The sequence below is a fragment of the Conyzicola lurida genome (genome assembly GCF_014204935.1).
GTDB lineage: Bacteria > Actinomycetota > Actinomycetes > Actinomycetales > Microbacteriaceae > Conyzicola > Conyzicola lurida.
Map to the genome: position 1 here is coordinate 2333800 of NZ_JACHMJ010000001.1, position 222893 is coordinate 2556692.

The 222893-nt window shown below is 69.2% G+C and carries 229 protein-coding genes and 2 tRNA genes (2 of these 231 only partly in view); 82 read left to right on the forward strand and 149 right to left on the reverse strand.

The window, feature by feature from the left end; translation table 11 throughout:
* From HD599_RS18210 to HD599_RS11370, 10 genes are all read right to left on the reverse strand, one after another.
* Positions 1 to 840: the 5' end (the start) of a transglutaminase domain-containing protein gene (locus HD599_RS18210; protein WP_184237546.1), read on the reverse strand. The gene continues 1485 nt to the left of window position 1, outside the view; the window shows 840 of its 2325 coding nt (coding positions 1–840); its start codon is at positions 838 to 840; the stop codon falls past the left edge of the window.
* The gene (locus HD599_RS18345; protein ID WP_184237549.1) at positions 837 to 2168 is read right to left on the reverse strand and encodes a DUF58 domain-containing protein; all 1332 of its coding nucleotides are present in this window, start codon (positions 2166 to 2168) and stop codon (positions 837 to 839) included. The genes HD599_RS18210 and HD599_RS18345 overlap by 4 nt, the downstream gene beginning before the upstream one ends.
* A 4-nt stretch (positions 2169 to 2172) precedes the next feature.
* Complete coding sequence (locus tag HD599_RS11335) at positions 2173 to 3141, reverse strand: AAA family ATPase (protein ID WP_184237552.1); 969 nt, start codon at positions 3139 to 3141, stop codon at positions 2173 to 2175.
* Positions 3142 to 3158: 17 nt separating this feature from the next.
* The gene (locus HD599_RS11340) at positions 3159 to 8753 is read right to left on the reverse strand and encodes an Ig-like domain-containing protein (protein ID WP_184237555.1); all 5595 of its coding nucleotides are present in this window, start codon (positions 8751 to 8753) and stop codon (positions 3159 to 3161) included.
* Positions 8754 to 8874: 121 nt separating this feature from the next.
* Positions 8875 to 9609, reverse strand: a complete 735-nt coding sequence (locus tag HD599_RS11345) for a hypothetical protein (RefSeq protein ID WP_184237558.1) — start codon at positions 9607 to 9609, stop codon at positions 8875 to 8877.
* Positions 9610 to 9658: 49 nt separating this feature from the next.
* Entirely contained in the window at positions 9659 to 11287 is a 1629-nt protein-coding gene (locus HD599_RS11350; RefSeq protein WP_184237561.1) for a serine/threonine-protein kinase, read from the reverse strand.
* A complete protein-coding gene (locus HD599_RS11355) occupies positions 11287 to 12462 on the reverse strand; it encodes an FHA domain-containing protein (RefSeq protein WP_184237564.1) in 1176 nt (391 codons plus the stop codon). The genes HD599_RS11350 and HD599_RS11355 overlap by 1 nt, the downstream gene beginning before the upstream one ends.
* Positions 12459 to 13346, reverse strand: coding sequence for a PP2C family protein-serine/threonine phosphatase (locus HD599_RS11360; protein WP_184237567.1), 888 nt, complete (start codon positions 13344 to 13346; stop codon positions 12459 to 12461). The genes HD599_RS11355 and HD599_RS11360 overlap by 4 nt, the downstream gene beginning before the upstream one ends.
* Before the next feature lie 122 nt (positions 13347 to 13468).
* Entirely contained in the window at positions 13469 to 14116 is a 648-nt protein-coding gene (locus HD599_RS11365) for a GPP34 family phosphoprotein (protein WP_184237570.1), read from the reverse strand.
* Entirely contained in the window at positions 14106 to 15137 is a 1032-nt protein-coding gene (locus HD599_RS11370) for a TerC family protein (RefSeq protein WP_184237573.1), read from the reverse strand. The genes HD599_RS11365 and HD599_RS11370 overlap by 11 nt, the downstream gene beginning before the upstream one ends.
* 351 nt (positions 15138 to 15488) lie before the next feature.
* On the opposite strand from HD599_RS11370, the gene HD599_RS11375 reads away from it, so the two are divergent.
* Positions 15489 to 15773 (forward strand): 2TM domain-containing protein, encoded by a 285-nt coding sequence (locus HD599_RS11375; RefSeq protein WP_184237576.1) that lies wholly within the window; start codon positions 15489 to 15491, stop codon positions 15771 to 15773.
* 17 nt (positions 15774 to 15790) lie between these two features.
* On the opposite strand, the gene HD599_RS11380 is transcribed toward HD599_RS11375, so the two are convergent.
* The gene (locus HD599_RS11380; RefSeq protein ID WP_184237579.1) at positions 15791 to 16924 is read right to left on the reverse strand and encodes an ROK family transcriptional regulator; all 1134 of its coding nucleotides are present in this window, start codon (positions 16922 to 16924) and stop codon (positions 15791 to 15793) included.
* Between the two features lie 128 nt (positions 16925 to 17052).
* Here HD599_RS11380 and HD599_RS11385 point away from each other — a divergent pair, with 128 nt between their 5' ends.
* From HD599_RS11385 to HD599_RS11410, 6 genes are all read left to right on the forward strand, one after another.
* Positions 17053 to 19182 (forward strand): alpha-galactosidase, encoded by a 2130-nt coding sequence (locus HD599_RS11385; RefSeq protein WP_184237581.1) that lies wholly within the window; start codon positions 17053 to 17055, stop codon positions 19180 to 19182.
* A gap of 99 nt (positions 19183 to 19281) precedes the next feature.
* Entirely contained in the window at positions 19282 to 20556 is a 1275-nt protein-coding gene (locus tag HD599_RS11390) for an ABC transporter substrate-binding protein (RefSeq protein WP_343062027.1), read from the forward strand.
* A complete protein-coding gene (locus tag HD599_RS11395) occupies positions 20556 to 21434 on the forward strand; it encodes a carbohydrate ABC transporter permease (protein ID WP_184240566.1) in 879 nt (292 codons plus the stop codon). Before HD599_RS11390 ends, HD599_RS11395 begins: the two co-directional genes overlap by 1 nt.
* Positions 21435 to 22343 carry a carbohydrate ABC transporter permease gene (locus HD599_RS11400; protein ID WP_184237589.1) on the forward strand — a complete coding sequence of 303 codons (909 nt, stop codon included), beginning with the start codon at positions 21435 to 21437 and terminating at the stop codon, positions 22341 to 22343. It abuts the gene before it with no gap.
* A 90-nt stretch (positions 22344 to 22433) separates the two neighbouring features.
* Entirely contained in the window at positions 22434 to 23273 is an 840-nt protein-coding gene (locus HD599_RS11405; RefSeq protein ID WP_343062028.1) for an SDR family NAD(P)-dependent oxidoreductase, read from the forward strand.
* Positions 23270 to 25003 carry a D-apionate lactonase family protein gene (locus tag HD599_RS11410; protein WP_184237592.1) on the forward strand — a complete coding sequence of 578 codons (1734 nt, stop codon included), beginning with the start codon at positions 23270 to 23272 and terminating at the stop codon, positions 25001 to 25003. The genes HD599_RS11405 and HD599_RS11410 overlap by 4 nt, the downstream gene beginning before the upstream one ends.
* Here HD599_RS11410 and HD599_RS11415 read toward each other — a convergent pair.
* Complete coding sequence (locus tag HD599_RS11415; protein WP_184237595.1) at positions 25000 to 26358, reverse strand: flavin monoamine oxidase family protein; 1359 nt, start codon at positions 26356 to 26358, stop codon at positions 25000 to 25002. The two genes, HD599_RS11410 and HD599_RS11415, sit on opposite strands and share 4 nt — an antisense overlap.
* Before the next feature lie 195 nt (positions 26359 to 26553).
* Here HD599_RS11415 and aroD point away from each other — a divergent pair, with 195 nt between their 5' ends.
* Positions 26554 to 27330 carry a type I 3-dehydroquinate dehydratase gene (gene aroD / locus HD599_RS11420; protein WP_221420490.1) on the forward strand — a complete coding sequence of 259 codons (777 nt, stop codon included), beginning with the start codon at positions 26554 to 26556 and terminating at the stop codon, positions 27328 to 27330.
* Between the two features lie 158 nt (positions 27331 to 27488).
* On the opposite strand, the gene HD599_RS11425 is transcribed toward aroD, so the two are convergent.
* A complete protein-coding gene (locus HD599_RS11425; protein WP_184237598.1) occupies positions 27489 to 28496 on the reverse strand; it encodes a diacylglycerol/lipid kinase family protein in 1008 nt (335 codons plus the stop codon).
* A gap of 276 nt (positions 28497 to 28772) precedes the next feature.
* Here HD599_RS11425 and HD599_RS11430 point away from each other — a divergent pair, with 276 nt between their 5' ends.
* Both HD599_RS11430 and HD599_RS11435 read left to right on the forward strand, forming a co-directional pair.
* Entirely contained in the window at positions 28773 to 28988 is a 216-nt protein-coding gene (locus HD599_RS11430; protein ID WP_184237601.1) for a hypothetical protein, read from the forward strand.
* Between the two features lie 54 nt (positions 28989 to 29042).
* Positions 29043 to 29861, forward strand: a complete 819-nt coding sequence (locus HD599_RS11435; RefSeq protein ID WP_184237604.1) for a DUF1206 domain-containing protein — start codon at positions 29043 to 29045, stop codon at positions 29859 to 29861.
* A gap of 11 nt (positions 29862 to 29872) precedes the next feature.
* Here the strand turns inward: HD599_RS11435 and HD599_RS11440 are convergent, their stop codons facing one another.
* Both HD599_RS11440 and HD599_RS11445 read right to left on the reverse strand, forming a co-directional pair.
* A complete protein-coding gene (locus HD599_RS11440) occupies positions 29873 to 30322 on the reverse strand; it encodes a MarR family winged helix-turn-helix transcriptional regulator (protein ID WP_343062030.1) in 450 nt (149 codons plus the stop codon).
* Positions 30323 to 30438: 116 nt separating this feature from the next.
* Positions 30439 to 30969: a MarR family winged helix-turn-helix transcriptional regulator gene (locus HD599_RS11445; RefSeq protein ID WP_184237607.1), complete on the reverse strand. Its 531-nt coding sequence runs from the start codon at positions 30967 to 30969 to the stop codon at positions 30439 to 30441.
* A 153-nt stretch (positions 30970 to 31122) separates the two neighbouring features.
* On the opposite strand from HD599_RS11445, the gene HD599_RS11450 reads away from it, so the two are divergent.
* Together HD599_RS11450 and HD599_RS11455 are read left to right on the forward strand one after the other, a co-directional pair.
* On the forward strand, positions 31123 to 31449 hold the full coding sequence (locus tag HD599_RS11450; RefSeq protein ID WP_184237609.1) for a hypothetical protein: 327 nt from the start codon (positions 31123 to 31125) through the stop codon (positions 31447 to 31449).
* A gap of 78 nt (positions 31450 to 31527) precedes the next feature.
* Complete coding sequence (locus HD599_RS11455; RefSeq protein WP_184237612.1) at positions 31528 to 31788, forward strand: GlsB/YeaQ/YmgE family stress response membrane protein; 261 nt, start codon at positions 31528 to 31530, stop codon at positions 31786 to 31788.
* Between the two features lie 93 nt (positions 31789 to 31881).
* Here HD599_RS11455 and HD599_RS11460 read toward each other — a convergent pair whose 3' ends face one another.
* Positions 31882 to 33135, reverse strand: a complete 1254-nt coding sequence (locus HD599_RS11460; protein WP_184237615.1) for an arginine deiminase — start codon at positions 33133 to 33135, stop codon at positions 31882 to 31884.
* A 25-nt stretch (positions 33136 to 33160) separates the two neighbouring features.
* Entirely contained in the window at positions 33161 to 34618 is a 1458-nt protein-coding gene (locus tag HD599_RS11465) for a basic amino acid/polyamine antiporter (protein WP_184237618.1), read from the reverse strand.
* Positions 34619 to 34792: 174 nt separating this feature from the next.
* On the opposite strand from HD599_RS11465, the gene HD599_RS11470 reads away from it, so the two are divergent.
* Positions 34793 to 35155, forward strand: a complete 363-nt coding sequence (locus HD599_RS11470; RefSeq protein WP_184237621.1) for a YciI family protein — start codon at positions 34793 to 34795, stop codon at positions 35153 to 35155.
* A gap of 74 nt (positions 35156 to 35229) precedes the next feature.
* On the forward strand, positions 35230 to 35418 hold the full coding sequence (locus tag HD599_RS11475) for a hypothetical protein (RefSeq protein ID WP_184237624.1): 189 nt from the start codon (positions 35230 to 35232) through the stop codon (positions 35416 to 35418).
* A gap of 331 nt (positions 35419 to 35749) precedes the next feature.
* On the opposite strand, the gene HD599_RS11480 is transcribed toward HD599_RS11475, so the two are convergent.
* Positions 35750 to 36292, reverse strand: a complete 543-nt coding sequence (locus HD599_RS11480) for a GNAT family N-acetyltransferase (protein WP_184237626.1) — start codon at positions 36290 to 36292, stop codon at positions 35750 to 35752.
* Positions 36289 to 36639, reverse strand: coding sequence for an ArsR/SmtB family transcription factor (locus HD599_RS11485; RefSeq protein WP_184237630.1), 351 nt, complete (start codon positions 36637 to 36639; stop codon positions 36289 to 36291). Before HD599_RS11485 ends, HD599_RS11480 begins: the two co-directional genes overlap by 4 nt.
* Positions 36640 to 36724: 85 nt before the next feature.
* Between HD599_RS11485 and HD599_RS11490 the strand changes: the two genes are divergently transcribed.
* Positions 36725 to 38041 (forward strand): NAD(P)-binding domain-containing protein, encoded by a 1317-nt coding sequence (locus HD599_RS11490; RefSeq protein WP_184237633.1) that lies wholly within the window; start codon positions 36725 to 36727, stop codon positions 38039 to 38041.
* Positions 38042 to 38177: 136 nt separating this feature from the next.
* Here HD599_RS11490 and HD599_RS11495 read toward each other — a convergent pair whose 3' ends face one another.
* From HD599_RS11495 to HD599_RS11535, 9 genes are all read right to left on the reverse strand, one after another.
* Positions 38178 to 38588, reverse strand: a complete 411-nt coding sequence (locus tag HD599_RS11495) for an arsenate reductase ArsC (protein WP_184237636.1) — start codon at positions 38586 to 38588, stop codon at positions 38178 to 38180.
* 72 nt (positions 38589 to 38660) lie between these two features.
* Positions 38661 to 39560: a metalloregulator ArsR/SmtB family transcription factor gene (locus HD599_RS11500; protein ID WP_184237638.1), complete on the reverse strand. Its 900-nt coding sequence runs from the start codon at positions 39558 to 39560 to the stop codon at positions 38661 to 38663.
* A gap of 205 nt (positions 39561 to 39765) precedes the next feature.
* A tRNA-Glu gene (locus tag HD599_RS11505) sits at positions 39766 to 39838 on the reverse strand.
* A 96-nt stretch (positions 39839 to 39934) separates the two neighbouring features.
* Positions 39935 to 40933, reverse strand: coding sequence for an NAD-dependent epimerase/dehydratase family protein (locus HD599_RS11510; protein ID WP_184237641.1), 999 nt, complete (start codon positions 40931 to 40933; stop codon positions 39935 to 39937).
* Between the two features lie 114 nt (positions 40934 to 41047).
* Positions 41048 to 41557, reverse strand: coding sequence for a GNAT family N-acetyltransferase (locus tag HD599_RS11515; RefSeq protein WP_184237644.1), 510 nt, complete (start codon positions 41555 to 41557; stop codon positions 41048 to 41050).
* Positions 41554 to 42435, reverse strand: coding sequence for an alpha/beta fold hydrolase (locus tag HD599_RS11520; RefSeq protein ID WP_184237647.1), 882 nt, complete (start codon positions 42433 to 42435; stop codon positions 41554 to 41556). Before HD599_RS11520 ends, HD599_RS11515 begins: the two co-directional genes overlap by 4 nt.
* Positions 42436 to 42522: 87 nt before the next feature.
* Positions 42523 to 43437, reverse strand: a complete 915-nt coding sequence (locus HD599_RS11525; RefSeq protein ID WP_343062031.1) for a YegS/Rv2252/BmrU family lipid kinase — start codon at positions 43435 to 43437, stop codon at positions 42523 to 42525.
* Between the two features lie 23 nt (positions 43438 to 43460).
* Positions 43461 to 45581, reverse strand: coding sequence for a copper-translocating P-type ATPase (locus tag HD599_RS11530; protein WP_246376179.1), 2121 nt, complete (start codon positions 45579 to 45581; stop codon positions 43461 to 43463).
* Positions 45581 to 45862 carry a metal-sensitive transcriptional regulator gene (locus HD599_RS11535; RefSeq protein WP_184237650.1) on the reverse strand — a complete coding sequence of 94 codons (282 nt, stop codon included), beginning with the start codon at positions 45860 to 45862 and terminating at the stop codon, positions 45581 to 45583. The genes HD599_RS11530 and HD599_RS11535 overlap by 1 nt, the downstream gene beginning before the upstream one ends.
* Positions 45863 to 45931: 69 nt before the next feature.
* On the opposite strand from HD599_RS11535, the gene HD599_RS11540 reads away from it, so the two are divergent.
* Positions 45932 to 46567, forward strand: coding sequence for an MBL fold metallo-hydrolase (locus HD599_RS11540; RefSeq protein WP_184237653.1), 636 nt, complete (start codon positions 45932 to 45934; stop codon positions 46565 to 46567).
* A gap of 110 nt (positions 46568 to 46677) precedes the next feature.
* The gene (locus HD599_RS11545) at positions 46678 to 48081 is read left to right on the forward strand and encodes an HNH endonuclease signature motif containing protein (RefSeq protein WP_184237656.1); all 1404 of its coding nucleotides are present in this window, start codon (positions 46678 to 46680) and stop codon (positions 48079 to 48081) included.
* 119 nt (positions 48082 to 48200) lie between these two features.
* Here HD599_RS11545 and HD599_RS11550 read toward each other — a convergent pair whose 3' ends face one another.
* Complete coding sequence (locus HD599_RS11550; protein ID WP_184237659.1) at positions 48201 to 48791, reverse strand: dihydrofolate reductase family protein; 591 nt, start codon at positions 48789 to 48791, stop codon at positions 48201 to 48203.
* A 125-nt stretch (positions 48792 to 48916) separates the two neighbouring features.
* Here HD599_RS11550 and HD599_RS11555 point away from each other — a divergent pair, with 125 nt between their 5' ends.
* The gene (locus tag HD599_RS11555; RefSeq protein ID WP_221420491.1) at positions 48917 to 49537 is read left to right on the forward strand and encodes a TetR/AcrR family transcriptional regulator; all 621 of its coding nucleotides are present in this window, start codon (positions 48917 to 48919) and stop codon (positions 49535 to 49537) included.
* Positions 49534 to 51228, forward strand: coding sequence for an MDR family MFS transporter (locus tag HD599_RS11560; protein WP_184237662.1), 1695 nt, complete (start codon positions 49534 to 49536; stop codon positions 51226 to 51228). Before HD599_RS11555 ends, HD599_RS11560 begins: the two co-directional genes overlap by 4 nt.
* Before the next feature lie 61 nt (positions 51229 to 51289).
* Here HD599_RS11560 and HD599_RS11565 read toward each other — a convergent pair whose 3' ends face one another.
* From HD599_RS11565 to HD599_RS11580, 4 genes are all read right to left on the reverse strand, one after another.
* On the reverse strand, positions 51290 to 51544 hold the full coding sequence (locus tag HD599_RS11565) for a hypothetical protein (RefSeq protein WP_184237666.1): 255 nt from the start codon (positions 51542 to 51544) through the stop codon (positions 51290 to 51292).
* 19 nt (positions 51545 to 51563) lie between these two features.
* Positions 51564 to 52652, reverse strand: a complete 1089-nt coding sequence (locus tag HD599_RS11570; protein WP_184237670.1) for a hypothetical protein — start codon at positions 52650 to 52652, stop codon at positions 51564 to 51566.
* Positions 52653 to 52793: 141 nt separating this feature from the next.
* A complete protein-coding gene (locus HD599_RS11575) occupies positions 52794 to 54536 on the reverse strand; it encodes a cation:proton antiporter (protein ID WP_184237673.1) in 1743 nt (580 codons plus the stop codon).
* Positions 54537 to 54650: 114 nt separating this feature from the next.
* The gene (locus HD599_RS11580) at positions 54651 to 55289 is read right to left on the reverse strand and encodes a hypothetical protein (RefSeq protein WP_184237676.1); all 639 of its coding nucleotides are present in this window, start codon (positions 55287 to 55289) and stop codon (positions 54651 to 54653) included.
* A gap of 96 nt (positions 55290 to 55385) precedes the next feature.
* On the opposite strand from HD599_RS11580, the gene pdxY reads away from it, so the two are divergent.
* Complete coding sequence (gene pdxY, locus HD599_RS11585) at positions 55386 to 56237, forward strand: pyridoxal kinase PdxY (RefSeq protein WP_184237679.1); 852 nt, start codon at positions 55386 to 55388, stop codon at positions 56235 to 56237.
* A 16-nt stretch (positions 56238 to 56253) separates the two neighbouring features.
* Here the strand turns inward: pdxY and HD599_RS11590 are convergent, their stop codons facing one another.
* Genes HD599_RS11590 through HD599_RS11615 form a run of 6 tightly spaced genes read right to left on the reverse strand, consistent with a single transcriptional unit; the run spans position 56254 to position 63452 of the window.
* Entirely contained in the window at positions 56254 to 57234 is a 981-nt protein-coding gene (locus HD599_RS11590) for an ornithine cyclodeaminase family protein (RefSeq protein WP_184237682.1), read from the reverse strand.
* A complete protein-coding gene (locus HD599_RS11595; protein ID WP_343062034.1) occupies positions 57231 to 58445 on the reverse strand; it encodes an amidohydrolase family protein in 1215 nt (404 codons plus the stop codon). The genes HD599_RS11590 and HD599_RS11595 overlap by 4 nt, the downstream gene beginning before the upstream one ends.
* The gene (locus HD599_RS11600; protein ID WP_184237685.1) at positions 58442 to 59983 is read right to left on the reverse strand and encodes an ABC transporter substrate-binding protein; all 1542 of its coding nucleotides are present in this window, start codon (positions 59981 to 59983) and stop codon (positions 58442 to 58444) included. Before HD599_RS11600 ends, HD599_RS11595 begins: the two co-directional genes overlap by 4 nt.
* Positions 59984 to 60034: 51 nt before the next feature.
* On the reverse strand, positions 60035 to 61666 hold the full coding sequence (locus HD599_RS11605; protein WP_184237688.1) for a dipeptide ABC transporter ATP-binding protein: 1632 nt from the start codon (positions 61664 to 61666) through the stop codon (positions 60035 to 60037).
* Positions 61663 to 62538, reverse strand: a complete 876-nt coding sequence (locus HD599_RS11610; RefSeq protein WP_184237690.1) for an ABC transporter permease — start codon at positions 62536 to 62538, stop codon at positions 61663 to 61665. The genes HD599_RS11605 and HD599_RS11610 overlap by 4 nt, the downstream gene beginning before the upstream one ends.
* Entirely contained in the window at positions 62535 to 63452 is a 918-nt protein-coding gene (locus HD599_RS11615; protein ID WP_184237693.1) for an ABC transporter permease subunit, read from the reverse strand. Before HD599_RS11615 ends, HD599_RS11610 begins: the two co-directional genes overlap by 4 nt.
* A 177-nt stretch (positions 63453 to 63629) precedes the next feature.
* Here HD599_RS11615 and HD599_RS11620 point away from each other — a divergent pair, with 177 nt between their 5' ends.
* Both HD599_RS11620 and HD599_RS11625 read left to right on the forward strand, forming a co-directional pair.
* Entirely contained in the window at positions 63630 to 64340 is a 711-nt protein-coding gene (locus tag HD599_RS11620; protein ID WP_184237696.1) for a GntR family transcriptional regulator, read from the forward strand.
* A 72-nt stretch (positions 64341 to 64412) separates the two neighbouring features.
* Positions 64413 to 64883, forward strand: coding sequence for a DUF4190 domain-containing protein (locus HD599_RS11625; RefSeq protein ID WP_184237699.1), 471 nt, complete (start codon positions 64413 to 64415; stop codon positions 64881 to 64883).
* A 7-nt stretch (positions 64884 to 64890) separates the two neighbouring features.
* Here the strand turns inward: HD599_RS11625 and HD599_RS11630 are convergent, their stop codons facing one another.
* Both HD599_RS11630 and HD599_RS11635 read right to left on the reverse strand, forming a co-directional pair.
* A complete protein-coding gene (locus HD599_RS11630) occupies positions 64891 to 65157 on the reverse strand; it encodes a hypothetical protein (RefSeq protein ID WP_184237702.1) in 267 nt (88 codons plus the stop codon).
* 93 nt (positions 65158 to 65250) lie between these two features.
* Positions 65251 to 66441: an MFS transporter gene (locus HD599_RS11635; protein WP_184237705.1), complete on the reverse strand. Its 1191-nt coding sequence runs from the start codon at positions 66439 to 66441 to the stop codon at positions 65251 to 65253.
* Positions 66442 to 66507: 66 nt separating this feature from the next.
* On the opposite strand from HD599_RS11635, the gene HD599_RS11640 reads away from it, so the two are divergent.
* Positions 66508 to 66849, forward strand: coding sequence for an ArsR/SmtB family transcription factor (locus HD599_RS11640; RefSeq protein ID WP_343062035.1), 342 nt, complete (start codon positions 66508 to 66510; stop codon positions 66847 to 66849).
* Positions 66850 to 66851: 2 nt separating this feature from the next.
* Here the strand turns inward: HD599_RS11640 and HD599_RS11645 are convergent, their stop codons facing one another.
* Positions 66852 to 67691, reverse strand: coding sequence for a hypothetical protein (locus tag HD599_RS11645; protein ID WP_184237707.1), 840 nt, complete (start codon positions 67689 to 67691; stop codon positions 66852 to 66854).
* Between the two features lie 135 nt (positions 67692 to 67826).
* Here HD599_RS11645 and HD599_RS11650 point away from each other — a divergent pair, with 135 nt between their 5' ends.
* Genes HD599_RS11650 through HD599_RS11660 form a run of 3 tightly spaced genes read left to right on the forward strand, consistent with a single transcriptional unit; the run spans position 67827 to position 70027 of the window.
* The gene (locus HD599_RS11650) at positions 67827 to 69050 is read left to right on the forward strand and encodes an inorganic phosphate transporter (RefSeq protein WP_184237708.1); all 1224 of its coding nucleotides are present in this window, start codon (positions 67827 to 67829) and stop codon (positions 69048 to 69050) included.
* Positions 69051 to 69062: 12 nt separating this feature from the next.
* Positions 69063 to 69377 (forward strand): hypothetical protein, encoded by a 315-nt coding sequence (locus HD599_RS11655; protein ID WP_184237709.1) that lies wholly within the window; start codon positions 69063 to 69065, stop codon positions 69375 to 69377.
* Between the two features lie 2 nt (positions 69378 to 69379).
* On the forward strand, positions 69380 to 70027 hold the full coding sequence (locus tag HD599_RS11660) for a DUF3349 domain-containing protein (protein ID WP_184237710.1): 648 nt from the start codon (positions 69380 to 69382) through the stop codon (positions 70025 to 70027).
* Positions 70028 to 70037: 10 nt separating this feature from the next.
* On the opposite strand, the gene HD599_RS11665 is transcribed toward HD599_RS11660, so the two are convergent.
* The 3 genes from HD599_RS11665 to HD599_RS11675 are packed head-to-tail and all read right to left on the reverse strand — an operon-like array spanning position 70038 to position 72062.
* Positions 70038 to 70655 carry a DinB family protein gene (locus HD599_RS11665; RefSeq protein WP_184237711.1) on the reverse strand — a complete coding sequence of 206 codons (618 nt, stop codon included), beginning with the start codon at positions 70653 to 70655 and terminating at the stop codon, positions 70038 to 70040.
* 21 nt (positions 70656 to 70676) lie between these two features.
* On the reverse strand, positions 70677 to 71636 hold the full coding sequence (locus tag HD599_RS11670) for an aldo/keto reductase (protein ID WP_184237712.1): 960 nt from the start codon (positions 71634 to 71636) through the stop codon (positions 70677 to 70679).
* 15 nt (positions 71637 to 71651) lie between these two features.
* Positions 71652 to 72062, reverse strand: a complete 411-nt coding sequence (locus tag HD599_RS11675; RefSeq protein ID WP_184237718.1) for a nitroreductase/quinone reductase family protein — start codon at positions 72060 to 72062, stop codon at positions 71652 to 71654.
* A 73-nt stretch (positions 72063 to 72135) separates the two neighbouring features.
* Here HD599_RS11675 and HD599_RS11680 point away from each other — a divergent pair, with 73 nt between their 5' ends.
* Positions 72136 to 72696: a TetR/AcrR family transcriptional regulator gene (locus HD599_RS11680; RefSeq protein WP_184237720.1), complete on the forward strand. Its 561-nt coding sequence runs from the start codon at positions 72136 to 72138 to the stop codon at positions 72694 to 72696.
* 34 nt (positions 72697 to 72730) lie between these two features.
* On the opposite strand, the gene HD599_RS11685 is transcribed toward HD599_RS11680, so the two are convergent.
* The 3 genes from HD599_RS11685 to HD599_RS11695 are packed head-to-tail and all read right to left on the reverse strand — an operon-like array spanning position 72731 to position 75662.
* Entirely contained in the window at positions 72731 to 73354 is a 624-nt protein-coding gene (locus tag HD599_RS11685) for a TetR/AcrR family transcriptional regulator (protein WP_246376699.1), read from the reverse strand.
* A gap of 38 nt (positions 73355 to 73392) precedes the next feature.
* Positions 73393 to 74025 carry a hypothetical protein gene (locus tag HD599_RS11690; protein ID WP_184237724.1) on the reverse strand — a complete coding sequence of 211 codons (633 nt, stop codon included), beginning with the start codon at positions 74023 to 74025 and terminating at the stop codon, positions 73393 to 73395.
* Entirely contained in the window at positions 74022 to 75662 is a 1641-nt protein-coding gene (locus tag HD599_RS11695) for an amidohydrolase family protein (protein ID WP_184237733.1), read from the reverse strand. Before HD599_RS11695 ends, HD599_RS11690 begins: the two co-directional genes overlap by 4 nt.
* 90 nt (positions 75663 to 75752) lie before the next feature.
* On the opposite strand from HD599_RS11695, the gene HD599_RS11700 reads away from it, so the two are divergent.
* A complete protein-coding gene (locus tag HD599_RS11700; RefSeq protein WP_184237741.1) occupies positions 75753 to 77168 on the forward strand; it encodes an amidohydrolase family protein in 1416 nt (471 codons plus the stop codon).
* Here the strand turns inward: HD599_RS11700 and HD599_RS11705 are convergent.
* The 8 genes from HD599_RS11705 to HD599_RS11740 form a co-directional block, all read right to left on the reverse strand.
* The gene (locus HD599_RS11705) at positions 77161 to 77568 is read right to left on the reverse strand and encodes an SRPBCC family protein (RefSeq protein WP_221420493.1); all 408 of its coding nucleotides are present in this window, start codon (positions 77566 to 77568) and stop codon (positions 77161 to 77163) included. The genes HD599_RS11700 and HD599_RS11705 overlap by 8 nt on opposite strands.
* Before the next feature lie 113 nt (positions 77569 to 77681).
* Positions 77682 to 78068, reverse strand: coding sequence for a VOC family protein (locus HD599_RS11710; protein WP_184237743.1), 387 nt, complete (start codon positions 78066 to 78068; stop codon positions 77682 to 77684).
* A 171-nt stretch (positions 78069 to 78239) separates the two neighbouring features.
* The gene (locus HD599_RS11715; protein ID WP_246376183.1) at positions 78240 to 78476 is read right to left on the reverse strand and encodes a toxin-antitoxin system YwqK family antitoxin; all 237 of its coding nucleotides are present in this window, start codon (positions 78474 to 78476) and stop codon (positions 78240 to 78242) included.
* 22 nt (positions 78477 to 78498) lie between these two features.
* Positions 78499 to 78888, reverse strand: coding sequence for a VOC family protein (locus tag HD599_RS11720; protein ID WP_184237747.1), 390 nt, complete (start codon positions 78886 to 78888; stop codon positions 78499 to 78501).
* Positions 78885 to 79166, reverse strand: coding sequence for a helix-turn-helix domain-containing protein (locus HD599_RS11725; protein ID WP_184237749.1), 282 nt, complete (start codon positions 79164 to 79166; stop codon positions 78885 to 78887). Before HD599_RS11725 ends, HD599_RS11720 begins: the two co-directional genes overlap by 4 nt.
* A 32-nt stretch (positions 79167 to 79198) precedes the next feature.
* Complete coding sequence (locus tag HD599_RS11730) at positions 79199 to 79795, reverse strand: helix-turn-helix domain-containing protein (protein ID WP_184237751.1); 597 nt, start codon at positions 79793 to 79795, stop codon at positions 79199 to 79201.
* Positions 79796 to 79929: 134 nt separating this feature from the next.
* Positions 79930 to 80343, reverse strand: a complete 414-nt coding sequence (locus HD599_RS11735) for a VOC family protein (protein ID WP_184237753.1) — start codon at positions 80341 to 80343, stop codon at positions 79930 to 79932.
* A 41-nt stretch (positions 80344 to 80384) separates the two neighbouring features.
* Positions 80385 to 81131 carry a glucose 1-dehydrogenase gene (locus HD599_RS11740; protein WP_184237755.1) on the reverse strand — a complete coding sequence of 249 codons (747 nt, stop codon included), beginning with the start codon at positions 81129 to 81131 and terminating at the stop codon, positions 80385 to 80387.
* A 161-nt stretch (positions 81132 to 81292) separates the two neighbouring features.
* Here HD599_RS11740 and HD599_RS11745 point away from each other — a divergent pair, with 161 nt between their 5' ends.
* Positions 81293 to 82165: a helix-turn-helix transcriptional regulator gene (locus HD599_RS11745; RefSeq protein WP_184237757.1), complete on the forward strand. Its 873-nt coding sequence runs from the start codon at positions 81293 to 81295 to the stop codon at positions 82163 to 82165.
* 368 nt (positions 82166 to 82533) lie between these two features.
* Here the strand turns inward: HD599_RS11745 and HD599_RS11750 are convergent.
* The 5 genes from HD599_RS11750 to HD599_RS11770 all read right to left on the reverse strand — a co-directional run bounded on the left by HD599_RS11750 (position 82534) and on the right by HD599_RS11770 (position 86907).
* Positions 82534 to 82605 (reverse strand) — tRNA-Gln (locus HD599_RS11750).
* Between the two features lie 104 nt (positions 82606 to 82709).
* Positions 82710 to 84185: a glutamate--tRNA ligase gene (gene gltX / locus HD599_RS11755; protein WP_184237759.1), complete on the reverse strand. Its 1476-nt coding sequence runs from the start codon at positions 84183 to 84185 to the stop codon at positions 82710 to 82712.
* Positions 84186 to 84215: 30 nt separating this feature from the next.
* The gene (locus HD599_RS11760) at positions 84216 to 84854 is read right to left on the reverse strand and encodes a hypothetical protein (RefSeq protein ID WP_184237761.1); all 639 of its coding nucleotides are present in this window, start codon (positions 84852 to 84854) and stop codon (positions 84216 to 84218) included.
* 83 nt (positions 84855 to 84937) lie between these two features.
* Complete coding sequence (locus tag HD599_RS11765; protein ID WP_184237763.1) at positions 84938 to 86152, reverse strand: MFS transporter; 1215 nt, start codon at positions 86150 to 86152, stop codon at positions 84938 to 84940.
* Entirely contained in the window at positions 86149 to 86907 is a 759-nt protein-coding gene (locus HD599_RS11770) for a fumarylacetoacetate hydrolase family protein (protein ID WP_184237765.1), read from the reverse strand. Before HD599_RS11770 ends, HD599_RS11765 begins: the two co-directional genes overlap by 4 nt.
* Positions 86908 to 87030: 123 nt before the next feature.
* On the opposite strand from HD599_RS11770, the gene HD599_RS11775 reads away from it, so the two are divergent.
* A complete protein-coding gene (locus HD599_RS11775) occupies positions 87031 to 88035 on the forward strand; it encodes an aldo/keto reductase family protein (protein WP_184237767.1) in 1005 nt (334 codons plus the stop codon).
* Here the strand turns inward: HD599_RS11775 and HD599_RS11780 are convergent.
* The 4 genes from HD599_RS11780 to HD599_RS11795 all read right to left on the reverse strand — a co-directional run bounded on the left by HD599_RS11780 (position 88032) and on the right by HD599_RS11795 (position 92275).
* A complete protein-coding gene (locus HD599_RS11780; RefSeq protein WP_184237769.1) occupies positions 88032 to 88724 on the reverse strand; it encodes a response regulator in 693 nt (230 codons plus the stop codon). The two genes, HD599_RS11775 and HD599_RS11780, sit on opposite strands and share 4 nt — an antisense overlap.
* A complete protein-coding gene (locus HD599_RS11785; protein ID WP_184237771.1) occupies positions 88721 to 89953 on the reverse strand; it encodes a sensor histidine kinase in 1233 nt (410 codons plus the stop codon). The genes HD599_RS11780 and HD599_RS11785 overlap by 4 nt, the downstream gene beginning before the upstream one ends.
* A gap of 125 nt (positions 89954 to 90078) precedes the next feature.
* Positions 90079 to 91143 carry a branched-chain amino acid aminotransferase gene (locus HD599_RS11790; RefSeq protein WP_246376704.1) on the reverse strand — a complete coding sequence of 355 codons (1065 nt, stop codon included), beginning with the start codon at positions 91141 to 91143 and terminating at the stop codon, positions 90079 to 90081.
* Between the two features lie 82 nt (positions 91144 to 91225).
* Positions 91226 to 92275 (reverse strand): 3-isopropylmalate dehydrogenase, encoded by a 1050-nt coding sequence (locus HD599_RS11795; RefSeq protein WP_184237775.1) that lies wholly within the window; start codon positions 92273 to 92275, stop codon positions 91226 to 91228.
* Between the two features lie 99 nt (positions 92276 to 92374).
* On the opposite strand from HD599_RS11795, the gene HD599_RS11800 reads away from it, so the two are divergent.
* Entirely contained in the window at positions 92375 to 92632 is a 258-nt protein-coding gene (locus HD599_RS11800) for a DUF6458 family protein (RefSeq protein ID WP_184237777.1), read from the forward strand.
* A gap of 82 nt (positions 92633 to 92714) precedes the next feature.
* On the opposite strand, the gene HD599_RS11805 is transcribed toward HD599_RS11800, so the two are convergent.
* Positions 92715 to 94229 carry an MFS transporter gene (locus tag HD599_RS11805; RefSeq protein ID WP_184237779.1) on the reverse strand — a complete coding sequence of 505 codons (1515 nt, stop codon included), beginning with the start codon at positions 94227 to 94229 and terminating at the stop codon, positions 92715 to 92717.
* Between the two features lie 59 nt (positions 94230 to 94288).
* Between HD599_RS11805 and HD599_RS11810 the strand changes: the two genes are divergently transcribed.
* Positions 94289 to 94843 (forward strand): TetR/AcrR family transcriptional regulator, encoded by a 555-nt coding sequence (locus HD599_RS11810; RefSeq protein WP_184237781.1) that lies wholly within the window; start codon positions 94289 to 94291, stop codon positions 94841 to 94843.
* A gap of 80 nt (positions 94844 to 94923) precedes the next feature.
* On the opposite strand, the gene HD599_RS11815 is transcribed toward HD599_RS11810, so the two are convergent.
* Together HD599_RS11815 and serA are read right to left on the reverse strand one after the other, a co-directional pair.
* A complete protein-coding gene (locus HD599_RS11815) occupies positions 94924 to 96087 on the reverse strand; it encodes a glycerol dehydrogenase (RefSeq protein WP_184237783.1) in 1164 nt (387 codons plus the stop codon).
* 209 nt (positions 96088 to 96296) lie between these two features.
* On the reverse strand, positions 96297 to 97886 hold the full coding sequence (gene serA / locus HD599_RS11820) for a phosphoglycerate dehydrogenase (RefSeq protein WP_184237785.1): 1590 nt from the start codon (positions 97884 to 97886) through the stop codon (positions 96297 to 96299).
* Positions 97887 to 97969: 83 nt separating this feature from the next.
* Here serA and HD599_RS11825 point away from each other — a divergent pair, with 83 nt between their 5' ends.
* From HD599_RS11825 to HD599_RS11840, 4 genes are all read left to right on the forward strand, one after another.
* Positions 97970 to 98374, forward strand: a complete 405-nt coding sequence (locus HD599_RS11825; RefSeq protein ID WP_184237787.1) for a DoxX family protein — start codon at positions 97970 to 97972, stop codon at positions 98372 to 98374.
* A gap of 328 nt (positions 98375 to 98702) precedes the next feature.
* On the forward strand, positions 98703 to 99920 hold the full coding sequence (locus HD599_RS11830; protein WP_246376706.1) for a quaternary amine ABC transporter ATP-binding protein: 1218 nt from the start codon (positions 98703 to 98705) through the stop codon (positions 99918 to 99920).
* Complete coding sequence (locus HD599_RS11835) at positions 99917 to 100858, forward strand: ABC transporter permease subunit (RefSeq protein WP_184237789.1); 942 nt, start codon at positions 99917 to 99919, stop codon at positions 100856 to 100858. Before HD599_RS11830 ends, HD599_RS11835 begins: the two co-directional genes overlap by 4 nt.
* Before the next feature lie 106 nt (positions 100859 to 100964).
* Positions 100965 to 101861 (forward strand): glycine betaine ABC transporter substrate-binding protein, encoded by an 897-nt coding sequence (locus HD599_RS11840; RefSeq protein WP_246376186.1) that lies wholly within the window; start codon positions 100965 to 100967, stop codon positions 101859 to 101861.
* 69 nt (positions 101862 to 101930) lie between these two features.
* On the opposite strand, the gene HD599_RS11845 is transcribed toward HD599_RS11840, so the two are convergent.
* Genes HD599_RS11845 through HD599_RS11855 form a run of 3 tightly spaced genes read right to left on the reverse strand, consistent with a single transcriptional unit; the run spans position 101931 to position 106051 of the window.
* A complete protein-coding gene (locus HD599_RS11845; RefSeq protein ID WP_184237791.1) occupies positions 101931 to 102287 on the reverse strand; it encodes a hypothetical protein in 357 nt (118 codons plus the stop codon).
* A 3-nt stretch (positions 102288 to 102290) separates the two neighbouring features.
* Positions 102291 to 102758 carry a hypothetical protein gene (locus tag HD599_RS11850; RefSeq protein ID WP_184237793.1) on the reverse strand — a complete coding sequence of 156 codons (468 nt, stop codon included), beginning with the start codon at positions 102756 to 102758 and terminating at the stop codon, positions 102291 to 102293.
* 38 nt (positions 102759 to 102796) lie between these two features.
* Positions 102797 to 106051, reverse strand: coding sequence for a lamin tail domain-containing protein (locus HD599_RS11855; protein ID WP_184237795.1), 3255 nt, complete (start codon positions 106049 to 106051; stop codon positions 102797 to 102799).
* 122 nt (positions 106052 to 106173) lie between these two features.
* Between HD599_RS11855 and HD599_RS11860 the strand changes: the two genes are divergently transcribed.
* Positions 106174 to 106977 (forward strand): FAD binding domain-containing protein, encoded by an 804-nt coding sequence (locus HD599_RS11860; RefSeq protein WP_184237797.1) that lies wholly within the window; start codon positions 106174 to 106176, stop codon positions 106975 to 106977.
* On the forward strand, positions 106974 to 109670 hold the full coding sequence (locus tag HD599_RS11865) for a molybdopterin-dependent oxidoreductase (RefSeq protein ID WP_184237799.1): 2697 nt from the start codon (positions 106974 to 106976) through the stop codon (positions 109668 to 109670). Before HD599_RS11860 ends, HD599_RS11865 begins: the two co-directional genes overlap by 4 nt.
* Before the next feature lie 209 nt (positions 109671 to 109879).
* Here the strand turns inward: HD599_RS11865 and HD599_RS11870 are convergent, their stop codons facing one another.
* Together HD599_RS11870 and HD599_RS11875 are read right to left on the reverse strand one after the other, a co-directional pair.
* Complete coding sequence (locus tag HD599_RS11870; protein ID WP_184237801.1) at positions 109880 to 110209, reverse strand: DUF3467 domain-containing protein; 330 nt, start codon at positions 110207 to 110209, stop codon at positions 109880 to 109882.
* 4 nt (positions 110210 to 110213) lie between these two features.
* A complete protein-coding gene (locus HD599_RS11875) occupies positions 110214 to 111245 on the reverse strand; it encodes an XdhC family protein (RefSeq protein ID WP_184237803.1) in 1032 nt (343 codons plus the stop codon).
* A gap of 106 nt (positions 111246 to 111351) precedes the next feature.
* On the opposite strand from HD599_RS11875, the gene HD599_RS11880 reads away from it, so the two are divergent.
* From HD599_RS11880 to HD599_RS11890, 3 genes are read left to right on the forward strand one after another with little or no spacing between them, the layout of a single operon-like run.
* The gene (locus HD599_RS11880) at positions 111352 to 111975 is read left to right on the forward strand and encodes a TetR/AcrR family transcriptional regulator (protein ID WP_184237805.1); all 624 of its coding nucleotides are present in this window, start codon (positions 111352 to 111354) and stop codon (positions 111973 to 111975) included.
* Complete coding sequence (locus HD599_RS11885; protein WP_184237807.1) at positions 111972 to 112616, forward strand: acetoacetate decarboxylase family protein; 645 nt, start codon at positions 111972 to 111974, stop codon at positions 112614 to 112616. The genes HD599_RS11880 and HD599_RS11885 overlap by 4 nt, the downstream gene beginning before the upstream one ends.
* Positions 112613 to 113443: an SDR family NAD(P)-dependent oxidoreductase gene (locus HD599_RS11890; RefSeq protein WP_184237809.1), complete on the forward strand. Its 831-nt coding sequence runs from the start codon at positions 112613 to 112615 to the stop codon at positions 113441 to 113443. Before HD599_RS11885 ends, HD599_RS11890 begins: the two co-directional genes overlap by 4 nt.
* A gap of 39 nt (positions 113444 to 113482) precedes the next feature.
* On the opposite strand, the gene HD599_RS11895 is transcribed toward HD599_RS11890, so the two are convergent.
* Both HD599_RS11895 and HD599_RS11900 read right to left on the reverse strand, forming a co-directional pair.
* Positions 113483 to 114307, reverse strand: a complete 825-nt coding sequence (locus HD599_RS11895; RefSeq protein WP_184237811.1) for an SDR family NAD(P)-dependent oxidoreductase — start codon at positions 114305 to 114307, stop codon at positions 113483 to 113485.
* 99 nt (positions 114308 to 114406) lie between these two features.
* Positions 114407 to 115249 carry an alpha/beta fold hydrolase gene (locus tag HD599_RS11900; RefSeq protein WP_184237813.1) on the reverse strand — a complete coding sequence of 281 codons (843 nt, stop codon included), beginning with the start codon at positions 115247 to 115249 and terminating at the stop codon, positions 114407 to 114409.
* A gap of 95 nt (positions 115250 to 115344) precedes the next feature.
* On the opposite strand from HD599_RS11900, the gene HD599_RS11905 reads away from it, so the two are divergent.
* The 5 genes from HD599_RS11905 to HD599_RS11925 all read left to right on the forward strand — a co-directional run bounded on the left by HD599_RS11905 (position 115345) and on the right by HD599_RS11925 (position 120156).
* A complete protein-coding gene (locus HD599_RS11905) occupies positions 115345 to 115905 on the forward strand; it encodes a TetR/AcrR family transcriptional regulator (RefSeq protein WP_221420498.1) in 561 nt (186 codons plus the stop codon).
* Positions 115906 to 115971: 66 nt separating this feature from the next.
* A complete protein-coding gene (locus tag HD599_RS11910) occupies positions 115972 to 117300 on the forward strand; it encodes an MFS transporter (protein ID WP_184237817.1) in 1329 nt (442 codons plus the stop codon).
* A gap of 10 nt (positions 117301 to 117310) precedes the next feature.
* Positions 117311 to 118639, forward strand: coding sequence for an allantoinase AllB (gene allB / locus HD599_RS11915; protein WP_184237819.1), 1329 nt, complete (start codon positions 117311 to 117313; stop codon positions 118637 to 118639).
* Between the two features lie 87 nt (positions 118640 to 118726).
* Positions 118727 to 119620 carry a factor-independent urate hydroxylase gene (pucL, locus tag HD599_RS11920; RefSeq protein WP_184237821.1) on the forward strand — a complete coding sequence of 298 codons (894 nt, stop codon included), beginning with the start codon at positions 118727 to 118729 and terminating at the stop codon, positions 119618 to 119620.
* A 14-nt stretch (positions 119621 to 119634) separates the two neighbouring features.
* The gene (locus tag HD599_RS11925; protein ID WP_184237823.1) at positions 119635 to 120156 is read left to right on the forward strand and encodes a nucleoside deaminase; all 522 of its coding nucleotides are present in this window, start codon (positions 119635 to 119637) and stop codon (positions 120154 to 120156) included.
* Positions 120157 to 120220: 64 nt separating this feature from the next.
* On the opposite strand, the gene HD599_RS11930 is transcribed toward HD599_RS11925, so the two are convergent.
* The 6 genes from HD599_RS11930 to uraD are packed head-to-tail and all read right to left on the reverse strand — an operon-like array spanning position 120221 to position 125357.
* Positions 120221 to 121273, reverse strand: a complete 1053-nt coding sequence (locus HD599_RS11930) for a hypothetical protein (RefSeq protein ID WP_184237825.1) — start codon at positions 121271 to 121273, stop codon at positions 120221 to 120223.
* Positions 121274 to 121333: 60 nt separating this feature from the next.
* Positions 121334 to 121870, reverse strand: coding sequence for an FIMAH domain-containing protein (locus tag HD599_RS11935; RefSeq protein WP_184237827.1), 537 nt, complete (start codon positions 121868 to 121870; stop codon positions 121334 to 121336).
* Positions 121867 to 123219, reverse strand: a complete 1353-nt coding sequence (locus HD599_RS11940; protein WP_184237829.1) for a serine/threonine-protein kinase — start codon at positions 123217 to 123219, stop codon at positions 121867 to 121869. The genes HD599_RS11935 and HD599_RS11940 overlap by 4 nt, the downstream gene beginning before the upstream one ends.
* Position 123220: 1 nt before the next feature.
* Positions 123221 to 124546 (reverse strand): MFS transporter, encoded by a 1326-nt coding sequence (locus HD599_RS11945; RefSeq protein ID WP_184237831.1) that lies wholly within the window; start codon positions 124544 to 124546, stop codon positions 123221 to 123223.
* 2 nt (positions 124547 to 124548) lie between these two features.
* A complete protein-coding gene (gene uraH / locus HD599_RS11950; protein WP_184237840.1) occupies positions 124549 to 124875 on the reverse strand; it encodes a hydroxyisourate hydrolase in 327 nt (108 codons plus the stop codon).
* A complete protein-coding gene (gene uraD / locus HD599_RS11955) occupies positions 124872 to 125357 on the reverse strand; it encodes a 2-oxo-4-hydroxy-4-carboxy-5-ureidoimidazoline decarboxylase (protein WP_246376192.1) in 486 nt (161 codons plus the stop codon). The genes uraH and uraD overlap by 4 nt, the downstream gene beginning before the upstream one ends.
* A gap of 22 nt (positions 125358 to 125379) precedes the next feature.
* Between uraD and HD599_RS11960 the strand changes: the two genes are divergently transcribed.
* On the forward strand, positions 125380 to 125922 hold the full coding sequence (locus HD599_RS11960) for a nucleotidyltransferase family protein (RefSeq protein ID WP_184237844.1): 543 nt from the start codon (positions 125380 to 125382) through the stop codon (positions 125920 to 125922).
* A 29-nt stretch (positions 125923 to 125951) separates the two neighbouring features.
* On the opposite strand, the gene HD599_RS11965 is transcribed toward HD599_RS11960, so the two are convergent.
* Positions 125952 to 126353 carry a MerR family transcriptional regulator gene (locus HD599_RS11965; RefSeq protein WP_184237846.1) on the reverse strand — a complete coding sequence of 134 codons (402 nt, stop codon included), beginning with the start codon at positions 126351 to 126353 and terminating at the stop codon, positions 125952 to 125954.
* Positions 126354 to 126473: 120 nt separating this feature from the next.
* Between HD599_RS11965 and HD599_RS11970 the strand changes: the two genes are divergently transcribed.
* Positions 126474 to 127193, forward strand: a complete 720-nt coding sequence (locus HD599_RS11970; protein WP_184237848.1) for an SDR family oxidoreductase — start codon at positions 126474 to 126476, stop codon at positions 127191 to 127193.
* A 73-nt stretch (positions 127194 to 127266) separates the two neighbouring features.
* Here HD599_RS11970 and hxlA read toward each other — a convergent pair whose 3' ends face one another.
* Together hxlA and hxlB are read right to left on the reverse strand one after the other, a co-directional pair.
* Entirely contained in the window at positions 127267 to 127890 is a 624-nt protein-coding gene (hxlA, locus tag HD599_RS11975) for a 3-hexulose-6-phosphate synthase (RefSeq protein ID WP_184237850.1), read from the reverse strand.
* Between the two features lie 31 nt (positions 127891 to 127921).
* Positions 127922 to 128509, reverse strand: a complete 588-nt coding sequence (gene hxlB, locus HD599_RS11980) for a 6-phospho-3-hexuloisomerase (RefSeq protein ID WP_184237853.1) — start codon at positions 128507 to 128509, stop codon at positions 127922 to 127924.
* Between the two features lie 82 nt (positions 128510 to 128591).
* Here hxlB and HD599_RS18055 point away from each other — a divergent pair, with 82 nt between their 5' ends.
* Positions 128592 to 129854, forward strand: coding sequence for a LuxR C-terminal-related transcriptional regulator (locus tag HD599_RS18055; protein WP_343062039.1), 1263 nt, complete (start codon positions 128592 to 128594; stop codon positions 129852 to 129854).
* A 59-nt stretch (positions 129855 to 129913) separates the two neighbouring features.
* Here HD599_RS18055 and HD599_RS11990 read toward each other — a convergent pair whose 3' ends face one another.
* From HD599_RS11990 to HD599_RS12015, 6 genes are all read right to left on the reverse strand, one after another.
* Positions 129914 to 130384 (reverse strand): hypothetical protein, encoded by a 471-nt coding sequence (locus tag HD599_RS11990; RefSeq protein WP_184237855.1) that lies wholly within the window; start codon positions 130382 to 130384, stop codon positions 129914 to 129916.
* A 92-nt stretch (positions 130385 to 130476) separates the two neighbouring features.
* Complete coding sequence (locus HD599_RS11995) at positions 130477 to 131064, reverse strand: DinB family protein (RefSeq protein ID WP_184237857.1); 588 nt, start codon at positions 131062 to 131064, stop codon at positions 130477 to 130479.
* Between the two features lie 132 nt (positions 131065 to 131196).
* On the reverse strand, positions 131197 to 131550 hold the full coding sequence (locus HD599_RS12000; RefSeq protein WP_184237859.1) for a cupin domain-containing protein: 354 nt from the start codon (positions 131548 to 131550) through the stop codon (positions 131197 to 131199).
* A 42-nt stretch (positions 131551 to 131592) separates the two neighbouring features.
* Positions 131593 to 132402, reverse strand: a complete 810-nt coding sequence (locus HD599_RS18215) for a MurR/RpiR family transcriptional regulator (RefSeq protein WP_343062040.1) — start codon at positions 132400 to 132402, stop codon at positions 131593 to 131595.
* The gene (locus HD599_RS12010) at positions 132399 to 133631 is read right to left on the reverse strand and encodes an allantoate amidohydrolase (RefSeq protein ID WP_184237861.1); all 1233 of its coding nucleotides are present in this window, start codon (positions 133629 to 133631) and stop codon (positions 132399 to 132401) included. The genes HD599_RS18215 and HD599_RS12010 overlap by 4 nt, the downstream gene beginning before the upstream one ends.
* Before the next feature lie 16 nt (positions 133632 to 133647).
* A complete protein-coding gene (locus tag HD599_RS12015) occupies positions 133648 to 134868 on the reverse strand; it encodes a pyridoxal-phosphate-dependent aminotransferase family protein (protein ID WP_184237863.1) in 1221 nt (406 codons plus the stop codon).
* A 125-nt stretch (positions 134869 to 134993) separates the two neighbouring features.
* Between HD599_RS12015 and HD599_RS12020 the strand changes: the two genes are divergently transcribed.
* Complete coding sequence (locus HD599_RS12020; protein ID WP_184237865.1) at positions 134994 to 135140, forward strand: hypothetical protein; 147 nt, start codon at positions 134994 to 134996, stop codon at positions 135138 to 135140.
* 44 nt (positions 135141 to 135184) lie between these two features.
* Here HD599_RS12020 and HD599_RS12025 read toward each other — a convergent pair whose 3' ends face one another.
* Both HD599_RS12025 and HD599_RS12030 read right to left on the reverse strand, forming a co-directional pair.
* Positions 135185 to 136753, reverse strand: a complete 1569-nt coding sequence (locus HD599_RS12025; RefSeq protein WP_184237868.1) for an AtzH-like domain-containing protein — start codon at positions 136751 to 136753, stop codon at positions 135185 to 135187.
* On the reverse strand, positions 136750 to 137814 hold the full coding sequence (locus HD599_RS12030) for an acetamidase/formamidase family protein (RefSeq protein ID WP_184237870.1): 1065 nt from the start codon (positions 137812 to 137814) through the stop codon (positions 136750 to 136752). The genes HD599_RS12025 and HD599_RS12030 overlap by 4 nt, the downstream gene beginning before the upstream one ends.
* An 87-nt stretch (positions 137815 to 137901) precedes the next feature.
* Here HD599_RS12030 and HD599_RS12035 point away from each other — a divergent pair, with 87 nt between their 5' ends.
* On the forward strand, positions 137902 to 138582 hold the full coding sequence (locus HD599_RS12035) for a YoaK family protein (RefSeq protein WP_184237872.1): 681 nt from the start codon (positions 137902 to 137904) through the stop codon (positions 138580 to 138582).
* Between the two features lie 35 nt (positions 138583 to 138617).
* On the opposite strand, the gene HD599_RS12040 is transcribed toward HD599_RS12035, so the two are convergent.
* The 4 genes from HD599_RS12040 to HD599_RS12055 are packed head-to-tail and all read right to left on the reverse strand — an operon-like array spanning position 138618 to position 141689.
* A complete protein-coding gene (locus HD599_RS12040; RefSeq protein ID WP_184237874.1) occupies positions 138618 to 139640 on the reverse strand; it encodes a sulfate/molybdate ABC transporter ATP-binding protein in 1023 nt (340 codons plus the stop codon).
* Positions 139637 to 140473 (reverse strand): ABC transporter permease, encoded by an 837-nt coding sequence (locus HD599_RS12045; protein ID WP_343062041.1) that lies wholly within the window; start codon positions 140471 to 140473, stop codon positions 139637 to 139639. Before HD599_RS12045 ends, HD599_RS12040 begins: the two co-directional genes overlap by 4 nt.
* Entirely contained in the window at positions 140473 to 141261 is a 789-nt protein-coding gene (gene modA / locus HD599_RS12050; RefSeq protein WP_184237876.1) for a molybdate ABC transporter substrate-binding protein, read from the reverse strand. The genes HD599_RS12045 and modA overlap by 1 nt, the downstream gene beginning before the upstream one ends.
* Before the next feature lie 14 nt (positions 141262 to 141275).
* Positions 141276 to 141689, reverse strand: a complete 414-nt coding sequence (locus HD599_RS12055) for a TOBE domain-containing protein (RefSeq protein WP_343062162.1) — start codon at positions 141687 to 141689, stop codon at positions 141276 to 141278.
* Between the two features lie 111 nt (positions 141690 to 141800).
* Here HD599_RS12055 and HD599_RS12060 point away from each other — a divergent pair, with 111 nt between their 5' ends.
* Genes HD599_RS12060 through HD599_RS12080 form a run of 5 tightly spaced genes read left to right on the forward strand, consistent with a single transcriptional unit; the run spans position 141801 to position 145762 of the window.
* A complete protein-coding gene (locus HD599_RS12060; RefSeq protein ID WP_184237880.1) occupies positions 141801 to 141941 on the forward strand; it encodes a hypothetical protein in 141 nt (46 codons plus the stop codon).
* A gap of 21 nt (positions 141942 to 141962) precedes the next feature.
* Positions 141963 to 143084 carry a ThiF family adenylyltransferase gene (locus tag HD599_RS12065; protein ID WP_184237882.1) on the forward strand — a complete coding sequence of 374 codons (1122 nt, stop codon included), beginning with the start codon at positions 141963 to 141965 and terminating at the stop codon, positions 143082 to 143084.
* On the forward strand, positions 143084 to 144271 hold the full coding sequence (locus tag HD599_RS12070; RefSeq protein WP_184237884.1) for a molybdopterin molybdotransferase MoeA: 1188 nt from the start codon (positions 143084 to 143086) through the stop codon (positions 144269 to 144271). The genes HD599_RS12065 and HD599_RS12070 overlap by 1 nt, the downstream gene beginning before the upstream one ends.
* On the forward strand, positions 144268 to 145317 hold the full coding sequence (moaCB, locus tag HD599_RS12075) for a bifunctional molybdenum cofactor biosynthesis protein MoaC/MoaB (protein ID WP_184237886.1): 1050 nt from the start codon (positions 144268 to 144270) through the stop codon (positions 145315 to 145317). Before HD599_RS12070 ends, moaCB begins: the two co-directional genes overlap by 4 nt.
* Positions 145310 to 145762 (forward strand): molybdenum cofactor biosynthesis protein MoaE, encoded by a 453-nt coding sequence (locus tag HD599_RS12080; RefSeq protein ID WP_184237888.1) that lies wholly within the window; start codon positions 145310 to 145312, stop codon positions 145760 to 145762. Before moaCB ends, HD599_RS12080 begins: the two co-directional genes overlap by 8 nt.
* A 249-nt stretch (positions 145763 to 146011) precedes the next feature.
* Here HD599_RS12080 and HD599_RS12085 read toward each other — a convergent pair whose 3' ends face one another.
* Positions 146012 to 146254 carry a MoaD/ThiS family protein gene (locus HD599_RS12085; RefSeq protein WP_184237890.1) on the reverse strand — a complete coding sequence of 81 codons (243 nt, stop codon included), beginning with the start codon at positions 146252 to 146254 and terminating at the stop codon, positions 146012 to 146014.
* A complete protein-coding gene (gene moaA / locus HD599_RS12090) occupies positions 146247 to 147314 on the reverse strand; it encodes a GTP 3',8-cyclase MoaA (protein WP_184237892.1) in 1068 nt (355 codons plus the stop codon). The genes HD599_RS12085 and moaA overlap by 8 nt, the downstream gene beginning before the upstream one ends.
* A 90-nt stretch (positions 147315 to 147404) precedes the next feature.
* Between moaA and HD599_RS12095 the strand changes: the two genes are divergently transcribed.
* Both HD599_RS12095 and HD599_RS12100 read left to right on the forward strand, forming a co-directional pair.
* On the forward strand, positions 147405 to 147998 hold the full coding sequence (locus HD599_RS12095; RefSeq protein ID WP_184237894.1) for a sulfite oxidase-like oxidoreductase: 594 nt from the start codon (positions 147405 to 147407) through the stop codon (positions 147996 to 147998).
* Complete coding sequence (locus tag HD599_RS12100) at positions 147995 to 148726, forward strand: ferredoxin reductase (RefSeq protein ID WP_343062042.1); 732 nt, start codon at positions 147995 to 147997, stop codon at positions 148724 to 148726. The genes HD599_RS12095 and HD599_RS12100 overlap by 4 nt, the downstream gene beginning before the upstream one ends.
* A gap of 104 nt (positions 148727 to 148830) precedes the next feature.
* Here the strand turns inward: HD599_RS12100 and HD599_RS12105 are convergent, their stop codons facing one another.
* Genes HD599_RS12105 through HD599_RS12120 form a run of 4 tightly spaced genes read right to left on the reverse strand, consistent with a single transcriptional unit; the run spans position 148831 to position 154332 of the window.
* The gene (locus HD599_RS12105; RefSeq protein WP_343062043.1) at positions 148831 to 150195 is read right to left on the reverse strand and encodes an ABC transporter substrate-binding protein; all 1365 of its coding nucleotides are present in this window, start codon (positions 150193 to 150195) and stop codon (positions 148831 to 148833) included.
* Positions 150196 to 150243: 48 nt separating this feature from the next.
* Positions 150244 to 151200, reverse strand: coding sequence for a carbohydrate ABC transporter permease (locus HD599_RS12110; protein WP_184237898.1), 957 nt, complete (start codon positions 151198 to 151200; stop codon positions 150244 to 150246).
* Between the two features lie 7 nt (positions 151201 to 151207).
* A complete protein-coding gene (locus HD599_RS12115; RefSeq protein WP_184237900.1) occupies positions 151208 to 152161 on the reverse strand; it encodes a carbohydrate ABC transporter permease in 954 nt (317 codons plus the stop codon).
* The gene (locus HD599_RS12120; RefSeq protein ID WP_184237902.1) at positions 152158 to 154332 is read right to left on the reverse strand and encodes an alpha-galactosidase; all 2175 of its coding nucleotides are present in this window, start codon (positions 154330 to 154332) and stop codon (positions 152158 to 152160) included. Before HD599_RS12120 ends, HD599_RS12115 begins: the two co-directional genes overlap by 4 nt.
* A 210-nt stretch (positions 154333 to 154542) precedes the next feature.
* Here HD599_RS12120 and HD599_RS12125 point away from each other — a divergent pair, with 210 nt between their 5' ends.
* Complete coding sequence (locus HD599_RS12125; RefSeq protein WP_184237904.1) at positions 154543 to 155721, forward strand: ROK family protein; 1179 nt, start codon at positions 154543 to 154545, stop codon at positions 155719 to 155721.
* Here HD599_RS12125 and HD599_RS12130 read toward each other — a convergent pair.
* Entirely contained in the window at positions 155676 to 157130 is a 1455-nt protein-coding gene (locus tag HD599_RS12130) for a four-carbon acid sugar kinase family protein (RefSeq protein ID WP_184237906.1), read from the reverse strand. The two genes, HD599_RS12125 and HD599_RS12130, sit on opposite strands and share 46 nt — an antisense overlap.
* Positions 157130 to 158137: a 4-hydroxythreonine-4-phosphate dehydrogenase PdxA gene (locus HD599_RS12135; RefSeq protein WP_221420499.1), complete on the reverse strand. Its 1008-nt coding sequence runs from the start codon at positions 158135 to 158137 to the stop codon at positions 157130 to 157132. Before HD599_RS12135 ends, HD599_RS12130 begins: the two co-directional genes overlap by 1 nt.
* 181 nt (positions 158138 to 158318) lie before the next feature.
* On the opposite strand from HD599_RS12135, the gene HD599_RS12140 reads away from it, so the two are divergent.
* Both HD599_RS12140 and HD599_RS12145 read left to right on the forward strand, forming a co-directional pair.
* The gene (locus HD599_RS12140; protein ID WP_184237908.1) at positions 158319 to 158573 is read left to right on the forward strand and encodes a DUF6510 family protein; all 255 of its coding nucleotides are present in this window, start codon (positions 158319 to 158321) and stop codon (positions 158571 to 158573) included.
* A gap of 101 nt (positions 158574 to 158674) precedes the next feature.
* Entirely contained in the window at positions 158675 to 158863 is a 189-nt protein-coding gene (locus tag HD599_RS12145) for a hypothetical protein (RefSeq protein ID WP_184237910.1), read from the forward strand.
* A 3-nt stretch (positions 158864 to 158866) separates the two neighbouring features.
* Here HD599_RS12145 and HD599_RS12150 read toward each other — a convergent pair whose 3' ends face one another.
* The 14 genes from HD599_RS12150 to HD599_RS12215 form a co-directional block, all read right to left on the reverse strand.
* Positions 158867 to 159499: an MSMEG_1061 family FMN-dependent PPOX-type flavoprotein gene (locus HD599_RS12150; protein WP_184237912.1), complete on the reverse strand. Its 633-nt coding sequence runs from the start codon at positions 159497 to 159499 to the stop codon at positions 158867 to 158869.
* A complete protein-coding gene (locus HD599_RS12155) occupies positions 159496 to 160179 on the reverse strand; it encodes a Pr6Pr family membrane protein (protein ID WP_184237914.1) in 684 nt (227 codons plus the stop codon). Before HD599_RS12155 ends, HD599_RS12150 begins: the two co-directional genes overlap by 4 nt.
* 101 nt (positions 160180 to 160280) lie before the next feature.
* On the reverse strand, positions 160281 to 161306 hold the full coding sequence (gene ilvC, locus HD599_RS12160) for a ketol-acid reductoisomerase (RefSeq protein WP_184237916.1): 1026 nt from the start codon (positions 161304 to 161306) through the stop codon (positions 160281 to 160283).
* A 73-nt stretch (positions 161307 to 161379) separates the two neighbouring features.
* On the reverse strand, positions 161380 to 161886 hold the full coding sequence (ilvN, locus tag HD599_RS12165; protein WP_184237924.1) for an acetolactate synthase small subunit: 507 nt from the start codon (positions 161884 to 161886) through the stop codon (positions 161380 to 161382).
* Positions 161887 to 161890: 4 nt separating this feature from the next.
* Entirely contained in the window at positions 161891 to 163696 is a 1806-nt protein-coding gene (locus HD599_RS12170) for an acetolactate synthase large subunit (protein WP_184237926.1), read from the reverse strand.
* A 49-nt stretch (positions 163697 to 163745) separates the two neighbouring features.
* A complete protein-coding gene (gene ilvD, locus HD599_RS12175) occupies positions 163746 to 165455 on the reverse strand; it encodes a dihydroxy-acid dehydratase (RefSeq protein ID WP_184237927.1) in 1710 nt (569 codons plus the stop codon).
* A 182-nt stretch (positions 165456 to 165637) separates the two neighbouring features.
* Positions 165638 to 166045 (reverse strand): monovalent cation/H(+) antiporter subunit G, encoded by a 408-nt coding sequence (mnhG, locus tag HD599_RS12180; protein ID WP_184237929.1) that lies wholly within the window; start codon positions 166043 to 166045, stop codon positions 165638 to 165640.
* On the reverse strand, positions 166042 to 166410 hold the full coding sequence (locus HD599_RS12185) for a monovalent cation/H+ antiporter complex subunit F (RefSeq protein ID WP_184237931.1): 369 nt from the start codon (positions 166408 to 166410) through the stop codon (positions 166042 to 166044). Before HD599_RS12185 ends, mnhG begins: the two co-directional genes overlap by 4 nt.
* Positions 166407 to 166946: a Na+/H+ antiporter subunit E gene (locus HD599_RS12190; protein ID WP_184237933.1), complete on the reverse strand. Its 540-nt coding sequence runs from the start codon at positions 166944 to 166946 to the stop codon at positions 166407 to 166409. The genes HD599_RS12185 and HD599_RS12190 overlap by 4 nt, the downstream gene beginning before the upstream one ends.
* A complete protein-coding gene (locus HD599_RS12195; protein WP_184240594.1) occupies positions 166939 to 168501 on the reverse strand; it encodes a Na+/H+ antiporter subunit D in 1563 nt (520 codons plus the stop codon). The genes HD599_RS12190 and HD599_RS12195 overlap by 8 nt, the downstream gene beginning before the upstream one ends.
* A 2-nt stretch (positions 168502 to 168503) precedes the next feature.
* Positions 168504 to 168926 carry a Na(+)/H(+) antiporter subunit C gene (locus HD599_RS12200; protein ID WP_184237935.1) on the reverse strand — a complete coding sequence of 141 codons (423 nt, stop codon included), beginning with the start codon at positions 168924 to 168926 and terminating at the stop codon, positions 168504 to 168506.
* Positions 168923 to 171817: a Na+/H+ antiporter subunit A gene (locus HD599_RS12205; protein WP_184237937.1), complete on the reverse strand. Its 2895-nt coding sequence runs from the start codon at positions 171815 to 171817 to the stop codon at positions 168923 to 168925. The genes HD599_RS12200 and HD599_RS12205 overlap by 4 nt, the downstream gene beginning before the upstream one ends.
* Before the next feature lie 175 nt (positions 171818 to 171992).
* A complete protein-coding gene (otsB, locus tag HD599_RS12210; protein WP_184237948.1) occupies positions 171993 to 172808 on the reverse strand; it encodes a trehalose-phosphatase in 816 nt (271 codons plus the stop codon).
* On the reverse strand, positions 172808 to 174379 hold the full coding sequence (locus HD599_RS12215; protein ID WP_246376196.1) for an alpha,alpha-trehalose-phosphate synthase (UDP-forming): 1572 nt from the start codon (positions 174377 to 174379) through the stop codon (positions 172808 to 172810). Before HD599_RS12215 ends, otsB begins: the two co-directional genes overlap by 1 nt.
* A 113-nt stretch (positions 174380 to 174492) precedes the next feature.
* Between HD599_RS12215 and HD599_RS12220 the strand changes: the two genes are divergently transcribed.
* The 9 genes from HD599_RS12220 to HD599_RS12260 all read left to right on the forward strand — a co-directional run bounded on the left by HD599_RS12220 (position 174493) and on the right by HD599_RS12260 (position 184803).
* Positions 174493 to 175461 carry a magnesium transporter CorA family protein gene (locus HD599_RS12220; RefSeq protein WP_184237950.1) on the forward strand — a complete coding sequence of 323 codons (969 nt, stop codon included), beginning with the start codon at positions 174493 to 174495 and terminating at the stop codon, positions 175459 to 175461.
* 37 nt (positions 175462 to 175498) lie between these two features.
* Positions 175499 to 176380 carry a sugar phosphate isomerase/epimerase family protein gene (locus tag HD599_RS12225; protein ID WP_184237952.1) on the forward strand — a complete coding sequence of 294 codons (882 nt, stop codon included), beginning with the start codon at positions 175499 to 175501 and terminating at the stop codon, positions 176378 to 176380.
* Positions 176381 to 176477: 97 nt separating this feature from the next.
* Positions 176478 to 176669, forward strand: a complete 192-nt coding sequence (locus HD599_RS12230) for a hypothetical protein (protein ID WP_184237954.1) — start codon at positions 176478 to 176480, stop codon at positions 176667 to 176669.
* 4 nt (positions 176670 to 176673) lie between these two features.
* Positions 176674 to 177129, forward strand: coding sequence for a hypothetical protein (locus HD599_RS12235; RefSeq protein WP_184237956.1), 456 nt, complete (start codon positions 176674 to 176676; stop codon positions 177127 to 177129).
* 31 nt (positions 177130 to 177160) lie between these two features.
* Positions 177161 to 178381 (forward strand): ROK family transcriptional regulator, encoded by a 1221-nt coding sequence (locus HD599_RS12240; RefSeq protein ID WP_343062045.1) that lies wholly within the window; start codon positions 177161 to 177163, stop codon positions 178379 to 178381.
* A gap of 175 nt (positions 178382 to 178556) precedes the next feature.
* Positions 178557 to 179912, forward strand: a complete 1356-nt coding sequence (locus tag HD599_RS12245; protein ID WP_184237964.1) for an extracellular solute-binding protein — start codon at positions 178557 to 178559, stop codon at positions 179910 to 179912.
* Positions 179912 to 180859, forward strand: a complete 948-nt coding sequence (locus HD599_RS12250) for a carbohydrate ABC transporter permease (RefSeq protein WP_184237966.1) — start codon at positions 179912 to 179914, stop codon at positions 180857 to 180859. The genes HD599_RS12245 and HD599_RS12250 overlap by 1 nt, the downstream gene beginning before the upstream one ends.
* A gap of 1 nt (position 180860) precedes the next feature.
* A complete protein-coding gene (locus HD599_RS12255; protein WP_246376197.1) occupies positions 180861 to 181709 on the forward strand; it encodes a carbohydrate ABC transporter permease in 849 nt (282 codons plus the stop codon).
* 64 nt (positions 181710 to 181773) lie between these two features.
* The gene (locus tag HD599_RS12260) at positions 181774 to 184803 is read left to right on the forward strand and encodes an alpha-mannosidase (RefSeq protein WP_184237968.1); all 3030 of its coding nucleotides are present in this window, start codon (positions 181774 to 181776) and stop codon (positions 184801 to 184803) included.
* 70 nt (positions 184804 to 184873) lie between these two features.
* On the opposite strand, the gene HD599_RS12265 is transcribed toward HD599_RS12260, so the two are convergent.
* From HD599_RS12265 to HD599_RS12285, 5 genes are all read right to left on the reverse strand, one after another.
* A complete protein-coding gene (locus tag HD599_RS12265; protein ID WP_184237970.1) occupies positions 184874 to 185647 on the reverse strand; it encodes a FadR/GntR family transcriptional regulator in 774 nt (257 codons plus the stop codon).
* Positions 185648 to 185657: 10 nt separating this feature from the next.
* On the reverse strand, positions 185658 to 186446 hold the full coding sequence (locus HD599_RS12270; RefSeq protein WP_184237972.1) for a 3-oxoacyl-ACP reductase: 789 nt from the start codon (positions 186444 to 186446) through the stop codon (positions 185658 to 185660).
* A gap of 86 nt (positions 186447 to 186532) precedes the next feature.
* Positions 186533 to 187927, reverse strand: coding sequence for an aldehyde dehydrogenase family protein (locus HD599_RS12275; protein ID WP_184237974.1), 1395 nt, complete (start codon positions 187925 to 187927; stop codon positions 186533 to 186535).
* Positions 187924 to 188664, reverse strand: coding sequence for a gamma-glutamyl-gamma-aminobutyrate hydrolase family protein (locus tag HD599_RS12280; RefSeq protein ID WP_184237976.1), 741 nt, complete (start codon positions 188662 to 188664; stop codon positions 187924 to 187926). Before HD599_RS12280 ends, HD599_RS12275 begins: the two co-directional genes overlap by 4 nt.
* The gene (locus tag HD599_RS12285; RefSeq protein ID WP_184237978.1) at positions 188651 to 190030 is read right to left on the reverse strand and encodes a glutamine synthetase family protein; all 1380 of its coding nucleotides are present in this window, start codon (positions 190028 to 190030) and stop codon (positions 188651 to 188653) included. Before HD599_RS12285 ends, HD599_RS12280 begins: the two co-directional genes overlap by 14 nt.
* Before the next feature lie 203 nt (positions 190031 to 190233).
* Here HD599_RS12285 and HD599_RS12290 point away from each other — a divergent pair, with 203 nt between their 5' ends.
* Positions 190234 to 191763: an amino acid permease gene (locus tag HD599_RS12290; protein ID WP_184237980.1), complete on the forward strand. Its 1530-nt coding sequence runs from the start codon at positions 190234 to 190236 to the stop codon at positions 191761 to 191763.
* 123 nt (positions 191764 to 191886) lie between these two features.
* Here the strand turns inward: HD599_RS12290 and HD599_RS12295 are convergent, their stop codons facing one another.
* Positions 191887 to 192522, reverse strand: a complete 636-nt coding sequence (locus tag HD599_RS12295) for a LysE family translocator (protein WP_184237981.1) — start codon at positions 192520 to 192522, stop codon at positions 191887 to 191889.
* Between the two features lie 92 nt (positions 192523 to 192614).
* Here HD599_RS12295 and HD599_RS12300 point away from each other — a divergent pair, with 92 nt between their 5' ends.
* Entirely contained in the window at positions 192615 to 193196 is a 582-nt protein-coding gene (locus tag HD599_RS12300; protein WP_184237983.1) for a TetR family transcriptional regulator, read from the forward strand.
* 61 nt (positions 193197 to 193257) lie between these two features.
* On the opposite strand, the gene HD599_RS12305 is transcribed toward HD599_RS12300, so the two are convergent.
* The 3 genes from HD599_RS12305 to HD599_RS12315 are packed head-to-tail and all read right to left on the reverse strand — an operon-like array spanning position 193258 to position 196438.
* The gene (locus HD599_RS12305) at positions 193258 to 194919 is read right to left on the reverse strand and encodes an FAD-binding oxidoreductase (protein ID WP_184237985.1); all 1662 of its coding nucleotides are present in this window, start codon (positions 194917 to 194919) and stop codon (positions 193258 to 193260) included.
* A complete protein-coding gene (locus HD599_RS12310) occupies positions 194916 to 195623 on the reverse strand; it encodes a lysophospholipid acyltransferase family protein (RefSeq protein WP_184237987.1) in 708 nt (235 codons plus the stop codon). The genes HD599_RS12305 and HD599_RS12310 overlap by 4 nt, the downstream gene beginning before the upstream one ends.
* Positions 195620 to 196438: an SDR family NAD(P)-dependent oxidoreductase gene (locus HD599_RS12315; RefSeq protein ID WP_184237989.1), complete on the reverse strand. Its 819-nt coding sequence runs from the start codon at positions 196436 to 196438 to the stop codon at positions 195620 to 195622. The genes HD599_RS12310 and HD599_RS12315 overlap by 4 nt, the downstream gene beginning before the upstream one ends.
* A gap of 83 nt (positions 196439 to 196521) precedes the next feature.
* Between HD599_RS12315 and HD599_RS12320 the strand changes: the two genes are divergently transcribed.
* Genes HD599_RS12320 through HD599_RS12330 form a run of 3 tightly spaced genes read left to right on the forward strand, consistent with a single transcriptional unit; the run spans position 196522 to position 200598 of the window.
* Positions 196522 to 197364: a hypothetical protein gene (locus HD599_RS12320; protein ID WP_221420500.1), complete on the forward strand. Its 843-nt coding sequence runs from the start codon at positions 196522 to 196524 to the stop codon at positions 197362 to 197364.
* Entirely contained in the window at positions 197361 to 199814 is a 2454-nt protein-coding gene (locus tag HD599_RS12325; protein WP_184237991.1) for an HAD-IB family hydrolase, read from the forward strand. Before HD599_RS12320 ends, HD599_RS12325 begins: the two co-directional genes overlap by 4 nt.
* Positions 199804 to 200598 (forward strand): ferritin-like domain-containing protein, encoded by a 795-nt coding sequence (locus HD599_RS12330; protein WP_184237993.1) that lies wholly within the window; start codon positions 199804 to 199806, stop codon positions 200596 to 200598. The genes HD599_RS12325 and HD599_RS12330 overlap by 11 nt, the downstream gene beginning before the upstream one ends.
* A gap of 9 nt (positions 200599 to 200607) precedes the next feature.
* Here the strand turns inward: HD599_RS12330 and HD599_RS12335 are convergent, their stop codons facing one another.
* The 3 genes from HD599_RS12335 to HD599_RS12345 all read right to left on the reverse strand — a co-directional run bounded on the left by HD599_RS12335 (position 200608) and on the right by HD599_RS12345 (position 202762).
* Positions 200608 to 201294 (reverse strand): DUF998 domain-containing protein, encoded by a 687-nt coding sequence (locus HD599_RS12335; RefSeq protein ID WP_184237995.1) that lies wholly within the window; start codon positions 201292 to 201294, stop codon positions 200608 to 200610.
* A gap of 125 nt (positions 201295 to 201419) precedes the next feature.
* Positions 201420 to 202040: a class F sortase gene (locus tag HD599_RS12340; RefSeq protein WP_221420501.1), complete on the reverse strand. Its 621-nt coding sequence runs from the start codon at positions 202038 to 202040 to the stop codon at positions 201420 to 201422.
* A 2-nt stretch (positions 202041 to 202042) separates the two neighbouring features.
* Positions 202043 to 202762: a CHRD domain-containing protein gene (locus HD599_RS12345; protein WP_184237997.1), complete on the reverse strand. Its 720-nt coding sequence runs from the start codon at positions 202760 to 202762 to the stop codon at positions 202043 to 202045.
* A gap of 188 nt (positions 202763 to 202950) precedes the next feature.
* On the opposite strand from HD599_RS12345, the gene HD599_RS12350 reads away from it, so the two are divergent.
* Both HD599_RS12350 and HD599_RS12355 read left to right on the forward strand, forming a co-directional pair.
* Complete coding sequence (locus HD599_RS12350; RefSeq protein WP_343062047.1) at positions 202951 to 203505, forward strand: sigma-70 family RNA polymerase sigma factor; 555 nt, start codon at positions 202951 to 202953, stop codon at positions 203503 to 203505.
* Positions 203498 to 204214: a hypothetical protein gene (locus HD599_RS12355; protein WP_184238001.1), complete on the forward strand. Its 717-nt coding sequence runs from the start codon at positions 203498 to 203500 to the stop codon at positions 204212 to 204214. The genes HD599_RS12350 and HD599_RS12355 overlap by 8 nt, the downstream gene beginning before the upstream one ends.
* A gap of 164 nt (positions 204215 to 204378) precedes the next feature.
* On the opposite strand, the gene HD599_RS12360 is transcribed toward HD599_RS12355, so the two are convergent.
* Positions 204379 to 204936 carry a dihydrofolate reductase family protein gene (locus HD599_RS12360; protein ID WP_184238003.1) on the reverse strand — a complete coding sequence of 186 codons (558 nt, stop codon included), beginning with the start codon at positions 204934 to 204936 and terminating at the stop codon, positions 204379 to 204381.
* A gap of 86 nt (positions 204937 to 205022) precedes the next feature.
* Here HD599_RS12360 and HD599_RS12365 point away from each other — a divergent pair, with 86 nt between their 5' ends.
* The 5 genes from HD599_RS12365 to HD599_RS12385 all read left to right on the forward strand — a co-directional run bounded on the left by HD599_RS12365 (position 205023) and on the right by HD599_RS12385 (position 207182).
* Complete coding sequence (locus HD599_RS12365) at positions 205023 to 205778, forward strand: MOSC domain-containing protein (protein ID WP_184238005.1); 756 nt, start codon at positions 205023 to 205025, stop codon at positions 205776 to 205778.
* A gap of 109 nt (positions 205779 to 205887) precedes the next feature.
* Complete coding sequence (locus HD599_RS12370) at positions 205888 to 206334, forward strand: hypothetical protein (RefSeq protein WP_184238008.1); 447 nt, start codon at positions 205888 to 205890, stop codon at positions 206332 to 206334.
* Between the two features lie 116 nt (positions 206335 to 206450).
* Positions 206451 to 206675: a hypothetical protein gene (locus tag HD599_RS12375; RefSeq protein ID WP_184238010.1), complete on the forward strand. Its 225-nt coding sequence runs from the start codon at positions 206451 to 206453 to the stop codon at positions 206673 to 206675.
* Positions 206676 to 206727: 52 nt separating this feature from the next.
* Positions 206728 to 206949, forward strand: a complete 222-nt coding sequence (locus tag HD599_RS12380) for a Rossmann-fold NAD(P)-binding domain-containing protein (protein ID WP_184238012.1) — start codon at positions 206728 to 206730, stop codon at positions 206947 to 206949.
* 53 nt (positions 206950 to 207002) lie between these two features.
* On the forward strand, positions 207003 to 207182 hold the full coding sequence (locus HD599_RS12385) for a DUF1918 domain-containing protein (protein ID WP_184238014.1): 180 nt from the start codon (positions 207003 to 207005) through the stop codon (positions 207180 to 207182).
* A 1-nt stretch (position 207183) separates the two neighbouring features.
* On the opposite strand, the gene HD599_RS12390 is transcribed toward HD599_RS12385, so the two are convergent.
* The 18 genes from HD599_RS12390 to HD599_RS12475 form a co-directional block, all read right to left on the reverse strand.
* Positions 207184 to 207864, reverse strand: coding sequence for a histidine phosphatase family protein (locus HD599_RS12390; RefSeq protein WP_184238016.1), 681 nt, complete (start codon positions 207862 to 207864; stop codon positions 207184 to 207186).
* Entirely contained in the window at positions 207864 to 208130 is a 267-nt protein-coding gene (locus tag HD599_RS12395) for an HPr family phosphocarrier protein (RefSeq protein WP_184238018.1), read from the reverse strand. Before HD599_RS12395 ends, HD599_RS12390 begins: the two co-directional genes overlap by 1 nt.
* 41 nt (positions 208131 to 208171) lie before the next feature.
* Positions 208172 to 209047 carry a PRD domain-containing protein gene (locus tag HD599_RS12400; RefSeq protein ID WP_246376199.1) on the reverse strand — a complete coding sequence of 292 codons (876 nt, stop codon included), beginning with the start codon at positions 209045 to 209047 and terminating at the stop codon, positions 208172 to 208174.
* A complete protein-coding gene (locus tag HD599_RS12405; RefSeq protein ID WP_281381839.1) occupies positions 209044 to 210492 on the reverse strand; it encodes a glycoside hydrolase family 1 protein in 1449 nt (482 codons plus the stop codon). Before HD599_RS12405 ends, HD599_RS12400 begins: the two co-directional genes overlap by 4 nt.
* The gene (locus HD599_RS12410; protein WP_184238020.1) at positions 210492 to 212381 is read right to left on the reverse strand and encodes a beta-glucoside-specific PTS transporter subunit IIABC; all 1890 of its coding nucleotides are present in this window, start codon (positions 212379 to 212381) and stop codon (positions 210492 to 210494) included. Before HD599_RS12410 ends, HD599_RS12405 begins: the two co-directional genes overlap by 1 nt.
* 167 nt (positions 212382 to 212548) lie before the next feature.
* Positions 212549 to 213235: a hypothetical protein gene (locus tag HD599_RS12415; protein ID WP_184238022.1), complete on the reverse strand. Its 687-nt coding sequence runs from the start codon at positions 213233 to 213235 to the stop codon at positions 212549 to 212551.
* A gap of 92 nt (positions 213236 to 213327) precedes the next feature.
* Positions 213328 to 213957: a M15 family metallopeptidase gene (locus HD599_RS12420; RefSeq protein ID WP_184238024.1), complete on the reverse strand. Its 630-nt coding sequence runs from the start codon at positions 213955 to 213957 to the stop codon at positions 213328 to 213330.
* A gap of 116 nt (positions 213958 to 214073) precedes the next feature.
* Positions 214074 to 215153: an ATP-binding protein gene (locus tag HD599_RS12425; RefSeq protein ID WP_184238026.1), complete on the reverse strand. Its 1080-nt coding sequence runs from the start codon at positions 215151 to 215153 to the stop codon at positions 214074 to 214076.
* Positions 215150 to 215848 (reverse strand): response regulator transcription factor, encoded by a 699-nt coding sequence (locus HD599_RS12430; RefSeq protein WP_184238028.1) that lies wholly within the window; start codon positions 215846 to 215848, stop codon positions 215150 to 215152. Before HD599_RS12430 ends, HD599_RS12425 begins: the two co-directional genes overlap by 4 nt.
* Positions 215849 to 215889: 41 nt before the next feature.
* Positions 215890 to 216417, reverse strand: coding sequence for an HAAS signaling domain-containing protein (locus tag HD599_RS12435; protein ID WP_184238029.1), 528 nt, complete (start codon positions 216415 to 216417; stop codon positions 215890 to 215892).
* On the reverse strand, positions 216414 to 216749 hold the full coding sequence (locus HD599_RS12440; protein ID WP_184238031.1) for a PadR family transcriptional regulator: 336 nt from the start codon (positions 216747 to 216749) through the stop codon (positions 216414 to 216416). The genes HD599_RS12435 and HD599_RS12440 overlap by 4 nt, the downstream gene beginning before the upstream one ends.
* A 161-nt stretch (positions 216750 to 216910) precedes the next feature.
* Positions 216911 to 217117 carry a helix-turn-helix domain-containing protein gene (locus HD599_RS12445; protein WP_184238033.1) on the reverse strand — a complete coding sequence of 69 codons (207 nt, stop codon included), beginning with the start codon at positions 217115 to 217117 and terminating at the stop codon, positions 216911 to 216913.
* Complete coding sequence (locus tag HD599_RS12450; RefSeq protein WP_184238035.1) at positions 217117 to 217608, reverse strand: DUF2975 domain-containing protein; 492 nt, start codon at positions 217606 to 217608, stop codon at positions 217117 to 217119. The genes HD599_RS12445 and HD599_RS12450 overlap by 1 nt, the downstream gene beginning before the upstream one ends.
* 31 nt (positions 217609 to 217639) lie before the next feature.
* Positions 217640 to 219295 carry a glycoside hydrolase family 13 protein gene (locus HD599_RS12455; RefSeq protein WP_184240602.1) on the reverse strand — a complete coding sequence of 552 codons (1656 nt, stop codon included), beginning with the start codon at positions 219293 to 219295 and terminating at the stop codon, positions 217640 to 217642.
* A 75-nt stretch (positions 219296 to 219370) separates the two neighbouring features.
* The gene (locus HD599_RS12460) at positions 219371 to 220171 is read right to left on the reverse strand and encodes an ABC transporter ATP-binding protein (RefSeq protein ID WP_184238037.1); all 801 of its coding nucleotides are present in this window, start codon (positions 220169 to 220171) and stop codon (positions 219371 to 219373) included.
* Positions 220168 to 221193, reverse strand: coding sequence for a FecCD family ABC transporter permease (locus tag HD599_RS12465; RefSeq protein ID WP_343062048.1), 1026 nt, complete (start codon positions 221191 to 221193; stop codon positions 220168 to 220170). Before HD599_RS12465 ends, HD599_RS12460 begins: the two co-directional genes overlap by 4 nt.
* Positions 221190 to 222152 (reverse strand): FecCD family ABC transporter permease, encoded by a 963-nt coding sequence (locus HD599_RS12470; RefSeq protein WP_343062049.1) that lies wholly within the window; start codon positions 222150 to 222152, stop codon positions 221190 to 221192. Before HD599_RS12470 ends, HD599_RS12465 begins: the two co-directional genes overlap by 4 nt.
* An 80-nt stretch (positions 222153 to 222232) precedes the next feature.
* On the reverse strand, positions 222233 to 222893 hold the 3' portion of the coding sequence (locus HD599_RS12475; RefSeq protein ID WP_184238041.1) for an iron-siderophore ABC transporter substrate-binding protein. Its footprint extends 359 nt past the window's final position; 661 of the gene's 1020 nt are visible here — the last part of the coding sequence; the start codon falls outside the window, past its right edge; it ends in the stop codon at positions 222233 to 222235.

The window sequence follows — 222893 nt, forward strand, 5'->3', positions numbered from 1 at the left end:
GCTCAGCGGACTCGGGTACTGCAGCGGGTCGAACGGTGGCTCGATCTCCTCGCGCAGCACGAAGCGCTCGTCGTTGGCCGGCGCGAACCAGAAGCCCGCTCCCCCGCCGACGACCACGGCGCCCGCGACGATGGCCGCGGTGCCGGCCAGCTTGCGGTTGCGCAGGCGCTGCGCACCGCCCTGCGCGACCGAGGCCACGGTGGGGCGGCGCCAGCCCAGCCAGACGAGCGCGAGGATCGCGAAGACGACCCCGCGCAGCCCGGCCTGATACGGCTGGTCGGTGCCGATCAGGATGCTCGCGAGGTAGAGCGCGACCGGCCCGACGAGCGCGATGCCGAAGCGCCACGCGGTGCGGGGGCGGCCGGCGATCCAGCGGGTGGCGAGCGTGGTCGAGACCAGTGCGACGAGCCAGGTGGCGAGGTACGGCACGACGGCGATGTACTGCGGGGCGCCGATGGGCGTGCGCAGCGTGACGATGTCGGTCCAGCCGAAGACGCTGCCGACGGCGATGCTGGCGAGCGACTGCAGGGTCGGCAGCACACCGAAGACCGCCTGGCCCTGCACGGCGAAGGCCGAGCCGAAGACGAAGTAGGCGACGACGGCGACGAGCACGGTGACGAGTGCGCCGAGCCGGAACATCGACGAGAGGATGCCGGTGGCGGCACCCAGCACGAGGCCGCCGACCCCCGCGAGCAGGAACGAGTAGCCGCCGAACGACGGTTCGAAACCGACGACGCCGAGCGCGACCAGCACGAGCAGCACCGCAATGTCGGCCCAGGTGCGCGGCGTCGGGCGGCGGATACCGGTGCCGGCGGGTGCGGCCGACGTGGTGGCGCTCACGAGCTCACCCCGCGCACGAGTCGGTTGAGGTCGTCGAGGTCGCCGATCGTGATGACGGTGAGCCCGGCGACGGAGGATATCCTCGGCTGCGCGCCGAGTTCGACATGGAAGGCGACCTGGCTGGTGTCCTGGCCGAAGAGCGTCTCGACGCTGCGGTACTCGAGGGTGGTCATTTTCGAGCCGCCGATCATCATCACGACGCTCGGGGCCGGCAGGCGCTTGGTCAGCTCGCGGGCGAACTCGCGCACGGTCGGGTAGACCTTGCCGACGGGTTCGACCCGCGACGACGAGTCGAGCATCGAGGTCACCGACTGGGTGCGCCAGACGCCGCGCTCGCTGACGATGTTCATCTGCACGCCGTCGCGGATCACCTGGGCGGCGATCGACGCGGTCACCGAGATGGCCAGCTCGAACTCCTCCTCGGAGGCGTAGAGGTCTTCACGCGAGGTGTGGATCATCGTGAGCTGCGAGCGGCGCGTCTCGTTGAACTGGCGCACCATGAGCTGGCCGATGCGCGCGGACGTGCGCCAGTGCACGTAGCGCCTGTCGTCGCCCGGCACGTACGGGCGCAGCGCGTGGAACGCGATGTCGTTGTTGGTGATGGTCTTCGAGACCTGGCCCTCGAGGTCTCGCACGAGGCCCGCGGCCGTGGGCAGCAGCCGCACGGTGCGCGGGTGCACGAACAGGTCGACCGCGTCGGCCCACTTCAGCGAGCGGCGCAGGATGCCCAGCTGGTCGCCACGCACCGATTCGGCGGGCCCGGCGACGATCACGGCGCGCTTGTTGGTGGGCACGGCGAAGAGTTCCTCGTGCTCGTCCTTCGGCTTCATCGCCGGCAGCTGGAACTCGGCGATGCCCTTGCCGACCGGCAGTTCCATGCGCGTGCCCGACAGCGGCCGCGCGCCGACGTTGGTGACGAGCATGCGGCCCATCGCCCGGTCGCCGACGACGACGCGGCGCGGGTTGAGCTCGACGAAGACCCCGTACGACGCGCGCCCGAACAGGAACGCGGCACTGAGCACGACCGCCGCAAGGAGCACGGTGCCGAGATAGGTGAACTCCTGCCAACCGAACACGGCGCTCAGCACGAGCGAGACGACGGCGAACAGCAGCACGAGCCAGCCGGTGGGGGTGACGACGCCGACCACGGGGGCGACACGGGTCCAGACCTTCGACCAGAGCTTGGCCGCTGGCGGCCGGATGACGCGGCCGGCAGCACCCGCGACCGAGCGGGCTCCGCGGCCCACGCCGGCGGCGCGCGCGGTCGCCGAAGCGCGCACGTTCGCCGCGGCGCGCGGGCGCTTCGTCTTCTCGGTCGTCGTCGTCACGGGGTTACGCGGCGCGGTACGCGGGCGGCTCGATGTCGACGAGGATGCGGCTCACGACGTCCTCGGCCTTGACCCCGGCGAACTCGCTCTCGGGGTCGAGGATGATGCGGTGAGCGAGCACGTTGACGGCGAGGTCGCGCACGTCGTCGGGGGTCGCGTAGGTGCGGCCCTGCGTGAGCGCCCAGGTCTTGATCGCCCGGGCGAGCGCCATGGCGCCGCGCATGCTGACCCCGAGGATCACGTCGCGGTGCGCGCGCGTGGCCTCGACGATGTCGTTGAGGTAGTTCATGACCGACTCGTCGACGAAGACCTCGGAGGCGAGCGCCGACATCGCGACGATCGACTCGGGCTTGATGATCGGCGAGACGAGCGACGCGCGGGCGCGGGTGCCGGAGTCCATCAGCAGCGACACGGCGATCTTGCTGTCGGGATAGCCGAGAGTGGTCTTGATCAGGAACCGGTCGAGCTGCGCCTCCGGCAGCTTGTAGGTTCCGGCCTGCTCCACCGGGTTCTGCGTGGCGATCACGAGGAACGGGGCGCCGACGGAGTGGCCCTCGCCGTCGATCGTCACGACGCCCTCCTCCATGACCTCGAGCAACGCGCTCTGGGTTTTCGGGCTGGCGCGGTTGATCTCGTCCGCAAGCACGATGGAGGCGAAAATCGGCCCCTTGTGGAACTCGAAGCGGCCCTTGCCCTGGTCGAAGATCTGCACGCCGGTGACGTCGGAGGGCAGCAGGTCGGGGGTGAACTGGATGCGCGACGTCGTGCCGTCGAGCGTGTTGGCGAGGGCCTTGGCGAGCACCGTCTTGCCCGTGCCGGGGTAGTCCTCGAGCAGCACGTGGCCGTCGGAGACGAGCGCGGTCAGCACGAGCCGGATCACGTGGTCCTTGCCCATGATCGCCTTGTCGACGTTGGCGACGAGCTTCTGGAACGCGTCGGCGAACCAGGTCGCCTGTTCCTGGGTTACTGGCACTTGGGTGTCTCCATTTCTTACCAACTCGTCGTGTTGGAGGTGGTTCCGTTGATGACGACCTTCTTGCCGCCGCCACGGATGTTGTAGCAGCCGAGGTCGCCCGAGAAGTCGCCGTTCGAGTCGAAGCGCAGCAAGGTCACCTTGTCGGAGCGGTACTTGCTCGGGTAGAACTCGCTGCCCTCGTGGTAGCAGTTGCCCACGAACTGGGCGTTCGGCTCGAAGTTACGCGCCTCGACGTGGTAGTGCTGCGAGCCGGGATAGCCGTAGTTGACCGCGGGGCCGCCCTCGGAGACGGTGATCTCGGGCTCGGCGGGCGGCGGCGGAGGGGGCGGCGGCTGGGTCACGGTCGTGGTGCCCGACGACACCCCCGGCCCGTCGCCGCTGGCGTTGCGCGCGTACACGGTGAGGGAGCGGTCGCCGCCGTTGTCGTCGACCTCGATGCTGGCCGAGAGACCGGTCGTCGTTCCGCTCTGCCCGCTGTTGGTGCTCCACACGTACTCGAGACCGTCCCCCGCGGCATCCGGGGTCGCATTCGCCGGCGCCGTCCAGTTCCAGGTGAGGGTCATCGGCCCCTCTCCCCCGGCGGGCGTCGAGACGCTCTGCGGCGCGGTCGGGATCGGCTGGGTGAACACCGTCAGCACGTTCGAGGTGCCGGACGGCCCGCGCTTGCCGCCGTCGTTGCGGGCGCTCACGGTGATGGTGAACTCGCCGGCATTCTCGGCGAACGTGGCCGAGGTTCCCGTGGTCGAGCCGCTCTTGCCCGAGTTCGTGGTCCAGTCGTAGGTCGTGGTGCCGCCGGTACCGCCGACGGCGGGCCAGGTCGCGGTGATGTTCGCCGTCGCCCACTTGTCACCGGTGGTGAGGCTCGGGGTGACCTGCGCGGGTGTGCCGTACGGGGTCACCTGGTCGCTGTTCTGCGACCATGCTCCGGGGCCGTGCTCGTTGACCGCCCGCGCGGAGAACGTGTAGGGCGTGCCGTTGACGAGACCGGAGATCGTGCAGGCGGCACCCGCGACGCAGGTCGTCGGGACGGCCGCTGCCGGGGTCGTACGTACCTCGTAGGAGGTGATCGGCTTGCCGTTGGCGGCGGGCGCGATGAAGCGGAACGTGGCCGACTGGTCGCCGCCGACCGCGCTGTTGCCGTCCCTCGTGGGTTTTGCCACGGGGTCGGGCACGTCGCTCACCACGAGCGTCATGGTGCCGTTGACGTACCTGTCTTTGTCTTCGGTGGCGTCGCGCACCGTGTAGACGACTTCGATGACGCCGCTCTTCAGTGCCGGGTTCGGTTGCACGGTCACGGTGGAGGCGGTGTGCGAGATCGTCGCCGGTTCTCCGGTGTTCTGTACGACGGCGTCGACGATCACGAGCGGTTCGTTCGTCGTCTGGTACGGGTTCGAGTCGTTCGAGAGAACGTTCGCCTTCACGGCACCGTCGCCGCGCTGGGTCTCGAGCACGTCGGTCACCGCGACCGCGAGCGGCTTCGACGAGCCGACGACGGTCACGTTGATCTGTCCGGGCACCTCGAAGCGGTCCCAGCGCAGGGTGACGTTGAGCGTGTAGGTGGAGCCCTTCTTCGCGTTGCGCGGCGTGCTCATGGTCAGCTGCGATCCGCTCAGGCTCGCCGAGAGGCCGGCTGTCGCGCCCACGAGGTCGGAGTAGGTGACCTCCTGCAGGATCTGCGGGTTCGGGTGGCCGGTCGACGCCCTCAGGTCGATGACCGTGGTCTCGCCCAGCTCGACCTGCGGGCTCGGCGTCGTGAACTCGGGCGGCGTATCGCGGAACTCGGGGTCGCCGACGATGATGTTGAGCCGCAGGTTGGCCGAGATGCCCTTGGGATCCTCGGCCGAGTCGCCGTCGAACACGCGGAAGTTGATCGCCGCGGGGCCGCGGTAGTCCGGCGGCGGGGTGAAGCGCAGGGTGTCTTGGTCGACATAGCTGGGGTCGCCGTTGCCCTGCACCGCGCTCACGGTCGACGAGTCGGGGATCCAGGCGTCACGGCCGGAGGGGACCACGACGATGTCGGAGAGGTTCCACTCCTTCGTCTCGTTCATGTTGACGTACTGGATCGGCAGGGCAGGGTCGATGATCGGCGGATCGTCGAAGCTCTCCTTGACCGCGGCGGGAACGAGGATGAACGCCATCGCGCTCAGGTCGTCGGCCTCGTTGGTGACGCGGTAGGCGATGGCCTGGCGTGTGGCGCCGGGCGTGACCTGCACTGTGCCGTTGGTTTCGAGCAGCGCGCCGGCGCCGGCGTTCGGTCCCTCGAGGGTGACGACGAGGTCTTCGGTCGCTCCGGCCGGGTTGAAGGCGAAGCCGTCGAACAGGTCCACCGTCAACGAGTCCTTGCCGGCGATCTCCTTCGGCGTGATCGGCAGGTCCTTCGCCGAGGGCGGCACGAGCGGGGCCTCGGCACTGACCTGGACGAGCACGTAGCTCATCGACTTGCCGCCGCGGTCGTTGGTGAGTTCGTAGCGCAGCGAGAACGACTGCTCCTCGTCGGGCGCGGTGACGACGAGGTACTGGCCGCTGACGACCTTCGCCTCGACGCCGTCCGGAACGTCGACGAGCGTCTTCGAGACCTTGAGCACCGCGCCCTGCGGGTCGGAGTCGTTCGCGGTGAGGTCGACCTGCGCGATGCGGCCGGGCCGGATCGACACGGCGTCGGGGACGGCGCTCGGGTCGCTGAGTTCGGGCGGTGGCGGGATGACGCCGATCTTGATTTCCGCCTCGCCCGTTCCGCCGAAGGAGTCGTACACCTGGTAGCTGAAGGTGTCCGTTCCCGTCGCCGCGTCCGACGCCTCGTAGACGAAGTAGTCGTTGCCCGACTCGATGATCGTGCCGAGTGCCGGGTTGGTCGGGAACGTGTTCAGCTGCACCGAGTCGCCGTCGGGGTCGATGCCGTTGAGCGGCAGGTCGACGCGGATGTTGCCGCCCGTGAGCACGCGCGCGACGAGCGGCTGCGGCACGGGGTCGCGGTTGCCCTCGGTGTCGAGGTCGGTGACGGTGAAGACCGCGGTGGCGGTCGCCGTCTCGTTGAAGGGGTCGAGCACGCGGTAGTCGACGCGGTACTCGCCCGGTTCCTCGGGCGCCTGGAAGCGCATGACGTTGTCGCTGATGAAGGCGAGCCCGGCGGCCGGCGGAGTGACGAGCGTGGTGTCCAGCGTCATCGTGGTGTCGTCGGGGTGGAAGTCGTTGGCCAGCACGTCGAGCGCGGTGATGTCGCCGACCCGCACCTTGGCGGTGTCGTTCGCGGCCACGGGCGGCTGGTGTTTGGTGAGCGCGGGAACGGGCACGACCGTGACGCCCGCGGCGGCCGAGCTGACGCCGTCGGAGATCGTGTAGCTGAAGTCGACCTGCTCGGTGAGGGCCGCGGGGCTCGTGATGCGGACGAGGGTGCTGCCCAAGAGCTCGACGACGAGTCCCTTGGCGGTGAGCTCGGGTGCGACATCCACCGACTGGACGGCCAGCACGCGGCCGAGCGGGCTCACGTCGTTGGCCAGCACCGAGACCGTCACGGGGGCGTCGCCGCGCAGGTAGGCGGTGTCTTTCACCGCGACCGGCGGGATCTGGTCGTCGGCGGGGCGGGCGCGCACGTCGACGCGCACGAGGCCCACGCTGTTGTTGCCGCCGGCGGCGAGCGTGTACTTCAGGTAGTAGATGCCGGCCTTGGTCGAGGTGAACGTGATGGTGCTCAGGTCGGTGTTGAACGAGGCGGTGGCGCCGTCGCCCGGCTCCTCGATCGCGACGAGGGAGAGCTGCGCGCCGGAGGGCGACAGGTCGTTGAGCAGCGGCTCGACGACGGCGGTCTCGCCGACGAACACGGTGGCGAAGTCGGGCGTTCCCACCGGGTTGAGGGTGCCGGTCGGTTCGACCTTGACGGTGAGGGTGCCGGCGGTCGACGAGCCGTGGCCGTCGCTGACCTGGAAGTTGATCTCCTTCTCGCCCAGTTCCGACGTCTGGTGGGTGAAGGTGACGAAGCCGTCGGGGGTGAACCGCACGAGGTCGGCGCTGGTCGCGGCCGCGCCGACGAGGAACAGGTCGTCGCCGTCGGGGTCGCGGAAGTTGGTGAGCACGTTGTAGTTGATCGTCTGGTTGGCCTCGACGCTCACCCCGCTGTCGCGGATCGAGACGGGTGCCTCGTTGCTCTCCTCGGGCACGACGCGGGCGGAGACCCGGGCCTGGTCGAGACCGCCACGGCCGTCGTCGATCGTGTAGCCGAAGGCGAGGGTGCCGACGAAGCCGGGTTCCGGCGTGAACTGGAGGGCGCGGCCTCCGTCGATCGGGTCGAGGCGTCCGCTGGCCTCGTTGATCGACTCGTAGGCCGAGATGACGAGCACGTCGCCGTCGGGGTCGGTGTCGTTGTCGAGAAGGGGTAGCACGGTCGTGCGGCCGGGGCGGATGCCGTAGTCGTCGTCGACCGCGGTCGGCGGGCGGTTGTTCTCGGTGCGCTCGGCGATGGTGTCTTCGAACGACTGGATGGCGGACTTGTCGTCGCCCTCCTCCTCGCTCTCCTGCTCCTCGGGCGGGGTGATGTCGTCCCAGTTGTCGACGAGGCGCATGTTCTCTTCGAGCAGCCAGGTGTTGCCGTTGTCGAGGTCGTTGAGGGCGATCACCGAGCGGTTGACGCGGAACTCGAGGGTGCTGCCGGCGGTGGGGTTCGGGATCTCGGAGACCTGCGACTGCTGGCCGTCGCAGACCTCGAGGTAGACCTGCGCGCCCGCCCAGGCGCCGTGGGAGCAGCCGTCGAGGTACACGGGCGACGAGACCTGCTCCGGTCCTGTCACCGCCTTCTCGATCTTCGTCGACGAGGTGGTCATCTCGCCGTCGTCCAGGTCGACCGCGACGAGGGAGTCGCCGGTGGCGAGGAGTGCCGAGTCGTTCTCGTCGCTCACCTGCTGCAGCTTGAGAACCGGGGTGTCGCCGAGGTCGTACACCGTGGCGTCCTCGGTCACCAGCTCGTTCGTCGACTGGTCGAAAACGACCGCGCGGTCGCCGACCGCGGAGAGCTGGAACTCGCCGACAGCGGGGAAGGCGGTCTCGACGGGGGCGTCGGCGAGGGTCTCCATGCGGTACAGGGTCTTCTCGTCGGGCGAGACGGCGATGACGGCGCCGTCGTGCGTCACGACCGCGTGGCCGCCCTCGCCGAGCTTCAGCAGCGGCGGGGTCGACACGAAGTTGAACTGCAGGTCGCCGACGGCGGTGATGACCCACAGGTCGCCCTCGGGCGACATGATGGCGATGTTCGTTCCGCCGTAGTGGATCTCGGCGCCCTTCGGCACGTCGATGGCGGAGGTGACCTCGGTGGTCGCGGGGCTCACCGACTCGAGCCGGCCCGCGTCGGGGTTGTGCAGGAACAGCGTGTCGCCGTCCTGCAGCACGTCGAAGTTGGGAGATCCGGCGACGACGGAGCCGTTGAGCTCGTCGATCTGCCGGTTGAGGCGGCCGCCGAGCAGCTCTTCGCCGTTGGTGACCCAGACGTCGCGCGAGGTCAGCTGCACGTCGGAGATCGGGAAGCCCGGGTGCAGCGCCGCCACCGCGAGCAGCGAACCCGAGAGCAGGGCGATGACGAGGGCCGAAGCCGTCGTCCTGTGGCGTTTCAGCCACCCGCCCACAGCCCTCAAGCGCTATCCCCCAGCAATGGTTGCCCCTCTGAATCCGACCGCGAGTACAGGCCGGACGTGAAACAACCTAACATGAGAGCCGTCTCATACCAGAGGCCGGAGATGGGCAGAACTACCCATCACCGTCGGTCGCGGCGGCTTTGCTCGCGAGGTGCTCGGTGTCGTTGCGGTCGAGCAGGTAGAGGTCGTCCTGGCTCACGAGCCGCGTCGCGACGGCGTATTCGACAAGACGCAGGCGGCGGTTGGTGGCGAGGTTCCCCTTGCCGCCGCGGAGGCCCTGCACGCCGATCTTGTCGAGTTTGTCGCACACGTTGTCGAGCTTGCGGTTGAAGGTCGTCATCGACCAGTGCAGGCGTTCGGCGGCGTCGGCGGAGGTCGGGATCTCGCCGCGGCCGGGGGACGACTGCCGCAGCACGTGTTCAGCGAGCGAGACGATGAGCAGCCGCTGCGTGCTGGTGAGCGGCACCGGTTCGATCGTCGTCGATCCCCCCGAGCTCGCGATCGCGGACGACGTGTTGTAGTAGTCGTCGCCCGAGTGGATGGTGAACTCGTAGGTCGTGGAGCCGGCGCTGAACAGCACCTGCATCTGCGAGAAGACGATCGGCAGCTTGGCACCGGGTGCCAGCCAGGCCTGCACCTGTCCCGTGGCGTCCGTCACGGTCGCCGACAGCAGGTTGCCGACGTTCGCCAGCCACCACATGCCGAAATCCTCGTAGATGCGGAGGAAGCGGCGGTGCAGGTAGGGGTTGTCGTCGATGACGAGGTCGCTCTCGCGGCCGATGTGGAAGTCGTCGGGGTGCGCGACGTCGTACCACTCGCCGCAGAACTCGATTCGCAGGGGGTTCATACGTTCACCACAGTGTTCGGGGAAGCAACGGTCTTCGGGCAGGCAACGGTCATTGGGGGAAGCACTCCTCGAGGGCGTTGGCCGATGCCTTGGTGCCGCGCTTGACACTCACCTCGAGGCACACGGAGTCGCCGGGTGTGTAGTCCTTGATGACGATCACGCCGTCGTCGATCGCGCGCGACGCCTCGTCGGGCCGGTCGTAGCGTCGCCAGACGAACTCGTCGCCGTCGAGCGGGTCGGGGTTGATCACCGTGACCGTGAGGGTGGTGTCCCCGGGCACGACGCTGCCGACCGTCGGCGTCGGGATCGTGTCGATCACGATGGCGTCGCCGCTGGCCCCGGGTGTCGGCCCGGCGGCGATGTCCTCGCCGTCTCCTCCGAGCAGGATGCCGGCCGTGACAGCCCCCGCGATGAGCACGGCCGCCGCGACGCCGCCCCAGACCAGCCACTTACCGCGACCGCGAGGAGGCGCTTCGGTGTCGGCGGCCGGTTCGACGGTCTCGGCCACGACGGGCGTGCGGCGCACGACCGTCGCCTCGTCCACCGGCTGCGCGGCGATGTTCTGCGGCGTGCGCACCACGGTCGAATCGCCGGCGGCCGCCGGTGCGTCGCTCCCTGGACGTGCGTCGAAAACGGGCGGCACGATCATCGGCGCGGCGGGCTGCGCGTCGATCGTCGCGACGGACCGGGCGCGCGTCGCGTCGGCGTCGTCCGCCTCGTCGCTGCGGTGCGGGGCCTCGATGAGCAGGTTCGGCACGTCGATCGCGGTGGGGCTGTAGCCGAGCTCGAGCTCCACGCGCTGCAGCGCCCGGGCGAAGTCGACGGCCGTGGCGAACCGGTCGTTGCGGTCGCTCGCCATGCCCTTCTGCAGCACGGCGACGAGCGACCGCGGAACGTCCTGGCGCGCCAACGGTGTGATCGCGCCGCGCTCGATGCGGCCGATGAGGTCGAGCGTGCCGTTCGATCGCCCGCGCACCTCGAAGGGCGTCTGCCCGGCGAGCACGGTGTAGATCGTGGCCGCGAGGGAGAACACGTCGCTGCGCACGTCGGGCTGCGGGTCGTCCTCGAACATCTCGGGCGGCGACCACGGCACCGACATCCCGACGGAGGCGCTCTCGGTGCCCCCGGTTCCGGTCGCCGCGTCGGAGAGCGCGCTGGCGAGGGTGCCGGTGTGCACGGGCAGTTCGTCGTCGAGGGCGCTCGAGATGCCGAAGTCGGTTAGGGCGGGCCAGCCGTAGTCGTTGCCGAGCACGTTCGCGGGCTTGATGTCGCGGTGCAGGATTCCGGCCGAGTGCGCGGTCGCGACCGCGCTCGACAGGCGCACGCCGGTGCGCAGCGCGTCGGCGACCTGGAAGGTCTCCTGCTTGTAGCGCTCGGCGAGGCTCGGGCCCGAGCAGTACTCCATCACGAAGTACGGACGGTCGTCCGACGCGACGTCGGCGTGATAGATCGTGACGATGTACGGGTGCGCCGACAGCTGGGCCATCAGGTTGGCCTCGGCGACGAACGCGGCGCGGTTGGCACCGACGAGTTCCTCGGTCAGCAGCACCTTGACGGCGACGCGGCGGCGCGGCAGTTCCTGCTCGTAGAGGAAGACGTCAGAGAAGCCGCCCGATCCGAGCAGCCGCACAAAGGTGTATCCGGGCAGCTCGGGAGGCTGCGACGCGCTCCGTCTCATCAGTCCCCATCCGCTGTCGCGGTCTCTTCGACCGCGAATGTCACTCCGCCGCCCAGATCGACGATGGTTCCGACAATAACCGAGGTCGGCTCACCGGCGCGCAATTTCTGCGGTTCTTTCCCGGGCATCGCGATGGTCGTACCGTTGCGCGAGTGTAGGTCGGTGACCACGACGGTGCCGCCCTCGAGCGCGAACCGTACGTGGGTCCGGGAGATGTCCTGGTCGGTGCCGCCGACGGTGAGCAGGCGCGGCATCTTGCCGCCGGGAACCTGGCTGACGCTCGGCGAGCGCCCGACCAGGATCGGCTGCGTGAGCGGTTCGCGCACGCCGGTCGAGAGCACGAGCGTCACGGCCGGTGCCTGAGGTGCCACGGGGGTGGCGGCGGGAGTGCCCGCGCCGCGCCGCCCGCGCAGCTTGGCGATGTCGGAGGTGAGAACGGTGTGCCCGTCGTGGTCGCCGGCGAGCCCGACGTCGTCGCTCTCGGGCTCGGGCGCTGCGGCGGGGACCGCGCGGAACAGCGTGTCGCCGGTCAGCGTGTCGTCGAGCTCGACGACCGGCGCATCGGTCACGGTCGCCTCGACGTCGACCGCGAGCTCCTGCATGGGGTCGGGGTCGGGTGTCGTGACGGTTGTTACGACGGGGGTGGTCGGGGGTTCGGGCGCTTCGACGGGCTCAGCGACCGGGGCCGACGCAAGCACGGGCGCTTCCACGGGCTCAGCGACCTCAGCGCCCAGCGCCACCCCGCTCACCCACGCCGCACCGGCACCGAGCGGCAGCCCGAAGCCGAGCGCCGACGTCGCTCCCCCGACCACCACGCGGGCGGAGGTGACGCCCTCGATGCCGCGCTCGATCCAGGTGGAGACTCCGGCGCCGCTGATCGTCTCCTCGCCGGAACGGTGGGCGACGACGACGGTCGCCTCCCCTCGCACGATCACGCGAACCGCGTCGCCGTCGCGGTCGAGCACGGCGAACGGCGGCGTCGCCGACAGGCCGCCGCTCGTGAGCAGATCGAGCACGCGCTGCAGTCCGTCGGTGCCGCCGATGACCTCGTCGGCCGCGACGAGGAAGCTCTGGTCCGGCGAACCGCCGACGAGGAGCACGCGCGCGTCGGCGACGACGGCGATCCACCCCCCGGCCGATGCCGGTTCGTAGGTCAGGCTCAACGCGGAAGTCATACTCGCGGTCTCGTTTCTTCCAGCTGGTTGGCCATGGACGACCGGTCGACGGTGTCCTCGCCGATGGGCGCCGGGTCTGGTCCGATCACGTCCGATTCCACCACAACCACCGTCACGTTGTCAGATCCGCCGGCCGCGACCGCGGCGTTCACCAGCCGTTCGGCGAGCGTGATCGGCAGTCCGTCCGACTCGCGCAGCTCCTGGGCGTTGTGGAAAACGACGATGCGCGCGATCTCGTCGTCGCCGAGCTCCTTCGTGAGTCCGTCGGAGCAGAGCAGGAAGGTCTGGTGCCCCTTCGCCGGCAGCAGCCAGACGTCGGCCTCGACCTCGTCGTCGGCTCCGAGGGCGCGCGTGACGATGTTGCGGTCGGGGTGGCGCTCGGCCTCGCGCTTGGTGATGTGACCGAGGTCGACGAGTTCCTGCACGGCGGAGTGGTCGACGCTCATCTGCGAGAGCGACCGGCCGTCCCAGCTGTAGGTGCGGGAGTCGCCGATGTTGAACGCCATCCAGTGGTAGTTGTCCTCGGCGCCGACGTCGACGAAGGCGAGTCCGGTGAGGGTCGTGCCACTGATCGCGCCGAAGTCGGCCTCCGCGGTGAGGTCGAGCACGGCGTCGTTGGCGGCCCGGATCGTGTCGAGCACGCGCTGCGGTGCCGCGGGCACGTCGGTCGGGAACGCAGCACCGAACGCGGCGACCGCCGCCTGGCTGGCCTTGTCGCCGAAGGAGTGTCCGCCCATGCCGTCGGCCACGACGAACATCGGTACCGAGGCGAGGTAGCTGTCCTCGTTGAGCTTGCGCACCGCCCCACGGTCGGAGTGCGCGGTGAACCGGAACTGCACGGTGACATCGGCCAGCTCCACGTCACGCCGTACGTCGATAGACATTCCCACCCAGCTTTCGCAGCCCATCCGCGCCGAGCGGCTTGCACCCCACGCTAGCAAGGGCGCACCCGGGGGCACGCCACCGGGCATGGGCAGAACTACCCATGGCCCGCTCCGCCGCGGCCCTAGGCCGAGACGGAAACCTCGCCGAGACGCGTGATCACGAGGGAGCTCCCCCGCGGGCCGGCCACCCGGTCTGCCACGAAAGCGAGCCGGTCGGCCACCGCCTCGCGTTCGTCGCGCTCTTTCACCGAGTACACATTGCGCCACACTTTGCCCGCCCAGAGGATCGCCGCGATGGTCCACGACGTGTCGGGTTCGCCGAGCTCGTCGGCAGAACCGAGAACCACAGAATCGAGAGACCCCCGGATGCCGCGGAGCGCCGTCACTCCGTCGGGCAGCAGCGCCGCCGACGGTTTGGTCTCGGCGACCACGAACCCGAGAGCGACCAGCCGCGCGACCACCGGCGCGGAGGTGCCGAGGTTGCCGAGCGCCCAGGTGATGCCGCGCGGCTTGCGCTGCGCGGCGAGCACCGCGACGGCCTCGGGCGCGACGGTGGAGCCGGCCTCGACCACGAGGGTCTCGGGCTTTCCGCGGCGTGCGGTCGCGACATCCACCGTCTCTGAATCGAGCAGTTCGACCAGGGTCGCGGCGGCGAGGGCCTGCGACTCGGAGCCGTTGACCTTGCCGTTGCGCAGCAGTTCGCCGCCGACGGGCTCGTAGTGCAGCACCAGGTAGAGCTGCTCGGCGAGCGAGAGGGGGCTAGTGGGCATCCGTGTCGTGCTTCTCGCTCGGGCCCGGTGCGACCGCCGGCGCCTTGGCGGCGTCGCGGCGGATTTTGATGAGGCTGGCACCGGTGGCGACGGCCATCGAGGCGAGGATCACGATGAGGGAGGTGAAGGTGTCGATCTCGGGCGCCCACTCGACGTGCTCGCCGCCGTTGATGAACGGCAGCTCGTTCTCGTGCAGGGCGTGGAAGAACAGCTTCACGCCGATGAAGGCGAGGATGAAGGCGATGCCGTACTTGAGGTAGACGAGGCGGTCGATGAGGTCGCCGAGCAGGAAGTACAGCTGGCGCAGACCCATCAGCGCGAAGATGTTGGCCGCGAAGACGATGAACGGGCTCTGCGTGATGCCGAAGATCGCGGGGATCGAGTCGAGGGCGAACACGATGTCGGTGGTTCCGATCGCGATGAAGACGATGAGGATCGGCGTGAAGATCTTCTTACCGTCGACGACCGTGCGGATCTTGGCGCCGTCGAAGTGGTCGGTGATCGCGATGCGCTTGCGCAGGAAGCCGATGAGCTTGTTCTCGGTCTCCTCTTCCTCGTCGTGGTTCGTGAAGGCCTGGTTGAAGGCCGTGTAGACGAGGAACAGGCCGAACAGGTAGAAGACGGCGCTGAACTGCTCGATGACGACGGCGCCGAGCATGATGAAGATTCCCCGGAAGATCAGCGCGAGGATGATCCCGACCATCAGCACTTCCTGCTGGTACTTCCTCGGTACCGAGAACCTCGCCATGATGATGACGAAGACGAAGAGGTTGTCGATCGAGAGGCTGTACTCGGTGAGCCAGCCGGCGACGAACTGCCCGGCGTGCTCGGCACCGCCCACGAAGTACATGACCACTGCGAACACCAGCGCGAGCCCGACGTAGAAGGTCACCCAGAGCGCCGATTCCTTCGTCGTCGGGATGTGCGGACGGCGGTACGCGAGCACGAGGTCGGCGATGATGATCGCGATGAGCACGGCGTACGAGGTGATCTCGAACGCGAGAGGAAGTTCAACGTCCATAAGGGCGGGATCCGTTTCGGAAAAAGTATGTGGGCAGGAGGAAACCCGAAAGTCTCTCCCGCGTCATAGGGCACCCGGGTCTCGCGGTGTCCGATAGCGCCACCGCGACCGGAGCCGCGGCGGTGGGGCTCGTGTTGACGATCACAGCGAGGTGGGATACTCCCCTTCGCAGAGCCTTACGATACAGGACTCCCAGCGTGCTCCACAGACAATCTGCGTCCGGTCGAAATCCCGACCAACCCGCATCCCCGCAGCCCGTCGACGCGTAGCCGGCATCCACCGGTCGGTGGAGCCGCGTCATCCGTCGACAGCATCTTGTCGCCGTCGCCCGGGGGCGAGCACACTGTGCGCATGACGAACGACGACCTGCGCCAGCTGGCCAAGCGCCGGCTCAGAGCGAAGCGCGATTTCTGGACCTTCATCGGCATCTGGGCTGCGGTCACGGTGCTGCTCGTCGCGATCTGGTTCTTCAGTTCGGGCGGCGACATCCGCGTGTACTTCTGGCCGATCTGGCCGTTCCTCGGCATGGGGATCGCCGCGGTCTTCATCGGGCTCGACGCCTACGGGCCGAGCAGCCGGCAGATCACCGAGCAGGACATCGACAACGAGGTGCGCAGGATGACCAAGGGCCCGTAACTCGCCAGGGGCCGCAACTAGACGAACGACGCCTGGATCGCGACCGCGGCGGCACCCCGCGCCCATGCCGAGAAGCCCGCGCGGTCGACGATGATGCGCACGGGGGTGGCCTCGGGGTCGCGGTCGGCCCGCAGCGTCGCCACGACGAGGTCGAGCTTGGCGTCGGCGAGCGCGATCCCCTCGCCCGACAGCACGACGGTCTCGACCATTGCCAGATTGGCGGATGCCGCGATCAGACGTCCCAGCGCACGGGCCGCGGCGTCCACGACCGCGGTGGCCACCGGATCCCCGGCGATGGCGAGGTCGAGCAGTTCGTCGTACCCCACGTCGCGGCCGAGGCCGCCGCGCGCGCTCGCGCACATGCTCGGGATCGACAGCATCGCGGTCGAGCACCCGCGGTGGCCCTCGAAGCAGAGCGGTCCCGTGGGGTCGAGCGGGAAGTGCCCGCCCAGGCCGAGTCCGGTGTCGCTCGTGACGACGGGGTGGCCGTGGATGACGAGGCCGTAGCCCACACCGGCGCCGATCGTGACGACCGCGAAGTTGTCGATCCCCTTGGCCTCGCCGAACCACTGCTCGGCGGCGGTGAGGGCGGTGACGTCGTTCTCCACGATCACGGGCACGCCGAGGGCGTCGCCCACCAGCGTTCCGAGGTCGACGCCTCGCCAGCCGAGGAACGGCGCACGGTCGGCCACGCTCGAACGGACGACCTTGCCGCCGAGGGTCACGCCGACGGAGGTGATCCCGTCGACTCCCCCGAGATCGGCGACGAGGTCGGCGATGGCGGCGATTACCCGCTCGGGAGTGTGGCGGTCCTCACCGTCGAGATCGACCACGGCCGAGGCCAGCGGGGTGGCGCGCAGGTCGGTGGCGACACCGAAGACCTGGTCGGCGGTGATCTTCACACCGATGAACCGCTGCGAGTCGACAAGCACGTCGAGGGGTCTGGCCGGGCGGCCGAGTGCCCCGTCGTTGCTTCCGGGGGCATCGACGAATAGTCCGCGGTCGATGAAGGGCTTGCTCAACCGGGTGAGGCTGGCCGGCGAGAGGCCGAGCCGTTGGCCGAGTTCGGCGCGCGAGATCGGTCCGTGGATCAGCACCTCACGCGCGAGCTGGCGTGCCGGACCGGCGACAGACGCCGTCTCGATCGTCATTTTCGCTCCCTCGCACCCGCAATATTTTCATTATGGACTAAATATCAGCGATCAGCGCGGTGCTGCGCCCCTTGTCCGACGAATATCCCCCTCTTGACAGTCTCTTTTTTTCGTCGTAAAAATAAGCCATGCAAAGAAGCGCGAGTGCCATTCACCTCCGGAACGGGGGCACCAGTGTCCTCCTCGACCTCGATACGGCGGGCACGCCCGCCGTCGTCTACTGGGGTGAGGACCTCGGCGAACTGGACTCCGACGAGATGACGGCGGTCGCGACAGCGTCGATCCCCCAGCGCGTCTCGGGTGGACTCGACATCCCCGCCCGGCTCACCGTGCTCCCTCAGGAGGCATTCGGCTGGCAGGGCACCCCGGGACTCACCGGCAGCCGCGAGGGGCGGTCTTTCTCCCCCGCCATCACCGCCGTGCAGCTCGACCACACGGCGACCGGTCTCCACCTCGAGGCCGCGGACGAGGAGGCGGGGCTCGCCCTGCGCCTCGACCTCGAGGTCGACGCCGCCGGACTGCTGCGCCAGACACTCACGCTGACCAACACGGGCGACGACGTGTACGAGCTCGGCGACCTCTGCGTCACGTTCCCTCTTCCGTCGACCGCGACCGAGATCCTGGACACTACGGGGCGCCACCTCCGCGAGCGCACGCCGCAGCGGCACGCATTCACCACCGGTCGGCACCAGCGCGAGAGCCGCAAGGGACGCCCCGGCGCCGACGCCACGCTGCTGCTGACCGCGGGCACCCCCGGATTCGGCTTCGAGCGCGGCCTCGTGCACGCGGTCCACCTCGCCTGGAGCGGCAACCACCGGCTCGCCGCGGAGCGCCTCGTCACCGGCGCGAGCGGGCTGCAGGCGGGCGAGCTGCTCGGCCACGGCGAGATCCGGCTCGCTCCGGGCGAGAGCTACACGACCCCTGCCGCGATCGGGTCCTGGGGCCACGGGCTCAACGAGCTCTCCGCCCGCTTCCACCGCTCGCTGAGGGCACGCGAATCACACCCGTCGAGCGACAGGCCCGTGACCCTCAATACCTGGGAGGCCGTGTACTTCGACCACGACCTCGGGCGTCTCACGGCATTGGCGGATGCCGCGGCCGGCGTCGGCGTCGAACGCTTCGTGCTCGACGACGGCTGGTTCCGCGGCCGACGCGACGACACCGCCGGTCTCGGCGACTGGTACGTCGACGCCGACGTCTGGCCACACGGTCTCACGCCCCTAGTCGACCACGTGGCGTCGCTCGGCATGCAGTTCGGGCTGTGGGTGGAACCGGAGATGGTGAACCCCGACTCCGACCTCGCGCGCGCCCACCCCGACTGGATCCTCCAGGCCGGCGGGCGGCTGCCCGTCGAGGGCCGGCAGCAGCAGGTGCTCGACCTCTCCAACCCGGGGGCGTACGCCTACCTGCTCGAACGGCTGAACGCGCTGCTCGACGAATACCCGATCGGCTACCTCAAGTGGGACCACAATCGCGAACTCACCGACGCCGGCAGCACGGTCACGGGCCGTCCCGCCGTGCACGAATCGACGACCGCTCTCTACCGCCTGCTCGACGAGCTGCGTGCCGGGCACCCGGGGCTCGAAATCGAGAGTTGCGCGTCCGGCGGAGCACGCGTCGACCTCGGCATCCTCGACCACACCGACCGTATCTGGACGAGCGACTGCATCGACCCGCTCGAGCGCCTCGAGAACCAGCGCTACACCGGACTTCTCGTGCCCTACGAACTGATGGGCGCCCACATCGGCGGGCCGCGGTCGCACGCCACCGGGCGTAGGCACGACCTCGCCTTCCGCGCCGGCGTCGCCCTGTTCGGCCACTTCGGCATCGAGTGGGACATCAGCGGGCTCGACGCCGCCGAGGCAGACGAGCTCGCCGCCTGGGTCGCCTTCCACAAGACCAACCGCCCGCTCTTCCACACCGGTACCGCTGTCTCGGTCGACCTGCCGGACGACTCGATGGACCTGCGCGGCGTCGTCGCCGCCGACCGGTCGCGGGCGCTGTTCGTCTTCGCACAGACCCGAGCGAGCGCGTCGTACCCCGCCGGCCCGATCACCTTCGCGGGCCTCGACGACGAGACGCGCTACTCCGTCCGTCTCTCCGCGAGCCCCGACACCGGAGCGACATCCGGCCAGTCGCCCTTGCTCTGGACTCAGCTTCCCCTCGTCCTCACCGGCCGGGCACTCCGCACCGTCGGAGTGCAGGCGCCGGTCCTCGTCCCAGAAAGACTCGCCGTCATCGACATCACCGCCGTCTGACCCACGGCACCCCCGAGCGCAAGGAGGCGCACAATGCACGACCGAACCAGTTCCAGTCCCAGTTCCCGAGAACCACGGCCGGTGCGGCGCCGATGGCGCGTGTCCGTCGGTCTCGTCGCCGTGGCCGCCACCGCTGTCGCACTGTCGGGTTGTGCTCCGCAGGACGACGGCGTCGTCACGCTCAACTTCTTCCAGTTCAAGCCGGAGGCGGTGGGCAACTTCACCGATATCGTGGCCGACTTCGAGGCGGCCAACCCCGACATCCGGGTCGTGCAGAACTCGGTGCCCGACCCGGACACCGCGATCCGCACGTTGCTCGTCAAGAACAAGGTGCCCGACGTGCTCACTCTCAACGTCAACGGCAACTACGGCGAACTCGCGCGCGCGTGCATTTTCGCCGATCTGGCCGACGAGCCGGTGGTCGACACCGTGAACCCCGCTGTTCAGCAGATCGTGCAGGACCTCGGTACCTGCACCGCCGACGGCGGCTCCGACGGCGACGAGATCAACGCCCTGCCGTTCGCCAGCAACGCCTCGGGGATCCTATACAACCCCGAGATCTTCGCGGCCAACGACGTCGAGGTGCCCACCACCTGGGACGAGCTCATCGCGGCCGCCGAGACGTTCCAAGCGAACGGGGTCGATCCCTTCTACTGCACCATGAAGGACGCCTGGACTGCCGGACCGGCGTTCGTGAACCTCGGCGGCACCCTCGCCCCCGAGGGCTTCTTCGACGACCTGCGGGCGGAGGGTTCCGACCTCGACAAAGTCTCGTTCTCGAAGGACTTCGACGAGTCGATGGCGAAGGAGGTCGAGCTCTTCTCCTACTGCCAGGACGACTTTGCGAGCCGCGATTACAACGCGGGTAATAAGGCGTTCGCCGAGGGCGCTTCTGCCATGTACCTGCAAGGCTCGTACGCGATCCCGGCGATCCGGGCCAACAACGCCGAGGCGCCGATCGGGTCGTTCCCCTACCCGGTGACCGACGACGCCGACGACCGCGTGGTGGTCTCGGGTGTCGACGTGGGCATCATGATCGGGCGCGACACCCCGCACGCGGCCGAGGCGCAGCGCTTCGTCGACTATCTGATGTCGCCCGACGTCGTGCAGGCCTACACCGAGGCGCAGAGCACCTTCTCGCCGTTGAAGAACGCCGAACCGAACGCCGACACCGCCCTCGCCGGGCTCGAGCCGTACTTCAGCGACGGCAAGATCATCGGCTTCATCGACCACCAGATCCCCGCGTCGATCCCGCTCGTCAACCTCCTGCAGTCGATGGTCATCTCCGGCGACTCCGAGGAGTTCCTCCGCGACCTCGACTCCGAGTGGAGCAAGGTCGCCGCCCGTACCGCTACGCAAAGACAGGGCAAGTGATGACTACCAGAAGCTTTACCCGCACCCCGCGCACCTTCTACTGGATGGTCATGCCGGCCGTCGTGATCTTCTTCGGCCTGCACACCATCCCCGTGCTCTCGGGTATGTTCTTCAGCCTCACCAACTACGCCGGCTACGGCACGTGGGACTTCGTGGGCATCTCGAACTACATCAACCTGTTCCAGGACAGCCGCGTGCTCAGTTCGTACACCTTCACCTTCGGGTTCGCGATCGTCTCCACGATCCTCGTGAACGTGGTGGCACTGGCCATCGCGCTCGGCCTCAACGCGAAGATCAAGTTCAAGACCGCGTTCCGCGGGGTGTTCTTCATCCCCTACGTGCTCTCGATCCTCATCATCGGCTACGTGTTCAACTACCTGTTCGCGAACTCGTTCCCGGCGATCTTCACCTCGCTCGGGCTCGACGGCCTCTCGGGCAACATCCTCTCCGACCCGAACTTCGCCTGGGTCGGCATCGTGATCGTGACCGTGTGGCAGGCGGCGGCGTTCAACATCATCCTGTACATCGCGGGCCTGCAGACCATCCCGGCCGAGGTCTACGAGGCGGCGGGAATCGACGGCGCGAGTTCGTGGCGTCAGTTCCGCTCCATCACGTTCCCACTCATAGGCGCGTACTTCACCATCAACATGGTGCTGTCGTTCAAGTCGTTCCTGCAGGTCTTCGACCAGATCGTCGCGTTGACGGCCGGTGGACCCGGAACATCGACCGAGTCGATCGCCATGGTCATCTACCGGGGCGGTTTCCAGGGCGGCGAGTACGGCTACCAGATGGCCAACGCCGTCATCTATCTGCTCGTCATCATCCTCGTGTCATTCGTCCAGCTGCGGTTCCTGCAGCGCAAGGAGGCGTCGATCTAAATGTCCGCAACACTCGAGAACAACGAAGCTCTCACCACGACTGCCCGGGTGGCAGGCGACCGACCGCGTCGGCGCCGCCGTCTCGACGGCGGCAACGGCGGCATCAACGGGTGGCTCACGGCGCTCATCGCCGTCTGCGCGCTCACCGTGCTGATCCCGCTCTACTTCACCGTGGTCACGGCACTGAAGACACCGGACCAGCTCGGCGGCACCGGGTTCGAACTGCCCACGAGCATCCGTTGGGAGAACTTCGCCGACGCGTACCAGCTGACCAACTTCCCGCGGGCGCTGCTGAACACGGCGATCATCACGGTCGGCGCGGTCGTGCTCACCCTGCTCACTAACTCGCTCGTGGCCTACGCGATCGCACGCAACATGCACAAGAGATTCTTCAAGGGGCTGTACTTCTACTTCCTCGCGGCGATCTTCGTGCCGTTCCCGATCATCATGCTGCCGGTCGTCAAGGAGACCGCGCTGCTCGGAATCGACACCCCGGTCGGCCTCATCCTGCTGTACACGGTCTACGGGCTGTCGTTCAACATTTTCATCTTCGTGGCCTACATCAATTCGATCCCGGTCGAATTGGAAGAGGCGGCAAGAATGGATGGCGCATCGACGTGGGGTGTCTTCCGCAAGGTGATCTTCCCCCTGCTCGCGCCGATGAACGCGACGGTCGGAATCCTCACCTGCGTCTGGGCGTGGAACGACTTTCTGCTGCCGCTCGTCGTGCTCTCCGATCCGTCGGCGCAGACGCTGCCGCTCGCGCAGTTCATCTTCCAAGGCCAGTTCAACACCAACTACACGGTCGCGTTCGCGTCATACCTGATGGCGCTCGCTCCCCTGCTCGTGGTCTACGTGGTTGCGCAGCGCTGGGTCGTCAGCGGGGTGATGCGCGGGTCGGTGAAGTAGCCTGCGGAACAGGGTTGCGGCCGACTATACAACCGGTCAACCGGTTGTATAGTCGGCTGTGAACCGCCCACCAATTCAAAGAGGAATTCCGTGACCGATCACCCCGTTTCCGTCCCGTCTACGCCGTCGTCCGCGTCCGTTCCCGGGTCAGTGACCACGCCCGCGCCCGTGCCTGACTCCGGCCGCCTCGCCGGCAAGACGGCCCTGGTCACCGGCGCCGCCGCCGGAATCGGCCGGGGAGTCGCCGCCCGCTTCGCCGCGGAGGGTGCGCGGGTCGTTTTCTCGGACCGTGACGGAGCCGGTGCCGAAGCGGCCGCGGCCGAGAGCGAGAACTCCCGCGGCATCGCGCTCGACATCTCCGACGAGGCGAGCGTCAGCGGCGCGTTCACGGATCTCGCCGCGAGCGGCTGGACGCCCGACGTCGTCGTCGCGAACGCCGGCGTGCAACTGTTCGGCCACGATGCGAAGGTCGCCGACCTCGACCTCGACGTCTGGCGCCGCACGATCGACATCAACCTCACCGGCACGTTCCTCACCGTCAAGCACGCGGTGCGCGCCATGCTCGCCGCGGGCGGCGGGTCGATCATCCTCACCGGAAGCCCCACCGGCCTGAACGGAGAGGGCGCCGACTTCACCGCCTACAGCTCGTCGAAGGCCGGCATCCACGGTCTCGCCCGCACGGTCGCCGCGGCATACGCGGGCGAGAACATCCGCGTCAACACGGTGGTGCCCGCCTACACCGAGACCCCTCTCGTCTCCGCGATCACCTCCGACCCCGAGGCACGGGCCGCGATCATCGGCCGCATCCCGCTCGGCCGCGCCGGCTCCCCCGCCGACATCGAGGGCATCATGGTCTACCTCGCCAGCGACGACGGCGCCTTCGCCACGGGCGCGCTCTTCGCCGTCGACGGCGGCATGACCACGCTGTGACCTCGCACGCGATCTCGGACGCCGCCTGGGGCGAGGTCACGCCCGAACCCCTGGTCTGGTCGAGCGGCCCGTGGTCGCTCGAGTTGCGCGCGGACGAGATCGCCGACGTGCGCTTCGACGGCACCGTCGTGCTGCGCTCGGTGCGTGCCGTGGTGCGGGACCGCGACTGGGGCACGGCCCCGGCGGCGGTGACGGGCGTGGACGCGTCGGCGTCGGAGCTCGTCGTGCGCCTGAAGCACGTCGGCCTCGGCGCAGACTTCGACGGGGAGCTCCGTGTCGCCGCGGCATCCCGAAGCTCTTTTACGACGTTGGATGTCGCGTTCTCGACGACCGCGAACGCCGACTTCTGGCGCAACCGCATCGGCCTCGTCGTGCTGCACCCGCCCGCCGTGGCGGGCACCCCGCTCGTCGTCGAGCACTCGGACGGCACCGCGGACGAGACCCGCTTCCCGCTGTCGGTCAGCCCGCACCAGCCGGCGTTCGACATCGCGGCGCTTCACTGGATGGGCGACGGCGTCGAGTCGTCGCTCGTGTTCCGCGGCGACGTGTTCGAGATGGAGGACCAGCGCAACTGGACAGACGCCTCGTTCAAGACGTACAGCACGCCGCTGGCGCTGCCGTTCCCGGTGCTCGTGCCGAGCGGCACCGTGGTGGAGCAGTCGATCTCGCTGCGGGGCGCTCGTGTGGCGGCCGCTCCCGTCTCCCCCGTCGCCGAGCCCGTCACGCTCGTCGAAACGGGTCTCACCGTGCCCGAGTTCGCGGTCGGCGCGTCGACGGCGCCCGGTTCCGTTCCCGACGGTCTGGCGCTCCCGGCGACGCTGCTCGTCGAGGTCGACGCGTCCGCCTCGAACGCGTCGGCGGTGCTCGACCGGGCACGGGCGGAGGCGGACGGACGCCCCCTCGACGTCCGGGTCATCGCCGCCTCGTCGGACGAACTCGACCGGGTGCTCGACCTGCTCGCCGGCGTCCCGGTGCGCCGTCTCGGCGTCTACACGCCGGGCATCCACATGAGCGAACCGTCCCTGTGGAACGCGCTGGTCGCCGGTGCCCGCACCCGCGGCCTCGCGGCGGACCTCGTCGGCGGGACGCGCGCGCACTTCGCCGAACTCAACCGGCGTCACGGCGCGCTGCCCGACCTGCCGGCACTGACCGTCAGCATCACGCCGCAGATGCACGCGACCGAGACCGCCCAACTCGTCGAGTCGATCGCGATGCAGGCCGTGGTCGCCCGGGATGCCCTGCGCATCGCCGACGGACTCCCGGTGCACGTCGGACCGGTCACTCTGCGCGCGCGGTTCAACGCTGTCGCGACCACGCCTGCCGCGCCCGATACCCGGACCGACATCGAGGCCGGATACGGCGCCGAGTTCGTCCCCTTTGCGACCGACGACCGGCAATCCTCGTCCGCCCTCGTGGCCTGGACCGTCGCGAGTGCCGCGGCGCTCTGCGCGGAGGGTGTCGCGAGCATCGCCTACTTCGAGTCGTGGGGACACCGCGGCGTGCACGGCTTCCCGGTCGCGACGGCGATCGGCTGGCTGGACGGGCTGTCGGGCGCGGCCTTGCTCGCGGCATCCGCCCCTCTGCCCTCGGGTGTCTGGATGCTCGCCGGCCGCACCGCCGACGGAACCGTCGCTCTCGTCGCGAACCTGAATCCGGCGGCGGTCGTCGTGACGGTCGACGGCGTGACGGTCGAGATCGCGCCGTTGTCGGCGAGGCGGTTGGCGCTCTAGTCCTGCAGTTCGCCGGCGATGCGGGTCGCGGTCTCGTGCCCGATGCGGATGGCGCCGTCGACGTGCTGGTATCCCTCGGCGGCGAGGTCGCTGCTGGCGAAGCTGATCGGGCCGACGGGCTCGCGCAGCACGGCGCCGAACCGGGCGAGACCGCCGAGGTCGAAGCTCGCGGCGTAGGCGCCGCCGGTCCACTCCTCCGACACCCAGTCGCTCTCGAAGTAGACGACGGGGTCCTCGGCCTCGGGACCGTAGTAGGTCGCGAGCGAGGCGAGGATGCGTTCGCGGCGCTCGGCTGCGGGGAGGGCGAGCATGGCATCCGCGGTCTCGGATGCCACGAAGCCGACGAGGGTTCCGGTTGCTTCGCCGTGTCCGGAGTTGTCGTAGGCCTCGTGCACGATCTGGAACGGGCTGAACGCCGTGCCCGACAGCCCGGCGGCGCGCCAGAACGGGGTCGCGTACACGGCGTGCACCTTGATGACGAGGCCGAGCGAGATGTGCTGGTGCGCCTGCTGGCGCGAGGCGGGCAGCGCGGGTTCGTAGGCGATACGGCCGTAGAGGTTCGGCGGCACCGCGACGACGACGCGGCGCGCGTGCACCTCGAGGCCGTCGGTCGTGACTGTCACATCCGAGTCGGTCCAGCGGATGCGACGGGCCGGCTGCCCGAGGTACACCCGGTCGCCGAGCCGGTCGGCCAGGGCGAGCGGCACACGCTGGAGGCCGCCGACGACGCGCTTGTCGAGGATGTAGTCGGCGTCGACGAGGTGCTGGAACCCTCCGGCGCTCGCGGCCATCAGCAGCGCCTGCAGAACCGAGAACGCGTGCGCGGGTTTGGTGATCATGGCCTCGGCGATGAACAGGGCGACATTCGCCCGGGCTTCGGCGTCGGCGGACTGCTCCTCGAGCCAGGCCTGGAACGACTGGGCGTCGAGGGCCGCGGCTCGCGGGTGTTCCCACGGCGCGGCGGGGTCGACCTCGTCGGTGAGGGCGGACAGCAGGGCGATGAGCCGTTCGATCTCGTTCTGCGTCTCGACCGCGGTCGGGAAGAGGTCGCCGGTGAAGCGCACCGCCGAGCCCGCGGCATCCACATAGACGCTGTCGCCGTCGCGGTATCGCTCGAAGGTCTCGAGGCCGAGTTCGTCGAGTGTGGCGATCAGTCCGGCCTGGTCGGGCGAGACCCACTGGCCGCCGAGTTCGAGCACGGCTCCCTCGACGGTCTCTGTGCGCAGGCGGCCGCCGACGCGGTCGCGCGCTTCGACGACGATGGTCGATAGGCCGGCCTTCTCCAGGTCGGTCGCGATCGTGAGGCCCGTGGCGCCGGCCCCGATGACCACGACGTCGCAGTGCAGTTGTCTCATGATTCCCCCGTGCCGTTCGTCGGCAGTCGATCGCGCCGTGTCGTGTTCTTTGACGCGTCTCGTGTTGTGCCGTGTCTCGATTTTGCCAGCGACGGCTGCGCTCGTGCCGACACCCCGCCGGGGCGCGGTACCGTGAGGATGTCGCATGCGCGACTCATTCCTCCCCTATATCTCTCCTCGACCGGAAGGCACCGCGTGGCAGACTCACCGCGACCGCTCGCAGCCGTCGCCCTGCGTGACGTCGTCCTGGGCGAGGGTGTGCCGAAGATCTGCGTGCCGATTATGGGGCCGGATGTCGCGGCACTCCGCAGCGCGACGCTGGCGTTACCCGTGGCCGACCTCGATCTCGTCGAGCTGCGCGCCGATTACCTCGACGATCTCGGCGATGCTCCGGCCGCGATCGACGCCGTGCGTTCGGCGCTGCCCGCCGATGTTCCGCTGCTCTTCACGTTCCGCACCCTCGCCGAGGGCGGGGAACGCGAGCTGCCCGTCGCCGACTACGAGTCGCTGCTGCTGCGCGCGATCGAGAGCGGACTGGTCGACGCCGTGGACGTGGAACAGTTCACGCCCCGCGACTCGCTCGAGCACATCGTCGCCGCCGCGCACACTGCCGGGGTGCCGGTCGTGATGTCGTCGCACGACTTCGACGCCACGCCCGAGCGCGACGAGATCGTCGACCGGCTTCGCGCGCAGCAGGACCTCGGCGCCGATGTCGTGAAGATCGCCGTTATGCCCCACAGGGCGCGCGACGTGCTGATGCTGCTCGATGCGACCGAGGAATTCCGCTCGAACCACGCGCGGGTGCCGGCCATCACGATGGCCATGGGTTCGCTCGGTGTGGTGTCCAGGCTCGCCGGCGAGACGTTCGGCTCCTGCCTCACGTTCGGATCCGCCGGTGCTGCCAGCGCTCCCGGCCAGGTCGAAGTCGGTCAGTTGCGCGCCATTCTGGCGCTGGTGCACGGCTCGGAGTAGTCCAGTTGATCGATCGCGCGTACCCGTTCTGGAACCGGTTCCGTTAGAAGAGCATGTCGTCGCCTTCGTCGGCGACCGGGGTGTCCCAATTCTTCGGGGTCTCGTCTGCCGCGGTTGCCTTCTTTGCCGCTTTGAGGAAGCCGGGTGCGAGGCGGGGGTTACTCCGCCGGCACCCGTACCGAAAGCCCGCCGGGCTCCAGCCAGGTCTTAAAGGCCACGGCCTCGCCGAAACCGTCGCCGTCGAGCTCGATCTCCTCGGGCTTCGTCAGCCGCAGGGTCAGCGAGGTTCCGGTCGTGTACTTGAGGGCGTCGACGTCGCGCGTCGGCAGCTTGCGGCCGGCCTTGGTGCGGGCGAGGACGCCGTTTTCCCAGAACACCTTGCCGAAGATCTGGATCCAACCGAAAACGCTCTTCGGGTTGAGCACCAACACGTCGAAAACCCCGTCGTCTACGGCGGCATCCGGCATCAGCAGAATGTTCGCGGGAAGCGACCCGCAGTTCCCGATCATGATCGAGTGCGCGCTCACCGACCGTTCGCGGTGCTGGTCGAGCTTGTACCGGAAGTGCAGGCGGTTCTTGTCCTTGAACACCAGCACGATGGCCTTCACGTAGGCGAGCCAGCCGGCCTTCGCCTTGAGGTCGTCGTCGGTGTTGGCGATCATCTTGGCGTCGATGCCGAGACCGGCCATCACGAGGTAGCTGTGCTCGTCGACCGACTTGTCGCTGCGTTCGATCTTGATGCGGGCGATGTCGATGTCGCGATCGGTGCCGGTGAAGGCCGACGCGATCGAGTGATCCATGTCGTTGAGGGTGAGCTTGAGGTTGCGGGCGAGCAGGTTGCCCGTGCCCGAGGGCAGCAGGGCGAGTGTCACGTCGGAACCACGCAGCGCCTCGGCTACGGCGCGCACGGTGCCGTCGCCGCCGGCCACGATGATCATCGTGGCGCCAGCGGCGATCGCCTCGGCGGTCGGTCCCTGTCCGGGGTCTTCGGCCGACGTCTCGAAGAACAGCGTCTCGGGCCAGCCCGCGGCGGCTTCCTCGCGCTGCACCGCCGCCTTGATCGCGTCGATGTCGACCTTGATGGGGTTGTAGACGACAGCGGCTTGGCCGACCTGCGGCGGCGTGGGTTCGGGAGAGCTGGTGGTCGCGTTCTCTGTGGCGGTCATGCTGCCTCCTCGTTGGGTCGGTGCAGCCAGATTAGTCGGCGAGCAGGGCGGAGATGTCGATCGCCTCGGTGACGGGCAGCTCGAGGGTGTCGTAGGGGGCGGAGGGTGCGGTCGTTTCGTTCATCGGCGTCGCTTTCGGGTGCGCAGGAGGGGTCGAATAGGCCGTTCAGCTTATTACTAGACAGACTAATGATAAGTTTGGTGAACGGTCAATTCGGCCCGGGCCTTGACAGCGCGGGTCGCAGACGCCATCGCTACAGACAAAGGAGCTCGCCCATGGGAACCCTCGACAACATCAAGGACGCCGCGGAAGCAACCGGTAAGAAGATCGCCCGCACCGCGGAGGACATCGCCGACACAGTCTCCGACAAGGCCGACGAAGTGAAGGCCGACGCCGCCGTCAAGAAAAGCGAGGCCGAGGTCAAGAAGGCCGAGTCCGACCGTGACGCCACCGCGAAGAAGAACGAGTACAAGGAGTCGCTGCGCGACTAGCCGGAGTCGCCGGCGCTCGGCATCGGGCGCCGGCATCCGTCATACTCTCCAACCATGACCGACAATATCGAGGATGCCGCGGCCGCAGTCCGCGGCGGCGCCGACACACTCCACCGCAACCCCGTTTTGCGGGCCCTCGCCCGCGGCGGATACGCCGTCAACGGCCTGATCCACCTGCTCATCGGAGCGATCGCGATCTCCGTGGCATTCGGTGCCGACGGGGAGGCCGACCAGGGCGGCGCCCTCGCCGAGATCGCGCGCCACCCGTTCGGGTTCGTGGTGCTCTGGATCCTCGTCGTCGGCCTCGCCGCCCTCGGCCTGTTCCAACTGGTCGAGGCCGCGGTCATCCGCGGCACCGACAAAGACGACTGGGCAGACCGCGGCAAAGAAGCGGCGAAGGGCGTGGCGTATCTGGCCATCGGCGGATCGGCAGCGACCTACGCTCTGGGAGGCTCGAGCGACAGCAGTGCGCAGTCGCAAGACCTGAGCGCCACCCTGCTCGGCACGCCGGGAGGGATCGTCCTGCTGGTGATCGTCGGCCTTGTCGCGGCGGCGGTCGGCGTCTACTTCGTCGTCAAGGGCGCGCGCAAGAAGTTCCTCGAAGACCTGTCGCTGCCGGGCCGCACCTGGCGCCGCATCGCGACGGTCCTCGGCGTCGGCGGGTACGTCGCCAAGGGAATCGCCATCTTCGTCGTCGGCGTTCTGTTCCTGATCGCCGCGGCGACCACCGATCCCAGTAGCGCCACCGGACTCGACGGCGCACTCAAGTCGCTCGCCGCGCTTCCCGCCGGCGTCGTCGTGCTGAACCTGGTCGGTGTCGGGCTCATCGCCTACGGCGTGTACTGCTTCGTGCGGGCGCGGTTCCGGGCGTAGAGGTCCGGACGCTAGGACGAGACGGATTCGCGGTCGACGTCGTCGACCGCGGCCGTCATCGCCGCCAGGAATGTCGTGACGAGCTCTGCATCCACGTCGCTCAGCGCACGCGAGGCATCGATCATTCGCCGGTGCATCGCACCGAGCGTCTGGCGCACTTCCTCGTCGGAGCCGGGAGTGGCCGTGATCATGTTGCTGCGACGGTTGGTCGGGTGCGGCGTGCGCTGCACGTGCCCGCTCTTGGTGAGCCGGTCCAGCAAAGCGGTCACCGAGGCCGACGTCATACCGAGATGGTCGGCGAGGTCTCGCCCGGAAACGGTCCGGCCGACACCCTGCGCCTTGAGCAGGAATCGCAGGGCCTGCAGGTCGTTGGATCCCATTCGCATCGAATCGCCGGTGCGGCGACGCATCGCCTCCTCGGCGGAACGGTATTCGAGAAGGGTGACGATCAACTCCGCCACATGGGGTTGGGTGAGGCCGTCTAGTCCGGTACCCTCCGGTTGTCGCGGGTCTTCATTCACCGTTAAAACGTAACTTGTTCACCGTGGGGCGAAAAATCGCCCCCGAGACCTTGCGCTTACGGCTGCGTAGCCTTATCGGAAGATACGTGTGCATCGATCTCGTCGACAGCCGCGCGCATGCCCCGGAGGAAGTCGATGACGACCTGTGCCTGCTCGGGGGTGAGCGACGATGCGACCTCCACCATGCGTTCCGGCACGTCGCCGAGTGCGGCGCGTATTTCTTCGTCGGTGGTTGCCGTCGGCACGAGAATCAGGGCCCGGCGGTCGAACGGGCTGTTCTCGCGGCGGATCTCGCCGCTGCGCTCCAGTCGGTCGAGCAGGACAGTGGTCGACGCGCTCGAAATTCCGAGGTAACTGGTGAGTTCTTTGGGGCCGATCGAGCGCCCGGCCTGCTGGGCCATGATCACATAGCGCAGCGCGAGGAGGTCGTTCTCCCCCATACCCATGGATACCTGGGTCCGCCGTCGCATCGCGGATTCCGCTGCACGGTACGTGCGCATTGCTTCTAAAACGGCGACACTTCGCTCGCGTTCAGCGTCGTCGGAGTACCAGTAATGCGTTGCCGCTTCCTGTTCCGAATTTGCCATTCGTCAAGACTAGTTCATCTAACAAGTTGTTGCGAGCCCGAAACTCCCAGCAATTACCTGCCCCGGGATCACGTATTTGCGGATTCTTTTGGTTCATGTAAGTTATTACTAGACAAGCGAACTAATAGTTCAACTAACGAACAGGGGATCGAGATGACCATCGTGCAGACACGCGGCACCGAGGCCGCATCGACCGAGATCTCGTGGTCGAGCCCCGATCTCAACCTCTGGGTCGCGACCGTCAACGGCGACTACGCGGGAATGATCGAGTTCACCGACGGTCACTTCGTCGTGAACGACCACACCGGCGAGATCATCGCAACGACCAGCAGCATCCCGGCCGCGCAGTCCGAGCTGGCCGTTCACGCTGAGGCCCGCGTTGCCGCCAACCCGGTCGCCGAGCTCATCTCCCACATCGCACCCCGCCTCGCCCGCACGCCGCGTACGTCGTACGCCCGCGGCAACGCCAAGTGCGCCTGAACCTCACCTGACAAGCGCGGTCATCACCCGCCGACCACGTCCACCCCATCAGCACCACAGACACGAAAGTAGAAACTCATGGGCTTCTTCGGATTTCTCCTCCTAGGACTCATCGCCGGCGCCATCGCGAAGCTGATCCTGCCGGGTCGCCAGGGCGGCGGCTGGATCATCACCCTGGTGCTCGGCGTCATCGGAGCCCTGCTCGGCGGATTCATCGGTAGCGCCGTCTTCGGCGTCGGCCTCGAAGAGTTCTTCGACCTCTCTACCTGGGCACTCGCCATCGGCGGCGCGCTCATCGTCCTCGTCATCTACGGCGCACTCACCGGCCGCAAGCGCTAACCCGAGCCTCACCCGCACACACCTCCTCCAGAGGAAAGGCACCGCGTCTTCGGACGCGGTGCCTTTTGCATGCCCGGTCGGGCCTGCGTGCCGTCAATAGTCGACTGCGTCCCGGATGATGGGACAGGTCATGCAGTGCCCGCCACCCCGGCCCCGTCCCAGCTCGGCACCCACGATCGGGATGACCTCGACACCGGCATCCCGAAGCAACTGGTTCGTCTGCGTGTTGCGGTCGTAGGTGTAGACGACGCCCGGGCGCAGGGCGACCGCGTTGTTCCCGGAGTCCCACTGTTGGCGCTCCGACGCGTAGGCGTCGCCCGCCGTCGCGACGACGTGCAGCTTCGGCAGGCCGAGCGAGCGCGCGACCACGTCGACGAACGAGGCGTCGTCGCCCTCGTCGGTGACGTCGACGCCACGCCCCGTGTCGGTCGGCCGCAGCGTGAACGCGTGCACACCGTCCATGATGTTCGGGAACAGTGTCACGATGTCACGGTCGGCGAAGGTGAACACGGTGTCGAGGTGCATCGCCGCGCGCAGCTTCGGCATACCGGCGACGATCACCTGCTCTGCCGCCTCCCGCGCGAACAGCGCCGCCGCGACCTGCGTGATCGCCTGCCGCGAGGTGCGCTCGCTCATGCCCATGAGCACCACGCCGTTGCCCACGGGCATGATGTCGCCGCCCTCGAACGTGGCCTGCCCCCAGTCGCGCTCGGGGTCGCCCCACCAGACCGTCGAGCCGACGAAGTCGGGATGGAACTCGTACACCGCCTTCATCAGCAGCGTCTCGTCGTGCCGCGCGGGCCAGTAGAGCGGGTTCAACGTCACTCCCCCGTACAGCCAACAGGTGGTGTCTCGTGTGTAGAGGGTGTTGGGCAGCGGTGGGAGCAGGTACTCGCGCACCCCGGTCGACTCGCGGGCGAGCGCGACGTAGCCCGCGCGAAAATCTCCGGGCAGGTCGGATGTCGCGAGCCCGCCGATCAGGAACTCCGCGAGTTCCCGCGGCGGGAGGCTCTCGAGGAACGCGCGCGTGCCGTCGACGAGCCCGAGCCCGACCTCGTTCGGGGTGATCGTGCGGTCGAGGAGCCAGTCCTGGGCGCCGGGGACGGCGAGGGTCTCGGCGAGCAGATCGTGTAATTCGACCACCTCGACGTCGTGCGACCGCAGGTCGGACACGAAGTCGGCGTGGTCGCGCTGGGCGTTCTCGACCCAGAGCACATCGTCGAAGAGCAGGTCGTCGGCGTTGGTCGGGGTCAGCCGGCGGTGGGCGAGCCCGGGAGCGCAGACGAGGACCTTGCGTAGCTGGCCCACTTCGGAGTGGACGCCGTAGGTGACGGATGGCGCGGCCATGGGGTGTGTCCTTTCGAGAGGTGGTTCAGATCGAGATCGCGCCCGTCGCGAGCCCGACGAGTCCGGCGAGTGCGCCGACCACGACGAGGGCGAAGACGATCCAGCCCGGCGTCGTGAAGACGCGGCCGTTCTGCTCGCGACGGGCGAAGGCGTAGAGCAGGGTGCCCGGCGCGAGCAGGATGCAGGCGAAGAGCAGGAAGACCGGTCCGGCGGCCCAGATGAGGAAGAGCGTGTAGACGACGGCGATCGCGGCGACGACGAGCTCCCGCGTGCGGATGCGCCCGGGCAGACCCGCATACCCGTCGCGCGTGACCGCGATCTTCAGCGCGTACCCCGCGGCGAGCGCGAACGGGATGAGCGAGAGGGCCGCGGTGAGGTCGAGCATAAAGTCGAGGGCGCCGCTGGCGAACAGCACGACCACGAGCAGCAGCTGGATGAACAGCGTGGAGAGCAGCAGCGCGTTGCTCGGCACGCCCTTCGCCGTCGACTTCGCGAGAAAAGCCGGCAGGTCGCGGTCTTTCGCCGCGGCGAACAGCACCTCGGCCGCCATCAGGCTCCAGGCCAGGAAGGCGCCGAGCACCGAGACGATCAGCCCGGCGCTGATGAACCACGCGCCCCACGGTCCGACCGCCGCCTCGAGCACGCTGCCGACCGACGGCTGCCGCAGCGTAGCGAGCTCTGCCTTGGGAAGGATGCCGTAAGAGATGATCGACACCGTTCCGAACAGGGCCAGCACGGAGAGGAAGCCGAGAACCGTCGCCCGGCCGACATCCTCGCGTTTTCTGGCATACCGCGAGTAGACGCTCGCCCCCTCGATACCGAGGAACACGAACACCGTGACGAGCATCGTGCCCTGCACCTGGTCGAACAGGCTGTCCCCGCCGACCTCGTCGTAGCCGCCGGTGATGTTCTCGACGAAGACGTCGGGTTTGAGAGCGACGATCGCGACCACCACGAACACCAGCAGCGGGATCATCTTCGCGGCCGTGACGACCGCGTTGATGCCGGCGGCCTCCTTCACCCCGCGCATGATCAGCAGGTAGAAACCCCAGATGCCGGCGGACGACACGGCCACGGCCAGCAGGGTGTCGCCGTCGCCGAAGGCCGGAACGAGCGGTTTGAGGGTGGACGTGATGAGCACCCAGTAGAAGGTGTTGCCGGCGCACGAACTGGCCCAGTAGCCGAACGCGGAGAGAAAGCCCGGGTAGACGCCGAAACCGGTCTTCGCGTAGACGTACACCCCGTTGTCGAGCTGGGGTTTGCGCACCGCGAGACTCTGGAAGACGAAGCCGAGCATCAGCATGCCCGCTCCCGCGACGACCCAGGCGATGACCGCGCCGAGCACACCGGTCTGGCTCGCGAACCGCTGCGGCAGGGTGAAGACGCCGGCGCCGACCATCGACCCGACGACCATCGCGGTGAGGGCGGCGACGCTGAGTGTGTCTGACGGAGTATCGGTTGCCGCGGTGTCGCGCTGGCTCATGAGCGCTCCTTTCGGACGCTCCGATGCTGGCATCACCGTCGTGGGATGGCGGTCACCTTGATCGGGTGAACCCGCCGCGTCGGTGGCGACGCGCAGCTGGGGTAACGCTCGCACGGTTAGCGCCTCCGTTCGGAGGGGCTTTCCTCGCCCGCCGTGACTCGCTAGACCGTACGCATGAAATACATGATCATGGTGTTCGGCGACCGCTCCGCCCTGGACGACCGCTCCCCCGAGTGGATCGACCGGCTGATCCGGTTTATGCACCAGATCGACCGCGATCTCGAGTCGGCCGGCGAACTGGTCTTCCAGCAGGGACTCGCGGATCCCTCCGAGGCCCGCACCGTCGCGCCATCCACCACCCGGATGACGGCGACCGCCGGCTCGGCGATCGCACCGGCCGACGCGCTCGCAGGATTCTGGATCGTCGACGTCGCGGACGAGGCGCGCGCCGTGGAAATCGCCGCGTCGATCGCTGCGGTCACGGAGGCCCCGGTCGAGGTGCGGGCGTGTATGGATGCGCCGCCGGAGCGGGTCTAGAAGTTCTGGTCTTATCGACGCGTTGCTGTGAGACTGAGGATTCGACAGCACCACTGACGCTCGGAGGCTGACTTATGGATGTAGGCGGACTGACGATTCTTGCCACCACTGGCGGCGTGGGGGTCGCCCTGGCGATTCTGATCGCGCTCGGCTTCGGCGCGTGGAGACGCCGAGTGGACACGACGCCGACGCAGGATGCGGAGTCCGCCGCGGCACTCCGCGGCATCCAAGCGGATATCGAAAAGGGACAGCGCGGCTTCTAGCGATTAGAGCAACTCAGTCTCCGAGTAATAGCCGCCCGCGCCCTCGCGCGTGATCGAGCAGCGGGACGACGACGCCAGCGAGACGCGGCTCGAAGCCGCCGATCTCGGCAGCGCCACCCGCGATCGTGATGGTGACCTCGGTCACCGCAGGCGACACGGCGACGTAGCCGTCTGGGGCGGTCAGGGGCGGTCAGGGTGACCACGCAGTCGCCCGCGACCAGTCCCCCGATGGCGAACGTACCGTCGACAGGGGTGGCGAACCTCAGTGGGCCCGCCGGACCGGAGCGCATCCCCCTGGTGTCGATCGGATTGACTATCGCACCTCGGGCGGCTAGCCGCTCGATTCCGATCGGACGTTGCCATCTCGTGGCCACAACGCCGAGCGACGTTCGACGAGGATCGTGTCGCGCCACACCCCGGCTTCAGGGCCGTATCCCATCAGAGCGATGCGCTCGCGCCGCCCGACCTCTCGGAAGCCATGGCGCTGGTGCAGTTGCAGGCTCGCAATGTTCTCAGGGAAGATGCTCGATTGGATCGTCCAGATCCCGTGCCGTTCGGCAATGTCGATGAGGCCGGCCAGCAGCAGGCCGCCGACGCCACGGCCACGCGCGGTGGCCGCGACGTAGACGGAGTGTTCGACCACGCCCGAGTACACGGGGCGACCCGATACGGGTGACGCGGCAGCCCAGCCGAGAACGCCGGAATCGTCGACGGCGACGATTCGCAAGTCCGGATGCTTGCCAGCGTCGAACCCTTCCCAGGTCGGCGGGCTGGATTCGAAGGTGGCGTGGCCGCTGTCGATGCCTTCGCGGTAGATCGCCTCGACGGCGGGCCAGTCGTCCTCTCCAAGCGGGCGGACGAACGGCGCGGTCATGAGGAGAGCAAGGCTCGCGCGCTCGAGTCGAGGGCTTCGGGGACGACCCGGTAGTAGGCCCACCTGCCGCGCTGCTCCCGGGTGGCCAGACCCGCGGCGACGAGCTTGCTCATGTGGTGCGAGACGGTCGGCTGCGACAGTCCGACCGGCTCGGTGAGGTCGCAGATGCAGGCCTCGCCACCGTCGCTCGCTGCGATCAAGGACAGAAGGCGGACGCGCGTCGGATCGCCGAGTGCCTTGAACACGCGGGCGATACTCTCCGCCTGGTCGGCATCGAGAGCCCCTCCGGTCACGGTGGCGCAGCACGCAGAGTCGCGTGCGGTCAGGAGGGGGAGCCCGATGGTCATACATCCATTCTGCCAGCCATATTGACAAATGTCGATGCATCGACAAACCTCGATATGTCATCACGCTTCGACCGAGGAGAACGCCATGAACGACCTGCCCGTAGTTGTCATCGGGGCGGGCCCCCAGGGCCTGGCCGCCGCCGCGCACCTTCTCGAGCGCGGCGATTCACCCCTGGTGCTCGAAGCGGGCGACGGACCCGCCGCGGCCGTTTCCGAGTGGGGTCACGTCCGCCTGTTCTCCGGCTGGAGCGAACTCGTCGACGCCGCTGCCGCCCGTCTTCTCGCGCAGACCGGCTGGGAATCGCCGACAACGGGCTATCCGACCGGTGCGCAGTGGATCTCGTCGTACCTGGCGCCGCTCGCGACAGCACTGGGCGACAGCATTCGTTACGGCGCCAGGGTGACCGGCGTCGGACGCATGGGCCGTGACCGACTCGTCGATGAGGGACGCGCGGAGCAGCCGTTCACGGTCCACATCATCGATGCCGACGGCAACGAATCGCGCATCACCGCCCGCGCCGTCATCGACGCGTCGGGAACGTGGTCGCAGCCGAACCCCGCGGGCGCAGACGGCCTCCCGGGCCAGGGCGAGCGAGCGGCGTCAGAGCGCATCTCTTACCGGATCCCCGACTTCGCACACCCGGCGCCGTTCGCCGGCAAGCACACGATCGTCGTCGGTAGCGGCCACTCGGCCGCGACCGCAGTGAACGAGCTTGCCCGGATAGCCAAGCGCCACCCGGAGACCCGCATCACCTGGGCGCTGCGCCGCGGCTCCGTGGGCAACACGTTCGGCGGCGGCGACGCAGACGAACTCCCGGCGCGTGGCGCCCTCGGCACTCGCGCCCGTCAGGCAGTCGATGCGGGGCTGGTCGAACTCGTCACCGGGTTCCGCGTGGAGTCCGTCATCAGCACCGAGCAGGGCGCCGTGCTCGTATCCGAGGACGGCCGCGAACTCGCCGCCGCCGACGTCGTCGTCGTGCTGGCCGGATTCCGTCCCGACCTCTCCTTCCTGTCGGAGATCCGGCTAGAACTCGATCACACCCTGCAGGCGCCGTCGCGGATCGCCGCCGAGGTCGATCCGAACGCCCACAGCTGCGGCTCCGTCCGCGCCACCGGCGCGAAAGATCTCGCTCAGCCCGAGACGGACTTCTACATCGTCGGCTCCAAGTCCTACGGGCGCGCACCGACGTTCTTAGCGATGACCGGATACGAGCAGGTGCGCAGCGTGGCGGCCGCCCTCACCGGCGACCAGGCAGCAGCAGCGAGGGTCGAGTTGGTGCTCCCAGACACCGGCGTGTGCGGCGGAGCCGGAACGTTCGACGGTCTCGGCGACGCATCTGCCGCGTGCTGCAGCCCGACGCCCACCCTTGTCCGACTCGGCCGGACACCGATGACGGCGTAGAAGGCAAGCGGCGTCGGCTCGATTCCGAGGCTCTCGAGCATCGTGTCGACGTGGGCTCGGATCTGACCGCGAGCAACTCGACGTTAGTGGAGTCCGGGCACGCCGCGCTGGGGCCTCGCGCCTGTCGACGTCGGCGTCACGCCTTCTCGGGCAACAGCTCGGCGAGCAGCACCTGGATGCGTGCCTTGATGTCGTCCCGGATCGGTCGCACCTCGTCGATACTCTTTCCCTTGGGGTCGACCAGGTCCCAGTCCTCGTAGCGCTTGCCCGGGAAGATGGGGCATACATCGCCGCAGCCCATCGTGATCACGACATCGGAATCGCGCACCTGTTCGGTGGTCATCAACTGCGGGATGCCGTGACTGATGTCGATGCCCTCTTCCGCCATCGCGGCGATGGCCATCGGATTGATCTGGTCACCGGGCTCGGATCCGCCGGAACGGACCTCGACGGCCCCGTCCGAGAGTGCGCGCATGTAGCCGGCGGCCATCTGGGAGCGTCCCGCATTGTGGATGCAGACGAAGAGGACGGTGGGTTTGTCGGTCATGGGATTCCTCGCTATCGGTTATCCAAAGCATAGACCGTCATCTATGCCTTATTTCGACGGTGTGACCTCAGTTCACCGCGAGTTCACCTCGAGGGTTCCGATCAATTCGCGAACCCGCGCCTCGATGTCGTCCCGGATGCCGCGCACGCGCGCCAAGGGCAGGCCAACCGGGTCCTCGAGATCCCAGTCGAGGTAGAGCCGGCCGGGGTAGACCGGACAGGCGTCGCCGCAGCCCATTGTGATGACGATGTCCGCCGCCCGCACGACCTCGTCTGTCAACGGCTTCGGATACTCGCCCCCGATCGGAACGCCGATCTCGTCGAGAGCCGAGACCACGACCGACCGCACCGCGCCCGCCGGGGCGGATCCCGCAGTTCTGACATGCACGCTATCGCCCGCGAGATGACGGAGGATGCCGGCAGCCATCTGCGATCGCCCCGCATTCTGTACGCACACGAACAGCACCTCGGGCCTGCGCCCTGCGCGCGGCGGGCCCTCGACAATAAGAGCACTGAGACGGTCGGCGGCGAATTGAGACGTGAGCGACGACAGATAGCGGGGGGCGTGAGACTGCTGCGAGAGCAGCGCGTAGCTCTCGCGCACGTAGCGCTCGACGGTCTCGGCAGCGAACGTGCCCGCGAACCGCGTCGCCAGATCAACGGAAATCCGGCCGAGGATCTCCTCGGTCATCTCCGTATCCGGTGTGCCCTGCACAAGCTCCGAGATGCGGTCGGCCTGGTCGGGAGCGACCGAATACCAGACGGAACGACCCTCGGGGTGACGTTCGAGCAGTCCTTCGTCGAATAGTGCTTTGAGATGGTGGCTGACCGTGGGCTGGCGGAGGTTGAGCTCCCTCGCCAGCAGGCTGACCATCTGGCGACCGTCGGCGCTATTCATAATCAGCGACATGATGCGCGATCTGGTCGGATCGCCCAGAAGTTTCAGCTCGGTCGTCGATCCCGCGATTCCCATAGACGAGAGTCTATGCACACCCTCGCCCGGCGAGCGCTGGTGCCCGCTGCTCGATACCGACCTCGACAGCATGGCGGTCGCTCTCGACGAGGCAGGCCCGAGATCGACTGGTGGCGGTTTGTTGCTCGTGGCCGCTGTCGGGCAGGTCTTGTGACGGCATAAAAAATGCCCGGTTCCCAATGAATCAAGGGGAACCGGGCTGTTGTGACCCCAACCGGATTCGAACCGGTGTTACCGCCGTGAGAGGGCAGCGTACTAGGCCGCTATACGATGGGGCCGAAAGCAACTAGATGAGTATGCCATAGCGCGCGGGCGGTGCCAAATCGAGGGCGGCGCGGGCGGCGCCGGGCGTTTCGCACGGCTTTCCGACCGTCTCAGGGACCGGCGAGCAGTCGTGCCTCCTTGGCGGTCGGGAGACCCAGCACGGGTCGGTCGGGGCGCTGCGGCGCCACTCCCCCGATGGACTGGAGCCAGTCCCAGGTGTCGCCGACGGTTTCGGCCAGCGGACGGATGGTCAGGCCCGCCGCGAGCGCCGCGGTGACGTCGCCGCGGTGCATGCCGTCGAAGTCAAGTCCCTGCGGAATCCACACCGGGAGCTCCATCCACGGCTCGACGCCCTCGAGTTGCTCCGGCGTGAACCAGCGCAGCTCGGCGTCGGAACCGGTCGCCGCGATGCACGCGTAGAGGAAGTCGCGCATCGTGGTGACGTCGGGCGGGCTGACGACGTTGACCGGCCCGGTGACGGTCGCGTCGAGACCGAAGGCGGCGAGGTCGCGCGCGTCGACGTACTGGATGCAGGCGTCGGCGGGACCCGGTGCGACCACGGGTCCGCCGCGGGCGATGCGGGTGAGCCACCACGGCAGGCGCCCGATGTTCTCGCGCGGCCCGAGGATGAGCCCGGCTCGCAGCAGCAGGGCGCGGTCGCCGAAACCGGCGAGGGCGCCGAGCTCGCCGCCGCGTTTGGCCCGTGCGTAGTCGTCGAACCCCGTGTCGTCGGCGGAGGCGTCGACCACCGGGGCATCCTCGCGAGCGTAGGCCGGGGCGGGATACTCGTGCACCGACCGGGAGGACACGTAGACGAATCTGTCTGCCCGCGAGGAGAGAAGAGCCGCGGCATCCCGCACCGCTCTCGGTCCCCACGACCAGGTGTCGACGACGAGATCCCACGTTCCCGCGCCCGCTTCCGACGAATTCAGCGCGTCGAGCCCGCCGGGGGCCGTGCGGTCGCCGACGAGCGTGGTGACACCGTGGAGCGGGGCTCGGGATCCGCGGTTGAGCACGGTGACGTCGTGCCCGCGGCCGAGCGCTTCGTCGACGAACGCGCGGCCGACGAACTCGGTGCCGCCGAGGATGAGGACGCGGGTGTTGGTCATGATTCCAGCGTCGCGCACCGGGTCGTCCCGGCCGAGCGGTTTCGCTGCGGGCTTAGCAGCCAGAGGCAGTCAGCAGCCCGGTTCTCACCAACCCAGTTCTCACCAACCTAGTTCTCACCAACCCAGTGCGAACACGATGTCGTCGCCCAGCGCTTCGCCGGTGACGCGGTCGAGATCGGAGCGACGCTCGAGCCCGACGGCGAGCGCGGTTTTCTGCGAACCGATGTTGCCGGGCGTCGTGTACGCGATGATCGGGTGCTCGGAGTGCTCCGCGCGCCAGAGCTCGACCGCGGCCGTCGCGCCCTCGGTCGCGTAGCCCTTGCCCCAGGCACTCGGCGTGTAGCGGTATGACAGGTTGAGAACCGTGCGCTCATTCCAGGTCGAGAAACGGATGCCGGTGAACCCGACGATCCCGTCGGCGTCGCGTACCGTCCAGTAGCCGAAACCGTGCTCGTGCCAGTGGCCGAGCCACTCGCCGAACTGGCGCTGCGCCTTCGCGCGGTCGGTGAGCGGCCCCGCAGGGTTGAACTCGTTGGTGAGGGGGTCGGCGTGGATGCTCCACATGGCGTCGAAGTCGACCACGGAGAGTTTGGCGAGCGAGAGTCGGGCGGTGGAAACGGTCACGACTGCGATCCTAGGGCGAGCACTGCTGACGCGAACTCGAGCGGCGCCTGCTGCGGCACATTGTGGCCGACACCGGCCACGAGCTCCTGACCGTACGGGCCGACGAACATCTCGCGGTCGTCGTCGACGGGTGCGCCGAGGATGCCGTCGGCTCCCGTCTCGAGCACGATGGTCGGCACGAGGATGTGCGGTTTCTCGGCGAGCGCCTCTTCGATCTCGATGTAGCGCAGGTCGCCGTCGGCGAGTGAGAACCGGTGGCGGTAGGAGTGCACGACCACGTCGACGAAGTCGGGGTTGTGCAGGCTCGGGGCGCTGGCGGCGAACACCTCGGGCGCGAAGTTCCAGGTCGGCGACCAGGTGCGCCAGAGCAGTTCGCAGAGTTCGTCGCGGTTGCGTTCGAGGCCGAGGCGGCCACGCTCGCCGTGGAAGTAGTACTGGTACCAGTAGGTCGCCTCCCACGCGGGCGGCGCGGGCTCGCCGGCCGCGGCGATGTCCTGGATGTTGTAGCCGTCGACACTCACCAGACCGGCCACCCGCTCGGGCCAGAGTGCGGCGACGATGCACGCGGCGCGTCCGCCCCAGTCGAAACCGGCGAGCACCGCGGGACCGAGGTCGAGCGCCTCGAGGAGCGCGAGCAGGTCGGCGCCGAGCGCGGCCTGCTGGCCCGACCGCGGGGTCTCGTCGTCGAGGAACCGGGTCGCCCCGAATCCGCGCAGGGACGGCACGATCACGCGGCGGCCGGCTTCGGCGAGCACCGGTGCGACCTCGTCGAAGGCGCGCGCGTCGTAGGGGAACCCGTGCAGCAGCACGACGGGGTCGCCGTCGGCCGGTCCCCACTCCTCGTAAGCGATCTCGAGCACGTCGGTACGCGTAGTCATGGGTCTGGCGGTCGTGGCGCTACCGGTCGTGGAGGTCATGCCCCATGGTCGCAGCTACCGCCGACACCTCCGACCGCCGACTCGCTGCTAGGCGAGGATGCGCAGCGCCCCCGGCACCATCTCGATGTCGACGGGCAGCAGCGAGACCCGCTCGCCGTCCGCGTAGGCCGCGACCGATTCCGCCTCGATGCGCACGGTCGTCGCACGGTGCACTGTGACCCGCGGGTCGGTGAGATGGGTGCCCGCGAACACGCGCGGGAACACCCGGAGAAAGGCGAGGCGAGAGAGCGGAGTGACGACCAGGACGTCGAACAGCCCGTCGTCGACGACGGCGTCGGGCGTGACCCGCATGCCGCCGCCGATCGACTGGTTGTTGCCGACGGCGATGAGCGCGGCATCCGTCACCGTCTCGACACCGTCGAGCACGAGCCGGTAGCGGATCGGCTTCAATCGCGCCAACTCGATGGCGAGGGCGACGAGGTACCGGCTCTTTCCGCGGGGGCGGCGCAGGTTGTTGGCGCGCTCGTTGACGATCGCGTCGAATCCGGCGGAGAGCACGCAGGCGAACCACGTGGTCTGTGGGCGTCCGTCGGCATCGAGGTGGTGGATGCGCCCGGCGTCGATCGCCCGCGGCGCCCGTGCGAGGGACTCGAGGAGCGCGTCGACCGCGGCATCGGGGTCGCCCACGGGGATGCCGAGCCCGCGCGCCATGTCGTTGCCCGTGCCGGACGGGATAATGCCGAGCGGCACGTCGGTGGTGGCGAGCAGGTTGACGCCGAGGCTGACCATGCCGTCGCCGCCGACGACGACGAGCGCGTCGGGTGTTTGCGCGACGGCGAGCGCGGCGGCCTCGACCAGGTGGGCGAAGTCGGGCTCTTGCAGACTGGTCACGCGGTGCCCGGCGGCGCGCAGGCGGGCGACCACGGCGGGGCCGACGGAGCGGCTCTTGCCGAACGACGCGGACGGGTTGATAGCGACGACGATCGTCAGCGGGTTCGGCACGTGTTTATTGTGGCAGAACGGAGCTACAGCTTGACCCGCCGCAACAGCTGCGCGTTCAGCGCCACCACGATCGTCGAGACCGACATGAAGATCGCACCGACGGCGGGCGAGAGCAGGATGCCGGCACCGAACAGCACACCCGCGGCGAGCGGGATGCCGATCACGTTGTAGCCCGCGCCCCACCACAGGTTCTGCTGCATCTTGCGGTACGTCGCCCGGCTCAGCCGGAACGCCGCGAGTACCCCGCGCGGATCGCTCGACGCCAACACGATGCCGGCCGACTCGATCGCGACATCCGTGCCCGCACCGATGGCGATGCCGACGTCGGCCTGCGCGAGAGCCGGGGCGTCGTTCACCCCGTCGCCGACCATGGCGACGCGGGTGCCGTCCCGCTGCAGCGTCGCGACGACCTCGGACTTCTGCCCGGGCAGCACCTCGGCGAAGACCTCGGTGATGCCGAGCTGCGCCGCGACCCAGTTGCCGACGTCGCGCGAGTCGCCCGTGAGCATCGCGACCCGCACCCCGCTCTTCTGGAGTTCGGCGACGGCCTCGGCCGACTCGGGACGGATGACGTCGGCGAGGGCGATGAGGCCGAGCACCGCGTCATCCAGAACGAAGACCACCGTCATGCCCTGGCCGGTCGCGTCCTTGGCGGCATGCACGAGGTCCGCCGGGATCTGCAGCCCGCGCTCGATCACGACGCGCTGGCTCGCGACGGTCACGTGGCGTCCGTCGACGTGCGCCTCGGCGCCGCGGCCGGCGAGCGACGCGAACTCCGTCGCCGCGGGAACCGTGAGCCCCCGGGTGGTCGCCTCGGCGACGATGGCCCGGGCGATCGGGTGCTCCGAGCTGGCTTCGACGGATGCCGCGAGCCTGACGAGCTCGTCGGCCGTCACGGTGCCGGCCGAGTTCACGGTCGCCACACCCTGTTTGCCCTCGGTGAGGGTTCCGGTCTTGTCGAACAGCACGACGTCGATGTTGCGGGCGTCCTCGAGCGCGGCCCGGCTGCGGATGAGCAGGCCCTTGCGCGCCGCGATCGCGGTGGAGAGCTGCGCCACGAGCGGGATCGCGAGACCGAGGGCGTGCGGGCAGGCGATGATCAGCACGGTGACGACGCGCTCGATCACGAACGCGGGATCGTCGGGGGTGATCAGCGCCCAGACCACGAGGGTGATGACGGCCGCGGCGACCGCGACATAGAAGAGGAGCGCGGCGGCGCGGTCGGCGAGCACCTGCGCGCCGGACTTGCTCGCCTGCGCATCGGCGACGAGCTTCATCACCCCGGCGATCGCCGTGTCGTCGCCGGTCTTGGCGACGCGCACGGTGAGGGCGCCGGATCCGTTGAGGCTTCCGGCGATGACGTCGGCTCCGACATCCTTCGCCACCAGGGTCGATTCGCCCGTCAGCAGGGACTCGTTGACCTCGGAGGCGCCGTCGGTGACGACGCCGTCGACCGGAACCGCGGCTCCGGGGCGGACGAGGACGTGGTCGCCGACCGTCAGAGTGTTTACGGCGACCGTCATCACATGGTCGCCGTGGACGAGGTCGGCCTCGTCGGGGATGAGCTTGGCCAGCTCGCCGAGGGCGTTCTGTGCGCCCATGATGGCGGACATCTCGACCCAGTGGCCGAGCAGCATGATGGTGATGAGGGTGGCGAGTTCCCACCAGAAGTCCATGCCCGGGAACCCGAGGGTGACGGCGACGCTGTAGCCGAGCGCGACGACGATCGCGAGCGAGATGAGCGTCATCATGCCGGGCTGCTTGGCGCGGAGCTCCCCGATTCCGCCGCGGAGGAAGACGAGCCCGCCGTAGAAGAAGATCGCGATCGCGAAGGCGGCGGGGATGAACTCGCTGCCGGGGAAGCGCGGGCCGTCGAGGCCGAGGATCTCCTGGAGGCCCTGCGAGAAGACCAGGGTCGGGATGGTGAGGACGAGGCTCAGCCAGAACTTGCGGCGGAACTGTGCCGGGTCGTGGTGGGAGTGGTCGTGGCCGTCGTGGTGGTCGTGCCCGGTCGCTGAGCCTGTCGAAGCGTGGTGGTGCGCGTGGTCGTGCCCGGCGTGGTGCTCGTGCTCTGCGTCATCCGGCACTGCATTTTCGGGCCCTTCCACCAGCTCAGGGACCGTTCCATTGTGCTCGTGGCTCATTACTCTCCCCGGTTGTTGTTGAGTTCGTAGACCTTCAGCAGCTCGTCGACCGCGAGGTCACGCTGCTCTCCCCCGGCAGCGAACATGTCGCTGACGTGGGTGCGCAGGTGGTTCTCGACGAGGAGTTTGTTCAGGCTGCGGAGGCTTTTCTGGATGGCGAGGGACTGCGTGATGATGTCCATGCAGTACTCCTCGTTGTCGATCATCTTCTCGAGCCCGCGCATCTGCCCCTCGAGGATTCTGCTGCGGTGCAGTGCGCGTTTCTTGATGTCTGCGATCATGCAACCACGGTACCCCCCGGGGGTATTCCCCGCAACAGTGCGCGGGGCGACGCGGCGTAGGCTCGCACTATGAAGCTGACCAAGTTCGAACACGCCGCCCTGGTGTTGGAAAAGGCGGGTGAGACGCTCGTCGTCGACCCCGGCGCCTTTACGATGCCCCTGTCCGATCTGCGCCACGTTGTCGCGATCGTCATCACCCACGAGCACCCCGACCACTGGACTCCGGAACAGCTCGACCGCATCATCGAGATGAATCCCGACCTGAAGATCTACGGTCCGTCGGGCGTCGCGGTCGCGGCATCCAGTTACCCGGTCACCGTCGTGCACGACGGCGACGTGATCCTGGCCGGCGAGTTCACTCTGCGATTCTTCGGCGAGAAGCACGCCGTCATCCACTCGTCGCTCCCCGTGATCGACAACGTCGGCGTGCTCGTCGACGACACCCTGTTCTACCCGGGCGACTCGTTCACCGTGCCGCCCGTCGCGGTCGACGTGCTCGCCGTGCCCGCGGGCGCCCCGTGGCTCAAGATCGGCGAGGTCATGGACTACGTCGCCACCGTGAAGCCGAAGCGCTCGTTCCCGACGCACGAGATGGTGCTCTCGGTGATCGGAAAGAACATGGCCAACGACCGCATCGGCACCGTCACGACGCAGAACGGCGGAGAGTTCTTCCCGCTGGAGCCGGGGCAGTCGCTGGACTTGTAGGGTCTCGACCTCCTGCTCCACAGGCGCGCATCGTTGATCGTTATCCACAGTAAATTAGCCGCCTGACCTGCTTTTTATGCAATGTCGGTGGGTGCTGTCATTCTTCGAACATGGATGACGCGACCACCACGATTCGGCAGGTCGGCGAGCTGCTCGCCGGCCTCGCCGCGGTGCCGCCCGCCGCTCTCGCCGATGACGGGTTGTGCGAGTGGACGTCAGAGCTCGAGGCCGTCGGGCGCATCGTCGACGCCATGCGCGTGGTCGCCGCGGCCGAGATAGACGCTCGCTCCTCGTCGAGGATCGACGGGCTGTCCGACCGCTACGGCTTCCGCACGGGCGCGCAGTTCGTGGAGTTCCTCACCCGGGTGTCGTCGGCGGAAGCCTCGCGCCGCGTACGGGTGGGCCGAGCGACGATCGTGGGAACGTCGCTGGTCGGCATCGGGCTTCCGCCGGCCCACTCCCGGGTTGCCGAGGCGCTGCACGCCGGCGAGATCGGGGTCGAGTCTGCCGCCGTGATCGTCCGGACCCTCGACCAGGCGGGGCCGCACGCGACGCCCGACGAGATCGACGTCGCCGAGGCCGAGCTGGTGGCGTCGGCTCGGCGCGACAGCACCGATCTGGTCGCGGTACAGGCTCGCGCGTGGCGGGAAGCGCTCGACCCCGACGGCGCGGAACCGCGGGACGAGCGCATCAGCCGCCTGCGCCGGTTCACTATCGGGCGTGAGACCGAGGCGGGGCTCACCCCGTTCAGCGGACTGGCCGACCCCGTCCTGGCGGCGCTCCTCCGCTCGGCTATCAACAAGGCGAACAAGACCGGGGTCGAGCCGCGCTTCCTCTCGGAGGCCGACCGGCAGGCGGGGCTGACGCTGGTCGAGACGCCGGACGGCACCGTCGTCGAGAGCGTGACCGATCCGCGCACGCGGGACCAGCGCAATTACGACGTGTTCCAAGGACTGATCACCGCCGGCCTCCGCGCCACCGGAACGGAGAAGGGCGAGATGCGCGGCCTCACGCAGGTCATCGCCGTGGTCTCTGCCGCCGACCTCGAGAACGGCACGGGCGTCGGCTGGCTCGACGACGTGACCGAACCCATTTCCGCTTCGCACGCCGCCGAACTCGCCTGCTCGACCGGACTCGCGACGATCATCATGGGCGAGAACGGCGAGCCGCTGTATCTCGGCAAGCACAAGCGCTACTTCACCGAGGCGCAGATGCGCGCGCTGGCCGTGCGCGACGGCGGGTGCGTCTGGCCCGGTTGCGGCGCGCCCGCCTCGTGGGCCGACGGGCATCACGTGATCCCGCATTCGCAGGGCGGCCCCACGAACATCGACAACGGCGTGCTGCTCTGCCCGTACCACCACCACAAGCTCCATCGGTCCGGATTCCGGATCCGCATGATCGACGCCCGCCCGCACATGCTGCTGACGCCGGCGATGGACCCCGCTCAGCAGTGGCGGCCGATCGGCAAGTCGCGCATCAAGGCGGTGCAGCTGCGGCGGATTCGGGCGGGGTGAGGGGTTTGGGTCGCATGCCGGGTGCCGTGGCGTTCCGATGCGCTGCGGCGCCCCGGTGGGCCGGATCGCCCCGGTGTGCCGGATCGCCCCGGTAGGCCGGATCGCCCCGGTGTGTCGCGTCAGCGGTGCACCGGATACACCAGGTGCGTTACCCGCTTCGCCTCGATCCGCGTGGTCGGGTCGCCGAGTCGCCAGGTATCGCCGCCGGTGAAGTACGGCCGCCCCGAGCCGAGAATGACGGGCACGAGATCGACCCGAACCTCGTCGAGCAGCCCGGACTCGAGCGCCTGAGATGCCATCTCCCCCGCCGCCACGCTGACGTCGAGGTCGCCGGCGAGACTGCGCGCGACGGCCACGGCCGCGGTGATGCCGTCCGTGACGAAGTGAAAGTTACCCGAGCCCGGATAGGACCAGCCGGCCGGTCTATCGTGGGTGGCGACGACGACCGGCACGTCGTACGGGTGTCGGCCGCGCCAGCCGTCCGTGACGTCGAACAGGCGGCGCCCGACGACCAGCGCCCCGAGACGCGAGGTCAGACGGCGGACATACCGGGCGGATTCCGCGGTCAGATGGAAGGTCAGAGATTCCATCGCGGTCGGGACCTCGATGTCCCCGGCCTCGTACCAGTCGAACAGAGCACCGGGGTTGTCGTCCTCGTAGGCGATGTAGCCGTCGAGCGACATCGACGCGGACGAGTAGACGGTTCCCATGGCGTTCCCCTTCGGTCGGCACCACGGTAGGAGCGGCCCCGGGAACACGTCAACGGGTGAGCGCTTCCTTGCAGTCCCGCAAAGTTGCACTTGCGTAATTTTGCAGTACGCGCAACAATAGACTCATGACAATCGAGAGGCTGGGCCTGCGTGACCGCAAGAGAATCGAGACCCGCCAGCGGCTCGAAGCCTGCGCTGTCGAACTGGTCCTGCGTGACGGCATCGAGAACGCCACTATCGACGCGATCAGCGAACTCGCCGACGTCTCCCCGCGCACGTTCTTCAACTACTTCGACTGCAAAGAGGACGCGATCCTCGGTGTGCGCGACGTGGAGATCACCGATGAACACGTCGCGGCACACATCGCCGAGCACGCAGAGGCCGACGCAATCGAGTCGATCGTGCGTCTCATCCTCACCATGATCGGCACGTCGGTCGGGGAGCACGAGGTCCGCGCCCAGCGGCTCGAGCTCGTCGTGCGGTATCCGCAGCTGATGAGCCGCCGGTTCACCCACATGACGCGGGTCGCCCAACACCTGACGAGCGCCGCGACCGCGATCCTCGCCACCGACGACCGTTTCGCCGACGCGGAGCCGGCCACCGTCGACATCATTCTCACCATCTGCGGATCGGCCGTACGCGTCGCCGTGATGGAACTGGCCGCCGCCCACGGCGAGCCCGACATCGAACAACTGCAACAGCGGGCCACCGGGCTCGTCAGAGAGGTAGTACAGAAACTGCAATGAGCACCGCACAAACGACCGCGCAACCCGCTCCGGGTGCCGCGCAGAACGACCCGGCGATGAAACGCAACATCCTGCTGGTCTTCGGCGGCCTCATGGTCACGATGCTGCTCGCGTCGCTCGACCAGACCATCTTCTCCACCGCCCTCCCGACGATCGTCGGCGAACTCGACGGCGTCGACCACATGCTGTGGGTTACCACCGCGTACATCCTCGCGTCGACCATCATGCTTCCCGTCTACGGCAAGCTCGGCGACCTGATCGGCCGCAAAGGCCTCTTCATCGCCGCGATCGGCCTGTTCATCGCCGGTTCCGTCGTCGGCGGTCTCGCGGACAACATGACCTGGCTCATCGCCGGCCGCGCCATCCAGGGCCTCGGCGGCGGCGGACTGATGATCCTCTCGCAGGCGATCATCGCCGACGTCGTCCCCGCCCGCGAACGCGGCAAGTACATGGGCATCATGGGCGGCGTCTTCGCCCTCTCCTCGGTCGCCGGCCCGCTCCTCGGCGGCTGGTTCACCGAGGGCATCGGCTGGCGTTGGGCGTTCTGGATGAACATCCCCCTCGGCATCCTCGCCATCGCCTCGGCCGTGCTCTTCCTGCGCCTGCCGAAGGTCGACCACGCCAAGCCGCGCATCGACGTCGCCGGCATGGGCCTGCTCGCGATCGCCTCCACCTGCCTCGTGCTCGTCACGACCTGGGGCGGCACCACCTACGACTGGGACTCGCTCGTCATCATCGGCCTCATCGCCGGGTTCGTGATCACCGCCATCGCGTTCGTGATGGTCGAACGCACCGCCGCCGAGCCGATCATGCCGCTGCACCTGTTCAAGGACCGCAACTTCAACCTGACGACGATCGCCGGCCTCATCACCGGTATCGCCATGTTCGGCGCACTCGCCTACCTCCCCACCTACCTCCAGATGGTGACCGGGGTGAACGCGACGCAGGCCGGCTTCCTCATGATCCCGATGATGGCCGCGCTGCTCGTCTCGTCGATCGCGTCGGGCCAGCTCGTCAGCCGCACCGGCCGCTACAAGTGGCTGCCGATCGTCGGAACCTTCATCGTCGCCGTCGCCCTCGTGCTGATGTCGACCATGACCCCCGACCTGCCGATCTGGATCCTCTGCTCCTACCTCGCCGTGATGGGCATCGGTCTGGGTATGAGCATGCAGATCCTCATCCTCATCGTTCAGAACTCGTTCCCGGTACGCGAGGTCGGAACGGCCACCGCGTCGAACAACTACTTCCGCCAGATCGGTGCCTCGCTCGGCGCCGCCATCGTCGGCAGCCTGTTCGTCGCACGCCTCACCGACCTGCTCGCCGAGCGCATGCCGGCCGGCGCTGCCGACGGCGGCGGATCGAACTCGTTCACCCCGGCCATCGTGCGGGACCTCCCCGCTGCGGTGCGCGACGTGATCGTCGGTTCGTACAACGACGCGCTCACCCCCGTGTTCCTCTACATGGTCCCGCTGGTGCTCGTGGCCGCCATCCTGCTCTGCTTCGTCACGGAGAAGCCGCTCGCCACCTCGATCGAGCGCGACGTGCTGCCCGAGTCGCTCGAGGTCGACGGGGCGTCGAGCGTCGCGATGGCCACCGCGTCGATCCCGACGGTTGCCGCCGACACCGTTTCGTCGAGCACCGAGAGCGAGACGGATGCCGCGGCTGGCGCCTCGCGTCCGACCGGCGCCTGACGCAGCGATCGGGTAGCACGAAACGGCGGGTCCCGACGGGGCCCGCCGTTTCGCGTTCCGGTCAGCTGTCGGTGTCGGTGTCCGCGCCGTCGGCCTCGCGTTCACGCTCGATCCGCGCCGCCGCCGAGTACCGCACGGTGCTGAACACGAGCACGACCAGCACCCCGACGAGCCCCGCCACGAGCAGCAGTTCCTGGCTCCCCGACAGGTAGGCCACGACGATCAGGGCGACGCCCAGCACCGTGGCGATCCAGTAGAGAACCGCGAAGGGCCCGCGCCGCCCGGCTTCGGAAAAGGCGCTTCTTCTCGTGGCCATCGGTGTCAACTCCTCCACATCAGGCATAGCAGCCGACCGACACCAGCTGGGCGAAGGAGACCATGTTTCCCCGCCAGACCCGCACCCCCGTGCACCGGCCGGTCGCCAGAACGATGTTCGCCTGCGCCCATCCGCCGATGAGCAGCGCGGCACATACCCCGGCGCCCGCGCCGAGGAACCGGCAGGCGATTCCCGGGCTGAGGGCGTGTGCAGCGAGCAAGCGGGTCTCGTAGCGCGAGAGCAGGAGCGTGCACCAGACGGCGTCGCAGGCCAGTCGCGGATCGGCGACCACGGGGTACGACGCTCCGCGGTGGTCGACCCTCTGGACGAGCACGTTGCCCTGCACCGAGTACGACGTCGGCACCGCCACGCCCGCGGCATCCGTGGCCCAGGCCGGTGCGATCGAGTTCACGATGTCGCCCGTGGCCGACAGCACCTCGACTCCCCCGCCGTCCGTCGGACGCAGCGTCGCCGGTTGCCCGTCGACGGTGAACGCGAACCGGTACTCGGTCGGCGCCGTCTGCGCCGAGATGACCGCGTACCCCGCGTTGGCCCCGGTTTTTCCGGTGCTCAGCGCGAAGCTCGAGTCGGCGGTGTTCTCGTAGACGGCGAGGCCGCCCGGGCTCAGGGCGCGGCCGTCACCGGCGGCGATCGGCACCACGCCGACCGTGCTCGCCCCCGACGGGACCGTGAGTCCGTCGGCCAGACTGACGGAAGCGGTGGACTCCGCGACGGGCGCGCCCTTCGTGACCGTGGGGAGCGGGAGCGCGCCGGTCGGCAGCGCGCTGTCGCGCGCGGCGTCCGGTCCGGCGAGGGGCGCCGACCGCGGTGCCGTCACCGCCGTGGCCTTCAGATCGTTCACCGCGCCCGTTCCGCGCAGGATCTGTTCCACGGCGGCGGCGTCGGCCGCGGCATCCGTGTTCGAAAAGGCACTGCCCGGGGTCGCGGGTTCTGCGACGGCGGGACTCGCGGCGAGTGCCGACGCCACCATCACGAGCGCCACCGCCGCCGCGACCGGAGCGAGCCGCAGGAAACGCCCGCGACCCGCGCCAGCATCGGATTCCATACGACCGGGGTCGAGCGCCTGACGGCTGTTCTTGTAGTTCATCGAATCTCCTCCTGAAATCGTCGAATCGGATCCCGGCACGGGAGTGACGGTAATTCCGGCCCGACGGCCGTGGGGGGAAAGTCGCGAAACTGGGCGCTATTGGGAGGACGCCCTGTGAATAACTCGCTGTGCGGCGACGTACTAGCTGCGCAAGCGCGCCTGGCTCGAGGTGTCGAGCGCGAATTCCTCCGCGTCGATGCCGAGGAGCACCTCGCGCATCACCTCTTCGTCGATGTTGTCGGCGTCGCGCTCGCGGATCAGCACCTCGCGGCGGAACCGCAGGATCTCTCGGCGCATCTGCAGGAGTTGCTCACGGTCGGGCCGCCCCAGCTCGGCATCGGCCTGCTGGTCGGCGGCCGCTTCGGCCTCGCTGCGGGCGAGCTGGCCGCGCATGCGCTCGAAGACCATCCGGGTGAGGACGGGCCCGTACTTGGCCTCCCACTCTTCGCGGTTGGACTCGGCGAAGTCGATACCCTCCTCGAGCGCGAGACGCGTCACGCGGTGTTCCTCTTCGAGGTCGCGGTCGCGCTGTCCGGGATCGGTGACGGTGAAGGCGCGGATGACCAGCGGCAGCGTCAGCCCCTGGATCAGCAGCGTTCCCACCGTGACGAAGAAGGCGATGAAGATGAGCGAGTCGCGCTCGGGCAGGGATTCCGGGATGGATGCCGCTGCCGCCAGGGTGACCACGCCGCGCATGCCGGTCCAGGAGACCACGGCCAGTTCGCGCCAGGTCATGAGCCTCTCTGGACGGAAGTTCCGCTGCTGCGCGAGCCGTTCCCGGTTCTCCTGGGAGACCTCTCGACCACGCCGCGCCTGACGCCGGAGCCAGCGTTCGGCGCGCTCCTCGCGCTTGGCCTGGATGCGCGGCACGTCGCGCTTGTTGTCGATCACGCTGAGGTAGTAGGTAGGGAACACGAAGAGCGGCCGCACGAGGATGACGACGAGCAGCACCACCGAGGCGATACCGACGTTCGCCCAGACGCCGAGGTCGGACTCGGAGAGGTTCTCGAGGTTGCCCTTGAGCTGCAGCCCGATGAGCGCGAAGACGAAGCCCTCGAGCAGCACGTCGAGCGCCGCCCACACGGGCCGCTCCTGCAGCCGCGACGCGTAGCCGGCCTTCGGCGAGTTGTACCCGACGACGAGTCCCGCCGCAACGACCGCGATCACACCCGAGCCGACGAACGGTTCGATGCCGATGTGCTCGGCGCCGATGTAGAGCGCGAACGGCAACAGCAGGCCGACGAGCGTCTCGATCACCGGGTCGTTCAGCTTGCTGCGCAGCCGCACGAAGGCGCCGCCGACGGCCACACCGAGGAAAACGCCGATGACGACCGCGGCACCGAAGATGCCGAAGTCGGCGAGCACGGTGTAGCCCGACCCGACGACGATCGCCACGAACACCTTGAGCAGGGTGAGGGATGCGGCGTCGTTGATGAGGCTCTCACCCGAGAGCACCGTCATCACGTGCCGGGGCAGGCCGAGCTTCTGTCCGATCGCCGCGGCCGACACAGCGTCGGGCGGCGAGACCACGGCGCCCAACAGCAGGGCGGCAGGCAGCGAGATGCCCGGGATCAGCCACCACGCGATCAGACCGACGGCGAGTGCGGTGAACACCACGAGTCCGATGCCGAGCCGGTAGATGTGTTTGCTACTCCGCGCGAAGTTCTGGAACGACACCTCGAGCGACGACGAGTAGAGCAGTGGCGGCAGCACGATCGTGAGGATCAGCTCCGGCTCGATCTCGAATTCCGGCATCCCGGGTATAAAAGACACGGCGAGAGCGACCGCCGTCACGACCAGCGGCGCGGGAAGACCGTAGCGGCGGGCCACCGCGGTGAGTCCCACCGAGCAGGCGACGAGGATGATCAGCGGCAGAAACTCCATGGCTGCCACGATACCGAGGGTGCCTCATACGACAGACGGGATGTCGCGGCCGAAGCGGCGCGATTCCCCGGTCGGGCGGGCACACGGCGTCATCGCGCCCGTGGAGCGGGGCGCTCAGCCCTGGCGCAGCCGCGCGTCTTCGATGCGGCGGATGACGATCTCTTCGAGCCGTACGTACAGCCCCTCGGCTCCCTCGTCGGCCGGGCTCTCGAGAATCCACGCGTTGGTGACCGTGAAGCACTCGATCGTCACCTCGAGGATCATCTCGTCGAGCAGATCGGCACCCAGTCGGGTGCTGATCAGCGTGCGCGTCTGCACCGCGATGAACGGCGCGAGCAGCCCGGCCATACGTCCGTCCAGGGCCGCGGCGACGTCGCCGTTGCGCATCGCGCGGTAGAAACTCTTGCGGCGGGCGAAGTGGTGCGCGTACGCGCTCACGGTCGGCGCGGACCCGGTCAGCGCGAGCGCCTCGAGCCCCAGGTCGTCACGACAGTTGCGGAGCGCGGCCTCGATCAGTATTTCGTCGACGCTGGAGAAGAGGGCGGATGCCGCGTCGGCAGCGATTCCGGCGGCGGCGGCGATCTCGCCGAAGCCGACCGCGGGCGTCTGGTAGCGCTCGGCCACAGCGACGGCCGCGTCGAGCAGTGCCTCGCGGGCGGAGCGGTCGTCGGGGGTAATCGGCTGACCGGAAGACGGGCCGTCCTGATCGTGGGATCGCAGGCAGGTTGCAGAATCTTCAGTTATGTCCGTCATCGCGTTCCACTCTATCGGCAGGCGCTGACAGTCAGCTGCGGGAGTAAGGCAGCGCGCGGCTGCCGTCTCGCCCGCCGGATGCGGGAGAATGGAGGGGTGAAGATCCTCTCGATCCAGTCAGCCGTCGCATTCGGCCATGTCGGAAACTCGGCAGCCGTTTTCCCCCTCCAGCGCATCGGAGTCGAGGTGCTTCCCGTCTACACGGTGAACTTCTCGAACCACACCGGATACGGAGCGTGGCGCGGTCCCCTCATCTCTCCGGAAGACGTACACGACGTGATCCTCGGCATCGAAGACCGTGGCGCACTGGCCGGGGTCGACGTCGTGCTCTCGGGCTACCAGGGCGGCGTGGGCATCGGCGACGTCATCATCGACGCGGTCGAGCGGGTCAAGAAGGCGAACCCCACCGCGGTCTACGCGTGCGACCCGGTCATGGGCAACGCTAAGTCGGGCTGCTTCGTCGCACCGGAGATCCCCCTGCTGCTGCGCGAACGCGTCGTGCCGGCCGCCGACATCATCACCCCCAACCAGTTCGAGCTGGGTTACCTGACCGACACCGACCCGTCGACGCTCGAGTCGACGCTCTCCTCCGTCGACGCGGCCCGCGCGATGGGGCCGTCGACGGTTCTCGTCACGAGCGTCGAGCGCCCCGACCGCGAATCCGGCACGATCGAGATGCTCGCGGTCGACGACGCCGGCGCCTGGCTGGTGCAGACCCCGTACATGCCGTTCAAGGCCAACGGGTCCGGCGACGTCACCGCGGCCCTGTTCACGGCGCACTACCGCGAGACCGGCGACGCGGCGACGGCGCTCGAGCGCACGGCGTCGAGCGTTTTCGACCTCATCGAGCTGACGCACCGCTCCGGCGACCGCGAACTGCAGCTCGTGCAGGCGCAAGAGTTCTACGCCCACCCGCGCATGCAGTTCACGGCGTCGCAGGTGCGCTGATAACGGCCGGAGCCGCTCAACCGTTGAGGTCGAGCTGCACCCCGATGCCGCGCGCACGAGCCTCGCGCACGAGCAGGTCGGCGATCGCCAGGTCCTGGGCACCGATACCGACCGAGTCGAACAGCGTGATCTGCCCGGCGTCTGTGCGGCCGGAGCACATGCCCGCGAGCACCTGGCCGACCGTGCCGACCACGTCGTCGAGGGTCACGACCCCCTCGGCGACGGCCATCATCAGGTCGCCCGACTTCGTCTCGGCCGTCGCGACGTCGTCCACCCAGACGGAAGAACGGGCCATCGTCGTCGCATCGACCTCGCGCTCGTCGGGGCGCGGGCGGGCTCCGACGACGTTCAGGTGCTGGCCGGGGCGGAGCCATTCCCCCCGGACGATCGGGGTGACGGACGGCGTGAGCGTGCAGACCACATCCGACAGTTGGAACACGGACTCACACTCGTCTACGACCTCGATCGCACCGTCCCAGTCGAGCGAGTCGGCGAGCGCCGCAGCCCGCTCCCCCGTGCGCGACCAGATCACGAGCCGGTCCCAGTCGCGCACGCCCCGCATCGCCTCGACGTGTTCGCGCGCGAGGCCGCCCGCTCCGACGAGGCCCAGCGTGCGGCTGTCCTCCCGCGACAAAGCCCTGGTCGCGACGGCACTTGCCGCCGCCGTGCGCACCCGGGTGGGCGGACCGCCGTGGAGCAGCGCGATCGGCGAACCGTCGGTGCGGTCGAGCACCACGATCATCGAGCGCTGGGTCGGCAGACCGCGCGCGGAGTTGTCGGGCACGTCGGCGAGCAGTTTGACCGCGGCGGTCCCGGTCGTGTCCGACAGGGCCGCCATCAGCAGGTAGCGGCCGCTGTCGGCGGCGGTGCTCATGGAGGTGGGGCGCGGCTGGTCAGCCGAACCCCGCGCGATATCGAGGAATACCTGCGCGACGGCCCGCTCGGTGGCCGGCCGGTCGACAAGCCCCTCGAGCTGGGAGGCGGTGAGCACGATCATGCGGCCCCGGTGAGCTCGAGGCCGTCGGCGACGACGGCGCCGCCGAACAGCACGGTGCGGTCGGGCAGGCGGTCCATGACCGCACTGGTGACGGTCTCGCCCGTCACGAGCTGGAGGTCGGCCCGGTCACCCTCGGCGACGCCCGGACGGTCGAGCCGCCCGTTCAGCGCGGGTGCGGTGCCGAGAACCGAGCGGCCGCCGACGGTGGCGACAGCAACGCAGTGCTCGATGTCCTCGTCGCGGCGGAAGTTGTTCGTGAAGGCCATCTGCCAGGTGCGGTCGAGCATGTCGGCGTTGCCGTAGGGCGTCCAGTAGTCGCGCTGGCCGTCCTCACCCAGACCGAGACGGATTCCGTGCTCGGCGAGGAGCAGCGTCGGCAGCGGCGTCGAGGGCGCGATGGTCGCCCAGGCGATGTCCAGTTCGGCGAACTGCTCGAGCAGGGGCACGAGCTGCTCGCGCGGCAGCTGGCCGAGCCCGTACCCGTGCGAGATGGTGACGCGTCCGGTCATCCCGAGGGCGCGGGTGCGCTCCACGATCAGCTCGGCCGAGAACTTCGCCAGTTGGTCGGGTTCGTGCAGATGGATGTCGATGGGCGCGTCGTACCGCTCGGCGAGACCGAAAACCAGGTCCAAGTGCCTGACCGGATCCCGGTCCAGCATGCAGGGGTCGATGCCGCCGACCACGTCGGCGCCCTGACGCATGGCTTCCTCGAGCAGCTCGACGGAGCCTTCCTCCCGCAGCAGTCCGGCCTGCGGGAACGCGATCACCTCGACGGTGGCGCGGTCCCGGTGCGCGTCCTTCGCCGCGAGGACGCCGTCCAGCCGTTCGAGCCCGGCGTCCACGTCGACCTGCGCGTAGCTGCGCACGCTCGTGGTGCCGTGGGCGATCATCCGAGCCAAAGTCTCGGTGGTGCGCTCGGCGATCGGTACGCCCGCGTCGCGCCAATTGGCGCGGTCGTTGAGCATCATCCCCCACACGCCGGGGGTGCCGGTGTGCGGACGGAAGGGCAGGCCGATGCGGGTGGAGTCGAGGTGCACGTGCACGTCGGCGAACGAGGGAAGCAGGATCCGTCCGCGGCCGTCGATCACCGTCTCGCCGGTCTGCGGCGGGGTGCCGACGGGGAGGATCTCGGCGATGGTCCCGTCGACGATCCGCACGTCACGGGCGGGTCCGCCCCAGGGGCGCGCGTCCGTGATCAGGGCGCGGCTCACCGGAAGCTCGTCTGCGTGAAGTCGAACAGTCCGTCGGCGCGCGGAGTCCAGTCGAGGTCGGGGTCGGCCGCGTAGTTGTTCATCGGCACGTAGAGCGGCACGTAGTAGCCCTGTTCGTTGCTGTACTGCAGCAGTTCCGCGAAGACGTCGAGTCGGTCCTCGCCGTCGACGCCACGCTGCTCGGCGGCGAGTTCGGCGGTACGCGGGTCCTGCGCGTAGTTGTTGTTGCCGGCCGGCTCGTACAGGTCGGTGAGGGGCAGGTCGCCGTCGACGGTGGACGGCGCCCAGGTGTTCAGGTAGATGCCCTCCATCTCGCGGCCGCGCACCTTGAGGGTGTGCGCCTGCTGGTCGGCGCCGCGAAGGTCGATGGTGAAGCCGACGTCCTCGAGGGAGGCCTGCACGGTCTGCGCAACCTCGGACGACAGCGGGATGCGGCCGTCGGTCGCGTAGTCGAACGGGATCGGCTCACCCGCGTATCCGGCCTCCGCGAGCAGTTCGCGGGCTCGGTCGGGATCGTAGCCCGTGTTTTCCACGTCGTCGCTGAAGCCCTCGACGGCTGGCGCCAGGGTCGTCGTGGCCGGCTCGGCGAGTCCGCCGAGAAGCCCGTCGGTGATCGCTTCCTTGTCGATAGCGAGGCCGATGGCCTCGCGGATACGCACGTCGGTCAGGACGCCGCTCGTGGAATTGACGCCCAGGAACACGACACCGTTCGAGAGCGCGGAGAAGACCTGCGCGGAGCCCTGGCTTTCGACCGACTCCACCTGCGTCGGGCCGATCGGGGCGACGTCGAGGCTGCCCGAGAGCACGCCGTTGACGCGCGACTCGTCGGACGAGACCGGCTGCAGGGAGATCTGCTCGATCGCCGGGGCGTCGCCCCAGTAGTCGTCGTTGCGCACGAGGTCGTACGAGACGCCGGTCTGGATGCTGTCGAACACGTACGGGCCCGAGCCGATCGGGTCCTGGGCGAACGCGTCCGCGCCCACCTCCTGGTAGGTGTCGGCCGGGACGACCGAGATCAGCGAGGTGTTGCGGGGGAAGGCCGAGAACGGGGACTTGAGGGTGAAGCGCACCGTCAGCTCGTCGACCGCCTCGACCGACGCGACCGAGCTGAGGTAGGCGTAGTTCTCGCCGGTCGGATCGCCGAGGATCGTCTGGTACGAGAAGGCGACGTCCTCGGCCGTGATGGCCTCGCCGTTGCTGGCCTCGACGCCCTCCCGCAGCGTGAAGTCCCACTGGGTGAGGTCGTCGTTCGCGCTCCACTCGGTGGCGAGCTTCGGCGCGAGCTCGCCGTCCGCCGTGATGGTGACGAGCTGGTCGAAGGTGTGGAAGAACACCGACAGCACGACGAGAGCGCCGGAGCGGATCGGGTCCATCGACGTCGGATCGGTGGGGATGGCGGCGACGATGCGGGTCGGGGTCTCACCCGAGGCATCGGTGTCGCCGTCGAAGCCTCCGGCACACCCTGAGAGTGCGAGTGTTCCGGTGGCGACGAGGGCGCCGGCGGTGAGAATCCGGCGGCTGAAGGCGGACGTGGGCATGGAATTCCTCATTTCGATGGATGACGCGAAGGGAGTGGTAACGGTGTGGGATCAGGGGCGGCTGGAGGCCTGCGCTGTACGGCGCGGCCCGTCGAGGCGCGGCACCGCGGCGAGCAGTTGACGCGTGAACGGGTGCTGGGGGTCGCGGAAGATCTGGGCGGTCGGCGCCTCCTCGACGACTCGGCCGTTCTGCATCACGATCACCCGGTCCGCGATGCTGCGCACCACGCCGAGGTCGTGCGAGATAAAGAGGTAGCCGAGTCCGTGCTCGCGCTGGAGCGCGTCGAGCAGGGTGAGGACCTGGGCTTGGATCGAGACGTCGAGCGCCGAGACCGGCTCGTCGAGCACGAGCAAACGGGGCCGGAGTGCGAGAGCGCGCGCGATGCCGACCCGCTGACGCTGGCCGCCGGAGAGCTGCCCGGGCATGCGCTTCGCGAACGATTCGTCGAGGCCGACGTCGGCGAGCAGCCCGGCGACCTTGCCACGGTCGTAGGCGCGGCGGATACGCAGCGGCTCGGCCACGAGGTCGTGCACGGTCAGGCGCGGATCGAGCGCCGAGTACGGATCCTGGAAGACGATCTGGGCGCGCTCGCGCTCGACCGCCGTCCGCTGGGCGATCGCGGCGCCCATGCGTGCACCGGCAACGGCGATCGAGCCCCTCGTGGCGGGCTGGATACCGAGCACCGCCTTCGCGAGGGACGACTTGCCGCACCCGGATTCCCCGACCACGGCCACCGTCTCGCCCGCGGCGATACGCACCGACACCCCGTCGACGGCCCGCACCGGGTTCGAACGCCCGGGGATCCGGTACTCGACGACGATGTCCTCCGCGACGAGCGCGTCGGCCTCTCCGGTGCGCACCGCCGGGGCGGTCCGCTCGGACTCGGCGGGCATCGCGGCCATGAGGCGGCGGGTGTAGTCCTCCGCCGGCGCGTCGAGAACCGCACGCGTCTCGCCGGTCTCGACCACGCGGCCGTGGTGCATGACGGCGAGCCGGTCGCTGTTCTCGGCGACGAGGCCGAGGTCGTGGGTGATGAGCACGAGGGCCGAGCCCGTGCGTTCGCGTACCTCGGCGAGCAGGTCCATGACCTGTGCCTGGACGGTGACGTCGAGGGCGGTGGTGGGCTCGTCGGCGATCAGGAGCAGCGGGTCGTGCGCGATCGCCATGGCGATCATCGCGCGCTGGCGCATGCCTCCCGACCACTGGTGGGGACGGGTGGCCGCGCGCTCGGCGGCATCGCGCACACCCACGGAGGTGAGCAACTCGACCGCCCGTTCGCGCGCCGCACGACGGCCCAGCCGTGGCGCGTGCACCCGCACCGCCGAAGCGACCTGCGCACCGACTGCCCGCAGCGGGTCCAGCGACGACATGGGGTCCTGGAAGACCATGGCCGCGGTCCGACCGCGCAGCGCCCGCAACTCGCGTTCGCCCGCCCAGACACCCGCCTCGACGTCGACGAGCACCTGCTCGTCGAGCACGATGCGTCCGCCCGCGATGCGTGTCCCGACGGGGAGCAGACCGAGTGCGGCCAGCACCGTGAGGCTCTTGCCGGAGCCGGACTCGCCGACGACGCCGAGCGATTCGCCGCGGTCGACCCGCAGCGAGACGCCGTCGACGAGCGTGCGCGGCTGGTCGCCCACGGTCTCGATCCGCAGGTTGTCGATTCGCAGAACGGTGCTCATCGCATGCCTCCCTTGCGCAGCAGGCCGCCGCGGGTCTCCGCCGTGAACTGCTGACTCAGGAACTGCACGCCGCCGACCGCGAGAAGCATCACCAGTCCGGGCAGCAGCGCCAGCCAGGGGTCGCCGGCGAGGTGGCGTTGGCCGTCGAAGATCATCGAGCCCCAACTCGGCACTGGCGGTTGGACGCCGAGTCCGAGGTACTCGAGCGACGACGTGATGAGGACGATCGTCGCGACATCCGTCGCCGCAATGATGAGAGTGTGCGGCCAGACGTTGGGCACCACGTGCCGGGTGAGCACCCAGATCGAGTCGGCGCCCTGTGTGAGCGGCGAGACCACGAAGTCCTGGCGTCGCAGCGACGCGGCGACGTTGCGGGTGACCCGGGCGTACCCGACCCACCAGGTGAGGCCGAGCACGAGGATCGTCAGGCCGGCGCTCGGCCGCAGCACCGCGCAGATCGCGATGAGCAGCAGCACGACGGGCATCGCCAGCGTGACGTTGCTCACCAGGGTGATGAGCGTCTCGAGTCGGCCGCCGAAGTACCCGGCGAGGATCCCGACGAAACTGCCGATCAGCGCGTTCATGATCACGATCAGCACGGTCATGCCGAGCGTCACCGCCGAGGCGAGGGCGATCCGGCTGAGCAGGTCGCGGCCGAGAGCGTCGGTGCCGAGCGGGTGTCCCGGGTCGGACAGCGGGGGCAGGAGCGCCGCGCGCAGGTCCTGCGCCATCGGGTCGTAGCCGGGGAGGAGCGGGACGACGGCGGTGAGCAGCAGCACGCTGCCGAGCATGATGGCGCCGACGACAGCCCCGGGGCGTGGGCGCCAGCGCCGCACGACGGGCGCGGGTGACGCGACGAGCGAGGTGGTCATGAGGTCGCCGTCCTTGTGTCGATGCGGCGGACGAGCACGTCCACCGCGGTGTTGACGATCACGAATGCGAGGGCCACGAACACCAGGCCCGCCTGCACGATCGGGAAGTCGCGCTGGCTGACGGCGTCCGTCAGCAGCTTGCCGAGACCGGGCCAGGCGAACACGACTTCGACCACCACGGTGCCGCCGAGCAGGCCGCCGAGGTTCAGGCCGGCCATTCCGAGCACCGGCAGAATCGCATTCGGCAGCATCCGGGTGAACAGCACGGTCGAGCGGCGCTGCCCCTGCGCGATGGCGGTGCGCACGTAGTCCTGACCGGCCTGCTCACTGAGCGCGGCGTCCAGCAGCCGGAGATACATCACGAACTGGCCGGTGGCGAGGGTGAGCACCGGCAGCACCAGGCTGGCGTAGCTCGTGCGCCCGAGGGACGGGAGGACCCCGAGGATCACCGAGAAGACGAGGACGAGTAGGAGCGCGAAGAAGAAGTCGGGCACCGACTGTCGGATCGCACCGGCCCAGCCGACGATCGCCCGCAGCACACGGCTGCCGGTGAGCTGGATGGCCAGGGCCCCGGCGACGGCGAGCACGATCCCGATCGCGAAGGCCCAGAACGCGAGCTCGATCGTGGCGGGCACCCGCTCGAGCACGAGGCCGAGCGCCGATTCGCGAAGGCGGTACGAGTCGCCGAAGTCGCCGGTGACGAGTCCGACGAGCGTGTCGAGGTACTGCACGATCAGGGGGCGGTCGAAGCCGAGCGCTGCGTTGAGCGCGTCGACGTCGGACCGCGTCGCGTTGTCGGGCAGGAGCAGCGCACCGGGCTCGCCGGTGGCGCGGCCGAGCACGAAGGCGATGGTCACCACGGCGAGCACTGTGGCGACGGCGAGGGCCAGTCGGCGGGCGATGAATAGGAGCACGTCGATGACGCTATGCGACGGTCTGCCCGATAGTGGCCGACGTAACACGCTCGTCACATACTTCTTACACTTTCGACACTTTCGCATACCAAATCCCCTATTGCGGCATCTTTTTTGCCTAGGAATCGCATTCTGGTATTCAATCAGGCGACTTGGGGACGTGACAGAATGGTGCTCATGAGCCTCGAACAGACCCCCGCGCGTATCGCGAACGTCCTGCGCGAACAGATCATCACGGGCGAGCTGGAGATGGGATCGAAGCTCAACGAGCGCGAGATCGCCGAGCGGCTGCAGGTCTCGCGCATCCCCGTGCGAGAGGCACTGCCGATCCTCGAGTCCGAGGGCTTCATCACGTCGCAGCCCCGGCGCGGTGCGGTCGTGCACGTGCTCACCCTCACCGACGCCGCCGAGCTCTTCGACCTGCGTCGCCAGCTCGAACCCATGGCGTCGGCCTTCGCCGCGCGCCGGGCCGCGGCTGGTGCCGACGTCGGTCCGATGCTGTCAGCGCTTCAGACGGCCCGCGGCGCGACCCTCCCGCTGGCCCCGGTGCTCGATTCCCCGGACCAGGTCGCGCCCCCGTCGACCCGCAACTCCGATCTGCACGAGGAGATCATCGCCCTCGCCGACCACGCGCTGCTGCGGCGGGTGACGAAACTCATGAGCGGACGCGTGCGCTGGCTGTTCCGCCTCACGCCGCAGCGCGACACCACCGCGATGTGGATCGAGCACCGCGAAATCGTCGACGCGATCGTCGCGGGCCAGGAGGACGTCGCAGAACTGCTCACCGCGGCCCACGTCGAGCGCGGACGATTCGAGTCGATGCCGCTTCTGGCCGACAAGCTGCCCTCGGCGGTCCCGATGCCGAAGAGGCGCCGCAAAGCCAGTTGATCCGCCCCTCGCGGCTGGAACGTGAGAACCACTAATGTAATCCTCACCCGCCGATCTATCCCGAGGATCACCATGCCCGACACCGTTCCGACCGCTGCCCCGACCACGCCGCCCGCCGGCTGGTACGCCCACCCGGCCCTCCCCGGATCCGACCTGTGGTGGTCGGGTGTTGAGTGGACCCAGCACGCCCGACCGACGGGCTCCGAATCAGCGGCACCCGTCACCGGGCCGTTCACCGGCCAGCCGTACTCGCTCGAGACGACGGACGGCGGCCCGACCGCGAAGACGCTCCAGCCCGCGATCACCTCGCTGGTCTTCGGCATCCTGTCGTTCGCTCTCAACGCCTTCTTCCTCGCGTCGATCGTGGCGATCGCCCGCGGGCGCCAGGCGCTCACGCGCGCGAAGGCGCTGCAGCTCGAGGGCAAGCCGCCGCACGGACGGGCTCTCGCGCTCTGGGGCAGCTGGCTGGGAGTCGCCGGCTTGCTCACGGGCGCGCTCCAGTCGTGGCTTGTCGTCACGGCGTGGTCGGCGTACCTGTTCTAGCCGCCCGTCACTCGTAGGTGCCGACGAGCACCCACTCGTTGCGCCCGGCGTCGAGCCGAACGTCGAACACCCGGCAGTCCCCCGTGATCGTCGTCGCCTGGAAACGCCAGCCGCCGCCCAGACCCGCCGTCGGGTGCATCGTCCACTCGTTCACCGGAACCGACGGTAGCACCGTCGGCGCGTCGGACACTCGGTATCTCTCGCCGCCGTAGACCAGACGCCTCGGCACCCCGCGCTCGTCCAGCCACACCGCGACCCGCTCGTGCAGCATCATCTCGAACCCCAATCACTCGAACACACGTTCGAATGTATCGATGTTCGCACCTCTGCGCGCGACACGCCAAGAGCGCTGCGCGGGATGCCGCGATCAGGCCAGCCGCGCCCGGCGGAAGCGCAGGAATCCGAGCTGCAGAGCCGCGAAGGAGATCACGAGGACGGCCGCCGAGAACACCGGGATCAGGCCGGCCCCGCCGATGCCGAGCGCCGTCGCCGCGAGCACGGGCGCCAGGCCGATACCGAGGTACATCGCCGTCGTGTACCAGGAGATGGCGATTCCGGATGTCGCGGGGTCGATGCTGATCAACCGGTGCTGGATCGGCGGCACCACGGCGAAGCCCGCGAGACCGCACATCAAGAAGATCGCGGCCGACGCGGCGTAGTGGCCGGACGCGACCGGCAGCGACAGGAGAGCGGCCGCGAGCAGGACGAAGAAGATCGTCGCGGTGGTGCGGCTGCCGAGCCTGTCAGTCAGCCAGCCGGCGGCGATCGTTCCGACGAAACCGCCGACGCCGTAGATCAACAGCAGGCTCGCGAGCACGGTGCCCGATCCGCCGGTCGTCTCCCGCTCGATCTGCGTGCTGAAGATGTAGACGGAGTTGACCGCGGCGAGCAGGAACATCGCCGCGACGAGGGTCGCGAGCACCCGCGGGTCGCGCAGCGGGGTGAACCGTTGGGCGAGCGGCACGGCGGGCGCGAGCGGGATCTCGCGCAGCACCAGCGCGTAGAGCCCCGCGAGCACGAGGGCGAGGGCGGCGACGCAGAACAGCGGCACGCGCCATCCCGCCAGATCGCCGAGGGCGGTACCGACCGGCGAGCCGAGCGCCGTCGCGGCCGTGAAGCCGATCGAGACGATGGCGAGGGCGCTCCCCCGCTTGGACACCGGGACGATGGCGACGGCCGCCGCAGTGGCCGCCGGCACGAGGGCGGCTCCGCCGAGGCCGGCGATGATGCGTCCCGCCGTGAAAAATCCGATACCGCCGGATGACGCGGAGATCACGGTGCCGACGGCGATCAGCAGCAGCGCCAGAGCCATGAGCCGCGTGCGAGACAGTCGCGTGACGAAGGTCGAGATCGTCGGGGCCGCGACCGCGACGACGACCGCGTAGAAGGTGATCGAGTAGCCGACGTCGGCCACGTGTGCGCCGAGACCGCTGGCGATCTCCGGCAGCAGGCCGGCGATGACGAAGGCGTTCGTGCCGACGACGAACAACCCGAAGGCGAGCAGCGCGAGTCGCGGGTACAGGCGCGCGGAGCCGTATGATTGTTCGATGTTCGTCATACCGATACGCTAGCAGGTAGTTCGACGTTCATCGAACATTTTTTTGCGCGAGCCCGAGGAGGAGCCGTGAGCGGAACACCCGCGTTCCCGATGCCGGAGGCACGCGACATCCGTCTCACCGATCTTCTCCGAGCTCTCTCGGACCCGGGCCGCGTGCGGATGCTGGCCGTCCTCTCCGACGGCGAGTTCCACCCCTGCAACGTCGAGGAGTTCGGGCTCGATATCCAGAAGTCCACGCTCTCGCACCACTTCAAGACCATGCGGGAGGCCGGGCTCACCGAGGTGCGCGTGCAGGGTCGCAACCACGACATCCGGCTACGGTCGGCCGAACTCGAGGCCCGGTTCCCGGGTCTCGTCGAGGCGCTCACGTCGCCCGCGGCCGTCGCCGACCTGGGGCGCGACAGCTGACCCTACGGGGTTTGGGGGAGGAAGCGTACGGGCAGATCTGCGATGGGCAGGCCCGACGTGCGGATGGCGTTCTCGATCCCGTCACGCTCACGGCTCGAGGCCCTGATCTGCACTTTGCCGATGCCGTCCGTCTGGGTTCCGACATCGGCAGAGAAGCTCGTCACACCGTGATTCTCGGCGAGGTCGGTCAGCAGGGCGAGGTACCGATCGTGCTCGTCGGCCGCAATGACCACGCTGAGGGCGGCGGCGTTGATCTCGACGGGCTCGCTGGTATCGAGTCCCGCGGCGTCGCGCACGTCCTCGGCATGGTCGACGAGCGGCAGGAGCGCCGGCAGCGCCCCCGCGTCGTCGTCGACCACGACCAGCGCGAAGCGGCCGTTGTCCCAGATGGACGCCTGCAGCTCGACGTTAGGAACGGATCGTCCGATCTCTGCGACGAGGCCCGGCGCGTCGAAACCGAAGTCGAGACAGGGTACGTCGCCGGCCGGCGCCGCGGCCAGGGATACGACGCTTCCGTTGTCGGTCGCCACCCGCAGGGACCAATCGACCGGGTCGGGGTAGTCCGCGGCGCACGCGGTGGACAGCAGCTCGGGAAGATCCGGTTCGTCGACGGTGAGCTGGATCCACGATCTCGGGTCGGAGAAAGTGGGTGCTTCCACCCACCGCTGCGAGTCGTCGACGGTCACACCGTGCGTTTTCTCGATTCGCGCGGCCAGCCGGTCGAAGCTCTCGTCGGGCCGGTCGAAGTGTGTCTCGTCGATCGTCCAGACGAACACCACGAGCGATGCGAACACCGCACCGACAGCGGCCGCGACGGCGACGCCGAGCCACACGCGCTTCACGCTTATCCTCGACTCGGCCATGCCTCGAGTCTGATCACCGCCCGCGAGGGCGTCAACCGCGCCTACTCCGCCGAGCAGGTGAACATCGAGTGAATTGAGTAGCGCTTCGGATTGAGCGCGGACGGCAACGGGAGCATGCTCGTAGCCGTGGATCCTTTTGTACTTCTCCTGCTGGTCATCGTCACGGCGCTGGCGTTCGACTTCACCAATGGTTTTCACGACACGGCCAACGCGATGGCCACGTCGATCGCCACCGGGGCCCTCGCGCCCAAGGTCGCCGTCACCCTCTCGGCCATCCTCAACCTCGTCGGGGCATTCCTGAGCATCGAGGTGGCACTCACGGTGACGAACGCCGTGGTGAAGATCCAGGACGAAACGGGCGGACCCGACCCGGCCCTGCTCGAAGACGGCGGATCGGCCCTCCTGCTGATCGTGCTCGCCGGGCTCATCGGCGGCATCATCTGGAACCTGTTGACCTGGCTGCTCGGGCTGCCGTCGAGCTCGTCGCACGCCCTCTTCGGCGGCTTGATCGGCTCGGCACTCGCGGGCTTGGGCCTCGACGGGGTCAACTGGGCCGGCGACGGTTCGAAGCTCGACGGCGTCGTCGGCAAGGTGATCCTTCCCGCCCTCATGTCGCCGGTGCTCGCCGGGGTGGTGGCCGCGATCGGAACCTGGTTGGTATTCCGGGTCATCGGCAACCTCGCGGGCAAGCGGATCGACCACGGATTCCGCATCGGTCAGATCGGCAGCGCCTCTCTCGTCTCGCTCGCCCACGGCACCAACGACGCGCAGAAGACCATGGGCGTCATCACCCTCGCCCTGATCGCGGCCGGAGGATGGGACGACACGGAGTCCGTACCGTTCTGGGTGAAGCTCAGCTGCGCGCTCGCCATCTCGCTCGGCACCTACATCGGCGGCTGGCGCATCATCCGCACGGTGGGCAAGGGCCTCGTGGAGATCACCACCCCGCAGGGCATGGCGGCGGAGAGCTCCTCGGCCGCGGTCATCCTCGCCTCGAGCCACCTCGGCTTCGCGCTCTCCACCACGCACGTGGCCACCGGGTCGATCCTCGGTTCAGGCGTCGGCCGGCCCGGCGCCCAGGTGCGCTGGCGCGTCGCGCTCCGCATGGTGATCGCGTGGGTGATCACCCTGCCGGCCGCGGCCCTGGTCGGCGCACTGATGTGGTGGATCGGCAACCTCGCCGGAGGCGCCGTGGGCGGCATCCTGATGTTCGTGATTCTGATCGGTCTCGCGGTCGCCATCTACATCCGTTCCCGGCGCAGCAGCGTCGGCGCACACAACGTCAACGACGAATGGCAGGACGCCAAGCGTCCCGCCCCGCAGAAGACCAGCGTCTAAGGAGACCGGACGATGTTCACACTCTTCCTCGAAGCCGCCGGACAGGTCGCCCTGGCCGCCCTCCTCCTCGGGGCCGGCCTTCCCGCACTGTTCGCGGTCGGAGTCCGCTCCTTCACACTCGCCGGCGCCGCGGGTCGACCCGTCACCGACGACGAGACCGTGACTCCGTCGCGGATCCCCGCTCCCCTGCTCCGCACCATCGGCACGCTGTGCTTCGCGCTCGTCGTGGCCGCCGTCGCCATCGGTTTGACCGTCATCATCGCGACCGGGTTCGGCCAGGAGGTCAGCTTCGAGAACATCGTGCCCACGTTCGTGCCCAAAGACTGACGATGTCGGCCGCCGAGAGCTACGAACCCGTCGCGGACCAGGCCGGTTTGATCAGCCGGGTCATCGGCTGGCTGCGCGCCGGCTACCCCACGGGCGTGCCCGAGCAGGACTACGTGCCGCTCCTGGGAATCCTGCAGCGAAGCCTGACGCCGACCGAGCTGGCGCGGGTCGTCGACGAACTCGTCGCCGACTCGGCGCGTTCCGAAGGAACCGGCGACCGGGTCGACCCGGCGTACATGCGCGCGCGCATTGAAAAGCTGCTCCTGGGCCCCGCGCTGCCCGACGACCTCGTGCGTGTCTCTGCTCGGCTGGCCGCCGCCGGATGGCCGCTCGGCGATCCGGAAACGCCCGGGCCCGAGCGGACCGGGCTCATCGCCCGCGTCGTGCAGTGGCTCCGGGCCGGCTACCCCGCCGGGCTGCCCGAGCAGGACTTCGTACCGCTGATCGCTCTACTGCGCCGACGACTGACCGACGCCGAGGTAACGGCGGTCGGCGCCCAACTCGTCGCCGCAGGGCAACTCCCGGCAAGCAGGGTCGACGTCGGGACGGCGATCGCGCGCGTCACCTCGGAACTGCCGTCGGACGACGACGTCGACCGGGTGCGGCGGTATCTCGCCGAGCACGGCTGGCCGGAGGAGTTCGCGGTTTAGACGCGGTTTCTTACCGGGCTTGGTGCGCGTAGAGGTCGCGCAGCAGCGCGATCTCTGCGGCGTGGTGCAGGATCTCCTGGTTCTCCCACCACACGTTCGACGGGAAGGTCTCCTCGGGGTCGCTGCCGTAGGGGTAGGTGGTCAGTCCCGTGCTGTCATAGTCGGACTCGTCCACACCGAGCATCGCCCGGCGCCAGTCGGCCGCGGCCTCGCGGAACGCCCCGATGGCGCCGGCCGCATCCGGTCGCGACTCGTACGTCGCTCGCTCGAACGTCCGGTCGCCTCCGAGATGGCTCGCGCGGCCCGCCAGCGTCTCGGTGAGGTGGTCGAGGCGCCAGGCGATGGTCGTGAAGGGCGGCGGCCACGGGCTTTCGGGGGCTGCGTCGCGACCCCACTCCCCCGCGCCGAGGAGCTTCAACGCGCCCGGACCGGGACCGTCGACACGCCGACGCACCGACCAGCACGCGGCGACCGGCTCCCAGAGGTACTCGGCGTCCGTGAGCATCGGCACCTCGACTCCGCGCCCGTCGCCCGAGTCGCTGGTAGGTCCGGCGAGGCGGGTGAGGAGTCGTTCGACGGCGAAGTCGTACTGCTCGAGCAACGGTTCGAAGCGCTTGTTGGTCGACATGGTGTCGAGCCTAGGCCCGGGTCAGTGCCAGCTAGGCATGTTCCCCGCGGTGTAGCGCGCACCGAACCCACCGGTGGGGAGTATCTCGGCAACGCGTTCGAGCTGGGCGGGCGTCAGCTGGAGGTCCGCGGCCGCCGCGTTCTCCCGCACGCGACGAGCATCCCGGCTTCCGGGGATCGGCACGATGTTCTCGCCCTGCGCGAGCAGCCAGGCGAGCGCGAGTTGGCCGACGGTGGCATCCATCGATGCCGCCAGAGACCGGAGTTGCTCGGTGGCGGCGAGGTTCTTTTCAAAATTGCCGGGCTGCCATCGCGGGTCGGTGGTGCGCATGTCGTTCGCGTCGTACTGGTTCGCCGGCTTCGCTGTTCCGGTCAAGAATCCGCGTCCGAGCGGCGAGTACGGCACGAGGCCGATGCCGAGTTCGTCGAGCACGGGGAACAGCCGCTCCACCTCGCGTTCGAACAGCGAGTATTCGGTCTGCAGCACCGAGACGGGATGGACGTCGTGCGCGCGCCGGATCGTCTCGGCTCCCGCTTCGCTGAGACCGAAATACTTCACGTCTCCCGCCTCGATGAGCTCTTTCACCACGCCGGCGACGTCCTCGATGGGCACGGTCGGGTCGACGCGGTGCTGGTAGAGCACGTCGATGTGGTCGGTTTTGAGGTACCGCAGGCTGTTCTGCACGACCTCCCTGATGTGGTCGGGGCGGCTGTCAAAGCCGTAATCGCGGGTGAATCCGAACTTCGTCGCGATCACCACGTCGTCGCGGAACGGCGCGACCGCTGCCCCGAGGATCTGCTCGTTCTCGCCCCAGCCGTACATCTCGGCGGTGTCGAAATGGGTGACTCCGGCGTCGAAGGCCGCGGTGATCGCGTCTTTGCCCTCGGCGTCGCTGGTTCCGTAGGCGATCGAGATTCCCATCGAGCCGTAGCCGATCGCGGAGGTGGTCAGGCCCTGAGAGCCGAGTGTGCGTGTATGCATTATGCGTCCTTTGGATCAGTCGAAGGTGACGTGCATGAGCGGGCTGCCGGAGACCCAGGCCGCCACCGGCTCGACGGGTTGGGACAGGTAGCCGCGGTGCAGCGGCTGGTTGAGGTCGTCGACGATGGCCGTGAAGATCCGGCGTCGTTCGTCGATGTCGAGCACCGGCTTCGCCGTCGCGTCAAGATCGGCGTGCGCGCCGTTCTTGACGTGGAAGGTGAAGCGCGGGTTAGCCAGCAGGTTGGCGTACCAGCTGCGTACGGCGGGCTGGGTGGTGAGGTAGATCTCGCCGTCGACGCGGTAGAACCAGATCTCGATGCGCCTCGTTCGACCAGTGCGAGCGCCCGTGGTCGAGACGTCGACGGTGCGGGCGGACGCCGGCGATGCCGGGGTGATGGCCAGCGCGCGCCGGATTCTCTCGTCCATCGATCCTCCTAAGTAAATGTTCTCTTACTTAGACCCTAGCCTAAGTAAGCAAACGTTTCGCTACGATGGGCTGATGAAGCGCGACGCCGAGGCCACCCGAGAACGCATTCTGGCTGCGGCGTCGGCCGAGTTCGCCGAGCGGGGGCTCGCCGGTGCTCGAATCGACCGCATCGCCGCGGGTGCGGCATCCAATGTTCGTCTTATCTATGCGCACTTCACGAGCAAGGACAACCTCTTTGCGGTGACGCTCGACCGGGAGCTGACGGCGATGGCCGAGGCGGTTCCCGTCGACGTGGACGACCTGCCCGGATGGGTCGGCCGGCTGTTCGACTACCACCGCGAACACCCGTCGGGGGTGCGGATCAGCCTGTGGCGGGAACTCGAGCGGCCCGATCTGGGGCCGGAAGATGCGCCCGTGTACGCGGCGAAGGTCGCCACGATGGCGGGGGCCACGGGTAGCGCGGCGGCGGCTGTCGATCTTCTGGTTCTTTTGTACGGGATGGCGCAGGCCTGGTTCTTCACTCCGGCCGGGTTGCGCGGGGTGGACGGCAGCGACCCGCACGGCGACGACCGCGCGCGGGAGCACCGGGCGGCGCTGGTCGCGGCGGCGGAGACGCTCACGACGAACCGGTGACATCGCACCGCGTCGTGAGCGAGCGCAGGGCGACTCAGCCCAACGATTCGCCCAGCAGCTCGGCGATCACCGCGTCGTCGGCGCCGATGAGCCGCAGCACGTCGGCGACCAGGGAGTCGGCCAACTGCGCGCGGTCTTCTTCGGGCAGTGTCGACGCCGCCGCGAGCACCGCCCCGATCGACCCCATCGCCGAGATCTCCGTGGACGGTCCGCGGGGAATCGTCGGCGAGAGTGACGCCATCGCACCGGCGACGTCCGCGCGGATGCGACCGTCGAGCGGCGCTTTCCCGGCGTAGAGGGCCGTGTACTGGCCGATCAGCAGATGCGCCTGTTCCGGGTGCGAAAGGTGGAGCCTGCCGGTGTACCGGATGCTGAGAGACAGCCGACGCAGCGGATCGGTGACGCCGCTGAGCCGCTCGTCCAACCACTCCTCGTATCGCTGGGCGACCTCGGTGAGCGCCGCGTCGAAGAGCTCTGCCTTGTTCTCGAAGTGATTGAAGAACGAGCCGAAGCCGACATCGGCGAGTTCGGTGATCGCCTTGATGCTGGCGTCGTGGGCGTGCCCGGTTGCGAGGAGCTCCTGCGCCGCGCGCACGAGCGCCGCACGCGTTCGCTCTTTGCGCCGCGCATTCCGCCCCTCGGCGGGCACCGTCGTCATTCCGTCCACCCGTTTACGCTACAGCGCCCGCCGCCCCGTCACCTCTCGTCGACGGCGATCCCCGAGACGGTCTCGAGCGAGGCGATCGGGGTGAAGCTGTCGCACGCCAGCGTGACCGTCGAAACGTCGTGGGTCCAGTTCTGCCTCGTGTTCGCGCAGGTGACCTCGGCTGTTCCGTCGTCGAACGACACGGTCGCGACGAGTCGGGGCGTGGTGCGGTCGTTTGCACTGACCGTGAGGTCGAGCGTGGTCTGGTGGTACTCGTCGCTCGTGACGACGGCCATGCCCGAGACCCGGTACCCCGCCCCGCTCGTGCCGGAGTCGACCTCCGCGGTGACCGTGCCGGTGGTCTGCGCGACCACCGCGATCGGCACGACACCGGCGACGATCGCCCCGAGGGCGGTCGCGATCGCGGCCGTCCGGAACGCCAGCGACGCCCTGCGACTGTGGTGCGGTGACACCATCCAGATCAGCACGATGCCCGCACAGAAGAGGAGCAACGTGGCGGCGCCCGCGATGGACGCATTGACGGATTCGCCCAGGATGGTGAGTTCCACCGACCACACCCAGGAGATCACGACGCCGAGACCGATGAGAGTCCACCCGGCCGCTCGCGTCCACCGTCGGCGTGCCGTGCTGTGGGTCGCCGATTGTGATTCGTGGTTCGTCATGACGCCTCCGCGGAAGTCAGTAGTCGGTCGACCGTCTCGTCGAGCTGCGCGACGGTGTGGTAGTTGCCGGAGTTCACGACGGCGCTGATGGCGCTGAGGTTGTCGACGCTCTGGAGCGGGTCGCCGTCGAGCAGCAGGAAGTCGGCCGCCATGCCCGCGTCGACGGCACCCATCTGGTCGGAGCGTCCGAGGAACGCAGCCGGCACAGTGGTCGTCGCGCGCAGCACGTCGAGCGGGCCGAGACCCGCGGCCGCCAGCTCCTGGAATTCGGAGGGCATGTCCTGCCCCGGATTGCCTCCCGGGCCGTCCGTGCCGGTCATGATCGGAACGCCCGCGGCGTGGAGGATCCCGATCAGCTTCAGCGAGGTGTCGTAGTAGCGGTGGTACGCGCTCCGGCGATCCCTCGGCAGGTCGAGGAAGGCCGTGCGAGTCGTCTGGAAGTTAGTCCGCACCTGCGGCGCCAACATCTCCAACCACGGGTGGTTCTTGTACTCGGCGGCATCCATGCGGTACTCGGTGCGCAACCGCGACAGCGTGGGGGTCTGCCAGGTGCCGTTCTTCGCGAAGGTCGCGGCCAGCTTCCGCGCGGCGCCCTCGTCGAAGGTGTCGAGCGCCCGCTGCAGCACCGGGATGAACTCGGGCGGATCGGACAGCGCGGGATTGAGCAGCGTCGTCGCCGTCACCTTGACGACGAGCTCGCTCGCGAAGAGCTGTTCCGCGAACGGCACGTAGCCGAGTGAGTTGGGCAGGGCCAGCGAGGTGTCTGCCGCGGCTCGAAGTGCAGAGCTGTCGCTGGATGTCTCGATCCAGACGTTCGCGCTGGTGCCGAGGTGCTCGAGGAAGTCGTAGCCCGCGTCCGACGCCTCGGCCGGGGTGATCGACGGCGGAAGGTGTCCGCCGATCGTCATGCCCCGCTTGTGCGCCCAGCTCACCGCGGCGAAGAAAACATCGCGCTCGACCATGATCAGCTTGATGAAGTCGGCACCGAGGGCCTTCTGGCGGTCGATTTCGTGGCGCACCCGCTCGATGCTCGGAGAGTTGAACGGCATCAGGATCGCGCCGGACATCGCCAGCAGACCCGGGGTGTCGGCGCCGAGCGAGAGCCGCCCCTCGGCGCGGCGGCGGAGCAGCGCATCCGGTCCCGCCAGTTGCCGCATACCGGTCGTGCCCTCCCGCAGCATCGTCGCCATGAACAGCTCGGATCGCTCCTCCTGGAACACGTGCGTGTGCATGTTGTTGTAGCCGGGCACCACAAAACGGCCTCCGCCGTCGATCACGCGCACACCCTTCGCGCTCGCGTCCGTGGCGGCGCCGACCGAGACGATCTTCCCGCCGCGCACGAGCACGGACATGTCCGCGCGCGCACTGCCGTCACGGGGATCGACGACCGTCACGTGGTCGATCCGGAACGGCGCCGCGTCCGCCTCGGTCGACCGGGGCGGGACTCTCTGTCCGCCCAGCGCCGAGAAGAGAGGCCCGCCGGATGCCGCGACCACACCGACTCCGAGGGCAGCGAAGCCGATGTTCTTGATCAGGGTTCGCCGGGACGGACCGGCAGCCGCATCCGCTGCGGGGTTCTTTCTCGGCTTCGCCGTCATGCGCATCTCGCTATCCCGACCGGCCGCTGCCGTCGTCATTGATCATTGTTACATTTGTGATTGTATCATCAACTAGTGGTGCAGCCTGTTGCCGTGCGCCCGTGAATGCTCGCCCGCAGAAGGAGCCCCATGACCGTTCTCACCCTGACCGGGGCGAACGTCGTCGACCCGCGCGACGGCTCGATCGAACGGGACATGGACGTCACGATCGTCGACGGCCGCATCGCCAGCGTTGCCGCGGCGCAGGTGGTGTCGCCCGGTGATCGCCGCATCGACGTCGCTGGAAAATTCGTCGTGCCCGGCTACAACGACATGCACGCCCACGCGCTGAACGAGAAGGATCCGGCGGGGGCGCTCGAGCTCATGCTCGTCCACGGCATCACCGGATTCCGGCAGATGAGCGGTTCCGACGCACTTCTCGACGCGCGCAGGAACGGCGCGCTCCCCATCGGCGCCGGGATGCCGCGACTGCTCGAGCTCCCCGCCGAGGTCCTCTCGCCCGGCAACGGCGGGACCGTCGAACAGGCCGTTGCGACACTGCGCCACCAGGTCGACGCGGGTGCCGACTTCATCAAGGTCGCCGCCGTCACGCCGGCGGTCTTCTCCGCACTCCAGCAGGCAGCACGAGCGAGCGGCACGACCATCTCGGGGCATCTGCCCGCGGCATCCGACCCCATAAAAACGTCCCGGGACGGCCTTCGTTCGATCGAGCACCTCGGCCCGGGCATCGCCATGCTCGCCGCCTGCTCGAGCGACGAGACGGCGATCAGGCACACGCTCGCCCAGACGGTCGAGCTGAGACTTCCGCCCTTCAGGATTCCGTTTATGGACAGGATCCTCGGAGCGTTGATGCGGCGGATCGTCGTCAATCCGGTGCAGGTCAGCTCGCCGCGCTCGATCGCGCTGCTGCAGCACGCGATCGACACGTTCGACGAATCGAAGGCCCGTGCCCTCGCGAGGGAGTTCGCGGCGAACGGGACATGGCATACGCCGACGCTGATGCGACAGCTGACCACCCAGCAGTGCGACCTGCCGCGGTTCCCGGCGGACCCCGATCTGATGTACGTGGCACCCGCGACGCTGAAACTGTGGCACTCCACGCGCCGTAGGTTCGTCACGAAGTTCGGCCCAGCGGAGCGCGCCACCCTGCGCGCCGAGTACGGGCTGCAGCTGCGCCTCCTCCGGATCTTCGACGAGGAAGGCGTCGGCATTCTGACGGGCACGGATGCCACGGGCGGCGTCTGGCTCGTGCCGGGGCCGTCACTGCATCACGAGTTCGACGAACTCGCGCGCGCGGGCCTCTCGCCGCTGAGAATTCTGCAGTCGACGACGACCAGCGCCGCGGAGTTCCTCGGCACGACCGCGACGCACGGCACGATCGAGGCGGGCAAAGCAGCTGATCTCGTGATTCTGGACGAGAACCCCGTCGACTCGGCGAGCGCCCTCCACTCGATCGCCGGGGTGGTGGTCGGCGGCGAGTATCGGTCTCGATCCGACCTCGCAATGATCGCCGAACGGGTGGCCGGCGACCGCTCGATCACGTGACGGCTGGCGCTGGGCCGACCGCCGAGGTCACTGCGTCGAGGTGTGGCAGCACGACCGTTTCCCACGCCGATTCGTGTCGCGCAACGCTTTCGGCGTCCTCGAACCCGCTGTGGACCAGTCGGAGTGCCGTGCCCGGCTCCGCAGGGCGGAGATCGAAGCTGACTAAGGTCTCGGCCCCACGGGTGCCCGGATCGCCCGTTACCCAGGTCATCTCGACGAGCCTGTCAGGAATCAGTTTCACGAACCTGCCGTAGTGACTGTGGAAACGTCCCTCGTGGAGGGTCTGGAAGACGAAGGGTTCACCTTCCCGTGGGCGCATAACGATCTTTCCCGGAGCCGCGAACCAGGTGTCGAAGCCTTCCGTGAGGGCGATGAAAAGAACGCCCGGCGACGCGGCCATGCTCCGCTCGACCGCTAACGAATAGGAGTCGGATCTGACTTCAGGAGATGCCAGCGGGCGGATAGCGCCTCCTGCCGCTGACCGATCCAGCGATTCGCTGGAGCTCGGCGTCATCATCGAGGGCCAGCCAGCCCGATGACATTGCCTTCCGGGTCGGCGAAGTGGGCCACGACCAGCCCGCCCCCGGGTTTGGCAGAGATGGGAAGCACCACGGTCCCGCCCAGGCTTTCGGCGCGCGCCAGCGCGACGGCGACATCCGGCACCCCGACATAGAAGATCGTGTGCGCCGCGCGCCCGGCGCCACCACCGATTCCTCCCGGGATTCCGCCCGGTCCGGCATCAGCCGGGTGATCGATGAAACCGTACTCGCCAGCGTCAGAAATCTCGGGCGCGACGACCGAGTCCGTGTCGGCGACCCATCCGAAGAGCTCTCCGTAAAACCGCCGCAGATCATCCGGCCTCTGCCCGATGATCTCGAAATGCACTATCGGGTTCGTCATGACATCCCCTCCTCGACGATGCACACACCGTACACATGGTGTGCGGCGGCCGACAGAGGGTGGATGGCGCGGCCGCTGCGTCCTGAAAGTTACGATTGCGCTCGCGCCATGGTGGTCATCGTCAGTCTCGCGCAGTATGGGTAAGAGCCCCGCCGCCACCGACGCATTCCCTCACCGCCGTTTCATCACGGTTGTCTTGTACGGGACGCCGTTCGCGTCGTAGGTGGTCCACTCACCCACCTGCACCCCGGATTCGAAGTCGCCCGACCTCATGAGGGTGCCGTCGAGTCGGAACCACTCCCAATAGCCGTGGGGCTCTCCGCGCAGTGTCTGACCCGTCGCCCAGACCGATCCGTCCCGGTGGAGCTTCGTGTACCGGATGCTCTCGTCGGATTCGGGCGGGGTCACTCCTGTCGGCACCATCGCTGCCTCAACCGACCCACTGGGCGAGCTGCAGCAGGTTGCCGCAGGTGTCGTCGAGCACCGCGACAATCACCGGCCCCATCGGTGTCGGGGGCTGGGTGAAGGTCTCGCCGAGGGCCACGAGGCGGTCGTACTCGTTGTGGACGTCGTCCACTCCGAGGACGCAAAACGGGATGCCGTCGGCGGCGAGCGCCTCGGTGAAAGGGCGGACCGCCGGATGACCCTTCGGCTCGAGCGAGATCTGCGTGCCGTCCGGTCTCGTCGGGTCGACGACGGTGAGCCAGCGGTGCTCTCCCATCGGGATGTCCGCGGTGACACTGAATCCCAGTCGGGACGTGTAGAAGTCGACGGCCCGGTGCTGGTCGTCGACGAAAATACTGATTGTCTGGAGCTTCACGGTTGTACCTCTCTCGAAGGCCATCGCTCGGAGATCTGCGACAGCGGTGTCGTGTCGACGGTGTGGAACTTGTAGCGACCACGACGCTCGGTGCGCACGAGTCCCGCCTCCTCGAGCACGCCCAGGTGCTGAGACACGGCTTGGCGGGTGGGGGTCAGGTCGTGGTTCATGGCGAGCTTCATGCACAGTTCGAACAGTGTCTGCTCGTCCCTGCCGAGAAGCTCGTCCAGCAGCACGCGCCTCGTCTCGTCGGCGAGCGCCTTGTAGATGTCGGTCACGACATCACGATAGGCAAGTGAAAGCTTGCCTGTCAATGCACGAAGTGCCGGAGCTGACGACTCGGTGCGGCTCGCCCCGCGTGTTGCCGATAGTGCGTGGGTGACTCTCCGACGATCCGTTTGAACGCGTCACTGAACGCGCTATCCAATCCGTATCCGAGTTGCGCCGCCAGGGCGCCGATCCGCGCGTCGGGATCCCGCAGCGCGTGCTGGGCAAGCACCATTCGCCACGGCGACAAGTACGCCAACGGTGGCTCGTCGGCCGCGCGGCGAAAGCGCTCAGAGTACACCGTGCGCGACATGCCAGCAGTCGAAGCGAGTTCCACGAGCCCCCACGGCCGGCCCGGTTCCGCGTGCATCAGGCGGAGGGCCGGTGCGAGACTTTGGTCGGCAAGGACACGCAGCCAGCCGACGGCAGGCTGCTCCCGCTCGAGGTACGACCGCAAGGCCTCGAGGAGGAGTAGTTGGGCGTTCTGCCGGATGGCAAAGCCCGATCCGAGGCGCGTGCCAGAAGCTTCCTCGAACAGGCGCTTCACCAGCCCGCTGGACCTCGAGGGCGCGGGACCTGATGCTGGGATGTGCACCAGTGCCGGCAACGCATCCCGGAGCAGTTCGGCCAACACCATCATCTACCCCGAGGGCGGCTAGAAGGCCGTCGAACAGTGTGCCGCGAACTTGGTCTTCGGCGCCCACCGCCTGATCGCTCGTGAGCCGGGACGCCCGGGGTCGGGTGAGACGACAGCGATGGCCCCGCGGGTGATCGCTAGACCGCGGGCTGGAGCAGCTCGACGAGCATTCGCTCGTTGTCGCGGATGAACGCGAACCGGTCGCCGGAGTCGTTCGGCACGTCGGCCGGACGGATGACGATCTCGACCCCGGCGGCTTCGAGAAGTGCGATCGTCGCCTCTAAGTCGTCAGTGCCCAGTGCCAGATGGTTGACTCCCCCGCTTCTGAGCGTTGTTCCGACATCCTGTCGTTGGGGCGTGATGGGCGTGGATCCTTCTGCCTGGATCAGTTCGATCCGCGCTTCCCCGTGCACGAGCATCGTCGCCCGGGAGCCGGGGAGCGAATAGTCGTACTGGTGAACAAATCCGAAGTGTTCGGAGTACCACGCGGTGCTGGCTTCGAGGTCTTGGACGACGATGGCGACGTGGTGGAGGCGAAGTACGCGAGTCATAGGTTTCTCCGGGCTTTTTGGGGAGGTGTAGGTCGGGTTCGTCAGGCGGTGATGCCGCCGTCGACGACGAGTTCGGTGCCGGTGACGAAGCTGCTGTCGTCGGAGGCGAGGAACAGTGCCGCTTTCGCGAGGTCGTCGGGCCTTCCCCACCGGCCGAGGGGGATCATGTCGGCCACGGCGTCGTCGAGTTCGGCGAGTTGTTGTGCCGTGAGTCCCAGGGTGTGCGGCATCGAGGTGCGCGTCGGGCCGGGGGTGAGCACGTTCACCCGGATACCCCGGTGCTTGAGATCCATCGCCCAGTTACGGGCGAACGAGCGGATCGCGCCTTTGGTTCCGGCGTAGACGGCGTGACCATCCATGGCTCTGCTGCCCGCTGTCGACCCGGTCAGGATGATCGATCCACCGTTGGTGATCAGCGGGAGCATCTTCTGGGCGGAGAAGAAGGTGCCCTTGACGTTGATCGCGAATAGTCGGTCGAACGCATCCTCGGCCACCTCGCCGAACGGTGCCAGCGCGTTCACTCCCGCGTTGGCGAAGAAGATGTCGATGCGGCCGAAGTCGGCGGCGACTACCGCGACGAGCCGGTCGAGATCTGACATGCTGCCGGTGTCTCCCCGCACGGCGATCGCGTTCTCGCCCATCTCCCGCTGCGCCGCATCGAGCTCCGGCTGTCGGCGGCCGGTGATAATCACGCGCGCGCCCTCGGCGACGAACTCTTTCGCCGTCGCTAGTCCGATGCCGCTGCTTCCGCCCGTGATGACGGCGGTTTTTCCCTCGAGCTTGTGCACGTTGATCCTTACGTATTTCGGCGTTGACACCGGAGGAACACGATGGATCCGTCCGGCTCGTCAAACGGTACGACCGACCGCACCACCCAGCGAGGGTTCCCCTTGCCCTAGGGGATGACAGGACCCCCTCTCGTTCTCCGCCCCTCGCCTAGGCTCGGACCATGGCCGAGAAGATCAACACGTTGGGCGCGTATCTCCGTGCGCGGCGCGACGCTGTGACCGCCGAGCAGGCGGGCATCAGCGATGAGGGTGTGCGCCGCGTGCCGGGTTTGCGCCGCGAAGAGGTCGCCATGCTCGCCGGTATCAGCGCCGACTACTACCTCCGCCTCGAACAGGGCAAGGACCGGAACCCGTCGGTGCAAGTGCTCGAATCCATCGCCCGCGTGCTCGGCCTCGATGACGACCACCGCGCGCATCTTCTCGCTCTCGGGGCGCCCGTGCCGCGCCGCAACAGGCGTCGCCCTCAGCCCGAAACCGTCCCCGACGGCGTTTCAAAGCTGCTGCACTCGCTGACACAGCCGGCATTCATCGAGGGACGCTACTTCGACATCCTCGCCTCGAACCACCTCGCCCAGTCGCTCGATCCGGCCCTGACGGTCGGGCGGAACCAATTGCGCGATTTGTTCCTCGACCCCGGAACTCAGACCGCGCATCCCGACTGGCCGGCACTCACGGAATGCCTGGTCGCGAGCCTCCGACAAGCCGTCGGAACCGACATCGACGACCCGCGATTCATCGAACTGACCGGCGAACTGTCCCTCGGCAGCGATCGCTTCCGGAAGCTCTGGGCACGGCACGACGTGATAACGCTCTACGGGGGAACCGAGGTACGGATCGATCACCCCGAAATCGGCGGCCTGACCGTCAACCGGGAACGGTTGGCAATAGGCGGCACGAACGGACTCACGCTCGTCGTCTACCATCCCGACGCTCGATCTGACAGTGACGAGAAACTGGCTCTGCTCGCTTCCGCACGCGCAACCGCCGTACGACCTGACCTCGCCAGCGCGATGAATACACTTCCGACGCCCTGATCGATCAGCCCTAAGTTGGCGTGCACTCGGGATCCGGCCTCGGGGATTTCGAAGGCGAATGCCTCGCGGGTGATTGCCTCGACGGGCGTGCCACCACGGACACCGGTGTCGAGGGCGACAATCGCGGGCAGCTGGTCGGCGGACAGCCCGAAGCCGAAGATATCGAAATTCTCCGCGATACGGGCAGCCTTGGTCGACTTCGGGATCGCGGAACGGCTGAGATGGCAAACCCGGGGCACTGAACACCGCGAAACGAGATCACTGCTCGAAGCAGAGCCATCAACCGACTCCGAAGGGTGATCAGCGGCGTCGCCGGCTTCACGACCCTAGGTTAACGCAAAAACCCCCGCCTGAGCGGGGATTCACAGCTGGGGTACCTGGACTCGAACCAAGAACAAAAGAATCAGAATCTTCCGTGTTGCCAATTACACCATACCCCACCGTCCCTCACCGAAGCTCGGGCCGACGGTCTACTTTAGCCCATCCTCGGCGATAGTAAAAACCGAGCGCGGCGCCCGCCCGAAATCAGGGCGGGCAGCCGGGCCTACAGCTGCGAGCGCAGGTTCGTCAGCCGGACGAGCGACGACTCCTTGCCGAGCAGTTCCATCGACTCGAACAGCGGCGGGCTGATGCGCTTGCCCGAGATGGCCGAGCGCAGCGGGCCGAACGCGATACGCGGCTTGAGTCCGAGTCCCTCGATGAGCGCGGCACGCAGCGCGGCCTCGATGGTCTCGTGGTTCCAGTCGGTGACCGCGCCGAGGGCGGTGATCGAGGCGTCCAGCACGGCGGCTCCGGCGTCTCCCGGCATGGCGTCGGCATCGACCGTGATCGCGCCGTCGCTGAGGAACAGGAAGCCGAGCAGGGCGGGCGCTTCACCGAGCAGCTGCATACGCTCCTGCACCAACGGCGTGGCCTGCCGCAGCAGAGCGCGGTCCCCGTCGGTGGTCACGAGGCTGCCGAGGTACGGCTCGATGCGCGAGGCGAGGTCCTCGACGGTGAGCAGACGGATGTGGTCGCCGTTGATCGACTCGGCCTTCTTGAGGTCGAAGCGGGCCGGGTTCGGGTTGACGTCGGCGACGTCGAACGCCGCGACCATCTCGTCGCTGGTGAACACGTCGCGGTCGTGCGACAGCGACCAGCCGAGCAGCGACAGGTAGTTGAGGAGACCCTCGGGCACGAACCCGCGCTCACGGTGGTGGAAGAGGTTCGACTCGGGGTCGCGCTTCGAGAGCTTCTTGTTGTTCTCGCCCATGACGTAGGGCAGGTGGCCGAAGCGCGGAATGAACTTCGTCACGCCGATCTCGATGAGCGCGGTGTACAGCGCGATCTGTCGCGGGGTCGAGGAGAGCAGGTCCTCGCCTCGCAACACGTGCGTGATACCCATCAGGGCGTCATCCAAGGGGTTCACAAACGTGTACAGCGGCGCACCGTTCGGGCGCACGACCACGAAGTCGGTGAACGAACCGGCCGGGAAGGTGATCTCGCCGCGCACGAGGTCGTCGAAGCTGAGGTCGGTGTCGGGCACGCGCAGGCGCAGCGCCGGGCTGCGGCCCTCGGCCTTGTACGCGGCGATCTGCTCGGCGGTGAGGTCGCGTTCGAAATTGTCGTAGCCCTGCTTGGGGTCGCGGCCGGCGGCGATGTTGCGCGCCTCGATCTCCTCGCCGGTGGCGAAGCTCTCGTAGAGGTGGCCGCTGTTCTTCAGCTGCTCGATGACACCGAGGTAGATGTCGGAGCGCTGCGACTGGCGGTAGGGCTCGTGCGGCCCGCCGGTCTCCACTCCCTCGTCCCAGGTGAGCCCGAGCCAGCGCATCGCGTCGAGCAGCTGGAGGTAGCTCTCTTCGCTGTCGCGGGCGGCATCCGTGTCTTCGATCCGGAAGACCAGTTTGCCGCCGGTGTGGCGGGCGTACGCCCAGTTGAAGAGGGCTGTGCGAATGAGACCGACATGGGGGGTTCCGGTGGGCGACGGGCAGAATCGCACGCGCACATCGGCACCGGCAGCGGTGGAGAAAGTGGCAGACATCGGCAGCAATCCTACCGCGGGCCCCCGGGCCTACGGGCAGTACTCGAGGGCGGCCAGCTGGTTCTCGCTCGCCTCGCTGTTGTCGGCGGCGCACGACAGCTGGACGCTCGCGGTGCCTCCCGGCGTGACCGCGGAGACGCTGCCCGAGAACGGCTCCTGGCCGTCGCACTCGATCGTGAACGGCATCACCTGCGGCGTGGTCTCGACGGCGGTGACGAAGGTGCCGTCGGCGGGCGGGTCGGCCGTCACGTACTGCTGCTCTCCGAGCACGAAGTCGGTCGCGAAGTCCTCGCCGACCTGCCCGGTGGTGCGCGCGTCCTCGATCAGCACGCTCTCCCACTCGTCGCGCAGGTCGCTGTCGAAGTCCGAGACCATGTTGATGCCGTCGCCGCCGAACTGCGGCTCGGTCGGCACGGCGATCGTCTCGACGGTCGTGACGGGACCGGACGGCGTCGTCGATCCGGTGGTGGTGACGACCTGGACGCCGACGGGCACGTTCTCCCCGTAGCTCAGAGTGCCCCAACTGATTGCCCCGGTCTCGGGCGTGCAGCCGCTGGTCGCGGCCGGCTCGGCGGTGGGTTCGGTGTCGTCCCCGGCGGTCGTGCAGCCGGCCATGGTGATGGCCGCGAGTGCCGCGACGAGGAGTGCTGAATACTGGCGAGTTGTCATTGCTGCCTCCATCCTTGGTCTTCGACGCTACGCCCGGCACCGAGAGAATATGAGCTATTCACAGGCAACACGGATGTCGCGGCTCAGGCGTCGACGACGCGCAACCGCCCCGCGAGCCCGAGGACGACCGCTACGATCGCGAGCGCGACGACGGCGAGGCCCGCGTACCCGAGCAGCGTGAGAACGGGTCCCGCGAGAGCGCCGCCGAGCGCGCCCGCCGCGTTCATCGCGAGGTCGGAGCGCCCCTGCATGACCGAGCGCCGCTCGGCCAGAACCGACTCGGCGAGCAGCGCCGACCCCGCCACGGTGGCCGCGCTCCAGCCGAGCCCGAGCAGCACGAGGCCGACCGTGACCCCGACGTGGCTCTCGGCCCCGAGCGCGACGGTCAGCAGCGCCGCCACGAGCACCGCCTGCCCGCCGAGGATCACGGGGATGCTCCCGAGGCGGTCGGCGAGCGCGCCGAACACCGGCGAGAGCACGTACATGCCGGCGATGTGCAGGCTGATCACCAGCCCGACGACGGTGATCGACGAGCCGTGGCCGCTGAGGTGCACGGGCGTCATCGACATCACGGAGACCATGACCGCGTGGCTGAGGGCCACGGCCGCGATCGCGAAGGTGGCGCGACGGGGGCGCGCGACAGCCGGTGTCACGGCCGCGGCCACGGGCGCGGCATCCAACCGCTGTCGGAGCAGGAGCGGGTCGGGCCGCAGGCCGACCGTGTAGACGAGCGCCGCGGCGAGCTGGGCGACCACGGTGAAGACGAAGGGGCCGGCGAGCGGCGGCAGGCCGAGCGCTTCGCCGACGCGCTCCCCCGGGCCGACGAGGTTCGGGCCGACGACCGCGCCGAGCGACGTGGCCCAGACGACGAGCGAGAGGTCGCGTGCGCGGTGCGCGGCCGAGGCGAGGTCGGTGGCGGCGAACCGGGCCTGCAGGGCGACCGCGGTGCCGCTGCCGAGGCCCGCGAGCGCGAGCAAGAGCAGCGGGAACGATTCGACCACCACGCTCGTGATGGTGAGCAGCGCGCCGACCGTGGCGATAAGAGCACCGAGCGCGAGGGCGACCCGGCGACCCCGGCTCCGCGCGAGACGCGCGAGCGGGATCGCGGCCGCCGCGGCGCCGAGCGTGCTCATGGTCGCGGCCATGCCGCTCCAGGCCGGGGAACCGGAGAGCGACTCGGCGATGATCGCGCCGAGCGACAGGGTGGCCCCGAGGCCGAGGCCGCCGAGCACCTGTCCGATGCTCAGCAGCGCGACGGAGCGCCGCTGGACCGCGCGGTACTCGTCGAGGGTGGTCACGCCCGTGCGCGCGTGGGGTTGCCGAGCGTGCCGATGCCGCCGATTCCGATCTCGACGAACTGGCCGGCAGTGATGGCGCCGTCGCCGGCGGGCGAACCGGTCATGATGATGTCGCCCGGCAGCAGCGTGAAGATGTCCGAGGCGAAGGCGACCAGTTCGGCGACGGTGTTCTTGCTGTCGCCGGTCGAGCCCGAGAGACGGGTCTCGCCGTCGACGCGGGTAGTGATCGTGAGGTTCTGCGGGTCGAGCTCGGTCTCGATGACCGGGCCGACCGGTGCGAACGTGTCGTAACCCTTGGCCCGCGACTCCTGGCCGGGCTCTGCCATCAGGTCGACGGCGGTGACGTCGTTGCCGACCGTGTAGCCGAAGACGTGGTCGAGGGCGTTCTCGACCGAGACCTTCTTGGCGATGCGGCCGATCACGACGACGAGCTCGCCCTCGTGGGCGACCGCGCCGACGCCGTCGGGCAGCAGGATCGGGTCGCCCGGTCCGACGACCGTCGTGTTCGGCTTGAGGAAGATCAGCGGGGCGGCGTCGGTGTCTTCGTCGGGGTCGGCCGGGTAGTTTCCCTCGACGCTGAGAACCTTCGAACGAGGGATGACGGGGGCGAGGAGCCGCACGTCGGAGAGCGGCACACGCTCCTCGGTCGTGTCGAAGCCGACGAACATCGGGTCGCCCGTCAGGACGACGAGTTCGTCGCCGTCGACGATGCCGAAACGGGGGTCTCCACCAGAGCTAAAGCGCGCGATTTTCACGGGTGCAAGCCTAGTCGGGGGCTGTGGCGGGTCGAGCCTGTCGAAACCAGAATCGGGTTGAGCTTGTCGAAACCCATGGGATTTCGACAGGCTCGGACCACCGGCAGGCGTAGCGTGGGCCCCATGGAACATCGCTATCTCGGAAACAGCGGCCTCAAGGTCTCGGAAATCACGTACGGCAACTGGCTGACCCACGGGTCCCAGGTGGAGAACGACGTCGCGACGCAGTGCGTGCACGCCGCCCTCGATGCTGGAATCACCACGTTCGACACGGCGGACACCTACGCCAACACCGTCGCGGAGCAGGTGCTCGGCGACGCCCTCAAGGGCCAGCGCCGCGAGTCGCTGGAGATCTTCACGAAGGTCTACTTCCCGACCGGGCCGAAGGGTCCGAACGACACCGGCCTGAGCCGCAAGCACATCCGCGAGTCGATCGACGCCTCGCTCATCCGCCTCGGAACCGACTACGTCGACCTCTACCAGGCACACCGCTACGACTACGAGACACCGCTCGAGGAGACGATGCAGGCGTTCGCGCAGGCCGTGCACCAGGGCAAGGCGCTGTACATCGGCGTCTCCGAGTGGTCGGCCGAGCAGCTGCGTGCCGGACACAAGCTCGCCACCGAGCTCGGCATCCAGCTCATCTCGAACCAGCCGCAGTACTCGGCGCTCTGGCGCGTCATCGAGGGCGAGGTCGTGCCCACGTCGCGCGAGCTCGGCATCTCGCAGATCGTCTGGTCGCCCGTGGCACAGGGCGTGCTCACGGGCAAGTACAAGCCGGGCGCCGAGCTGCCCAGCGGCTCCCGGGCGACGGATGCCGCGGGCGGGGCCGACATGATCAGCAACTGGCTGCGTGACGAGGTATTGACCGGCGTGCAGAAGCTCGAGCCCATCGCCGAAGAGAACGGCCTGTCGATGGCGCAGCTCGCCGTGGCCTGGGTGCTGCAGAACGACAACGTCGCGTCCGCGATCATCGGCGCCTCCCGCCCGCAGCAGGTCACCGACAACGTCAAGGCGTCGGGCGTGACGCTCAGCCCCGAGACTCTCGCCGCGATCGATGCGGCGATCGGGGATGTCGCCGAGACCGACGTGTCGCTGACCGTGGGTCGCTCGCCGAAGTCGCGCTAGCCACCCAGCCATCCCGGCCGCACGAAACCCACCTCGTAGGCGAAGACCGCGGCCTGCACCCGGCTCGCGGTCTTCGTCTTCTGCAGCACGGCGCTGATGTGCGTTTTCACCGTCGCCGCGCTGAGGAAGAACTCCGAGGCGATCGCCGCGTTGCTCAGGCCTCGCGCGATCGCCTCGAGTACCTCCCGCTCGCGGTCGGTGAGTGTCGCGAGCAGCGCGGCCTGGTCGGCGGGCACCACGGCGTCGACGGCGCGGCTCTCGGCGCCGAGCCGGTGCTCGAGCAGGGACCGGGTCATCGCCGGGTCGATCAGGGTGTCGCCGCGAAGCGCCGTGCGCACCGCGGCGGCGAGCAGGTCGGCGCCCGCGTCCTTGAGCAGGAACCCCGATGCTCCCGCGCGCACGCTGCCGAGCAGGTACTCCTCGTCGTCGAACGTGGTGATGACGACGACCGCCCTCGCGGTGCCCGCGGCGACGATGCGCCTCGTCGCTTCCACGCCGTCGAGCCGCGGCATCCGGATGTCCATCAGCACCACGTCGGGTCCGTGCTGTTCCGCCTTCTCGACCGCGTCGATTCCGTCGCGCGCCTCGTCGACGACCTCGATGTCGGCCTCCGCGTCGAGCATCATGCGCAGCCCCATGCGAACCATCGGCTGGTCGTCGACGACGAGCACGCGGATCGGGCCGGTCACGCGCGCACCAGTTCGCGGCTCGGTTCGGGCAGCCGCACGAGCACGGTCCAGCCGCGGCCGTTGAGGCGCCCGGCGACGAGGGTGCCGCCCGCGGCCTCGGCCCGCTCGCGCATGCCCCGGATACCGGACCCGCCGCCGCTCGACGACACCGCCGACGCCTCGGAGCCCTCGTCGTCGATGCGCAGCTCGATCGAGCGGTCGCGGGCGCCGAGCGCGATGCGCGCCGCCGTCGCGTCCGAGTGCAGCATCACGTTGGTGAGCCCTTCCTGCACGATGCGCACGACCGCGGCCTGCTGCAGGGTCGTCAGGTCCAGGTCGGGGTCGATCGCGACCTCGACGACGAGCCCCGTGTCACGCACCCGGCCGACGATCGCGTCGAGCGCGGCGGCGAAGTCGGCGGGCGCCATCAGTGCGGGTGCACCCGTGTCCGAGCGCAGCACGCGCACCACCTGGCGCATCGCGCCGAGCGCGTCCTGCCCGGTGCCGGCGATCCAGCGCACCGTGTCGCGCAGCTCCTCGGGACGGGTGTCGGCGACCCGGTCGGCGGCCTGCGCCCGGATCACCATCGCGCTGATGTGGTGGGCGACGACGTCGTGGATGTCGCGGGCGATGGCCGTGCGCTCCTCGGCGACGATGCGCGCGGCGTCGGCCTCGCGCAGGCGTTCGAGCTCCGCGTTGCGCTCGCGCAGCGACGCGACGGTGCGGCGCTGGGCGTGCACGGACGCGCCGAGCAGCATGGCCCCGATGGCGACGAGGCCCGCGAGGATGCGGGTGGAGGGGTCGCTGTAGACCAGTGTCTCGAGTACCCAGGCGGTCTCGCCGGTGTAGTCGACGCCCCACATGAACGAGGGCACGACGGTCAGGACCACCGAGACCACGACGACGGGGGCCGCGATCCGCAGCTGCAACCCGCTCGCCGCGGCGATGAAACCGGCGACGACGAGCGGCACGATGCGCAGCTCGGGAACGTCGAAGTACCAGGCGGGCCAGACCGACGCGATGCCGACCAGCACGAGTCCGACGAGCGGCCAGCGCCGACAGAGCAGCAGCGCGAGCGCGGTGATGACGCCGAGATAGATGTAACTCTCGAGCTGGAACGGGTACCAGCCGAGTCGCAGCGCGAGCAGGATCGCGAGCAGCCACGCGGCGAGCAGGGCCGCGGCCCGCAGCGCGTCACGCACGAGGGGACGGCGCCAGAGCGCGGAGACGGAGGTCGGGAGCGTCGGCATGACCCGACTCTATCCGCGGGGTGGCGGCGGGGCCTCGGCCGTTCGGGTGATCTCGTCACCAGCGGGTTGAGCCTGTCGACACCCCCGCGGAAGGGATTTCGACAGGCTCAATCCGCCTGAGCGGCTCAGGCGTCGAGGCGCGTCATCCAGCCGTGCACGTCCTCGCGACGTCCGTACTGGATGTCGGTGAGCTCTTCGCGCAGCGACAGGGTGAGCGGGCCGGCGGGGGCGTCGGCCGAGCCGATCTCGAAGTCGGCGCTCTTCACGAGGGCGATCGGCGTGACCACCGCGGCGGTACCGCAGGCGAAGGCCTCGACGATGTCGCCCGAGGCCACACCCTCGCGCCACTCGTCGATCGTCACGCGACGACGCTCGACCTTGAGGCCGCGGTCCTCCGCGAGCTCCAGGATCGAGTCGCGCGTGATGCCCTCGAGGATCGAGTCGGAGTGCGGGGTGACGAGCGTGCCGTCCTTGTAGACCAGCACGATGTTCATGCCGCCGAGCTCTTCGAGGTACTTGTTCTCTTCGCTGTCGAGGAACAGCACCTGGTCGCAGCCGTTGTCGTACGCCTCGGCCTGGGCCACGAGCGACGAGGCGTAGTTGCCGCCGGTCTTCGCCGCACCCGTTCCGCCCTTGCCGGCGCGCGAGTAGGTGGTCGAGAGCCAGATCGAGATCGGCACGACGCCGCCGCCCGCGAAGTACGGGCCGGCCGGGCTCGCGATGACGTAGTAGTTGACCTTCTCCGCGGGACGCACGCCGAGGAACGACTCCTTCGCGAACATAAACGGACGGATGTAGAGGCTCGTGTCGGGCTCGGAGGGGACCCACGCGCCATCCGCCTTGATGATCTCTTTCAGCGAGTCGATGAAGTACTCGGTGGGCAGTTCGGGAAGCGCCATGCGACGGGCGGAGCGCTGCATGCGCTCGGCGTTCTTCTCGGGGCGGAAGGTCCAGATGGAGCCGTCCTCGTGGCGGTACGCCTTCATGCCCTCGAAGATTTCCTGGCCGTAGTGCAGCACGGCGGCGGCGGGGTCGAGCGAGATCGGGCCGTAGGGCTGCACGCGCGGGCGGTGCCAGCTGCCACGGGCCGACCAGCAGATGTCGACCATGTGGTCGGTGAAGTGCTTGCCGAAGCCCGGGTCGGCGAGGATCTCCATGCGCTCCATCTCCGACTTGGCTTCGGGGTTCATGGAGCGTAGGAACTGCAGGGTGGTTGGCGCGAGGAGGTTCTTGATCATGCTGGCGGTTCCTGTCGGTTCGTTGTTCTAATTCTTAGGTGAGCGAGGCCGCGATGGCGTCGCCGATCTGCGCGGTGGTCCTGGGGGCGGAACCACGGGCGGCGAGGTCGGCGGAGACGGCCGCGGAAACGCGAGCCGCGGCATCCACTGACCCGAGGTGATCGAGCAGCAGTGCCACGGAGAGGATCGCGGCGGTGGGATCGGCTTTCTGCTGGCCGGCGATGTCGGGTGCGGATCCGTGGACCGGCTCGAACATGCTGGGGAACGTACCATCCGGGTTGATGTTGCCGGAGGCGGCCAGTCCGATTCCGCCGCTAATGGCGGCAGCAAGATCGGTGATGATGTCGCCAAAGAGGTTGTCCGTGACGATGGTGTCAAATCTACCCGGATTCGTGACCATGAATATAGTCACGGCGTCGATGTGCAGGTAGTCCACGGCCACGTCGGGGAACTCGAGGGCGACCCGGTCGACCGTGCGCTGCCAGAGCGAGCCGGCGAACACGAGCACGTTGGTCTTGTGCACGAGCGTCAGCTTTTTAGCAGGGCGGGATGCCGCGACGGCGAATCCGTACCGCACGAGGCGTTCGACACCGAATGCCGTGTTGACCGAGACCTCGTTCGCGACCTCGGCGGGGGTGCCGACGCGGATCGCACCGCCGTTGCCGACGTACGGCCCCTCGGTGCCCTCGCGCACGACGACGAAGTCGACGTCGCCGGGGTTCGCCAGCGGGGATTCGACGTTGGGGAACAGCGTGGTCGGGCGCAGGTTGACGTAGTGGTCGAGGGCGAAGCGCAGCTTGAGCAGCAGGCCGCGCTCGATGATGCCGCCCTTGAGGCGCGGGTCGCGGGGGTCGCCGCCGACCGCACCGAGCAGAATGGCGTCGTGCTTCTTCAGCTCGTCGAGGTCGGAGTCGTCGAGGATCCTGCCGGTCTCGAGGAAGTGCCCTGCCCCGAACGGGAACTCGGTCGTCGTGAGCGTCACGTCGGCGGGCAGTGCCGCCTGCAGCACCTTCACGGCTTCGGCGATGACTTCCGGTCCGATTCCGTCTCCGGGAATCACTGCGAGATTGAGAGCTGAGGGCATTCCTCCAGCGTACTGCCCGGCGCCTAGCAGGGCGGATGCCGCGTTAGCAAGCGATCGGCGGGTGGCACGGCTGAGCCGCCCAGTCGGTATGGTTGGCGCATGAGTATTGGAAGCGGTATCGCCCTGTTCGTCATCGGCGCCATTCTGGCCTTCGCGGTCAACGTGCAGCTGGACTGGATCGAGCTGAGCACCATCGGCTACCTGCTGATGGGTGCCGGTGTGTTGATCTTCATCCTCGGCCTCGTGCTGATGATGCGTAAGCGCCAGTCCACCACCACAGTGCGCTCGGCCGTCGACCCCGCCAGCGGCGAGGCCGTGCAGCAGCGTTCGACCAGCACGCCGAACGACACGATCTAAGCAGCATCAGCGACACCGGTCGCTGAGCTTGTCGAAGCGTCGCCATGACGCGCGCTTCGACAGGCTCAGCGACCGTTTCGCGTCAACCCCGCGGCTTGCGCAGCGTGACCAGCGTCACCGTGATCGCGACCGCCATCAGTGCCGCCGCGACCCACGAGGTGACGACCACGCCGGAGTCGAACGCCGCCCGCGCCGACGCGAGCAGGCTGTCGCCCACCGCGCCCGGCAGCGTCGACGCGACCTCGACCGCGCCGCCCAGGGTCTCCCGGGCCGCCGTCGCATCGGCGCCCGTCACGGAACCGGGGATCACGACCGACGACCGGTACGACGCGGTGAGGATACTGCCGAGGACCGCGGTTCCGAGGACGGCGCCGAGTTCGTAGGCGGTCTCCGAGACGCCGGATGCCGCACCCGCTTTGTCTGCGGGAACGCTCGAGATGATCAGGTCGTTCGAGAGCGTCTCGGCCGCACCGATCCCCGCACCGAGCACACAGAACGCGAGGATGAGGCTCAGCGTCGTCGTCCCTCCCCCGACGATCGCGACCGAGGCGTACGCGACGAGCGACAGCGAGAGCCCGAAGGCCATCAGGTAGCCCGGCCGGATCCGGCGCACGACGGGCACGATGGCGAGGCCCGCCACGATGATGACGACGGTGCCGGGCGCGAGCGCTATCGCGGCGTCGAACGGGCTCAGCCCCACCACGAGTTGCAAATGCTGCGTGATGAAGAACAGGAATCCGACGAGCGAGAACACGCTGACCAGGTTGACCACGACGGCGCCGCTGAACGACGGCACGCGGAACAGCTTCATGTCGAGCATCGGGTTGTCCTGCTTCAGCAGGCGGCGCACGAACAGGGTGCCCGCCGCGATGCCGACGGCGATCAGCAGCACGGGAACCACGCCGAAGCCCTCGGTCGCGATCGACTTGATCGCGTAGACCGCGGGGCCGAGCGCGAGCATGGAGAGCAGGATGCTGACGAGGTCGAACGGGCCGGGCGCCGGGTCCTTCGATTCGAGGATGAGCAGCGGCGCGAACACCAGAAGCGGCAGCAGGAACGGCACCGCGATGAGGAACACGGAGCCCCACCAGAAGTGCTCGAGCAGGACACCGCCGACGAGCGGGCCGACGGCGGAACCGGCCGAGAAGCCCGTCGCCCAGATCGCGATGGCGAGGCGGCGCTGACGGCGGTCGACGAAGAGCGAGCGCAGCAGCGACAGGGTGGACGGCATGATCATCGCGCCGAAGAACCCCAGCAGAACACGCGCGGCGATCAGCCAGGCGGCATCCTGAGCCGTCGCCGCCAGCACGGAGACGACGCCGAAGCCCGAGGCGCCGATGAGCAGCATGCGGCGGCGGCCGAAGCGGTCGCCGAGGTTGCCCATCGCCACGAGCAGGGCCGCGAGCACGAGCGGGTAGGCGTCGACGATCCAGAGCTGGGCCGCGGCCGACGGGCGCAGGTCGCGGGCGATGCTCGGCAGCGCGAAGCTCAGCACGGTGTTGTCGATCGAGACCAGCAGGGTGGGCAGCATGAGCACGCCGAGGGCGAACCACTGGCGGGTGGAGGCGAGGACGCGGGGGTGTTCGATGGTGCTCATGGATTTACTGTACCGTCTGGACGGTACAGTGGGCAAGATCGCGCGGCTACGCTGGGGGCATGGTGCAGAAGACGTCAGCCAAAGAAGCGGTGCTCGACGCGTTCGAACGCGTGGTGATCGACCGGGGCGAGCGCGCCGCGACCCTCGAGGCGGTGGCCACCGAGGCGGGCGTCTCCAAGGGCGGGCTGCTCTACCACTTCGGCGGCAAGAAGGACCTCGTCGAAGGGCTCGTCGAAAGGATGACAGGGCTGGCCGAGAGCGATCTCGAGCAGCTGGCCGCGGCTCCCGACGGTATCGTCAGCCGTTTCATCCGCTCGTCCGTCGTTATCGGAACCCCGTTCGACAGCACGTATATCGCCATGACCCGGCTCGCGCAGTCGGGGCTCTACCCCGAGGCGAACGCGTCGCTCTCGAGCGTGGAGCAGGGATGGCGCACCCTGATCGAGGGCGCGGTCGGCGACCCGGCCATCGCCCGGATCGTGCTGCTCGTCGGCGACGGGCTGTACTACAACGCGGCGCTGTTCCCGTTCGACAAGCTGCCGACGCCCGAGGGCGAGCTCGACGACGTCGTCACCGCGATCGAGGAGCTGACGCGCTCGCGCACCGGTCGCTGAGCCCGCGGTCCCTGAGCCTGTCGAAGGGGTCGAAGCATCACCGCACGTGACCCTTCGACAAGCTCAGGGGCCGAGATCGACTAGTGCTTCGCGACGTGCTTGACCGGCTCCGCCAGTCCACGGTCGGCACGCACCGAACGCGACAGGCGCTCGATCGACTTCAGCGCGCTCACGACGTCGTCGACCGTGACGGCGAACGGCATGTTGTGGATGGTCTCGGTGGGGACGGTCGCCAGTTCGGCGATCGCCCGCAGCTCGGTCTCGTCCTCGACGGTGAGTCCGATCTCGGTGAGGGTGGTCGGGAGGCCGACGCGGGTGGTGAACTCGATGAAGTCCTCGATCTCGGCGCGCGGCGCACCCTCGAGCACGAGCTGGGTGAGCGAACCGATATTGACCTTCTGGCCGTGCGACAGGCCATGGGTCTGCGGTGCGGCGGTCAGGCCGTTGTGGATGGCGTGTGCCGCGGCGAGTCCGCCCGACTCGAAGCCGAGGCCCGAGAGCAGCGTGTTGGCCTCGACGAGGTTCTCGAGAGCCGGCGTGACGACACCGTCGCGCACCGCGTCGAGGGCCGAGAAGGCGTTCTCGTGGATGATCTCCCAGGAGAGCTTGGCAAGCGCGGTGCCGGTCTGGGTGGGCTGGCCGCCGGCCATGGTCGTGGAGTTCGACGCGGCAGTGGCGCGCGCCTCGAGCCAGGTGGCGAGGGCGTCGCCGATTCCGGCGACGAGGAAGGCGACCGGGGCATTGGCGACGAACTGCGTGTCGATGAGCACGAGGTCGGGGTTGCGCGGGAAGAAGCGGTACTCGACGAACTCGCCCTCCTCGGTGTAGATGACGGCGAGGGCCGACGTGGGTGCGTCGGTCGACGCGACGGTCGGCACGCTGACCCAGCGGATACCCGCGAGGTGGCCGGCCGACTTCGCGGCGTCGATGGCGCTGCCGCCGCCGACGGCGACGACGACGTCGGTGCCCGTTTCCTTGATCTTCTCGACGAGAGCGTCCACGGCGGTCGCGGTGGCGAAGCGGCCGAATCCGACGCGCTCGATGCGCAGGTCGGCGGCGGTGAAGCTCGCGCTGACCTGATCCTCGGCGATGCCCCAGACGAAGTCGTCGGCGATGATGAGCGGCGCGGTACCGATCTGCGCGACGAATTCACCGAGGCGGGCGAGAGCGCCCTTGCCCTGGACGTAGCGGCCCGGGCTCATGACAGTGCGGATGGGGGGTGTCGTGCTGGCGGTGGTGCTCATGCGAGTTGTCTTCAATCTCTCGATTTCCACGCCGGCCGCCTCGTGAGCAACCGGTGGCGGGGGCGAAGCGCCCTCACCTCTACGGTACGCGCGACAACCGTTGTGCGGCCGATCGGTGCACATGCGTGCAGATTCGGGCACAAAAAAAGGGGCTTCGACAGGCTCGATCCGCTTCACAGCGGGTTGAGCCTGTCGAAACCCCCGACAAGCTACTCGACGATATCGATCTCGCGCATGAGGTCGGCGTCGATGGCGATGCGCACCTTCTCGAGCAGGCCCTCGGGCGCGGGCGAGTCGACGGTGAGCACGCTGAGCGCTGCTCCCCCGGCTTCCTTGCGCGCGATCTGCATGCCCGCGATGTTGATGGATGCCTCGCCGAACTCCTTGCCGTAGACGGCGACGATTCCGGGACGGTCGGTGTAGACCATCACGATCAGGTGGTCGGCGAACGGCACCTCGACGTCGTAGCCGTTGATCTCGACGATCTTCTCGATCTGCTTGGTGCCGGTCAGGGTTCCCGAGACGGAGATCTGCGAACCGTCGGCCAGTGCGCCGCGGATCGAGAGGAGGTTGCGGTACTCCTCGCTCTCGGTCTCGGTGATGAGGCGCACGGTGACGCCGCGCTGCTCGGCGAGCAGCGGAGCGTTGACGTAGGAGACCGACTCGCTGACGATGCCGGAGAAGATGCCCTTGAGAGCGGCGAGCTTGAGCACGCTCACATCGAACTCGGCGATCTCGCCGCGCACCTCGACGTCGATCGAGGTGACGGGGCTGTCGGCGAGGCCGGAGAAGACCTGGCCGAGCTTCTCGACCAGGGCGATGCCGGGGCGCACGCTGGGGTCGATGACGCCGCCGGCGACGTTGACCGCGTCGGGCACCAGTTCGCCGCCGAGCGCGAGTCGCACGGACTTGGCGACGGAGACGCCGGCCTTCTCCTGGGCCTCGTCGGTGGAGGCACCGAGGTGCGGGGTGAGGATGATGTTCTCGAGCGAGAGCAGCGGCGACTCGAGTGGCGGCTCGCTGACGAAAACGTCGAGGCCGGCGCCGGCGATGCGCTGCGACTTGAGGGCGGCGTAGAGCGCGTCCTCGTCGATGAGTCCACCGCGGGCGACGTTGACGATGAACGCGGTCGGCTTCATCAGCGCGAACTGCTCGGTCGAGATCATGCCGGTCGTCTCGGGGGTCTTCGGCATGTGGATCGTGATGAAGTCGCTCTGCGCGAGCAGTTCGTCGAGCGTGAGCAGCGTGACGCCGAGCTGCTGGGCGCGGGCCGAGGTGACGTAGGGGTCGTAGGCGACGACGTTCATGCCGAACGCCTGCAGGCGCGCGGTGATGAGCGCGCCGATGCGGCCGAGACCGATGATGCCGACGGTCTTCTCGTAGAGCTCGACGCCCGTGTACTTGGAGCGCTTCCAGGTGCCGGCGGCGAGGCTCGCGTGCGCGGCCGGGATGAAGCGGGAGAGGCTGATGATGTGGCCGACGGTAAGTTCGGCGGCGGAGATGATGTTCGAGGTCGGCGCGTTGACGACCATCACGCCGGCGGTCGTCGCCGCCTTGATGTCGACGTTGTCGAGACCGACACCGGCGCGGGCGATGACCTTGAGGCGAGGGGCGGCCGCGATGGCCTCCTCGTCGACCTTGGTGGCGGAGCGGATCAGGATGGCGTCGGCCTCGGACAGTGCGGAGAGCAGCGCCGGACGGTCGGTCCCGTCGACGTTGCGCACGTCGAAGTCGGGGCCGAGGGCCTCGACGGTTGCGGGTGAAAGTTCTTCTGCAATGAGCACAATCGGCTTGGCCACGAAAACAAGTCCTTAGGGGTGCAATGGGAGAGTGAGCGCCATTCGCGCAACCCTGCGAGTCTACCGCCCGGCACAATGGGCTTATGGGCGAAGCCGCACTCGACGTAACACGCACGATCGTGCTCTGGATCCTGGTGGCGGTCTTCGTCGGAATGGGCGTCAACCACTTCCGCGGGGGCCCCGCGCGGGTCATGGCGAAAATGATTCCGCCGTCTCTCCGGCGCGACCGCTGGCCGCGCCCGATCGACCTCGTCTACGTCACCGGCGTGTGCGAGATCCTCGGCGGCATCGGCCTCGCCGTTCCGGCCACCCGCGCCGCGGCATCCCTCGCTCTCATTGTCTTCCTGATCTGCGTTTTTCCCGCCAACGTCTACGCTTCGAAACACAAGGAGACGTTCGGCCGCGGGGCCATCCCGTTCTGGCCGAGATTGGCCGGACAGGTGGTGCTGATCGCGCTGCTGGCATGGGTCGGTTTCGGCACCGTATAGAGGCCGAATGGATGCCGCGGGGACGACGGCCGTCGTGCCCCGGCGGAGCGCCCGTGCTACGTTCGATGAAGGAAATACGTTTTCCATTCATCTTGGACGCGAACTCGTGGTCGCCGTTTCGGCGGGCCGCTTGTGCGTACGGTGAGACTCTGGCGGACCCGATCCCGACGATTGGTCCAGCACTGCCCCCGGCATAGAACCGGCTGAGGCGGAGCAGCGCGGAGCTACCCGTCCACAAGTAACGAACACGCGTGCCACGACCCTGATTCGGTGTCTGCACGCGTGCCTTCGGGGAGCCCGCGTGAGCGAAACCACAGCAGAAACGATCCTGACGGCCACCGGCCTCAGTAAGACTTTCGGAAGCCGCAAGTCGGCGCAGACGCACGCCGTCGTCGACGCCGCCTTCGAGGTGAAGCGCGGCGAGATCTTCGTCGTGATGGGGCTTTCCGGTTCGGGCAAGTCCACCCTGATCCGCATGCTCAACGGTCTCGTCGAGCCCACCTCGGGAAGCGTCGCCGTCGCCGGCACGACCATCACCGGCCTGCCCGCACCGAAGCTGCGCGAGGTGCGCCGCCGCAACGTGTCCATGGTCTTCCAGCACTTCGCGCTTCTCCCCCACCGCACGGTCATCGACAACGTGGCCTACGGCCTCGAGATCCAGGGCGTCGCGAAGGCCGAGCGTCTCGAGCGTGCCAACACGATCATCCGGCTGGTCGGGCTCGACGGCCGCCAGAACAGCCTCCCCTCTCAGCTGTCGGGCGGAATGCAGCAGCGCGTCGGCCTCGGCCGGGCGCTCGCCAGCGACACCGACATCCTGCTGATGGACGAGGCCTTCTCGGCCCTCGACCCGCTGATCCGCCGCGAGATGCAGGAGCAGCTCATCGAGCTGCAGCACGAACTCGGCAAGACCATCATCTTCATCACGCACGACCTCAACGAGGCCATGTTCCTCGGCGACCGCATCGCCGTCATGCGCGACGGCCGCATCGTGCAGATCGGTACGCCCGAAGAGATCCTGACCGACCCGGCCAACGACTACGTCGCCCAGTTCGTGCAGGATGTCGACCGGGCACGGGTCCTGACCGCCGCGAGCGTCATGGAGCCGGCACTCGCCGTCGTCAACATGTCGGCCGGCCCTCGCGCCGCGCTGCGCCTGATGCGCGACCAGCAGACCAACGCCACGTTCGTGGTCAACCGCGACCGCACCTACGGCGGCGTCGCCCGCGCCAAGCACGTGCTGCGCCAGGTGAAGGCCGGCGACAGCGACCTGCGCCCCATCGTGCGCAACGACGCGACCATCGTGACGCCAGAGACCCTCGTGGTCGACCTCGTCGAGCTGTCGGTCGGCAGCGACCTGCCGATCGCCGTCGTCGACGACCGCAAGCGCCTCATCGGCGTCATCCCCCGCGTCACCCTGCTCGCCGCCCTCGGCAACGTGAGCACGGCGACCGGCGAATTCACCGCCATCGAGGGCCCGCCGACCATCACGATGAGCGAGATGACCGAGACCCTGCTCGATACGACTCTCGAAGGAGCAGACCTGTGAACGACTTCAGAATCCCCCTCGGCCGCTGGGTCGAAGACATCATCGACTTCATCACCGACACCTTCGGGTTCCTCTTCGACTTCGTCGCGACGGTCGTCGCCGGAGCCTACGAGGGCGTCGACGTGGTCTTCTCGACCCCGCCGTTCTGGGTGATCATCGTCGTGCTGGCCGTTCTCGGCTTCGCCGCACGTGGCTGGAAGTTCGCGATCGGCACCGTGATCGGGCTCGCCCTGATCGTCGGCGTCGACCAGTGGGACAACGCCATGGACACCCTGGCGCTCGTTCTCGTCGCCAGCATCATCGCGATCCTGATCGCCGTGCCGCTCGGTATCGCCGCGGCCAAGAGCCGCACGACGTCAAACTTCCTGCGCCCGATCCTCGACCTCACACAGACGATGCCCGCCTTCGTCTACCTGATCCCCGCGCTCATCCTGTTCGGCATCGGGGTCGTCCCCGGCGTCGTCGCGACGATCATCTTCGCCGTGGCTCCGGGCGTGCGTCTCACCGAGCTCGGCATCCGCGGCGTCGACTCCGAGGTCGTCGAGGCCGGCCAGGCGTTCGGCGCCTCGCCGTGGCGCATCCTGCGCCAGATCCAGCTGCCCCTCGCGATGCCGAGCATCATGGCCGGCATCAACCAGGTCATCATGCTGTCGCTCTCCATGGTGGTCATCGCCGGCATGGTCGGCGCAGGCGGTCTCGGCCAGCCCGTCGTCGCGAGCCTCAACCGCATCGACGTCGCCCTCGGTTTCGAGGCCGGCCTGTCGGTCGTCATCCTCGCCATCTTCCTCGACCGGCTCACCGCCGCTCTCGGCGGCGGCGACACCCCGCTCGGACGCGTGCTCGCACGACGCGGTTCGGCACGTCTCGCGAAGGCCGCCGCCGAGACGTCGGCCACTCCCGGCCAGGCCCCCCGCGAGCGCGAGCTCGTCGACGCCTGACCCCTCCCCGCTTACGGGCGCGTTCGCGTCCGTGACCCGGAGCTTCCCGCTCCTGCAATCTCCAATCGCGGTCGGCCCCAAGTCGGCCAATGAAAGGCAGAACACCTTGAAGAACCGTTACACCTCATTCATCGCCGTGGGCGCCGTGAGCATGCTCGCGCTCGCGGGCTGCGCGTCGGCCGGCCCCGCCGAGACCGTCGGCGACGGCAACGACGACGTCAAGTCGCTCGACCTCGCCGTGTTCAACGGCTGGGACGAGGGCATCGCCGCGTCCGAGTTGTGGAAGGCCATCCTCGACGAGAAGGGCTACGACGTCGAACTCTCGTACGCCGACGCCGCCCCCGTCTTCCTCGGTCTCTCGAAGGGCGACTACGACCTGACGCTCGACGTCTGGCTGCCCGACACCCACGCCGCGTACCTCGACTCGTACGGCGACGACATCACCGACCTCGGCGCCTGGAACGAGGAGTCCAAGCTCACCGTCGCGGTGAACGAGGACGCCCCGATCGACTCGCTCGCGGAGCTCGCCGACAACGCCGACCTGTTCAACAACGAGATCGTCGGCATCGAGCCCGGAGCCGGCCTCACCGCCGCGATGGAAGAGCGCGTCATCCCGGGCTACGGTCTCGAGAGCATGGACTTCCAGACCTCTTCGACCGCCGCCATGCTCACGGCGCTCACCGCCGCGACCGACAACGGCGAGAACATCGTCGTGACGCTGTGGGAGCCGCACTGGGCTAACTCCGCGTTCCCGATCAAGACGCTCGAGGACCCCGAGGGAACCCTCGCCGACCTCGAGAGCCTGCACGCGTTCGGCAAGGCCGACTTCTCCACCGACTACCCGCAGGTCGCCGAGTGGATGGACAACTTCGAGATGGACCTCGACACGCTCTACTCGCTCGAGCAGGCGATGTTCGTCGACTACGAGGGCTCGGACTACGCGCCCATCGTCGAGAAGTGGATCGAAGACAATCAGGAGTACGTGGACGGGCTGACGAGCTAGTCACGACGCGCTTCGCCGAAACGGCCCCTACCGCATCGCGGTGGGGCCGTTTTTCGTGCCGCGTGAGGGTCAGGCCAGCGCGATGATGTCGAGCGACAGCACGGCGACGAGCGCGAGACCGACCGCGAAGTACACGGCCTTGCCGAAGGCGTTGCGACGACGGCCGAACACGAGCGCCGCGAGGTAGACCAGCGGCGGGATGGCGATGCCCACGATGATGAGTGTCCACGGCACCTCGCCGACGTCCACGCCGAGAGCGGCGATCTGCTCGTAGGCCTTGGGCAGCTCGATGGCGTTGTTGATCGCCTCCCACAGGTCGTAGGCGTAGAGAAGGCCGAAGAGGATGGCGACGGTGGCACCGAGCACTCCGAAGCGGCGGCGGGTGGTTGCACCGTCGACGGCCTCGGTCGTTGTGTTGTCGGTCACGGTCTAGCTCCCCATGATGAACGGAATCGGCACCAGCAGCACGAGCCCGACCACGAGCCAGCCGAGGCGCACGATCGGCTTGCGGCCGCGGGTGAGGAAGAGCACCGAGGCGAACCAGAGCGGCGGTGCCGCGATCGAGAGGAACTCGCCGAGCTGGAACATGATCTCGCCGAGCACGGTCGACATCGTCCCGCTGCCGCGCAGCACCGAGGTGAGCCAGCCGATCGTGTACAGGCCGTAGACACCCGCGAGGATGCCGTAGCTGACGAGCAGGAACGAGCTCGTCGCCGCGGGGGCGTCCTCGTCGTCGGTCCCTGAACCCGTCGAAGGGTCTGAGTCTGTCGAGGGGCTGTCGGGCGCAGCGGCCGGTCCCGCGACATAGCTCGCGTCCCGCTCGTCACCCCAGCTCAGCGCCTCATCGGGGCCGTCGTCGTCGACGAGGTCGTCGTCGGTCGGGGGGTTCGAGCTCATGGCGCAAGAATACCGCTCGCCTGCTGGGCGACCGCCCGTCAGGCGGCGGGGTCGACGGCCCTCGCCCAGTCGTCACCGGCGCTCGACTGCAGGGACGCGGCATCCGTCGCCGGAGTCGTCACCGTGATCTGCCCGGTCTCGACGCTCTTCGCGTATTGGAAACTCGCCGACGCGGCGAACTCGTCGTCGTCGACGGTGTATCTGTCCTGCAGTCCGGCGGCGACCACGTTCCACGGCCGCACGTTCGAGATCGAGTTCGACAGCCCGTTGTCCGTCTTGAATTGCGGGTAGTCGTACTCGAAGCTCGCGCTCGCCCCGAGCCGCACCGACAGCGTGTCGACCGCGATGGTCGAGCTCGAGAGGTCGATCTGCAGCAGCCGCTGGAAGCCGGTCGCGCGCTCGCCCGTGTGCGTGCGGAACTCCTGGTAGTCGGCGAGCAGCTCGACCACGTCGTGCCCCTCGATGCCGCCGGCGTTCTCGGTGCGGATCTGGCCGAGCCCGTGGAAGTGCCCGGACAGAACGACGACGACGTTGCGGTTGGGGGCGATCACCTCGTCCCAGAGCTTCTGCCCGTTCGACACCCAGCGCGAGCTCGACGACCGGTGTGCGTCTTCGAGGTCGCTCTTCGGCGTCACGTGCTCGTGCGTCGAAACGACGACGTTGTGGTCGGGGTGGCTCGTCACCACGTCCGAGGCCCAGTCGATGACGTCGCCGCCGTAGGCGTAGGGCAGCGAGAGCATCAGGAACTTCGCGCCGGCCTGCTCGAACGTCGAGTAGTTGGCGCTGTTGTCGCCCTCGCCGATCGACCCGCCGTAGCTCGCCGCGTCGGCATAGCGCGACGGGCCGAAGTACTCGTTGAAAAGGTCGTTGTCGACGCCGCGCTTGTTGTCGTGGTTGCCGGGCAGCACGCTGTTCGGTACTCCCGCGTCGTCGAGGATCGCCTGGATGGCGCTCGCCCGCTCGAACTCGCGGCGGGCCCGCACGTCGTCCTGGTTCGGGTCGACCCAGTTCTGCACGAGGTCGCCGGTGTGCGTCGCGAAGGCGATGTCGCGGGCCTCGGCGTTGTCGGCGATCCAGCTGACGAGTTCCGCGTACACCGCCGGGTACGACTCGGAGAGGTACTGCGTGTCGGTGATGTGCGAGATCGCCAGGTCGTAGTCGCCGGGCGTCTCGAGCTCGCCGTCGGGCTCGGCGGCGAGCGTGGCCCCGGTGCGCGGCCCGTTCTGGGCGAGCAGGGTCACCGTTCCGTCGTCGAGGTCGCCGCGCTCGAGCTCTCCGCTGAGCAGCTCCGTCCCGGCATCCAGGAGACGCCATTCGGATGACGCGGCAGACCACACGCTCAGCTGGATCTCGTTGCGGCCGACCGTGCTGCCGCGCCACTCGACCGTCGACCCGGCGGCGAGGTCGCGCGCGTCGAGCTCGAACCGCTGGTACGGGTACGCCCAGGCGTCGTCGGTCGCCGGGGCCTCGATGCCCACGGTCTCGTCGGCGCCGACGCGGGTCTCGAGCGGCCCGTCGCTCACGCCGCTGAAACTCGCCAGCACGGCGGCCGGTTCCCCGGCCGACGGGGTCTCGACGGCGGCGACGGTCGGTGTGATCTCGACCACCTCGGTCGGCACGCGCAGCGTGGGGTCGACCCACTCGTGCTGATCGAGTTCGCCCGGCGTGGCCGCGGCGACCAGGAAGTCGTCGTCGTCGACGCCCGTGAACCGGGTGCGCTGGAAGGTCTCGCCGAGCAGCCGGTCGGGGGCGAAGGTGGCCATGCCGACGCCCTTGGTGCAGGGGCTCGGGGTGACGAGGCTCTGGTCCATCTCGTTCATCGCGTACGCGCCCAGGCTGTCGACGCGGTCGCCGTTGTCGTCGGCGATCCAGACGCCGGCGCCGAGGAAGTTGAGCGAGGTGTCGTAGGTCGCGTCGGCTCCGGCCGCTGCGGCGGTGCCGGCGCGGGCGGCGAGGTAGGTCTCGCCGGGCTCGAGTTCGGTCCCCGCGGGCACGGTGACCTGCGGCTCGCGGCTGCGGATGCCGCTCACCTCGCAGCGCCGGATCTCGTACCCGCCGATGTCCACGGTCGTCTCGCCGTAGTTCGCGAGTTCGACGAAGTTGTTCGGGCTGACGTCGGCCGGCAGCTGGTCGATCGGGTCGGTCGCGACCTCGCTGATCGCGATGCCCGGTTCCTCGTCGTAGGCGAAGCTCTCGGCGAAGACGCTCGAGGCGACCGTGCGGTTGCGCTTCCCGGGGGTGCGTTCGGCGACGACGAAGCCGTCGTCGGTCAGCTGGTACGACTCGCCCGCGACGAAGTCGAGCACGGCGGGCAGCTTCGCGTCGTCGTCCTGACAGGCGCTGTCGCCGTAGCCCGACGTCGCGACGCGGTCGACGAGCAGTCCCTCGCTGTCCTGGATGAGAACACCGGATGCCACGTCGGCGAGGTGTCGCCCGTAGGTCGCGTCCGCCTCGCCGGCGAAACCCGGGCCGCCGAGCACCCAGCGCTCGCCCGGCGCGAGCGAAGTGCCATCGGGCACGGTCAGCTCGTGGGTGTCGGGGCGCAGCCGCCCGGAGGCCGTGCACCGGTAGACCTGCCAGCCGCCGAGGTCGACGGTCTCGTCCGACGTGTTCTCGAGCTCCACGAACTCGTCGTCCACCGCGGCCGGACCCGACGCGGCGATCTCGGAGATCACGACGCTCGTGTCGGCGCGCGGCGTCTCGCGGGTCGCGTTCTGCTCGCCGATCGTCGATGTCGCCACCACGAAGTCGCGGCCGGTGTCGCCGGTCGCGGCGACGCGCTGCCAGCTCTCGTCGGCCGCGAAGTTCAACGAGTTCGTCAGGTTGTCGCCGACCGTGCACTCGCTCTCGGTCGGCCACGGCTCGTTCGGGTAGACGCCGACGGCATCGGCGAGCGCGCCATCCGGCCCCTCTAAATAGAGCCCGAAGCCGAGCACGGAGAAGGGCTGGCTCATGTGCAGGTCGCCGGGCATGCCGATCTTGCTCACCGTGACGATCTCCCCGGGTTGCAGCACGACGCCGCCGAGGTCGCCCTCGGTGCGGCCGACGTTGGCGCGCAGGCCCTGCACGCTGCAGCGGTAGACGCTCCAGCCCGTGAGGTCGACCGCGGTGTCGCCCCAGTTGCGCAGCTCGAAGAAGGTGTCGGAGTCGGAGCGCGGACCGCCGTTGGAGAGTTCGTTGAACAGCACGGTTCCGGTACCGGGAGCCGCGGCGAGCGCGGGTTGCGGGGTGGTGATCACCCCCGCCGTCGCGAAGGCGGTGACGAGCAGGGCGGCGATCAGTCTCTGGCGCACGGCTCAAGAGTGGGCGGCGGGCGTGTACGAGTCGTGGCGCGGCGGTGTGTGGGCGGTGAACACTCTTCTGCGGGCGCGGCGTTACACCACCGTCACACGGATGATGTTGACTCGTAGGCACCATGGACCTCATCACAGTGCGCGAAATCCGCGTGGCGCACACCCGCGACGACATCGTCTTCGCGCCCGGAGAACTCCCTCTCGGCGGCGGCACCTGGCTCTTCTCCGAGGAGCAGCCCGGGCTGACCGGCCTGGTCGACCTGACCGCCCTCGGCTGGCCGTCGGTCGTCGAAACCGAGACGGGCCTCGAGATCGCCGCCACCTGCACGATCGCCGAACTCTCGCGCATCCCCGCGCACGACGGATGGGGCGCCCACCCGCTGTTCGGGCAGACCGCCAACTCGCTGCTCGCCAGCTTCAAGATTTGGAACGTCGCCACCGTCGGCGGCAACATCTGCACGTCGCTGCCCGCCGGCCCGATGATCTCCCTGGGCAGTGCGCTGGATGCCGCGGCCGTCGTCTGGGGCCCCGACGGCGCCGAGCGGCGTATGCCGGTGTCGCGGTTCGTCACGGGCAACCGCGAGAACGCGCTGCTGCCCGGCGAGGTGCTGCGGTCGATCGAGATCCCGCGCTCCAGCCTCGAGGCGCGCACCGGGTTCCGCCGCATCGCCCTCTCCCCGCTCGGCCGCACCGGCACCCTCGTCATCGCCCGGCTCGACGCGGGCGGCGAGGCCGTGTTCACCGTCACGGGCGGCACCACACGTCCCGAGGTGCTGCGCTTCGAGGCGCTGCCCGACGCGGCGACCCTGCGCGCCTCCGTCGAGGCGGTCGACAGCTGGTTCACCGACCCGCACGGCGCAGCCGACTGGCGCCGCGCCATGAGCCTGCTGTTCGCAGAAGAGCTACGCGAGGAGCTGACCGTATGAGGTTCGAGATCAATGGCGAGAGCGTCGACGCCAACCCGCAGCCCGGCCAGGTACTGCGCACCCTGCTGCGCGACCTCGACCACTTCGAGGTCAAGAAGGGCTGCGACGCCGGCGACTGCGGCGCGTGCTCCGTGCTGCTCGAGGGCGAACCGATCCACTCCTGCATCTACCCCGCGCACCGCCTCGAGGGCGCGCGAGTGACCACCGTGAGCGGACTCGGCACACCCGACCACCCGCACCCCATGCAGCAGAGCTTCGTCGACGCCGCCGGGTTCCAGTGCGGCTTCTGCACGGCCGGCATGATCGTCACCGCGTCCACCTTCACCGAGGAGGACAAGGAGGATCTGCCCCGCCTGCTCAAGGGCAACCTCTGTCGCTGCACCGGCTACCGCTCGATCAAGGACGCCATCTGCGGCGTCAGCAACACCGAGCACGCGCCCGCCGGAGACGCCGCGGGCCGGTCGGTGCGCGCGCCCGCCGGCATGCGTGTCGCGACCGGGCAGGAGCAGTACACGCTCGACACCCGCACCACCGCCGTTCTGCACCTCGCCGTCCTGAAGAGCCCGCACGCCCACGCGCGCATCCTGTCGATCGACACGACGGCCGCCGAAGCGCTGCCCGGTGTGCAGCTCGTGCTGACCCACCGCGACTCCCCCACGACACGCTTCTCCACGGGCCGCCACGAGATGCGCACCGACGACCCCGACGACACCCTCGTGTTCGATACCGTGCTGCGCTTCCGCGGCCAGCGCGTCGCCGCCGTCGTCGCCGACACCGTCGCGATCGCGCAGCGCGCGCTCGACGCGATCGTCGTCGAGTACGAAGAACTGCCAGCCGTGTTCGACCCCGATGCGGCCCGCCGCCCCGGCGCTCCCCTGCTCCACGCGGAACGGGGCCCCGAGTCCCGCATCTCCGAACCCGGCCGCAACGTGCTGGCGCAGCTGCACGGCGAGATGGGCGACGTCGACGCGGCCCTCGCTGCGGCCGACGCCGTCGTCACCGGCACCTGGCAGACCCAGCGGGTGGCGCACGCCGCGCTCGAGACGCACGCGACGCGCGGCTGGGTCGACGCGGACGGCCGGCTCACGCTGCGCACCAGCTCGCAGGTGCCGTACCTCGTGCGCGACGAGCTGTGCCACATCTTCGACCTCGCGCCCGAGACTGTGCGCGTGTTCACCGCGCGCGTCGGCGGCGGCTTCGGCGGCAAGCAGGAGCTGTTCACCGAAGATCTGGTGACCCTCGCCGTGCTGAAGACCGGACGCCCGGTGCAGTACGAGTTCACGCGCGGCGACGAGTTCACGATCGCTTCGCCGCGTCATCCCATGCGACTGACCGTCACGCTCGGCGCCACCGCCGACGGGACCCTCACCGCGATGGCCGTCGACGAGCTCATGGACACCGGCGCCTACGGCAACCACGGCGTCGGCGTGATGTTCCACAGCGTGGGGGAATCGCTCGCGATCTACCGCTGCGCCAACAAGCGCGTCGACGCCGAGTCGGTGTACACGAACAACCTGCCGTCGGGCGCGTTCCGTGGCTACGGCCTCGGCCAGGTCATCTTCGCGGTCGAGTCCGCGATGGACGAGCTGGCCCGCAAACTCGGCATCGACGCCCTCGAGCTGCGCCGCCGTAACGTCATCGTGCCCGGCGACGCCATGGTCGTCACCGACCCGCACGAGGAGAGCGACCTCGTCGTCGGCAGCTACGGCCTCGACCAGTGCATGGACCTCGTCGAGGCGGCGCTCGCGCGCGGCAACTCCGCGGTCGCCCCGACCGGCCCCACCTGGTCGGTCGGCACCGGCGTCGGCATCGCGATGATCGCGACCGTGCCGCCGCGCGGCCACTTCGCCGACACCTCGATCGCTCTGCTCGACGACGGTAGCTACGAGATCAATGTGGGCACCGCCGAGTTCGGCAACGGCACCACGACCGTGCACACCCAGCTCGTCGCGACCGCGCTCGGCACGACCGTCGACCGCGTGCGCATCCGTCAGTCAGACACGGATGTCGCCCGCTACGACACCGGCGCCTTCGGCTCGGCCGGCGTGGTCGTGGCCGGAAAAGCCCTTCTCGCCGCGGCGACCAAGCTCGCGGCCGCCATGGTCGAGCGGGCTGCCACGATCGACGCGTCGGAGGGCATCCGTACCGTGGTCAGCGGTGGTGTGCTCGTCGGGGACCGGCTGGTCGCGGCATCCGCCCTGCTCGACAAAGGCCCGCTGATCGCCGACGGCAGCCACGACGGCACACCGCGCTCGGTGGCGTTCAACGTGCACGGGTTCCGGGTCGCGGTCGATTCGGCGACCGGCGAGGTGCGGATTCTGCAGTCGGTACAGTCGGCGGATGCCGGGACGGTGCTCAACCCGGAGCAACTGCGGGGTCAGATCGAGGGCGGCACCGCGCAGGCCATCGGCACCGCGCTGTACGAGGAAATGCTGATGGACGGCGAGGGACGGGTCACGACGACCGCGTTCCGCAACTACCACGTGCCGCAGTTCGCCGACATCCCCGAGACCGAGGTGTTCTTCGCGGACACCCACGACGGCATGGGGCCGCTCGGGGCGAAGTCGATGAGCGAGGCGCCGTACAACCCGGTGGCACCGGCGCTGGCCAACGCGATCCGCGACGCGGTCGGCGTGCGGCCGATGGAGCTGCCGATGTCGCGCGACCGGCTGTGGCGGCTGCTGAACCCCTAGGCGGATTGAGCCCGTCGAATCCGCCTCCGAGGTGGCTCGTTGGCGGTGGCCGGCGTCGTCATCGGCGGCAAAGTGCTCTTCCCGCATCCCCGGAGCAGCACTTTGCCGCCGATGACGGCTCCCGAAAGCACTGACCGAGTCGGATGGAGCCCGTCGAAATCCCCCAACCGATCGCCGGGACGGATTTCGACGGGCTCAATCCACTATGACTAGATAATCTCGCCGAACAGCGGCTTCTCGGGCGCCTTCTTGCCGGTCTCGCGCTCCCACGCCTCGAGCTGTTGCGCGAGGGCCTTGGCGAGCTCGAACACCTGCTCCGGTGGGATGCGGATGCGGCTCACGACCTGCCCCGGGACCAGGATCGACTCGGCGCCGCTCTCGGGGTCGACGGTCGGCTGCGGCGGCTGCGTGAGGGCGACGAAGTCCATCACGAAGACGTTCGGGGTGTGCCAGACGCTGGCGAAATCGGCGAACAGGCCGGCGACCGCGGTGGGCGGGAGGTCGATCTTGAAAGTGCGCGGCGGCTCGTTCTCTGACATGTGTTCAGTCTAAGAGAGCGGCTGCGCGTCCGCGATGAATCGTCCCGTCTGAGTCGCGCAGCGGGCGCGCTGTGCCTCCCGTGCGGGCGGCGATCACCTCGGCGAGAATCGAGATCGCGGTCTCCTCGGGCGTGCTCGCGCCGAGGTCGAGGCCGATCGGCGAGCGTAGCCGGGCGATCGCCTCCTCGTGCACCCCGCGGTCGCGCAGGCTCGCGAGCCGGCGTTCGTGCGTGCGGCGGCTGCCCATCGCGCCGACGAAGGCCACCGGCAGGGCGAGCGCCTGCGCGATGAGCTCGGCGTCGTAGCGGTCGTCGTGCGAGAGCACGCAGATGACGGTGCGCTCGTCGACCGGCGTCGTCGGCAACCAGGTCGTGGGCCACTGCACGACGACCTCGGCCGTCGGGAACCGCACCGGGGTCGTGAAGAGCGGGCGCGGGTCGCAGACGGTCACCCGGTAGCCGAGGGCGGATGCCGCGGCCGCCAGTGCGGTCGAAAACTCCATCGCGCCGAAGACGATCATGCGCGGCGCGGGCGTCGACACCTCGAAGAACACCTCGGCCGGCCGCCCGTCGCAGTCGATCACGCTGAGCGCCGATTCGCCGAGCGAGACGCGCGCGGTGAGTTCGGCGGCGACGCGGTCCTCGTAGCCCGCGGCATCGCCGCTGACCAGGGTCCAGACGCCAGTCGGTTTTTCGGCCGCGGCGCCGCGCAGGGCCGCCTCGATTTCGGGGGTGACTGGTTCGACCCGGATGCGCAACTGGCCGCCGCAGGTGAGGCCGGCGGCGAAGGCCGACTCGTCGCTCACCCCGTACTCGACCGTGCGGCCGACGCCGTCCTCGAACACGAGTTCGGCCACCGAGACGACCGCGCCCTCGACGCAGCCGCCCGCGATCGAGCCGATCACCGAGTCGCCGTCGTACGCCATCGAAGTGCCGACGGTGCGAGGTGCGCTGCCCTGGATCGACACGGCGGTGGCGACCACGAGGGGGCGGCCGGTGTCGATCGCCGCGAGCATGCGGTGCGCGATTTCAAACATGCTCCCACTGTCTCACGCGCGGGTTTCGTTCGCGTTTCGATGCACGATTCGTCACGATTGCGTCACGGGCAACAACCTGCACGATCGTACTAATAGAATCGCGGGCATGACCCGTGACGGCCGCCTCGCGCGCGGCGAAAAGACCCGCGAGGCGCTGCTCGACGCCGCGATGCGCATCATCGCCGAGAGCGGAGTCGCCGCGGCCACCCAGCGCACCGTCGCGGCGAGCGCCGGCGCGTCCCTGGCCTCGACGACCTACCACTTCGGCACCCGGGCGGAACTGCTCTCGGCCACCATGCAGCACGCCGCATCGATCGCTGTGGCTCGCATCAGCGCGCTGCGGTCCGAGATCCTCGAGGGCCGGCTGTCGCTCGTCGACACCTGCCTCGCCTACATCGACGAACAGCGCAGCGGAGCGTCGCCGACCGCCGCGGTGACCTTCGAACTCGCACTGGCCGCCTCGCGCGAACCCCGGTTGCGCGACCACAGCCGCGCCTTCGTGGAATCGCTCAGCGAGGTCTTCGCACCGTTCGCGCCCGGTCCGGGCGGCGGGCTCGCGATCGCCCAGTCGTTCTACGGCGTGCTGTTGATGGAACTCGCGCACGGGCCGGAGTCACGCTCCCCCGATCTCGAACGCACGGTCACCGCGGTATTCGACGCGTTCGGCGTGACCGAGGCGGCCGCGCGCCACACCGCCCTGCACCACGCGTCCGAGGCGGGCGTGCGATGAGCTACCCACCCGAACCCTGGTACCTCGGCGGATCCCTGCTGGCCTCCGCCTTCCTGGTGCCGGCGGCCGACCTGCCCAGCTGCCTGCTGGCATCCGTCCCCGACAACGCGCGCCCGTTCCGCGTCGGCCGACGCGTGCTGATCGGCGTGGCATTCGCGAACTACACGCCCGGCGGAGTGCTCAGCTACGACGAACTGCTCGTCGCCGTGCCCAGCCTGCAGCGCGGACGGCTGCGCATCACGATCCCGCAGATCTGGGTCGACAGCGCCGAGTCGATGGAGGGCGGCCGCACCCTGTGGGGAATCCCCAAGGAACTCGCCACCTTCGAACGCAGCGAGACCCCCGAGGCGGCGACGACGAGCATGACGGTCTCGACCACGGAGGCCGTGAGCGTGATGGCCGCCTTCGGCAGCACGATCGTTCCCGGGGTGCGCCAGTTGCGCCTGCCGATCGTGCAGCGCACGGCGTCGGGCAGCATCCTCTCGCACAACCGGGTGGCCGGCCGTATCTCCTCACTCTCGGCACAGTGGTCGTTCGACGGCCGCGGCGAGCTCGGCTACCTCGCCGGCCGCCGGCCGTTCACGAGCTTCGCGGTGCGCGAGGCGTCGATCGTCTTCGGCATGAAGGTGGAGCGGGAATGAAGAGACTCGCCGTCGCCGTGGTCACCGGCGGCGCCCGGGGAATCGGGCGCACGATCGCGCACGACCTGTATATCCGCGGCTACCGCGTCGTCATCGGCGACCTCGACCTGGCGGCGACCGAACGCACGGCCGCGGAGATCGGGTCGACGGTCAGCGCCGTGCGGCTCGACGTCACCGACGGCGAACTCGTGCGCGAACTGGTGCGGTCGATCGAGACCGACATCGGTCCGATCGACGTGTGGGTCAACAACGCCGGGGTGATGCCGACCGGACCGTTCACCCGGCAGACCAGCTCGACCGTCGACGCGATCGTCGACGTCGACTTCCGCGCCGTCGTCGACCTGACGGCGGTCGTACTGCCGCGCATGATGAAGCGTCGCCGCGGCCACATCGTCAACATCGCGAGCGCTACCGGCATCAAGCCGCTCGCCGGTCTCGCCGTGTACTCCGGGTCGAAGGCCGCGGTCATCGGCTACAGCGACGCGCTGCGGCGCGAACTGCGCGGCACCGGCGTGCACGTCTCGGTGATCATGCCCAACCTCGCGAACACCGCGATGGGCGCGGGCATCACAGCCCCTCCCGGCTTCGGCGCGGTCTCGGCCGAGCTCGTGAGCCGCGCCGCGATGCGCGCGATCAAACGCCGCTCGTTCGCCAGCTACGTTCCCGGCTATCTGGGACCGGTGCTGAGGATGTCGCGGCTGCTGCCGACCGGAGTGCAGGACTGGCTCGACGACCGGGTGGGCACCGACCGCATCGGTCTCGGCGGCGACCCGGAGGCGCGGGCGGAGTACGAGCGGAAGCTGGGGATCGAGCCGCCAGCGGGTTGAGCATGTCGACACCCGGACGCACGAAGTATTTCGACAGGCTCAATCGGCGGGGAGGGCGACCAGGGACGCGCTCTTCTCCCACAGGCGCGCGGCGAGAGCCGCGTCATCCGCCTGCTTGTTCGCCCTGTCGAGCTTGCGACGTGTGTAGTAGCCGCCGCTCTTCCACGAGGTGCCGGGGGTGGCGAGCCAGACGAGGGTGTCCGCGCCCTTCGCGGGCGAGATAAGGAAGCGAGACAGCACGAGTCCGTAGACGTGGCGGAGCAGACTCGTGGTGTTCGAGGCGAAGCTCGTGGCGACGAGTCCCGGGTGGAACGCGGCCGTCGTGATGCCGTGGCCCCTGTACCGGCGGTCCAGCTCGCGGGTAAACAGGATGTTCGCGAGCTTGCCGTCGCCGTACGCCTTGTTGGGCGAGTAGCGCTTCTCGTTGCCGAGGTCGTCGATGTCGAGGTTGCCGAAGAGCGTGTTGGCGACGCTCGCCGTGTTGATGACGGTCGCGCGGCTCTCGATGAGGCGGTCGAGCAGCAGCGTGGTCAGCAGGAACGGCGCGAGGTGGTTCACCTGCAGCGTCTTCTCGTGCCCGTCGACGGTGAGCTCGCGCTCGCCCATGATGCCGCCGGCGTTGTTGGCGAGCACGTCGATGCGCGGGTAGCTCTCGAGGAGCGTCGCGGCGAGCGCGCGCACGTCGGCGAGCCGGGAGAAGTCGGCGACGTGGTATTCGGCCCCTAGCTCCGCCGCGACCGCCGCGGTCTTCTCCGCCGAGCGTCCGACGACCACGACCGAGTCGCCCGCCGATGTCAGTGCTCTGGCCGCCGCGGCGCCGATGCCGTCGCTCGCGCCCGTGATGATGATGGTCCTGCCTGCCACGTGTTCCCCCTCGGTGTTTGCTGGGGATTCGGAGCAGGTGGCGATTTCGACAGGCTCAATCCGCGCTAGCGGGTTGAGCCTGTCGAAACCGGGAACGCGCTACTTCGCGAGGAAGCCCAGCAGCACCTCGTTGACCTCGTCGGCGTGGGTCCAGAGGAAGCCGTGCGGGGCGCCCTCGATCTCGACGTACTCGCTCTCGGGGAACGGGGCGTGGAACGGGCGTCCGCTCGAGTCGATCGGCAGGATGCGGTCTTCGGTGCCCTGCACGATGATGCTCGTCACGCCCGAGGCACGGACCTTCGCGACATCCGCCCGGAAATCTTCGATCCAGGTCGGCACGACGGCGTAGGCGGCGAGGGGTGCGCTGTTGGTGGCGGTGTTCCAGCTGGCGGTCACGGCCTCCTGGCTGATGCGGCTGCCGAGGTTCTCGTCGAGGTTGTAGAAGTTCTCGTAGAAGCCGGTGAACCAGGCGAAGCGGTCGCCCTTGGCGGAGGCGGCGATGCCGTCGAAGACGTCCTGCGGAACGCCGGTGGGGTTGTCGTCTGTGTGCAGCAGGAAGGGCTCGAGCGGCGCGAGGAAGGCGATCTTCGCGATGCGGTCGGTGCCGTAGGTCGCGACGTAGCGGCCCACCTCGCCGGTGCCCATCGAGAAGCCCACGAGCACGACGTCGGTCAGGTCGAGCGTGGTGAGCACGGTGTCGAGGTCGGCCGCGAAAGTGTCGTAGTCGTAGCCGACGGTCGGCTGGCTGGACTTGCCGAAGCCACGGCGGTCGTAGGTGATGACGCGGTAGCCGGCGGCGAGGATCTCGCGCTGCTGGCGCTCCCACGAGGTGCCGTCGAGCGGGTACCCGTGGATGAGAACGACGGGCTGGCCGGTGCCGTGGTCTTCGTAGTGCAGGTCGATGGAGGTCGAGTTCTCGGTGCCGACGGTGATGACTGACATTGTTTTTCCTCTCGAATACGGCTGAGAACGGTCGTTCTCAGGTCGTGGTAGCTATACTAGAGAACGCTGGTTCTCAGCACAAGGGGAGATAAATGATGGATGACGCAACAGCGAGCGACACCGTGGTGAACGCGGCGAGCGCGCTCTTCTACGGCCGCGGAGTGCAGGCGGTCGGCATGGACGAGGTACGGTCGGCGGCCGGCATCTCGCTCAAGCGCATGTACTCGCTCTTCCCCTCGAAAGAGACTCTGCTGATGGCCGTGCTCCGCGAGCGCAACGCGACCTGGACCAGCGGCATCCTCGCGTCGGCCGAGACCGCGACGACGCCGCGCGACAAGCTGCTCGCCATCTACGACTTCCTCGCCGGCTGGTTCAACCAGGACGACTTCCGCGGCTGCGCCTTCATCAACTCGTTCGGCGAGCTCGGCGCCGTCGCTCCGACGGTCGCGGCGGCCGCGCGCGAGCACAAGGAGTCGTTCCAGGCCTACGTCGCCGACCTCGTCGAGCAGGCCGGCGGACCCGCGTCGCTCGCACCCCAGCTCGCGATCCTCGCCGAGGGAGCCCAGACGACCGCCGCGATTTCGGGAACGCCGGATGCCGCGGCCCACGCACGCGCGGCGGCGGCGGTGTTGATCGCGGCGGCGTTGCCCGAGTAAGCGGGATTTCGACAGGCTCGATCCGCCTCAGCGGGTCGAGCCTGTCGAAACCTGTTTCAATAAGGGGTGAGCATCCCTACCGAACCGCAGACAACGGTTCGCCGTAGCCACTTCGTCGATCTGACCCCCTTCCGTCGCAGCCCCGCGTTCTTCCGACTCTGGCTCGGCACGGGCATCGCCGGCGTCGGCAGCCAGATGACCGTCGTCGCGGTCGGCCTGCACATCTTCCAGCTCACCGGCTCGACCGGCGCCGTCGCGCTCGTCGGCGTGATCGGCCTGCTGCCGATGATCATCGCCGGCCTCTACGGCGGCGTGCTCGCCGACACCTTCGACCGGCGCATCGTCGCGATCGTCGCCGAGACCGTCGCGTGGATCTCGGTGCTCGGCCTCGCGGGTCTCGCCTGGTTCCATATCGAGGTGCTCTGGTTGTACTACGCGCTGACAACCCTCACCGCCGTGTCGACCACCATCGTGGGCGCGACCCGGGCGGCGATCGTGCCGCGTCTGGTGGAGAAGCCGCTGCTCCCCGCGGCATCCGCCCTGGGTGGAATCAGCATGGGAGTCGCCATCACGCTCGGCCCCGCGATCGCGGGCGTGCTCGTCGCCACGGTCGGCATCCAGTGGACGTACACGATCGACGCCGTGCTGTTCCTCGCCGCGTTCACCGGCATCCTCACGCTTCCCCCGATCAAGCCCGAGGGCGGCTCGGCCGTGCGCGGCATCCCGGCGCTCGTCGAGGGCATCGGGTTCCTGCGGCGTGCTCCCAACATCCGCCTCGGCTTCCTCATCGACCTCTTCGCCATGACGTTCGGCATGGCCCGCGTGCTCTACCCCGCGGTCGGCGCACTCGTCATCGGCGGCGGCGCGGTCACGGTCGGCATCCTCTTCGCGGCCGGAGCGGTCGGCACGCTGCTCAGCTCCCTGTTCTCCGGACGGCTCGGGCACGTGCGCTGGCAGGGCCGCGCCATCCGCAATGCCGTCATCGCCTACGGGGCCTCGATGCTGCTCTTCGGCCTCGTGCTGCTGCCGCTCGGCACCCAGCCCAGCGGGTCGATCACCGACTCGCTCTCCACCGCGAACCTGCCCGCGCTGCTGATCGCGTCGATCGCCCTCGCCGGGGCGGGAGCGGCCGACAACATCAGCGCCGTGTTCCGCAACACGATGCTGCAATCGGCGGTGCCCGACGCGATGCGCGGCCGCACGCAGGGCATCTACATCGTGGTCGTCACGGGCGGGCCTCGCCTCGGCGACGCCTACATCGGCCTCGTCGCCGCGACCATGCTGTTCTGGCTGCCGTCGCTGCTCGGCGGCGTCATCATCATCGCCGCCGTCGCGATCCTCGTGCGCATCAACGCGTCGTTCCGCGATTACGACGCCCTCGACCCGAAGCCCTAACGTTGAGGTCATGACTACCTTCGACCTCGTCGTGCGCGGCGCCTTCGTTCTCATCGGCGGCAACTGGCGGGCGGCCGAGATCGGCGTGACCGACGGCGTCGTCGCGGCGATCAGCGGTACCCCGCTCGACGGGCGCGAGGTCGTCACCCTGGCCGACGACGAGGTGCTCGTGCCCGGTTTCGTCGACACCCACGTGCACGTGAACGAGCCCGGCCGCACCGAGTGGGAGGGCTTCGCCAGCGCGACCCGCGCCGCCGCGGTCGGCGGGGTCACCACGATCATCGACATGCCGCTCAACAGCATCCCGGCGACGACCACCGTCGACGCGCTCGAGACCAAGCGCGCGGTGGCCGGGTCGAAGGCGATCGTCGACGTGGGATTCTGGGGCGGCGCCGTGCCGGAGAACCTCGGCACCCTCCGCGAACTGCACGAGGCGGGCGTGTTCGGTTTCAAGGCGTTCCTCGCGCCCAGCGGCGTCGACGAGTTCGGCCACCTCGACGCCGACCAGCTCGAGACCGCGCTCGACGAGCTCGCCGAGTTCGACGGCTTGCTCATCGTGCACGCCGAAGACCCCGGAGTGCTCGACGCCCACGCCAACGAGGGCGGCACCGGCTACCACCGCTTCGTCGAGTCGCGTCCCGACGAGGCCGAGACGACGGCCATCGACCGCGTCATCGCCGGCGTGCGCCGCACCGGCGGCCGCGCGCACATCCTGCACCTGTCGTCGGCCGCCGCGCTGCCCGCCCTGCGCGCCGCCCGCGCCGAGGGCCTGCGCATCACCGTCGAGACCTGCCCGCACTACCTCACCATCAGCGAGGAGCAGATCGCCGACGGCGCCACCCAGTTCAAGTGCTGCCCGCCGATCCGCGACGACGCCAACCGCGACGCCCTCTGGCAGGCGCTCGTCGACGGCGACATCGACATCGTGGTCACCGACCACTCCCCCTCCACCGCCGAACTGAAGTTCGCGCACGGCGGGGATTTCGGCAAGGCCTGGGGCGGCATCGCCGGCCTGCAGACCGGCGTGGCCGCCGTCTGGGCGGAGGCTGCCCGCCGCGGCATCCCGCTCGAAAGCGTCGTGAACTGGATGTCGACGGCTACCGCCCGTTTCGCCGGCCTAGCCGGCAAGGGGGTCATCAGCGTCGGGGCGACGGCGGACCTCGTGGTGTTCGCCCCCGACGAGACGTTCACCGTGCACGCGGGAGAGCTGCAGCACAAGAACGCCGTGAGCGCCTTCGACGGCCGCGAACTGCGCGGCGTCGCGCGGCGCACCTGGCTCGGCGGACGCGAGCTCACGATCGCCGCCGACGCCCCCACCGGCACGCTGCTCTCGCGGTAGCCCGCCCGGGTGTGCGCCGCTGTTCGGCGCACACGACGCGCGTTTTCCCGTAACACCGCGGTCACATGGCGGTGCAAGAATCGCGGCATGGCAATAATCCTGGGCGACAACCAGTACGGCAAGGCCGAGAACCGCGTCGTGCGTATCTACCGCGACTCCGCTCGGCACGAGATCCGCGACCTGAACGTGAGCACCGCGCTGCGCGGCCCGTTCCAGCCGGCGTACCTCGAGGGCAACCAGACCAACGTGCTGCCCACCGACACCCAGAAGAACACGGCGTTCGCCTTCGCGAAGTCGAAGGGTGTCGAGGCGATCGAGGCGTTCGGCCTCGAGCTCGCCCGCCACTTCGTGCACGACGTCGACCCCGTCGAGGGCGCGCGCATCGAGATCGAGGAGTACGCGTGGGAGCGCGCGGTCGTCGACGGCGTCGAACACGACCACACCTGGCTGCGCAAGGGACAGGAGATCCGCACCGCGGCGATCACCGTCGACGCGAGCGGCGAGTACGTCGTCGGCGGCCTCAAAGACCTCGTACTGCTCAAGTCGACCGGCAGCGAGTTCGCCGGCTTCCTCACCGACGAGTACACGACCCTGCAGGAGACCCACGACCGCGTGATGGCGACGTCGCTCGTCGCGCAGTGGCGCTTCACGTCGACAGACGTCGACTGGGACGACGTCTACGCCGGCATCAAGCGCATCATGGTCAAGGAGTTCGCGACCCTGCAGTCGCTCGCCCTGCAGCAGACGCTCTGGCACATGGGCCGCGCGGTGCTCGAGGCCTACCCGTTCATCGCCGAGGTCAAGCTCAAGGCGCCGAACAAGCACCACTTCGTCGTCGACCTCTCGCCCTTCGAACTGGAGAACCCGGGCGAGGTCTTCATCGCCGCCGACCGGCCCTACGGCCTGATCGAGGCGACCGTGCTGCGCGACGACGCTCCCCCGGCCGGAGACGCCTGGCGCATTTCGGCGGGGCTGGCATGAGCGAGACTGTCGGAATGAACGACATCGATACCCCGGATGCCGCGGCTCACGCCGCTCCGGGCCAGGCCGCTCTCGACGCCAAGTGGCTCGCGCGCGCCATCGACCTCGCGACGCTCAACGTGTCGCAGGGCGGCGGCCCGTTCGGAGCGGTCATCGTGCGGGACGGCGAGCTCATCGCCGAGGGGCAGAACCGCGTGACGGCCAACCTCGACCCGACGGCCCACGCCGAGGTCACCGCGATCCGCGCCGCCTGCCAGGCGGTCGGAGACTTCTCGCTCGCCGGCATGACGCTCTACACGTCGTGCGAACCGTGCCCGCTCTGCCTCTCGGCATCGCTCTGGGCGCGGCTCGCCCGTGTGGTGTTCGCGGCCGACCGCGACGACGCTGCCCGCGGCGGGTTCGACGACCGCGAGTTCTACGAACTGTTCGCCCGCGACCGCGCGACCTGGGGCATGGCCGTGGAGGCCGTGCGTCCCGAGAACGCGCCCGAACCGTTCGACGCCTGGCTGGCGCTCGAGGCGCGCACCGACTACTAGGCACCGGGCGGGGTGAGCCTGTCGAAACCCAGTGAGGATTTCGACAGGCACAATCCGCTTCTTGCTACAGGGCCGCCGCCACCTCGGCGTGCAGGTCGAGCAGCGGCACCGTGCGCTCCACCGGACCCCGGGCGAAGCCGCACTCGGTCGAGACGCCGAACGCCGGCACGAACGGGGCCGCCGCGGCGGCGCGACGCAGGGCGCCGTCCACACCGTCTTCGTGGTGCACGAGCCCGAGGAACAGTTCTGTGTCGCCCCACTCGACGGTCTCGAGCGGCGCGAAGTACGCGGCGTCGTCGCGCTCGATCGGCACGGGCAGATGGATCCAGGAGATGGCACGCGGGGAGCCCGCGAGCAGTCCCGCTGCGACTTCGGCCAGGGTCGCGGCATCCGTCGGCTGGTGGAAATGGGACTCTTCGACGTCGCCGTAACAGAGGTGGTAGCCGAGCTCGACGTCGGCGGGCACGGCGGCGGCCTGCCGCAGCCCACGCTCGAGGACCCCGGCGAGGATCTGCTCGTGGGTGTCGCCGAACCACGCGGTCATCGGGTGGCCGAAGATCGTGGCCCGGTCGAGGAGACCGAATTCGAGGGCGGTGTCCCACTGGATGGCGAGGTCGTCGTGCGGGATGGCGGCGAGGATCGCGTCGACCTCGCGGAGGATCGCGCGCTCGTACACGGGCTCGATTGCCGCCCGCACGGAGAGCTCGAAGAAGCTGCCGACGACCCCGGCGGGAGTGGGCAGCGACACCTGGAACCGCACCCCGGCCGGGATGACGCCCTCGGAGCGCAGACGCACGAAGGTCGCGTACGACTCGATCGCGGCATCCGCGTAACCGAGGGCCGGGAACACGATCGACTCCGCGTCGACGCCGTCGGCGAGGGTGATCGGACGGGTGTCGAACTCGTCGCGGATGTAGAAACCGGGTTCGCCGATGCGCACGAGACCGGGCACGGATTCGAACAGGAGGTTCTGGAACTGGATCCAGTAGTAGCGCTTGCCGACTTCGCCGTCGGGGATGCGCGCTGCGGTGCCGGCGAGGTGCTCGCTGGCGAGGCGGAAGGTGGACTCGGCATCCGGCTGGGAGACGCTGCCGACGAGGAGTGTTGAGGTGGTCACGGGTCAATTGTTGCCGAGCGTTACCCGCGGCGGCGGTCGGTTGACGCGGGACGTAACGCGCTACTCCTCGTCGTCGCCCGGCTTCGGCTTGTCGTCCTCGTTCTTCTCTGCCTCACGGGCGGCCTTCTCGGCTTCCCGCTCTGCTTCCTTCTGCGCCTTCTCGTCGGCCGCCTGCTGCTCGGCCGCGGCCTGTTCGGCGGCGATCCGGTCGGCCTCGGCCTTTTCGGCCGCCGCCTGCTGCTCGGCTGCTACCCGCTCGGCTTCGGCCGCGGCGGCGGCAGCTGCCGCCGCTTCGGCGGCGGCGATCTGTTGTGCCAGATCGGCGCGCACCGCGTCGATCGCCGTCTGGATGGTCTGCGACCGCTCGGCGGTCACGTCGCCGCTGTCGACCGCGGCGTCGAGTTCGCCCTGCAGGGCGTCAAGTTCGGCGGTGGCGCCGGTCGGGTCGCCCGTCGAGGCCAGGGTCGCGACCTGCTGCACCGACTGCTGCAGAGTCTGCGCGGCGGAGTCGCTGAGGTCGGGCTGGGGCGCGCAACCGAGCAGCGTCGAAGCGCTGAGCAGCACGACGAGTGCGGTCGGGATCAGTCGGCGGTTCACGGTGTCACGCTCTCCATCAGGTCGTCGAGGTGGGTGCCGAGCTCGCCCTCGTTCGCGGGCAGGGGCTCGGGTTCGTTGATCTCGCTGCTCGCGCTGTCGCCCTGCAGCGCGGTCACGACGGCGAAGGTTCCCCCGCCGACGACGAGGAGCGCGGCAATCACGGCGGCGGCGATGCGGCCGCGGTGCGGGCGGCGTTCGACCGGCGCTGCGGGGCTGGGCGCAGAAGCAGCCGCGGACCGGAAGGCGGGCTGCGCTGCCGGCTCGGCGGCGGGCAGCACGGTCGTCGCGGCATCCGACTGTTCGGCGGGCAGGACGGTCGTCGCGGCATCCACGCGTTCGGCGGGCAGCACGGTCGTCGCGGCACCCGTGTCCGCCGGCTGCTCCGCGTCGGCCGGCTGCTCCGCGGTTGCCGCGGCGGTGTGTCCGACGGGCAGGACCGCGGTCGGGGGATCCATCGCTTCGGTGGCGCCGGAGTCGTCGGCCGGAAGCACGGCGGCCGGCGCGGCATATACCTCGCGTTCGAGCCGGCGCGCGAGCTCGACCACCTCGAGGGCGGTCGGACGATCGGCGGGGTCTCTCGCGGTCATCCGGGTCAGCAGCGCGACCCAGCCCGGGCGGAGGGTGGACGGGACGACGGGGTCGCTGACGAGCCGCGCCGACAGCGATTCGACCATCGTGCCCTCGAACGCGCGCACGCCGGTCAGCGCCTCGAGCGTGACGAGACCGAGCGAGTAGACGTCGGCGGGCGAGTCGGGTGCCTCGCCGCTCGCCTGCTCGGGGCTCAGGTACGCCGCCGTGCCGATGATCGTGCCCGGCATGGTGAGGCGCGTGCTGTCGATCAGGTAGGCGATGCCGAAGTCGCTGAGCTTCGCGCGGAACTCGATCGCGGGCAGAGCCGACGGGTTGAGCAGGATGTTCGCCGGCTTCACGTCGCGGTGCACGACGCCGTTGCCGTGCACGACGTGCAGCGCCTCCGCGAGGTCGACGAGCAGCTGCGCGACGTCGAGCTCGGCGATCGGCCCGCGGGCGATGCGCTCGGCGAGGGTCGGGCCCTCGACGAGTTCCATCACCAGGAACGAGCGGTCGGCTTGGTCGACGCTCGCGTCGAAGAGGGTCACGAGCGCGTGGTGGTTGAGCGAGGCGAGCAGGCGGATCTCGGATGACTCGCGTCCGAGCCCCGCCGTCGCCTCGGTGTCGATCTCGAATACCTTGACGGCGACGCTGCGGCCGAGCGGCACGTCGGTCGCCCGGTAGACGGAGGCCATGCCGCCGCGGCCGAGCAGCGACTCGACGGTGTAGCGGCCGCCGATGACCGTGCCGGCCTCGATAGGGGTGCGCGGGGATTCCATGTCAGTCCTCCAGCGCGACGCCGCGCAGGTCGGGCAGCGTCAGCGCGGCGATCGCGGCGACGGCGAAGACGGCGGCGAAGACGCCGAAGGGCAGGGCCACTCCCCCGGCGGCGAGCAGCAGCGGTACGCAGAGCGGGGCGATGATCGAGGCGAGACGGCCGAAGCCGGCGGCCCAGCCGGCGCCGGTCCCGCGCACGCGGGTCGGGTACAGCTCGGGCGTCACGGCGTAGAGCGCGCCCCACGCGCCGAGGTTGAAGAACGACAACAGCGCGCCGAAGACCAGGATCGTGGCGACGTCGTCGGCGGTACCGAAGAACCCGGCAGAGACCGCGGAACCCGCGAGGAAGACGGCGAGCGTGACGCGGCGACCCCACTTCTCCACGAGCCAAGCCGACACCGCGTATCCCGGCAGCTGCGCGAGCGTGATGATGAGCGTGTACTCGAACGAGCGCACGAGCGAGAAGCCCTGCGCCACGAGCAGTGTCGGCAGCCAGATGAACGCGCCGTAGTAGGCGAAGTTGACGCAGAACCAGACCAGCCAGAGCGAGATCGTGCGCCGGCGCAGGCGCGCACCGAACAGCGTCGCGATGGGGCGGTCGGAGGAGACCGCCGGTTCGGGCGCATCGGTCGTCGCCGGCGGGGCGGTGACGCCCGCGGCATCCTCGAAGTCTCTGACGATCTTTTCGGCCTCGGTGTGCCGGCCCTTCGCCTCGAGGAACCGCACCGACTCGGGCAGCCGCAGCCGCACGACGATCGCCCAGACCGCGGGCACGGCGCCGAGGGCGAGCGCCCAACGCCAGCCGTTGTCGCTCGTGGGGATGACGAAGTAGCCGATGAGCGCGGCGGCGGTCCAGCCGACGGCCCAGAAGGACTCGAGGATCACGATGATGCGGCCGCGGATGCGCGCCGGGGCGAACTCGCTCATCAGGGTCGACGCGACCGGCAGTTCGGCGCCGAGGCCGAGACCGACGAGGAAGCGCAGCGCGATCAGCATGCCGACCGAGAGCGAGAACGCGGAGAGGCCGGTGAACACGCCGTAGATCAGCAGGGTCAGCGCGAAGACCTGACGGCGGCCGAGCTTGTCGGCGAGCAGACCGCCGAGGCTCGCGCCGATCGCCATGCCGAGGAATCCGGCGGACGCGACGAAGCCGAGCGAGCCCGCATCGGCCTTCCAGACCACGGCGAGCTGGGCGATGACGAACGAGATGAGGCCGACGTCCATGGCGTCGAGCGCCCAGCCGATGCCGCTGCCGCCGAGCAGGCGCGAGTGCCTGCGCGTCCACGGGAGCTTGTCGAGCCGCTGCGAACGCGTGAGGGGTGTGGTCATGGTCAGCTTCCGCGGTAGGTGGAGAAGGCGAACGGGCTGAGCAGCAGGGGCACGTGGTAGTGCGCCGTCTCGTCCGTCAGCTCGAAGTCGATCGACACCCGGGGGTAGAACGTGGGGGTCTGCGTGCGGGCGAAGTAGACGCCCGTCTCGAACACGATGCCGTACTCGCCGTGCGGCAGGGCGTCGGGGCCGAGGTCGGGCACGCGGCCGTCGGCGTCCGTGATGCCTTCGGCGACGAGCGCGCCCTCGGAGTCGTAGAGCGCGACGGCGATGCCGGCCGCCGGGCGGCCGAGCGCGGCGTCGAGGACGTGGGTGGTGACGTGGCTCATGCTTCGGCTCCGAACAGCTTCTCCAGGCGCAGCAGGGCGATCTCGCGCAGCTGCTCTCCGACGATCTCGAGCTCGGAGGCGTTCGGCAGTTCGAGGCGGCGGGTGAGTTCCTCGAGGATCTCGGCGCGCGTGCGGCCGGCGGCGCGGATGATGAAGACGCGGCCGAACCGTTCCTCGTACGCCTCGTTGCCGGCGGCGATCTGGGCGGCCACGAGGGCGTCCTCGTCGCCGAGCGCGGACTGCTCGTCACGGCTGAACGACTGCGCCTGTCCCTCCCCCACCGGCTTTTCGCCGATGCGTGGGTGGTGCGCGATGGCCTCGTCGATTTCGGCGGGGCTGAGCGGGGTCGCGGCCTCGGCTGCGGCATCCAGCAACCGGGCGACGGATTCGTAGGGGTAGCCGGCGGCGACCTCGTCGATCCAGCGGTTCACGGACAGGCTCGCGGCTAGGCCGTCGCGCAGGGTGGTCTCGGTGACATCCATCATTGTCTGCCTAACATTACCCATGGCTATAACCGGAGTGGTTCTCGCGGCGGGCGCCGGGCGCCGCATGGGCACCCCGAAGGCGCTGCTGTCGACCGCGGCGGGCGAGTCGTGGGTCGGCATCGCCTGCCGGCTTCTGCTCGAGGCCGGGTGCGAACGGGTCGTGGTCGTGCTGGGTGCGTCGGCCGCGTCGGTGGTCGTGCCGACGGATGCCGCGATCCAGTCGGTCGTCAACGAGGACTGGGCGAGCGGGATGGGTTCCTCCCTGCGCGTCGGGCTCGAGGCGGCGTCGGGCGACGCGGCGCTGATCGCGGTCGTGGACATGCCCGAGCTGCCGGTCGCGGTGGTGCGACGGGTGCTGGCGACCGGTGCTCCGCTGGTCCGCGCGGTGTTCGACGGGAAGCCCGGGCATCCCGTGCTGATCGGAGCCGCGCACTGGGCCGCTGCGATCGCGACGCTCGGTGGCGACCGCGGGGCGCGCGCGTATCTCGACGCGCACGGAGTGGTCGACGTGGAGTGCGGCGACCTGTACGACGGGCACGACGTCGATACGCCCGGTGGTTGAGGCCGTCGAAACCCAGGGTTTCGACAAGCTCAACCCGCCTGGGCGTGGGCGTACCCCGGCTCCCGTAGCGCCGGGCAGTGCTCGGGCGTCGGATGCCGCGCGATGTCGATCATGCGGTCGAGGGCGTCCCGCGCCGCGGACAGATCGGCCATGGCGGCGGTGATGCGGTCGCGCTCGGCCTCGAGCACCTCGAAGACCTCGTCGGTGGCCAGGCCGCTCTCGACGCAGGGCAGCAGCTGCAGGATCGTGCGGCTCGGCAGCCCGGCGGTGAAGAACTGCTGGATCAGCTGCACCCGCTCGACGGCGGACTCCGAGTAGGTGCGCTGACCGGTGGACGAGCGCTCCGACGCCAACAGCCCCTTCTCTTCGTAGTAGCGCAGCGACCGGGTGCTGACTCCCGCCTGGTTCGCGATGTCGCCGATTCTCAACATTTCACCCACTCCATCCGACATCCGGTTTCTGACTTGCCCTTAACGTCAATGTCAACACTTAGCGTAGCCGACGACCGGTCGAAACCGGCGGGTCGAACCGAGCAGAAAGCACTGTCCCCCATGAATGTGAACGACCAGATCGCCCTCGTCACCGGAGCCAACCGCGGAATCGGCCGCCAGTTCGTCCTCGAACTCCTCGACCGCGGCGCGGCGAAGGTCTACGCCACCGCCCGCCGGCCCGAGACTCTGGACTTCGACGACGCGCGCGTCGTACCGCTGCACCTCGACCTGCTGGACCCCGCATCGATCGCCGCGGCTGCGGCGACCGCCACCGACGTCACCGTGCTGGTGAACAACGCCGGCGTCTCCACCGGCGCTCTGCTGGTCACCGGCGACCCGGCCGAGATCCGCCGCGAGATGGACACGCACTTCTGGGGCACGCTCGGCGTGATCCGCGAGTTCGCGCCCGTGCTCGCGAAGAACGACGGCGGCGCCATCGTCAACGTGCTGTCCGCGCTGTCGTGGTTCGCCGCTCCGGGATCCGGAGCGTATTCGTCGGCGAAGGCCGCCGAGTGGAACATGACCAACGGTGTGCGCCTCGAACTCGCGGCGCAGGGCACGCTCGTGCAGGGGGTGTTGCTGGGCGCCGCCGACACGGATATCGCCGCCGGCTACGACGGGCCGAAAATCGACCCCCGCGACGTTCCCCGGCTCTCGCTCGACGGTCTCGAATCGGGCTCGATCGAAATCGTCGTCGACGACTGGACCGCGATGGTCAAGGCCTCGCTCGCCGGCGACCCCGCGCCGTTCTACGCGCAGATGACGCAGCTGCTGGGGTAGCAGCGCACGTCACAGCGGATTGGGCCTGTCGAAACCCAGGGTTTCGACAGGCCCAATCCGCCTCGAGAACGATCTAGACGATCGCGGCGCGCAGCTCTGCGGCCGCGGCACCCACGTCGGGGGCACCGTAGATGGCACCGCCGGCGACCGCGACGGTCGCACCCGACTGCTGCACCGCGGCGATGGTCGACGCGTTGATGCCACCGGCCACGGAGAAGTCGACGCCCGAGGTCGCGCCGTCGTCGAGCAGCGTCTGGAAGGTGAAGCCCTCCTCGGCCTGCTCGTCGAGACCGGCGTGCATTTCGACGAACTGGGCACCGAGCGCGATGACTTCCTTGGCACGCGCGGCCTTGTCGGCGACGCCGATCAGGTCCACGACGATGCCCTTGCCGTGGGCCGTGGCGGCCTTGACCGCGCCCACGATGGTGCTGTCTCCGGCGACGCCGAGCACCGTGACCAGGTCGGCTCCGGCAGTGAAGGCGATGTCGGCTTCGAGCTCGCCAGCATCCATCGTCTTGAGGTCGGCGAAGACGATCTTGTCGGGGTGTGCGGCCTTGATCGCGGTGATCGCGGAGAGTCCGGCTGCCTTGATGAGCGGCGTACCGAGCTCGAGGATGTCGACGTGGGGAGCTGCCGCGGCGGCGAGCTCGAGTGCGGCCTCGGTGGTGAGGGTGTCCATGGCGAACTGCAGTTTCACGGTGGTTCTACTTTCTATCGGGGGTGGGGAGTCATTCGAGATTGGAGTGCCGCGGCCAGAGCTCGTCGGCCGTCTGGCCCGAGTCGAGCCAGAGCGAGTGGAAGAGCGCGTCGCCGATCGTCACGACGGTCTGCTCGAAGAGGCTGCCCGCATACTGCGCGGTGACCGTGCTGTCGCGGTCGAGCTTGCGGGCCGCCTCGACCAGAAGTGTCACGGTTGCGAGCTTCGAGACAGCGGATGCCGCGTCGGCGGTGATCGCGACGACGGACGCCTTCACGTCGGTCGCGGTCTGCGCGGCCCGCACGATCCCGGCGGTGGACCCGGATCCGCTCGCCACGAGCAGCACGTCGCCCTCGCCGATGGCCGGCGCGGTCACTTCGCCCACGACGTGGACGGCGAGACCGAGATGCATCAGCCGCATGGCGGTGAACTGCAGGGCTATGCCCGAACGGCCGGCGCCGAGCAGGAAAACCCGGTTCGCGTCGCGGATGACGCGGGCCGCGTCATCCAGAGCCCCGCCGTTCGCGGCATCGAGGCCTCGCACGGCCACGGCGTTTTCCGCGGCGATGATCTCGAGGGCCTGCGCGACGGTGGGCTGTGCGGTTGCGGACGGGGTCATTACTCCATGGTCGGCGCGGGCCCGGTTCGTGGCCGCCCACCCATCGAGCTGTCTTTCCTACCCGTTCGGGTAGTGTCGGGCCGTGCCGACCTCTCCGCTTTCCCCCTCCGACGATCTGCTCGACGACGTGCGCGGGGTGATCTCGCAGTCGCTGCTCGGTATCGCGCAGGCGCTCTCCGACCTGCTGCGGCCCGCTGTCGGGCACGATGCCCTGGTGATCTTCACCGAGGACTGCACGGGCCGCCCGCAGAAGAAGGCCGGGCAGGCGCGCATCGTCGAGAACGTCACCATCGCCGAGCTCGACGTATTGCGCGGTCGCTCCGCCGGGGACCCACAGCCCGCGCGCTGGGACGACGCGGCGATCGCGGGCGGCACCCACCCGGTCGCGGTGTGGACGGCCGACACGGCCGCGATCCTCGTACTGGTCGGGGTCTCCGACGAGCCGATCGCCGCCGAGACGGCAGCCCGCATCGCGCGCGTGTGGCAGCTCGTCGCGTTGAGCATCCGCCAGCAGGTCGCGACCGCCTCCCCCGCCTACCTCGCCGACTCGCGGTCGGCGTCGCGCGACCGCGCGAGCCTCATCGCCGACCTGACCGACGCGCACGCGACGACCCTGGAGTCGCTGCTCGTCGTCCTCCGTTCTGCGCAGCACGGCGACGCGGCCGCCCGGCAGCGCGCCGTGGACATCGCGGCGGCGGCGATGGTGTCGCTGCGCGCCGTCTCCGACCGCGACCGCGTGCTCTCGGAAGAGCCCGTGCACAGCGCGTTCGAGCGTCTGCGCGACGACCTCGCGCCGCTCGTGCGGCACGGCGGCCTGGACGTGGAGTTCGTTCCGCCGCCCGCCGCCGGACGCCCGCTGCCCGGCGAGGTGGCCCACGCCGCGCGCGCCGTCGTGCGGGGAGCGGTACTCGCCCTGAGCGACGCCGCGGCCGTCGACCGGGTGCGCATCCAGTGGGACTGCGACGGATCGAACCTGCTCGTCGACATCCGCGACAACGGCGCCGGCGACCTCACCGCCGAGACGCCCGGGCTGAGCCAGCTGGCCGCCCGGGTGTCGGTGCTGGACGGCTCGTTCACGGTCGCGGCCACCGCGGGCTGGGGCTCGCAGCTGCAGATCTCGCTGCCTCTCGACGCGGTTGCCCCGGCGCTCAACCTCGTCGGCGCGGACCTCACCCCCCGCGAACGCGACGTGCTCGCGCTGCTCGCCGAGGGCGCGCGCAACCGCGCGATCGGGTCGGCGCTGACGATCAGCGAGAACACGGTGAAGTTCCACGTGGCGAACCTGCTGCACAAGACGGGCACGACGTCGAGGGCACAGCTGGTGGCGCTGGTCGCCGGTGGTTGAGTAGCGCCGTCTCCGGCGCGTATCGAAACCGGCGGGTCGAGCTTGTCGAAACCCCGACGTCAGGGCCGCAGCGCCCGCAGCCGCTCCGCGAGCGCGCGCACCCGTCGCAGTCCGAGCTGCTTGATCCGCCCCATCGGCTGAAGCAGCACGTTCGTGTCCTCGTCGAGCACGATGCGCAGCGCGTCACCGCCGTCGATGCGCTCGATCGCATTCCACGGGATCGTCGCGAACGCAATCGCGCCGTCGACGGAGAGAAAACGGAGACCATCGTCATCCGCCTGAATCGGGAACGGACGCTGCGGCGGCGCTCCTCGCAAGGAAAACGGCTCGAGATGGTCCTTCAGCCCAGGCGTCGGAGCGACGACGAACGTGTTCGAAAGCCGACGAGCCGTCCTCTCGGCGGGCACGATGCGACGACGCCTGACCACGAAGACAGCGACAACGGGCGACATGAAAGCCACCACGGTCAGCAATTGCAAGAGAAGTACTCGAGGCGTGTAGACGTCGGGCAAGGCGATGAAGAGCAGCACAAGGACCACCCAACTCAGGGCCATTGCCACCCACACGAACGCGAGAAAAACGCGGTCCCGGCGGCGGAACAGCAGATACTCGCTCCCCGCCCTCACTCCCCCGCGCTCCGCGCGACATCCTCGAGCTTCGCGCGGTACCCCGCCCACCAGGACGTATCGACCTCGGGCAGGTTGGTGTTCGCGACGCGCAATCCGGCCGCGCCGTCGACCAGCTCGCGGACGATGTCGGCGTGACCCGCGTGACGGTGCGTCTCCGCGATCATGTGCACGAGGATCTTCTGCAGCGTCACATCGCGGGTCTCCTCGCGCCACCACGCCACGACGCCGGGGGCGTCGAGGTCGAGCGCCGCGACCGTCGCGTCGGAGTTCGCCCAGACCCGGCGGTACAGCCCGACGATGTCGTCGCGCGACTCGTCCGCGGTGGCCCAGAGGTCGGCGTTCGGCTCGGCGTCGTCGTCGAACCAGGGCATCGGCTCCGGAAACGGCCGCCCGAATACGTCGCCCAGATACCCGGCCTCCACGCTCGCCACGTGCTTCACGAGGCCGAGCAGGTTGGTGCCGGTCGGCACGAGCGGGCGCCGCGCGTCGTACTCCGAGACGCCCTCGAGCTTCCAGAGCAGGGCGTCGCGGCCCTCCTGCAGGTAGTGCAGCAGCACGGTCTTCTGATCGTCGGCGGTCATGCGGTCAGCCTGTCAGGTCGGGGGCGATCAGACAACAGGATGCCGCGGCCCGCGCCGCGGCATCCGTCCTGTCGACCGTGCGGATCGTGTAATTCGTCCTGTCGAGTACGCGTCGTGCTGTCGCGCCGCGACCTAGCTCTTCCCGGACTCCGGCCCCAGTGCCGTCTCCGACAGCGAGCCGGCCGCCGCACCTTTGAGCTCGACGAGGATGGTGTGGGTCGGAGTGTCTCCGATGTTCTCCCCCGCGTGACGCTGAGCCGGAAGCCACACGGCCTGTCCGGCATCCAGAGCCGTCTCGAACTCGCGGCCGCCCGCCGACAGCCGCCGTCGGAACGAGCTCAGCGTCACCATCACGCTGTTGGGATGCCCGTGCGGGGTCGTCCGAGTTCCGGGCTCGTCGCTGTAGTCGAGCACGCGCACGAAGTCGTTCTCCCACAGCAGCCTGTAGTGGTCGGGGTTCGTCACGATCGGGTCGTCGTCGCTCATGCGGTGACCGTACGCCCGCGCGCCGCCCGGGCGGAAGGGGGTTCAGCCCTCCAGCTCGTCCAGCTCGCGGTAGGCGTCGCCGATCGCCGCGATGCGGGCGGCGCCCTCGCGGGGCCGCGCGCCGAGCACGGCCGCCGCGAGCAGGCTGATCACGCTCGCCGCCGCCGCGTAGCTGTCGAACGCGGTCACGCTGTCGACCGGGCATTCGATGAGAACGTCGACCGCGTCGGCATACCGGGCACTGTCGCTGAGCAGAACCACGCGAGCGTCGGATGCCGCGGCGAGCTCCACCACTCCCGAAAACAGGGCCGGACGCCGACGAAAGCCGAGCACCACCACGACATCGTCGGCGGCGAGTGCCGCGAGCTCCTCCCCGATCGACTGGCCGGGCAGCGGGGCGAGTTCGACGCCCTGCCGCGCGTGCGCCAGTTGCTGCCGGAGGTGCAGCGCCATCGGGTAGCTGTTGCGGAACCCCACGACCACGACCCGGCGGGCGCCCGCAATCAGTGCCGCGGCGGGCGCGAGGTCGAGCCCGGCGAGGGCGGCGCGCAGGTTCGCGAGCTCGCGGTCGAGGTGCTCGGCGAAGTTCGCCGGGGTCTCGCTCGCCACCGGGGTGCCGCTGGCGCGGAGCGCGCGCACGTGGTCGCGCAGCTCGTCGGCGTTCTCGAACCCGAGCCGGCGGTAGAGGCGGCTGACGGTCGCCTTCGACACTCCGCTGAGCCGCGCGACCTCGGTCGCGTTGTAGAGCGCGAGGTCGGCGAGGTGGTCGCGCATGAAGTCGGCGGCGCGCTGCTCCTGCGGCGAGAGCTCGCGGTAGCCCGCGTCGATACGGGCGGCGAGGGAACTGCTCACCGCGACTCGATGAGGTGGCGCACCGTCGCCTCGTAGGCGTCGACGGCGGCCGCGACATCCGCCTTCTTCACTGCCTCGTCGGGGTGGTGGCTGACACCGCCCTTGCAGCGCAGGAAGAGCATCGCGATCGGCGTGACGGCGACGACCGCCATGCCGTCGTGGCCGGCCCGGCTCCAGAAGGCCATCGGATCGGCGTCTCCGGTGGAACGGATGCCGGCGGCCACGGCTTCCTGCAGCGCGAGATCGCAGCGCACGGCGTCGGCGCGGTAGATCTCGGTCGCGTGGTAGCCGAGGCCGCGGCGCTCCGCGATCGCGTGCGCCGCCTCGGTAATGAGCCGGATGCTTTCGTCGCGGTCCTCGTCGAACTCGGCGCGCAGGTCGAGGCTGAACTCGACGCGTCCGGGAATCACGTTGACGCCTCCCGGGAACGCCTGCAGCCGGCCGACGGTGCCGATCACGCCGCGCTCCTTGGAGATGCGCTCGATTTCGACGACGAGTTCGCTCGCGCCGACGAGCGCGTCGCGGCGACGGTCGTAGGGGGTGCCGCCCGCGTGTCCGGCTTTGCCGGTCATGGTGAGCGCGAAGCGGCGGGCGCCCGCGATCGACGTGACGACGGCGAGACGACGGTCGGCGTCCTCGAGGTACGGGCCCTGCTCGATGTGAGCCTCGAGGTAGCCGACGAGGTCGTCGGGGCGACGGAACGCGCCGGGCAGGCGGGCGGGGTCGAGACCGAAGTCCTGGAACGCCTCGAACAGGGTGATGCCGTCTTTGTCGGTGAGGTTCCACCAGTCGTCGTGCCAGGTTCCGGCGAGCGCGCGGCTGCCGATCAGCGCGGTGCCGAAACGGGTGCCCTCCTCGTCGCTGAACGCGACGACCTCGAGGGCGAAGGGCAGCTCGATGCCCGAGTCCCGGATACGGCCGACGACCGCGATCGCGAGCAGGACCCCGAGCATGCCGTCGTAGCGCCCGGCGTCGGGGACCGTGTCGATGTGGCTCCCGAGCAGCAGGGCGGGGAGTCCCGGTTCGCGGCCCTCGAGGCGTCCGCACTGGTTGCCCGCGGCATCCTGCCAGGTGGAGAGCCCGGCCTCGCGCATCCACTCGGCGACGAGGTCGTTGGCCGCGCGGTGCTCTTTCGAGAGGTGCACGCGCTCCAGGTAGTCGGGGTGGCTCGAGATCGCGGCGAGCTCGTCGCAGCGGTCGAGCAGCAGCTGGGCGGTGGCGTCGGTCATCAGAGTCCCGCTCCTTCTACGCCGAGGCGTACATGTCGAGGGCCGCACCGACGCCGCTGCCCGCGGTGACGGTCACTCCGCCGCGGCGAAGCACCTGTTCGAGTGCGGCGAGCGTGAGCAGCACGGTGTCGCGGCGCGCGTTGTAGCCCATCGTGCCGATGCGCCAGACCCGGCCGTGCAGCGGGCCGAAGCTCGTGCCGATCTCGATGCCGTAGTCGTTCAGCATCGCGGCCCGGGCGCCGTCGCCGTCGATGCCGTCGGGGATCTCGACGCCGACCACGTTGTTCATCTTGTGCTTCTGGTCGCCGAAGAGCGTGAGCCCCATGGCGGTGAGTCCCGTCGCCATGGCGTCGCCGTGCAGGCGATGACGCTCGACGGCCTCGGGGATTCCCTCGTCGACGAGCAGACGGGCGCACTCGCGCGCGCCGTAGAGGGCCGACGTGGCCTCGGTGTGGTGGTTGAGGCGCTTCGGCCCCCAGTAGTCCATGATCATCGCGAGGTCGAAGTAGTTGGAACGGATGGGGTGGGCGGATGCGACATCCCCCTCGCTTCTGATGCCCGCCTCGATGCTCTTGCGGGAGTTGATCAGGTCGACGGCGCGCGGCGACAGGGTGATCGGGGCGCTGCCCGAGGGGCCGCCGAGGCACTTCTGCAGCCCGGCGGTGACGACGTCGACGCCCCAGGCGTCGGTCTCGAAACGGTTGCCGCCGAGGGACGCGGTGGCGTCGGCGTAGAGGATGACGTCGTTCGCGGCGCAGAGCGCGCCGATCTCGTCGAGGGGCTGGGCGACGGTGGTCGAGGTGTCGCCGTGCACGATCGCGAGCACCTTGGGGCGCACCTCGGCGATGGCCGCGGCGATCGCGTCGGTCGAGAAGACGGTTCCCCACTCGGCCTCGATCACGTGCACCTCGGCTCCGCAGCGCTCGGCGATCTCGCGAAGCAGGTGGCCGAAGCGGCCGAAGACGGGCACGAGCACGCGGTCGCCCGGCTCGATCAGCGACACGAGGGCCGCTTCGATGCCCGCGCGGCTCGTGCCGTCGACGAGCATCGTCTGCTGGTTGCGGGTGCGGAAGACGCCGCGGTACAGCTCCATGGTCTCATTCATATACCCGGTCATCGCCGGATCGTACTGGCCGACGAGCTGGGCGCTCATCGCGCGGAGCACGCGCGGGTCGGCATTGATCGGACCGGGTCCCATCAGCAGCCGCTGCGGAGGGTTGATCGGTTCGAATGACATGCGCGCTCCCGTGAATCAGTTGTTCCAGAGTTTCAGGTTACTGGAACAGATGTTTCACGCGGGTAACGAGTCCGCGGTTTGAGCGCCCCGAAACCGCGAGCCCGCCGAAACCCTAGGCTTGCGACATGGCTTTCGTACAGTTCGAACTTCCCGACGACCTCGCCGACGAGGCCCTCGAGGAGGCGCGCAGCCGCGGACTCACCGTCGCCGAGCTCGCGCTCTCGTCGTTCGAGGACTACCTCGTCGACCTGCGCGACCTGCGGTCGCTGTAGGCGGGTTGCGCGTGTCGAAACCCACAGTGAGGATTTCGGCGGGCTCAATCCGCTTGGGGCACCAGCGCCGAGTGGAACTTCGCCCCCGTGATCACCGCACCGAGATCGCCGTAGCGCGGCGCCACGACGCACAGCCCGACGGGCGCGCCGTCGACGGTGAGCGCCGGCACCGACAGCCCCGGACGCCCCGTGAGCCCCGCGATGCAGGTCAGGCGCAGGGTGCTCGCCCGCGTCGACTCGATGGTCTCCGGCGACGCCGTGGCCGACGGGGCGACGGATGACGCGGCCGGCAGCAACAGCGTCCGCCCGTCGAGCGCGTCCTCGATGCTCAGCCGCGCGGCCGCGAGCGCCACGCGGGCACGGGCTTCCGCCTCGGCGCTGATCGTCGAGGCCCAGGCGAAGCGCGCGGCGATGTCGTCGCCGAGCGCCCCCGGGTGCGCGACGATCCACTCGCCGTGGGTGGCCCAGGCCTCTGCGGCCTGCACGACGCGGAACGTCTCGAACAGGTCGTCGATGTGCCCGAGGTCGACGTCGGCGAGGTCGTCGATGAGCCCGTCGGCGGCGAGCGTCTCGATGGCCGCCTCGAATGCCGAACTCACTCCGGCGGTCGACTGCGCGGTCAGCGCGCCGGCGACGGCGAACCGCGCGCTCGGCGGCAGCACCTGCCGCGACAGGTCGAGCGACGCGGTCGCCGCGGCGCGCATCACCCAGGCGTCGCGCGTCAGCCAGCCGACGGTGTCGAACGAGGGCGCGAGCGGCAGCAGTCCCTCGACGCTCACGGCGCCGTGCGTCGTGCGCAGTCCCCAGAGTCCCTGGTACGAGGCGGGCACCCGCAGCGATCCGCCGGTATCGGTGCCGAGTCCGATCGACGCCTGGCCGAGGGCGACCGCGGAGGCGGGCCCGCTCGACGAGCCGCCCGGGATCCCCCCGACGACCGCGCCGTTGGGCGGGGTGCCGTAGTGCGGATTGCGGCCGGCGATGCTGTACGCGAACTCGTCGGTGCGCGCGATCCCCGCGATGTCGGCACCGGTCGCGAGCAGTGCGGCGACGGCCGGCGCGTGCGCGGTGGCGAGCGGGGCCTCGGCGAGGTATGCGGGCACTCCCGCGCCCACGGCGAACCCGGCGACGTCGAACAGGTCTTTCACCGCGACGGTCTGGCTGGCGAGCTCCGGCGCCTCGGCCCCGGCGACGAGAGGGGTGCCGACGGTACGCCAGACCGTGGCGTTGACCGCGGGCGCCGGCAGGCTCACGTGCGCGACCTCGACCGCCCAGTCTCCGTCGATGCGGCGCCAGAGCTGCGTCTGCTGGCCGCGTCCCCCGGTGACGGGAGCCGTGACGGCGACGACCACCGCGGCATCCTCGTCGATCTCTCTCACGACGACCGACACGATGGTGCGCTTCAGCGCCCCGCCCCGGCCCTTGCGGAACGTGCTGATCGCGTCGTGCCCGTACAGGATGCCGCCCGCGTCGCCGCGCAGCGTGTCGTCGCCCGCGGCGAACAGGCGGTCGAGCTCGGCGAGGTCGTTGGCCATCAGCGCGGTCTCGTAGGCCCAGAAGGCGTCCAGCAGGCCGTCGGGGGCGGATGCCGCGGCGCCCAGGTTCACGTCGGTCATTCGAAGTCCGCCACTCTGATCCGCGCGTGCACTCCCTTGACGAGGTCGACGACCTGGGAGATGTTGAAGTCCGTGGCCGCGCTCAGGTAGGCGTAGGCGTGGGCGGCGTCCATGCCGAAGCGGGCCTGCAACAGGCCGATGGCCGCGCGCACGCAGTTCTGCACCGCCTCGTCGAGGTCGGGGCTCATGCCGGTGGGCACGAGGAACTCGCCCGTCTCGGCGAGCGGGCCGGCGAGGACCCCGAAGGCCTCGACCGCGTCGGACTGGGTGACGACCTCGAAGCGCAGCGTCACCCGCAGCGACGCCTCCATCGCGGTGAGCGAGACCTCGCCGTCGCCCTGAGCGAAGTGCGGGTCGCCGACGTAGGCGAGCGCGCCGGGAACCTGCACCGGCAGGTAGAGCGTCGAACCGACGGTGAGCAGGTTGATGTCGATATTGCCGCCGTGCGCACCCGGCGGCACGGAGTGCGGGCGCTCGTCCCCGGCGACGGCGACACCCATGATGCCGAGGAACGGCGCGAGCGGGAAGCGCACGCTGTGCTCGCCGCCGAGGACGCGGGGCATGGTCCCGTGCGCGCCGTCGACGGCCGCGAACACGCTGACGTTCGCCTCGCCCTGCGGGAACTCGTCGGGCAGGGCGCCGCGGCCGTGGCGGTTGGAGACGACGCCGTAGGGAACGCGGGGCGTCGCCTCGAGCACCGTGATCTTGAGCAGGTCGCCCGGCAGCGCGCTCTCGACGAAGATCGGGCCGGTGACGACGTGCGGGCCGTCGTCGGCGCCGCGCGTGCGGGTCGCGGTCAGGGCGATCGCGTCGGCGAGCACGGATTCCGCGGGCACACCGAATCCGCCGAAGAAGGCGACCGGGTCGCTGCCCTGGTCCTCGAGCAGTCCCTCGTGGCTGAGGGTGTCGATCGTCACTTCGGCGCCGGAGTGGACGGTGAGCACGGGCTCGTCGGCCGCGCAGGGAAGGCGGCCCCAGAACACCTCGTGCGGGGTGGAGGGCAGGTAGTGCGGCGCGCGGATCGCGCCCGCTCCCGGCTGCAGGGCATCCGTTGCTGACATGGCTGTTGCCCTCGACATTCTTGCGTTCCAGTACTGTCTAGACAGAGTAGCGACTCCCCGAGGGCGCACGATCCCGAAGGAGCCCCCATGAAAAACCGTCTGCAGGCGCACCCCGCCGGCCTCCACCTGGGCCTGATGCTCGCCCTCACGTTCTCGACCGGCATCATCGACGCGGTCGGCTATCTCGGCCTCGACCGGGTTTTCACCGGCAACATGACCGGCAACGTCGTGATCCTCGGCATGGCCCTCACAGGCGCCGACGACCTGCCCATCATCGGGCCGATCATCGCCCTCGTGCTGTTCCTGCTCGGCGCGCTCATCGCCGGCCGCACCCTGCGCCCCGTCGCCGCCGGCTGGTCGGGACGCAGCACGATCCTGTTTACCGTCGTCGGCGTCATCATCCTCGCGGCCGCCGTGCCGCTGCTGCTCGTCGCCGAGCCGGCCGAACCGCTCGCCTTCGCCGTGACTGGCGCGCTCGGCCTCGCCATGGGAATGCAGGCGGGTGCCGCGCGCCACATCGGCGTGAAGGACGTCACGACCGTCGTCGTGACGTCGACCCTCGTCGGCCTCGCCTTCGACTCGAAGTTCGGCGGCAACTCCGGCCAGCAGTGGAAGCGCCGCGCGGGCGCCGTGCTGCTCATCGGCCTGGGCGCCCTCGTCGGCGGCCTGCTGTTGAACGTTCACATCGGGCTCGGGATGGCGGTGGCCGCCGTCATCACTCTGGTGTGCGCGCTGCTCGGGCACATCGGGCGGCCCCACACGGCGTAGCGCTTCTACGAAGTGTTTCGACGGGCGAAACCCCGTCACCGCGCATACACCTGCACGTCCGCCGCACCGAACGCGAACCACACCGGCGTGCCCAGCGCGAGGTCGAGGTCGGCAACCACGGCGGGTGCGACATCCGCCGACAGCAGGTCGGACCGCACCCGGATGACGTCCCCGCGCGGCTCGAGATCGCGCACCGTGCCGCGCAGCCGATTGACCTCCCGAGGTTCCTCGAGGCTCACGCTCACCGCGGCCGGCCGGATCGCCGCGGCGACCGCGGTGCCGACGGGCAGGTCGCTCGGGGCGGCGATGTCCCCGCCGGCGGTCCACAGGCCCGTCGCCGTGCGCTCGCCCGTCAGCACGCTCAGCGACGCGAGCCCCGCGGTGAACGCGGTGCGCGGCCGCTCCAGAACCGAGCGCGTCGGCCCCTCCTCCACCACGCGTCCGCCGTCGACCACGATGACCCGGTCGGCGAGCGTGTACGCGTCGAGGATGTCGTGCGTCACGATGAGCGCCGTGCGGTCGGCGAGCACGCGGCGCAGCATGCGGCGGACGGCCGGGGCGACCGAGATGTCGAGCGCGGCGAGCGGCTCGTCGAGCAGCAGCAGCTTCGGGCCCGCGGCGAGGGCCCGCGCGACGGCGATGCGCTGAGCCTGCCCGCCCGAGAGCTCGGCCGGGCGGCGGGACGCGAACTCCAGCGCGTCCACCTCGCCGAGCCAGTCGCGCGCCATGGATCGCGCGGCAGCCGCGCGCACTCCCGCGCTGCGCGGCCCGAACGCGACGTTCTCCAGCACGCTCAGGTGCGGGAAGAGCAGCGCGTCCTGTGCGAGCAGCGAGACGCCACGGCTGTGCGGCGGCACGAACGTCGCGGCGTCGAACAGGGTCGCGCCGTCGAGCGTCGCGCTGCCCGAATCGGCGCGCAACAGCCCTGCGGCCAGACCGAGCAGCGTCGACTTTCCGGCGCCGTTCGGCCCGAGCACCGCGACGGTCTCGCCGCGCTGCACGGTGATCGCGAGGTCGACGTCGCGCGCGTCGACTCGGGCGTCGAGGGTGAAGCTCATGCGTCATCCGCCCGTCTGGAAGCCGATCGCGAACCGAACGACGACCGCAGAAAGTCGGTGCTGCCGGCCTGGTAGGCGATGCCGACGACGACCACCGCGACGACGACGAGCACGAGCGAGAGGGCGACCGCGGTGTCGGGCGACGTCTCGCGCTGCAGGTAGATCTCCAGCGGCAGAGTGCGCGTGGTGCCCTGCAGGCTGCCGGCGAAGGTCAGGGTGGCGCCGAACTCGCCGAGGGCACGGGCGAACGACAGCACGGCTCCCGAGACGAGGGCCGGCAGCACGAGCGGCAGGGTGATGCGTCGAAGGACGGTGGATGGCGCGGCGCCCAGCGTCGCCCCGACCTCCTCGTAGCGCGTGCCGACCGTGCGCAGCGCGCCCTCGAGGCTGAGCACGAGAAAGGGCAGCGCCACGAAGGTCTGCGCCAGCACGACCGCGGTGGTGGAGAACGCGATCGTGATTCCGAGCGCGTCCAGGTGCTCGCCGATCAGACCGCGGCGCCCGAACGTGTAGAGCAGCGCGATGCCGCCGACGACGGGCGGCAGCACGAGCGGCAACAGCACGAGCGAGCGCACCAGTCGTTGGCCCGGGAACGTCGCACGGGCCAGCACGAGCGCGAGCGGCACACCGAGCACGATGCACAGGGCGGTCGCGGCGAGCGACGTGCGCAGGCTGAGCCAGAGCGCGTCGACCGACGCCTCGCTCGTCACGAGCGGGACGAACTCCGCCCAGTTGACGCGGAGCACCATCGCCGCCAGCGGAAGCAGCACGAAGAGCGCGCCGATCGCCGCGACGGCGACGACCCAGCGCGGCACGCTCGTGCGCGTGGGCACTAGGGCGCCCCGAACCCGGCCGCCTCGAGCACGCTCCGGCCCTCGTCGCCCGCGACGAAGTCGACGAACGCCTGGGCGACGTCGGGTGCCTCGGAGTCGCCGAGCGCGACGATCGGGTAGGTGTTGACGGCTTCGGCGGACTCGTCGAACTCGATGCCCTCGACCGCGTCGCCCGCACCGATGACGTCGGTGACGTAGACGAGTCCGGCGTCGGCTTCGCCGGAGGTGACCTTGCCGAGCACGTCGGTCACGGCCGACTCCTCGCTCACGGGGGCGAGGTCGACGCCCGAGGCGGTCTCGACCGCGACGGTGGCCGCGCCACACGGCACGGCGGGCGCGCAGACGACGAGCTTCACGTCGGGGCCTGCGAGGTCGGCAAAGTTGTCGATGCCCGCGGGGTTGCCCGGGGGAACCGCGATTTCGAGCACGTTGGTGGCGAAGTCGACCGGGTCGCCCTCGGCGAGGTCGGCGTCGGTGACCTTGCCCATATTCTTGGTGTCGGCCGAGGCGAAGACGTCGGCGGGCGCACCCTCGGTGATCTGCGTGACCAGGTCGGACGATCCGGCGAAGTTCAGCTCGACGGTCGTGTCGGGGTGGGCCGCCTCGAACTGCGAGGCGAGCTCGGTGAACGTGGCCGTGAGGGATGCCGCGGCGAACACCGTGATCGAACCTCGGAGGGCGTCCGCGGCGGCGGGCGTCGACTCCGCCGGGGTGTCGGCCGTGCCGGCGCACCCGGCGAGCGCCACGGCGAGCACCGCTCCGATGGCGAGGGCGGACAGCTTCTCCATTCTCGCTCCGCTGTTCACTTAGGCGTCTCGGGGAGTTCGACGACGATCGTGGTGGCTTTCGCGCTCGCGACCGCGAGGGATCCGGGTTCGAGCCCGAGCTCGTCGGCGGCCTCGCGGCTCATCAGCGAGACCAGCCGGAACGGGCCGGCCTGCAGCTCGACCTGGGCCATCACGCCGTCTTTCGTCACCTTCGTGACGATGCCGGTGATCCGGTTGCGGGCCGACGCGCGCGAAGCCGGGAAGGCCGCGGCGAGCGCGGACTCGGCCGCGAGCTCGAGCGAGAGGGAGGCGAGTTCGGCGCCGTCGACGAACGCCGGTCCGGTCGTCGGCCGCGTAAGTGTCAGCCGACCGGCATCCGCCCATCGCCTGACGGTGTCGTCGCTGACGCCGAGCAGGGCCGCCGCCTCGCTGACGCGGAATTGCGTCACCGCCATGTCGCCTCCCCTTTTTCCGCAGATGCGTTTGTCTCATCGAATAATAACCGTATCCGCGTGATCACCAGCAATGCCCGTGGTCGGGGCGGTTACGCTTGCCCCATCATGATCCGTCTAGACAACCTCGCCGCGACCGGCGCCGACATCGGTCCCGTCTTCATCATCGGCGCGGTACTCGTGCTGCTCGGCGCGGTCGGCTCCACGGTGGGGCTGCTGCTGCGCCGCAGGGGTCGGCGCGAGGGCTAGGCACCTGACACAATCGAGGACATGCCCTCCAGCGCCTTGCCGAACAGGTACGCCCGCCAGCTCGCGCTTCCGGGCTTCGGCCTCGACGCCCAGCGCGCCCTCGCCACCGCCCGCGTCCTGGTGATCGGAGCCGGCGGCCTCGGCAGCGCGGTCATCCCCGCCCTCGCCGCGGCGGGCGTCGGCACCGTCGGCGTGATCGACGACGACACGGTCGAACTGAGCAACCTGCACCGGCAGACGATCCATGGGCAGGCGGATGTCGGTGGCCCCAAGGTCGCGTCGGCCGCGTCCCGCGTGGCCGCCATCAACCCCGGCACGACCGTCGTCGCGATCCCCGAGCGTCTCGGCCGCGACACCGCGCTCGACCTGTTCGCCGGCTACGACCTCGTGATCGACGGCAGCGACAACTTCCCCACGCGGTACCTCGCCAACGATGCCGCCGCCATCACCGGCATCCCGCTCGTCTGGGGCGCCGTCTCGCAGTACGCCGGCCAGGTCGGAGTTGCCTGGGCCGCGAAGGGGCCGCAGTACCGCGACCTGTTCCCCACCCCGCCTCCCGCGGGCAGCGTGTTGTCCTGCGAGCAGGGCGGGGTCTTCCCGACCGTCGTCGCGGTGATCGGCTCGGTCATGGCGGGCGAGGCGCTCAAGGTGCTCACCGGCGTCGGCGAACCGCTGATCGGCCGGGTCACCACGTTCGACTCGCTCAGCGGCGGATTCCGCGAGCTCGCCTACCAGCGCGACCCCGAGGCCGCGCCCATTACCGAACTGATCGACTACGACGCCTTCTGCGGCGTCACCCCGACCGAAAGTGGAACCGCCATGAGCGACGACACCGTCACACCCGCCGAACTGTCCGCCATCCTCGAACGGGGCGACGACGTCGTGCTGCTCGACGTGCGCGAACCGTGGGAGGCGAGCATCGTCAGCCTCCCCGACTCGCTGCTCGTGCCGCTGGGCTCGCTCGAGAGCGTCATCGACAAGCTCGACCCGGCCGAGGAGTTCATCCTCTACTGCCACCACGGCACCCGCTCCGAGATGGCCCTGCAACTGCTCACGCAGCACGGCTTCGTCCACGCGCGCCACCTCGGGGGCGGGATCGAGGCGTACGCTCGCGAGATCGACCCCGGCATGGCCCGCTACTGATGGCGCACACCTCCGTCGACGAGCACGCGGCGCTGATCCGCTCCCTCGTCGCGCTGCCGACGACGACAGAGACGGTCGACCTGTGGTCGGCGCTCGGCCGCGTCACCGTCGCGCCGATCCTCTCCCCCGTCGACCTGCCGCTGTTCCGCAACTCGCAGATGGACGGGTTCGCCGTGCGTTCCGCCGAGGTCTCCGCGGGCACCTCGCTGCCGATCGTCGGCGAGGTCGCCGCGAGCCCCGGCGAGCCCGCGCCGCTCGAGCCGGGCACCACCGTGCGCATCATGACCGGGGCCATGGTCCCCGCGGGGGCCGACGCCGTCATTCCCGTCGAGGACACCACCGTCGTCGGCGGCACGGTCACCATCCACCGCGCACGCTCGCTCGGCGAGTACGTGCGCGACCGCGGCTCCGACACCCGCGAGGGCGACGAGCTGCTGCCCGCCGGGCTCCGGCTCGCGTCGCGCCACCTCGCCGTGCTCGCCGCCGCAGGTATCGCCCGGGTCGAGGTGCGCACCCGCCTGCGCGCGGTGGTCATCTCCACGGGCGCCGAACTCACCCGGCCCGAGCACGGCGTCGCGATCCTGCCCGGCCAGATCTACGACTCGAACAGCGTCGCGCTCGACGCCGCGGCCCGCGCGGCCGGGGCCGACGTCACCCACGCGCTGTTCAACGGCAACGACGAGTCGTCGGAGCTGCGCGGCGCCATGCTCGTCGCGTCATCCGATGCCGATCTCATCCTCACCTCGGGCGGGATCTCGATGGGCGAGCACGAGGTGGTGCGCGACTTCCTCGGCGAGATCGGCGGGGCGATCGGGCACATCGCGATGCAACCCGGCGGACCGCAGGCGACCGGCACTTTCGCGGGGGTGCCGATCGTCAGCTTCCCCGGGAATCCGGTCAGCACGCAGATCTCGTTCGAGGTGTTCGTGGCCCCGATCCTGCGCGAGTACGCCGGGCTGCCCGCCGCCGTGCGGGTGTCGCGCGAGCTGACCGTCGACGTGCGGTCCATCCCGGGCAAACGCCAGTTTCTGCGCGGACGCACGGTCGGCGGTGGCAGAGTGGAACCCGTCGCCGGGCCGAGCTCGCACCTCGTCGCCGGGATGGCCGCATCCGATGTCCTGATCGATGTGCCGGAAACCACCACCGAACTGAAAGCGGGCGACACCGTGGAAACGATCGAACTGTGAGCGGCGCCCTCACGCACCTGGACTCCGACGGCCGCGCCCGCATGGTCGACGTCGGCAACAAAGAAATCACCAAGCGCAGCGCCACCGCGACCGGACGCGTCGTCACCCGGCCCGACGTCATCGCCCTCGTGCGCGCCGACGACCTGCCGAAGGCCGACGTACTCGCCACCGCGCGCATCGCCGGCATCTCGGGCGCCAAGAAGACCAGCGAGCTCATCCCGCTCTGCCACCAGATCCCGCTCTCGTCGGTCAAGGTCGACTTCGACTTCACCGCCGACTCGATCCTCATCACGGCGACCGCGAAGACCGTCGGGCAGACCGGAGTCGAGATGGAGGCGCTGACCGCCGTCACGGTCGCCGCCCTCACCCTGCACGACATGATCAAAGCGGTGGATGCCGCAGCGACCATGACCGACATCCAGCTGCGCGACAAGACGGGCGGCAAGCACGGACACTGGACGCGTCCCGCTGCCTCGGTCCCCCCGGTCCCCTCGCCTGTCGACGGGCAGCCCGCCGACGGGCAGCCCGCCGAGGCCCAGCCCACCAAACGCCCCCGCCGCGCCAAGCCCCGGCTCAACACCGCGGCCGTCGTCGTGGCGTCGACCGCCGGCGCCGCGGGAACCCGTGCCGACACGACCGGCCCGGTGATCGCCGAGTGGCTGGTCGCCGCCGGGTACACCGTGGACGCCGTGACCGTGGTGGCCGACGCCGACATCGCGGCCGAGCTGGCCCGCGTCGTGAAGACCGCGCCCTCCGTCATCCTGACCACCGGGGGAACCGGCGTCAGCCCCACCGACCGCACGCCGGAGGCCACGCTCGCCCTTCTCGACCGGGAGCTGCCGGGCGTCGCCGAGGCGATCCGCGCGCACGGCCAGGCGTCCACGCCGATGGCCGCGCTCAGCCGCGCCGTCGCCGGGACCGCGCGCAACACCGTGATCGTCAACCTGCCCGGTTCGCCCGGCGGGGTCGACGACGGGCTGGCCGTGCTCGCCGACGTGCTGCCGCACCTCGTGGCGCAGGTCTCGGGCGGGGGGCCGCATGTCTGAGAAATCATCCCCGGTCCCTGAGCTTGTCGAAGGGCCCGAAATCCTCTCCCACATCGCCGACACCCCCATCGACGCCGCCCCGCTCGAGGACTTCGTCCTGACCCCGGCGAACGGGGCGCTCGTGACGTTCCGCGGGATCGTGCGCAACCACGACCACGGCGAGGCCGTCTCGGCGCTGGAGTACCAGGCGCACCCCGAAGCCGAGCGGTTCCTGGCCGAGGCCTGCGCGACCGTCGCCGCGGAAACCGGCCTGCGCATCGCCGCCGTGCACCGCACCGGTCCGCTCGCGATCGGGGACACCGCGCTCGTCGCCGCAGCCGCCGCCCCGCACCGCGCCGAGGCCTTCGCCGCGTGCGAGCGGCTCGTCGAGATCGTCAAGCAGACGGTTCCGATCTGGAAGCGCCAGCACCTCGCCACCGGCACGACGGAGTGGGTCGGGCTGTAGCGCCGAAGCCCCTCCCGCTCGTTTCGCCCGAAAGCGCCCCACTTTTCGCGCAACGGCACGTTTTCGGGCGAAACGACGACCGCGCGAGTCCTCATCGGCGGCATAATGCTCTTGCGACGGCGCGGGAGGAGCATTTTGCCGCGAATGAGGGCGCGGGCGACCGCGTCGGCGCGCGCTACGGGCGGGTGCGGCCGGGCGTGCCGGGCGCGCCCGGCGCGCCCGGCGCGCCCGGCACGGCAGCCGCCGCGATCAGCCGCCGGCGAAGGGCGGCAGCACGTCCACGCGCTGGCCGAGGGTGCGCGCGTCGTCGCGGCTCACGATCCCGTCGACGAGGAACGACCCGGAGGCCAGCACCCGCGCCATCGCGTCACCGTACTTGGCGACGAGCTCGCCGCGCAGCTGGCCGACCGTCTCGAGTGCCGGCAGTGTCTCTTCGAGCCGGCCCGCGGCATCCGCCGCTGCGGCGAAGTAGCGGACGACGACCTCAGCCACCGATCGCGCCCATGCTGCGGACGGGGCGCACGAAGTCGGCGCGGTCCATGCCGTGTCCGGCCTGCTTGCCCCACATCGCCGCGCGCCACCAGTCGGCGATGACCGCGTCGGAGGCGTCCCCGCGGAGCAGAGCGCGCAGGTCGGTCTCGTCGTCGCCGAAGAGGCAGGAGCGCACGGTGCCCTCGGCGGTGAGGCGGGTGCGGTCGCAGGCCTCGCAGAACGAGCGGGTCACCGAGGCGATGATGCCGACCGTGGCCGGGCCGCCGTCGACGATCCACTCTTCGGCGGGGGCCGAGGGGTCCTCGCGGTGCGGCTGGGTGAGCACGAAGCGCGACGACAGGATGTCGAGCAGCTCGGCCGCGTCGACCATGTTGTCGCGCGCCCAGGCCTCGTCGGCGTCGAGCGGCATCTGCTCGATGAAGCGCAGGCGCACGCCGTTGGCGACCGACCACTCGAGCAGGTCGAGCGCGCCGCCGAGGGTGTCGCGCATCAGCACGGCGTTGATCTTGAGCGGGGTGAGCCCCGCGCGCTTCGCGGCTTCGATGCCGGCGAAGACCGACGGGAGACGGTCGCGGCGGGTGAGCCGGGCGAAATGGTCGCGGTCGACGGTGTCGAGCGAGATGTTGACGCGGGTGAGGCCGGCGGCGACGAGATCGCCGACGCGCTTGTCGAGGCCGATGCCGTTCGTGGTCATCGAGATCGAGGCGCCGTCCGCGACCTCGGCGCTGCGCGCGATGATCTCGACGAGGTCGTTGCGCATAAGCGGCTCGCCGCCGGTGAAGCGGATGTCGCGGACACCGAGGTCACGCACGGCGATGCCGACCAGCCGGCCGATCTCGACGGCGGTGAGCAGGTTCTCGCGGGCGATCGCGGGGAGGCCCGCCTCCGGCATGCAGTAGGTGCAACGCAGCGAGCACTTCTCGGTGATGGACACCCGCAGGTCGCGCGCCTCGCGGCCGAACTTGTCGACCAGCCCCGCGACATCCGGACGCCCGTGCATCGACGGCATCGTGCCGGGGTCGCGTCGGATCATCGGGATACCGAGTCCGAGGCGAGTCATGTAGCAACCCTAGTTCGTGCCGGGTGGGAACACGCGATGCACGACACCCCCGCGGCTGGATAGGCTGGCCACAACGAAAGGGGCACCGACATGGGCATCATCTCTCGCGGTTTTTCTGGGCGTTCTCGGGAGCACAACCCCGACCTACCTCCGGGGCAGTTTCTGACCACCGACTTCCCGGTGCTCTCCGCCGGTCCGACTCCCCGTATCGACACGGACGAGTGGGAGTTCACCATCTCCACGGAGAAGGGCACCACGCACCACTGGACCTGGGCCGAACTGATGGCGCTTCCCATCGAAGACATCGCCACCGACATCCACTGCGTCACCCGCTGGTCGAAGTTCGGCACCTCGTGGCGCGGCGTCTCGCTCGACACCCTGTTTAAGGACGTCGACACCAGCTACGGCTACACGATGATCCACTCCTACGGCGGCTACACGACCAACGTGCCGCTCGCCGACCTCATGGGCGGCAAGGCCTGGATCGCGTTCGAGTTCGACGGCGAACCGCTGCACCCCGAGCACGGCGGTCCCGCGCGCCTGCTCGTGCCGCACCTCTACTTCTGGAAGAGCGCCAAGTGGGTGCGCGGCATCGAGATGCACAAGAGCGACGACCCCGGATTCTGGGAGCAGAACGGCTACAACATCTACGGCGACCCGTGGAAAGAACAGCGTTACTGGTGAGCGTTGACTCTGTCGGCACCTGGAAGGTCGGCACCGTCACGGCCGTGCGCTCGGAGACGCCCACGGGACGCAGCATCGAGATCGACGTTCCCGGGTGGGGTGGCAACCTCGCCGGCCAGCACCTCGACGTGCGGTTGACCGCGCCCGACGGGTACCAGGCGGTGCGGTCGTACTCGATCGCCTCCGCCGACGCGACCGACCACCTCGAACTCGCGGTCGACCGGCTGCCCGACGGCGAGGTGTCCCCGTACCTGGTCGACGACCTACTGCCCGGCGACCAGCTCGAGGTGCGCGGCCCGCTCGGCGGCTGGTTCGTCTGGCGGCCCGAGCAGACCGAACCGGTGCAGCTCATCGGCGGTGGCTCCGGCATCGTGCCGCTGGTCGCGATCGCGCGCGCCCACGCGGCGAGCGGCAGTACCGCGCCGTTCCGGCTGCTCTACTCGGTGCGCACGCCCGAGGACGTGTTCTTCAAAGACGAGCTCGCGCGCCTCGCCTCCCCCACCTTCGAGATCACCTGGGTGTACACCCGGGCGGCGCCGGCCGACTGGCCGACGAAACCGGGTCGCGTGAGCCACGACATCCTCGCGGCCTCGGTCATCCCTGCGGGCGACAACCCCTCCGTGTTCGTGTGCGGTCCGACCGGATTCGTCGAGAGCGTCGCCGACTTGCTCGTCGCGCTCGGCCACCCCGCGGCATCCGTCAAAACAGAACGTTTCGGCGGGGCCTGACGCACCCGCGCACCCGGCCGCGCTACGAAAAATGACAGCCGCGCCCGAAAGTTCGGGCGCGACTGTCATTTCAGGCCGCGGAAGTGCCGCGGCCGAGCCGCGGGCTAGTCGTTCGCGAAGAGCTTGTCGACCTCGGCGGCCGCTTCCTTCAGCGACTCGGGCTCGGCCTCGAAGATCAGCACCGACTCGACGGCGGGCTCCATGATGGCGAGCACGTCGACCCAGTGGTTGGCGATCGGCGCGAGCTCGGTCTCGCCGGCGGCCACCGCGTCGTAGTAGACCGAGACATCGAGGCCGGCGGCGCTGAACGCCTCACGGGCTTTTTCGCTCGAGCTGTTCAGAGCCGGGAAGACGACCGCGGCCTCGGCCACGACGTCCTGGCAGTCGGCGGAGGCGAGGTAGGCGACCCACTTCTTCGACAGCTCGGGGTTCTCGCTCGACGCGAGCACCGAGTCGGCGAGGCCGTTCAGGATTCCGACGCGTTCGCCGCTCGGGCCGATCGGCAGCGGCGCGATGCCGCTCTCGATGCCGGTGAAGCCGTAGTAGCTGCGGGCGTTCCAGCTGCCGTCGGTGACGAGGGCGTAGCTGCCCGCACCGTAGGCGTCCTTGATACCGACGCCGGAGGACGCGGCCTGGTAGCTGGGCATAAAGCCCTTCTCGGTGAGCGAGCGCCACCACGCGATGGTGTCGATGTACTCGTCGTCGGCGTAGTTGAAGTCCGTGCCGAACGGGTTCTTGTCCGCGTACTCCCAGCCGGTGCTGAGCGCGTACATGCTCCACTGCGTCTGGCCGAAGGCGCCGATTCCCGACTTCGACTTGAGTCCCAGACCGTAGACCTCGACGTTCTTCGCGTCGTAGCCCGGCTCGTCGCCGCGCACACCGTTCACGTCGACCGAGAGGTGCGCGATGGTGTCTTCCCAGGTGCCGCCGTCCTCGGGGTTCCACTCGAGGTTCTGCAGGCTCTCGGGGGTGAGGCCCGCCTCGGCCAGGTAGCCCGCGTTGTAGATCGTGGCGACGGTGTCCCAGTCCTTCGGGAGTCCGTAACGCACGCCGTCCTCGCCGACCCAGAGCTCGGGGATGCCGGCCTGGTAGTCGTCGAAGTCGATGCCCTCGCTCTCGACGACGTCGTCGAGGCCGAGCAGCTGGCCGGTGGAGGCGAGCTGCGGGAAGAAGGACGGGTGGTTGGTGATCACGTCGGGCGCGTTGCCGCCGACGAGGCTCGTGGTGAGCGTCTGGAAGTAGTCGTCGTAGCCGTACTGCTCGATCTTGACCGAGGCACCGTCGTTGGCTGCCTCGAAGTCGGTCGCGCACTGCTGGTAGGCCACCTGCTGGTTGGAGTCCCAGAGCCAGTAGGTGATTTCGCCGCTCGCGGAGGCGTCGTCGCCTCCACCTCCGCCGGCGCAGGCGGTGAGGGCGAGCAGCGGCACTGCTGCGAGAGCCGCGAGGTATCTCGTGGACTTGTTCATCATTTCCCTTTCGTGATGCTGGTGTAGTTGGTGCGGATGTGCTGGGTAGAGCTACTTGGTGCCGGAATAGCCGATCGAGTTGATGACCCGTCGGCCCATGAAGAGGAAGAGGATCAGGATGGGCAGAGCCGCGATGAGGGTTGCCGCCATGAGGCCCGCCCAGTCCGGCCCGCCCTGCGGCGTCTGCGAGCGGAAGACCCCGAGCGCCACGGTGAGAACGCGCACGTCTTCTTCGCGGCCGACCAGCTGGGGCCAGAAGTACTCGTTCCACGACGTGATGTAGGTGAGGATCGCGAGGGTCGCGATCGGCGCCGAGCCGAGCGGCAGGATCACCTGGAAGAACCGGCGGATCGGGCCGGCCCCGTCGATGATCGCGGCCTCCTCCACCTCGCGGCTGATGCCGAGGAAGAACTGGCGCAGGAAGAACACGGCGAACGGCGTCATGAGCAGGGTCGGCAGGATGATGCCGGCATACGTGTTCAGCAGTCCGAGTTCGCGGATCGTCACGAAGTTCGGGATCGTGGTGAAGATCGGCGGCACCATCAGCGCCGCGATGAACGACGAGAAGACGAGGTCGCGGCCCTTCCACTGCAGGCGGGCGAAGGCGTAGGCGGCCATCGAGCAGAACAGCACCTGGCCGATCGTCGTCACCGTCGCGACGATGAGCGAGTTGCGCAGGTAGGCCCAGAAGTTGATCGACGCGCCCGATCCGCCCTCGGCGAGCGCCTCGGCCGGTGTCGCGAGGCCGAGCACGCGCTCGTAGGCGCCGAGCGTGAAGTCGACGGGGAACGGCGAACCGGGGTCGCTGCCCAGGGAGGTCGAGGTCGAGAACGAGGTGCGCAGCATCCAGTAGAACGGAATCAGCGTGATCAGCATCACGGCGACCAGGGCGGCCCAGGCGAAGAACCGGCCCACCGTGAGGCGGGGCTTCTTGCGGCGCGGCGCCTTCTTCGGCGGCGAGGGCTCGGTGGTGCTGGCGAGCTCGGGGGCGGCGGTTGTCAGTGTCATGGTCGGGTCATCCCAGGTCGGACTTGTTGGCGCGGGTGAGGCGCAGTTGGATGAAGGTGAAGGCGGCGAGCAGCACGAAGAGCGCGAGCGCCATCGCCGAGCCGTAACCGAAGTCGAACCGGTTGAAGGCCATGTCGAAGATGTAGTAGTTGATGACGCGGGTCGAGTTGACCGGGCCGCCCTGTGTCGTCACCGCGATGGTGTCGAACAGCTGGAACGATCCGGTGACCGTGACGACGAGCACCATGGCGAGCACGGGCCGCAGCAGCGGCAGGGTGATGCTGCGGAACATGCGCAGCTCCGAGCCGCCGTCGATCGCGCCGGCCTCGTAGACCTCCTTGGGGATGGTCTGCAGTCCCGCGAAGATCAGCAGCGCCGTGTAACCCATGTGGCGCCACACGTTGATGAGCGCCACCGTCGGGATCGCCCAGTCGCTCTCGCCGAAGAACGCCACCCGGTCGAGGCCGATCGCGTTGATCACCTCGTTCACGATGCCGAACTGGAAGTCGAACATGTAGAACCAGACGAGCGCCGCGATCACGTTGGCGATGAGGTACGGCAGCATCACGATGCCGCGGATCACCATCGACTGCGTGAGCCGGTGCATCAGCACGGCGATGCCGAGGGCGAGAACCGTCTGCAGTCCGATGTTGATCGCCACGTAGTAGCTGGTCGTGCCGATGGCGTTCCAGAACAGCGGATCGGCGGCCAGCCGCGTGTAGTTGTCGAGCCCGATGAACTCCGGCGCCGTCAGCAGGTCGAAGTCGGTGAAGCTGTAGTACAGGCCGCTGAGGGCGGGCCAGACGAAGAACGCGAGGAAGCCGAGCAGGGCCGGCAGCACGAAGCCCCACGCGGCCAACGCTTCACGGCGCTTCAGCGTGATCAGCGGCTTTCTCGGCGGCACGAGGCCCGAGGGCTGCGCGCGCCCGGCCTTCGGGCGGGTGGTGGTCGGAGCGGTCATCGGTCCAGGCCTTCCTTGGTGGTGGTGACGTGCACGAGGGCGAGATGCTCGGGGGCGAGCGCCGGCGCCTGGAGGCCGACGCTCGAGAGGGCGTGGCCGCTCAGCTCGATGCCGTCCGTCCACCAGGCGGGACCCGCGTGGTGGTTGAAAGTGAGGATGCCGTTTCCGGGGGCCAGCGGAGCGACCCGGTAGGTGCGCTCGGGGTCGAGGCCGGGCAGGCGCACCATGCCGGGCGGGTTCTGCACGCTGGTCGCCACGGCGACGAACGAGTAGAGCGCTTGGTCGCGGTCCTTCGCGACGATGCCGCGCAGCCAGTACGACGGGTCGGGGTGGTCGCCGCGCACGACGGTGCCGCGGTGCATCCAGCCCCGCAGCTCCTTGTAGAGCGCGATCCACTCGGTGAGCTGCGCGATCTCCTCGGCGCTCGCCAGCGACAGGTTCTGCTCGATGCCGAAGCTGCCGAACAGGGCCGTGCCGGCGCGGAACGAGATGTCGTGCGTGCGCTTGGTCGAGTGGGCGGTCGCTGAACCGACGTGCGAGCCGATCAGCTCGGGCGGCACCGTGACCCCGGTCCAGCGCTCGATGCGCTGACGCTCGAGCGCGTCGATGCAGTCGCTCGCCCAGATGCGGTCGCTGCGCTCGAGCACCTCGAGGTCGGCGCGGGCACCACCCGAGGAACACGCCTCGATTTCAAGCTCGGGATGGCGCGCCCGCAGCTCGTCGACGAGGCGGTAGAACGCGAGGGTCTGGTCGTGCACGCCCGCGACACCCGCTCCGGGGTGGCCGGCGTCGACCAGGTCGCGGTTGTGGTCCCACTTGATGAAGTCGATGTCGTAGCGGGCGACGAGGGCGCTCATGCTCTCGAGCACGTGGGCGAAGGCCTCGGGGTTCGCGAGGTCGAGCACCTGCTGGTAGCGGGCCGTCGGCGGCAGACGGTGGCCCGGCGACATGATCCACTCGGGGTGCTCGCGCGCCGCGTCGGAGTCGGGGTTGATCATCTCGGGCTCGAACCAGAGTCCGAACTGCATGCCGAGGGCACGTACGCGGGAGACCAGCGGGTCGAGGCCCTCGGGCCAGACGCCCTCGTCGATGCGCCAGTCGCCGAGCCCGGCGGACTTGTCGCGGCGGCCGTGGAACCAGCCGTCGTCGAGCACGAACCGTTCGACCCCGACCTCGGCGGCGCGGTCGGCGAGGGCGAGCAGCGTGTCGAGGTCCTGGTCGAAGTAGACCGCTTCCCAGGTGTTGAGCACGACGGGGCGCGGCGAGGTCGGGTAGCCGACGCGGGCACGGAGGAACTCGTGGAAGCGCGCGCTGAGGTCGTCGAGCCCCGTGCCGTAGGAAGCGTAGAGCCACGGGCTGGTGTAGCCGTCGCCGTTCTCGAGGCGGATTTCGCCCGGCAGCAGCAGTTCGCCGCCGCCGACGACGCCGCGGCCGTTGGGAAGACGCTCGGCGTAGCTGCGGTGATTGCCGCTCCACGCCACCTGCACGCCCCAGACCTCGCCGCTGCGGAATCCGAAACCGGCGGTGCCGACCGCGTAGAGCAGGGCGGCGTCGTGACCGGTGCGGCCGCGACGGCCCTCCTTGACGTGGGTGCCGAAGGTGAAGTCGTGGCGCTGCGCGCTGCTCTCCCGCACGTGGCGTCCGGTGAAGTCGAGGATCTCCTGCGCCTGCAGCGGCACGGGCAGAGCGAGGTTGAGACCGTCGAGCGTGTAGGCGCCGTCCGCGGTGCCGGTCACGGTGGCGCGGGTGCGCAGCACGCCCGAGTCGGAGAGTTCGAGCACGAGCTCCACGGCGAGACCGGCGTCGACGTCGGCGAGCGCGGCCACGAACCGGCGGTCGGCGAAGCGCGCGTCGGGCGACTGCTCGACGCGGGCGTCCGTCAGTTCGAGCGCGAGGGAGAAGTGGCGGCCGTCACGGTGGCCGGTGATGCCGGGCGTGCCGGCCCAGCCGGTCGACTGCTCGGGCAGGATGCCGAGCGGCACCAGGGTGTCGATGCTGTTGGAGACGATCTGCGGCTGGCCAGCGGTGACGAGCTGCGCGAGGCCCGCGGGAGATACTGGGAGGAGGGCTGCGCCCCAGTGCGCGATGCGGGGAACACCGGTTCCCGTCGCATCGATGACAACGCTGACACCGCCCGCGAAGAGATGGAACAGTCGGGTGGTGTCTGACATTGTGGCTTCCTTGCCTCGGGCCCGAGTGGGCTTCGTTCAACGGTAATATTATTACGATAGAAAACACTTCGCGTCAAGTCGATGACGTTTCACGATCAAAACGCCGCAAAATCGCCTGCCCTGAATGCAGGACAGCGGGGATTATTATTGAGGATGAAGCAATAGTCGTGAGAGCTATGCGTCCCGCCGGGCGCCAGTAGGGTGTGAATCGTGAGTGTCAGAGAAGTCGCTCCTGGAACGATGGCCATCGAGTCAGCCAGGGCCACCGCCAGGGAAGTCGTGAAGAACGGTCCGCTCTCCCGCAGCGAGGTGGCCCGTCGCCTCGACCTCTCCCCCGCGAGCCTCACCCGCCTCGCCAAGCCACTCGTCGACTCCGGCCTCCTGGTCGAGGGCGAACCGCAGGCCGACCCCGTGCACGGCCGCATCGCCCGGCCGCTCGACGTCTCGACCGAGTTGCGCTTTCTCGGGGTCAAGGTCAACCTCGACGTGCTCTACGCCGTCGTCACCAACGCCCGCGCCGAGATCGTCGAGCGCGCCACTCTGCCGCTGACCTCGACCGACCCCGAGAGCGTCGCCGCGGCGATCGCGGAAATCGCCGGATCGCTCGCCGCGCACGAGACGGTGGAGAGCATGGGCGTCGCCCTCGGCGGCCACTCACTCGACGGTCAGACCGTCGGCGTCTCCCGCTCGCTCGACTGGCACGACGTGCCGCTCGCCAGCACGGTCGCGGCGGCCACCGGGCTGCGCACCGTCGTCGAGAACGACGTGCTCTCCCTCACCCAGGCCCAGCACTGGTTCGGCATGGGCCGCGGCCACACCGACTTCGCGCTCATCACCGTCGGGCTCGGCATCGGGTGTGCCCTCGTGATCCACGACCGCGTCGTGCGCCGCGAGGACCCGAACACCCCCACGGCCGGACACTTCGTGATCGACCGCACCGGCCCGCTCTGCGTCGACGGCCACCGCGGCTGCGCCATGGCCTACCTGTCGTCGGGCAGCATCTGCCAGTCCGTGTCGATGGGCCTCGGCCGTGTCGTCGGCTACGACGAGGTGCTCGCCCTCGCCAGCGCGAACGACCCGGTGGCGAGCCGCGTCGTCACCGAGTCCGCGGAAGCGCTCGGCCGGCTCATCTCCTCGGTCTCGATGCTCACCGGCATCCAGGACGTGCTGCTCTCGGGCGAGGGCATCGCGCTCGCCACCACGGCGCCCGACGCCGTCGCCGCGGGCATCGCCGTCGACCGCCCCGTCTGGGCGCGGCCGATCGCGACCCGCATCGAGCCCATGGACTTCTACGAGTGGGCCCGCGGCGGCGCGGTGGTCGCGATCCAGGACTACCTGGACACCTATCCGGTCGAGTTCGCCCCGGCGCGGAAGGCCGCGACCGCCTGAGCGAGCGCGTCGTCTCCCCCGACGTTGCCCGGGAACACCGCGTAGGGGGTGTCGGCTGCGTCATCCACACTGCCGTCGCCGGACTGCCAGACCGAGACCATGCCGGGCAGCAGCGAGCCGAGGATCGTGGCACGTCGCAGACCGACCGCGCCGGTGGCGAGGTCGCTCGACGTGATGCCGCCCTTGCCGATCAGGAACGACGGCCGGGCGACGCGCAGGATCTCGGCCGTGGCCGCGACAATGCCCTGCGATACCGTGCGCGCGATGCGCAGGCTGTCGTCGCCGTCCGCGCCGTCGACCCGCGCGCGCGAGGTCGACAGCACCACGTCGCCCGCGAGGAGGGCCGACGCCGCGCGCTGCACGACGTCGTCGAGGGCGGCGGTCGCGGTCTGCGGGTCGAGCAGCGACGGCACGTCGAGCACGATGTGCTCGATGCCGGGGTCTCTCTCGAGCAACCGGGCGAGCTGCCGGCTGCTCAGCGGCACGTGGGATCCGACGACCACGAGGCCGTGCGCCGTGTCGGGGGTGGCGCGCGCGACGGCAGCCGCGACATCCCGGACCGACAACGGCGGATTCGGCTGCTGGCCGAGACGCGAGCGCAACAGGCCCGGGCTCGTGCGGTAGAGCAGGCGGCGTCCCGCGGCCTCGGCGGCGATGGCCGCGGCCGAGATGCAGCGCAGGTCGTTCTCGTCGGCGGCGTCGACAACGACGTGCGCGCCTCCGGCGACCGCGACGATTGCCGCGACGAGGCCGGCGTGGGGGCCGCGCACGACGTCGAGAGTGATGCGCTGCACCGTGGCGGCGGGGTGGGCGCCGGCCGAGCGCTCCTCGGTCCACTCGCGCAGGTCGGACGACCGGTAGCCGAACGTCGCATCGCGGGCGAAGCTCGACTCGCCGGCCGGCAGGTACTCGCCGTCGTCGACGATCCAGTGCGTGCTGTCGACGGTGATGCGGCGCGCGTCGGGGAACGCGGGCACGACGAGCACGGCGTCGACCGCACCCCAGCCGATCGCGGCGAGCGTGCGGCCCACCTCGTCGATCTCGTCGATGTGGTGGCCGCGCAGGGTCGAGTCGCCACGGCTGATCACGACGTAGGGCCGGCCGGCCGCGGCCGCGTGTACCGCGGCCACGACGTCGGCGTTGCGGGCCCGGGCGTCGGCGGCACCCAGGCTGCGCGTGTTGGTGAGCACGCAGAACCCGACGCCGGGCTGGTCGAACGCCCAGCGCAGGTCTTCGGCCTCCCAGCGGGTGACGATCGGCAGCGCGCCGACGGTCTGGGTTCCGGTGGGGTCGTCGTCGAGGATCACGACGGTCGCGCCATCCCGGGCCGCTTTTTCGAGTGCCGTCTGGTCGACGGCTCGGGATGGCGGAGCCGACGCGAGCGCGGCGTCGAGATTGCCGCGCGACATCAGGCCGTCAGGTTGCTCGTCGAGGCGAGCGAGCGCGCCAGCAGGTAGGCGTTGCGCGTCGAGGCGACCGAGGCGGTGCCGGCACCGACGCGGTCGAATGCGGTGCCGTGGGCCGGGGTGCAGACGGCGATGCCGAGCCCGCCCTCGACGGTCACGCCTCCGTCGAAGCCGATCATCTTCATCGCGATCTGGCCCTGGTCGTGGTACATCGTGACCACTCCGTCGAAGTCGCCGTCGCGGGCGCGCAGGAAGAGCGTGTCGGCTGGGAACGGCCCGACCGCGTCGATGCCGGCTTCGCGGGCGAGGGCGACGCCGGGGGCGATCTCGTCGATCTCCTCGCGGCCGAACTTGCCGCTCTCGCCGCCGTGCGGGTTGAGCGCGCAGACCGCGATCCGCGGCGCGGCCACGCCCGACCCGACGAGGTAGGCGTTGAGCAGTCTGGTGACGCCCAGCACCTTGTCGGCGGTGATGAGAGCGGGGGCGTCGCGGTGCGAGACGTGGGAGGTGACGCGCGAGGTCCACAGGCCGCTGATCGCGTTGAGCTCGGAGACGACGCCGGTCACGCCGAGGCGCTTCTCGAACCAGCGCAGCTCGTCGTTCTCGTGCATGCCCGCGTGGTGCAACGACGACTTGTTCAACGGGGCGAAGACGACCGCGTCCACCTCGCCACGCTCGTAGGCGGCGAGCGCGAACTCGAGGTGGTCGAGGGCCCAGCGGCCGCCGCGCTCGGATGCCTCGGCGACGGGCATGCCGTCGAAGTCGAGCCCCGTGTCGACGAACTCGATGTTGCCGGCGCGGTCGACCGCGTCACGGTCGGCACCGGTGCCGGCCTGCGCGAAACCGCGCTCGAGCTCGGCCTCCGTGCTGAACACCACGACGGGGTGGTCGGTGTCGCCGGCGATCTCCGTGAGCAGCCGGGCGATGAGCTCGGGGCCGATCCCGGCCGGGTCGCCGGTGGTCATCGCCACGCGGGAGGGGGCGGCGGGGAGGGGTGAACTGGGCGTCATTACCGTGTCTTCCTTCGAGGCCGGAGCAGATCACCGGCCGGGTGCGATCACAATATCATTTCCATCATGGAAAACATATTTCGCTGAATGGCCGCGGTCAGACACGACCGGGCACCCTCGCCACTGCCGCGGCCGATCGGTAGGATGTTGCGTATTGCAGGGCCCCACGAACGGGAGACTCATGACGCACGTCGACGGCAACGTACTGGCCGGACCGATGTCCGAGCTGTTCCGCGCCGACATCACGACGGCCACGGGCCGCTGCGTCGGCTGCGGCGACGAGTCCGTGCTGGCCCGCGCCATGGTCTACGAGTCGGGCACCGACCTGGTGGTGCGCTGCCCGAAGTGCGACAGCGTGCTGTTGACCCTCGTCCGTACGGCCGCCGACATGCGCCTCGAGTTCCGCGGCGTCGGATTCCTCCGGATACCGGTGTGACCGGCCAGGAGCGACCCCCAGTTCGCGGGAATGCCGCCGACGCCGAGCGGGCCCTACCGTGGCAGGAGACGCGAGGGGCGTCGCACGGCGTGGGGGGACAAATGCACGACACGGCGACGGAGGGTCAGACGGAGGCAGACGAGCCGATCTGGTTCCTCCCCGCCGGCGCCGCAGAGGGCGAGCGCAACGAGCACCGATTCCGGGGGTGGAAGCTCGTTGTGCTCGCCAGCGCCGGATTCTGGATCGTCGTCGCCGCCGCCGCCGTGTGGGCGGTCGTCAGCTTCCTGTAGCCGCTACGCCTTGAGGTAGATCGACTCCGCGTATTTCGGGCCGTAGTGCTCCTCGATCACCTCGATCGAGTCCCCCGGCCGCTCGACCGCCCGGGCGATCTCCGCCCGGCGCGGCACCGCCGACTCGTCCCAGACCGCGGGGTCCCACGCTTGCGAGCGCAGGAACGCCTTCGAGCAGTGGAAGAAGACCTCCTCGATGTCGACGACGATGGCGAGATCGGGCCGGTGCTCGCGCACGACCATCTCGTCGAAGAACGGGGCGTCGCGCACGATCGTCGCCCGGCCGTTGATGCGCAGCGTGTCGCCGCGGCCCGGGACGAGGAAGACGAGACCGACGTACGGGTGCACCAGGATGTTGCGGAACCCGTCGACCCGCCGGTTGCCGGGACGGTCGGGGATCGCGATGGTCGTGTTGTCGAGCACCGTCACGAATCCCGCGGGATCCCCCTTGGGAGAAACGTCGAGATTGCCGTGACCGTCGGATGTCGCGATGAAGACGAGCGACGACCCGGCGAGCCAGCGCAGGTCCATCTCATGCAGCTCGCGTCGCACCTTGTCGGCCGCCCGCTGCGTGGGGGTACCGACGACGCTCTCGAGTTCCTCGACCGTGGTGATCGCCGTTCCGCGCTCCGTCATCTCCCCATACTGGCATGCGCGCCGTGAATGCGGCCGGGTCGACGAGACGCGGCGACCGGGCGCGCACGACGCCGGCTGTAGTGGATGCCGAGCGCGGCGATCCCGAGGATGAACGCGCTGAGTCCCACGATGTAGACGGCGACGCTCCCCCACCCCGCGGTCGCCGGGTCGAGGAACGGGTACGGGTAGACCGCCGTGACCGCGCCGCGCAGCAGGGTGAAGCCGAGCCAGGCGACGGGATACGCCATGACGACGCGCAGCGCCGAGTACGGGAGCGACGCCCGGCCCGGCGAGAGCAACCAGTCCAGCACGACGAACAGCGGGATCCAGACGTGCAGCACCTCGGTCGGCCACTGGAGTCCTTGGTACCCCTCGTAGGGAACGTAGCGCAGCAGGAGGTTGTAGACACCGGCGGTCACGACCGCGTAGGCGACGGTGGCGAGCCGGACCGTCGTGTACAGCGCGGTGTCACGGGGCAGGCGTAGCGCGAGCGCGCCGCCGACGGCGAGCACGACGATGGTGATCAGCCCGGACTGGATCGTGAAGTAGCTGAAGTACTCGGCAGGGTCGAACGCGTCGTTGAGCAGACGGTCGGCGATCTGCACGACGACCGTGGCGAGCACGACGGTGGCGGCTGCGATGCGGAGGGCACCGAGGGTGCGCCGCGATGGGGATGTCATACCCGTTATTCGTAGCCGCGCCGCCGGTGGAGGGGACGGAAAAACGCCCGCCCCTCCCCGCTTGTGGCGGAGGGGGACGGGCGCTGGTCTAGAGCGGGCGACTAGCGGGCGGCGGAGCCATCCGTGTAATCGGCGTCCTGCTGCTTCCACGCGAAGAGCGCGCGGAGTTCCTTGCCGGTGGCCTCGATGGGGTGCGCGGCACCCTTCTCGCGGAGGGCGAGGAACTCGGGAGCTCCGGCGTCCTGGTCGGCGATGAAGCGCTCGGCGAAAGCACCGTTCTGGATGTCGGCGAGAACGGCCTTCATGTTCTCCTTGACGTCCGGGGTGATGACGCGCGGGCCGGAGACATAGTCGCCGTACTCGGCGGTGTCGGAGACGCTCCAGCGCTGCTTCGCGATGCCGCCCTCCCACATGAGGTCGACGATGAGCTTGAGCTCGTGCAGCACCTCGAAGTACGCGATCTGCGGCTGGTAGCCGGCCTCGGTCAGGGTCTCGAAGCCGTACTGGACGAGCTGCGAGACGCCGCCGCAGAGAACTGCCTGCTCGCCGAACAGGTCGGTCTCGGTCTCTTCGGTGAACGTGGTCTTGATGCCGCCGGCACGAAGGCCGCCGATCGCCTTGGAGTAGGACCAGGCGAGGTCCCACGCGGCGCCGGTGGCGTCCTGCTCGACGGCGACGATGACGGGAACGCCACGGCCGGCCTCGTACTCGCGGCGCACGGTGTGACCCGGTCCCTTGGGCGCGACGAGGAGCACGTCGACGCCGGCGGGGGCGGTGATGTAGCCGTAGCGGATGTTGAAGCCGTGGCCGAAGACCAGCGCCTTGCCCTCGGAGAGGTTCGCCGCGATGTCGTCGGCGTACAGGTGACGCTGGCTCTGGTCGGGGGCGAGGATGACGATGACGTCGGCCCAGGCGGCTGCCTCGGCGGACGGGAGGACGGTGAAGCCGGCCTCTTCGGCCTTGACCTTCGACTTCGAGCCTTCCTTGAGGCCGACGACGACCTCGACACCCGAGTCGCGCAGGTTCTGCGCGTGGGCGTGGCCCTGCGAGCCGTAGCCGATAACAGCGACCTTCTTGCCCTGGATCAGTGCGAGGTCGGCGTCTTTGTCGTAAAAGATTTCGGTCACTTTGTTTTCTCTCTTTTCGTTGGTTCTGAGGTAATACGTTGACGGGGCCGAGGCGCGCTCGACCCGCGGGGAACTAGTTCTTGAAGACGCGCTCGGTGATGCTCTTGCTGCCGCGGCCGATGGCGAGCAGGCCGCTCTGGGCGATCTCCTTGATTCCGTAGGGCTCGAGGATGCGCAGGAACGCCTGGATCTTGCCGCTGTCGCCCGTTGTCTCGATTACGAGGGCGTCGGTTGCGACATCCACGACCCGTGCACGGAACAGCGTGACGGCCTCGAGTACCTGCGACCTCGTCGTGTTGTCGACGCGCACTTTGATGAGCATGTGCTCGCGGGTGACCGACTGGCCGGGGTCGAGCTCGACGATCTTGATGACGTTGACCAGCTTGTTGAGCTGCTTCGTCACCTGCTCGAGCGGCAGTTCCTCGACATCCACCACGACGGTGATGCGGGAGAGGCCGGGGATCTCGCTCTTGCCGACGGCGAGGCTCTCGATGTTGAAGCCGCGACGCGCGAACAGGCCGGCGACGCGGGTCAGCAGGCCGGGCTTGTCCTCGACGAGGAGGGAAAGGACGTGGCTCATGGGTCTACTCCTCTTCCCACTCGGGGGCGATATCGCGGGCGTGCTGGATGGCCGAGTTGCTGACGCCCTGGGGGACCATCGGCCACACCATCGAGTCACGGCTGACGATGAAGTCGATCACCACGGGACGGTCGTTCGTGTCGAGGGCGAGCTGGATGGCGGCATCCACCTCTTCTTGCTTCGTCACCCGGATACCGAGCGCGCCGTACGCGTCGGCCAGCTTGACGAAGTCGGGAACCATCGCGGTGCCGTGCCCCGTGTTGAGGTCGGTGAACGAGTGGCGTCCGTCGTAGAACAGGGTCTGCCACTGGCGCACCATGCCGAGCGACGAGTTGTTGATGATCGCGACCTTGATCGGGATGTTGTTGATGACGCAGGTGGCGAGCTCCTGGTTGGTCATCTGGAAGCAGCCGTCGCCGTCGATCGCCCAGACGACGCGGTCCGGCTGGGCCACCTTCGCGCCCATGGCGGCGGGAACGCCGTAGCCCATGGTTCCGGCGCCGCCGGAGTTGAGCCACGAGTTGGGGCGCTCGTACTTGATGAACTGCGCGGCCCACATCTGGTGCTGGCCGACGCCCGCGGCGTAGACGCCCTCGGGTCCGGTCATCTGGCCGATGCGCTCGATGATCTGCTGCGGGGAGAGCAGTCCGTCGTCGGGCATCGTGTAGCCGAGGGGGAACTGCTCCTTGAGGCCGTTGAGGCGCGTCCACCACTCCGTGTAGTCGGGGGCGGTGTTCGCGGCGACGTCGCCCCAGGCGGCGATGAGGTCGAGGATGACCTCCTTCGCGTCGCCCACGATCGGAACGTCGGCCGCGCGGATCTTGCCGATCTCGGCGGGGTCGATGTCGACGTGCACGATCTTGGCGTTCGGCGCGAACTCGCTCGTCTTACCGGTCACCCGGTCGTCGAAGCGCGCGCCGAGGGCGATGATGAGGTCGCTCTCCTGCAGGCCGAGTACGGCCGGGACCGTGCCGTGCATGCCGGGCATGCCGAGGTGCTGGTCGTGCGAGTCGGGGAACGCGCCGCGCGCCATCAGGGTGGTGACGACGGGCACGCCGGTCTTCTCGGCGAGGACGAGCAGTTCGTCCGACGCCTGCGAGCGGATGACGCCGCCTCCGACGTAGAAGACGGGGCGGGATGCCGCGGCGAGCAGCTCCGCGGCGGCGAGGATCTGCTTGCCGTGCGCCTTCGTGACGGGACGGTAGCCCGGCAGGTCGACCTTCGGCGGCCAGATGAACGGCGCCGACTTCTGCTGCGCGTCCTTGGTGATGTCGACGAGCACGGGGCCAGGGCGGCCGGTGGTCGCGATGTGGTACGCCGCGGCGATCGCGGAGGGCACGTCTGCGGCATCCTTCACCAGGATGGAATGCTTGGTGATCGGCATCGTGATGCCGATGATGTCGACCTCCTGGAACGCGTCGGTGCCCATCAGGGTCGAGAACACCTGGCCGGTGATGGCCAGCAGCGGCACCGAGTCCATGTAGGCGTCGGCGATCGCGGTGACGAGGTTGGTCGCGCCGGGGCCGGAGGTCGCGATGGCGACACCGACCCGGTTGGACGAGGCCGCGTAGCCCTCGGCCGCGTGGCCGGCACCCTGCTCGTGCCGCACGAGGATGTGGCGGATGTCGGTGTCGGCCATCAGCTCGTCGTAGAACGGGATGATGGCGCCGCCGGGCAGGCCGAAGACGTCGGTGATTCCGAGGTTCTTCAGCGAGCGCAGTACCGCGCCGGAACCGGTGAGGATTTCCGGTTCGGCGGGCCGCGGCGGCCGGGCCTTGGCTGTTGGCACGGGGTGTGGTTCCGTGGACATAGAAGTGTCGATCCTTTGACGGTGATTGATGGCGGGCCGGCCAGACTGCTTAGCCGGTGACCGCGCCTTCGGCGGCGGAGTGCACGAGCTTCGCGTACTTGGCGAGAACACCTCGGGTGTAACGCGGGGGAAGGGGAGCCCAGCCGATGCGGCGAGCTTCCAGCTCTGCTGGATCGACAAGTAGGTCGAGCGAGCGAGCTGCGATATCGACCCGTATAAGATCACCATCGCGCACGAAGGCAATAGGACCTGCGTCTACTGCTTCGGGAGCTATGTGGCCGATGCACAGTCCGGTTGTGCCGCCTGAGAATCTGCCGTCCGTCAAGAGTAGTACATCTTTGCCGAGCCCTGCGCCCTTGATGGCGGCGGTGATGGCGAGCATCTCGCGCATACCCGGTCCGCCCTTGGGGCCCTCGTAGCGGATGACGACGACCTCGCCCTTGTTGATCGTGCCCTCGGTGAGCGCGTCGAGTGCGGCACGCTCGCGCTCGAACACGCGGGCCGGGCCCTCGAAGATGTCGGCGTCAAAGCCGGCGGTCTTCACGACGGCGCCCTCGGGAGCCATCGAGCCCTGCAGCACGGTGAGGCCGCCGGTGGCGTGGATGGGGTTGTCGAGCTTGCGCAGCACCTTGCCGTCGAGCTCGTCGATGGTCAGCTCGGCGAGGTTCTCGGCCATGGTCTTGCCGGTCACGGTCATGACGTCGCCGTGCAGCAGGCCCGCGTCGAGCAGGGCCTTCATCAGCACGGGGATGCCGCCGTTGCGGTCGACGTCGTTCATGACGTACTTGCCGAAGGGCTTGAGGTCACCGATGTGCGGCACCTTGTCGCCGATGCGGTTGAAGTCGTCGAGGCTGAGCTCGACCTCGGCCTCGTAGGCGATGGCGAGCAGGTGGAGAACGACGTTGGTCGATCCGCCGAGCGCCATGGCGACGGTGATGGCGTTCTCGAATGCCTTCTTGGTGAGGATGTCGCGAGTCGTGATTCCCAGACGGAGCAGGTTCACGACCGCCTCGCCGGAGCGGTGCGCGTAGTAGTCGCGACGGCGGTCGGCCGACGCGGGGCTGGCCGAGCCGGGCAGGCTCAGGCCGAGGGCCTCGGCGACGCTCGCCATCGTGTTCGCGGTGTACATGCCGCCGCAGGCACCCTCGCCCGGCGCGAACGCGCACTCGATGCGGTGGGCGTCTTCGAGGCTCATCGTGCCGGCCTTGACCGCGCCGACCGCCTCGAACGAGTCGATGATCGTGATGTCCTTCTCGGTGCCGTCGCTGAGCTTGACCCAGCCGGGGGCGATCGAGCCCGCGTAGAGGAACACCGACGAGAGGTTCAGCCGGGCGGACGCCATGAGCATGCCGGGGATGGACTTGTCACAGCCGGCGAGCAGCACGGAGCCGTCGAGGCGCTCGGCCTGCATCACGACCTCGACCGAGTCGGCGATGACCTCGCGGGAGACCAGCGAGAAGTGCATGCCCTCGTGTCCCATGCTGATGCCGTCCGAGACGGAGACGGTGCCGAACTGCAGCGGGTATCCCCCGCCGCCGTGCACGCCCTCCTTCGCCGCCTGCGCGAGGCGGTCGAGCGAGAGGTTGCAGGGGGTGATCTCGTTCCACGAGCTCGCGATACCGATCTGGGGCTTGTCCCAGTCAGCGTCGCCCATTCCGACGGCGCGGAGCATGCCGCGGGACGTCAGCGCTTCGATGCCGTCGGTGACGGTGCGGGAGCGGGGCTTGATATCGGGTGCTGTAGAGGATGTGTCCGGCATGTTACGAGTGTAATGAACCGGAAGGGTGTGAGTTGGCCGTCTGCAGGCGCCGCCCGTGCGACGCTCAGCGTCGTCGAGCGCGCGGAGGTTTGCGCTAGGCGCGCTGAGGTTTGTGGCGCTCGCGCCGGCACGAGCACGCGCGCGCTCGACAAACCTCAGCGCGCGGGCAGGCTGTGCGCGGCTCAGCCCGCGGGCTCGGCGTCGGTGCCGCGCTTGGGGTCGCGCGCGGCGGCGAGGGTCTCCGCGGTGGCCCGTTCGACCTCGGCCTCGAGCTCGTCGGCGATCATCAGCTCGTGGCTGAAATTGCCCGTGCGGTAGCCCGCGCGGCCCACCATGTGCGCGGAGATCGGCGCGGTGAGCATCTGGAACAGCACGACGGGGATCAGCAGCAGCAGCGTCGACCAGGTGCGCGACTCCAGCGCGATCGCGATGACCACGAAGATGAGCCCGAGGATCTGCGGCTTGGTCGCGGCGTGCATGCGGCTGAGCGCGTCGGGGAACCGCACCAGGCCGACGCCCGCGGCGACGGAGAGGAGCGCGCCGAGCAGCAGGCTGATCGCGGCGAGGAGGTCGAGGGTGTCGTTGCTCATCGCTCCTGCCTTCCGGTCGCGGCATCCGCCTCGGTGTCTGGTGTTTCGTCGGTGGCCGAGGCGCTGGCGCCGAGCGAGCTGTCGGCTCCGACGGGGATGCCGTCGGGGCGGTCCTGCTTCGAGACGTACCGGGCGACGGCGATCGTGGCGAAGATCGCGGTGCTCGAGAGCACCACCATCAGCGGAATCGTGCGGGTGTGGCCGTTGTAGACCATCTCGGCCCCGACCATGAGCATCAGGGTGGTGAGCAGCACGTCGGAGGCGATCATGCGGTCGAGGATCGACGGCCCACGCACGATGCGGTAGACGGTGAACAGGGCGGCGATCGTGAACAGGGCGCCGATGATCAGGTAGATGATGCTCATGCGGGCAGCCTCTCGAGGTCGTCGCGCGATCCGAGGGCGAGCACGATGCGGCGCTCGATGCGCAGTACCTGGCTGCGGGCGTTCTCGACCGCGTCGGTCGTCGGGGTGTTCAGCACGTGCAGGTAGAGGATCGACTTCTCACGGTCGGCCTCGAGCACGAGCGATCCGGGGATGAGCGACAGCGCGATCGCGGTGAGCGTCATGATCAGGTCGGAGCGCGTGTAGAGCTGCACGCCGATGACCGCGTTGCGCTTGACCGGCCGCGGCGCGAACGCCTGCGCCGCCACCTGGAACGAGGCGGTCACCAGCTGGAAGGAGAAGTTGCCGACGAACACCGCGAAGTGCCACGGGTGGAACCGCCCAGTGAGGTCGACGGGCGGCAGGTAGAAGACCCGCGTGACGAAGACGGCGAGTACGAGGCCGGTGACCAGGTTGAGCCAGGACGGGTTGCCCCAGAGCAGCATCCAGAGGATGACGAGCACGACGATGAGCGGAAGCTGATGCAGCATCCGCTTCTTGGCGGCTTTCTCACTCATCGATACCTCCCGGGAAGACGATGTCGACGTAGAAGGACGGGCCCTCGAGGTTCTCGCCGGCGCGGGCGGCGATCGCGTAGAGCGGGCCGGCGAAGACCGTGAGCGCGAGGCTCACCACCACCATGCCCGCGGTCGCCGCGACCATGAGCTTCGGCGCCGTACGGGTCTTCTGCATGACCGGGGCGTTCGGGGCCTCCGAGACGTTGTGCAGCAGGGTCGAGTCGTAGTCCTTGACCTCGTCGGACGAACGCCAGAACGCCATGTTCCAGACCCGCACCAGCGCGTAGAGGGTGAGCAGCGACACGAGGGCGCCGGCCGCGATCAGCACGTAGGCGAGCGGGGTGCCCTGTGCGGCGCTCGCCTCGAACAGCGCGAGCTTGCCGATGAAGCCGGAGAACGGCGGGATGCCGCCGAGGTTGAGCGCCGGGATGAAGTAGAGCACCGCGATCACGGGCGCGGCCTTGAGCAGTCCGCCGAGCTTGGTGATCGACGTCGAGCCGCCCACCCGCTCGATGAGACCGGCGGCGAGGAACAGGGTCGCCTGCACGACGATGTGGTGCACGATGTAGTAGATCGCGGCCCCGGTGCCCGCCGCTGTGCCGAGCGAGATGCCGAGGATCATGTAGCCGATGTGGCTCACCAGGGTGAATGACAGTATTCGTTTGATGTCGGCCTGCGAGACCGCGCCGAGCACGCCCACCACCATGGTGAGCAGTGCCACCACCATGAGCGGCGTATTGAGTTCCGGACCGGGGAAGATCACCGTCTCGGTGCGGATGATGGCGTAGACGCCGACCTTCGTCAGCAATCCGGCGAACACGGCTGTCACCGGTGCGGGGGCCGTCGGGTACGAATCGGGCAGCCAGAACGACAGCGGGAACACCGCCGCCTTGATGCCGAAGGCGACGAGCAGCATCACGTGCAGGATGACCTGCACGTCCTGCGGGATCTCCGCCATGCGTACCGAGATCTGGGCGATGTTCACGGTGCCGACCGCGCCGTAGATCATCGCGATCGCGGCGAGGAACAGCAGCGACGAGAGCAGACTCACCACGATGTAGGTGACGCCGGCCCGGATGCGCGCCTCGGTGCCGCCGAGGGTGATGAGCACGTAGCTCGACACCAGCAGGATCTCGAAGCCCACGTAGAGGTTGAAGAGGTCGCCGGCGATGAACGCGGTGAAGACGCCCGCCGCCAAGATCAGGTAGGTCGGGTAGTAGATCGAGACCGGGGTCTCGTGGTCGCCGTCGGCGAGACCCTGGCCGACCGAGAAGATGAGGACGGCGAGCAGCACGAGGGCCGACACCACGAGCATCAGGGCGGCGAGCCGGTCGACGATGAGCACGATGCCGAACGGTGCCTGCCAGCCGCCCACCTCGAGGGCGAGCGGGGCCGAGTCGTCGACGACGAACAGCATCACGACGCCGATGGCGAGCACGGCGGTGAGGGTGCCGACGGCGACGATGCGCTGCCCCCGCGGCCGTCGGCCGAGAATGAGAGTGGATGCCGCTCCGAGCAGGGGCAACATCACCACGAGGGGCACGAGGAAGTTCATGTTCATCGACTTGCCCCGAACTCTGAGTCTTCCGTGGTGGATTCGAGGGTCTCGCCGAGCTCGGCGACCTCCTCTTCGCGCAGTGCGACATCGTCGACGTCGTCGTCCACGTCGTCGTCGCGTTCGAGCCGCCACGAGCGGTAGATGAGCGCCATGAGGAACGCCGAGACACCGAAGGTGATGACGATGGCGGTGAGGATGAGGGCCTCGGGCATCGGGTCGGTCATGTCGGCCGCGCTCACGCCGTCTTCGACGATGGGCGCGCTGCCGACCTTGCCGACCATGGTGATGAGCAGCAGGTTGGTGGCGTTGCCGACGAGCAGGAAGCCGAGCAGCACCCGGGTCATGCTCCGCTCGAGCAGCAGGTAGATGCCCGAGGCGTAGAGCACGACCATGATGGCGACGAGGACGAGGGAGATGTTCACGCGGTCACCTTCTCCGGCTCGTCTTTGCTGTCGGCATCGTCTTCTTGCTGGCGGTCGACCTCGGCGCCGAGGCTGCGCAGCACGTCGAGTGTGAGCCCGACCACCACCAGGTAGACGCCGACGTCGAAGATGGTCGAGGTCACGAACTCGACGTGTCCGAAGAGCCAGACCTCGCCCTCGATGAAGCTCGACTGCAGCGCGGCCTGTCCGAAGAAGATCGGCACGAGCGCGGTGCCGACCGCGAGGGTCAGGCCCGCGCCGAGCAGCTTTCCGGCGTCGATGGGTGCCGCGGCTCCCAGTTCGTGCCGGCCGCCGGCGAGGTAGCGGGCGACGAGCGCGAGCCCGGCGACGAGTCCTCCGGCGAATCCGCCGCCGGGGAGGTTGTGCCCGGCGAACAGCAGGTAGATCGAGACGATGAGGATGGGGTGGAAGATGAGCCGCACCACGACCTCGAGCAGGATCGACCGGTTGCCGGCGGCGAGCGTGCGCCCGGCCAGCAGCCACGAGGTACGGGCGTCGTCACCCGACGCCATCGCGGCATCCGCACTTCTTCTCTGAGCCTTGATCTTCTGCTTGGCCTCGCGACGCGGCAGTCGCGGCAGGTTGTCGGTGCGGCCGCTGATGAAGATGAGGCTCGCGACGCCGGTGGCGGCGACGATGATGACGCTGAGCTCGCCCATCGTGTCCCAGCCGCGCAGGTCGACGAGCGCCACGTTGACCACGTTGCGGCCGTGGCCCTGGTTGTAGGCGAGGTCGGGCCACTCGAGCGAGATCGGCAGGGCCGAGCGGGCGCCGAGCGCCACGATCGCCGCGGCGCCCATCACGAGGGCGAAGGCGATCGCGACGGTGGCGCGGACGATGCGGTTGCTCTGCCCGTTGCGCACGCCGAGGCGCGCCGGCAGGCGGCGCAGCACGAGCACGAACGCGACGAGCGTGACGATCTCGACGAGGATCTGGGTGAGGGCGAGGTCGGGCGCCCCCTCGAGTGCGAAGATCCCGGCCATGCCGTAGCCGGTGACGCCGACGAGCACCACGGCCTGGAAGCGCTTGGTGGCGCGGGTCGCTGCGATCGCGGCGACGATCATGATGATGCCGATGGCCGCCTGCGCCGGGAAGTCCCAGAACTTGAGGCCGGTCGGCCAGCTGCGGTTGAGCACGAGCGCGGTGCCGACGGCGAGGATGAAGACCGTGAGGATGACGCCGAGGTAGAACGGCAACGATCCCCGCTGGGTGACGCTCGTGGTGCGGGCAGCGGTGCGGTCGATGACGCGCAGCACGTTCGAGTAGGCGCCGGCCGCCGAGCTCTTCGACGCGTGCGCCTTCTGCAGCGAGCGTCCGCGCCAGAAGAAGACGAGGGCGCCGACGACGAGGGTGCCGGCCGAGATCAGCAGGGCGGGCTCGATGCCGTGCCAGAGGGCGAGATGGTACGTCTCCTCCCCCGTGGCCGGGATGGTGTCGGCGTACCCCTTCAGCATGGTGTCGACGAACGGGGCGGCGATGCCGAGCACGATGCCGCTCAGTGCGAGCAGGGCGGGCGCCAGCACGAAGTCGGCGTGCTCCGTCGTGGGTTTCACGGGCGCGACATCCGGCTTGGTGGAGAACGCTCCCCAGAAGAACCGTGCGCTGTAGGCCACGGTGAGCGCCGAACCGAGCGCGACTCCGACGAGCGCGACCCAGCCGAGCGGGCTGCTGTCGGCACCGGCCTCGAGCAGGGATGTGAAGACGGCCTCTTTGGCGACGAAGCCGAGCGCGGGCGGCAGGCCGACCATCGAGATGAGGGCGAGGGCGGTGACGGTGGCGAGCACGGGCGCCTGTCGGCCGAGGCCGGAGAGCTTGCGCAGGTCGCGGGTGCCCGAGCAGTGGTCGACGATGCCGACCACGAGGAAGAGCGTGCTCTTGTAGAGCGCGTGCGCCAGCAGCAGGGCGAGGCCGGCGAGCGCTGTGTCACGGGTTCCGAAGCCGGCGACCACCATGAGGAAGCCGAGCTGGCTGACCGTGCCGTAGGCGAGCACGAGCTTGAGGTCGTGCTGGCGCAGGGCGGTCCAGGCGCCGAACAGCATGGTGAGCACGCCGAATCCGACGATCACCTCCTGCCATCCGGGGGTGTCGGCGAAGCCGGGTGCGAGGCGGGCGATGAGGTAGATACCGGCCTTCACCATGGCGGCGGCGTGCAGGTACGCGCTCACCGGGGTGGGCGCGGCCATCGCCGCGGGCAGCCAGAAGTGGAACGGCACGATCGCGGACTTCGACATGGCGCCGACGAGAATCAGCATCACCGCCGTGGTGACGAGGGGGCCGGATGGCGCGAGCGCGACGATCTCGGAGAGACGCGAGGTTCCCGTGTCCACCGCGAGCAGCACCAAACCGACGAACATCACCAGTCCGCCGAACGTGGTGACGAGCAGCGCCTGGAGTGCCGCACCCCGGCTGGCCTTTCGGCCGGTGTAGTGCCCGATCAGCAGGTAGGAGAGGACGCTCGTGGCCTCCCAGAAGATGAAGAGGAGGAAGACGTCGTCGGCGACGACGAGCCCGTACATGGCGCCGGCGAAGGCGAGTAGAACGGAGGCGAAGCGGCCGAGGCCCTCCTCGGAGTCGCTGAAGTAGCGGGCGCAGTAGAGCAGCACGAGGGCGCCGACGCCGGTGACGACGAGTGCGAGCACCCAGGAGAGGGTGTCGAGCCGCACGGCGATCGCGAGGTCGAGCTGCGGGACCCAGGGCACAACTTCGACCTGCTGACCGCCGTCGAGCATCGCCGACGACTGGGTGAGCGTGAAGACGAAGGCCGCGGTGGGCACGAGCGCGGCGACGAGGAAAACGAGCCGACCGGTAAAACGGCGCACCAGCGGGAGGATCAGCGCAACGGCTGCGAAGGCGATCAGAATCGCGATCATGGAGGCTCCCAGTGCGTCAGTGCGGCAAGTACACGTCGCTGGAGATTACTCGGGAGGGTTTCCCTGAAGCCGCGTCACCAGTTTACCGGGTGTCAGCTGGGAAGTACGCCGCGTGCGCGGTCGGTGGGTTTCGACAGGCTCAACCCGCTCCAGCGGATTGAGCCAGTCGAAATCCCTACTGCTCGTGAACGTCGCCCTCGCGCAGGTCCGCGAGCAGCGTCAGCGCGCGCGCCACCTGGATCGGGCCCTTGACCCGGTAGTTGGCGAGGGTCGCGCCCTCCCCGGCCTTGAGGCCGAGGTCGTCGGCGTCGAGCGCGGCGAACCCGTCTTCGTCGGTCACGTCGTCGCCGGCGAAGAACACGGCGGTCGCGTGGGTGTACCCGCGCAGGTGCTCGATCGCCTCGCCCTTGGTGGTCGATCGCACGGAGAACTCGAGCACGTTCTTGCCGCCGCGCACCGTGAGGTTGTCGAGTTCGGCGGCGGTCTCGCTACGGGCGACGAGGTGGGCGACTCGGGAGTTGTGCTCGGTGGCGAGGCGCGTGTGCAGCGCGAAGCCGGCGGGCTTCTCTTCTAGCCAGACCTGGTCGATCGAGTCGGCGACCTCGGTGAGCACGTCCTTGAGCAGCTCGACCCGCTCGAGTTCGGCCTCGTCGAGTCCGATGGCGTCGTCGGGGTTGTCGAGACGGATCTCGATGCCGTGCGATCCGATGAGCAACGCGTTGTCGGGCAGCATCGAGACGCGCTCGAGGCTGGCCAGCGAGCGCCCGGAGACGAGCGCGACGCGGGTGTGCGGCATCTTCAGCAGGCGCAGCACGGCGTCGCGGGCCTCGGGAAGCGCGCGGGCGCGCTCGGGGTCGTCGACCTCGGGTGCGAGGGTGCCGTCGAAGTCGAGGGCGACGAGCAGCTGCTTTGTGCGCGTGATCTCGCGCATCGCCCCGATGAGGGGCTCCGGCAGTCGGGAGAACGGGGGTGGGGTGTCGATGTCAACCATTACAGTCCGGTTCCGCGCGGGGCCCGCTCCACCGTCCATTCGAGTTCGTCGAGCGGGTCTGCCGCGGGCGTCGCCGCCTGTACGGACTCGCGGTGGTCGTGCACGGAGGCGAGCGTGGTGAGGAACGACGTCGACCAGCGGGCCACGTCGTACTCGAGCACGCGCTTGCGCATCGACCGCATGCGGGCCGAGCGGTCGCGCTTCGACATCGAGATCGCCTGCAGGATCGTCTCCTTCAGGCCGTCGATGTCGTGCGGGTTGATGCGCAGCGCGCGCTTCAACTCGTCGGAGGCGCCGGCGAACTCGCTCAGCACGAGGATGCCGTCGTCGTCGAAGCGGGCCGCGACGTACTCCTTGGCGACGAGGTTCATACCGTCGCGCAGCGCGGTGACGAGCATGATGTCGGCGGCGAGGTAGAGGGCCGCCATCTCCTCACGCGGGTAGCCGTGGTGGTGGTAGCTGATCGCGGTGTGACTCATCGTGGCGAAGTCGCCGTTGATGCGGCCGACCGTGAGCTCGATCTCGTCGCGCAGGTCCATGTAGGCCTGCACGCGCTCGCGGCTCGGGCTCGCGACCTGCACCAGGGTGACGTCTTCGACCTCGATGCGGCCGTCGGCGAGCAGCTCGCCGAACGCCTTCAGCCGGTGGCCGATGCCCTTGGTGTAGTCGAGACGGTCGACGCCCAGCATGATCGTCTTCGGGTTGCCGAGTCCCTCGCGGATCTCTTTGGCACGCGCCTGGATGTGCGGCTGACGGGCCAGCTCTTCGAACGAGCGGGAGTCGATCGAGATCGGGAACGCTTTGGCGATGACGCGGCGGGGCGGTTGGCCGGGGGTGGCGACTTCGATCGTGGTGGTCTTGGTGCTGGATGTCGTGAGCCGACGCACCGCCCGGGCGAAGTTGCTCGCGTCGGCGACCCGCTGGAAGCCGATGACGTCGGCGCCGAGCAGTCCCTCGATGATGGCCGCGCGCCACGGGAGCTGCGAGTAGATGCCGTAGGGCGGGAACGGGATGTGGTTGAAGAACCCGATGGTCAGGTCGGGGCGCTTGTCGCGCAGCATCTTCGGCACGAGCTGCAGCTGGTAGTCCTGCACCCAGACGACGGCGCCTTCCGCGCTGACGGCGGCCGCGGCATCCGCGAACCGCTGGTTCACTGCCACGTAGCTCTCCCACCACTCGCGGTGGTAGGTGGGCGGCGCGATCACGTCGTGGTACAGCGGCCAGAGGGTGTCGTTGCTGAAGCCCTCGTAGTACTTCTCGATGTCGTCTTCGCTCAGCGGTACCGGCACGATGTGGATGCCGTCGTTGTCGAAGGGGTCGATGGCGAGGTCGGGCTGGCCGCCCCACCCGACCCAGGCGCCGTCGTTGCTGCGCATGATCGGCTCGAGCGCGGTCACGAGACCGCCGGGCGACTGCTTCCAGCTCTCAGTGCCGTCGGGCGCGACGACACGGTCGACGGGCAGTCGGTTGGACACCACGACGAAGTCGTAAAGGGCGTCCGTGCCCGGGGTCTCGGCGGAATTGTTGTCTGTAGTTACTTGGGGGGCGTTCATAAAACGCGTGTGCTCCATTCGGATCGCGCACCAGCACCATCGTCGGCAAGCTGAGGTCAGGATACCAGCCGTGCCCGGGAGACACGGCGGAGTCGGCGAACCTGCTAGGGCGGCGGGCCTAGCATTGCGGAATGGTGACTACCCGGCTGTACCGCGCGGGAAAATTGGTGAAGACCGATTTCCCCGTCGCCGAAATCTCTGACTACTGCGAAGAGAAGGACGCGACGGTGTGGGCCGACTTCACGTCGCCGACCGCCGAGGACCTCGCGGCCATCGAGGAGGAGCTCGGTCTGCACCACCTCGCCGTGGAGGACGCGGTGCACGACCACCAGCGCCCGAAGCTCGACCGCTACGACTCCCACCTGTTCCTCGCCGCCTATGCCGTGCGCCTCGACGAGAAGACCAACGAGCTGCACAAGACCGAGATCAAAGCGTTCATCACGCCGAACGCCGTCGTCACCGTGCACCCCGAGGGCTTCGACCTCTCCCCCGTGCTGCAGCGCTGGGACGCCAACCCCGACCTCGCCGTGAACGGCGCGTCGTTCCTGCTCTGGGGGTTGCTCGACGTGGTCGTCGACGGCCACTTCGACACCGTGCAGCAACTCGACGCCGCGATCGAGGCGCACGAGGACCTGCTGTTCGACGGCAAGAACCACGGCAACGAGATCCAGCGCGACTCGTTCGAGCTGCGCAAGAACCTCGTGCAGCTGCGCCGCGCGGTGCTGCCGATGCGCGAGGTGGTGAACACGCTGATGCGACGCGACAACGGCCTGACCGACCCCGAGATGGTGCCGTACTTCCAGGACGTATACGACCACGTGCTGCGCGCCACCGAGTGGACCGAGTCCCTGCGCGACCTGGTCGCGACGATCGTCGACACCAATCTGAGCATCCAGGGCAACCGGATGAACCTGATCATGAAGAAGGTGACGAGCTGGGCGGCGATCATCGCGGTGCCCACCGCGATCACCGGCTTCTTCGGCCAGAACCTGAGGTTCGTCGGCTTCGCCACGGAGTGGGGGGTCTGGCTGTCGACGGGGCTGATCGCCGCGACATCCGTCACTCTGTATCTGTCGTTTAAGCGACGCGACTGGCTCTAGTCATTCGGTGTTCACGCGCCCCGCATAGCGTGTGGAAATGATCACCGTCGGCATGAGCACCAGCTGCGTCTACCCCCTCGGAGTCGACGACGCCTTCCGGTTGGCGAGATCGGCGGGCTTCGGCGGCATCGAGGTCATGGTCACCAACGACCCGAAGACTCAGGATGCCGCGGGGCTCCTGTCCCTCTCCCGGGAGTACTCGCTCCCGATCCTCTCGGTGCACGCGCCGGTGCTGCTGCGCAGCCAGCTCGTCTGGGGCGGCAAGCCCCGCGCCAAGCTGGAGCGCTCGGCCGCCCTCGCCCGCGCGGTCGGGGCGTCGACCGTCGTCGTGCACCCGCCGTTCTTCTGGCAGGGCGAGTACGCCCGCCGCTTCGTGCCGACCGTGCGTGCGATCGCCGCCGAGTACGGGGTGAGCCTCGCGGTCGAGAACATGTTCCCGTGGAAGGTCGGACCGCTGCGGGTGAGGGGCTACTCCCCCGGTTTCGACCCCTCGGGCGCCGACTTCGACGCGATGACCCTCGATTTCTCGCACGCTTCGCTCTCGGGCCGCGACTCGCTCGACCTCGCTCTCGCCATGGGTTCGCGGCTCAGGCACGTACACCTCTGCGACGGCACCGGGGCGATCGATTCCAGCCGCATCTGGGACGAACACCTGGTGCCCGGCCACGGCCACGAACCGGTCGCCGACGTGCTGCACCACCTGGGCCGGCAGGGCTGGACGGGTGCGGTGATCGCCGAGATCCACATCACCGATGCGAAGACGGATCATGCCCGACTCGAGTCGCTGCGCGAGACCGTGGCCTTCGCGCGGGAACACCTCGGCCGCAGCGCGGGCGGGTCGAGCGCGCCCCGCGGGGGCGGTCCGCGCACCGGGTCGATCCCGCTGGGCCGGCCGGCACCGCGTCGCGCGGCAAGCTGACGCCCTAGCAGCGACCGCGCCCGCCCGCGAATCATCGCGGGCGGCTTGCCACACACCCCGCACCCGGTAGCGTTGCCCCTAGGAAAATAGGAGGATCATGCGCAAGTTCATCTTCAACGGTGCGATCATCAGCTCGATCTTCGGCGGGCTCGGAGTCGTACAGACCACCCGTAAGGGACCGCGCGACTGGCGGCTCATCCTCATGTGGATCAGCTGGGGCGCCTCGCTCGCGATCGCGGTCGGTACCGTCATCGAACAGGCCAACGAGGCCAACGAACTGGAGGGCTAGGACAATGCGCGATTCATTCGGACCGGACCTGTTCGGCGTCGTCCACGTCGTGGGCGCCATCGTCTACGGCCTCGTCGCCCTGCTGGCCTTCGAGGTCGCCGTCGGGCTGATCTTCCTGCTCGTGCGCTTCCTCCTGGTCGGCACCAAGGCCGCCCAGATCTACGTGGCACGCAATGGATCGCTCGCCCCGACCAAGACCGCGGCCTCGCCCGTGACCGACGCCCCGACGGCGAAGACGCCCGACCATACGGCCGACACGATCACCGACCCGGCCGTGCCGACGACGACGCCTGCCGGCACCTCGACCGCCCCGACGGTGGCCGACCCGGTCGCCATCGAGCCGGACGCCCCGACGACGCCCCTGCCGCCCGTGACTCCGCCGATCACGACCGGCACCGCCACCCCCAAGGCACCGCGCAAGACCACCCCGCGCGCGCCGAAGACGCCGCCAGCCGTCTAGCCGCACCGGCCAGCGACACCGAGGTCGACCCGTGCGCAGGGGGACGAATTTGCTCGCGGTGGGCGGCTTCAACCAGGCCGTCATCCTCGATCTGATCCGTCGCGCCCCGCAGGGGCTGAGCCGCGTCGAGATCGCCGGGGCCACCGGCCTCTCGGCGCAGACCGTGTCGAACGTGTCGCGCCGCCTGATCGACAGCGGCATCGTGCTCGAGGCCGGCAAGCTCAACGTCGGCCCCGGTAAACCGCGCACCCTGCTGCAGCTCGAGCCCACCGGGCTGTACTCGATCGGCGTGCACCTCGACCCCACGGTCATCACCTACGTACTGCTCGACCTGGCCGGCGACGTGGTCACCGACCACCGCGCGCCCTTGCCGGCGAATGCCACCCCCGACTCGATCATCCGCGAGATGGCGGAGCGCATCGCCGCGATCCTCGAGGACTCGGTCGTGCCCCACGACCGCGTTCTCGGCGTCGGCATCGCGGCCCCCGGCCCGGTCGACGCGGCCCTCGGTATTCTGCTCGACCCGCCGCTGCTCGACGGCTGGACGCGGGTGCCGCTGCGCGAAGCCCTCGCCGACGCCACCGGCTTCCCCGTCGTGCTCGAGAAGGACGTCGCGGCGGCTGCCGTCGCCGAGATCTGGACGGGCGGCGGCGGCGAGCGCGACAATTTCGCGTTCTTCTACTACGGCACCGGCATCGGCATGGGCCTCGTGATCGACCGCGACGTGCTGCGCGGCTCGAGCAACAACGCGGGCGACATGGGCCACATCCGCGTGGCACCCACCGGTCCGCTCTGCAGCTGCGGCCGGCGCGGGTGCATCGGCGAGCTCGTCGTGCCGCACCGGCTCGTCGCCGAGGCGGTGGAGACCGGCATCATCGCCGAGGGACCGCCCGCGTCATCCGTCGACGACGATTTTTCCCGGTTTTCGGATGTCGCGGCCGACGGCTCGGCGGGGGCGATCGCCATTCTCGACCGCACCGCCGCGCACATCGCGGCCGCCGTCGTCGTGATAACCAACCTGCTCGACGTCGACCGGGTCATCTTCGGCGGGCCGTTCTGGCAACGCGTCTCGGCCCGCGTGCTGCCGACCATCGCCGAGCTGGTGAACGCCGACCCCGCCCTCATCTCGCCGCACCCGATCGAGGTGTCGGACTCGGCGATCGGCGAGGACGTGGCGGCGATCGGGGCCGGGTGCCTCGTGCTCGACCACTTCCTGTCGCCGCGGCCGTCGGCGCTGCTGATCTCGGAGTGAGCGCTCCAGCGGATTGAGCCTGTCGAAATCCCCGTGCAGGGTTTCGAAAGCTCGACCCTCCCTGCTTGCAGAGCTCTTGACACGGTTAGTCCAATCGATTTACATATAGGGCAGGACCGAAGGCCGCGCGCGACGATGCACGCTGCCGTAGAGGGTCGTGGAGCAAAGGAGCACCATGAAGCGCTATATCGGAATCACAGCCGCGGTCGCGGCCACAGCACTCGTCTTATCGGGATGTTCCGGCGGGGACAGCGGTGGCGACAGCAACACCATCAAGGTGGCCTACTCGAAGTTCGGCAATTTCACCCAGATGGACGACCACATGAAGGCCGTGAAGGAGCAGTTCGAGGCGGAGCACGAGGGCATGACCGTCGAACTCGTCCCCATCGAGGCTCTCGAGGCCGACTACTTCACCAAGCTCGCGCTGATGAACCAGTCCGCGGCCACCGCCCCCGACGTGATGTACGAAGACACCTTCAAGGTGAAGTCCGACGCCGAGGCCGGCTACATCATCCCGCTCGACGACTACATCGCCGACTGGGAGGACTGGGAGCAGTTCCCCGAGAACGCGCGCGAAGCCGGAGCCGGCGACGACGGCAAGATCTACGGCATCCCGATGGGCACCGACACCCGGGCCATCTGGTACAACAAGCAGCTGCTCGCCGACGCCGGCGTCACCGTGCCGTGGGAGCCCGAGTCGTGGGCCGACATCATCGACGCCGCCGAGGCGGTCAAGGCGCAGAACCCCGACACGATCCCGTTCAACATCTACTCCGGCAAGGGCCAGAGCGAGGGCGCGTCGATGCAGGGCTTCCAGATGCTGCTCTCCGGCACCGGAGACACCCTCTACAACAGCGACGAGAAGAAATGGGTCACCGGGTCGCAGGGCTTCGTCGACTCGCTGCAGTTCATCACCGACATCTACCAGGGCGACCTCGGCCCCACACCGCAGCAGGCCCTCGACAAGAACGTCGGGACCACGATCAACAGCGAGTGGATCCCGCAGGGCAAGCTCGCGATGAGCCTCGACGGCTCGTGGGTGAGCGGAACCTGGCTCGACACCGGCACGACGCCGTGGCCCGAGTGGAACGACGTCATGGGCGTCGCCGCCATGCCCACCCAGGACGGCGGAGGCGCGGGACGCACCAGCATGTCCGGCGGCTGGACCCTCGCCATGGGCGCGAAGACCGAGAACCCGGATGCCGCGTGGGACTTCATCGCGACGGCTCTCGACAAGGACAACTCGCTTAGCTACGACGTCGCGGCGAGCCAGATCGCCGTGCGCACCGACGTGGGGACGTCGCCCGAATACGTCGAGTCGAACCCCACGTTCGAGTTCTTCTCCTCGCTGGTCGCCGACACCCACTTCCGCCCGGCCACGAGCGACTACGCCAAGATCTCCAACGAGATCACGGTGGCGATGGAAGCCGTGATGACCGGGCAGCAGACACCGGAAGAGGCGGCGAAGGCCTACGACGAGGCCATCACCGGCATCGTCGGCGAGGACAACACGACCGAGACCTCCGACTGATGACCGCGGTTCTCACACCGGCGACCGCGACCGGGGGGCCCGAGACCCCCGGTCGCCGTCCCGGCGAGAAGAAGCGCAAGCGCCTTCTGGCGCTCGCCCACAGCGCGCCGCTGCTGCCGGCCGTGCTGCTGCTCGCGGTGTTCCTGTTCGGCCCGGTGATCTCGTCGCTGTACGGCTCGCTCACCAACGCGTCGATCACGGGGGCCACCGCGGCCAATGCCGAGTTCGTCGGGCTGAAGAACTACTTCGACCTCTTCGGCGACCCGGACTTCCCGAAGTCGGTGCTGCTCACGATCGTCTTTCTCGTCGCGTCCGCCATCATCGGGCAGAACGGCGTCGGCCTCGGCCTCGCCGTGCTCATGCAGTCGGCCAACAAGGTCGTGCGCACCCTGGTGAGCACCATCGTGGTGACCGCGTGGGTGCTGCCCGAGATCGTGGCGTCGTTCGCGGCGTACGCGTTCTTCCACGACGGCGGCACCCTCAACGAGATGCTCGGAGTCTTCGGCGTCGAGGGACCGAACTGGCTGTACACGTTCCCGATGTTCGCGGTGATCCTCGCCAATGTCTGGCGCGGCACGGCGTTCTCGATGCTGGTCTACACGGCGGCCCTCAACGACGTGCCGCCCGAGATCCGCGAGGCCGCCGAGGTCGACGGCGCGAAGGGGTGGCAGCGGTTCGCGTTCATCACCGTGCCGATGATCCGCCGCAGCATCTCGACGAACCTCATGTTGACGACACTGCAGACGCTGTCGGTGTTCGCGCTCATCTTCGTGATGACGGGCGGCGGGCCGGGAACGGACTCCACCACCCTGCCGCTGCTCGCCTACCAGGAGGCGTTCAAGTTCGGCGAGCTGGGCTTCGGCACGGCGATCGCCACCATCCTTCTGGTCGTCGGGGCACTGTTCTCGATCGCCTATATCCGCGCCCTCAGACCGGAGGTCGATTGAGATGACCGCACCCATCAGCATGGCCTCGCCCAACCGGCGCGCGATGAAGGCGCTGTCGAACGGCGTGCTCGTCGTCATCGGCATCGTGTTCCTGCTGCCGTTGGTCTGGCTCGTCCTGGCCTCGGTCGACTCGAGCGCGACCCTCAGTGTGAAGTGGCCGGAGACGTTCACCCTCGGCAACTTCACCGCGATCCTCACCCCTGAGCGGTCGCTCATCCCGCTGCTCAACAGCACGATGTTGTCGGGCGGCTGCGCCATCCTCACCGTCGTCGCGTCCCTGCTGGCGGCCTATCCGCTGTCGAGGTACAAGATGCGGGTGAACAAGCCGTTCCTGTACGGGGTGCTGTTCGGCACCTGTCTGCCGATCACCGCGATGATGGTGCCGGTCTACTCGCTGTTCGTCGCGTTCAACCTCATCGACTCGGTGGGCGGAACGATCCTGTTCCTCGCCGCCACCTCGCTGCCGATGGCGATCTGGATGATGAAGAACTTCATGGACTCGGTGCCGGTGTCGCTCGAGGAGGCCGCCTGGACCGACGGCGCCTCGGCGATGACGACCCTGCGCACCATCGTCGTGCCGCTCATGCGGCCCGGCATCGGCGTGGTGTTCATCTTCGTGTTCATCCAGACCTGGGGCAACTTCTTCATCCCCTTCGTGCTGCTGCTCAGCCCCGACAAGCAGCCGGCCGCCGTGAGCATCTTCTCGTTCTTCGGCCAGTACGGCGCCGTCGCGTACGGGCAGCTGGCGGCGTTCTCGCTGCTCTACGCGGTGCCCGTCCTCGCCCTGTACGTGCTGGTCACCAGGCTCGGCGGCGGATCCTTCGCCCTCGCCGGCGCCGTCAAGGGGTGATGCGCGCCACTACCCCCATCCGACTCGCGCCACCATTCGAACCACAGAAAGCATTAGGTGTTCCATGCCCGACCAGGCTTCCCTTCTCGACCTCCGCGTCAAGCGGTTTATGTCCCAGCGCGTCGTGCCCGCGGTCTACCGCGAGACGCTCGCCCTCACCATCACGTCGTGGGACGTGCCGGGAGAACCCGTCCCGTTCGCCGAGGCGGTCGGCCAGCAGTACGCCCCGTTCGCGGTGGGCTCAGCGTGGAGCCGGCCCTGGGGCACCACCTGGTTCCACCTCACCGGAACCGTGCCCGATGATTGGGATCTCACCGAGGCGCGCATCGAGGTGCTGCTCGACTTCGGCTTCAACCGCGGCCACCCCGGCTTCCAGTCGGAGGGCCTCGTCTACAGCGCGACCGGCGACATCGTGAAGGCGATCGAGCCTATGAACTCGTACGTCGGGCTCGACCTGCGGCCCGGCGACGCGGTCGACCTCTACGTCGAGGCGGCCTCCAACCCCGACATCCAGGGCGAATCGGTCTACGCGCCGACCCCGCTCGGCGACCTCGCGACCTCGGGCGACGACCCGCTCTACTGGTTCGCGCAGGCCGACCTCGCCCTGCGCGACACCGTGGTCTGGGAGCTCGTGCAGGACGTCTGGACGCTCAACGGCCTGTGGCCCGAGCTCGGCGAGGAGCTGCCGCGGCGCGCGGAGATCCTGCGCGGCCTGGAGCGGCTCGTCGACACCCTCGACCCGGAAGACATCGCCGGCACCGCCCGGGCCGGGCGCGACGTGCTCGCGCCCCTGCTCTCCTCCCCCGCCCACGCGAGCGCCCACCACCTCGCCGCGATCGGGCACGCGCACATCGACTCGGCGTGGCTCTGGCCGGTGCGCGAGACGATCCGCAAGTGCGCCCGCACCTTCTCGAACGTGCTCGCGCTGATGGACGAGCACCCCGACTTCCTATTCGCCTGCTCTTCGGCGCAGCAGTTCGCCTGGATGAAGGAGTTCTACCCGGCGCTCTACGCACGCATCTCCGAGCGCGTGCGCGAGGGCCGGTTCATCCCGGTCGGCGGCATGTGGGTCGAGTCCGACACCAATCTGCCGGGCGGCGAGGCGATGGCCCGCCAGTTCGTCGCGGGCAAAGGTTTCTTCCTGCGCGAATTCGGCATCGAGCCGCCCGAGGTGTGGTTGCCCGACTCGTTCGGCTACTCGGCCGCGATGCCGCAGATCGTGATCGCCGCGGGCTCGGACTACTTCCTCACGCAGAAGCCGTCGTGGAACGAGACCAACGTCATGCCGCACCACACCTTCGACTGGGAGGGCATCGACGGCACGCGTGTCTTCACCCATTTCCCGCCCGTCGACACCTACAACTCGACGCTCTCGGGCGAGGACCTCGCCCGCGCCCAGCGCAACTACCGAGAGAAGGGCGAGTCGAACATCTCGCTCGTACCGTTCGGCTACGGCGACGGCGGCGGCGGACCGACGCGCGAGATGGTCGCGGCCGCCGAGCGGACACGCAGCCTCGAGGGGTCGCCCACGGTGGAGATCATGAGCCCCACCGACTTCTTCGAGCGCGCGCAGGCCGCGTACCCCGAGCCTCCCGTCTGGTCGGGCGAGCTCTACCTCGAGTTCCACCGCGGCACCTACACGTCGCAGGCCCGCACCAAGCGCGGCAACCGGCGCAGCGAGCACCTGCTGCGCGAGGCCGAGCTGTGGTCGACCGCCGCGACCGTGCGCACCGGCGCCGCCTACCCGTACGCCGAGCTGGACGAGGCCTGGCACACGGTACTGCTGCTGCAGTTCCACGACATCCTGCCCGGGTCGTCGATCGCGTGGGTGTACGAGGTGGCCGAGGAGCACTACGCGCGGCTGAACGGCGTGCTCACCGGGCTCGTCGAGACCGCGCTGGCGGCGCTCGCGGGCGCCGGGGACCTCGCGCTGCTGGCCAACGCGGGGCCGTATGCCGGGCGCGGCGTCGCGGCGCTCGGGGCGTCGGCCGCGGCATCCGTCGACGACAGCGGCCTGTCTCTCGAGACGCACGCCGACGGACTCACGCTGCAGAACCGTTTTGTGCGGGTGCGCTTCGACGGCGACGGGCTGATCGAATCGCTCGTCGACCTCGTGGCCGACCGCGAACTCGTCGCCCCCGGCGAGCGGGCCGGGCAGCTCTGGATCTACCGCGACACCCCCGCGCAGTGGGACGCGTGGGACATCGACGTGCACTACCAGCGGCACGGCAGCGCGATCACCCAGGTCGACTCGGTCGAGTCGGGGCGGGACGACGGCGGGGTATGGCTCGAGGTCACGCGCACGCGCGGCGCGTCGACCTTCGTGCAGCGGTTCGCGTTGGGCGCCGACTCGCCGACGCTCGACATCACCACGACGATCGACTGGCACGAGCGGGAGAAGCTGCTCAAGCTGGCGTTCCCCCTCGACGTGCACGCCGAGCGCGCGTCGAGCGAGATCCAGTTCGGGCACATCAACCGGCCGACCCACAGCAATACCTCGTGGGACACCGCCCGGTTCGAGACGAGCGCGCACCGCTGGGTGCACGTGGGCGAGCCCGGGTACGGGGTCGCCGTGTCGAACGACTCGACCTACGGCCACGACATCACCCGCACCACGCGCGCCGGCGGCGGCACCACGACGCTCGTGCGCGAGTCGCTGCTGCGCGCGCCGACCTTCCCCGACCCGCACGCCGACCAGGGGTCGCACACGCTGCGCACCGCGGTGCGGGTCGGCTCCGACCTGCTCGACGCGGTCGCCGACGGCTACCGGCTGAACGTGCCGCCGCGCCCGTTCTCGGGTGCGCGTCCGGTCGAGCCCGTACTCGTCGTCGACAACCCCGCGGTCGTGGTCGAGGCGGTCAAGCTCGCCGAGGACCGCTCGGGCGACGTGATCGTGCGGCTGTACGAGGCGCGCGGGGCGCAGGCGCGGGCGACTGTCACCGCCGGATTCCCCGTCGGCTCGGTCGTGCAGACCGACCTGCTCGAGCGAGAGACGGATGCCGCGGCTCTCGTCTCGGCGGAGGGAGGGGTGGCGCGGCTCGCGCTGCGCCCGTTCCAGATCGTGACGCTGCGGCTGACGCCGGTGGTTGAGTAAGGCCGTTCAGGCGGATTGAGCCTGTCGAGATCCTCACTGCAGTCGGGGTTGCGACCGGCTCTATCCGCGCTCAGCCCAAGAACCCGCGCAACAGCACCGCGGAGCCGTCGAGGTGTTCGCTCATCGCCTCGGCGGCCCGCGCGCGGTTGCCGGTGAGGATCGCGGCCACGATCGCCTCGTGCTGCTCGTTCGAGTGCGCGATGTTGAGCGGCAGCAACGGGATGCGGTCGAGCAGCTCGTTGACGCGCGTGCGGTTGTCGGCCATCAGCGAGACGAGCGACGGCGACCCGACCAACTGGCCGATGGTGAGGTGCAGGCGCGAATCCAGCCGGCGGTAGTCGTCGACGGAGGCCGCGGCCGTCTCGGTCAGGCTCTGCCAGAGCCCGTCCCGGTCGTCGGCGGAGAGGCTGCGTCCCGCTGCCGCCCGCGCCGCCCCGATCTCGAGGATCTCGCGCAGTCCGAGCACGTCGTCGAGTTCCGCCTCGCTCGGCGGCGAACCCCCGGTGAGCGGCTCGACGGGAAGGCGCTCGCTCACGAACGTGCCGCCGTAGCGGCCTCGCCGGGCGATCAGGTATCCGGCCTCCGACAGCGAGCGGATCGCGTCGCGCACCGTATCGCGGCTCACCGAGAAGCGCACCGCGAGGTCGCGCTCGGGCGGCAGCGCGCCGCCCGGTTCGACGATGCCGAGGCGCACGGCCTGCAACAGCCGCGCCACCGTGTCTTCGAACGCGTTGCCGCTGCGCACCGGGCGGAAGACGATCTCGTCGGCGAGGCTCTGGCCCGCGGGGTCCCCGACGGGGGCCGACACCTCGGGGGTGTCGGCAGTCGAGCCCGCGGCATCCATTCTTTCGACCCTACAGCGGTGTGACGTAGGCCGAGCTGATGCCGCCGTCGACGAGGAAGGTCGACGCGGTGATGAAGCTCGCGTCGTCGCTGGCGAGGAAGGCGACCGCGGCGGCGAGTTCCTCGGCCTCGGCGAAGCGGCCGACGGGGATGTGCACGAGGCGGCGCTGGGCGCGCTCCTGGTCTTTCGCGAACAGCTCCTGCAGCAGGGGCGTGTTGACCGGGCCGGGGCAGAGCGCGTTGACGCGGATGCCCTGGCGCGCGAACTGGACGCCGAGTTCCTTGGTCATCGCGAGCACGCCGCCCTTCGACGCCGTGTACGAGATCTGGCTGGTCGCCGACCCCATGACCGCCACGAACGACGCGGTGTTGATGATCGACCCGCGCTGCTGCGCGACCATGTGGCGCAGGGCTGCGCGCGAGCAGAGGTAGACGCTCTTCAGGTTGACGTCCTGCACGCGCTCCCAGGCCGGCAGCTCGGTCGTCTCGATCGAGTCGTCGTCGGGCGGCGAGATGCCGGCGTTGTTGAAGGCGATGTCGACGGAGCCGTAGGTGGCCGCGGCGGTGTCGAACAGGTTGTCCACCTGGGCCTGGTCGGTCACGTCGACCTGCACGAAGAGACCGCCGACCTCGGATGCCGCGGCCTCGCCGGTCTCGGAATTGAAGTCGCCGATCACCACGGTGGCGCCCTCCGCGGCGAACCGCCGGGCGGTGGCGAGACCGATTCCGCTCGCTCCCCCGGTGATGACGGCGACCTTGCCAGCGAGGCGCTGGGTGAGGTCGATCTTGGTGATTGCCATGGTGCTCCTTGGATTCGGTCGCTGAGCCTGTCGAAGCGCTCGGGGTGGTACGGGGCCCTTCGGCAAGCTCAGGGACCGTGGTTCGGTCAGTCGGTACTGATGAAGACGTTCTTGGTCTCGGTGAAGGCGGATGCCGCGTCCGGCCCCAGCTCACGGCCGAGGCCGCTCTGCTTGAACCCGCCGAACGGCGTGGAGTACCGCACCGACGAGTGCGAGTTCACCGACAGGTTGCCGCTCTCGATGCCGCGGGAGACGCGCAGTGCCCGCCCGATGTCGCGCGTCCAGATCGAACCGCTCAGGCCGTAGACGCTGTCGTTGGCGAGGGCGATCGCGTCGGACTCGTCGTCGAACGGCAGCACGGAGACGACCGGCCCGAAGATCTCGTCGGTGACGACGCGGTCGGTGCGCGAGCCGGGCAGCAGCACGGTGGGCGGGAACCAGAACCCGGGACCCGCCGGAGCGCTGCCGCGGAACGCGACCTGGCTGTCGTCGGGCACGTACGAGGCGACCTTGTCGAAGTGGGCCTTCGCGACGAGCGGGCCCATCTCGGTCGACTCGTCGTAGAGGTCGCCGACCGTGACACCCTTCACGGCCGGTTCGAGCAGCTCCATAAACCGGTCGAAGACGCTGCGCTCGACCAGGATGCGGCTGCGGGCGCAGCAGTCCTGGCCCGCGTTCTCGAAGACCGCGTACGGTGCCGTCGCGGCGGCCTTCTCGAGGTCGGAGTCGGCGAAGACCACGTTGGCGCTCTTGCCGCCGAGCTCGAGGGTGACCGCCTTGACCTGGTGGGCGCATCCGGCCATGACCTTCTTGCCGGTCGCGGTCGACCCGGTGAAGACGACCTTGCGCACGTTCTCGTTGGTGACGAAGCGCTCTCCGACCACGTCGCCACGCCCCGGCAGGGTCTGGAACAGGCCCTCGGGCAGCCCCGCCTCGAGGGCGAGCTCGGCGAGGCGGATCGCGGTGAGCGGCGTCCACTCGGCCGGCTTGAGCACGACGGCGTTGCCCGCGGCGAGCGCGGGGGCGAACCCCCAGGCCGCGATCGTCATCGGGAAGTTCCACGGCACGATCACGCCGACCACGCCGAGCGGTTCGAGGAAGGTGACGTCGATGCCGCCGTCGACCGGGATCGTCTTGCCGATCATCCGCTCCGGGGCGGCGGAGTAGTAGGTGAGCACGTCGCGCACGTGGCCGGCCTCCCAGCGGGCCTGCGCGATCGGGTGGCCGGAGTTCATGACCTCGAGCAGCGCGAGCTCCTCGACCGCGCCGGCGACGGCCGCGGCGAAGCGGCGCAGCCCGGCGGCGCGCTCGGCCGGGGGCAGTGCCGCCCAGGCCTTCTGCGCCGAGACGGCGTGAAGGATCGCGTCATCCACCTCGGCCAGCGTCGAGTGGGCGAGCTCGCGGATGACGGTCTCGTCGGCGGGGTTGACGAGGTGGATCGAGCCGCCCTCGCGGATTGAGCTTGTCGGAATCCCGTTCATGCGATGCTCCCTGCGCGATAGTGCGTTGCCGCGTCGACCAGCCCCGCGAACAGCCGCAGGTCGTCGGGGTTCTGCTCGGGGTGCCACTGCACGGCGACGCCGAACGGCACGCCCTCGACCTCGACGGCCTGGATCGTGCCGTCGTCGGACCGGGCGCTGACCGACAGGCCCTCGCCGAGCGCGTCGACCGCCTGGTGGTGGTACGAGTGCACGGAGAGCGCCTCGGCGTCGTCGAGCAGGTCGCCGACCTGCGTGCCGGCGTGCACCTCGACCGCGTTCTCGGTGAACTTGCCGTAGCCCGCGTTGTAGCGGGTCGACCCGATCACGTCGGGCAGGTGCTGGTGCAGGGTGCCGCCGAGGGCGACGTTGAGCAGCTGCATTCCGCGGCAGATGCCGAGAAAAGGAAGTCCCCTCTCGATCGCGCCGGTGAGCAGCGCGTCTTCCCAGGCGTCGCGGTCGGGCCGCGGTTCGTCGGTGGTGACGTGTGCTTCCTGGCCGTACCTCGCGGGATCGACATCCTTGCCCCCGGTGATGATGAGACCGTCGAGGCCGTCGAGGACCCGGTCGGCGATACCGACGTCGACGGGCTGCGGAGGCAGCAGCACCGCGATGCCGCCCGCCTTCGTCACCGCCTCGAAGTAGACCTTCGGCAGGAAGGCGGCCTGCACGTCCCAGACCCCGGTCTGCGCCTGCTCGAGGTAGGTGGTGAGGCCGATCAGTGGCTTAGAACCGCTCAAAACCGCGCACCCTCTCCCAGTCGGTGACGGCGGCGTCGTACGCGGCCTGTTCGATACGGGCGTTGTTCAGGTAGTGCTCGACCACGGCCTCGCCGAACGCCGCCTTCGCGATCTCGGAAGCGCCGAACAGCTCGGCCGCGTCGCGCAGGGAGCTCGGCACCCGGGGCGCGTCCGACCCGTAAGCGTTGCCCTCGAGCATCGGCTCGAGCTCGAGCTCGTTCTCGATGCCGTAGATGCCGCCGGCGATCAGCGCCGCGGTGGCGAGGTACTGGTTGACGTCGCCGCCCGGCACCCGGTTCTCGACCCGGAGTCCCTGCCCGTGGCCCACGACACGCAGCGCGCAGGTGCGGTTGTCGAGGCCCCACGCCACCGCCGTGGGCGCGAAGCTGCCCTCGACGTAGCGCTTGTACGAGTTGATGTTGGGGGCGAAGAACAGGCTGAGCTCGCGGGTCGTCGCGACGAGGCCGGCGAGCCAGTGCTCCATGAGCTTCGAGAAGCCGTGCGGGCCGTCGCCCGCCATGACCGGGGTGCCGTCCTCGGCACGCACGCTGAGGTGGATGTGGCAGCTGTTCCCCTCGCGCTCGTTGTACTTCGCCATGAAGGTGAGCGACTTGCCGTGCTGGTCGGCGATCTCTTTCGCGCCGTTCTTATAGATCGAGTGGTTGTCGCACGTGGCGAGGGCGTGCGCGTAGCGGAAGCCGATCTCCTGCTGGCCGAAGTTGCACTCGCCCTTGACGCCCTCGCAGTACATGCCGGCACCGTCCATGCCGTTGCGGATGTCGCGGAGAAGCGGTTCCATGCGGGTCGAGGCGAGGATCGCGTAGTCGATGTTGTAGTCCGACGCGGGGGTCAGCCCCGTGTAGCCCTTGGCGAACGCCGAACGGTAGGTGTCGTCGAACACGATGAACTCGAGCTCGGTCGCGGAGTACGGCACGAGGCCGTGCTCGGCGAGGCGGGCGATCTGCGCCTTGAGGATCTCGCGCGGCGACTGGACGACCGGCTTCTCGTCGAGCCAGGTCAGGTCGGCCATCACGAGCGCGGTCGCGGTCAGCCACGGCACCACGCGCAGGGTGTTCAGGTCGGGCATCATCGCCATGTCGCCGTAGCCGGTGGACCAGGAAGAGATCTTGTACCCGTCGACGGTGTTCATCTCCACGTCGACCGCGAGCAGGTAGTTGCAGCACTCGGCGCCGTGCTCGGCGTACTCCTCGAGGAACAGCCGCGCCGAGGTGCGCTTGCCGACCAGGCGGCCCTGCATGTCGGTGAACCCCACGATGACCGTGTCGATCTCGCGCGTGGCGACGAGGTCGGTGAGCTCGGCGATGGTCAGATTTCCCGAAACGGGGGTGGTGGCAAGCGTTGTCATGGCAGCCGTTCTGGTCGGTGGGATGCACGGTGGGTGTCGCTTTCCGACCATTACACCACAGCGAAGTGAAGCTCTCGCGGTTTTTCGTAACGTGCTGTTTACATCCAAAGGTAGACAGAGGCCACCAATAGGCGACAAGCTCTCCACTACTACGCGGGGCGGCACTCTGCCCTGCAACCCGAGTGTTCTTTCTGGAGGACTGCATGGCTGAGAAGTCGGGCAAGAGCGTTTCCGGCGTCACGTACACGAAGGCCGTCGACGGCTACTTCGAGAAGCGGAGCCTCAAGCGCTCCGCGGGTGTCTGGGGGCTGTGGGGCCTCGCGGTCGCCGCCGTGATCTCCGGGGACTTCTCCGGCTGGAACTTCGGCATCGCCTCCGCCGGCTTCGGAGGCATGGTGATCGCCTTCATCATCCTCGTGGTGATGTACTACGGACTCACCTTCTCCATCGGCGAGATGTCGTCGGCCATGCCGCACACGGGCGGCGCCTACTCGTTCGCCCGGTCGGCGATGGGGCCGTGGGGCGGACTCGTCACCGGTCTCGCCGAGACGATCGAGTACGTAGCCACCACCGCGGTCGTCGTCTTCTTCTCGGCCCAGTACGCCAACTCGATCACCGCCGAGCTGCTGAACTTCGACCTCTCGAGCAGCATGTGGATCTGGTGGGTCGTCCTCTACGCGGTCTTCATCGCACTGAACACCGCGGGCGCCAACATCTCGTTCAAGTTCGCGATCGTCGTCTCGATCATCTCCATCGGCATCCTGCTGGTCTTCTCCGCGATGGCGGTGTTCTCGGGCGTCTTCGACTTCGACAGCCTGTTCGACATGGTGCCCGACGAGGGCCAGACCGCCTTCCTGCCGCACGGCGTCTTCCCGATCCTCTTCGCGCTGCCGTTCGCCATGTGGTTCTTCCTCGGCATCGAGGAACTGCCTCTGGCCGCCGAGGAATCGCACAACCCCGCTCGCGACATCCCGCGTGCCGGCCTCTGGGCCCGCGGCACGCTCATCGTCACCGGTCTGCTCGTCCTGGTGCTCAACACGGGCGTGATCGGCGCCGAGGCCATGGGCGTCTCGGCCGAACCGCTGCTCGACGGCTTCCGCGCGATCGTCGGCGACGAGGCCGCCGCGGTGCTGGCACTGCTCGCGCTCGTCGGCCTGCTCGCCTCTCTGCAAGGCATCATGTTCGCCTACGGCCGCAACATGTACTCGCTCTCCCGCGCCGGCTACTACCCCAAGGTCTTCTCCCTCACGGGCAAGCGCCAGACGCCCTACGTCGCCCTGCTCGTCGGCGCGGCCCTCGGCTTCGTCGCCCTCGTCGTGGTCGACATCCTGGGCGGCGCCTCGAGCGTCGCCGGCGCCATCGTGCTGAACATCGCGGTCTGGGGCGCGGTCGTCGCCTACTTCCTGCAGATGCTGTCGTTCATCATCCTGCGGGCGAAGTTCCCGAACGCCGCCCGCCCGTACCGCAGCCCGTGGGGTCTGTTCGGCGCCTACTCGGCCGCGGTCATCTCGCTGCTCGTCTTCGTCGGGTTCCTCTTCAACCCCGCGTACCTCCCGGCGATCGTCGCGATCGTCGTGGTCTACGTACTCATCCTGATCGGCTTCGCGATCTACGGCCGCCACCGCCTCGTGCTCTCGCCCGAGGAGGAGTACGCGCTCAGCGGCGGCCTGCACGGCGACCCGCAGGCCGAGGGCTACGACGCCATGGAGTCGGAAGTCTTCGACAAGAAATAGAACTCACAGATTCGTCCGGCCGCGGAGCGCGGCGCCACCCTCTGGTTCGGGCCGGAGGCTGGTGCCGCGCTCCCTTTCTGTGGGGGCGATGGCAGGAACGGGCGATTGCCCGGCCCGCGCCGGCTACTGCTTGCTGCCCGTGGCCGCGAGGCCCACGCCGAGGCCGATCATCGCGACGCCGCCCGTGGCGCCGAGGCGGGAGAGCCGGCGGGGCGAGCGCCCGAACCAGTCGCGGGCGAATCCGGCGCCGAGCGCCCACAGGCTGTCGAACACGAGCGCCAGCAGCGCGAACAGAACTCCGAGCTCGATCAGCTGCAGCGGCACACTCCCGCTCGCCCGGTCGACGAACTGCGGCAGGACGGCGATAAAGAACACGACCGACTTCGGGTTCGTCACGCCGACGACGGCCCCTTCGGCCAGAGACCGGATGGCGCCCCGGGGCGCCGCCCGCCCCGCCGACGCTGCGCGGCGGTGACGGTGCCGGATCGCCTGCACGCCGAGGTAGACCAGGAAGGCCGCGCCGGCCAGTTTCACCACGGTGAACGCCACGATGGACCGCTCGAGGATCGCCCCGAGGCCGAGGGCGATCGCCACGACCTGGCCGAGCATTCCGGCCGCGTTGCCCACCACGCTCAGCAGCGCGCCGACCCGCCCGATCTCGAGCGCGCGCCCGATGACGAACAGCACGCTCGGCCCGGGAATCACCACGAGCAGCAGCGCGGCGAGGGCGAACGCGACGAGGTTTGCTGTGGGAACCATAGGGAAATGCTAAACCCGGAAATATCGCTACGCCGGGCGTAGCGATGCGGGTACGATTAACGACCAGCGTTTCCCGCCACGAACGGATGCCAGTGTCAGAGCTCGAGCAGCAGGCCAAAGCGGTGCGCGGTCACGCCATCGACGCCCGCATCCTCAGCGTGGCGCTCGACATCCTGCGCAAGCGCGGACCCGCCGCGGTGAACATCGAGGCGGTCGCGGCGCGAGCCGGAATCGCCAAGACCACCATCTACCGCCGCTATGACGACCGCGACCAGCTGCTGCGCGCGGCGATCGCGTCGTCGTCGACAGAGGTCGAGATCCCGACGGACCTCGGCACCTACGAGACCTTCAAGTGGCTGCTGCGTGATGCTGCCGGGGTGACCGAGAGCATGGTGGGGCGGGGTGCCGCGGCATCCATCATTCTCAACGAATACCCCGAGTCGAACGACATGATGCGCGCGATGATCAAGTCGCGATCGCGACTGCTCACCCGGTTCCTGCACGAGCGGGTCGCGAGCGGCGACCTGCGCCCCGACCTCGACATCGGGCTCGCCGCCACGGTGCTGCTGGGCGCGCTGATGGGCCAGCTCATCCGCGGCGGCGAACCGTCGGACGAGTGGGCCGACTCGGTGCTCGGCCTGCTCTGGCCCGGGTTCGCGGCCGACGGCGAGTGAGTATGTACGGTCGCTGAGCCTGTCGAAGTGACGCTTCGACAGGCTCAGCGACAGGACTTGATCAGTAGGTGATGACCTTGTCCGGGTTGAAGTTCTTCTTCGGGTCGGCGCTGGCGAACAGGCCGGCCATCAGGGCGACACCCTCGGTCGAGATGTCCTGCTCGAGCCAGGGGGCGTGTTCGCGACCCACACCGTGGTGGTGCGAGATCGTTCCGCCGTGGTCGACGAATGCCTGCTGGATGGCGCGCTTGACCACGTCGTACTGCTCGATGGCGATCTCGCCGCCGTGCACGAACGCGAACGTGAAGTAAAGGCACGCGCCCGAGTGGTACGAGTGCGACAGGTGGCTCATGATCCAGCCGGGCGTGCCGATCTGCTCGTAGGCGTCGTTCGCCGCCGCGTACACGGCGTCGTGGATCTCGTTGAGGCGCGACCACGGTGCCGCGGTCTCGGACACGTCGGCGGCAGCTCCCCGGTCGAGGAGGAAGTCGCGCAGGTACGGGGTGTCGAACTTCTTCTGGTCGTAGAGCACGCCGGGGCCCTTGCCGACCGCGAGGCCGCCGTGCTTCTTGACGATGCGCTTGACGATCTTCTTCTCGTAGGCGACGTGCGACGGGCTGCCCTCGAAGCCGATGAACGAGAGGTTGATGCCCTCGAGATCCCAGCCGCGGCGCTTGAGGTACGCCATCAGCACCTTCTGCGGGTCGAAGCCCTCCTTGGCCTTGCCGGTCGCGAACGAGAAGCCGCTCTCCCGGGCGTCGGAGACGCGGGTGACGGTGGGCTTCGCGTCGCTCTCGGCGATGTCGTGCATCGCCGCGATGCCGGCCTCCCACGACGGGAATAGGTAGCCGTTGATCTCGCGCACCTCGGGCGTGCGGTGCACCTGCACGGTGACCTCGGTGATGACGCCGAGGCGTCCCTCGCTGCCGAGGATCATCTCGCGCACGCTCGGACCGGTGGACGCGGAGGGCACGGGACGGATGTCGACGATGCCGGCCGGACGCACCATGCGGATGCCGCGGGCGATGTCGGCGATGTCGCCGTACTTGTCGGACTGCATGCCCGACGAGCGGGTCGCGACCCAGCCGCCGAGGGTGGAGTGGGTGAAGCTGTCGGGGAAGTGCCCCATGGTCCAGCCGCGGGCGTTCAGCTGCTCTTCGATGAACGGGCCCTGCGCGCCGGCCTGGATGCTGGCGAGGCCGGAGCCCTCGTCGATCAAGGTGACCTTGTTGAGCAGGCCGAGGTCGAGGGAGATCACGACGCGGGCCTCGCCCGGGTGCGGCTCGAGGCTGCCCGAGATATTGCTGCCGCCGCCGAAGGGGATGATGACGGCGTTCGCGGCGACCGCGGCGGTCACGACCGCGGCGACCTGCGCCTCGTCGGCCGGGTAGACGACCACGTCGGGCATGCGGGGCAGGTCGCTGGCGCGGATGCGCAGCAGGTCGCGGATGCTCTTGCCGTAGGTGTGCACGAGGCGTGCTTCGTCGTCGGTGATCGTGTTCGCCTCGCCGACGATGCCGGCGAGAGTCGCGAGGAAGGCGGCGTCGATCGTGCTGGACGGCAGCGTGAGGTCGCCGAACGCGACGGCGGGCACGGCGGGCACCGACAGGTCGAGGCCGACGGCCTTCTTGACGAACGGGGCGAACGCGGGCTTGTTGTCGGGGTTGAAGGCCACGCCTTCGACTCCCCAGCCCCACCACTTCATGTGCTTGACGTCGGTCATTGTTCAACTTTCGTGTCTGGCGCGGAAGCGTCGGGATCGGGTGAGTACGCGCGGTGCATATCGGTCACTTCGCGTTGGATTCTGGCAGAGAATTCGGTGCCGGTCTCGCCGCTGGCGGCGTGCATCGGCGCGCCGATCACCACGGTCACGGGCTTACGGCCGGGCACGGGCCAATTGCGGCCCCGGGGCATCGCGGTGGACGCGCCGACGAGGGCGATCGGAACGACGGGCGCGCCGCTGGTGATCGAGAGCACGGCGGCGCCGGCCTTGAACTGCCCGATCTCCTCGGTTTTGCCCCGGCCGCCCTGCGGGAAGATCAGCAGCGGCACGCCGCGCGAGACCAGCTCTTTGGCGAGGCCGGAGCGGGAGCCGCCGCCGGTGCGGTCGACCGGGAAAGCGTTGAAGAAGAGGGCGGTGAGCGAGCGGCGCCACGCGACGTCGAAGAAATAGTCGGCGGCCGCGGCGGCGGCCAGGTACCGGGCGCTCGCCCGGGGCAGGGCGCCGGTGACGAGGGGCGCATCCAGATGGCTCGAGTGGTTCGCGACGACGATGAAGGGCCGTTCGAGGCCCTTCACGTTCTCGGTGCCGTGCACGGTCACCGTCGCGAGGCGCCACACGATCGGGCGGAGGATCATGCGTTGCGCGACGAACCGCGCGGCAGCATGGCCCGGCGACGTGAACCGTCGCAGATGCGTTGCCTTCATTCCGTGGAGCCAACCTCACTGGGTGCGGTCGCGGAGGACTCCGCGGCGGGTTTTCTTCTACTCGACGATATGGCACCCGAGATGGACCGGACCGCAGAACGCGGCAGATGGCGCACAAACCACATGAGAACCGTGAAGCGTTTCGACGGGATCGTGATGACCTTGCCCCGGTCGGAGGCCCGCAGAGCGGTCGCGACCGTGCGGTCGACGTCGATCCAGAGCGCAGCCGGGATCGACGAGGTGGAGATGCCGGCCCGCGTGTGGAATTCGGTGCGGACCCACCCCGGGCAGAGCGCGGTCACGCGCACGCCGGTGCCGCGCAGTTCGACGGCGAGACTCTCGCTGTAGGTCGTCACCCACGCCTTGGTCGCCGAGTAGCCGCCCATCGCGAGCAGCCCCGCCGTGCTGGAGACGTTGATGATGGCGCCCGATCCCCTGGCGCGCATGGTGCGGCCGGCGGCCCCGCCGAGCACCATGACCGTGCGGCACATCACCTCGAGGGCGAGGTCGAGCTCGGTGGTGTCCTCGTCGGTCAGCCGCGCGTGCACGCCGAAGCCGGCGTTGTTGACGAGAAGGTCGATGGGATGACGCGTGTCCGAGATGCGTTCGGCGACCCGGGCGACATCGGCCCGGTCCGACAGATCGGCCGGCAGGGTGTCGACGGTGACACCGGTCGCACGCAGTTCCGCGGCCGTCGATTCGAGGCGTTCGGGGTTCCTCGCGACAAGCACGAGATCGTATCCACGGTGTGCCAGCGCCCGGGCAAATGCCGCTCCGATGCCCGACGTTCCACCCGTGACGAGAGCAGTTGCCATTCGGACAGGATACGCTACGCGACCCGTAGCGATCATCGAATAGACTTCAGCACACCAAGTTTATTTGTCGGCGAAAGAGCATCGTGCGCAATCCATCTGACGGGCCCGAAGAGGCCGTTCCCGCCCAGGGCTTCAGTGTGCGCGACTACGCGCGCACCGCCGTGGGCAGCCACCGTTCGACGATGGATTTCTCCGTCTTCGCCGACACGCCGCTGAAGCCCGAGACGCTGCGAGCCCTGCGCTACGCGATCGCCATGGAGAGCGGCACGATGGGGCACCTGCGCAACGTGCTCGTCACCGCCACCCACAAGGACGCCCGTGTCACGGCGTTCCTCGGCACCTGGGCCTTCGAGAAGTTCTGGATCTCCGACGCGCTGCAGCAGGTTCTCGACGCCCACGGGCCCGTCGACCTTCCGGTCCCGCGCAAGCGCAACGTGCTCGTGCGGTTCGCGAACGAGGTGCGCGACCGCGTGCGCCCCATCGCCGGATCGATCCGCGCCAACCGGGTCGGCGAAGACATGATCGCCGTGCACATGGCCGAGGGCACGATCGACGAGTGGCTCACGCAGGCGGCGCTCAAGCGCATCGCCGAGCTCGACGGCAGCCCCGCCCTCTCGGCGATCATCGACACGCTCGTCGACGTCAAGGCCCGCCAGCTCACCTTCTTCGAGGCGCAGGCCCGCGACCGGCTCTCCGCCTCCGGCACCGCCCGCACCGTCGTGCAGGGCCAGCTGCGCCAGGCCGTCTGGCCGATCGGCGCCGGCGCCGAAGCGGCATCCGAGACCGCCTTCTTCTTCACCTACCTCTTCGCCGACGACCGGGCCGCCGTCGCGGCCATCGACGCGAAGATCTCGACACTCCCCGGCCAGGAAGGGCTATCCCTCATTTCTCGCGCAGTTTCAGCACACCGAGGTTCACGAGCATGACCGACACTCCCGCCACCCCCGCCACCCCGCGCAAGCGCGCCACCCCCGCCAAAAAGCCCGCGGCAACGACGCCCGCCGCGGCCAAGGCCCCCGCGACCCGCAAGCCCGCCGCCGCAAAGGCTCCGGTCGAGAAAGCCGCCGTCGAGAAGAAGGGTCTCGTCGGAGCACACGTGTTCCTCACCGGCGCCACCGGCTTCGTCGGACAGGCCGTGCTCGAGCGCCTGCTCTCGTCGCACCCCGACACCCGCGTCTCGATCCTCGTGCGCACCAAGGGAAGCGCGACCACCGAGACCCGTCTCGCCAACCTCATGCGCAAGCCCGTGTTCAAGGCGTGGAAGGAGAGCGTCGGCGAGGAGGAGGCCGCCCGCATCGTCGCCGAGCGCGTGCGCGTCGTCGACGGCAGCCTCACCTCGATCGCCGACCTGCCGAACGACATCGACGTCGTCATCCACGGCGCCTCCACCGTCTCGTTCGACCCGCCCATCGACGAGGCCTTCGACACCAACGTCGGCGGAGCCCTCGGCCTCTACGGCGCGCTGCTCGCGTCGGGTTCCGACCCGCACGTCGTGCACGTCTCCACCTGCTACGTCGGCGGTATCCGCAAGGGCATCCTCCCTGAGGCGTCGCTCACGCACGACGTCGACTGGCGCACCGAGGCCGTCGCCGCCAAGCAGGCCCGCGAACAGGTCGAGCTCGCCTCCCGCGAACCCGAGAACCTGCGCCGCTTCATCAACCGCTCGCGCGCCGTCAACGGAAAGGCCGGCCCGCAGGCCGTGGCCCAGGCCGCCGAGACCGCCCGGGCCGAGTGGGTCACCAAGCAGCTCGTCGACTACGGCCGCACCCGCGCCGAGAGCCTCGGCTGGACCGACGTCTACACGCTGACCAAGGCGTTCGGCGAGCGCGCCGCAGAGGAGCTGTGGGCGCAGGCCGGCCACCGCCTCTCCGTCGTGCGCCCCGCGATCATCGAGAGCGCACTGAGCCACCCGTTCCCCGGCTGGATCGACGGCTTCAAGGTCGCCGACCCGCTCATCCTCGCCTACGGACGCGGCCAGCTGCCCGACTTCCCGGGTCTGCCCGACTCGATCCTCGACATCATCCCGGTCGACTTCGTGGTCAACGCGATCATCGCGGCCGCCGGCACGGACGCCGACCCGGCGGACCCGAAGTACTACCACGTGAGCTCCGGCGCCTCGAACCCGCTGCCGTTCCACGAGATGTACGAGAACGTCAACGAGTTCTTCACCGCCAACCCGCTCCCGCACGAGGACGGCCACATCAGCGTGCCGCTCTGGCGCTTCCCCGGCGCCCTCAAGGTGGAGCGGGCGCTCAAGCGCCGCGAAGACATCGCCGAGTTCGCCGAGCGCAACATCACCCGCCTCCCGTCGACGAAGCGCACCCAGAAGTGGCTCGACGGCGTACACACCAACCAGAGCGCGCTCGAGACCCTGCGCGGCTACACCGAGCTCTACCGCGCCTACGTGCAGACGGAGATCATCTTCGACGACGCCAACACCAAGGCGCTGCACCATTCGATCCCCGAGGACAAGCGCTCCGACCTCGGGTTCGACGTGGCCGCCATCGACTGGAACGACTACTTCCAGCGCGTACACTTCCCGGCGATCACGGCCCTCACCAAGGCCTTCGCCAACCGCCCGTCGTCGAACAAGCGCGGCGAGCGCCCCCTGCCCGTGCGCAGCGACGTGCTCGCGGTCTTCGACCTCGAGGGCACTGTGCTCGAGTCGAACCTCGTGCAGCAGTACCTCTGGCTCGGCATCACCAAGACGTTTATGACGAAGGAGCTGGTGAGCCTCGGCCTCGCCATCCCCAAGTACCTGCGCGCCGAGCACCGGGACCGCGGCGACTTCATCCGCACCTTCATGCGGCGCTACGAGGGCATCAAGGTGGCACGGATCGAGGCGCTCGTGCGCGGTCGGTTCGGGCGTCAACTGCTCTCCCACGTCATCCCGGACGCCCTTCGCCGTGCCCAGGCACACCGCGAAGCCGGCCATCGCACGGTGCTCGTCACCGGCACCATCGACCTGATGACCACGCCGCTCGCGCCCTTCTTCGACGAGATCGTCGCGGGCAGCATGCACGTGCGCGACGGCGTGCTGACCGGCTACCTCGCCACTCCCCCGCTGGTCGACGAGGCCCGCGCCTCCTGGCTGCGGCAGTACGCGAAGCAGCACGGCGCCAACCTCAGCCAGTCGTACGGCTACGGCGACAGCCACGCCGACGTACCGTGGCTCCAACTCCTCGGCCACCCGACGGCTGTGAATCCCGACACTCAGCTGTACAGTCATGCACAGGCGAAGCGGTGGGCGATTCAGACCTGGGGTGGTCGTAGCAAACGGGACGACACCGCCGCTCCGAACACGCCAGTGAGTACCTCACCCGAGAAAGGAGAGCAGCAGACCGTAACGTCTGCCGCTGCATCCAATGGCATTTGATATCGACAAGTACACCGAGTCTTCGGTCAACGTCAACTGGAGCGACTTGGACTTCGACGAGTTCAGGACGAACCCGCTGCCCGAGTCGACCCTGCGCTCGCTGCGCTATATGTGCGACATCGAGTACCACACGGTCTGCTACCTGCGCGACATGCTCGTCACGCCGTCGCACAAGGACCCCGAGGTCTCGGCCTTTATGACCATGTGGAACCGTGAGGAGTTCTGGCACGGCGAGGCACTCGCCGCCGTGCTCGGCGCCCACGGCGTCACCGTCGATTTCGACCAGCTCAAGGCCACGCGCCTCAAGCTCGGCTGGAAAGACAAGCTCGACCCCGTGAAGCAGTCGCTCATGGGCAACATCGTGGGCAAGGACTTCATCGCCGTGCACATGATCTGGGGTGCCGCGAACGAGTGGTCGGCCGTCGCCGCCTACAACCGTCTCGCCGAACTCGAGCAGCACCCCGTGCTGGCCGTGCTGCTCAAGCGCATCGCCAAGCAGGAGGCCAAGCACGTCGCCTTCTACGCCACGCAGGCGCGCGAGCGTCTCGGCCGCAGCAAGAAGGCGCGCGTCATCGCCCGCTTCGCGCTCAAGCAGGCGTGGGGTCCCGTGGGATCCAGCGTGATGGAGCCCGAAGAGGTCACCCACGTGATGGGCCACCTGTTCGCCGGCGACGAGGGACTGCGCGAGATCCGTAAGCTCGACGACCACATCTCCCGCATGCCGGGCCTCGAGGGCCTCACGATCGTCGAGACCTCGATGAAGAAGTACGGAGTCGCAGCCTGATCCGCACCGCTACAGCCCCGATGAGACCCGGTCTCGTCGGGGCTTTCGCGTAGCGCCGGCCAGGACGACGAGTCCGAACAGGATCTGGAACACGGTGAACGAGTAGACGCCGCCGCGCTCCCACAGTCCGTCGAGCCGTCCGTCGCCGAGCCCGGAGAAGAGCGCGGCCTCGCTCGCGAAACCCAGAACCGGCAGGGCGAGGCTGGTCACGCGGAACCAGGCCGGCAGCGCCATCCGTCTCGCCGACAGCCCCACCGTCAACGCCAGCAGGTTGCTGAACACGATCGCGAGGTAGGCGCCGCCGGTGTGGAAGACGCCGAGGCCGCCGCCCACGGTCTCGGGGAAGAATCCGACGAGCACGATGCCCACGGCGTGCAGCAGGGCGAACGCCACGAACGCCCAGCGCGCGACACCGTGCAGCAGCACCATGAGCAGGATCGCCCCGAGGGCGACGAGCAGACCCTCGAGCACGAACGCGGTGTTCATCACGGCGGCGAGGGGCGAGTGGATGTCGCGGCCGAGGTAGACGACCTCGGCGCCGGGAGCGCCGAGGTCGCTGATGTAGTTGTAGGTGTAGCTGTACACCGGGTCGCGCCACGCCGCCGCGGCGATCGCCTCGAGCGTGACGTACTGCAGCCCGCCGATGAGGAACGCGAGCGCGCCGACGATGACGCGGGTGCGGTTCGGGGCGGTCATCCCCTCAGGGTACTGCCGTGCCCCGGGAGGTTTCCGCGCCCCGGAATGACGGTCGCGGCCGAACGTCCGGGCGCGAACGTCACGGAACGGCGCGAAGCCCGGTGCGCGCACCCCGCGCGCCGACCTCACACCCGGGTGGCGAACACCACGAGATTGTCTTCGTAGTGCCCGACCTCGCGGTCGAACAGGCCGCCGCAGGTCACCAGGCGCAGCTCGTCGTCGAGCGTCGCGCCGAACACGACGGCGGTCGGGAACTGCGACTTCTTGTAGTTCTCGATGCGGTCAATCGCGTATTCGTGCGGCGAACCGTCGACGCCGGTTACCAGCACGCGGTCGCCGATCTGCAGCTCGGATAGCCGGGAGAACACGGCCGGGCCGGTCAGCGAGTCGACGTGGCCGGCGATCACCGTCGGGCCGTACGTGCCCGGCTTGCCTCCGCCGGTGAACCAACCCACGCGGGAGAAGTCGGTCGGTACCTCCATGGTGCCGTCGGCCTGCAGGCCGAGCGGGATGAGCGATTCCGTCAGGCCCATGCGGTCGATCGCGACGCTCGCGGGCTCGACGCCGACCGGGCGTGGGGACACGGGTGCGGGCGTCGCCGTGGGCGACGACGTCTCCGCGGGCGCCGTGGGTGCCGGTTCGGGCGGCGGCACCGCGGCGCACCCCGCGAGCAGAAGCATGCCGGCCGCGAGCGCGACGCAGCGCGCCCACCCGGGGGTGCCGGGAGAACGCGCCGCGTCGGTCATCGTCAGGCCGACGCGCGGTTGCGGCGCACGGCGACGACGCCGACCGCACCGAGCAGCGCGATGCCGGCGAGGCCCGCGGCCCCGAGGGCAGTAGCGTCAGGACCCTGCGCCGCGGCCGCACCACCGCCGCCGGTCTGCACGCCGCCGACCGGCACCTGGGTAAGCTGGCCGCGCACGACGCCGGCGGTGAACGCGGCGGTGTGGCTGTCGCCGGCGAACGAGGCGGCGTTGCCCTCGAGGGACTTCAGCGAGAAGCCCTGACCGGTGTCGACGCCTTCGACGAGCACGCCGGTGGTGAACGGTCCCTGCAGGCAGCCGGTGCTGGTGCGCGGTCCGTCACCCACCGGGGCGGGGTTCGGGAACGCGATGCGCGGCGGGCCGGCGAGACCGGCCGCGGCCTGGTGGATGTGCGTCGCCGTCTTCGCCGGGCTCTGGTAGTCGCCGGTGACGCCGGTGAGCGTGATGTCGTAGCAGATGATCTCGAGGTCGGAGTTGACCCGGAACGTGAACTGGCCCGTGGCTCCGGCCTCGCCGGGGGTGGCGACGGCGTCGGCGTTGAGCACTTGGTCGGGCGTCGCCATCACGGTGAACGCGCTGGTGAAGCTCGAGGGCTCCGGCACGGCGGTCTCGGCGCTGGCCGGTGCTGCGGCGCCGAAGACGGCGACGGCTGCGAGGGCTGCGACGCCCCCGACGGTGAGAGGACGGATGACATGCTTCGACATGGCGTTGCCTTTCGATACGAGGGCGCCGGACGGGCCCGATGCAGGGGTGTACTGCCGGTCGCACCGCGGCGTTCACAGGAGTCCGAAATTTCTTTTCTGAGCACGTCGATGAACGCCGCGACCCCCGCCGCCGTACACCCCTACGGAGAATCGCCGACCGGCGATCGCTAGGCTGGGAGGGATCGACCGTGCACCTGGTCGCCGAACCGCTACGCGGAAGGACGAGTCTGCTGGACCTTCCGCCCGAGCCCGGCTTCGACCTCTCTACCGCCTACGACGAACACGGCCACGCCCTATTCGGCTTCGCCGTCAACGCGCTGCGCGACCGCGCCCTCGCCGAGGACTGCGTGCAGGAGACCTTCCTGCGCGCGTGGCGGGCGCGCGACCGCTTCGACCCGGCCCGTGCCAGCCTGCGCACCTGGTTGTTCGCGATCGAGCGGAACGTGATCGCCGACGCCATGCGTGCCGCCAAGCGGATGCCCGCGCAGGCGCCCGCCGACGTGCTCGACGAGACCGAAGCGCCGGCGGACGACCCGCTCGACAGCCTCACCCTGCAGGAGGGTCTCGCCAAACTCTCCCCCGAGCACCGCGAGATCGTCGTCGACGTGCACCTCTCCGGCCTCAGCTACGCCGAGGTCGCCGGAATCCGCGGCGTCCCGGTCGCCACGCTCCGCACCCGCGCTTTCTACGCCCTCCGGGCGCTCCGCTCTCACCTCGAAGAAAGGGACGGTCGCCATGTCTGACCCCCTCGACCCCGCCTACCCGACCGATCCCCGCGAACGACGCCGGGCCGAGCTCATCGCCGGCGCCCTCGCCGACGACCTCGACGAATCGGAACGCGCCGAGTTCGTCCGGCTGCGCGCCACCGACCCGACGGTCGACGACGAGCTCGCGCAGCTCGGCGGCATCGCCGAGGAGCTCGCCGCCTCGGGGTGGGACGCGTCCGCGCCATCCGCCGGCCTTCGTGACCGGGTTCTCGGCATCGGGTCGGAGGCACCCGGCAACCCGGTCGTCGCACTTCCCCGCCGTCGTCCCTGGCTCGCGGTCGCGGCCGCCGCCGCGTGCGTCGCGATCGGGGCCGGCGGGGTGCTCACCACGCAGGCGCTCACTGACCGCACCCCCACGGGCGCTCCGGGCGCTCTCGGCGTGGTCGAGCCGATCGAGTTCACCGGCCAGACCTCGGGCGTCGCGATCGACGCCGCGCTGGTCGCGCACACCTGGGGCACCGAGACGCAGCTCACGATCGACGGGCTGCCCGCCGCCGAGACGTTCGACGTCGTGCTGGTCACCACCGACGGCGACGTGCTGTCGTCGGGATCGTTCCTCGGCAGCACCGTCGAGATCGAGTGCGAGATGAACGCGGCGGTCCTCCGTGAGTCGGTGGCCGGTGTGCAGATTCAGGATGACGCGGGCCACGTCGTCGCGAAGGCCGCGGTTCCGCTCGTCGGCTAGGTGCCGCGCACGGGAAACGCCCCGCTCGGCCAGCGATGGCCAAGCGGGGCGGTTGTTTCACTCACCACCTCGGCGGTTGCCGCGGCAGGTGATTCATTTGTACACCGCACATCACGGCACGGTAACGAACTACAGGTAAAGCCCAGGTGACACTTTGCCGCGGGTCAGCGCACGACGTCGTAGACCGCCTTGACCACGCCGTTCGAGTAGGCCCCGTGCTCCACGAGTTCGAGTTTCTGCAGCCGGTCGCCGGTCTCGTCGAACAGGCGCCGCCCCTCGCCGAGCAGTACCGGGAACACCAGCAGGTGGTAGCGGTCGACGAGCCCGGCGGCCGCCAAGGCCTTGGCGAGGGTCCCGCTGCCGTGCACGAGGATGTTGCCGCCCTCGGTCTCCTTCAGCGCGGCCACCTCGTCGAGCGAGCCCAGCACGGAGGTGTTGTTCCACTCCGGGTCCCGCAGTGTCGTCGACACCACGTACTTCGGCATCGCGTTGTACTCGGAGAACTCGGCCATCGTCGGCCAGACCGGCGCGAACTCGTCGTAGCTGATGCGCCCGAGCAGCAGGGCGGTGGCCTCGAGCTGTTCGCGGCCCTTGATCTCGTAGGCTGCGGCGTCGAACGCGACCTGTTTGAACGTCCAGCCGGCGTGCGGGTGCGGGCCGTTGCCCGGCGAGTCGATGACACCGTCGAGGCTGAGGAACTCGGTGACGATGACCTGGCGCATGGGGGTTCTCCTGTCGGTGCGGTTGCCACCCCCTACTATTCCGCCGATCGGCGGTCGGCGACAATGCGGCATGACAGCATGGGGCCATGCAGATCAGCAGTCTCGGCTCGTCGCCTCTCAAAGGGGCGCGCCACAGCGAGCACGAGTCGCTCGACTTCGCGCTCGACGGCCCCGTCGGCGACCGCGAGTTCGCCGTGGTCGACCTCGCGAACCGCCGCGTGCTGAAGACCGTCGAGCACCCCGCGCTGCTCGCCTGCGAGGCGACCTGGATCGACGGCGTGCTGTCGATCACCGTCGCCGGCGAGGAATTCGCCGCGGTACCCGACCCGGTCGGGGACGAGATCGAACTCGACTACTGGGGACGCCCCGCCGTCGTGCGGGTCGTCGACGGCCCGTGGATGCCGCGGCTCGCGTCACTGCTCGGGCGCGACGTCGCCCTCGTGCGGGCCGCGCGCCCCGGCGCCGTCGTCTACGGCGACTCCGTGACGCTCGTCACCACGGGCTCGCTGCTCCGGCTCGCCGCGACCGTCGGGCACGCGGTTCCCGCCAGCCGGTTCCGCGCGACCGCGGTCGTCGATACCGGCGACGACGCCCACGTCGAGGACTCCTGGGCCGGGCGCGACCTGGCCGTCGGCGGCGCGACGGTGCGGGTTGCCGCGGGTATCGCGCGGTGTGCGGTCATCGACTTCGATCCGACAACGGGCGAGTCGGGCACGCGCCTGCTGAAGACGCTCGCGGGATACCGCCTGCGCTCGGGCGACATCGACTTCGGGGTCTACGCGACCGTGGTCGCCCCGGGCACCGTGCGGCGCGGCGATCCGGTGCGGCTGCTCGACCGGTAGTCCGTTTTCCGTCGCTGTCAATGTCGTTGAATCGTCACTACCGCGGGTCGAGAATGGGCGAGGCGCTCGGGGAGGCGCTTCTCTCGACGACCGATCGAAAGGACCACCGGTGACCGACGCGAGCCACGACCTCGGAACCTACGAACCCCTCCAGCTCCACGCAGACCCCTCCGGCCACGCCCGGTACGCTCCCGTCGAGACGGCGGTGCCGGCCGACCTGATGCGGCCCGACGTCAACGTGCGCCGCATCATGTGGACCGGCACCATCTGGTTCGCGGCGGCCGTGGGTGCCGTCGCGCTCGTGCTCGGCCCGCTGCTCTCCTCCGGCTGGCGGCCCGCCCTGCTCACGGGCGGCGTGCGGGTGCTCTGGTGGATGGGATCCGCCATCGTCGCGCTCAGCATCGGGCTCATCGGCTGGTCGGGCTGCCCGATCCTCGAGGGCGACGTGCCCACGGCCAACCGCAACAAGTCGCACACCATGCAGCTCGGCACGATGATGTTCATCGTCGGAAGCGCGCTCGCGCTGTTCGCGGTGCTGCTCGGTCCGCCGGTCTGATCGACGGCTGGCGCATAGCCCCTCCGGGAGTTTGCCGTGACCGCCTACCCCCGGCGTCGGGTGTGCCGTACCGTCGATGGTGGCGTCTGCCATGACAGTGCACGAGAGGAAACCCAATGACGAGCTCACCCCGTGACGGCGAATACACCGACAACGATCCGCTGGAGCAGTCCCCCGCCCCCGCCCGCGACGGCGAGTACGCCGACAACGACCCGATCGAAGAGACCCACACGATCGAGCGCGAGGGCGAGTTCACCGACACCGAGGGTGTCGAGGAATCGCACACGGTCGAGCGCGAGGGTAAGTTCAGCGACTCGGAGATTCCCGGAGAGAACGACTAGCCGTCACCACACCCAGTTCCACGAACACCTGCACGCCGTCGGCGAAGAGGGAGTGACGACGCGCGCCATCGCCGAGGCGATCGGCCAGCGGCTCGGTCTGCCCACATCGTCGGTCGCCCCGGATGCCGCGGCCGACCACTTCGGCTGGATCGGCATGTTCTTCGGCCTCCCGATGGCCGCGTCGAGCACGATCACCCGGCACAAGCTCGGCTGGACGCCGACCGGGCCGACGCTGCTCGAGGACATCGCCGACGGCCCCTACTTCGCGGTCTGATCCTCTTCCCCGCCTCGCCTGCCGGTCGTACGATGGCGGGCGAGGTGATCGCAATGCACGCAACGGTGGGTGAGAGAATCGTCATCCATGGCAAGAACGTCGGGTCCCCCGACCGCCACGGCGAAATCGAAGAGGTGCGCGGACCGAACGGCGACCCGCCCTACCTCGTCCGATTCGACGACGGTCACGAGTCTCTCGTGTTCCCCGGTCCCGACTGCTCGATCGAGGGCTGAGTCAGGCCGCAGAAAACGCCCCCGTGTCGACGATCTCGCCGACCGCGAGCGCGCCCTCGGTCCAGGTGACCGTGACGGTTCCGCAGTTGGGGAATCCCGCCTTGACCAGGTGCCCGGGTGCGAGTTGGCGCAGCAGGGTGCCGAGGACCATACCGTGGGTGACGACCAGTACGTCGCCGTCGGCCTCGCGTGCGACATCCACGATTCGGGTCAAGCCCGAAGTCAGACGGGCGCGCACGTCGGCGGCCGACTCGGCACGGCCGAGCGGGTCGAGGCGCCGCACGGTGTCGATCACCGTCTCGCGTCCGTCGGCCGTCATGGCGGGCCAGGCGGGAGATCCCGGCTCGTACTCGTAGCCGTACTCGGCGAAGACCGGCGTCCAGAGGTGGGCGTTCGGCTTGCCCTCCCAGCCGCCGAGATGCCACTCGCGCAGCTCGGTCATCGGCACGGGTTCTATGCCGGGGTGCCCGGCGAGGGCCGCCGCCGTGGTGGTGCGCGTGCGGGTCAGGTCGCTCGTGAACGCTGCGGCGAGGGGCAGCTCGCGCATCCGCTCGCCGAGCGCGGCTGCCTGTCGTTCGCCGCGTTCGGTCAGCGGCGAATCACACCAGCCCTGCAGCTGGCCGTTGACGTTGAAGAGGGTTTCGGCGTGACGGACGAAGTGGACGCGAGCGTCGCCCGTCATCAGGCTGCGTCGAGGTCCGACGCCAGAAGCTCGAGCAGTTCGTCTGCCACGCGCTCGGCGTCGTCGCCCTCGACGTCGATGGTCACCTCGTCGCCGTGGGCGACCGCGAGGCTGAGGATCGAGAGGATGCTGCGGGCGTCGACGGTCTTGCCCTTGGTCGTCAGCGAGACGGCGTGGCCCGACTTCGCGGCGGCCTGGGAGAAGAGGGCGGCGGGACGGGCGTGGAGGCCGACCGCCGAAGCGATGGAGGTGGTGCGCTGAGCCATGGTGTTGCCTTTCGTGGTGGTGGTTCGAGGGTGGATCGGGTCTACTCGGGCGACGCCCGGGCGATGTGCAGGGCGAGGAACGCGACCTCCTCGTTGGGCAGCGTCGACTCGTGCTCCTTGAGCACGAACGCGCGCACGCGCTCGGCCGAGGCGACGGCCCGCGGGTAGCGTTCGCTCAGGCTGTTGAAAAGGAAGTCGTCCTCGCTGGTGAGCAGGCGGCCCGCGAAGAACCGCTCCGCGAAGAACTGCAGGTGGGTGACGAAGCGCGACGAGTTGAGGTCGCGGCGGTCGACCCGCACGTTGCTCGTGTTCGAGACGATCGTGGTGATCGCGCGGATGAGCTGCACGACGCGCAGCGAGTCGACGCCCGTCTTGCCCACCTCGGCGTTGACGAGGTGGAAGGCGACGTTCGCCGCCTCCTCGTCGGGCAGCTCGATCGCGAGCCGCGCGTTGACCCGGGCGACGGCGCGCACGCCCACCTCGTAGTGCGCCGGGTAGACCGTGCGCATCTCCCAGGCGAGGCGGTTGGCCACGAGCAACCCGCGCCGCTGCCGCTCGGCCGCGAAATGCAGGTGGTCGGTGAGGGCGAGGTAGATGTGGGCGTCGAGCTCCAACCCCTCGCCCTCGGCGTCCGCCACGATGGCGCGCGTCAGTTCGACGAACTCCGCCGGGATCTGCGCGAGCAGTTCGACGAGATTGCGGTGGTCGGCGTCGTCGAGCGAGACGAACACGCGGTCACCCGCGGTCGCCTCGATCTCCGTGCCGGCCTTCTGTCCGAAACCGATTCCTTTGCCGAGGAGCACACGCTCCACGCCGCGCTCGTCTTCGACGAGCACGACGGAAGAGTTGAGCACCTTCTTGATGGTCTGCATGTGTGTCTCCGTCGACGTCGGCAGCAGTTCGGCGACAGACGTCATTCCAGGTCGGTGCCGTTCGAGGCGATGACCTTCTGGTACCAGAAGAACGAGTCCTTGCGGTAGCGGTCGCCGGTGCCGTGACCCAGATCATCCTGATCTACGTAGATGAAACCGTATCGCTTGGAGATCTGAGAACTCGACGCACTGATCAGGTCGATCGGCGCCCAGCTCACATAGCCCATCAGATCCACGCCCTCGTCGACGGCCTGGATCATCTGCTCGAAGTGCGCCCGGAAGTAGTCGATGCGGTACGGGTCGTGGATCTTGCCGTCCTCGAGCTCGTCCCGCATACCGAGACCGTTCTCGACGATGAACAGCGGCTTGCCGTAGCGGTCGTAGAGGTCGATCAGCGAGACGCGCAGACCGACGGGGTCGATCTGCCAGCCCCACTCGCTCGACGGCAGGAACGGGTTCTTCACACCGAGGACGGTGTTGCCGGGAGTGCGCTCGGCGTCTTCGCGCACCGACTCGGTCATCGACATGTAGTAGCTGAACGAGATGAAGTCGACCGGGTGCTCGCGCAGCAGCTCCGCGTCGCCGTCCTCGAACGGGATCGTGACGCCCTTGCGCTGCAGCTGGTTGAGCGCGAGACGAGGGTAGGCGCCTCCCGCCTGCACGTCGGTGCACAGGTAGAGCAGCCGCTCCTTGGCCTGCGTCGCCACGACATCGTCGGGGTGGCAGGTGTTCGGGTAGGTGGTGAGCATGGTGAGCATGCAGCCCATCTGCGCTTCGGGGTAGAGCTCGTGCAGGATCTGCGTCACCGAGGCAGAGGCCACGAACTGGTGGTGCAGCGCCGTGTAGCAGGCCTGTTCGAGGTTGCCCTCGACGGTCTCCTCGATGATGCCGCCCGAGGTGAACGGGTGGCGGATGATGCCGTCGATCTCGTTGAACGTGAGCCACATGTCGACGAGGTGGCCGAAGCGCTCGAAGCAGGTGCGGGCGAAACGCTCGAACAGACCGATCGTGCGGCGCTCGACCCAGCCGTTGTGCTTGAGCGCGAGGGCCATGGGCGGGTCGTAGTGCGACAGGGTGACGAGCGGCTCGATGCCCAGACGGCGCATCTCGGTGAACAGCGCCAGGTAGTAGGCGATGCCCTCCTCGAGCGGCTGCTCCTCCTCGCCGGTCGGGTAGAGACGGGTCCACGCGATCGAGACGCGCAGGGTGGTGAAGCCCATCTCGGCGAAGAGCGCGAGGTCCTCCGGGTAGCGGTGGTAGAAGTCGATGCCGCGACGCTTCGGGTAGTACTCGAGGTCGTCGTCGGCCAGCGCGGCCGTGATGCTCGCCACGGTGTTCTGGTGGTGGAGCGCGTACTCCTTCGGGTCCGCCTTGGGCTTGTAGCTCGCGACATCCGACACCGCCGGCCCACGGCCGCCTTCGCGCCACGCGCCTTCGACCTGGTTGGCTGCGACGGCGCCGCCCCATCGGAATCCTTCGGGCAATGCCATCAGGCGAGCTCCTTTTCTTTCTGTGTGATCGAGACGAGCGAGTCGCCCGCCTTCACCGTGCCGGTCGCGAGAACGGCGACGGAGAAGTCCGCGGAGTTCGTGACCAGTACGGGAGTGGTGGTGTCGTAGCCGGCCGCGGTGATGGCCGCGAGGTCGGCTTCGATGAGCAGCTGTCCGGCGACGACGCGGTCGTCGACCGCGACGTGGGCGGTGAAGGGCTTGCCCTCGAGCTGCACGGTGTCGAGACCGACGTGCACGAGCACCTCGACACCGTCGTCGCCGCGGATGCCCACGGCGTGCTTCGAGTCGAGCAGCGCCGTGACGACGCCGGCGATCGGCGCGAGCACCTTTCCGTCGGTCGGGCGGATCGCCACACCCTCGCCGAGGATGCCGGCGGAGAAGACCGCGTCGTCGACCTCGGAGAGCGGTATGACGGAGCCGGCGAGCGGGCTGACCAGCTGCACCGCGCCGTCGATGGGGGCCGGCGCGGCCGCGGCCGTGTCGCCGAACGCGCGCACCGTGGCCGACTTGTCGTCGCGCCAGATGATGACGGCGACGGTGAACGAGACGCCGACGGCGATCGCCAGGCCGATGATCGCGTTGATGAAGTTCCACGGGTCGAGGGCATCGATGAACATCGAGAAGCTCGCGAGTCCGGGGCTGACGACGGCGAACGCCGCCACCTGGGTGATGCCGAGGTAGGCGCCGGCCGTCATGCTTCCGGCGATGACCGAGATCAGGGCGCGGCGGTTCTGCAGGGTGACGCCGTAGAGCGCGGGCTCGGTGATGCCGAACAGCGCGGAGACGCCACCGGAGATCGCGGTCGCCCGCAGGCCGGCGCTCTTGGTGCGTAGCGCGATCGCGAGGCTCGAGCCGGCCTCGCTGAGGTTGTGGGCGAGCGAGGCGACCAGGTAGAACGGGTCCTTGCCGGTGGCGGCGACGGTGGCGATCGTCGGCGGGATGAACGCCTTGTGCATACCCACCGAGATGATCAGGGGCAGAACGCCGGCCATGAGCATGATGGCGACCCAGCCGAGGGTGTCGTACAGGCCGGTCATCGCGCCGGTGAGCAGGGTTCCGAGCCAGTAGCCGAGCGGGCCGAGCAGGAAGATCGTGGCGGGCGCGACGATGATCAGGCACATGAGCGGCACGAAGAACGTGCGGATCGGGCCCCAGGTGATCTTGGTGAAGAACTTCTCGACGACCGAGAGCAGCAGCACGGCGAGGATCGCCGGGAAGACCTGCGCGTTGTAGTTCACGACCGCGACGGGCGCGCCGAACAACGCGACGCCGCCCTCCTGGGCGACGAGGGCGCTGAAGGCCGGGAAGACGAGCACGCCGACGAGTCCGAGCGCGAGCGGCCGGTTCACGTCGAGCTTCTTGGCCGCCGTGTACGCGACGAGCAGCGGGAGGAAGCCGAAGACCGCGTCGGGGATGGTGGAGAGCAGCTTGTAGTTGTCGGTCGCCGGGTCGAGCCAGCCGACGGCGGAGGCGAGTACGAGCAGCGACTTGAAGATACCCGCGCCGGCGATGGCGGGGATGACCGGCGTGAAGACGCTGACCACGAAGTCCATGACGGTGCCGCCGAGGCGCTTCCAGGAGAAGGGACGGCGAACGGCCGGGGCGTCGGTGTCTGCCGCGACGCCGCCGCGCAGCTTCTCGACCGCGGTGTACATCTCGGCGACCTTGCCGCCGACGATGACCTGCGTCTGGGTCGAGCCGATGACGACGCGGATGACGCCGGGGATCTGCTTCAGGGCGGCTTCGTCGGCCTGGCTGTCGTCGACGAGCGCGAACCGCAGCCGCGTCGAGCAGTGATGCAGGTTCGAGATGTTGCCGGCTCCGCCGACGTGCTCAAGGATCGCCTTCGCGCTCTCCTGGGTACTCATGGTTCCTCCGTTGGAATCGAGGACAATCCGCGCTCCACTGCGCTTCCGGGCACAAAAAAAGGACCCGACCACGAGCTGTAGAGCTCAATCGTCGGATCCTGCCTGCATGACCAGTCACATGTCCGTGAGAACGGTAGCACACGCGAATGGGCGCGTCACATCGACGGCTACCAGGTGCCCTCCGGCGATTTGACGACCGGCACGGCCGCCTGCGACCAGTGCGCCCCGTTGGCATAGTGGCTCGAGGCCCAGGGCGAGGCCCAGATCGCCGATTCGATTTGGGCGGTGGGGGCGGATGACGCGAAGCCGGCGACGATCGCGGAGTATCCGGGGTTTCCGTGCAGCGCCTTCGCGGCATTCTGCGCCGCGATGTCGAGCGAGGCGTAGCTGCCGAGACCGCTGCCGCCGCCCGAACCCCACCCGTTGTTCAGCGGATTGTTGCGGTTCCACCAGTCGTCGGTGCCGTTCTCCTGCCGCATCCAGCGGGTGAACACGGTGACGTTCGACTCGGTGATCGGGAATCCCGCGTAGAGCAGCACCAGCTTCGCCCAGTCGTGGTTCGTGCCGCCGGCGACGAAGCTGTCGTGGCCCGAGACGGAGCTGAACGTGTCGCGCGCCACCGTGATCGTCGACGCCTCGGCTGGCACCGTGACCGACTGCGCGTTCGCCACGATGTACTCGTCGAGGACCTCGTCGGCCGACGACCCGGGCGGGAACGCCAGCACCGTGACGGCGCAGGTCGAGAGGGCGACGATGGATGCCGTGACGGCGAGCGCCGCGCGCACGGCGCCGCGCGCGCTGAGCGACAGCGGGGACGCGCGCAACGCGCGGTAGGAGGGGATCTGAGAAGTCATAGGTAGGGGCGACGAACCAGTACTCGGCTCAAGTCGACCCCCACCATGGCAGGGAACCTTGGCAAAACCCTGAGCGGACGCCCGGAAAGCGCCTAGCCGGCGCTCGCGTCGCTGAGTTGCGCGGGGCATTCGCCGCCCGGCGTGGTCGCCAGTTCGAAGTGCCACATCTCGTTCGCGTAGGTCTGGCAGAGGCCGTAGTCAGCGCCGTGCTGGCTCAGCCAGCTGTTCGCGTCGGTGCGTCCGATGTCGACCGCTTCGCCCGTGACATGCTTCGACCGCTCCGGCCCGAGAACGAACTGGCGCGCGATCTCCTCGCTCGCGTAGTTGCGCACCGCGTCGTCGAACAGCAATTGCTGGTACGCCGCGCTGCGCCATCCGCTCGTCACGACGAACTCGACTCCGTCGGCGATCGCCGCGGTCGCGGCATCCTGCATGGCGGCCCTCAGCGCGGGCTCGAGGTTCGCTATCGCCGGAAGCTCGTCGGCGAACGGGGAGACCGAACCGCCTGACTCGATGAAACCGTCGTCGACACCGAGGTCGCTCCACTGCGCCGGCTGCTCCGTCGGCCAGACGGCGACATCCTCCGGTGCGCCGAGCACGACGACAGTCGCCCAACCGGCGCCCGCGACGAGAACCGTGACGAGCGCCGCGGCCAGCCCGCGTCGACGGCGGTACGGGGAGTGCACGCTCCCCCGCGCCGGTGTTCTTTCGAGAATCTGCATGACGGGCCCTTCAGACGACGGATGGCGCATCTCGCGTGCACCGGTACCGCCAGTCCATCAACCTCGCCGTTGCCACAGCGTCTGCGGTTTCGCATATGCCGCCGATATGCGGCCGGTCAGCGCGGGGCGGGGAACACCACGTGCGCGACGAGGCCGCCCGTCGGCGGCGCTTCGAGCCGCAGCACAGCACCGTGCACCTCGGCGATCCGCGCCACGAGGGCGAGCCCGAGCCCGCTCCCCTCCGGGGCGGAACCGGCGCCGGGAGCGCGCGCCACCCGGCCGGCACCACGCACGAACGGCTCGGTGAGGGTGCCGAGGAGGGACGGTGAAACCACCCCGCCCGAGTTCGCGACCTCCAGCTGCACCGTTCCCCGCGGCCCCGTCGACGTGCGCACCGTCACCCATCCCCCGGGCAGGTTGTGGCGGATGCCGTTGAGCACGAGGTTGCCGACGAGCTGCCGCACGAGAGTGGCGCTGCCGTCGATATCGCCCTCGCCGATTTCGCTGTCGATCGTCAGCCCCGCCGCGGTGGCCGCGGGGCGCAGCTCGTCCACGACGCCGGACACGATCTCGGCCACGTCGACCGGGTCGCGCACCAGCCCCGCCGGATCGTCGAGCGAGGCCAGGGCCAGTAACGCGCCGACCACCTCGATGCCGCGGCGGTTGGTCTCGTCGAGACGCAGCAAGAGCCGCGCGAGGTCGATGCCGGCGGGGTCGGCGAGCGCGACATCCAGCATCGATCTCTCGATCGCGTACGGCGTCCGCAACTCGTGGGCCGCGTTGGCGGCGAAGCGGCGCTGCTCGTCGAGGGAACCCTGCAGGCGGTCGAGCATCGAGTCGAAGGTGTCGGCGAGTTCGCGGAATTCGTCGCGCGGGCCGTCGAGACGCACCCGGTCGTCGAGCGAGCCGTCGGATACCCGCCGGGCGACGCCGTTGATCCGCTGGAGCGGCCGGAGCATGCGCCCCGCGAGGAGCCAGCCGCCGACGAGGCCCATCACGGCGAGCACGGCGAAGACCTGCAGCGCCCGCGGCCAGAGGGCTTCGAGCAGGTCGCTGCGGTTCGGCGAGTACGTCGGCACCTCGACGTAGCCGTCGGGCACAAACCGGATGATGTAGAGCAGCACCACGAAGAAGGCGACCGCGGCGAGGAGCAGGAAACCGGCGTAACTCAGGGTCAGCCGGAGGCGCGCGCTCACGGGTCGCCCCCCTCGGCGGATCCGCCCGCCTCGGCGGATCCGCCCAAGCGGTAGCCGACACCCGCGACGGTGTGGATGAGCCACGGGTCACCGAGCCGCTTGCGCAGCGACGAGATGGTGATGCGCACGGCGTTGGTGAACGGGTCGGCGTTCTCGTCCCACGCCTTCTCGAGCAGGGTCTCCGCGCTCACGACGCCGCCGCGGGCCGTCATCAGCACCTCGAGCACCGAAAACTGCTTGCGGGTCACGGCGACGTACCGGCCGTCGCGGTACACCTCGCGGCGGAAAGCGTCGAGGCGGAGCCCCGCGAACTCGCGCACCGGCGGCGCGCTCTCCGCCGGCCGCCGGCCGAGAGCGCGGAGCCGCATCACCAGCTCGCGCAGCTCGAACGGTTTCGTCAGGTAGTCGTCGGCGCCGATCTCGAACCCGCGCACCTTGTCGTCGAGCAGGGCGGCCGCGGTCAGCATCAGGATGCGCGTCGGCAGCCCGTCGGCGACGATGCGACGGGCGACGTCGTCACCGTGAGTGCCCGGGATGTCGCGGTCGAGCACCACCGCGTCGTACTCGTTCACCGCGAGACGTTCGAGCGCCGAGTCGCCGTCCCCGACGATGTCGGCCGAGATCGCCTCCAGCCGCAAACCGTCGCGGATCGCCTCGGCGAGGTAGAGCTCGTCCTCGACTATCAGTACCCGCATGCCCCCATCGTAGAGACGGCCGGATATCGCGGGCGTATGGATCAGGCCGCGCCCGCCCGCCACTTCAGGCTGAGCCAGACGCCGACGACGAGGTTGGTCACGAACGGCACGACGAAGAACAGAATCAGGGCGAGGATGCCGGTCTCCTCGCCGCGCAACAGGAAGATCAGGGCCAGCGCGACGACGGCCGCCGCGACCGAGGTCCAGATCGCGCGCTTCTTCTCGCCCGGCGTCCAGGCCGAGCTGACCCCGACGAGGACGAGCGCGGCGATCCACCCGATGCCCGGGAACACGTACCCGCCCACGACGAGCAACGCGACCGTGATCGCGAGGTACGCACTCGAGCGCTTGGCCGGGCGCGGCGGCACTCCGGCGAGCGCCTCGGCGGCGATGGCGGCGGGGTCGCCGAGCTCGGCGATCCGGGTCTCGGCCGCGGAATCGTCGAGCCCGACCAGCTCTTCTCTGATGCCCGAGACGATGTCGTCGCGCAGGTCGGCAGGCGCGTCGGCGAGGGCGATGCGCAGTCGTTCGAGATAGCGGGTGGCAGTGTTCGACGCTACGGGGTTCATTCGTGACTTCCGTTTCCGACTAGATCGCTGACCGTGTGCGCGAAGGGCGCCCACTGGGTCCTGAATTCTTCGAGTTGGCGCTCTCCCGCGGGCGTGAGCCCGTAGTACTTGCGCGGGCGGTCGGACTCGGCGGCCTGGTCGCTCAGCACCACGAGCCCCTGCGCACGCAGCCGCCCGAGAATCGGGTACAGCGTGCCGATGCTCGCGATGAGTCCGCGGGCGATCAGCTCCTCCGACAGTTTCCAGCCGTAGGTCGCCTCGCGCTGCAGCAGGCCGAGGATGCAGAACTCCACGACTCCCTTGCGCAGTTGCGCCCCGATATCCGTTGCCATGCATTGCACGTTACCTTGCGATGCAAGATAAGTCGAGGGCGTGGTCAGAGTTCGCAACTCCGGCTGGATTTCGGATGCCGCGTCCGGCGCCGCTCAGATCACCGGGTTACCGCGGCTGCGACATCCCCCCGGCACTTTCTGCCTGAGTTGCGACAGCGCCGTTACTCCTCGACCCACTCCAGAAGGTCGCCCGGCTGGCACTGCAGCACCTCGCACATCGCCTCGAGGGTGCTGAAGCGCACGGCCTTGGCGCGGCCGTTCTTGAGCACGGCGACGTTGGCGGGGGTGAGCCCGATGCGGTCGGCGAACTCCCCCACGCTCATCTTGCGCTTGGCCAGCTCGACATCGATCCGCACGACGATGGGCATCAGATCACGATGTCCATGTCGGCGCGCAGCTCGGTCGCCTGGCGCAGCAGGGCGCGCAGCACGACGACGAGCAGGACGAAGACGGCACCGACGAGTACCATGCCGAACAGCAGCACGGGGATACCGGGATCCCGCTCCGGCGAGAAGTAGATGACGACGACGAGGTACGCGGCCGTGCCCGCCAGCAGCACCCAGCCGGCGACGAACGACCAGACGATGCCGTTCACCCAGCCCAACGACGACTCGCTGAAGATTCGGTCCGCCTTGACCGCGGTGAGCAGCTTCCAGGTGCAGACGATGACGACCTGCAGGCAGAGGGCGCCGAGTTCGGCGGCGACGAGCAGCACCCACCCGAGGTGCGCGTACTCACCTCCGCCATCGCCGCTCACGAATTGACCCGGCAGGCTGAGCAGCTGCATCAACAGCAGAAAGGCGAAGAGCGCGACGAGGAAGATCCTGAGCAGTACCACCGGCAGAGTGAGTCTCGACATGCATCGATAGTCGCCCTGAATCTATCGAAAGTCAATAGGTATTGCCGGGACCGAACCAGACAGTGGTGTCAGGCGGCAGCGCTCCCGCGTCGAGCGGGCCGCTGGTGAGCAGCGCGTCATCGCGGTCGAGCACGAACGGCAGCAGGCCGAAGTTCGTGACGACCTCCCAACCGTTCGGCCGACGGAACCGCAGCACGTCGTCACGCCCGGTGTCGACCCAGGCGAGCCGTTCGGCGGACTGCAGTTCGCGGCGCAGCGCGAGGGCGCGGCGGTAGAGCGAGAGAGTGGATGACGCGTCCGCTTCTTCGCGCTCCACCGAGTAATCCGCGAACCACGGGGGTTGCGGCAGGTGGGCTCCGTCGGGCCCGAACCCGAACGAGCTGCCCGACGCCGTCCAGGGCAGCGGCACGCGACATCCGTCTCGCCCGTAGTCGGTGCCCTCGCTTCGGAAGAAGGTGGGGTCTTGCCGGTCCTCGGGCCCGATCTCGGCGACCTCGTGCAGGCCGAGTTCTTCGCCCTGGTAGATGTAACTCGCCCCGGGCAGCGCGAGCATAAAGAGCGTCGCGGCCCGCGCCCGCCGTTCGCCACGCCCGCGGTCGAGCACGGGGTCCACTCCACCGGAGATCACCCAGTCGGTGCCGTGCTTGCGCACCGGGGCGCCGCCCGCGTCGCGGTCGGGGTGCGGGAGCCCGTACCTCGTCGCGTGGCGCACGACGTCGTGGTTCGACAGCACCCAGGTGCTCGACGAGCCCGACTGCTCCGCGAGCTCGAGGTTGTCGACGACGATGCGGCGGAACTGCGCGGCGTCGAAGTCGGCGAGCAGCAGGTCGAAGTTGAAGGCCTGGCCGAGGCTGTCGCGGCTGGCGTAGAGAGGCACGCGCGACCGGTGGACCCACGCCTCGGCGACGGCGGTGCGGGGCGGGTCGTAGGAATCGAAGACCCGACGCCACTCCGCGTAGACCTCGTGCACGTCATCCCGGTCGACCATCGGGTGCAGGCCGTCGACCGGCAGGGCGTCGAGTTCGCTGCGCGAGAGCAGCGGCTCGGTCAGGTCTTTCGTGAGCATGTGCGCCACGTCGATGCGGAACCCGTCGACACCGCGGTCGGACCAGAAGCGCAGGGTGGTGACGAAGTCGGCACGCACCTCGGGGTTCGCCCAGTTGAGGTCGGGCTGCTCGACGGCGAAACTGTGCAGGTACCACTGGCCGTCGGCCACGCGTTCCCACGCCGGCCCGCCGAACATCGACACCCAGTCGGTGGGTGGCTCCGCGCCATCCGGACCCGTGCCCTCACGGAAGAGGTACCGCTCACGGGCGGCGGACCCGCGGCCGGCATCGAGCGCCTCCTGGAACCACTCGTGCTGGTCGGAGGTGTGGTTCGGCACGATGTCGACGACGATCTTGACGCCCCGCGCGTGCAGCGCGGCTACCAGCTCGTCGAAGTCGGCGAGGGTGCCGAGGCGCGGGTCGACGTCGCGGTAGTCGGCGACGTCGTAGCCGCCGTCGGCGAGCGCGGACGGGTAGAACGGGCTCAGCCAGACGGCGTCGATGCCGAGCCGCTCGAGGTAGTCGATCCGCGAGGTGATGCCGGCGATGTCGCCGAGCGCGTCACCGTTCGAATCGGCGAAACTGCGCGGGTAGATCTGGCAGACCGCGCCCTGTCGCCACCATTCCTCGGTCGGCTCCATCGCCCATCCCTTCACCACGCTGCTGAACTGTGTCTGCACGATACTCTGCAGCGCCTGCGGGGCCAACTCGGCGGACTACAGCACGTGGTGCCGCCCGCTCGGCAGCACGAGCGGCTTTCCCGTCAGCGGGTCGCCGATGACGCGGCTGTCGAGGCCGAACACCTCTTTCACCACCACCTCGGTGATGACCTCGCCCGGTCCGCCGATGGCGTGCACGCGGCCGTCGCGCACGGCGACCAGCTCGTCGGCGTAGCGGGCTGCGAGGTTGAGGTCGTGGAGCACCATCACGATCGTGGTGCCGCGTTCGCGGTTGAGGTCGGTGAGCAGGTCGAGCACCTCGATCTGATGGGCGACATCGAGGAACGTCGTCGGTTCGTCGAGGAGCAGGATGTCGGTCTCCTGGGCGAGCGCCATGGCGATCCAGACGCGCTGCTGCTGGCCGCCCGAGAGCTCGTCGACCGAGCGGTCGGCGAGGTCGGAGATGCCCGTGGCGGCGAGCGCGTCGGCGACGGCCTCGTAGTCGCGCGGGCTCCAGCGGGCGAGCATGCGCTGGTGCGGATGGCGTCCGCGGCCGACCAGGTCGGCGACGGCGATGCCCTCGGGGGCGACGGGGCGCTGCGGCAGCAGGCCGAGGGTGCGGGCGATCTCCTTCGAGTGCTGCTGCTGCAACGAGGTGCCGTCGAGCATGACCCGGCCCTCCTTCGGCGGGAGCAGCCGGGCGAGGGCGCGCAGCAGCGTCGACTTGCCGCAGCCGTTCGCGCCGACGATGACGGTGATCTTGCCCGGTGCGATGGCGAGGTCGAGCGACTCGACGACGAGGCGGTCGCCGTAGGCCAAGGTGATGCCCTCGGCGGCGAGTTGGTGGGCGTGGGTCATATCGAGCCTCCCGTGCGGTTCGATCGGATGAGGAGGTAGACGAGGTACGGGGCACCGAGCACACCGGTGATCACGCCGACCGGGTAGCGGTTGTCGAACGCGAACTGCCCGACGAGGTCGGCCGAGAGCACCAGCAGCGCGCCGACGAGGCCGGACGACAGCGCGAGGGACGCGCCGGGCCCGACGATGCGCGCCGCGATCGGGCCGGCCATGAACGCGACGAACGCGATGGGGCCGCTCGCCGCGGTGGCGAAGGCGAGCAGCGCGACGGCACCGACGATGAGCACGACGCGGGTGCGCTGCACGTGCACGCCGAGGGCGGCGGCCGAATCGTCGCCGAGGCGCAGCGCACCGAGGTGGCGCTCGTGCAGCAGCAGAACGGGGATCAGCACCACGCACGCCAGGGCGACCGGCATGATCTTCGACCACGAGGCGCCGTTGAGACTTCCCGTGAGCCACTGCATCGCCATCTGCAGATCCCACGACGCGGCGCGCGACAGCACGTAGGAGACGACGCTGTCGAGCATCGCCGCGACGCCGATGCCGATCAGGATGAGCCGGGTGCCCGCGAAGCCTTTGCGGTTGGCGAGCAGGTAGATCGCCGCCGCGGTGAGCAGGGCGGCCCCGAGGGCGAGCAGCGACACGGCGGACTCGGTGAACCCGAACACGATGATGCCGACGACCGCGGCGGCACTCGCGCCCGAGCTAATTCCGATGATGTCGGGGCTCGCGAGCGGGTTGCGCAGCATGGTCTGGAAGGTGACGCCGGCGATGCCGAAGCAGAAGCCCGTGATCAGGCCGAGGGTCGCCCGCGGCAGGCGCAGCTCGCCGACCGTGAAGGATGCGCCGGGAACCGTCTCGCCGAGGATGACGCGCACGACCTTGTCGATTCCGTAGAACGTGTTGCCGACCATGAGGCTGAGCAGGAACACCGCGAGCACCGCCGCGGCGATCCCGCCGGTGAGCGCGGCGCGACGCCGGACGCGCGCTCGGCGGCCCGCGACGAGAGCGACGCCGCTCACAGCTCGCGCACTCTCTGCCGGCGGACGATCCAGATGAAGAAGGGGGCGCCGATGAACGCGGTGATGATTCCGACCTCGATCTCCTGGGGGCGCGCGACGACCCGGCCGACGACGTCGGCGGCCACGAGCAGGGCCGCGCCGACGACCGCGGAGAACGGCAGGAGCCAGCGCAGGTCGGTTCCGACGATGAGGCGGCAGAGGTGTGGGACGACGAGGCCGACGAAGCCGATCGGGCCGGCGATGGCGGTCGCCGCACCGCAGAGGATGACGGCGCCTGCGGCGGCGATCAGGCGGGCGCGGAGCACGTTCTCGCCGAGGCCGGCCGCGAGGTCGTCGCCGAGCGCGAGCATGTTCATGCCGCGCGCCGAGAAGAAGCAGATGGCCGCGCCGACGACGAGGAACGGAATGATCAGGCCGACGCGGTCCCACGTCGCTCCCCCGACGCCGCCGATCTGCCAGAAGCGGAACGTGGTCAGCACGTCGATCCGGGGCAGCAGGATGGCGCTGATGAGCGAGCTGAACGTGGCCGAGATCGCGGCCCCGGCGAGCGCGAGTTTGAGCGGGGTCGCGCCGTCACGGCCGAGCGACCCGACGGTGTAGACGAAGGCGGCGGCGAGCGCGGCGCCCCCGATGGCGACCCAGATGTAGAGGAACGGGTCGGACATGCCGAAGAAGGCGATGCCCGTGACCACGGCGAGTCCGGCACCGGTCGAGACGCCGAGGATTCCGGGGTCGGCGAGCGGGTTGCGGGTGACCGCCTGCATCGTCGCTCCCGAGAGCGCGAGAGCCGCGCCCACGAGCAATGCGAGCACGGTTCGCGGGATGCGCTTGATGACCGCGGCCTCCGAGATGCCGTCGGTGGTGCCGCCGAGGGCGGAGAACACCTCGCTGAACGAGACCTCCCGGGTGCCGAAGGCGACCGAGAGCACGAACAGCAGCGCGAGCACGGCGAGGCCCACGAATAACCAGATCAGACGAACTGCCGTCGAACGTCGCAAACGAGCGACGTCCGACGGCAGGACGCTGGGGTGAGGCTGGATCAACCGGCGAACGGCGCGGCCAGGAGACCGAAGTACTCGTCGACGCCCCATCCGATGGAGAGCGGCGACGGGTTGGCGGATGCCGCGAGCGGCGTTCCGTTCTCGAACACCACGATGTTGCCGGCGGCGATCGCGGGGATCTGCGAGAGCAGGGGGTCGGCCTGCAGGTCGGCGACGATCGTTCCGCCGGCGTCGCCGTAGGTCACGAACACGTCGACGTCGGAGAAGCGGTCGGCCTCTTCGGAGCTGACGGTGACGTAGAACTCGTCGGTGCCCTCGGACTCCTCGGTGACGATCTCGGGCATGGGCAGACCGTGGTCGGCGAGGAAGCCGGGACGCGTGTCGTGGCTCGTGTAGAAGCCGATCTGGCTGAAGTCGGTCGGGTCGATGAAGGAGAACAGCACCTTCTTGCCCTCCAGCTCGGGGTGGTTCGCGAGTGCGGCGTCGGTCTCGCTCTCGAGGTCGGCGACGAGCTGCTCGCCCTCTGCTTCGAGGCCGAGGGCCTTCGAGTTGAGCAGCGTCATCTCGCTGAGCGATGCTCCCCATGCGACATCCGGGTACGCCACGACGGGGGCGATCTTGGAGAGGGTGTCGTACTCCTCCTGGCTCAGCCCCGAATAGGCGGCGAGGATGACGTCGGGCTCGGTGTCGGCCACGGCC

Bases quoted from the DNA above. Each gene is read 5' to 3' on its own strand.
- HD599_RS11345 (WP_184237558.1), bottom strand. From the start codon at position 9,609: ATGAACCCCCTGCGAATCGAGTTCTGCGGCGAGTGGTACGACGTCGCG.
- HD599_RS11350 (WP_184237561.1), bottom strand. From the start codon at position 11,287: ATGAGACGGAGCGCGTCGCAGCCTCCCGAGCTGCCCGGATACACCTTT.
- HD599_RS11355 (WP_184237564.1), bottom strand. From the start codon at position 12,462: ATGACTTCCGCGTTGAGCCTGACCTACGAACCGGCATCGGCCGGGGGG.
- HD599_RS11360 (WP_184237567.1), bottom strand. From the start codon at position 13,346: ATGTCTATCGACGTACGGCGTGACGTGGAGCTGGCCGATGTCACCGTG.
- HD599_RS11365 (WP_184237570.1), bottom strand. From the start codon at position 14,116: ATGCCCACTAGCCCCCTCTCGCTCGCCGAGCAGCTCTACCTGGTGCTG.
- HD599_RS11370 (WP_184237573.1), bottom strand. From the start codon at position 15,137: ATGGACGTTGAACTTCCTCTCGCGTTCGAGATCACCTCGTACGCCGTG.
- HD599_RS11375 (WP_184237576.1), top strand. From the start codon at position 15,489: ATGACGAACGACGACCTGCGCCAGCTGGCCAAGCGCCGGCTCAGAGCG.
- HD599_RS11380 (WP_184237579.1), bottom strand. From the start codon at position 16,924: ATGACGATCGAGACGGCGTCTGTCGCCGGTCCGGCACGCCAGCTCGCG.
- HD599_RS11385 (WP_184237581.1), top strand. From the start codon at position 17,053: ATGCAAAGAAGCGCGAGTGCCATTCACCTCCGGAACGGGGGCACCAGT.
- HD599_RS11395 (WP_184240566.1), top strand. From the start codon at position 20,556: ATGACTACCAGAAGCTTTACCCGCACCCCGCGCACCTTCTACTGGATG.
- HD599_RS11400 (WP_184237589.1), top strand. From the start codon at position 21,435: ATGTCCGCAACACTCGAGAACAACGAAGCTCTCACCACGACTGCCCGG.
- HD599_RS11415 (WP_184237595.1), bottom strand. From the start codon at position 26,358: ATGAGACAACTGCACTGCGACGTCGTGGTCATCGGGGCCGGCGCCACG.
- HD599_RS11425 (WP_184237598.1), bottom strand. From the start codon at position 28,496: ATGACCGCCACAGAGAACGCGACCACCAGCTCTCCCGAACCCACGCCG.
- HD599_RS11430 (WP_184237601.1), top strand. From the start codon at position 28,773: ATGGGAACCCTCGACAACATCAAGGACGCCGCGGAAGCAACCGGTAAG.
- HD599_RS11435 (WP_184237604.1), top strand. From the start codon at position 29,043: ATGACCGACAATATCGAGGATGCCGCGGCCGCAGTCCGCGGCGGCGCC.
- HD599_RS11445 (WP_184237607.1), bottom strand. From the start codon at position 30,969: ATGGCAAATTCGGAACAGGAAGCGGCAACGCATTACTGGTACTCCGAC.
- HD599_RS11450 (WP_184237609.1), top strand. From the start codon at position 31,123: ATGACCATCGTGCAGACACGCGGCACCGAGGCCGCATCGACCGAGATC.
- HD599_RS11455 (WP_184237612.1), top strand. From the start codon at position 31,528: ATGGGCTTCTTCGGATTTCTCCTCCTAGGACTCATCGCCGGCGCCATC.
- HD599_RS11460 (WP_184237615.1), bottom strand. From the start codon at position 33,135: ATGGCCGCGCCATCCGTCACCTACGGCGTCCACTCCGAAGTGGGCCAG.
- HD599_RS11465 (WP_184237618.1), bottom strand. From the start codon at position 34,618: ATGAGCCAGCGCGACACCGCGGCAACCGATACTCCGTCAGACACACTC.
- HD599_RS11470 (WP_184237621.1), top strand. From the start codon at position 34,793: ATGAAATACATGATCATGGTGTTCGGCGACCGCTCCGCCCTGGACGAC.
- HD599_RS11475 (WP_184237624.1), top strand. From the start codon at position 35,230: ATGGATGTAGGCGGACTGACGATTCTTGCCACCACTGGCGGCGTGGGG.
- HD599_RS11480 (WP_184237626.1), bottom strand. From the start codon at position 36,292: ATGACCGCGCCGTTCGTCCGCCCGCTTGGAGAGGACGACTGGCCCGCC.
- HD599_RS11485 (WP_184237630.1), bottom strand. From the start codon at position 36,639: ATGACCATCGGGCTCCCCCTCCTGACCGCACGCGACTCTGCGTGCTGC.
- HD599_RS11490 (WP_184237633.1), top strand. From the start codon at position 36,725: ATGAACGACCTGCCCGTAGTTGTCATCGGGGCGGGCCCCCAGGGCCTG.
- HD599_RS11495 (WP_184237636.1), bottom strand. From the start codon at position 38,588: ATGACCGACAAACCCACCGTCCTCTTCGTCTGCATCCACAATGCGGGA.
- HD599_RS11500 (WP_184237638.1), bottom strand. From the start codon at position 39,560: ATGGGAATCGCGGGATCGACGACCGAGCTGAAACTTCTGGGCGATCCG.
- HD599_RS11510 (WP_184237641.1), bottom strand. From the start codon at position 40,933: ATGACCAACACCCGCGTCCTCATCCTCGGCGGCACCGAGTTCGTCGGC.
- HD599_RS11520 (WP_184237647.1), bottom strand. From the start codon at position 42,435: ATGACTACGCGTACCGACGTGCTCGAGATCGCTTACGAGGAGTGGGGA.
- HD599_RS11530 (WP_246376179.1), bottom strand. From the start codon at position 45,581: ATGAGCCACGAGCACAATGGAACGGTCCCTGAGCTGGTGGAAGGGCCC.
- HD599_RS11535 (WP_184237650.1), bottom strand. From the start codon at position 45,862: ATGATCGCAGACATCAAGAAACGCGCACTGCACCGCAGCAGAATCCTC.
- HD599_RS11540 (WP_184237653.1), top strand. From the start codon at position 45,932: ATGAAGCTGACCAAGTTCGAACACGCCGCCCTGGTGTTGGAAAAGGCG.
- HD599_RS11545 (WP_184237656.1), top strand. From the start codon at position 46,678: ATGGATGACGCGACCACCACGATTCGGCAGGTCGGCGAGCTGCTCGCC.
- HD599_RS11550 (WP_184237659.1), bottom strand. From the start codon at position 48,791: ATGGGAACCGTCTACTCGTCCGCGTCGATGTCGCTCGACGGCTACATC.
- HD599_RS11555 (WP_221420491.1), top strand. From the start codon at position 48,917: ATGACAATCGAGAGGCTGGGCCTGCGTGACCGCAAGAGAATCGAGACC.
- HD599_RS11560 (WP_184237662.1), top strand. From the start codon at position 49,534: ATGAGCACCGCACAAACGACCGCGCAACCCGCTCCGGGTGCCGCGCAG.
- HD599_RS11565 (WP_184237666.1), bottom strand. From the start codon at position 51,544: ATGGCCACGAGAAGAAGCGCCTTTTCCGAAGCCGGGCGGCGCGGGCCC.
- HD599_RS11570 (WP_184237670.1), bottom strand. From the start codon at position 52,652: ATGAACTACAAGAACAGCCGTCAGGCGCTCGACCCCGGTCGTATGGAA.
- HD599_RS11575 (WP_184237673.1), bottom strand. From the start codon at position 54,536: ATGGAGTTTCTGCCGCTGATCATCCTCGTCGCCTGCTCGGTGGGACTC.
- HD599_RS11580 (WP_184237676.1), bottom strand. From the start codon at position 55,289: ATGACGGACATAACTGAAGATTCTGCAACCTGCCTGCGATCCCACGAT.
- HD599_RS11590 (WP_184237682.1), bottom strand. From the start codon at position 57,234: ATGATCGTGCTCACCGCCTCCCAGCTCGAGGGGCTTGTCGACCGGCCG.
- HD599_RS11600 (WP_184237685.1), bottom strand. From the start codon at position 59,983: ATGCCCACGTCCGCCTTCAGCCGCCGGATTCTCACCGCCGGCGCCCTC.
- HD599_RS11605 (WP_184237688.1), bottom strand. From the start codon at position 61,666: ATGAGCACCGTTCTGCGAATCGACAACCTGCGGATCGAGACCGTGGGC.
- HD599_RS11610 (WP_184237690.1), bottom strand. From the start codon at position 62,538: ATGACCACCTCGCTCGTCGCGTCACCCGCGCCCGTCGTGCGGCGCTGG.
- HD599_RS11620 (WP_184237696.1), top strand. From the start codon at position 63,630: ATGAGCCTCGAACAGACCCCCGCGCGTATCGCGAACGTCCTGCGCGAA.
- HD599_RS11625 (WP_184237699.1), top strand. From the start codon at position 64,413: ATGCCCGACACCGTTCCGACCGCTGCCCCGACCACGCCGCCCGCCGGC.
- HD599_RS11630 (WP_184237702.1), bottom strand. From the start codon at position 65,157: ATGATGCTGCACGAGCGGGTCGCGGTGTGGCTGGACGAGCGCGGGGTG.
- HD599_RS11635 (WP_184237705.1), bottom strand. From the start codon at position 66,441: ATGACGAACATCGAACAATCATACGGCTCCGCGCGCCTGTACCCGCGA.
- HD599_RS11650 (WP_184237708.1), top strand. From the start codon at position 67,827: ATGCTCGTAGCCGTGGATCCTTTTGTACTTCTCCTGCTGGTCATCGTC.
- HD599_RS11655 (WP_184237709.1), top strand. From the start codon at position 69,063: ATGTTCACACTCTTCCTCGAAGCCGCCGGACAGGTCGCCCTGGCCGCC.
- HD599_RS11660 (WP_184237710.1), top strand. From the start codon at position 69,380: ATGTCGGCCGCCGAGAGCTACGAACCCGTCGCGGACCAGGCCGGTTTG.
- HD599_RS11665 (WP_184237711.1), bottom strand. From the start codon at position 70,655: ATGTCGACCAACAAGCGCTTCGAACCGTTGCTCGAGCAGTACGACTTC.
- HD599_RS11670 (WP_184237712.1), bottom strand. From the start codon at position 71,636: ATGCATACACGCACACTCGGCTCTCAGGGCCTGACCACCTCCGCGATC.
- HD599_RS11675 (WP_184237718.1), bottom strand. From the start codon at position 72,062: ATGGACGAGAGAATCCGGCGCGCGCTGGCCATCACCCCGGCATCGCCG.
- HD599_RS11680 (WP_184237720.1), top strand. From the start codon at position 72,136: ATGAAGCGCGACGCCGAGGCCACCCGAGAACGCATTCTGGCTGCGGCG.
- HD599_RS11685 (WP_246376699.1), bottom strand. From the start codon at position 73,354: ATGACGACGGTGCCCGCCGAGGGGCGGAATGCGCGGCGCAAAGAGCGA.
- HD599_RS11690 (WP_184237724.1), bottom strand. From the start codon at position 74,025: ATGACGAACCACGAATCACAATCGGCGACCCACAGCACGGCACGCCGA.
- HD599_RS11695 (WP_184237733.1), bottom strand. From the start codon at position 75,662: ATGACGACGGCAGCGGCCGGTCGGGATAGCGAGATGCGCATGACGGCG.
- HD599_RS11700 (WP_184237741.1), top strand. From the start codon at position 75,753: ATGACCGTTCTCACCCTGACCGGGGCGAACGTCGTCGACCCGCGCGAC.
- HD599_RS11705 (WP_221420493.1), bottom strand. From the start codon at position 77,568: ATGGCCGCGTCGCCGGGCGTTCTTTTCATCGCCCTCACGGAAGGCTTC.
- HD599_RS11710 (WP_184237743.1), bottom strand. From the start codon at position 78,068: ATGACGAACCCGATAGTGCATTTCGAGATCATCGGGCAGAGGCCGGAT.
- HD599_RS11730 (WP_184237751.1), bottom strand. From the start codon at position 79,795: ATGATGGTGTTGGCCGAACTGCTCCGGGATGCGTTGCCGGCACTGGTG.
- HD599_RS11735 (WP_184237753.1), bottom strand. From the start codon at position 80,343: ATGACTCGCGTACTTCGCCTCCACCACGTCGCCATCGTCGTCCAAGAC.
- HD599_RS11745 (WP_184237757.1), top strand. From the start codon at position 81,293: ATGGCCGAGAAGATCAACACGTTGGGCGCGTATCTCCGTGCGCGGCGC.
- gltX (WP_184237759.1), bottom strand. From the start codon at position 84,185: ATGTCTGCCACTTTCTCCACCGCTGCCGGTGCCGATGTGCGCGTGCGA.
- HD599_RS11760 (WP_184237761.1), bottom strand. From the start codon at position 84,854: ATGACAACTCGCCAGTATTCAGCACTCCTCGTCGCGGCACTCGCGGCC.
- HD599_RS11775 (WP_184237767.1), top strand. From the start codon at position 87,031: ATGGAACATCGCTATCTCGGAAACAGCGGCCTCAAGGTCTCGGAAATC.
- HD599_RS11785 (WP_184237771.1), bottom strand. From the start codon at position 89,953: ATGCCGACGCTCCCGACCTCCGTCTCCGCGCTCTGGCGCCGTCCCCTC.
- HD599_RS11790 (WP_246376704.1), bottom strand. From the start codon at position 91,143: ATGAACCCCGAAGCCAAGTCGGAGATGGAGCGCATGGAGATCCTCGCC.
- HD599_RS11795 (WP_184237775.1), bottom strand. From the start codon at position 92,275: ATGCCCTCAGCTCTCAATCTCGCAGTGATTCCCGGAGACGGAATCGGA.
- HD599_RS11800 (WP_184237777.1), top strand. From the start codon at position 92,375: ATGAGTATTGGAAGCGGTATCGCCCTGTTCGTCATCGGCGCCATTCTG.
- HD599_RS11805 (WP_184237779.1), bottom strand. From the start codon at position 94,229: ATGAGCACCATCGAACACCCCCGCGTCCTCGCCTCCACCCGCCAGTGG.
- HD599_RS11810 (WP_184237781.1), top strand. From the start codon at position 94,289: ATGGTGCAGAAGACGTCAGCCAAAGAAGCGGTGCTCGACGCGTTCGAA.
- HD599_RS11815 (WP_184237783.1), bottom strand. From the start codon at position 96,087: ATGAGCACCACCGCCAGCACGACACCCCCCATCCGCACTGTCATGAGC.
- HD599_RS11825 (WP_184237787.1), top strand. From the start codon at position 97,970: ATGGGCGAAGCCGCACTCGACGTAACACGCACGATCGTGCTCTGGATC.
- HD599_RS11850 (WP_184237793.1), bottom strand. From the start codon at position 102,758: ATGAGCTCGAACCCCCCGACCGACGACGACCTCGTCGACGACGACGGC.
- HD599_RS11860 (WP_184237797.1), top strand. From the start codon at position 106,174: ATGGACCTCATCACAGTGCGCGAAATCCGCGTGGCGCACACCCGCGAC.
- HD599_RS11865 (WP_184237799.1), top strand. From the start codon at position 106,974: ATGAGGTTCGAGATCAATGGCGAGAGCGTCGACGCCAACCCGCAGCCC.
- HD599_RS11870 (WP_184237801.1), bottom strand. From the start codon at position 110,209: ATGTCAGAGAACGAGCCGCCGCGCACTTTCAAGATCGACCTCCCGCCC.
- HD599_RS11875 (WP_184237803.1), bottom strand. From the start codon at position 111,245: ATGTTTGAAATCGCGCACCGCATGCTCGCGGCGATCGACACCGGCCGC.
- HD599_RS11880 (WP_184237805.1), top strand. From the start codon at position 111,352: ATGACCCGTGACGGCCGCCTCGCGCGCGGCGAAAAGACCCGCGAGGCG.
- HD599_RS11885 (WP_184237807.1), top strand. From the start codon at position 111,972: ATGAGCTACCCACCCGAACCCTGGTACCTCGGCGGATCCCTGCTGGCC.
- HD599_RS11890 (WP_184237809.1), top strand. From the start codon at position 112,613: ATGAAGAGACTCGCCGTCGCCGTGGTCACCGGCGGCGCCCGGGGAATC.
- HD599_RS11900 (WP_184237813.1), bottom strand. From the start codon at position 115,249: ATGTCAGTCATCACCGTCGGCACCGAGAACTCGACCTCCATCGACCTG.
- HD599_RS11905 (WP_221420498.1), top strand. From the start codon at position 115,345: ATGGATGACGCAACAGCGAGCGACACCGTGGTGAACGCGGCGAGCGCG.
- allB (WP_184237819.1), top strand. From the start codon at position 117,311: ATGACTACCTTCGACCTCGTCGTGCGCGGCGCCTTCGTTCTCATCGGC.
- pucL (WP_184237821.1), top strand. From the start codon at position 118,727: ATGGCAATAATCCTGGGCGACAACCAGTACGGCAAGGCCGAGAACCGC.
- HD599_RS11925 (WP_184237823.1), top strand. From the start codon at position 119,635: ATGAACGACATCGATACCCCGGATGCCGCGGCTCACGCCGCTCCGGGC.
- HD599_RS11940 (WP_184237829.1), bottom strand. From the start codon at position 123,219: ATGGAATCCCCGCGCACCCCTATCGAGGCCGGCACGGTCATCGGCGGC.
- HD599_RS11945 (WP_184237831.1), bottom strand. From the start codon at position 124,546: ATGACCACACCCCTCACGCGTTCGCAGCGGCTCGACAAGCTCCCGTGG.
- uraH (WP_184237840.1), bottom strand. From the start codon at position 124,875: ATGAGCCACGTCACCACCCACGTCCTCGACGCCGCGCTCGGCCGCCCG.
- uraD (WP_246376192.1), bottom strand. From the start codon at position 125,357: ATGGATGTCACCGAGACCACCCTGCGCGACGGCCTAGCCGCGAGCCTG.
- HD599_RS11960 (WP_184237844.1), top strand. From the start codon at position 125,380: ATGGCTATAACCGGAGTGGTTCTCGCGGCGGGCGCCGGGCGCCGCATG.
- HD599_RS11965 (WP_184237846.1), bottom strand. From the start codon at position 126,353: ATGTTGAGAATCGGCGACATCGCGAACCAGGCGGGAGTCAGCACCCGG.
- HD599_RS11970 (WP_184237848.1), top strand. From the start codon at position 126,474: ATGAATGTGAACGACCAGATCGCCCTCGTCACCGGAGCCAACCGCGGA.
- hxlB (WP_184237853.1), bottom strand. From the start codon at position 128,509: ATGACCCCGTCCGCAACCGCACAGCCCACCGTCGCGCAGGCCCTCGAG.
- HD599_RS11995 (WP_184237857.1), bottom strand. From the start codon at position 131,064: ATGACCGCCGACGATCAGAAGACCGTGCTGCTGCACTACCTGCAGGAG.
- HD599_RS12000 (WP_184237859.1), bottom strand. From the start codon at position 131,550: ATGAGCGACGACGACCCGATCGTGACGAACCCCGACCACTACAGGCTG.
- HD599_RS12010 (WP_184237861.1), bottom strand. From the start codon at position 133,631: ATGACCGACGCCACCGCCCAGCTGCTGCTCGACCGCTGCGACGAGCTC.
- HD599_RS12015 (WP_184237863.1), bottom strand. From the start codon at position 134,868: ATGTCATTCGAACCGATCAACCCTCCGCAGCGGCTGCTGATGGGACCC.
- HD599_RS12020 (WP_184237865.1), top strand. From the start codon at position 134,994: ATGGCTTTCGTACAGTTCGAACTTCCCGACGACCTCGCCGACGAGGCC.
- HD599_RS12025 (WP_184237868.1), bottom strand. From the start codon at position 136,753: ATGACCGACGTGAACCTGGGCGCCGCGGCATCCGCCCCCGACGGCCTG.
- HD599_RS12030 (WP_184237870.1), bottom strand. From the start codon at position 137,814: ATGTCAGCAACGGATGCCCTGCAGCCGGGAGCGGGCGCGATCCGCGCG.
- HD599_RS12035 (WP_184237872.1), top strand. From the start codon at position 137,902: ATGAAAAACCGTCTGCAGGCGCACCCCGCCGGCCTCCACCTGGGCCTG.
- HD599_RS12040 (WP_184237874.1), bottom strand. From the start codon at position 139,640: ATGAGCTTCACCCTCGACGCCCGAGTCGACGCGCGCGACGTCGACCTC.
- modA (WP_184237876.1), bottom strand. From the start codon at position 141,261: ATGGAGAAGCTGTCCGCCCTCGCCATCGGAGCGGTGCTCGCCGTGGCG.
- HD599_RS12060 (WP_184237880.1), top strand. From the start codon at position 141,801: ATGATCCGTCTAGACAACCTCGCCGCGACCGGCGCCGACATCGGTCCC.
- HD599_RS12065 (WP_184237882.1), top strand. From the start codon at position 141,963: ATGCCCTCCAGCGCCTTGCCGAACAGGTACGCCCGCCAGCTCGCGCTT.
- HD599_RS12070 (WP_184237884.1), top strand. From the start codon at position 143,084: ATGGCGCACACCTCCGTCGACGAGCACGCGGCGCTGATCCGCTCCCTC.
- HD599_RS12080 (WP_184237888.1), top strand. From the start codon at position 145,310: ATGTCTGAGAAATCATCCCCGGTCCCTGAGCTTGTCGAAGGGCCCGAA.
- moaA (WP_184237892.1), bottom strand. From the start codon at position 147,314: ATGACTCGCCTCGGACTCGGTATCCCGATGATCCGACGCGACCCCGGC.
- HD599_RS12095 (WP_184237894.1), top strand. From the start codon at position 147,405: ATGGGCATCATCTCTCGCGGTTTTTCTGGGCGTTCTCGGGAGCACAAC.
- HD599_RS12105 (WP_343062043.1), bottom strand. From the start codon at position 150,195: ATGATGAACAAGTCCACGAGATACCTCGCGGCTCTCGCAGCAGTGCCG.
- HD599_RS12110 (WP_184237898.1), bottom strand. From the start codon at position 151,200: ATGACACTGACAACCGCCGCCCCCGAGCTCGCCAGCACCACCGAGCCC.
- HD599_RS12115 (WP_184237900.1), bottom strand. From the start codon at position 152,161: ATGACCGCTCCGACCACCACCCGCCCGAAGGCCGGGCGCGCGCAGCCC.
- HD599_RS12120 (WP_184237902.1), bottom strand. From the start codon at position 154,332: ATGTCAGACACCACCCGACTGTTCCATCTCTTCGCGGGCGGTGTCAGC.
- HD599_RS12130 (WP_184237906.1), bottom strand. From the start codon at position 157,130: ATGTCGCGCGGCAATCTCGACGCCGCGCTCGCGTCGGCTCCGCCATCC.
- HD599_RS12135 (WP_221420499.1), bottom strand. From the start codon at position 158,137: ATGACGCCCAGTTCACCCCTCCCCGCCGCCCCCTCCCGCGTGGCGATG.
- HD599_RS12140 (WP_184237908.1), top strand. From the start codon at position 158,319: ATGACGCACGTCGACGGCAACGTACTGGCCGGACCGATGTCCGAGCTG.
- HD599_RS12145 (WP_184237910.1), top strand. From the start codon at position 158,675: ATGCACGACACGGCGACGGAGGGTCAGACGGAGGCAGACGAGCCGATC.
- HD599_RS12150 (WP_184237912.1), bottom strand. From the start codon at position 159,499: ATGACGGAGCGCGGAACGGCGATCACCACGGTCGAGGAACTCGAGAGC.
- HD599_RS12155 (WP_184237914.1), bottom strand. From the start codon at position 160,179: ATGACATCCCCATCGCGGCGCACCCTCGGTGCCCTCCGCATCGCAGCC.
- ilvN (WP_184237924.1), bottom strand. From the start codon at position 161,886: ATGAGCCACGTCCTTTCCCTCCTCGTCGAGGACAAGCCCGGCCTGCTG.
- HD599_RS12170 (WP_184237926.1), bottom strand. From the start codon at position 163,696: ATGTCCACGGAACCACACCCCGTGCCAACAGCCAAGGCCCGGCCGCCG.
- ilvD (WP_184237927.1), bottom strand. From the start codon at position 165,455: ATGCCGGACACATCCTCTACAGCACCCGATATCAAGCCCCGCTCCCGC.
- mnhG (WP_184237929.1), bottom strand. From the start codon at position 166,045: ATGAGCAACGACACCCTCGACCTCCTCGCCGCGATCAGCCTGCTGCTC.
- HD599_RS12185 (WP_184237931.1), bottom strand. From the start codon at position 166,410: ATGAGCATCATCTACCTGATCATCGGCGCCCTGTTCACGATCGCCGCC.
- HD599_RS12190 (WP_184237933.1), bottom strand. From the start codon at position 166,946: ATGAGTGAGAAAGCCGCCAAGAAGCGGATGCTGCATCAGCTTCCGCTC.
- HD599_RS12195 (WP_184240594.1), bottom strand. From the start codon at position 168,501: ATGAACTTCCTCGTGCCCCTCGTGGTGATGTTGCCCCTGCTCGGAGCG.
- HD599_RS12205 (WP_184237937.1), bottom strand. From the start codon at position 171,817: ATGATCGCGATTCTGATCGCCTTCGCAGCCGTTGCGCTGATCCTCCCG.
- otsB (WP_184237948.1), bottom strand. From the start codon at position 172,808: ATGGTTGACATCGACACCCCACCCCCGTTCTCCCGACTGCCGGAGCCC.
- HD599_RS12215 (WP_246376196.1), bottom strand. From the start codon at position 174,379: ATGGAGCACACGCGTTTTATGAACGCCCCCCAAGTAACTACAGACAAC.
- HD599_RS12220 (WP_184237950.1), top strand. From the start codon at position 174,493: ATGGTGACTACCCGGCTGTACCGCGCGGGAAAATTGGTGAAGACCGAT.
- HD599_RS12225 (WP_184237952.1), top strand. From the start codon at position 175,499: ATGATCACCGTCGGCATGAGCACCAGCTGCGTCTACCCCCTCGGAGTC.
- HD599_RS12230 (WP_184237954.1), top strand. From the start codon at position 176,478: ATGCGCAAGTTCATCTTCAACGGTGCGATCATCAGCTCGATCTTCGGC.
- HD599_RS12235 (WP_184237956.1), top strand. From the start codon at position 176,674: ATGCGCGATTCATTCGGACCGGACCTGTTCGGCGTCGTCCACGTCGTG.
- HD599_RS12245 (WP_184237964.1), top strand. From the start codon at position 178,557: ATGAAGCGCTATATCGGAATCACAGCCGCGGTCGCGGCCACAGCACTC.
- HD599_RS12250 (WP_184237966.1), top strand. From the start codon at position 179,912: ATGACCGCGGTTCTCACACCGGCGACCGCGACCGGGGGGCCCGAGACC.
- HD599_RS12255 (WP_246376197.1), top strand. From the start codon at position 180,861: ATGACCGCACCCATCAGCATGGCCTCGCCCAACCGGCGCGCGATGAAG.
- HD599_RS12260 (WP_184237968.1), top strand. From the start codon at position 181,774: ATGCCCGACCAGGCTTCCCTTCTCGACCTCCGCGTCAAGCGGTTTATG.
- HD599_RS12265 (WP_184237970.1), bottom strand. From the start codon at position 185,647: ATGGATGCCGCGGGCTCGACTGCCGACACCCCCGAGGTGTCGGCCCCC.
- HD599_RS12270 (WP_184237972.1), bottom strand. From the start codon at position 186,446: ATGGCAATCACCAAGATCGACCTCACCCAGCGCCTCGCTGGCAAGGTC.
- HD599_RS12275 (WP_184237974.1), bottom strand. From the start codon at position 187,927: ATGAACGGGATTCCGACAAGCTCAATCCGCGAGGGCGGCTCGATCCAC.
- HD599_RS12285 (WP_184237978.1), bottom strand. From the start codon at position 190,030: ATGACAACGCTTGCCACCACCCCCGTTTCGGGAAATCTGACCATCGCC.
- HD599_RS12290 (WP_184237980.1), top strand. From the start codon at position 190,234: ATGGCTGAGAAGTCGGGCAAGAGCGTTTCCGGCGTCACGTACACGAAG.
- HD599_RS12295 (WP_184237981.1), bottom strand. From the start codon at position 192,522: ATGGTTCCCACAGCAAACCTCGTCGCGTTCGCCCTCGCCGCGCTGCTG.
- HD599_RS12305 (WP_184237985.1), bottom strand. From the start codon at position 194,919: ATGACCGACGTCAAGCACATGAAGTGGTGGGGCTGGGGAGTCGAAGGC.
- HD599_RS12310 (WP_184237987.1), bottom strand. From the start codon at position 195,623: ATGAAGGCAACGCATCTGCGACGGTTCACGTCGCCGGGCCATGCTGCC.
- HD599_RS12315 (WP_184237989.1), bottom strand. From the start codon at position 196,438: ATGGCAACTGCTCTCGTCACGGGTGGAACGTCGGGCATCGGAGCGGCA.
- HD599_RS12325 (WP_184237991.1), top strand. From the start codon at position 197,361: ATGACCGACACTCCCGCCACCCCCGCCACCCCGCGCAAGCGCGCCACC.
- HD599_RS12330 (WP_184237993.1), top strand. From the start codon at position 199,804: ATGGCATTTGATATCGACAAGTACACCGAGTCTTCGGTCAACGTCAAC.
- HD599_RS12335 (WP_184237995.1), bottom strand. From the start codon at position 201,294: ATGACCGCCCCGAACCGCACCCGCGTCATCGTCGGCGCGCTCGCGTTC.
- HD599_RS12340 (WP_221420501.1), bottom strand. From the start codon at position 202,040: ATGACCGACGCGGCGCGTTCTCCCGGCACCCCCGGGTGGGCGCGCTGC.
- HD599_RS12345 (WP_184237997.1), bottom strand. From the start codon at position 202,762: ATGTCGAAGCATGTCATCCGTCCTCTCACCGTCGGGGGCGTCGCAGCC.
- HD599_RS12355 (WP_184238001.1), top strand. From the start codon at position 203,498: ATGTCTGACCCCCTCGACCCCGCCTACCCGACCGATCCCCGCGAACGA.
- HD599_RS12360 (WP_184238003.1), bottom strand. From the start codon at position 204,936: ATGCGCCAGGTCATCGTCACCGAGTTCCTCAGCCTCGACGGTGTCATC.
- HD599_RS12365 (WP_184238005.1), top strand. From the start codon at position 205,023: ATGCAGATCAGCAGTCTCGGCTCGTCGCCTCTCAAAGGGGCGCGCCAC.
- HD599_RS12375 (WP_184238010.1), top strand. From the start codon at position 206,451: ATGACGAGCTCACCCCGTGACGGCGAATACACCGACAACGATCCGCTG.
- HD599_RS12385 (WP_184238014.1), top strand. From the start codon at position 207,003: ATGCACGCAACGGTGGGTGAGAGAATCGTCATCCATGGCAAGAACGTC.
- HD599_RS12390 (WP_184238016.1), bottom strand. From the start codon at position 207,864: ATGACGGGCGACGCTCGCGTCCACTTCGTCCGTCACGCCGAAACCCTC.
- HD599_RS12395 (WP_184238018.1), bottom strand. From the start codon at position 208,130: ATGGCTCAGCGCACCACCTCCATCGCTTCGGCGGTCGGCCTCCACGCC.
- HD599_RS12400 (WP_246376199.1), bottom strand. From the start codon at position 209,047: ATGACGTCTGTCGCCGAACTGCTGCCGACGTCGACGGAGACACACATG.
- HD599_RS12405 (WP_281381839.1), bottom strand. From the start codon at position 210,492: ATGGCATTGCCCGAAGGATTCCGATGGGGCGGCGCCGTCGCAGCCAAC.
- HD599_RS12410 (WP_184238020.1), bottom strand. From the start codon at position 212,381: ATGAGTACCCAGGAGAGCGCGAAGGCGATCCTTGAGCACGTCGGCGGA.
- HD599_RS12415 (WP_184238022.1), bottom strand. From the start codon at position 213,235: ATGACTTCTCAGATCCCCTCCTACCGCGCGTTGCGCGCGTCCCCGCTG.
- HD599_RS12420 (WP_184238024.1), bottom strand. From the start codon at position 213,957: ATGCAGATTCTCGAAAGAACACCGGCGCGGGGGAGCGTGCACTCCCCG.
- HD599_RS12430 (WP_184238028.1), bottom strand. From the start codon at position 215,848: ATGCGGGTACTGATAGTCGAGGACGAGCTCTACCTCGCCGAGGCGATC.
- HD599_RS12435 (WP_184238029.1), bottom strand. From the start codon at position 216,417: ATGAACCCCGTAGCGTCGAACACTGCCACCCGCTATCTCGAACGACTG.
- HD599_RS12440 (WP_184238031.1), bottom strand. From the start codon at position 216,749: ATGGCAACGGATATCGGGGCGCAACTGCGCAAGGGAGTCGTGGAGTTC.
- HD599_RS12445 (WP_184238033.1), bottom strand. From the start codon at position 217,117: ATGCCCATCGTCGTGCGGATCGATGTCGAGCTGGCCAAGCGCAAGATG.
- HD599_RS12450 (WP_184238035.1), bottom strand. From the start codon at position 217,608: ATGTCGAGACTCACTCTGCCGGTGGTACTGCTCAGGATCTTCCTCGTC.
- HD599_RS12455 (WP_184240602.1), bottom strand. From the start codon at position 219,295: ATGGAGCCGACCGAGGAATGGTGGCGACAGGGCGCGGTCTGCCAGATC.
- HD599_RS12460 (WP_184238037.1), bottom strand. From the start codon at position 220,171: ATGACCCACGCCCACCAACTCGCCGCCGAGGGCATCACCTTGGCCTAC.